This window comes from Limosilactobacillus sp. (assembly GCF_040772465.1).
Lineage (GTDB): Bacteria > Bacillota > Bacilli > Lactobacillales > Lactobacillaceae > Limosilactobacillus.
This window is the reverse complement of record NZ_JAXGYB010000002.1, coordinates 115,343-344,798: the sequence shown is the minus strand read 5'-3', so window position 1 is coordinate 344,798 and position 229,456 is coordinate 115,343. Positions and strand designations below refer to the sequence as shown.

Annotated in this window: 219 protein-coding genes, 1 tRNA gene, 6 pseudogenes and 2 riboswitches (1 of these 228 only partly in view); of the genes and pseudogenes, 196 read left to right on the top strand and 30 right to left on the bottom strand. The window is 44.6% G+C overall.

Going from position 1 to position 229,456, the window contains the following annotated elements; genetic code table 11:
* Nucleotides 1-52: 52 nt before the first annotated feature.
* Nucleotides 53-544, bottom strand: coding sequence for a hypothetical protein (locus AB3114_RS03650; RefSeq protein ID WP_367341900.1), 492 nt, complete (start codon nt 542-544; stop codon nt 53-55).
* A gap of 209 nt (nt 545-753) precedes the next feature.
* Between AB3114_RS03650 and AB3114_RS03645 the strand changes: the two genes are divergently transcribed.
* From AB3114_RS03645 to AB3114_RS03635, 3 genes are all read left to right on the top strand, one after another.
* Nucleotides 754-1,155, top strand: a complete 402-nt coding sequence (locus AB3114_RS03645) for a Spx/MgsR family RNA polymerase-binding regulatory protein (protein WP_367341899.1) — start codon at nt 754-756, stop codon at nt 1,153-1,155.
* A 163-nt stretch (nt 1,156-1,318) separates the two neighbouring features.
* Complete coding sequence (locus AB3114_RS03640; RefSeq protein ID WP_367341898.1) at nt 1,319-2,020, top strand: adaptor protein MecA; 702 nt, start codon at nt 1,319-1,321, stop codon at nt 2,018-2,020.
* An 88-nt stretch (nt 2,021-2,108) separates the two neighbouring features.
* On the top strand, nt 2,109-3,149 hold the full coding sequence (locus AB3114_RS03635; RefSeq protein WP_367341897.1) for a competence protein CoiA: 1,041 nt from the start codon (nt 2,109-2,111) through the stop codon (nt 3,147-3,149).
* A 17-nt stretch (nt 3,150-3,166) separates the two neighbouring features.
* Here AB3114_RS03635 and AB3114_RS03630 read toward each other — a convergent pair whose 3' ends face one another.
* Nucleotides 3,167-3,766, bottom strand: a complete 600-nt coding sequence (locus tag AB3114_RS03630; RefSeq protein ID WP_367341896.1) for a DsbA family protein — start codon at nt 3,764-3,766, stop codon at nt 3,167-3,169.
* 165 nt (nt 3,767-3,931) lie between these two features.
* On the opposite strand from AB3114_RS03630, the gene AB3114_RS03625 reads away from it, so the two are divergent.
* The 3 genes from AB3114_RS03625 to AB3114_RS03615 are packed head-to-tail and all read left to right on the top strand — an operon-like array spanning nt 3,932 to nt 6,290.
* Complete coding sequence (locus AB3114_RS03625; RefSeq protein ID WP_367341895.1) at nt 3,932-4,609, top strand: GTP pyrophosphokinase family protein; 678 nt, start codon at nt 3,932-3,934, stop codon at nt 4,607-4,609.
* Nucleotides 4,606-5,415 carry an NAD kinase gene (locus AB3114_RS03620; protein WP_367341894.1) on the top strand — a complete coding sequence of 270 codons (810 nt, stop codon included), beginning with the start codon at nt 4,606-4,608 and terminating at the stop codon, nt 5,413-5,415. The genes AB3114_RS03625 and AB3114_RS03620 overlap by 4 nt, the downstream gene beginning before the upstream one ends.
* Complete coding sequence (locus AB3114_RS03615; RefSeq protein WP_367341893.1) at nt 5,412-6,290, top strand: RluA family pseudouridine synthase; 879 nt, start codon at nt 5,412-5,414, stop codon at nt 6,288-6,290. The genes AB3114_RS03620 and AB3114_RS03615 overlap by 4 nt, the downstream gene beginning before the upstream one ends.
* A 34-nt stretch (nt 6,291-6,324) precedes the next feature.
* Here the strand turns inward: AB3114_RS03615 and AB3114_RS03610 are convergent, their stop codons facing one another.
* Nucleotides 6,325-7,362, bottom strand: a complete 1,038-nt coding sequence (locus AB3114_RS03610; protein ID WP_367341892.1) for a lactonase family protein — start codon at nt 7,360-7,362, stop codon at nt 6,325-6,327.
* A gap of 280 nt (nt 7,363-7,642) precedes the next feature.
* On the opposite strand from AB3114_RS03610, the gene AB3114_RS03605 reads away from it, so the two are divergent.
* The 4 genes from AB3114_RS03605 to AB3114_RS03590 all read left to right on the top strand — a co-directional run bounded on the left by AB3114_RS03605 (nt 7,643) and on the right by AB3114_RS03590 (nt 11,498).
* Entirely contained in the window at nt 7,643-8,152 is a 510-nt protein-coding gene (locus AB3114_RS03605) for a tRNA (cytidine(34)-2'-O)-methyltransferase (protein ID WP_367341891.1), read from the top strand.
* Between the two features lie 38 nt (nt 8,153-8,190).
* A complete protein-coding gene (locus tag AB3114_RS03600; protein WP_367341890.1) occupies nt 8,191-10,539 on the top strand; it encodes a DNA translocase FtsK in 2,349 nt (782 codons plus the stop codon).
* 79 nt (nt 10,540-10,618) lie between these two features.
* Nucleotides 10,619-11,260, top strand: coding sequence for a L,D-transpeptidase (locus tag AB3114_RS03595; protein ID WP_367341889.1), 642 nt, complete (start codon nt 10,619-10,621; stop codon nt 11,258-11,260).
* Complete coding sequence (locus tag AB3114_RS03590) at nt 11,253-11,498, top strand: hypothetical protein (RefSeq protein WP_367341888.1); 246 nt, start codon at nt 11,253-11,255, stop codon at nt 11,496-11,498. Before AB3114_RS03595 ends, AB3114_RS03590 begins: the two co-directional genes overlap by 8 nt.
* 23 nt (nt 11,499-11,521) lie before the next feature.
* Here AB3114_RS03590 and AB3114_RS03585 read toward each other — a convergent pair whose 3' ends face one another.
* A complete protein-coding gene (locus AB3114_RS03585; protein WP_367341887.1) occupies nt 11,522-11,641 on the bottom strand; it encodes a DUF4044 domain-containing protein in 120 nt (39 codons plus the stop codon).
* 86 nt (nt 11,642-11,727) lie between these two features.
* Between AB3114_RS03585 and AB3114_RS03580 the strand changes: the two genes are divergently transcribed.
* The 29 genes from AB3114_RS03580 (at nt 11,728) to AB3114_RS03440 (ending at nt 41,302) form a co-directional block, all read left to right on the top strand.
* Nucleotides 11,728-12,093, top strand: coding sequence for a DUF3397 family protein (locus AB3114_RS03580; RefSeq protein ID WP_367341886.1), 366 nt, complete (start codon nt 11,728-11,730; stop codon nt 12,091-12,093).
* Nucleotides 12,094-12,228: 135 nt separating this feature from the next.
* Complete coding sequence (gene mraZ / locus AB3114_RS03575) at nt 12,229-12,657, top strand: division/cell wall cluster transcriptional repressor MraZ (RefSeq protein ID WP_367341885.1); 429 nt, start codon at nt 12,229-12,231, stop codon at nt 12,655-12,657.
* Nucleotides 12,658-12,681: 24 nt separating this feature from the next.
* Complete coding sequence (rsmH, locus tag AB3114_RS03570) at nt 12,682-13,632, top strand: 16S rRNA (cytosine(1402)-N(4))-methyltransferase RsmH (RefSeq protein WP_367341884.1); 951 nt, start codon at nt 12,682-12,684, stop codon at nt 13,630-13,632.
* Between the two features lie 17 nt (nt 13,633-13,649).
* Nucleotides 13,650-14,018, top strand: a complete 369-nt coding sequence (locus AB3114_RS03565; protein ID WP_367341883.1) for a cell division protein FtsL — start codon at nt 13,650-13,652, stop codon at nt 14,016-14,018.
* On the top strand, nt 14,018-16,153 hold the full coding sequence (locus AB3114_RS03560) for a penicillin-binding transpeptidase domain-containing protein (protein ID WP_367341882.1): 2,136 nt from the start codon (nt 14,018-14,020) through the stop codon (nt 16,151-16,153). The genes AB3114_RS03565 and AB3114_RS03560 overlap by 1 nt, the downstream gene beginning before the upstream one ends.
* A 27-nt stretch (nt 16,154-16,180) precedes the next feature.
* Nucleotides 16,181-17,140: a phospho-N-acetylmuramoyl-pentapeptide-transferase gene (gene mraY, locus AB3114_RS03555; RefSeq protein ID WP_367341881.1), complete on the top strand. Its 960-nt coding sequence runs from the start codon at nt 16,181-16,183 to the stop codon at nt 17,138-17,140.
* A gap of 19 nt (nt 17,141-17,159) precedes the next feature.
* Complete coding sequence (gene murD / locus AB3114_RS03550) at nt 17,160-18,530, top strand: UDP-N-acetylmuramoyl-L-alanine--D-glutamate ligase (protein WP_367341880.1); 1,371 nt, start codon at nt 17,160-17,162, stop codon at nt 18,528-18,530.
* A complete protein-coding gene (murG, locus tag AB3114_RS03545) occupies nt 18,530-19,630 on the top strand; it encodes an undecaprenyldiphospho-muramoylpentapeptide beta-N-acetylglucosaminyltransferase (protein WP_367341879.1) in 1,101 nt (366 codons plus the stop codon). The genes murD and murG overlap by 1 nt, the downstream gene beginning before the upstream one ends.
* Before the next feature lie 26 nt (nt 19,631-19,656).
* A complete protein-coding gene (locus AB3114_RS03540) occupies nt 19,657-20,502 on the top strand; it encodes a cell division protein FtsQ/DivIB (protein WP_367341878.1) in 846 nt (281 codons plus the stop codon).
* A 150-nt stretch (nt 20,503-20,652) separates the two neighbouring features.
* Complete coding sequence (ftsA, locus tag AB3114_RS03535; protein WP_367341877.1) at nt 20,653-22,026, top strand: cell division protein FtsA; 1,374 nt, start codon at nt 20,653-20,655, stop codon at nt 22,024-22,026.
* Nucleotides 22,027-22,044: 18 nt separating this feature from the next.
* A complete protein-coding gene (ftsZ, locus tag AB3114_RS03530; RefSeq protein ID WP_367341876.1) occupies nt 22,045-23,352 on the top strand; it encodes a cell division protein FtsZ in 1,308 nt (435 codons plus the stop codon).
* Between the two features lie 66 nt (nt 23,353-23,418).
* Nucleotides 23,419-23,832, top strand: coding sequence for a cell division protein SepF (locus AB3114_RS03525; RefSeq protein WP_367341875.1), 414 nt, complete (start codon nt 23,419-23,421; stop codon nt 23,830-23,832).
* Nucleotides 23,833-23,853: 21 nt separating this feature from the next.
* Entirely contained in the window at nt 23,854-24,123 is a 270-nt protein-coding gene (locus tag AB3114_RS03520; protein ID WP_367341874.1) for a YggT family protein, read from the top strand.
* 17 nt (nt 24,124-24,140) lie between these two features.
* Nucleotides 24,141-24,926 (top strand): RNA-binding protein, encoded by a 786-nt coding sequence (locus tag AB3114_RS03515; protein WP_367341873.1) that lies wholly within the window; start codon nt 24,141-24,143, stop codon nt 24,924-24,926.
* Nucleotides 24,927-24,948: 22 nt separating this feature from the next.
* The gene (locus AB3114_RS03510; RefSeq protein ID WP_367341872.1) at nt 24,949-25,743 is read left to right on the top strand and encodes a DivIVA domain-containing protein; all 795 of its coding nucleotides are present in this window, start codon (nt 24,949-24,951) and stop codon (nt 25,741-25,743) included.
* Between the two features lie 293 nt (nt 25,744-26,036).
* Nucleotides 26,037-28,832: an isoleucine--tRNA ligase gene (gene ileS, locus AB3114_RS03505; RefSeq protein ID WP_367341871.1), complete on the top strand. Its 2,796-nt coding sequence runs from the start codon at nt 26,037-26,039 to the stop codon at nt 28,830-28,832.
* Nucleotides 28,833-28,959: 127 nt separating this feature from the next.
* Entirely contained in the window at nt 28,960-29,175 is a 216-nt protein-coding gene (locus AB3114_RS03500; protein WP_367341870.1) for a cold-shock protein, read from the top strand.
* On the top strand, nt 29,175-29,723 hold the full coding sequence (locus AB3114_RS03495; RefSeq protein ID WP_367341869.1) for an NUDIX domain-containing protein: 549 nt from the start codon (nt 29,175-29,177) through the stop codon (nt 29,721-29,723). The genes AB3114_RS03500 and AB3114_RS03495 overlap by 1 nt, the downstream gene beginning before the upstream one ends.
* A complete protein-coding gene (locus tag AB3114_RS03490; RefSeq protein WP_367341910.1) occupies nt 29,716-30,129 on the top strand; it encodes a hypothetical protein in 414 nt (137 codons plus the stop codon). The genes AB3114_RS03495 and AB3114_RS03490 overlap by 8 nt, the downstream gene beginning before the upstream one ends.
* 15 nt (nt 30,130-30,144) lie before the next feature.
* Nucleotides 30,145-30,843, top strand: a complete 699-nt coding sequence (locus tag AB3114_RS03485) for a 5'-methylthioadenosine/adenosylhomocysteine nucleosidase (protein WP_367341868.1) — start codon at nt 30,145-30,147, stop codon at nt 30,841-30,843.
* Nucleotide 30,844: 1 nt separating this feature from the next.
* Nucleotides 30,845-31,996 carry a cysteine desulfurase family protein gene (locus AB3114_RS03480; RefSeq protein ID WP_367341867.1) on the top strand — a complete coding sequence of 384 codons (1,152 nt, stop codon included), beginning with the start codon at nt 30,845-30,847 and terminating at the stop codon, nt 31,994-31,996.
* Between the two features lie 4 nt (nt 31,997-32,000).
* Nucleotides 32,001-32,342, top strand: a complete 342-nt coding sequence (locus tag AB3114_RS03475) for a cysteine desulfurase (protein WP_367341866.1) — start codon at nt 32,001-32,003, stop codon at nt 32,340-32,342.
* A gap of 104 nt (nt 32,343-32,446) precedes the next feature.
* The gene (gene mnmA, locus AB3114_RS03470) at nt 32,447-33,577 is read left to right on the top strand and encodes a tRNA 2-thiouridine(34) synthase MnmA (RefSeq protein ID WP_367341865.1); all 1,131 of its coding nucleotides are present in this window, start codon (nt 32,447-32,449) and stop codon (nt 33,575-33,577) included.
* A 294-nt stretch (nt 33,578-33,871) separates the two neighbouring features.
* The gene (locus AB3114_RS03465) at nt 33,872-34,531 is read left to right on the top strand and encodes a histidine phosphatase family protein (RefSeq protein ID WP_367341864.1); all 660 of its coding nucleotides are present in this window, start codon (nt 33,872-33,874) and stop codon (nt 34,529-34,531) included.
* A gap of 18 nt (nt 34,532-34,549) precedes the next feature.
* On the top strand, nt 34,550-35,236 hold the full coding sequence (locus tag AB3114_RS03460) for a tetratricopeptide repeat protein (RefSeq protein ID WP_367341863.1): 687 nt from the start codon (nt 34,550-34,552) through the stop codon (nt 35,234-35,236).
* Nucleotides 35,226-37,736: an ATP-dependent RecD-like DNA helicase gene (locus tag AB3114_RS03455; RefSeq protein WP_367341862.1), complete on the top strand. Its 2,511-nt coding sequence runs from the start codon at nt 35,226-35,228 to the stop codon at nt 37,734-37,736. The genes AB3114_RS03460 and AB3114_RS03455 overlap by 11 nt, the downstream gene beginning before the upstream one ends.
* Nucleotides 37,737-37,827: 91 nt before the next feature.
* Nucleotides 37,828-38,826, top strand: coding sequence for a ribose-phosphate diphosphokinase (locus AB3114_RS03450; protein WP_367341861.1), 999 nt, complete (start codon nt 37,828-37,830; stop codon nt 38,824-38,826).
* 161 nt (nt 38,827-38,987) lie between these two features.
* Nucleotides 38,988-39,359 carry a cupredoxin domain-containing protein gene (locus AB3114_RS03445; protein ID WP_367341860.1) on the top strand — a complete coding sequence of 124 codons (372 nt, stop codon included), beginning with the start codon at nt 38,988-38,990 and terminating at the stop codon, nt 39,357-39,359.
* The gene (locus AB3114_RS03440; protein WP_367341859.1) at nt 39,359-41,302 is read left to right on the top strand and encodes a copper-translocating P-type ATPase; all 1,944 of its coding nucleotides are present in this window, start codon (nt 39,359-39,361) and stop codon (nt 41,300-41,302) included. The genes AB3114_RS03445 and AB3114_RS03440 overlap by 1 nt, the downstream gene beginning before the upstream one ends.
* A 54-nt stretch (nt 41,303-41,356) precedes the next feature.
* On the opposite strand, the gene AB3114_RS03435 is transcribed toward AB3114_RS03440, so the two are convergent.
* A complete protein-coding gene (locus AB3114_RS03435; protein ID WP_367341858.1) occupies nt 41,357-41,788 on the bottom strand; it encodes an ArsC/Spx/MgsR family protein in 432 nt (143 codons plus the stop codon).
* Between the two features lie 314 nt (nt 41,789-42,102).
* Here AB3114_RS03435 and AB3114_RS03430 point away from each other — a divergent pair, with 314 nt between their 5' ends.
* A complete protein-coding gene (locus AB3114_RS03430; RefSeq protein ID WP_367341857.1) occupies nt 42,103-43,734 on the top strand; it encodes a LysM peptidoglycan-binding domain-containing protein in 1,632 nt (543 codons plus the stop codon).
* 71 nt (nt 43,735-43,805) lie between these two features.
* Here AB3114_RS03430 and AB3114_RS03425 read toward each other — a convergent pair whose 3' ends face one another.
* Complete coding sequence (locus AB3114_RS03425; protein WP_367341856.1) at nt 43,806-44,783, bottom strand: diacylglycerol kinase family protein; 978 nt, start codon at nt 44,781-44,783, stop codon at nt 43,806-43,808.
* 66 nt (nt 44,784-44,849) lie between these two features.
* Nucleotides 44,850-45,062, bottom strand: coding sequence for a DNA-directed RNA polymerase subunit epsilon (locus AB3114_RS03420; protein ID WP_367341855.1), 213 nt, complete (start codon nt 45,060-45,062; stop codon nt 44,850-44,852).
* A gap of 138 nt (nt 45,063-45,200) precedes the next feature.
* On the opposite strand from AB3114_RS03420, the gene AB3114_RS03415 reads away from it, so the two are divergent.
* From AB3114_RS03415 to AB3114_RS03260, 32 genes and pseudogenes are all read left to right on the top strand, one after another.
* On the top strand, nt 45,201-45,695 hold the full coding sequence (locus tag AB3114_RS03415) for a hypothetical protein (RefSeq protein ID WP_367341854.1): 495 nt from the start codon (nt 45,201-45,203) through the stop codon (nt 45,693-45,695).
* Between the two features lie 358 nt (nt 45,696-46,053).
* Nucleotides 46,054-47,079: an LCP family protein gene (locus AB3114_RS03410; protein WP_367341853.1), complete on the top strand. Its 1,026-nt coding sequence runs from the start codon at nt 46,054-46,056 to the stop codon at nt 47,077-47,079.
* A gap of 16 nt (nt 47,080-47,095) precedes the next feature.
* The gene (locus AB3114_RS03405; RefSeq protein ID WP_367341852.1) at nt 47,096-47,953 is read left to right on the top strand and encodes a YveK family protein; all 858 of its coding nucleotides are present in this window, start codon (nt 47,096-47,098) and stop codon (nt 47,951-47,953) included.
* A gap of 15 nt (nt 47,954-47,968) precedes the next feature.
* A complete protein-coding gene (locus AB3114_RS03400) occupies nt 47,969-48,742 on the top strand; it encodes a CpsD/CapB family tyrosine-protein kinase (protein ID WP_367341851.1) in 774 nt (257 codons plus the stop codon).
* A 5-nt stretch (nt 48,743-48,747) separates the two neighbouring features.
* Nucleotides 48,748-49,518, top strand: coding sequence for a tyrosine-protein phosphatase (locus tag AB3114_RS03395; protein ID WP_367341850.1), 771 nt, complete (start codon nt 48,748-48,750; stop codon nt 49,516-49,518).
* A 94-nt stretch (nt 49,519-49,612) separates the two neighbouring features.
* Complete coding sequence (locus AB3114_RS03390; protein ID WP_367341849.1) at nt 49,613-50,542, top strand: NAD-dependent epimerase/dehydratase family protein; 930 nt, start codon at nt 49,613-49,615, stop codon at nt 50,540-50,542.
* A 26-nt stretch (nt 50,543-50,568) separates the two neighbouring features.
* Nucleotides 50,569-51,225 carry a sugar transferase gene (locus tag AB3114_RS03385; protein ID WP_367341848.1) on the top strand — a complete coding sequence of 219 codons (657 nt, stop codon included), beginning with the start codon at nt 50,569-50,571 and terminating at the stop codon, nt 51,223-51,225.
* Nucleotides 51,226-51,254: 29 nt separating this feature from the next.
* Complete coding sequence (locus AB3114_RS03380) at nt 51,255-52,208, top strand: glycosyltransferase family 2 protein (RefSeq protein WP_367341847.1); 954 nt, start codon at nt 51,255-51,257, stop codon at nt 52,206-52,208.
* Nucleotides 52,209-52,229: 21 nt separating this feature from the next.
* Nucleotides 52,230-53,297, top strand: a complete 1,068-nt coding sequence (locus AB3114_RS03375) for a hypothetical protein (RefSeq protein ID WP_367341846.1) — start codon at nt 52,230-52,232, stop codon at nt 53,295-53,297.
* Between the two features lie 9 nt (nt 53,298-53,306).
* On the top strand, nt 53,307-54,287 hold the full coding sequence (locus tag AB3114_RS03370; protein WP_367341845.1) for a glycosyltransferase family 2 protein: 981 nt from the start codon (nt 53,307-53,309) through the stop codon (nt 54,285-54,287).
* A 23-nt stretch (nt 54,288-54,310) separates the two neighbouring features.
* Nucleotides 54,311-54,814, top strand: coding sequence for a DapH/DapD/GlmU-related protein (locus AB3114_RS03365; RefSeq protein WP_367341844.1), 504 nt, complete (start codon nt 54,311-54,313; stop codon nt 54,812-54,814).
* Between the two features lie 68 nt (nt 54,815-54,882).
* Nucleotides 54,883-55,986: a hypothetical protein gene (locus tag AB3114_RS03360; protein ID WP_367341843.1), complete on the top strand. Its 1,104-nt coding sequence runs from the start codon at nt 54,883-54,885 to the stop codon at nt 55,984-55,986.
* Nucleotides 55,987-56,168: 182 nt separating this feature from the next.
* Complete coding sequence (locus AB3114_RS03355) at nt 56,169-56,903, top strand: glycosyltransferase family 32 protein (protein ID WP_367341842.1); 735 nt, start codon at nt 56,169-56,171, stop codon at nt 56,901-56,903.
* A gap of 1,430 nt (nt 56,904-58,333) precedes the next feature.
* Nucleotides 58,334-58,933, top strand: a pseudogene (locus AB3114_RS03350) (helix-turn-helix domain-containing protein).
* Nucleotides 58,930-59,778 (top strand): annotated as a pseudogene (locus AB3114_RS03345) (IS3 family transposase). Before AB3114_RS03350 ends, AB3114_RS03345 begins: the two co-directional pseudogenes overlap by 4 nt.
* A 250-nt stretch (nt 59,779-60,028) precedes the next feature.
* The gene (locus tag AB3114_RS03340) at nt 60,029-61,174 is read left to right on the top strand and encodes a glycosyltransferase family 2 protein (RefSeq protein ID WP_367341841.1); all 1,146 of its coding nucleotides are present in this window, start codon (nt 60,029-60,031) and stop codon (nt 61,172-61,174) included.
* A gap of 428 nt (nt 61,175-61,602) precedes the next feature.
* Nucleotides 61,603-63,060, top strand: a complete 1,458-nt coding sequence (locus AB3114_RS03335) for an oligosaccharide flippase family protein (RefSeq protein ID WP_367341840.1) — start codon at nt 61,603-61,605, stop codon at nt 63,058-63,060.
* An 802-nt stretch (nt 63,061-63,862) separates the two neighbouring features.
* Nucleotides 63,863-64,101: pseudogene (locus AB3114_RS03330) on the top strand (dTDP-4-dehydrorhamnose 3,5-epimerase family protein); the annotation flags it as partial.
* Nucleotides 64,102-64,113: 12 nt separating this feature from the next.
* Nucleotides 64,114-65,154: a dTDP-glucose 4,6-dehydratase gene (rfbB, locus tag AB3114_RS03325; protein ID WP_367341839.1), complete on the top strand. Its 1,041-nt coding sequence runs from the start codon at nt 64,114-64,116 to the stop codon at nt 65,152-65,154.
* 110 nt (nt 65,155-65,264) lie between these two features.
* Nucleotides 65,265-65,926, top strand: a pseudogene (locus AB3114_RS03320) (NAD(P)-dependent oxidoreductase); the annotation flags it as partial.
* Between the two features lie 411 nt (nt 65,927-66,337).
* Nucleotides 66,338-66,665, top strand: a pseudogene (locus AB3114_RS03315) (type II toxin-antitoxin system RelE/ParE family toxin).
* 16 nt (nt 66,666-66,681) lie between these two features.
* Nucleotides 66,682-67,020, top strand: coding sequence for a transcriptional regulator (locus AB3114_RS03310; protein WP_367341838.1), 339 nt, complete (start codon nt 66,682-66,684; stop codon nt 67,018-67,020).
* 611 nt (nt 67,021-67,631) lie between these two features.
* Nucleotides 67,632-68,885, top strand: coding sequence for a hypothetical protein (locus AB3114_RS03305; protein ID WP_367341837.1), 1,254 nt, complete (start codon nt 67,632-67,634; stop codon nt 68,883-68,885).
* Nucleotides 68,886-69,652: 767 nt separating this feature from the next.
* Nucleotides 69,653-70,648 (top strand): DUF3644 domain-containing protein, encoded by a 996-nt coding sequence (locus AB3114_RS03300; RefSeq protein WP_367341836.1) that lies wholly within the window; start codon nt 69,653-69,655, stop codon nt 70,646-70,648.
* Between the two features lie 155 nt (nt 70,649-70,803).
* Complete coding sequence (locus AB3114_RS03295) at nt 70,804-71,613, top strand: PrsW family glutamic-type intramembrane protease (RefSeq protein ID WP_367341835.1); 810 nt, start codon at nt 70,804-70,806, stop codon at nt 71,611-71,613.
* Between the two features lie 228 nt (nt 71,614-71,841).
* Nucleotides 71,842-72,102 (top strand): AbrB/MazE/SpoVT family DNA-binding domain-containing protein, encoded by a 261-nt coding sequence (locus AB3114_RS03290; protein WP_367341834.1) that lies wholly within the window; start codon nt 71,842-71,844, stop codon nt 72,100-72,102.
* A gap of 57 nt (nt 72,103-72,159) precedes the next feature.
* Nucleotides 72,160-72,510 carry a type II toxin-antitoxin system PemK/MazF family toxin gene (locus tag AB3114_RS03285; RefSeq protein WP_367341833.1) on the top strand — a complete coding sequence of 117 codons (351 nt, stop codon included), beginning with the start codon at nt 72,160-72,162 and terminating at the stop codon, nt 72,508-72,510.
* A gap of 112 nt (nt 72,511-72,622) precedes the next feature.
* On the top strand, nt 72,623-73,135 hold the full coding sequence (locus tag AB3114_RS03280) for a hypothetical protein (protein WP_367341832.1): 513 nt from the start codon (nt 72,623-72,625) through the stop codon (nt 73,133-73,135).
* Nucleotides 73,128-73,916: a DUF1828 domain-containing protein gene (locus AB3114_RS03275; protein ID WP_367341831.1), complete on the top strand. Its 789-nt coding sequence runs from the start codon at nt 73,128-73,130 to the stop codon at nt 73,914-73,916. Before AB3114_RS03280 ends, AB3114_RS03275 begins: the two co-directional genes overlap by 8 nt.
* 335 nt (nt 73,917-74,251) lie before the next feature.
* Nucleotides 74,252-76,540, top strand: a complete 2,289-nt coding sequence (locus AB3114_RS03270) for a phospholipase D family protein (protein ID WP_367341830.1) — start codon at nt 74,252-74,254, stop codon at nt 76,538-76,540.
* 129 nt (nt 76,541-76,669) lie between these two features.
* Nucleotides 76,670-77,917 (top strand): NRAMP family divalent metal transporter, encoded by a 1,248-nt coding sequence (locus AB3114_RS03265; protein WP_367341909.1) that lies wholly within the window; start codon nt 76,670-76,672, stop codon nt 77,915-77,917.
* A gap of 30 nt (nt 77,918-77,947) precedes the next feature.
* Entirely contained in the window at nt 77,948-78,466 is a 519-nt protein-coding gene (locus AB3114_RS03260; RefSeq protein ID WP_367341829.1) for a GNAT family N-acetyltransferase, read from the top strand.
* Between the two features lie 54 nt (nt 78,467-78,520).
* On the opposite strand, the gene AB3114_RS03255 is transcribed toward AB3114_RS03260, so the two are convergent.
* The gene (locus tag AB3114_RS03255; protein ID WP_367341828.1) at nt 78,521-79,741 is read right to left on the bottom strand and encodes an NAD(P)/FAD-dependent oxidoreductase; all 1,221 of its coding nucleotides are present in this window, start codon (nt 79,739-79,741) and stop codon (nt 78,521-78,523) included.
* A gap of 213 nt (nt 79,742-79,954) precedes the next feature.
* Between AB3114_RS03255 and AB3114_RS03250 the strand changes: the two genes are divergently transcribed.
* A complete protein-coding gene (locus AB3114_RS03250; protein ID WP_367341827.1) occupies nt 79,955-81,052 on the top strand; it encodes an FRG domain-containing protein in 1,098 nt (365 codons plus the stop codon).
* Nucleotides 81,053-81,112: 60 nt separating this feature from the next.
* On the opposite strand, the gene AB3114_RS03245 is transcribed toward AB3114_RS03250, so the two are convergent.
* Both AB3114_RS03245 and def read right to left on the bottom strand, forming a co-directional pair.
* Entirely contained in the window at nt 81,113-82,333 is a 1,221-nt protein-coding gene (locus AB3114_RS03245) for an NAD(P)/FAD-dependent oxidoreductase (RefSeq protein WP_367341826.1), read from the bottom strand.
* 239 nt (nt 82,334-82,572) lie between these two features.
* The gene (def, locus tag AB3114_RS03240; protein ID WP_367341825.1) at nt 82,573-83,142 is read right to left on the bottom strand and encodes a peptide deformylase; all 570 of its coding nucleotides are present in this window, start codon (nt 83,140-83,142) and stop codon (nt 82,573-82,575) included.
* A 121-nt stretch (nt 83,143-83,263) separates the two neighbouring features.
* On the opposite strand from def, the gene AB3114_RS03235 reads away from it, so the two are divergent.
* The 12 genes from AB3114_RS03235 (at nt 83,264) to holA (ending at nt 94,540) form a co-directional block, all read left to right on the top strand.
* Nucleotides 83,264-83,542: a UPF0223 family protein gene (locus AB3114_RS03235; protein ID WP_367341824.1), complete on the top strand. Its 279-nt coding sequence runs from the start codon at nt 83,264-83,266 to the stop codon at nt 83,540-83,542.
* A gap of 5 nt (nt 83,543-83,547) precedes the next feature.
* Nucleotides 83,548-84,315 carry an inositol monophosphatase family protein gene (locus AB3114_RS03230; protein WP_367341823.1) on the top strand — a complete coding sequence of 256 codons (768 nt, stop codon included), beginning with the start codon at nt 83,548-83,550 and terminating at the stop codon, nt 84,313-84,315.
* A gap of 114 nt (nt 84,316-84,429) precedes the next feature.
* Nucleotides 84,430-86,280 (top strand): translational GTPase TypA, encoded by a 1,851-nt coding sequence (typA, locus tag AB3114_RS03225; RefSeq protein WP_367341822.1) that lies wholly within the window; start codon nt 84,430-84,432, stop codon nt 86,278-86,280.
* A gap of 111 nt (nt 86,281-86,391) precedes the next feature.
* Nucleotides 86,392-87,594, top strand: coding sequence for an FtsW/RodA/SpoVE family cell cycle protein (locus AB3114_RS03220; RefSeq protein WP_367341821.1), 1,203 nt, complete (start codon nt 86,392-86,394; stop codon nt 87,592-87,594).
* A gap of 12 nt (nt 87,595-87,606) precedes the next feature.
* The gene (locus tag AB3114_RS03215; protein WP_367341820.1) at nt 87,607-87,894 is read left to right on the top strand and encodes a YlbG family protein; all 288 of its coding nucleotides are present in this window, start codon (nt 87,607-87,609) and stop codon (nt 87,892-87,894) included.
* Nucleotides 87,891-88,457 carry a 16S rRNA (guanine(966)-N(2))-methyltransferase RsmD gene (rsmD, locus tag AB3114_RS03210; RefSeq protein WP_367341819.1) on the top strand — a complete coding sequence of 189 codons (567 nt, stop codon included), beginning with the start codon at nt 87,891-87,893 and terminating at the stop codon, nt 88,455-88,457. The genes AB3114_RS03215 and rsmD overlap by 4 nt, the downstream gene beginning before the upstream one ends.
* Nucleotides 88,454-88,987 (top strand): pantetheine-phosphate adenylyltransferase, encoded by a 534-nt coding sequence (gene coaD / locus AB3114_RS03205; protein WP_367341818.1) that lies wholly within the window; start codon nt 88,454-88,456, stop codon nt 88,985-88,987. The genes rsmD and coaD overlap by 4 nt, the downstream gene beginning before the upstream one ends.
* Nucleotides 88,959-90,032, top strand: coding sequence for a SepM family pheromone-processing serine protease (locus AB3114_RS03200; protein WP_367341817.1), 1,074 nt, complete (start codon nt 88,959-88,961; stop codon nt 90,030-90,032). Before coaD ends, AB3114_RS03200 begins: the two co-directional genes overlap by 29 nt.
* 57 nt (nt 90,033-90,089) lie before the next feature.
* Entirely contained in the window at nt 90,090-90,743 is a 654-nt protein-coding gene (locus AB3114_RS03195) for a helix-hairpin-helix domain-containing protein (RefSeq protein ID WP_367341816.1), read from the top strand.
* A 67-nt stretch (nt 90,744-90,810) separates the two neighbouring features.
* A complete protein-coding gene (locus tag AB3114_RS03190; RefSeq protein WP_367341815.1) occupies nt 90,811-91,299 on the top strand; it encodes a ComE operon protein 2 in 489 nt (162 codons plus the stop codon).
* A gap of 251 nt (nt 91,300-91,550) precedes the next feature.
* Entirely contained in the window at nt 91,551-93,548 is a 1,998-nt protein-coding gene (locus tag AB3114_RS03185; RefSeq protein ID WP_367341814.1) for a DNA internalization-related competence protein ComEC/Rec2, read from the top strand.
* On the top strand, nt 93,518-94,540 hold the full coding sequence (holA, locus tag AB3114_RS03180; RefSeq protein ID WP_367341813.1) for a DNA polymerase III subunit delta: 1,023 nt from the start codon (nt 93,518-93,520) through the stop codon (nt 94,538-94,540). The genes AB3114_RS03185 and holA overlap by 31 nt, the downstream gene beginning before the upstream one ends.
* 59 nt (nt 94,541-94,599) lie before the next feature.
* Here the strand turns inward: holA and rpsT are convergent, their stop codons facing one another.
* The gene (gene rpsT, locus AB3114_RS03175; protein WP_367341812.1) at nt 94,600-94,854 is read right to left on the bottom strand and encodes a 30S ribosomal protein S20; all 255 of its coding nucleotides are present in this window, start codon (nt 94,852-94,854) and stop codon (nt 94,600-94,602) included.
* A 245-nt stretch (nt 94,855-95,099) separates the two neighbouring features.
* Here rpsT and rpsO point away from each other — a divergent pair, with 245 nt between their 5' ends.
* The 7 genes from rpsO (at nt 95,100) to yihA (ending at nt 103,247) form a co-directional block, all read left to right on the top strand.
* The gene (rpsO, locus tag AB3114_RS03170) at nt 95,100-95,369 is read left to right on the top strand and encodes a 30S ribosomal protein S15 (RefSeq protein WP_283584326.1); all 270 of its coding nucleotides are present in this window, start codon (nt 95,100-95,102) and stop codon (nt 95,367-95,369) included.
* A gap of 172 nt (nt 95,370-95,541) precedes the next feature.
* Nucleotides 95,542-97,350 (top strand): ribonuclease J, encoded by a 1,809-nt coding sequence (locus tag AB3114_RS03165; protein ID WP_367341811.1) that lies wholly within the window; start codon nt 95,542-95,544, stop codon nt 97,348-97,350.
* A 77-nt stretch (nt 97,351-97,427) separates the two neighbouring features.
* A complete protein-coding gene (locus AB3114_RS03160) occupies nt 97,428-98,330 on the top strand; it encodes a hypothetical protein (RefSeq protein WP_367341810.1) in 903 nt (300 codons plus the stop codon).
* A 193-nt stretch (nt 98,331-98,523) separates the two neighbouring features.
* The gene (tuf, locus tag AB3114_RS03155) at nt 98,524-99,714 is read left to right on the top strand and encodes an elongation factor Tu (protein ID WP_367341809.1); all 1,191 of its coding nucleotides are present in this window, start codon (nt 98,524-98,526) and stop codon (nt 99,712-99,714) included.
* 182 nt (nt 99,715-99,896) lie between these two features.
* Nucleotides 99,897-101,231: a trigger factor gene (tig, locus tag AB3114_RS03150; RefSeq protein WP_367341808.1), complete on the top strand. Its 1,335-nt coding sequence runs from the start codon at nt 99,897-99,899 to the stop codon at nt 101,229-101,231.
* A gap of 149 nt (nt 101,232-101,380) precedes the next feature.
* On the top strand, nt 101,381-102,637 hold the full coding sequence (gene clpX / locus AB3114_RS03145) for an ATP-dependent Clp protease ATP-binding subunit ClpX (RefSeq protein ID WP_367341807.1): 1,257 nt from the start codon (nt 101,381-101,383) through the stop codon (nt 102,635-102,637).
* Nucleotides 102,638-102,665: 28 nt separating this feature from the next.
* Nucleotides 102,666-103,247: a ribosome biogenesis GTP-binding protein YihA/YsxC gene (gene yihA, locus AB3114_RS03140; protein WP_367341806.1), complete on the top strand. Its 582-nt coding sequence runs from the start codon at nt 102,666-102,668 to the stop codon at nt 103,245-103,247.
* 49 nt (nt 103,248-103,296) lie between these two features.
* Here yihA and AB3114_RS03135 read toward each other — a convergent pair whose 3' ends face one another.
* Nucleotides 103,297-103,443, bottom strand: a complete 147-nt coding sequence (locus AB3114_RS03135; RefSeq protein ID WP_367341805.1) for a hypothetical protein — start codon at nt 103,441-103,443, stop codon at nt 103,297-103,299.
* Nucleotides 103,444-103,607: 164 nt separating this feature from the next.
* On the opposite strand from AB3114_RS03135, the gene AB3114_RS03130 reads away from it, so the two are divergent.
* The 7 genes from AB3114_RS03130 (at nt 103,608) to AB3114_RS03100 (ending at nt 112,394) form a co-directional block, all read left to right on the top strand.
* Complete coding sequence (locus tag AB3114_RS03130) at nt 103,608-104,357, top strand: amino acid ABC transporter ATP-binding protein (protein WP_367341804.1); 750 nt, start codon at nt 103,608-103,610, stop codon at nt 104,355-104,357.
* A 114-nt stretch (nt 104,358-104,471) separates the two neighbouring features.
* Nucleotides 104,472-106,280 (top strand): excinuclease ABC subunit UvrC, encoded by a 1,809-nt coding sequence (uvrC, locus tag AB3114_RS03125; RefSeq protein WP_367341803.1) that lies wholly within the window; start codon nt 104,472-104,474, stop codon nt 106,278-106,280.
* 59 nt (nt 106,281-106,339) lie between these two features.
* The gene (gene obgE / locus AB3114_RS03120) at nt 106,340-107,659 is read left to right on the top strand and encodes a GTPase ObgE (protein WP_367341802.1); all 1,320 of its coding nucleotides are present in this window, start codon (nt 106,340-106,342) and stop codon (nt 107,657-107,659) included.
* Between the two features lie 24 nt (nt 107,660-107,683).
* On the top strand, nt 107,684-108,613 hold the full coding sequence (rnz, locus tag AB3114_RS03115) for a ribonuclease Z (protein ID WP_367341801.1): 930 nt from the start codon (nt 107,684-107,686) through the stop codon (nt 108,611-108,613).
* Nucleotides 108,614-108,628: 15 nt separating this feature from the next.
* On the top strand, nt 108,629-109,462 hold the full coding sequence (locus AB3114_RS03110; protein WP_367341800.1) for an SDR family NAD(P)-dependent oxidoreductase: 834 nt from the start codon (nt 108,629-108,631) through the stop codon (nt 109,460-109,462).
* A 78-nt stretch (nt 109,463-109,540) separates the two neighbouring features.
* Entirely contained in the window at nt 109,541-111,856 is a 2,316-nt protein-coding gene (recJ, locus tag AB3114_RS03105; RefSeq protein ID WP_367341799.1) for a single-stranded-DNA-specific exonuclease RecJ, read from the top strand.
* Between the two features lie 19 nt (nt 111,857-111,875).
* Nucleotides 111,876-112,394 carry an adenine phosphoribosyltransferase gene (locus AB3114_RS03100; protein WP_367341908.1) on the top strand — a complete coding sequence of 173 codons (519 nt, stop codon included), beginning with the start codon at nt 111,876-111,878 and terminating at the stop codon, nt 112,392-112,394.
* Nucleotides 112,395-112,461: 67 nt separating this feature from the next.
* Here the strand turns inward: AB3114_RS03100 and AB3114_RS03095 are convergent, their stop codons facing one another.
* Both AB3114_RS03095 and AB3114_RS03090 read right to left on the bottom strand, forming a co-directional pair.
* A complete protein-coding gene (locus AB3114_RS03095; RefSeq protein ID WP_367341798.1) occupies nt 112,462-112,908 on the bottom strand; it encodes a nucleoside 2-deoxyribosyltransferase in 447 nt (148 codons plus the stop codon).
* A complete protein-coding gene (locus AB3114_RS03090; RefSeq protein ID WP_367341797.1) occupies nt 112,890-113,195 on the bottom strand; it encodes a hypothetical protein in 306 nt (101 codons plus the stop codon). Before AB3114_RS03090 ends, AB3114_RS03095 begins: the two co-directional genes overlap by 19 nt.
* A 96-nt stretch (nt 113,196-113,291) precedes the next feature.
* Here AB3114_RS03090 and AB3114_RS03085 point away from each other — a divergent pair, with 96 nt between their 5' ends.
* Nucleotides 113,292-113,897 (top strand): DUF308 domain-containing protein, encoded by a 606-nt coding sequence (locus AB3114_RS03085; protein ID WP_367341796.1) that lies wholly within the window; start codon nt 113,292-113,294, stop codon nt 113,895-113,897.
* A gap of 70 nt (nt 113,898-113,967) precedes the next feature.
* Here the strand turns inward: AB3114_RS03085 and AB3114_RS03080 are convergent, their stop codons facing one another.
* From AB3114_RS03080 to AB3114_RS03070, 3 genes are all read right to left on the bottom strand, one after another.
* A complete protein-coding gene (locus AB3114_RS03080) occupies nt 113,968-115,125 on the bottom strand; it encodes a hydroxymethylglutaryl-CoA synthase (protein WP_367341795.1) in 1,158 nt (385 codons plus the stop codon).
* Nucleotides 115,126-115,315: 190 nt separating this feature from the next.
* Nucleotides 115,316-116,437, bottom strand: a complete 1,122-nt coding sequence (locus AB3114_RS03075) for a tyrosine-type recombinase/integrase (protein ID WP_367341794.1) — start codon at nt 116,435-116,437, stop codon at nt 115,316-115,318.
* A gap of 58 nt (nt 116,438-116,495) precedes the next feature.
* Complete coding sequence (locus AB3114_RS03070; RefSeq protein WP_367341793.1) at nt 116,496-117,137, bottom strand: helix-turn-helix domain-containing protein; 642 nt, start codon at nt 117,135-117,137, stop codon at nt 116,496-116,498.
* Between the two features lie 91 nt (nt 117,138-117,228).
* On the opposite strand from AB3114_RS03070, the gene AB3114_RS03065 reads away from it, so the two are divergent.
* The 13 genes from AB3114_RS03065 to AB3114_RS03005 all read left to right on the top strand — a co-directional run bounded on the left by AB3114_RS03065 (nt 117,229) and on the right by AB3114_RS03005 (nt 128,225).
* A complete protein-coding gene (locus AB3114_RS03065) occupies nt 117,229-117,573 on the top strand; it encodes an excisionase family DNA-binding protein (protein WP_367341792.1) in 345 nt (114 codons plus the stop codon).
* 201 nt (nt 117,574-117,774) lie between these two features.
* Entirely contained in the window at nt 117,775-117,987 is a 213-nt protein-coding gene (locus AB3114_RS03060) for a hypothetical protein (protein ID WP_367341791.1), read from the top strand.
* Between the two features lie 128 nt (nt 117,988-118,115).
* Nucleotides 118,116-118,373, top strand: a complete 258-nt coding sequence (locus tag AB3114_RS03055; RefSeq protein WP_367341790.1) for a hypothetical protein — start codon at nt 118,116-118,118, stop codon at nt 118,371-118,373.
* Nucleotides 118,374-118,386: 13 nt separating this feature from the next.
* Entirely contained in the window at nt 118,387-119,322 is a 936-nt protein-coding gene (locus AB3114_RS03050; protein ID WP_367341789.1) for a hypothetical protein, read from the top strand.
* 15 nt (nt 119,323-119,337) lie between these two features.
* Nucleotides 119,338-120,861 (top strand): phage/plasmid primase, P4 family, encoded by a 1,524-nt coding sequence (locus tag AB3114_RS03045; protein ID WP_367341788.1) that lies wholly within the window; start codon nt 119,338-119,340, stop codon nt 120,859-120,861.
* A 542-nt stretch (nt 120,862-121,403) separates the two neighbouring features.
* Nucleotides 121,404-121,751 (top strand): phage head closure protein, encoded by a 348-nt coding sequence (locus AB3114_RS03040; RefSeq protein WP_367341787.1) that lies wholly within the window; start codon nt 121,404-121,406, stop codon nt 121,749-121,751.
* A 54-nt stretch (nt 121,752-121,805) separates the two neighbouring features.
* Nucleotides 121,806-122,273: an HNH endonuclease gene (locus AB3114_RS03035; RefSeq protein ID WP_367341786.1), complete on the top strand. Its 468-nt coding sequence runs from the start codon at nt 121,806-121,808 to the stop codon at nt 122,271-122,273.
* A 292-nt stretch (nt 122,274-122,565) separates the two neighbouring features.
* Nucleotides 122,566-123,018, top strand: a complete 453-nt coding sequence (locus tag AB3114_RS03030; RefSeq protein WP_367341785.1) for a phage terminase small subunit P27 family — start codon at nt 122,566-122,568, stop codon at nt 123,016-123,018.
* Nucleotides 123,015-124,736: a terminase large subunit gene (locus AB3114_RS03025; protein ID WP_367341784.1), complete on the top strand. Its 1,722-nt coding sequence runs from the start codon at nt 123,015-123,017 to the stop codon at nt 124,734-124,736. Before AB3114_RS03030 ends, AB3114_RS03025 begins: the two co-directional genes overlap by 4 nt.
* Nucleotides 124,737-124,754: 18 nt before the next feature.
* Entirely contained in the window at nt 124,755-125,876 is a 1,122-nt protein-coding gene (locus AB3114_RS03020) for a phage portal protein (RefSeq protein WP_367341783.1), read from the top strand.
* The gene (locus AB3114_RS03015; protein WP_367341782.1) at nt 125,854-127,404 is read left to right on the top strand and encodes a phage major capsid protein; all 1,551 of its coding nucleotides are present in this window, start codon (nt 125,854-125,856) and stop codon (nt 127,402-127,404) included. Before AB3114_RS03020 ends, AB3114_RS03015 begins: the two co-directional genes overlap by 23 nt.
* 63 nt (nt 127,405-127,467) lie before the next feature.
* Entirely contained in the window at nt 127,468-127,887 is a 420-nt protein-coding gene (locus AB3114_RS03010) for an ArpU family phage packaging/lysis transcriptional regulator (protein WP_367341781.1), read from the top strand.
* Nucleotides 127,888-127,940: 53 nt separating this feature from the next.
* A complete protein-coding gene (locus AB3114_RS03005) occupies nt 127,941-128,225 on the top strand; it encodes a head-tail connector protein (RefSeq protein WP_367341780.1) in 285 nt (94 codons plus the stop codon).
* Nucleotides 128,226-129,081: 856 nt separating this feature from the next.
* Here the strand turns inward: AB3114_RS03005 and AB3114_RS03000 are convergent.
* A tRNA-Ser gene (locus AB3114_RS03000) sits at nt 129,082-129,169 on the bottom strand.
* A gap of 56 nt (nt 129,170-129,225) precedes the next feature.
* The gene (gene lexA / locus AB3114_RS02995; protein ID WP_367341779.1) at nt 129,226-129,852 is read right to left on the bottom strand and encodes a transcriptional repressor LexA; all 627 of its coding nucleotides are present in this window, start codon (nt 129,850-129,852) and stop codon (nt 129,226-129,228) included.
* A gap of 143 nt (nt 129,853-129,995) precedes the next feature.
* Between lexA and AB3114_RS02990 the strand changes: the two genes are divergently transcribed.
* Nucleotides 129,996-130,241 (top strand): DUF896 domain-containing protein, encoded by a 246-nt coding sequence (locus tag AB3114_RS02990; protein ID WP_367341778.1) that lies wholly within the window; start codon nt 129,996-129,998, stop codon nt 130,239-130,241.
* Nucleotides 130,242-130,321: 80 nt separating this feature from the next.
* A complete protein-coding gene (locus AB3114_RS02985; protein ID WP_367341907.1) occupies nt 130,322-130,549 on the top strand; it encodes a YneF family protein in 228 nt (75 codons plus the stop codon).
* Nucleotides 130,550-130,583: 34 nt separating this feature from the next.
* Here AB3114_RS02985 and AB3114_RS02980 read toward each other — a convergent pair whose 3' ends face one another.
* Entirely contained in the window at nt 130,584-131,222 is a 639-nt protein-coding gene (locus AB3114_RS02980; protein WP_367341777.1) for a lysophospholipid acyltransferase family protein, read from the bottom strand.
* 83 nt (nt 131,223-131,305) lie between these two features.
* On the opposite strand from AB3114_RS02980, the gene AB3114_RS02975 reads away from it, so the two are divergent.
* From AB3114_RS02975 to ribF, 21 genes are all read left to right on the top strand, one after another.
* Nucleotides 131,306-132,061 (top strand): tRNA1(Val) (adenine(37)-N6)-methyltransferase, encoded by a 756-nt coding sequence (locus AB3114_RS02975; protein ID WP_367341776.1) that lies wholly within the window; start codon nt 131,306-131,308, stop codon nt 132,059-132,061.
* Nucleotides 132,051-132,356: a GIY-YIG nuclease family protein gene (locus AB3114_RS02970; RefSeq protein ID WP_367341775.1), complete on the top strand. Its 306-nt coding sequence runs from the start codon at nt 132,051-132,053 to the stop codon at nt 132,354-132,356. The genes AB3114_RS02975 and AB3114_RS02970 overlap by 11 nt, the downstream gene beginning before the upstream one ends.
* A gap of 151 nt (nt 132,357-132,507) precedes the next feature.
* On the top strand, nt 132,508-133,314 hold the full coding sequence (gene rpsB / locus AB3114_RS02965) for a 30S ribosomal protein S2 (protein WP_367341774.1): 807 nt from the start codon (nt 132,508-132,510) through the stop codon (nt 133,312-133,314).
* Nucleotides 133,315-133,411: 97 nt separating this feature from the next.
* Nucleotides 133,412-134,287 (top strand): translation elongation factor Ts, encoded by an 876-nt coding sequence (gene tsf, locus AB3114_RS02960; protein ID WP_367341773.1) that lies wholly within the window; start codon nt 133,412-133,414, stop codon nt 134,285-134,287.
* Between the two features lie 78 nt (nt 134,288-134,365).
* Nucleotides 134,366-135,088, top strand: coding sequence for a UMP kinase (pyrH, locus tag AB3114_RS02955; RefSeq protein WP_367341772.1), 723 nt, complete (start codon nt 134,366-134,368; stop codon nt 135,086-135,088).
* 3 nt (nt 135,089-135,091) lie between these two features.
* Entirely contained in the window at nt 135,092-135,655 is a 564-nt protein-coding gene (frr, locus tag AB3114_RS02950; protein WP_367341771.1) for a ribosome recycling factor, read from the top strand.
* Nucleotides 135,656-135,831: 176 nt separating this feature from the next.
* Nucleotides 135,832-136,584 (top strand): isoprenyl transferase, encoded by a 753-nt coding sequence (locus AB3114_RS02945; protein WP_367341770.1) that lies wholly within the window; start codon nt 135,832-135,834, stop codon nt 136,582-136,584.
* A gap of 15 nt (nt 136,585-136,599) precedes the next feature.
* Nucleotides 136,600-137,385, top strand: a complete 786-nt coding sequence (locus AB3114_RS02940) for a phosphatidate cytidylyltransferase (protein WP_367341769.1) — start codon at nt 136,600-136,602, stop codon at nt 137,383-137,385.
* 21 nt (nt 137,386-137,406) lie between these two features.
* Nucleotides 137,407-138,684: an RIP metalloprotease RseP gene (rseP, locus tag AB3114_RS02935; protein WP_367341768.1), complete on the top strand. Its 1,278-nt coding sequence runs from the start codon at nt 137,407-137,409 to the stop codon at nt 138,682-138,684.
* Between the two features lie 15 nt (nt 138,685-138,699).
* Entirely contained in the window at nt 138,700-140,457 is a 1,758-nt protein-coding gene (locus tag AB3114_RS02930) for a proline--tRNA ligase (protein ID WP_367341767.1), read from the top strand.
* A gap of 72 nt (nt 140,458-140,529) precedes the next feature.
* Nucleotides 140,530-144,849, top strand: coding sequence for a PolC-type DNA polymerase III (locus AB3114_RS02925; RefSeq protein ID WP_367341766.1), 4,320 nt, complete (start codon nt 140,530-140,532; stop codon nt 144,847-144,849).
* A gap of 109 nt (nt 144,850-144,958) precedes the next feature.
* Nucleotides 144,959-145,441 carry a ribosome maturation factor RimP gene (rimP, locus tag AB3114_RS02920; RefSeq protein WP_367341765.1) on the top strand — a complete coding sequence of 161 codons (483 nt, stop codon included), beginning with the start codon at nt 144,959-144,961 and terminating at the stop codon, nt 145,439-145,441.
* Between the two features lie 15 nt (nt 145,442-145,456).
* Nucleotides 145,457-146,635, top strand: coding sequence for a transcription termination factor NusA (nusA, locus tag AB3114_RS02915; RefSeq protein WP_367341764.1), 1,179 nt, complete (start codon nt 145,457-145,459; stop codon nt 146,633-146,635).
* A gap of 28 nt (nt 146,636-146,663) precedes the next feature.
* Nucleotides 146,664-146,963, top strand: a complete 300-nt coding sequence (locus tag AB3114_RS02910; protein ID WP_367341763.1) for a YlxR family protein — start codon at nt 146,664-146,666, stop codon at nt 146,961-146,963.
* Nucleotides 146,953-147,255, top strand: a complete 303-nt coding sequence (locus AB3114_RS02905; RefSeq protein WP_367341762.1) for a YlxQ-related RNA-binding protein — start codon at nt 146,953-146,955, stop codon at nt 147,253-147,255. The genes AB3114_RS02910 and AB3114_RS02905 overlap by 11 nt, the downstream gene beginning before the upstream one ends.
* A gap of 35 nt (nt 147,256-147,290) precedes the next feature.
* A complete protein-coding gene (gene infB / locus AB3114_RS02900; protein WP_367341761.1) occupies nt 147,291-149,606 on the top strand; it encodes a translation initiation factor IF-2 in 2,316 nt (771 codons plus the stop codon).
* An 11-nt stretch (nt 149,607-149,617) separates the two neighbouring features.
* Nucleotides 149,618-149,983, top strand: coding sequence for a 30S ribosome-binding factor RbfA (gene rbfA / locus AB3114_RS02895; RefSeq protein ID WP_367341760.1), 366 nt, complete (start codon nt 149,618-149,620; stop codon nt 149,981-149,983).
* A 54-nt stretch (nt 149,984-150,037) separates the two neighbouring features.
* Nucleotides 150,038-150,898 carry an NAD(P)-dependent oxidoreductase gene (locus AB3114_RS02890; protein ID WP_367341759.1) on the top strand — a complete coding sequence of 287 codons (861 nt, stop codon included), beginning with the start codon at nt 150,038-150,040 and terminating at the stop codon, nt 150,896-150,898.
* Nucleotides 150,899-150,981: 83 nt separating this feature from the next.
* Nucleotides 150,982-151,626 (top strand): sugar O-acetyltransferase, encoded by a 645-nt coding sequence (locus tag AB3114_RS02885; RefSeq protein ID WP_367341758.1) that lies wholly within the window; start codon nt 150,982-150,984, stop codon nt 151,624-151,626.
* Nucleotides 151,627-151,754: 128 nt separating this feature from the next.
* A complete protein-coding gene (truB, locus tag AB3114_RS02880) occupies nt 151,755-152,663 on the top strand; it encodes a tRNA pseudouridine(55) synthase TruB (protein ID WP_367341757.1) in 909 nt (302 codons plus the stop codon).
* A 5-nt stretch (nt 152,664-152,668) separates the two neighbouring features.
* Entirely contained in the window at nt 152,669-153,631 is a 963-nt protein-coding gene (gene ribF, locus AB3114_RS02875) for a riboflavin biosynthesis protein RibF (protein ID WP_367341756.1), read from the top strand.
* A gap of 56 nt (nt 153,632-153,687) precedes the next feature.
* On the opposite strand, the gene AB3114_RS02870 is transcribed toward ribF, so the two are convergent.
* Nucleotides 153,688-154,062, bottom strand: coding sequence for a hypothetical protein (locus AB3114_RS02870; protein ID WP_367341755.1), 375 nt, complete (start codon nt 154,060-154,062; stop codon nt 153,688-153,690).
* 117 nt (nt 154,063-154,179) lie between these two features.
* Here AB3114_RS02870 and hrcA point away from each other — a divergent pair, with 117 nt between their 5' ends.
* The 4 genes from hrcA (at nt 154,180) to dnaJ (ending at nt 159,020) form a co-directional block, all read left to right on the top strand.
* Nucleotides 154,180-155,229, top strand: coding sequence for a heat-inducible transcriptional repressor HrcA (gene hrcA, locus AB3114_RS02865; protein ID WP_367341754.1), 1,050 nt, complete (start codon nt 154,180-154,182; stop codon nt 155,227-155,229).
* A gap of 11 nt (nt 155,230-155,240) precedes the next feature.
* Nucleotides 155,241-155,813 carry a nucleotide exchange factor GrpE gene (gene grpE / locus AB3114_RS02860; RefSeq protein WP_367341753.1) on the top strand — a complete coding sequence of 191 codons (573 nt, stop codon included), beginning with the start codon at nt 155,241-155,243 and terminating at the stop codon, nt 155,811-155,813.
* Nucleotides 155,814-155,846: 33 nt separating this feature from the next.
* Entirely contained in the window at nt 155,847-157,745 is a 1,899-nt protein-coding gene (gene dnaK, locus AB3114_RS02855; protein WP_367341752.1) for a molecular chaperone DnaK, read from the top strand.
* Between the two features lie 123 nt (nt 157,746-157,868).
* On the top strand, nt 157,869-159,020 hold the full coding sequence (gene dnaJ, locus AB3114_RS02850) for a molecular chaperone DnaJ (RefSeq protein ID WP_367341751.1): 1,152 nt from the start codon (nt 157,869-157,871) through the stop codon (nt 159,018-159,020).
* A gap of 85 nt (nt 159,021-159,105) precedes the next feature.
* Here dnaJ and AB3114_RS02845 read toward each other — a convergent pair whose 3' ends face one another.
* Together AB3114_RS02845 and AB3114_RS02840 are read right to left on the bottom strand one after the other, a co-directional pair.
* Complete coding sequence (locus AB3114_RS02845; RefSeq protein WP_367341906.1) at nt 159,106-159,612, bottom strand: DMT family transporter; 507 nt, start codon at nt 159,610-159,612, stop codon at nt 159,106-159,108.
* A gap of 9 nt (nt 159,613-159,621) precedes the next feature.
* A pseudogene (locus AB3114_RS02840) lies at nt 159,622-160,044 on the bottom strand (DMT family transporter); the annotation flags it as partial.
* A gap of 243 nt (nt 160,045-160,287) precedes the next feature.
* Here AB3114_RS02840 and AB3114_RS02835 point away from each other — a divergent pair.
* The 7 genes from AB3114_RS02835 (at nt 160,288) to AB3114_RS02805 (ending at nt 168,814) form a co-directional block, all read left to right on the top strand.
* On the top strand, nt 160,288-161,259 hold the full coding sequence (locus tag AB3114_RS02835; protein ID WP_367341750.1) for a LysM peptidoglycan-binding domain-containing protein: 972 nt from the start codon (nt 160,288-160,290) through the stop codon (nt 161,257-161,259).
* A 12-nt stretch (nt 161,260-161,271) separates the two neighbouring features.
* Nucleotides 161,272-161,787, top strand: a complete 516-nt coding sequence (locus AB3114_RS02830; RefSeq protein WP_367341749.1) for a hypothetical protein — start codon at nt 161,272-161,274, stop codon at nt 161,785-161,787.
* A 107-nt stretch (nt 161,788-161,894) separates the two neighbouring features.
* Complete coding sequence (gene lepA / locus AB3114_RS02825; protein WP_367341748.1) at nt 161,895-163,724, top strand: translation elongation factor 4; 1,830 nt, start codon at nt 161,895-161,897, stop codon at nt 163,722-163,724.
* 379 nt (nt 163,725-164,103) lie between these two features.
* Nucleotides 164,104-165,600, top strand: a complete 1,497-nt coding sequence (gene yjeM / locus AB3114_RS02820; protein ID WP_367341747.1) for a glutamate/gamma-aminobutyrate family transporter YjeM — start codon at nt 164,104-164,106, stop codon at nt 165,598-165,600.
* A gap of 86 nt (nt 165,601-165,686) precedes the next feature.
* Nucleotides 165,687-166,544: a metallophosphoesterase gene (locus AB3114_RS02815; RefSeq protein ID WP_367341746.1), complete on the top strand. Its 858-nt coding sequence runs from the start codon at nt 165,687-165,689 to the stop codon at nt 166,542-166,544.
* Between the two features lie 84 nt (nt 166,545-166,628).
* Complete coding sequence (locus AB3114_RS02810) at nt 166,629-167,876, top strand: PTS transporter subunit EIIC (RefSeq protein ID WP_367341745.1); 1,248 nt, start codon at nt 166,629-166,631, stop codon at nt 167,874-167,876.
* A complete protein-coding gene (locus tag AB3114_RS02805; RefSeq protein ID WP_367341744.1) occupies nt 167,873-168,814 on the top strand; it encodes an alpha/beta hydrolase in 942 nt (313 codons plus the stop codon). Before AB3114_RS02810 ends, AB3114_RS02805 begins: the two co-directional genes overlap by 4 nt.
* Before the next feature lie 192 nt (nt 168,815-169,006).
* Here the strand turns inward: AB3114_RS02805 and AB3114_RS02800 are convergent, their stop codons facing one another.
* Nucleotides 169,007-170,422: a C69 family dipeptidase gene (locus AB3114_RS02800; protein WP_367341743.1), complete on the bottom strand. Its 1,416-nt coding sequence runs from the start codon at nt 170,420-170,422 to the stop codon at nt 169,007-169,009.
* A 98-nt stretch (nt 170,423-170,520) separates the two neighbouring features.
* Here AB3114_RS02800 and AB3114_RS02795 point away from each other — a divergent pair, with 98 nt between their 5' ends.
* From AB3114_RS02795 to dtd, 8 genes are all read left to right on the top strand, one after another.
* Nucleotides 170,521-172,350 carry a cation:proton antiporter gene (locus tag AB3114_RS02795; RefSeq protein ID WP_367341742.1) on the top strand — a complete coding sequence of 610 codons (1,830 nt, stop codon included), beginning with the start codon at nt 170,521-170,523 and terminating at the stop codon, nt 172,348-172,350.
* 63 nt (nt 172,351-172,413) lie between these two features.
* Complete coding sequence (gene glpK / locus AB3114_RS02790) at nt 172,414-173,916, top strand: glycerol kinase GlpK (protein ID WP_367341905.1); 1,503 nt, start codon at nt 172,414-172,416, stop codon at nt 173,914-173,916.
* A gap of 128 nt (nt 173,917-174,044) precedes the next feature.
* Nucleotides 174,045-174,404: a hypothetical protein gene (locus tag AB3114_RS02785; protein ID WP_367341741.1), complete on the top strand. Its 360-nt coding sequence runs from the start codon at nt 174,045-174,047 to the stop codon at nt 174,402-174,404.
* 87 nt (nt 174,405-174,491) lie between these two features.
* Nucleotides 174,492-175,454, top strand: a complete 963-nt coding sequence (prmA, locus tag AB3114_RS02780) for a 50S ribosomal protein L11 methyltransferase (protein WP_367341740.1) — start codon at nt 174,492-174,494, stop codon at nt 175,452-175,454.
* Between the two features lie 11 nt (nt 175,455-175,465).
* Nucleotides 175,466-176,206 carry a 16S rRNA (uracil(1498)-N(3))-methyltransferase gene (locus tag AB3114_RS02775; protein ID WP_367341739.1) on the top strand — a complete coding sequence of 247 codons (741 nt, stop codon included), beginning with the start codon at nt 175,466-175,468 and terminating at the stop codon, nt 176,204-176,206.
* A 52-nt stretch (nt 176,207-176,258) separates the two neighbouring features.
* Complete coding sequence (locus AB3114_RS02770) at nt 176,259-176,636, top strand: hypothetical protein (RefSeq protein WP_367341738.1); 378 nt, start codon at nt 176,259-176,261, stop codon at nt 176,634-176,636.
* Nucleotides 176,637-178,874, top strand: coding sequence for a bifunctional (p)ppGpp synthetase/guanosine-3',5'-bis(diphosphate) 3'-pyrophosphohydrolase (locus tag AB3114_RS02765; RefSeq protein WP_367341737.1), 2,238 nt, complete (start codon nt 176,637-176,639; stop codon nt 178,872-178,874).
* A gap of 13 nt (nt 178,875-178,887) precedes the next feature.
* On the top strand, nt 178,888-179,328 hold the full coding sequence (gene dtd, locus AB3114_RS02760) for a D-aminoacyl-tRNA deacylase (protein WP_367341736.1): 441 nt from the start codon (nt 178,888-178,890) through the stop codon (nt 179,326-179,328).
* Between the two features lie 66 nt (nt 179,329-179,394).
* On the opposite strand, the gene AB3114_RS02755 is transcribed toward dtd, so the two are convergent.
* Complete coding sequence (locus AB3114_RS02755; protein WP_367341735.1) at nt 179,395-180,243, bottom strand: fructosamine kinase family protein; 849 nt, start codon at nt 180,241-180,243, stop codon at nt 179,395-179,397.
* A 22-nt stretch (nt 180,244-180,265) separates the two neighbouring features.
* Nucleotides 180,266-181,120, bottom strand: a complete 855-nt coding sequence (locus AB3114_RS02750; protein ID WP_367341734.1) for an N-acetylmuramoyl-L-alanine amidase — start codon at nt 181,118-181,120, stop codon at nt 180,266-180,268.
* Between the two features lie 361 nt (nt 181,121-181,481).
* Between AB3114_RS02750 and hisS the strand changes: the two genes are divergently transcribed.
* The 13 genes from hisS to rpoD all read left to right on the top strand — a co-directional run bounded on the left by hisS (nt 181,482) and on the right by rpoD (nt 195,591).
* Nucleotides 181,482-182,771, top strand: a complete 1,290-nt coding sequence (hisS, locus tag AB3114_RS02745) for a histidine--tRNA ligase (RefSeq protein WP_367341733.1) — start codon at nt 181,482-181,484, stop codon at nt 182,769-182,771.
* Between the two features lie 5 nt (nt 182,772-182,776).
* Complete coding sequence (gene aspS / locus AB3114_RS02740) at nt 182,777-184,549, top strand: aspartate--tRNA ligase (protein ID WP_367341732.1); 1,773 nt, start codon at nt 182,777-182,779, stop codon at nt 184,547-184,549.
* Between the two features lie 159 nt (nt 184,550-184,708).
* Nucleotides 184,709-184,900, top strand: a complete 192-nt coding sequence (gene rpsU, locus AB3114_RS02735) for a 30S ribosomal protein S21 (RefSeq protein WP_102281405.1) — start codon at nt 184,709-184,711, stop codon at nt 184,898-184,900.
* Nucleotides 184,901-184,973: 73 nt separating this feature from the next.
* Nucleotides 184,974-185,417, top strand: a complete 444-nt coding sequence (locus AB3114_RS02730; protein ID WP_367341731.1) for a GatB/YqeY domain-containing protein — start codon at nt 184,974-184,976, stop codon at nt 185,415-185,417.
* Nucleotides 185,418-185,564: 147 nt separating this feature from the next.
* The gene (locus tag AB3114_RS02725) at nt 185,565-186,545 is read left to right on the top strand and encodes a PhoH family protein (RefSeq protein ID WP_367341730.1); all 981 of its coding nucleotides are present in this window, start codon (nt 185,565-185,567) and stop codon (nt 186,543-186,545) included.
* Between the two features lie 2 nt (nt 186,546-186,547).
* Complete coding sequence (gene ybeY, locus AB3114_RS02720; RefSeq protein ID WP_367341729.1) at nt 186,548-187,027, top strand: rRNA maturation RNase YbeY; 480 nt, start codon at nt 186,548-186,550, stop codon at nt 187,025-187,027.
* Nucleotides 187,011-187,415 carry a diacylglycerol kinase family protein gene (locus AB3114_RS02715; protein ID WP_367341728.1) on the top strand — a complete coding sequence of 135 codons (405 nt, stop codon included), beginning with the start codon at nt 187,011-187,013 and terminating at the stop codon, nt 187,413-187,415. The genes ybeY and AB3114_RS02715 overlap by 17 nt, the downstream gene beginning before the upstream one ends.
* Nucleotides 187,416-188,327: a GTPase Era gene (gene era / locus AB3114_RS02710; protein ID WP_367341727.1), complete on the top strand. Its 912-nt coding sequence runs from the start codon at nt 187,416-187,418 to the stop codon at nt 188,325-188,327.
* Nucleotides 188,328-188,354: 27 nt separating this feature from the next.
* A complete protein-coding gene (recO, locus tag AB3114_RS02705) occupies nt 188,355-189,134 on the top strand; it encodes a DNA repair protein RecO (RefSeq protein ID WP_367341726.1) in 780 nt (259 codons plus the stop codon).
* 272 nt (nt 189,135-189,406) lie between these two features.
* Nucleotides 189,407-190,333: a glycine--tRNA ligase subunit alpha gene (glyQ, locus tag AB3114_RS02700; RefSeq protein WP_367341725.1), complete on the top strand. Its 927-nt coding sequence runs from the start codon at nt 189,407-189,409 to the stop codon at nt 190,331-190,333.
* A 2-nt stretch (nt 190,334-190,335) separates the two neighbouring features.
* On the top strand, nt 190,336-192,417 hold the full coding sequence (glyS, locus tag AB3114_RS02695; protein WP_367341724.1) for a glycine--tRNA ligase subunit beta: 2,082 nt from the start codon (nt 190,336-190,338) through the stop codon (nt 192,415-192,417).
* Between the two features lie 134 nt (nt 192,418-192,551).
* Entirely contained in the window at nt 192,552-194,447 is a 1,896-nt protein-coding gene (dnaG, locus tag AB3114_RS02690) for a DNA primase (protein WP_367341723.1), read from the top strand.
* Between the two features lies 1 nt (nt 194,448).
* Nucleotides 194,449-195,591, top strand: a complete 1,143-nt coding sequence (gene rpoD, locus AB3114_RS02685; protein WP_367341722.1) for an RNA polymerase sigma factor RpoD — start codon at nt 194,449-194,451, stop codon at nt 195,589-195,591.
* Nucleotides 195,592-195,668: 77 nt separating this feature from the next.
* Here the strand turns inward: rpoD and dapF are convergent, their stop codons facing one another.
* Both dapF and AB3114_RS02675 read right to left on the bottom strand, forming a co-directional pair.
* Complete coding sequence (gene dapF / locus AB3114_RS02680) at nt 195,669-196,676, bottom strand: diaminopimelate epimerase (RefSeq protein ID WP_367341721.1); 1,008 nt, start codon at nt 196,674-196,676, stop codon at nt 195,669-195,671.
* Nucleotides 196,676-198,052, bottom strand: coding sequence for an aspartate kinase (locus AB3114_RS02675; protein WP_367341720.1), 1,377 nt, complete (start codon nt 198,050-198,052; stop codon nt 196,676-196,678). The genes dapF and AB3114_RS02675 overlap by 1 nt, the downstream gene beginning before the upstream one ends.
* 183 nt (nt 198,053-198,235) lie before the next feature.
* Nucleotides 198,236-198,413, top strand: a riboswitch (Lysine riboswitch).
* A 95-nt stretch (nt 198,414-198,508) separates the two neighbouring features.
* On the opposite strand from AB3114_RS02675, the gene lysA reads away from it, so the two are divergent.
* The 10 genes from lysA (at nt 198,509) to pepT (ending at nt 208,628) form a co-directional block, all read left to right on the top strand.
* Nucleotides 198,509-199,819 (top strand): diaminopimelate decarboxylase, encoded by a 1,311-nt coding sequence (gene lysA / locus AB3114_RS02670; RefSeq protein ID WP_367341719.1) that lies wholly within the window; start codon nt 198,509-198,511, stop codon nt 199,817-199,819.
* Between the two features lie 32 nt (nt 199,820-199,851).
* Nucleotides 199,852-200,565, top strand: coding sequence for a 2,3,4,5-tetrahydropyridine-2,6-dicarboxylate N-acetyltransferase (gene dapD, locus AB3114_RS02665; RefSeq protein ID WP_367341718.1), 714 nt, complete (start codon nt 199,852-199,854; stop codon nt 200,563-200,565).
* Nucleotides 200,566-200,569: 4 nt separating this feature from the next.
* Entirely contained in the window at nt 200,570-201,724 is a 1,155-nt protein-coding gene (locus AB3114_RS02660; protein WP_367341717.1) for an N-acetyldiaminopimelate deacetylase, read from the top strand.
* 12 nt (nt 201,725-201,736) lie between these two features.
* The gene (dapA, locus tag AB3114_RS02655; protein WP_367341716.1) at nt 201,737-202,657 is read left to right on the top strand and encodes a 4-hydroxy-tetrahydrodipicolinate synthase; all 921 of its coding nucleotides are present in this window, start codon (nt 201,737-201,739) and stop codon (nt 202,655-202,657) included.
* A gap of 7 nt (nt 202,658-202,664) precedes the next feature.
* Nucleotides 202,665-203,444, top strand: a complete 780-nt coding sequence (dapB, locus tag AB3114_RS02650) for a 4-hydroxy-tetrahydrodipicolinate reductase (protein ID WP_367341715.1) — start codon at nt 202,665-202,667, stop codon at nt 203,442-203,444.
* A 28-nt stretch (nt 203,445-203,472) separates the two neighbouring features.
* A complete protein-coding gene (locus tag AB3114_RS02645) occupies nt 203,473-204,660 on the top strand; it encodes an aminotransferase class I/II-fold pyridoxal phosphate-dependent enzyme (protein ID WP_367341714.1) in 1,188 nt (395 codons plus the stop codon).
* Between the two features lie 18 nt (nt 204,661-204,678).
* Complete coding sequence (locus AB3114_RS02640) at nt 204,679-205,743, top strand: aspartate-semialdehyde dehydrogenase (protein ID WP_367341713.1); 1,065 nt, start codon at nt 204,679-204,681, stop codon at nt 205,741-205,743.
* Nucleotides 205,744-205,853: 110 nt separating this feature from the next.
* Nucleotides 205,854-206,549 (top strand): tRNA (adenine(22)-N(1))-methyltransferase TrmK, encoded by a 696-nt coding sequence (locus tag AB3114_RS02635; protein ID WP_367341712.1) that lies wholly within the window; start codon nt 205,854-205,856, stop codon nt 206,547-206,549.
* Nucleotides 206,546-207,376, top strand: coding sequence for a Nif3-like dinuclear metal center hexameric protein (locus AB3114_RS02630; protein WP_367341711.1), 831 nt, complete (start codon nt 206,546-206,548; stop codon nt 207,374-207,376). Before AB3114_RS02635 ends, AB3114_RS02630 begins: the two co-directional genes overlap by 4 nt.
* A 13-nt stretch (nt 207,377-207,389) precedes the next feature.
* Nucleotides 207,390-208,628, top strand: a complete 1,239-nt coding sequence (gene pepT / locus AB3114_RS02625) for a peptidase T (RefSeq protein WP_367341710.1) — start codon at nt 207,390-207,392, stop codon at nt 208,626-208,628.
* 64 nt (nt 208,629-208,692) lie between these two features.
* Here the strand turns inward: pepT and AB3114_RS02620 are convergent, their stop codons facing one another.
* Nucleotides 208,693-208,899 (bottom strand): DUF2929 family protein, encoded by a 207-nt coding sequence (locus tag AB3114_RS02620; protein WP_367341709.1) that lies wholly within the window; start codon nt 208,897-208,899, stop codon nt 208,693-208,695.
* 97 nt (nt 208,900-208,996) lie between these two features.
* Here AB3114_RS02620 and dnaE point away from each other — a divergent pair, with 97 nt between their 5' ends.
* The 17 genes from dnaE to AB3114_RS02535 all read left to right on the top strand — a co-directional run bounded on the left by dnaE (nt 208,997) and on the right by AB3114_RS02535 (nt 227,589).
* Entirely contained in the window at nt 208,997-212,350 is a 3,354-nt protein-coding gene (gene dnaE, locus AB3114_RS02615) for a DNA polymerase III subunit alpha (protein WP_367341708.1), read from the top strand.
* A gap of 155 nt (nt 212,351-212,505) precedes the next feature.
* The gene (pyk, locus tag AB3114_RS02610; protein ID WP_367341707.1) at nt 212,506-213,924 is read left to right on the top strand and encodes a pyruvate kinase; all 1,419 of its coding nucleotides are present in this window, start codon (nt 212,506-212,508) and stop codon (nt 213,922-213,924) included.
* A 139-nt stretch (nt 213,925-214,063) separates the two neighbouring features.
* On the top strand, nt 214,064-214,963 hold the full coding sequence (locus AB3114_RS02605; protein ID WP_367341706.1) for a S1 RNA-binding domain-containing protein: 900 nt from the start codon (nt 214,064-214,066) through the stop codon (nt 214,961-214,963).
* Entirely contained in the window at nt 214,947-215,858 is a 912-nt protein-coding gene (gene xerD / locus AB3114_RS02600) for a site-specific tyrosine recombinase XerD (protein ID WP_367341705.1), read from the top strand. Before AB3114_RS02605 ends, xerD begins: the two co-directional genes overlap by 17 nt.
* A gap of 12 nt (nt 215,859-215,870) precedes the next feature.
* Nucleotides 215,871-216,245, top strand: coding sequence for a reductase (locus tag AB3114_RS02595; RefSeq protein WP_367341704.1), 375 nt, complete (start codon nt 215,871-215,873; stop codon nt 216,243-216,245).
* Complete coding sequence (locus AB3114_RS02590; RefSeq protein ID WP_367341703.1) at nt 216,223-216,987, top strand: ScpA family protein; 765 nt, start codon at nt 216,223-216,225, stop codon at nt 216,985-216,987. The genes AB3114_RS02595 and AB3114_RS02590 overlap by 23 nt, the downstream gene beginning before the upstream one ends.
* Nucleotides 216,984-217,577, top strand: a complete 594-nt coding sequence (scpB, locus tag AB3114_RS02585) for an SMC-Scp complex subunit ScpB (RefSeq protein ID WP_367341702.1) — start codon at nt 216,984-216,986, stop codon at nt 217,575-217,577. The genes AB3114_RS02590 and scpB overlap by 4 nt, the downstream gene beginning before the upstream one ends.
* A 4-nt stretch (nt 217,578-217,581) precedes the next feature.
* Nucleotides 217,582-218,304, top strand: a complete 723-nt coding sequence (locus AB3114_RS02580) for a pseudouridine synthase (RefSeq protein WP_367341701.1) — start codon at nt 217,582-217,584, stop codon at nt 218,302-218,304.
* A gap of 52 nt (nt 218,305-218,356) precedes the next feature.
* A riboswitch (FMN riboswitch) is annotated at nt 218,357-218,475 on the top strand.
* Nucleotides 218,476-218,572: 97 nt separating this feature from the next.
* Complete coding sequence (locus tag AB3114_RS02575; RefSeq protein ID WP_367341700.1) at nt 218,573-219,154, top strand: ECF transporter S component; 582 nt, start codon at nt 218,573-218,575, stop codon at nt 219,152-219,154.
* Between the two features lie 69 nt (nt 219,155-219,223).
* Nucleotides 219,224-220,270 (top strand): helix-turn-helix domain-containing protein, encoded by a 1,047-nt coding sequence (locus AB3114_RS02570; protein ID WP_367341699.1) that lies wholly within the window; start codon nt 219,224-219,226, stop codon nt 220,268-220,270.
* Nucleotides 220,251-221,699, top strand: a complete 1,449-nt coding sequence (locus tag AB3114_RS02565; protein WP_367341698.1) for an ATP-dependent DNA helicase RecQ — start codon at nt 220,251-220,253, stop codon at nt 221,697-221,699. The genes AB3114_RS02570 and AB3114_RS02565 overlap by 20 nt, the downstream gene beginning before the upstream one ends.
* A 77-nt stretch (nt 221,700-221,776) precedes the next feature.
* On the top strand, nt 221,777-222,349 hold the full coding sequence (locus AB3114_RS02560; protein ID WP_367341697.1) for an SAG1386/EF1546 family surface-associated protein: 573 nt from the start codon (nt 221,777-221,779) through the stop codon (nt 222,347-222,349).
* Between the two features lie 14 nt (nt 222,350-222,363).
* Complete coding sequence (gene cmk / locus AB3114_RS02555; RefSeq protein ID WP_367341696.1) at nt 222,364-223,041, top strand: (d)CMP kinase; 678 nt, start codon at nt 222,364-222,366, stop codon at nt 223,039-223,041.
* A 77-nt stretch (nt 223,042-223,118) separates the two neighbouring features.
* Nucleotides 223,119-224,351, top strand: a complete 1,233-nt coding sequence (gene rpsA, locus AB3114_RS02550; protein ID WP_367341695.1) for a 30S ribosomal protein S1 — start codon at nt 223,119-223,121, stop codon at nt 224,349-224,351.
* 82 nt (nt 224,352-224,433) lie between these two features.
* Nucleotides 224,434-225,747 (top strand): ribosome biogenesis GTPase Der, encoded by a 1,314-nt coding sequence (der, locus tag AB3114_RS02545; RefSeq protein WP_367341694.1) that lies wholly within the window; start codon nt 224,434-224,436, stop codon nt 225,745-225,747.
* 213 nt (nt 225,748-225,960) lie between these two features.
* Nucleotides 225,961-226,236: an HU family DNA-binding protein gene (locus AB3114_RS02540; protein WP_283582781.1), complete on the top strand. Its 276-nt coding sequence runs from the start codon at nt 225,961-225,963 to the stop codon at nt 226,234-226,236.
* Nucleotides 226,237-226,320: 84 nt separating this feature from the next.
* Complete coding sequence (locus AB3114_RS02535; protein ID WP_367341693.1) at nt 226,321-227,589, top strand: tetratricopeptide repeat protein; 1,269 nt, start codon at nt 226,321-226,323, stop codon at nt 227,587-227,589.
* Nucleotides 227,590-227,666: 77 nt separating this feature from the next.
* Here AB3114_RS02535 and AB3114_RS02530 read toward each other — a convergent pair whose 3' ends face one another.
* Nucleotides 227,667-228,500 carry a phage integrase N-terminal SAM-like domain-containing protein gene (locus AB3114_RS02530; protein WP_367341692.1) on the bottom strand — a complete coding sequence of 278 codons (834 nt, stop codon included), beginning with the start codon at nt 228,498-228,500 and terminating at the stop codon, nt 227,667-227,669.
* Between the two features lie 144 nt (nt 228,501-228,644).
* Here AB3114_RS02530 and AB3114_RS02525 point away from each other — a divergent pair, with 144 nt between their 5' ends.
* Nucleotides 228,645-229,456: the 5' portion of a CCA tRNA nucleotidyltransferase gene (locus tag AB3114_RS02525; RefSeq protein ID WP_367341691.1), read on the top strand. 400 nt of this gene lie beyond the right edge of the window; the window shows 812 of its 1,212 coding nt (coding positions 1-812); it begins with the start codon at nt 228,645-228,647; its stop codon lies beyond the right edge, outside the window.

Genomic DNA, 229,456 nt, shown 5'->3' with positions numbered 1-229,456 from the left:
AATAAAAAAGCTGGTGAATTTCAAATCACCAGCTTTTTTAATTGTATGATAATTAGTCTGCTAAAGAATAAGTTTCACTGAAGTAAGTATTTTGTGGGCCCCTTGCTGAGAACTCATTTAATGAAGAATAAAGATTGCTATCATGCCAAGCATTTAGGTCGGCTTGACTATTCCAGGCAGACAATAAGATAGTGCTATTCGGATGACCAACTCGGTTACATAGCAGAATAGCGTTAGCTCCCTTTGCTTGCTTTGAACTAGCGATGATATCCTTTGCTTTTTCACGCATGATCCGTTCGTCATCATTACTAAGTTTAAATGACTGGTAAGAAATGATGCCCCGAAGATCATCACCAAAACCGTCGATCGTCTTTAAGCTGATCGGAGAACTGAAGATGTTTTCCTTACCCGAAACGTCAAAGAGGGCGTACTTGACGTTGTCACCATTTGACACACAAAGCTTAAAAGTGCGATCTGGATGTTTTTTTGCGATGTCCCGAAGGAGTTGGCTAGAACCAAAGGTAAAATTAATTTGTGAAATCATTCAAAGACCCCTTTTCTCTTGTTCAATACATCTCAATTTTACACTAATGGACATAAGATTGTTAATTCTAAATGAGAATTTGCATCTCCAAAATTACTTACAAAAAGTTAATAAAATTCTCTTAAGCCTATTCAAATCATTAGGGAAGTAGGCTATAATTATATACAGCGTTATTTACTAATATTTGAATCTAATGAGGAGGCACCAATATGGTTACTTTATATACGTCTCCAAGTTGCACGTCATGCCGGAAAGCAAAAGCATGGCTAAAAAAACACGATATTCCATTTAAAGAACAGAATATCTTTTCCGAACCGCTAACTATTAGCGAAATCAAGCAAATGCTTCAAATGACTGAAAATGGTACTGAAGACATCATTTCTAAGCGTTCCAAAGCTTACCAACAACTGAAAGTCAACTTGGATGAATTGCCAATGAAGCAAATGTTTGATTTAATTCGTAAAACTCCTGGTTTGTTACGCCGCCCAATTATCATGGATGACAAACGTCTTCAAGTAGGTTACAACGAAGACGAAATTCGGCGTTTCTTACCTCGTAAAGTTCGGGCACTCGAGCTAGAAGCAGCTCAGCGCAAAGCTGACTTGGGATAATACGTTATTTGAAGACTTGGAAAGTTGTTTTCTGAGTCTTTTTTCTTTTAACTTCGATTGTAATGACATAGGATATTCATAATGATCTTTCTTTACTTTTTTAGTTAAATCATTACAATAGAATTATTAGTATACTCTGCATAGCAGGGGAGGCGGATTGCTGATGGAAATGGAACACATCAACGAAAATACGATACGGGTACTGATCGGTAATGATGACTTACATGCACGGGGAATTCGTGTACTTGACCTGCTGGGCAACCATAAGGAAATCGAGAATTTCTTCTACAGCGTGCTAGAAGAAGTGGATACTGATCACCAGTTTATGGATAATGATGCGGTTACCTTTCAAGTAATGCCAACACGGACTGGTTTAGAGCTGTTTATCAGTAAAGCTGACAAAAATAATCGCGAGCAGTCAACAGCACAAAACAACGATGCCATTTCTGAATACATTAAACAAGAATTATCAGGACATGATCACGACTCCGTGGAGAGCGTTAACCGTGCTTCTTATGAAGCCAATAATGATTCTGAAGATTATTCGGAAGATGAAACTGATAACGGATCTAAGACGGTCGTTGTTACTTTTAAACGTTTTGAAGATCTCATCCAGTTAGCTCGTGAATTAGTTGATGATGACAATATCGCGAGTGACCTTTATACGATGAAACATCACTATTATTTAGCTCTTACCTTCTTCGATGATGGTAATGTTACTCCAGGAACCATTGATGACCAACTAGCAATCGTCGGTGAATATGCTGATCAAACTGATCTCACGAAAGATGTGTTAGACGAACATGGCAAGTTATTGATGGATCACTCGGCATTAGAGCTGACAAGGTATTACTTTAAAAATTAATGAAACTGGCAGTGCAAAAAACTGCCAGTTTTTTAGTGGAATGAAAAGCTTTCTTTCGTATCTAATAGGTAGGGAGGAAAGATAATCAATGAAAGTAGCATTATGTAATGGAAAAATTGTTCGGGCAGCGGGCTGTCGTTTGGACGGGCCATTTATCTGTCCTGAATGTGGGCAAGCACTATCTTTGATGCATGGAAAACGAAAGCATGCCTATTTTGCGCATACTCACGATGGAGATAGTCATTGCCACGGTGAAACGAAACTTCATCAGCAAGGCAAAAGTCAGATGATGAAATGGGCCAAAGCACATGGATGGCATCCTCAAATGGAAGTTTTTTTGCCAAATGTTAAACAGCGCCCAGACTTGTTAATTCAGGTTGATCAAAAACCATTTGTTTTGGAATACCAGTGTAGTCCGCTCGGCCTTGAGCGCTTGATTGAAAGAAACCATGGGTATCGCAGTCTACATCTACCTTATTGTTGGTTTTTGGGGCCACGTTATCGCTGCCGTCTTCATGACAGTAAAGTTGCTCAATTTACGCAGTGGCACCAGGGTCAACCTGTTTTACCTTTTTGGGACTTGGACAACAGCCGGCCAGAATTTCAGTTTAATTATTTACGGGTTCCTTTTGTGCAAAATATTAATGCCAATAAACGCATTAAATATATTCGCCAAACTCTTGCGCTCCAAGAAATGATGGTGATGAGGACGGATAAGCGTTGGCGATCCGTTCATGACCAATGTTATTTACAGCATCATCTAATGAGTGCTTGCCCGTTGGTTGCTCACCCAACCAAGCCACAGTGGCCAGTAGTGCAAGGTGGTGAACTCAATTGGCGTATTCGTTGCCTGCTTCTTTTCGACTTGATTCCCCTTGGTCAGGCGGCACCAGTGGTCTGTTGGAAAAATATATTTGCCAAACGAGCGCACTGGCTGCCGACACCTTGCCTCTCTGTTGATAATACGCTTGATCTGCGTAGTCGCATTATTGACCAATTGATTCAAGATCTTATTGATGAAAAGATCCTGCAGAGTGACGGAGAAATGTTGGTCTTTGCCGAAGCACCAAAGTGGTTTATTGACGCCGATCGCAAACTGAAGTATATAAAAACGACCCCGTTTCTGTAAACGAGGCCGTTAGTAGATTAATGACAAATTTTAATGCGGTTCTTTAACTTGTTGAGAGTATCCAATGAACAATTTTCTTGGCAAGCATCTACCAATGAATCATAGTCGCAATTCGTAACGAGGGTTCCGTATTCGGGATTGCTAGTGTTGACCACGATCGCCGTGGCAGAATCTGTAATGCCCATTTGGTTAGCCAGGCGTTGATCTTTTTTGAAGCACTGTTTGGCCAGGGATGATTGCCGATCTTCCATAAACATCTCCAAATCCAACTTGGCTTCTTTGGCAAGTCGTTGAACTAGTTCGACGTTATAGTCAGCGTGTTCTTCCAGCAGTGCCTTTTGGATGTCTAGTAAAAACATGCGTCCGCGTTTGCGCCCCTGAAAAAGTGCAGCTTTGTAGTCTAGAATCACGGAATAGGTAGTGTTAGCTACCTTTTGCTGGCTGAACACGTGGTTGCGATAGTCGTGCAGGGTTTTATCAATCGTCTGCATGTTCATCAACGGAATGAACTGAAAATTGACAGTGTTATTCAGTTGAACATCAACGCGTAAAAGATCGCGTTCACACTGAACACACCGGTGTCCCAGCGGATTAACAAACAAGTGAATTTCTAACACGGTTTGTTTCCTCCTCAACAAAGTAAAAGATTTGATATTTTTCAAATTTTATTTTGCCAAATTAAGTTTGAGAGGTCAAGGAAACTGTTTCGGCGAGAAAAGCGATTGCTGCTAATGGTGATTGTGCTAGAATTAAACAAGGATTAAGGCTAGGAGGGACTCGTGATGATTGAAGATTGGCAACACTTCTTATTACCGTACCAGCAAGCTGTCAATGAATTAAAAGTCAAGCTGCGTGGTATGCGTAAACAATACCAAGACCAGGCTCAACATTCACCAATTGAATTTGTCACTGGTCGGGTGAAGCCCGTTGACAGCATTAAAGAAAAGATGGTGCGACGCCACGTTAGTGAAGATCGGCTGGAACAAGATATGCAGGATATCGCTGGTTTACGAATCATGTGTCAGTTTGTTGAGGACATCTATGTGGTTGTCGATTTGCTACGTAAGCGGACAGATATGCGGATTCTTGAAGAGCGAGACTACGTTACTAATGCCAAGCCCAGTGGCTACCGTTCTTATCACATCGTTATTGAGTATCCTGTACAGCTAGTGACTGGTGAAAAAAAGCTCTTGGCAGAGATTCAGGTGCGCACTTTAGCGATGAATTTCTGGGCGACAATTGAACACTCACTCAATTACAAGTACCAGGGAGAATTTCCCGAAGAACTATCTTCACGTCTTCAGCGGGCCGGTGAAGCTGCTTTCCGCCTCGATAAAGAAATGTCGGAAATTCGTGAAGAAATTCAGGAAGCTCAGAATCTCTTTTCTTATGGTAAAAACAAGCAAGAATTGGGCGATGGTCAAGCTAAGCCCGTATCAAAGGACGGCGACTCACAATGAAAATTGCAATTGTCAATTATGGCGATCCTGAAGCTGTCCGCGTGCGGAAAATGATGTTGAACCGGTTGGCTAAGACGTCACTTGTTTGTGACCACAAGCATCCAGATATCGTCATTTCAATCGGCGGGGATGGCACTTTACTGACGGCTTTCAATAAGTATCAGGATCAATTAGACCATGTCCGCTTTGTCGGTATTCACACGGGGCATCTTGGCTTTTATACCGATTGGCGCAATTTTGAAGTTGATGACCTGTTAGATAGTTTGGAACACGATAGTGGTCAATCTGTCTCCTATCCATTGCTCAGCCTAGACGTCACGTATAGCGATGGCCAAGCCCAACACTATGTAGCGCTTAACGAATCAGCTCTTCGTCAGAAAACGAAAACAATGGTCTCTGATGTCTACATTAATGATCGTTTCTTCGAAAGCTTTCGTGGGGATGGTCTCTGCGCGTCAACCCCGACTGGGTCGACGGCTTATAACAAATCAGTCGGTGGAGCCGTGATGGATCCGAAAATCAGCGGCTTTCAGTTAACTGAGTTGGCTTCGCTAAACAACCGGGTTTATCGTTCACTGGGTTCACCGATCATCCTGGGAACTGAAAGCCAGGTCACACTACGCGTTCATGACGACTCAGATAGTCTATTAACTTGTGACCGGCAATTGGTTCAATGGGATGTCAATCAGCACCACCTGAGCGAAGTAACATACAGGGTGGCAGACCAACCGATTCGTTTTGCTAAATACCGGCACACTAGTTTTTGGGACCGAGTCCACGAGTCCTTTATTGGTGGCCGCAAATGAAATTTAAGTGGCGATACGACGGTCAAATCGACCGCAAACTGAAGTCAGTTCTCAGGTCTAACGGTGTCACGGGAACTTTAATAAAAGTCGCTGTTTACCATGGTGGTGGTATGCAGATTAATGGCCACGATGCCTGGACAATTGATGTGGTCCATCCAGGGGATGAAGTTAGTTTAATCTTGCCACCGGAACAAGCTAATGACCACGTACCAGCATGTGATGCACCGATTCACATCGCTTATGAAGATCGTGACTATCTAATCTTAAACAAGCCGGCAGGGGTGGCTACGGTGCCGGCACACCACGTGCCCGTACAAGACAGTCTGGTTAATCGGATTAAATATTATTACCAACAACAAAGGTATGAAAACCAAGTCACGCACGTGGCAACTCGTCTGGACAAGGATACGAGCGGTTTGGTCATTTTTCCCAAACACCGCTTCGCGCATGCTATCCTTGACCGTCAATTGCAAGCACATCAAGTTATTAAACGTTATTTGGCTTTCGTCAGTGGGCGGTTAACAGTTCAACATGGTTACATCGACGCTCCGCAGCGGCGGGATCCTGATTCATTTGTCAAGAGAATGGTGGCTCCCGATGGTAAAGCTGCAGTGACAGAATACTGGTTAGAGCAGGCAAATAATGATTATTCGCAGGTGCGGATTGCTTTGCATACGGGGCGCACGCACCAAATCCGGGTTCATTTTGCTTGGTTGCAGCATCCGCTGGTTGGTGATCAGATGTACGGTGGGCCGATGTTGATCAATCGACAGGCACTTCACTGCCACTTTATTTCCTTTTACAGTCCTTTTTTAAAGCGCCAAATTCAGGTTACCGCACCAGTTCCAGAAGATTTGCAGAGACTCATGAAATAATAAAACGCCGTTCCAACGAGGAACGACGCTTTTTTTAAGCATTTGGCCAACGCTTGACACAGACGGGTTCTGGACAATGTACGTTATCCTGCAGCTTCTTCAATAAACCAGTCTCAGAATTGCGACTATACAAGGTTAAGTTATCAGTGTTTTGGTTGCCGGCAACCAGGAAACAATCGTCTGAACTCAGTTCAAAGTCACGAGGAAAGTCACCTTCAGTTGAAATTGATTGAATATGTTTCAAGGTATAATCAGACTGCACAGCGAAGACTGCAATCGTATTTTCACCACGGTTGGAAACGTAGACAAAACGACCGTCAGCACTTAAGTGGATGGCAGCAGCACCGTTGTGGCTGGTCCATGAACTCGGAATCGTGGAGATGGTCTGCAATTCTTTGAAACTTGCAGTCTTAGCTTGGTAATTCAGAACAGTGAGCTTGCTGCTGAGTTCACCCAAAACGTAGACAATCCGGTGGTTGGGGTGGAAGGCTAGGTGCCGAGTTCCAAAGCCGCTTTCGCAATGGTAACGTGATGCAGCGGTTAGCTTGCCATCATCGCTGATGTTGTAAACAACCAGCAGGTCCATGCCTAGATCACAGACAATCAAGCGGCCATCAGGCGTTAAGTCGGCGTAATGACAATGGGGACCGTCCTTTTGCTCTGGTCGCGGACCGGTCAATCCCTGGTGAGTAACGCGGTCGGTTAAGGTCAATGATCCGTCTTCACTGATACGAAAAACGTCGATTGTTGCTAGGTGGTAGTTCGCAGAGAATAAGAGGTGTCGCTTTTCATCCAGCCCGACGTATGCAGGCGGAGCCCCAGCACCGAGTACGTCATTAACCAATTTGGCTTGGCCGTTTTTTAATTGATATGAGGCGACGCCTCCGCGGTCACCATCTTGTTTGATCGCAAAGAGATGGTTTTGACCATCAATTTGCAGGTAAGCCGGCTTTTCCGACTTAGCAACGAGCCGAACATCACTCAACTTCTGCTCATCAGTATCCAAGCTGACTGCGTAAATCCCTTGGCTGCTCTTTTGAGTATATGTACCGATTAAAAAGTTTTCGTTCAATTTTCGATCCTTCTTTCGACTATCTTTACCGTTAATAATATCAATCTCATTGGGCTAATACCAGTGAAGTGGTGACTGGAAGGGGATTGAAAGAAATTCCACAAAAATTTTAAGAAATGATTGTTTTTTGGGGATAAACGGACTATACTATTTTACGAAATCGTTTGGTAGGCGACATCGATCAACGTCGTTGGCACTTACTGAGGAGAACTTCATTAAAGCAGCGTTTCGCCGTGCCCACACCGAGACCCTGCTTTTTTTGTGTTTTTAGGGGGATATTATGACAAACCACATTGTTTTATTTGAACCACTTTTCCCAGCCAACACCGGTAATATTGCGCGAACCTGTGCAGGAACCGACACGGTACTACATTTAATCCGGCCACTGGGTTTTTCAACTGATGACAAGCATATGAAGCGGGCTGGCCTTGATTACTGGAACCGGGTCAAGATTGTCTACGAAGATAATTTACAATCGTTTATTGAATCAGTGCCGGACAAGCAACAGCTTTACCTGGTTTCTAAGTTTGCCAGCCGTGATTACACTGAAGTTGATTATACGAAGCCGGGGGACCACTATTTCTTATTTGGTAAAGAAACGGCGGGCCTTCCGGAGAAGACCATGTTGCGTTACCAGGATAATACTATTCGGATTCCCCAGGATGACGACAACATTCGCGCGCTCAATCTCTCTAATAGCGTTGCGATTGTCATCTATGAAGCTCTCCGCCAACAGAAGTTTAATAACTTGGCGCGCGTCCACCGGTACCCGCATGATAAGTTGAAGTAGAATCATCTTTAATAAAGGAATAAAGGAAGTTTGACTTTATGGCTCGGCGTAAAACAAAAGCAAAAACCAAAAGCAAGAAGCGGCGGCAGACACGTTCGGAAAACAACGGCTTCTTGTCGCGCTACCTGGCAAATATCATTGGAGCTGTCTTAACCCTGTTGCTCTTAGTGGGGCTTTTTGATTTAGGCGCTCTGGGCAACGTTATCGAAGGAGCCTTTCAAATTATCGTCGGCTGGGCAGCTCCGGCAGCCATCATCATCGCTTTAATATACAGTATTTCTTATACTTTGGTGGGTCACCGGCCCCACTTGCGTTGGCGTTGGATCATCGGCACTGTTCTCATTTTTGCTGGTGCGCTCCTTGTATTGCATGGCCGGATGTTTGACCAACTGGCGCGGCATACAGACTTTATCAATGTCACTTGGAACAACATCAACCGGCACGTCTTCAATGGTGATTCGACGGGCCTGCTGGGTGGTGGTATGATTGGTGCTTATCTTTATAGCTTTGGTAATTACCTGGTAGCGCGCATCGGCACGTTGGTACTGGCTTGGTTATTGATTATTATTGGTGTTGTTGTCTTCTTCTCACTGCCAGTCGACAAGATGGCTAGCGGTCTCAAGAGCGGGTTGGTGCAAGGCGGTCAAAAGCTTCAAGCGGGCGGACAAAAACTGGCTGAGCGTCGGGCAGCTAAAGCTGCGAATCAGCCTAAGTCCAAACGTCCGCGGATCACTATGCCGACGCTTGGCAAGAAGCCACAAGAATCTGCTAGTAAAGCGCCAACCGCAGCACCTGAGCAACCAGCTCCTGAAGCTACTGCGCCGGTTAAACCTACGATCAATGTTGCCAGCAACCAACCAGATGCGCCAGAATCACTGAATAACGATACCAGTTCATCAGTTCCTGCTGATAAAGCAGGGGATGATATCAACTTGGCACAGGCAGAAGAAAAAGCTGATGAAGACTATAAGCTGCCACCAATGACATTATTGAGTCCCAGCCAAAAGACGGACCAGAGTGCGGACATCAAGGCCATCGATCATAACACTAAAAAGTTGCAGGATACCCTGCAATCATTTGGCGTTCAGGCAACCGTCGAAAATGTCAACCTTGGACCATCGGTTACCAAATATGAATTGCGTCCGGCCGTCGGGGTTAAAGTCAGCCGCATCACCCATTTAGCTGACGATTTGGCCTTGGCCTTGGCTGCCAAGGATATTCGAATTGAAGCTCCGATTCCTGGCAAGTCCTTGATTGGGATTGAAGTTCCTAATAAGAAAGTTGCTACCGTGGGCTTCCGCGACATGCTGGAAAATGCACCGCACGATAATAACCCGATGGAAGTACCGATCGGTCGGGCAGTGACGGGGAAGGTCATCATGGCCGACTTAACCAAGATGCCGCACTTATTGATTGCCGGAGCCACCGGTAGTGGTAAATCCGTTGCAATCAATGTCATCTTAACCAGCATCCTGATGAAGGCTAAGCCACACCAGGTGAAGTTCTTACTGATCGACCCCAAGAAAGTCGAATTATCTGTTTATAATGACATTCCGCACCTGTTGAGCCCGGTAGTGTCCGAACCAAAGAAGGCGGCTAAGGCTCTCGGCAAAGTTGTTGCTGAAATGGAGCGGCGCTATGAACTATTCTCAAATTTCGGTGTTCGTAACATCGGTGGCTACAACAACCTAGTGAAGAAACAAAATGAACAGGATGAAGGCGAAAAACAACCTTATTTGCCTTTCGTTTTGGTTGTTGTCGATGAATTGTCAGACTTGATGATGACCGTTTCTAATGACGTTGAAAATGCCATCGTGCGCATTGCACAAATGGGACGGGCAGCCGGGATTCACATGATTCTTGCTACCCAACGTCCGAGTGTCGACGTCATCACCGGGCTAATCAAAGCCAATGTGCCTTCGCGGATGGCCTTTGCCGTCTCCAGCGGAGTGGATTCACGGACAATCCTCGATACCAATGGCGCTGAAAAGTTGCTCGGCCGTGGTGATATGCTTTTCCAGCCGATTGACCAGAATAAGCCGGTACGGATTCAGGGTGCATTTATCTCTGACCATGATGTCGAATCAGTAGTCGATTTCATCAAGAAGGAACGGCCGGCAGAATATGACAAGCAGATGGTAGTCACTGATTCCGAGGTTAAAGCGGATGAAGCTGCTGAAGACCAGGATGAGTTATTCCCCGACGCTGTTAAATTCGTTGTCGATCAGCAAAAAGCTTCGACCTCATTAATCCAACGTCGTTTTCGGGTTGGCTATAACCGGGCTGCTCGCATTATTGACGATATGGAACAGCAAGGAATTATCGGCCCCGCTAATGGTTCGAAACCAAGAGAGGTCCTGCGCCAACCGAACAAGGATGAACAATAGCTTGCATTTTGCAAACTTGACTTGCGAAATCGAAGAAAAGTGGGTATATTCATCTCTGTGAACATTGGAGGAAAAAACATTGCACTACATCTTTAAACGAACACTGATCATCACTGCCGTGGTTTTTCTGGTGGCTATCTTTATCGCAAATATTTCTGGTAGCCACCATGCTCGAGAAATCAAACGCGAGCAGGCAGTTGCTGTTAAAACGCAAAAGAAGCATGCTAATCGCCATGAACATAAAAACAGCGTGATGCGGACGCCAATTGACTATAATAAGCCGTCCGAAACTAAGCCTTATCCAGACGTTAACAAATATCCGGGTTTTTGGGTAAAGGTATCTACTAAGCGTCAACGCGTTTATATCATGAGCAAATCAAACAAGGTTTTGTACACTATGTATTGCTCAAGCGGTAATTTAAAGAGCAAGAACACCGCTTCACCGACGGGGACTTACCACATTCAGGCAGAACGTGGTGACTACTTTTACAGTGCTAGCGAACACGAAGGAGCGCTCAATTATGTTTCTTGGCTTGACCATGGGGTTTACATGTTCCACTCCGTTCCAGTTGACCAGAACCGGCACGTTATTAAGTCGGAAGCTAAGAAATTAGGTAAGAGCTCTGGTTCGCATGGTTGCATTCGGTTGAGTTTCCCGGACTCACGTTGGATGAACCATAATCTTCCTGAAGGCACGAAAGTTGTGATCGAAAATGACTAGTATTTGGCAATCTATTTATAATTATGGGGCCCATCACCGCTGGGTGCGCAGTATGCTGCTCGCCAATGTGGCGTACTTCGTTTTGATGTTTGTTTACCATATTATTCGTGGATTATTTCATGCTTATCCAGTTCACGCCGGTCTTTTCTGGATCGCATGGTTGATACTCAATGTTGTTGTTTTTCTGATGAACTACTTGGTGTTTTCCCAGACACAAAAAAAGAACCAGGAAGGATAAGCTTCCTAGTTCTTCAGGAATTGTTAAAAGGCACCGAGGGCGGCAACTGCTGAGAACAGCAGAGAACCGAGCATTGCGATCAGCATCAGCCAAACGACAACCATGGTGACCTTTTGAAAACGTGTTTTTTCCTTTTTATGCATGCGTGATTCACTCCGTTAAATTTTAATACAATTTAGTTTAACGCACTCGCATGCTTCTTTCAAACGAGTGCTAGGCAGTTAGAAAGGTGGCAGCTAACATCAAACGTCTGATTATTCAGCTATTGATTTTTGTAGTGGGAATTGTCTTAGAACGGATCATAATTGTTCTACAGTCTCCATTAGCTCCAAAAAGCGGTCATCGTCACCACTTAGCATGGTTCTGGTCTTGCCTTCTCCTATTTTTAACGTGGTGGAATTTTGGTGGCTATTATTTCTGCTATGTTCTCATCGTGTGGATGCTTCTGGCGATCATCCTGATTATTCGGCAGTATCACCACTATCAAGAGTTGATCTATCGCCGTTACTGGCCAGCTTTTTGGCGAATGACATTTGTGATCTCTGCGATTGCTTACCTTTGTTCGTGGGCATTGCAAAATCTGCCGGAACCTTAAACGAAACATAATTACTCTCATGTCTTTTGACGTGGGAGTTTTTTTCGTAAGTGGTGGCTTTTGAAAATATCGTGGTTGAAAGTGGGGGATTGTGGTAGTATATAAATGTGAATTTGAAAAAGGGGGCAACTGGCCATGCTGATGGGTGAATATCAACATTCAATTGACAGCAAGGGCCGGTTGATTATTCCCGCCAAATTCCGCAGTCAACTAGGGGATCATTTTGTTATCACCCGGGGGTTAGATGGTTGCTTGTTTGGCTATCCGGCATCCGAATGGCAAGCGCTGGAAGCTAAGCTTAACCATTTGCCGTTAACAAAAAGGGATGCACGGGCTTTTGTCCGTTTCTTTTACTCAGCGGCAACCGAGTGTGAGCTTGATAAACAGGGTCGGGTTAACATTCCGAGTACGTTAATCAAGCATGCTGCGATTGACAAAAAATGTGTGATCGTCGGTGTTTCTAACCGTTTTGAAATTTGGAGTGCCGAACGATGGAATAAGTTTGCCGATGAGGCGGAACAGAATTTTGACCAACTAGCTGAAGATATGGATATTGACTTTTGATTTCATGACTTAGGGGGAGTAACCGTGACGGAATTTAAACATGTTACTGTGTTACTCCATGAAGCGGTGAAAGGGCTGGCAATTAAGCCCAGTGGCATTTACGTTGATGCCACGCTGGGTGGTGGAGGGCATAGCTCTCTGATTGCCAGTCAGCTTGATAATGGGAGATTATATTCCTTTGATCAGGATCGGACTGCTATTGATTACAACCGTCAACACTTAGCACCGGCCATTGCAGCTGGACGTGTTGTCTTAGTAGAAGACAATTTTCGCCATCTAAAAGCTGCACTGGCTCAGCGTGGTGTCCGGGCAATCGATGGGATCGTCTATGATCTGGGAGTTTCTTCACCACAGTTTGATGATGCCAAGCGCGGCTTTAGCTACCAGCATGACGCACCATTAGATATGCGAATGAATCAACAACAATCACTTTCCGCAAAAACGGTAGTTAATGAATGGCCTTATCAGCGCCTGGAGGAAATCCTCTATCGCTATGGTGAGGAACGATTTGCCCCGCAAATTGCCCGCAACATTGAACGTCATCGGCAGCGCCAAGCAATTGAAACGACCGGTGAGCTAGTTGAGGTCATCAAAGAAGCTATTCCAGCAGCAGCTCGTCGTCATGGGGGCCATCCCGCTAAGAAGAGTTTTCAGGCTATCCGGATCGCCGTCAACGACGAACTCGGTGCCCTGGAAGAGTCGTTGGAACAAGCCTTTGATCTACTCAAAACAGGTGGTCGCATCAGCGTCATAACCTTTCAGTCATTGGAAGATCGTTTAGTTAAAACGATGTTCCGTGAAAAGTCGTCATTACCGGATTTGCCCCAGGGCCTACCAGTGATCCCGGCGGGGATGCAGCCCCACTTCAAACTAGTCAATAAAAAGCCAGTGGTTCCTAGTCATGATGAATTAGTGGCTAATCACCGTGCACATAGTGCAAAGCTGCGCGTTATCGAAAAAATCCAAAATAATTAGTAAGGAAAGTGGTTAACATGGTTTCAAATGCGGCACACAATTTGGCAGAACGTTCTAACAAACAGAATGATCAAGCGAGTTCACAAGTAACGATTAGCAATCCTTCCGGCATGCCGGTATCATGGACTGGCGAACGTCGACTGTTAGCAGTTTGTGGTGCGATTGTTATGGCTATGATGATCTGCTTGGTAACTACCAAAATTGAGGTGACGAGTGCGAACCATCAATTGCAAAACGTCCAAGCAAAAGTAAGTAAGGTTAGCAATAGCAACGCCAATGAGCGACAACTAATTGCTCAGCTGACTAGCGAATCAAATTTAAACCGTGCCGCCAAGAAGTATGGCTTCACGGATGCTAATACGAGTGTGAGGAACGTTAATAAGTGATGAATAATAAAGGACGACGGACGACAAATAAGGGGCAACAAAGTAATCGGCGAACATTTGGCATCTTTTTTTACGTGCTGATCGCTGCTATGTTTCTCTTATTTATCGCCCGTTTTTCGCAAATTGCGTTGCTGAAGCATATCGACCACGTAGACCTTCAGTCAAGAGCCGGTAAGCTATATACTCAGCAACAGGTAATCAATGCAAAACGTGGAACAATTTATGACGCAAAAGGTAATGCTTTGGCCCAGGATACGAGCACTTATACGGTTTATGCGGTGCTTGACCATAGTCAAAAAAGCTCTAGTGGAAAGAAACTTTACGTGACAAACAAAGCTAAAGCTGCCCAAATTTTGGCTAAGTACTTACCCATTTCTGAAGAGAAGGCCTATCAGACGATGACGCCGAAAAAGAAAACTTTTCAGGTTGAATTTGGGACTGCTGGTCGCAACATTTCTATCCAGACGATGCGAAAGATGAGAGCTCAGCACGTCAATGGCCTGCATTTTTTAGCAACTCCAGCACGGCAATATCCTGAAGGTGAGTTTGCCACCCAGTTGGTAGGTTTAGCCAGCCCAAAGGTCAATAGCAAAACTGGTCAGACCAAGTTGGTGGGATCGCTGGGCATTGAAGCTTATTTTGACAAGGAATTAAGTGGTAAGAATGGTTTCCGGCTTGCTAAACAGGATGTGTATGGTTACCGGGTCAGCAAGCGCGAAAGCGGCTGGGATGCCAAGGATGGTGATAATGTTCACTTGACTTTGGATAGCCAAATTCAGCAGTTGCTGGAAAACAAAATGGCCAGTGTTGAAAAAGAAACCCATTCTTCTTCGATGACAGGTGTCGTCATGGAGGCTAAAACGGGTAAGATTATTGCTGCTACTCAGCGACCGGATCGCACTTCATCTTCGCCAGTATGGACTAATGCTTTAGTTCAGGATACCTTCGAACCTGGCTCGACCATGAAAGTGATGGCGCTTAGTGCAGCAATCGATTCTGGACACTTTGATCCCAATGCTACCTATAATTCAGGTACTTGGTCCATGGGTGGCGGAAAGATCACCGATTGGGTCAGTTCTGGCTGGGGTGCCATCACCTGCCGGGATGCTTTTTACCGTTCTAGTAACGTTGGTTTCGGCCATATCGAACAGAATATGGGAAGCAAGGTTTGGATGAAATACATCAAACGTTTCCATCTGTTGAAACCCGTTCACGTTTGGGGAATGGGTGGTGAAACAGCTGGGTATACCCCGTTCAAGGGTATTTTGATGCAAGCCAACACCGCTTTCGGACAAGGGATTACCGTTAACGTGATGGAAATGATGCAGGCCTTTTCCGCGGTTGCCAATAACGGGACGATGGTGAAGCCTTATGTTGTCAGCAAGGTGACTAATGCCAATAATGGTAAGACGGTCGCTTCAACTGGCCGCAAAGTGGTCGGTCATCCTATCAAGGCCAGCACCGCGAAGGAAGTTCGGAAGATGATGGTTGGTGTCATCACCGATAAAAACGGGACTGGTCAAGCCTATAAGATGCCTGGCCAATCGATCGCGGTCAAAACCGGGACGGCCCAGATTGGGACTGCTCATGGTTACGAGAGTGGTGACAGCAACTATGTTTATTCTGTCGTTGGTCTCGCACCGGCAAAGCATCCTAAATACATTATCTACATCATCATGAAGCAGCCTAAGACCCTGAAGCAACCGGCTGAAACTGAATTAGCTAATGTTTTCAAACCAGTCACGTCGGCTCTGTTAGAACGAGTTTCCGCTAAATCAAAGGGAATCGTCCGTTTGGGTAACTACAAGGACCGGTTGGCAAGCAGCATTCAGTCTGAATTATCCGCTAAACACATTCAGGTGACCGTGCTCGGCTCGGGTCAGCACGTCACTGCTCAGTCTGTCCCATCAGGAACCAAAGCAATGGTCAATTCACGATTGATCTTGAAGACAAGCGGACGGATGACGATGCCGGACTTAAATGGCTGGTCGCAAGCTGACGTTAACCGCCTTGGCAAACTGCTGAACATCAAGGTTGAAAGCGACGGCAATGGTTATGTCACCAAACAGAGCATTGCCAAAGGCACGCAGGTTAAGGACGGACAAGTATTAAAGATTCAATGTAAATCACACTAGAAATTGATAGAAAAGGAGCAATCGACGATGAACCTCGTCACAATGGTGTTAACAATTCTCAGTGCATTTCTGATTACGTATCTGATTATGCCTTGGCTGATTAGGTATTTCCGGGCACATAAAGAAGGACAGCAGATTAGAAAGGAAGGGCCAACGTGGCATGCTAAGAAAGCCGGAACCCCGACGATGGGCGGCATTCTCTTCATCTTTGCGGCCCTGATCACTGTCCTCTGGGTCGGCGGGTGGCAGTCGCTACTTAACAATACGACCTGGGCCCTGCTTTTCACGTTGGTCGTTTACGGACTGATCGGAATGTGGGACGATTCAATTAAGATTTTTGAACACCAAAATGAGGGATTTAAGCCGTGGCAAAAAGCGCTCTGCCAAGTCATCGCAGCCTGCGTTTTCACTGTCATCTACCAGCACGAAGGTTTTCAAATGGGCTTTGGGACCAGCCAAGTCGGTTGGTTGTACGGCCTTTTCATCATTTTCTGGATGGTCGGTTTTTCCAACGCCGTCAATTTGACAGACGGTCTGGATGGCTTAGTTGATGGTTGTGCTTTAATTTCGTTTATCGCTTACCTGATCATTGCTTTGGCTCAACGGCAATTAGAAGTTGCTCTGTTCTGCCTGGCAGTTATCGGTGGCTTGCTGGCATTCTTCAGATACAACCACAAGCCCGCACAGATTTTTATGGGTGATATGGGTTCGCTTTCGTTAGGTGCTTCTCTTGCCGCTGTTGCCCTGCTGCTTCATCACGAATGGTCCTTGCTTTTTATCGGGATTATCTACGTGATTGAAACCGCGAGTGTTATGCTGCAAGTGCTGAGCTTTAAGACAACTGGCAAGCGAATCTTTAAGATGACGCCGATTCACCACCACTTTGAATTAAGTGGTTGGAGTGAATGGCGCATTGATATTACTTTTTGGCTGATAACTTTGGTTAGCTCGGCCGTAACTGTGATTTATGTTTTGATGAGAAACTAAGCTGAACGAGGTGGCAAGGATGCAAAAAGTAACGAAATATCAGAATAAAAAAGTATTAGTGATGGGCTTTGGTATCAGCGGGATTAACGCTGCGCACCTTTTAGTCAAGCTTGGGGCTGACGTGACCGCCAACGATGCTAAGGACAACCCGAAAGTTCAATCAGATTTGGAATCAGACGGCATCAAGGTGATTACGGGATCTAACCCGCTGTCATTGGCTGACGCTGGCTTTGACCTGGTTGTCAAGAATCCGGGAATTCCGTACGACCAGCCGCTTGTTGCCAAATTTGTTAAACAGGGTACGCCAATCATCACTGAAGCTGAGCTCGGTAGTGAAATTTTCGATGGACACCTGGTTAGTGTAACGGGCAGTAATGGCAAGACGACTACGACGACACTTATTCAGAAAATGCTGGATCATTCACCGGAACGAACAGCGAAATATGCTGGGAACATTGGGGTCAGCTTTAGCAAAGTTGCTGAAGGCTTAAGCAAAGACGATTATTTGGTAACTGAATTGTCGAGCTTCCAGCTGCTGGGTACACCTACTTTACATCCACACATCGCTGTGATTACGAATATCTTCAGTAACCACCTCGACTACCACAAGACCCGGGAAAATTATATCAACGCTAAATTAAACATCACCCGCAACCAGACTAAGGATGACTACCTCGTAATTAACTGGGATCGCGATGAATGGCAGCACATTGCTCGTCGCTCCAACGCTACGATTGTGCCGTTTTCGCGACAGAACAAGTCCCACGACGGTGCTTATGAAGAAGACGGCACCATCTATTGGCGCGGGGATGCTATCATGCAGGCTAAGGATATTCGTTTGATTGGCCCACAGAACGTCGAAAATGCCTTGGCTGCGATCGCTGCCGCAAAATTGAGTGGTGTTGATGATGCAGACATCGTTGATGTTTTGACGCACTTCGGTGGTGTCCGTCACCGTCTGCAGTTCGTCCTTGAAGATGAAGGACGTTTGTTCTATAACGATTCCAAGTCGACTGACATTGAAGCAACCCAGGTGGCATTGCGGGGCTTTGACCAGCCAGTGATTTTGCTGGCAGGTGGTCTCGACCGGGGATACACCTTCGAACGTCTGGAAGATGACTTTAAGAAGCATGTCAAAGCGATCATCGTGTTCGGACAGTGTAAGGACAAGATGAAAGCGGCAGCTACTGAAGCCGCCGTGCCGGTGATTGAAGAGAGTGAAAACTGTATCACGGCTGTTCCCCAAGCATGGAAACTCAGCAAGCCGGGTGACGTGATCTTGCTGTCTCCAGCCAACGCCAGCTGGGATCAGTTCCCGAACTTTGAAATTCGGGGAGACAAGTTTGTTAAAGCTGTTGAGAAACTAACTGGAAAGAAGGAGCAAGCATAATGCGGTTAATGGTATCAGGTGGCGGTACTGGTGGACATATCTACCCAGCACTGGCCCTTATCGAACGTCTAAAGCAAGTAGAACCAGAGACAGAAGTATTATACGTAGGCACGACCCGGGGCTTGGAGAATAAAATTGTTCCGGCGGCTGGTTTAAAGCTGGTCACCATGCCAATGCAAGGTTTTCGCCGTAAGATTTCTCTCTACAACTTCAAAACAGTTTACCTATTCTTAAAGGCTGTTCATCACGCTAGAAAGTTGATCACCGACTTCAAACCCGATGTCGTTCTCGGCACTGGTGGTTATGTTTCTGGGGCGGTTTTATATGCCGCTGCCAAGATGGGCATTCCAACTGTTATTCACGAACAAAACAGCGTAGTCGGGGTAACTAACAAGTTTTTGAGCCGCTACGTCGACGAAATTGCCATTGCCTTTGAAGCAGCCCGCAGTCAGTTCCCCGAGGGAAAGGTTACGATGACTGGCAACCCCCGGGCCCAGCAAGTGGCTGCTAACCGCAGCAGTACCTTTAAGTGGAGTTCGGTGGGCCTGTCTGACGATAAACCGACGATGATGATCTTCGGTGGATCACAGGGTGCACCGCGGATCAATAAGAGTGTGGTCCAAGCCATTCCTTTCTTCAACAAACGTGACTATCAGGTAGTTTTCGCGACGGGACGCAAACGTTATGACGACGTTAAAAAGCAGTTAGCTGGAGTCGAAATTGGCGATAATGTCAAGGTTGTTCCGTACATTGAAAATATGCCTGCCAAGATGCCAAAGGTTGCCGTTTTAGTTTCTCGTGCGGGTGCTACGACCATTGCGGAAGTGACGGCGTTAGGTGTACCAACAATTATGATTCCAAGCCCGTATGTTACGGCTAACCACCAGGTTAAGAACGCTCAGGCGCTTGTAAAGAAACATGCTGCCGTGATGATTACTGAAGACCAATTAGATGGGCGTTCTCTACTCGTTCAAGCAGATCGCTTGATGGGTAACGCAGATTTGCGGAAAGAAATGGCAGAAGCTAGTCGAAAGATTGGTAAACCGGACGCAGCTGACCGCTTAATTCAAGTCTTAAAGAAAGCCGAAAAGGACCACTAAAGTCTAAGGCGGGAGGAGGGATGACGTTGAGTGATAGGAATAGGAACGACAATTCTCGTTATACCCGACGCCTAGAGACAATCGAAGAGCGTAATAGACAGTTGCGGCAGCACGAAGCCAACCATGCCGCACACCATATTGGCGAAGACGTGCAGGGCATTAAAAAAGTCCGACGCGTTGCCAACCGCCACCGTGTCTTATCGATACTCCTGCCCTTTTTAGTAGTTCTGCTGATTGCACTTTATGTCATCTCACCGCTGAGCAAAGTCAATCACGTGCAGGTTAGCGGCAACAAGGAAGTGAATGCGGCAGCTGTTAAGTCAGCAACTGGTGTTCATAATGGACGCTACATTTGGGGATTGATTGACCATGCTGATAGGGTGCAGGCACGGGCCCGGCAGAAGAATCACCAAATCAAAACGGTGCGGATTACTGCAACGGGACTGCGTTCTGTCAAAGTTGCCATTACCGAGAATAATATTATCGGCCTTGTCAGTGTCCATGGTCGACAGCATTACTTGCTTTCGAACGGGAGTCAAGCACCAGTTCATGGACGTGTCCCTAACTACGTAACTTATGCTAACTTCACGGGACATGCTGGCTGTTTGAGGAAGACGGCTCGACAAATCGGTCAGCTGCCACGCAGTATTCGCGAAGGTATTTCTGAAGTTCAGCTATCACCTACTAAGGCTTCACCTGAACGAGTCAAGCTATATATGAATGATGGTAATTTAGTAATTGCTAATATCTCGACACTGGGGCGCAAGATGAAATATTATCCATCGATAGTGTCGAGTATGTCAGGCAAGGGGGTAGTTAACATCCAGGTGGGTGCTTTTTCTTACCCTTACGGCAATAATAAGAAAAAATAAAGTTCTCGTAAGAAGAATGATTATAAAATTGCAATCTTTATTGGCAAATGTAATAAATTATCATTTTCAAAACTTGTTATGTGTTAAAATCTATGTATGTATTTATAGTGCGGCGTGCGCTATAAAAAATGTTTTTAGGAGGGTTCCGGGATGGACAATTCAAAAGTCTACGTCGGGTTAGATATTGGGACCACCTCGATCAAGACGGTTATTTGTGAAAACGTCAAAGGGCAATTAAAAGTTGTCGGGGTTGGTGTTGAGCCATCCGATGGTCTTAACCGCGGGGTTATAGTTGACATCGACAAGACTGCAAAGGCTATCTCAGCCGCTGTTGACATTGCCTCCCAACAATCTGGGGTAAGAGTGTCTGACCTAGTAGTTGGTTTGCCCGCCAACTATTTGCAGACCAAAAATGTTCATGGCATGATTACTATTGCTTCACAGGGGCAATCGCACGAAATTATTAATGACGATGTTGTTGACGTTGCACGGGCAACTTTAGCGCAAAATGTACCAGCTGAGCGTGAAGTGATCGACCTGGTTCCTCAGGAATTCACGGTGGATGGCTTCAATGGCATTAAGGATCCCCGTGGCATGGTTGGGGTACGCTTGGAAATGCAAGCCCTGTTATACAGCGGTCCAACAACTATTGTTCACAACACCAAGAAAGCCGTTGAAAAAGCCGGCTTCAAGATCCGTGACATGGTAGTCAGTCCAATTGCTACTGGCTTTAACCTCTTGAGTGATGGCGAGCAAGACTTTGGCACTCTCGTTATTGACATGGGCGGTGGTCAGACGACTGCTAGCATTATCCATGACCATCAACTCAAATATACCTACGTTGATCCAGAAGGTGGTTACTACATCACCAAAGATATCTCCACGGTCCTTAATACCTCCTTGCGCAACGCCGAACAATTAAAGAAAGACCATGGCTATGCTGATAGCAGAATGGCTCACGAAGACGTCCAGTTAGAAGTTGCTAAAGTCGGTCAATCCGAACCAGGAACTTGCAGTGAAAAATACTTATCAGAAATCATTGAAGCCCGGGTTCGTCAAATCTTCAAGCGAATCAGTGATCGCTTGGAAGCTATCCATGCACCAAAATTGCCTGGTGGTGTCATCCTGATCGGTGGCGTTTCTGCTATGCCTGGAGTGAAGGAGTTGGCCACAGAGTACTTTGCTGGTACGGTTAAGCAGTTTGTCCCACAGCAGATGGGCGTGCGCCATGCCGGTTATGACGTGGTGCTCTCTTTGGCCATGTACGAAAGCCGTTTGAACGACGTTGAGCGCTTAATCAAACAGATCGTTCGCGAAGATGATGGTGTAATCACTCAACCACATCCAAGAGCTCGCAAAGTTGAACCAAAGCGGCCAAACCGCAACCAGTTTGTCCACCCGCAGCAGCCAACAAACCGGCCGGCCCCAAGCAAAAACGAGCATGTTGAAAAAAAGCGTCAGCGTAACGATGCTCCGAAGAAGAGCGGCGGCATTCGCGGATTCTTTAGCAATTTCTTTGATTAATTTCTGGAGGGAAAGTTAATGAACAATGAACTGAAACACATGAATAACGAAAACGAGGGCGCTAAGATCAAAGTCATTGGTGTCGGTGGCGGTGGTGGTAACGCCGTCAACCGGATGATCAGTGAAAAAGTCAGCGGAGTGGACTTCATCGTTGCCAATACTGACCTCCAGGCTTTGGATGCTTCAAAAGCGCACACGAAGATTCAACTTGGACCTAAACTGACCAAGGGTTTAGGTGCTGGTTCTAATCCTGAAGTGGGTGACAAGGCTGCTGAAGAATCAGAAAGTGAGATCACTAAAATCCTTGAAGGGGCCGACATGGTCTTTGTTACCGCTGGGATGGGCGGTGGCACTGGTACCGGTGCTGCTCCCGTCATCGCTAAGATTGCTAAGGACTCCGGAGCGCTGACAGTCGGTGTTGTCACCCGGCCGTTCTCCTTTGAAGGACGTCGTCGTGAACGCCTGGCATCTGAAGGCTTGGCAAAGTTAAAGAAGAACGTTGACACCCTGATCGTTGTTGCTAACAACCGTTTGTTGGAAATGATCGATAAGAAGACGCCGATGATGGATGCCTTCAAAGAGGCTGATAACGTTCTGCGTCAGGGTGTGGAAGGTATTTCTGACCTGATTACTAATCCTGGTTACATCAACCTGGACTTCGCTGATATACGTCACACCATGGCTAACCAAGGTTCTGCTCTGATGGGAATTGGTTCTTCAACGGGCGAAAACCGGGCCACAGAAGCCACCAAGAAGGCTATTTCATCACCATTGCTGGAAGTATCCATTGATGGTGCGGAACACGTGCTGATGAACATTACTGGTGGCAAGAACCTGTCAATGTACGAAGCTCAGGAAGCTTCAACTGTCATTCAGCAGGCAGCTAATACTGATGTTGACATCACCTTTGGGATGGCAATGAACGAAAACCTCGGCGACGAAGTTCGAGTTACCGTCATTGCTACGGGGATTGACAAGTCGAAGCAGCACAACAAACCGGCAGCCCACCAAAGTCAACGGATTGCTCCTGCTCAGGACCAGGCAGCTCCAGCTAGTGATGCTAACCAAAATGTTGCCCCTGAGGATCAGTCGCGGCAAGCCGCTCCAACTCAGGAACAGCCACAGTCTAGTGAAGACCCATTTGGTGACTGGAACGAACCTTCACTGGCAAATAATGAGCGCAGCAGTGCAGATAATGAATTTAAGCACGTTGAAAAGCCAGAATTCAACGTGTTTGGCAGTGACGATGGGAATGCTGATAACAGCAATGATGATGGTGACAATCTGTCACAACCACCGTTCTTCAAGAACCGTAATCGTCATTAATTATTAGACTAATGGGGGCGCTCAGTATTGACACCCCCGTTGTTACGTTTAGGAGATGGCATAATAATGGCTAATTTTTTGCGTAATTTCTTCGGCGATCCAGACGAAGAAGAATACGATAATGTTGAAGCAAATACTGAGGCAGCTGTCAACAATTCAAACGGTAAAGTAGTTTCCATGCGTGGTAGCCACGTGGCTAAGGAAAACAGTAAGATCGCTTTGTACCAACCACGTCTATACTCCGACGTGCAAGAAATCGCCGATGAACTGTTGGCTAACCGGGCAGTGATCGTCAACTTCACCCAGATGGATAATGGTGATGCCAAGCGCCTGATCGACTTTCTTAACGGGACGGTCTACGCTATCGATGGCAATATCAAGCGGATCGGTGAGCAAATTTTCCTGTGCACCCCAAGCAACTTTGATGTTGAAGGCGATTTAGCTACCAACGCGGCTGCTGACCAGTCAAACAGTCTCTAATAATGAAACGGGAGTGATTCATTGATCGCCTTCATTGTCAGAACACTCAATGAACTGATCAACCTCTACATTTGGTTGATCATCATTTGGTGTCTATTGTCATGGTTCCCTGGTGCGCGGCAGAGTCGGTTAGGTGACTTACTTGACCGATTGGTACGTCCATACATGGAGTTCTTTGACTTCATTCCGCCACTGGGAGGAATCAGTTTTTCACCCGTCGTTGCGATTGGTGTTCTGTATTTGGTACAGTATGGCATTCGTGCGCTCGGGATGTTACTAGCCAGCGTTTAACTTCAGGAGGGGTGACCATGGCTGATGAAAATATCAAACAACATTTCCGGCCTGACGAAGCCCCATTCATTGACCAAGTCGATGACTGGTTGGCAACTTGCCAGGATGAATATCGACCGGTACTGACGGAGTTTTTAAACCCGCGTCAGCGTTATATTGCTCGAACGATGACCAATAGCTTCGATGACGTTCGCGTCAGTCAAAATGGTGGTTGGCCGGGTGCGGAGATGCAGCGGTTGCTCTTTTACCCCACTTACTACCAACCACAGGAGAGTGATTTCGAGCTTCAGTTGATCAATGTCGACTACCCACTAAAGTTTTCGGAGCTGCATCACCGGCAAATTCTAGGTACTTTGCTCAGTAAGGGACTCAAAAGAAGTGCCTTTGGCGATATCTTGCACGATGGTGACGTCTGGCAGGTTGTGCTTAGCGCGCAGATGGCCGAGTTTGTCCGCCAACAGGTCACGAAGATCGGGAAGATCAATGTCAAAATGAAAATGGCAGACATGGCAGAGGTTGTTCAGCCAGTCACCGACTGGGAGGAAGTTTCAACGACAGTGGCGTCGTTGCGCTTGGACAGTATCGTTGCAGCAGGCTTTAATTACTCACGCAACCGGGCTAAGACGATCATCGAACATGGCTTGGTTCGGGTGAACTGGGAAACGATTGAGCGGCCCGATTACCCATTGTCAGTCCATGACTTGATGTCGGTTCGTCATGCTGGCAGAATTTATTTAAAAGAGGATAACGGAATCACAAAGAAAGGTAAACTGCGGGTTAGCCTGGCAGTTGTTCATGCCTAATTTTAAGCTGGAGGATAGATTCATGAGCATTTCAGTAGATGATATTAAAAATAAACAATTTGACAATAAATTACGGGGTTACAACCCGGCCGAAGTCGACAAATTTCTTGAAGACGTGGCTAGCACGATCACGGACCTGGAAAACAAGAACCGTGAACTCAGTGATGCTAACAAGGCTAGCCAAGATCAGTTGAAGTACTTCACTGAGCTCAAAGATTCATTGAACAAGTCAATCCTGGTGGCTCAGGAAGCTGCTGACAAGGTCAAAAATAATGCTAAGCGTGAGGCAGAAATTACTTTGCGTGAAGCCCAAAAACAAGCAACAGACATTGTTTCAGAAGCTAACGACAAGGCTAACCAGGTGGTTGAAGCCAGTGCGAATGACACCCGTAAGTTAACGACTGAAACTAATGACTTGAAGAAGCAGACGCGTATTTTCCGCCAACGCTTGCAGGTGATGCTGGAATCACAGCTGGAAGTTGTTAAGAGTGATGAGTGGGATACTCTTCTAGCTAATGACGATCTCAGCAAATACGACGAAATTCAAAAGATTCTTGGAAGTCGGGTTGACAAAGATTCCAATCAGAGTGTAGAATCATCAACACCAAGTCAAGCCAGTGATGTTACATTTTCTGATGAAAATTCAGCAGATGATGATCAGGCTGATGCACCGGTTATTCCGGATCCAGAAACGTCGGCTGCTAGCGATCAAGTATCAGGTAACGCTTCATCAGCTAGCGCAGATCCGGATTCAGAGGAGCCGTCGGAAGCTGAGAAAACGGTTGTGATTTTCCCAGATGATGATGACAAGGACTAGTTTGATAATTAATATTTCAGCTTAAAATGATGAGGAGAACAGCGGGTGACTGTCCACTGCAAATTAGCGAGCTACCGGGTGGTGAAAGGGTAGCAAAGCAGCCTGTTGCCAGATCATCTCCGAATGTGTGACCGACTCAGTTAGGCCGTACCGGTTCATTACCGTTAACCAATGACCAAGGGAGGATTCATTGAATTCTCTAAATTTGGGTGGTACCACGAAAAAGCTTCGTCCCTTTGCGGACGGAGCTTTTTATTTTAAGCTGAATGATTGATTTTAGAAAGGGTGATTTCATGCGCGTTAAAGACACGTTGAACCTGGGTAAGACAAAGTTCCCGATGCGTGGCAAACTGCCAAAGACTGAAGGAAACCGCGAAAAGATCTGGGAAGACAATAAGGTTTATGAACAACGGCAAAAATTAAATGAGGGTTTGCCAACCTTTGTTCTCCACGATGGTCCTCCATACGCCAATGGTAATATTCACATTGGCCACGCTATGAACAAGATTTCTAAGGACTTCATTGTCCGTTACAAATCGATGACCGGCTACCGAGCACCTTACGTTCCCGGCTGGGATACTCACGGTCTGCCGATTGAACACCAGTTGACTAAGGCTGGCTACGATCGCAAGAAGATGTCCACGACTGAATTCCGTGACCTTTGTCGCAAATATGCCTTGGAACAGGTTCAGAAGCAAATGAAAGACTTCAAGCGTCTCGGTGTTTCTGGCGACTTTGATCACCCTTATCTGACTCTAGCTAAGGAATTCGAAGCAGCCCAGATTAAGGTCTTCGGTGCATTTGCTCATAAGGGTTTATTGTACCAAGCTAAGAAGCCCGTTTACTGGTCATGGTCTTCTGAATCTGCTTTAGCTGAAGCAGAAGTTGAGTACCATGATGTTGTTGCTAAGACGGCTTTCTTCACTGAACAGGTGAAGGATGGCAAGGATGTCTTAGACAATGACACTTACATGGTCGTCTGGACCACCACCCCATGGACCATTCCAGCTTCTGAAGCCGTCGCCGTTAATCCGAAGTTTGATTACGTTGTGGTTCAGCCGCAAGGATCAGATCGCAAGTACGTGGTTGCTTCTACGCTGCTGGAAAAGCTGGCCGAAAAGTTCGGCTGGGATGACTACGATGTCGTCAAGCACGTTCCTGGTAAGGATCTCGAAGGTCTGACGACCCAACACCCGTACTTGGATCGCGACCTGCTCGTTGGTTTAGCTGACTACGTTACTGATGATACCGGTACTGGCCTGGTCCACACGGCTCCTGGATATGGGGATGACGACTACCACTTCGGTCTGAAGTACAAGTTGCCGGTCTTCGCTCCGATGAATGATCAGGGTGTCCTGACTAAGGAAAATGGGCCAGAATTTGACGGCGTGTTCTACCAGAAGGCGGACGACATTTCCCTGAAGCTCCTGAAGGAACACGATGCATTGCTCAAGCAAGAACCGCTGAAGCACTCCTACCCATTTGACTGGCGGACTAAGAAGCCGATTGTCTTCCGTGCTACTGACCAGTGGTTCGTTTCCATCGACAAGATGCGCGACGAGATTCTGAAGGCCGTCGATGAAGTTACTTACAAGCCGTCATGGGGTAAGGTTCGTCTGTACAACATGCTGAAGGACCGTGGCGACTGGGTCATCTCTCGTCAACGTGTCTGGGGTGTTCCGTTGCCGATTTTCTACGCCGAAGATGGTACGCCAATCATGACCGACGAAACGATTAACCACGTTTCCGATCTCTTCCGTAAGTATGGTTCCAACGTTTGGTTCGAACGTGATGCCAAGGACCTCCTGCCAGAAGGCTACACCAACGAACACTCACCACACGGTAAGTTCACCAAGGAAACCGACATCATGGACGTTTGGTTCGACTCCGGTTCATCTCACCAGGGTGTCTTGGCAGAACGGCCATACCTGACCTACCCGTCAGACCTTTACCTGGAAGGCTCCGACCAATACCGTGGTTGGTTCAACTCTAGTCTGATCACCTCCGTTGTCTTATCAGGCCACGCCCCTTACAAGAGCTTGCTGAGTCAAGGCTTCACCTTGGACAAGCGGGGCAACAAGATGTCCAAGTCGCAAGGGAACGTCATCGCACCGCAAAAGGTCATCGACCAGTTTGGTGCCGACATCATTCGTCTCTGGGTAATGTCTGTTGATACCAGTGCCGATGTCCGTGTTTCGATGGGCAGCTTCCAACAAATTTCGGAAGCTTACCGGAAACTGCGTAACACCTTCCGCTTCTTGCTGGCCAACGTGGCCGACTTCGATGTCACAGAAAACACTGTTTCCTACGACAAGTTGGAAGAAGTCGACAAGTACATGCTGGTTAAGCTCAATAAGTTCCTCGAAGAAATGCGGAAGTTCATGGATGACTACGACTTCCTGAGTGCCTACAAGCTGCTGATCAACTTTGTCAACAACGACCTTTCTGCCTTCTACATGAACGTTGCAAAGGACGTCCTTTACATTGAACCAGCTAATTCGCTGAAGCGCCGCTCAATGCAGACGGTCTTCTACGAATATCTGAAGACTTTGGTCAAACTGCTGACACCAATCTTGCCGCACACGACCGAAGAAGTTTGGGAATACATGGACGAACCAGAATCATTTGTTCAGTTGACCAACATTCCTGATCCACGTCACTTCGATGGTGAGCAGGACTTGCTGGACAAGTGGGACGAATTCATGAAGCTGCGTTCCCACGTCCTTAAGGCGCTGGAAGATGCACGTGGTGCTAAGTTGATCGGAAAGTCACTGGAAGCTAAGGCTGACCTTTACCTGACTGACCATCAGCAAGACCTTCTGAAGAACCTTGGAGCAGAAGTTGCTCAAGTGCTGGGTGTTTCAGCATTGGATGTTCACGCTGCTGCAGATGCTCCAGAAGACGCTGCTAAGTTTGATGACCAGTCAGCCGTTAAGGTTACTAAAGCAGCTGGTGAAGTTTGCCAGCGTTGCCGGATGACCAAGGAAGATGTTGGCTCAGATTCAGCTTACCCAACGCTCTGTGCTCGTTGTGCTAAGATTGTCCGGGAAAACTTCCCAGAGACCGTTAAGACGGGCTTAGAAAAATAAAACAGAATTTATAAAACAACGGACTGTGTTCTTTGAGCTCAGCCCGTTTTTTAGTATATTTTCGATGACAGTAGGGCCCGATCGGTGTAAAATAAGACGGTACGCAATGAAAGAGGAGGAACAACCAATGCTTACCGGGAAGGTCAAACAATATGATTCCCAAAAAGGTTGGGGCTTTATTACTCTCACTGGCGAGCCGGATGTTTACGTCCATGCCCGGGGAATTGCCCGGCAAGATCGCCAACGCTTAAAAGCTAACGATATTGTTTCTTTAGTCGTTGTTCAGGGGCAGCGCGGCCCACAAGCGGCGCGTGTCCATATTTTACGTGAGGGGGAAGCCTGATGAATTTTGAAGAAAAGACATTGAGTTCAAAGACTGTCTTCAGCGGTCATTTGTTACGGGTTGATGTCGAACAGGTTGAAACACCGATGGGGACGAAGGCCAGCCGTGAAATTGTCAAGCATCCATCAGCTGTTGGTTTAATTGCGGTTGATGATCAGGGACGCTTAGCAATTGTTAAGCAGTGGCGGGCACCGTTGCACGACACAATTTTAGAAATTCCGGCTGGTAAGGTCGACTCACGCGATAATGGTGATCCATTACACGCGGCTAAACGCGAATTAAATGAAGAAACTCGTTTGCAGGCCCAGGAATTAAAGAAGGTTTGTCGCTGCTACAGCTCACCTGGCTTCACCGATGAATACTTGACGATGTTCTTAGCGACAGGTGTCAAGCCCGTTGAACACAAACTGCCACAAGACGCAGACGAGAAGCTAGCTCTGCAGTGGATTAGCGTCAAGGAAGGTGTCAAGATGATCGCGGACGAAGAGATCACCGACGCCAAGACCATCTTAGCAATCTATTATTTGCGGGGGTTACGCAATGAATGATCATGATCACGAACACTCGCTGACGCGTGAACAGTACCGTCAGCAGCAATTGCGATCAGCTAATAATAAGAATTCAGATTCTAAAAAAGGTTCCTGGATTCACCGTCAGCGGGAACGTTTTATGGATCCGCTGGAAAATCATAACCGGCCTGGTGACCAGCTGATTCATCGTCAACACGAAGATGATTCCACGAATCAGACCAGTCAATCAGGTTCACAGCAGGCTCCGATGACTGAGCAAGGCGAAGATCAAGCGAGCTATAACCGTGCTGCTAATCAGCAAGCTACTAAAGATGCTGTTGCTGAACAAAAGACGGCACGATTGCGGCGTCGCCTGAATATTGCGATCGTCATTCTGGTCCTGTTGATCATCGCCGTTTACTTAATACTTTTCTTGGTAGATTAGAAAGAGGCCATTTTAATGAAAATCGGAATTATCTGTGCAATGCCAGAAGAAATCAAAGATTTGCTGGCAGCAATGGATCACGACCAGGTACAAACTTTGACCGACAAAGATTACCATCAGGGTACCATCAAAGGCACTGATGTGGTGGTCGTCGAATCAGGCATTGGCAAAGTGGAAGCTGGCATCACAACCGAACACCTTATCAGTGAATTCCACGTTGATGTTGTCATCAACTCGGGTTCTGCTGGGGGCATCGGTGACGGCTTACACGTCGGGGACGTCGTTGTTTCGACTGAAACGGCCTACCACGACGTTGACGCTCGTGCCTTTAACTACGTCTATGGTCAGTTGCCACAGCAACCCGCAACCTTCAAGGCTTCACCGGCCTGGGTTGCTCGTTTGATGAAGGCTGCTGATCAGACCGGCCTCAATGTTAAGAAGGGCTTGATTGTCTCTGGTGATCAATTTGTTGCCAGTAACGAGGCAATTGCCCAGATTAAGAAATACTTCCCTGAAGCACTGTCTGCCGAAATGGAAGGTGCAGCTGTCGGTCAGGTAGCAAACGACCACAAAATTCCGTACGTCGTTGTCCGTGCCATGTCAGATACCGGTGATGATGATGCCGGAGTCAGTTTTGACCAGTTCATCGTCGATGCGGGTCGTCGTTCGGCCAAAATGCTATTGGCTATGTTTGATAATTTAAAGGAGGACTAGTATGAGCGAGATTTATCTCGACAATGCCGCAACAACACCGATGTTGCCAGAAGTTCGCCAGACTTTGCTAGACAACCTGAAAAATAACTGGGGTAATGCTTCAACTGGCTATTCATATGGCCGGGAAGCTAAGCGGGTACTAGAAGACAGCCGCCACGTGATTGCCCAGAGTATCAATGCTTTAGATAGTGAAATCGTCTTTACTAGTGGTGGCAGCGAAAGCGATAACACCGCTATTTTACAGACGGCTTTGGCTCGCCAAAATGAAGGCAAACACATCATTACTACCGCGATTGAACATGAAGCGGTTTTGCGCACTTGCCAGTACTTGGAAAAGCTAGGGTTTAAGATCACGTATCTACCGGTTGACGAAAACGGGGTCATTTCTATGGACGACCTAAAAGCAGCTTTGGATGATGAAACGATTTTGGTTTCTGTCATGATGGGCAACAATGAGGTTGGTTCCGTCATGCCGATCCACGAAATCGGAGAACTCTTAAAGGACCACCAGGCTTGGTTTCACACCGATGCTGTGCAGGCTTACGGCTTGCTCGATATTGACGTTAAGCGCGATCACATCGACATGTTGTCGACGTCGGCTCATAAACTCAACGGCCCTAAAATGATGGGCTTTTTGTACCGGCGGGAAGGCATTTCTTTCCCGAGTTTCGTTAAGGGTGGCGACCAGGAAACTAAGCGCCGGGCTGGTACCGAAAACGGTCCGGGAATCGCAGCCTTTGCTAAGGCGGTTTCCATCGTCACTCCGGAAGAAAAGCACCGTCGTCAGGCTAAGTACAACGGCTTTAAGCACCAAATTGTCGATGGCCTGAAAGCCAACGGAATTGATGTCGAAGTCAACGGTACAATTGCTGAAGATAACTTGAATCACGTTCTCAACCTGTGGATCAAGGGAATCCCAACAGAGATTATGCAGGCCAACCTTGATTTGGATGGCTTCGCTGTTTCTGGTGGATCTGCTTGCACGGCCGGCAATGTTGAACCATCCCATGTCTTAACAGCAATGTACGGTTCCGATAGTCCACGCATCAGAGAATCAATTCGGATTTCCTTTGGTGTCATGAACACGACTGAACAGATTGAAAACCTTGTCGCTGACATCACCAAGCTGGTCAAGCGCATTCAGAAGGAGTGATAGCATGCCATACAGCAAATCAGTGCGGGTCATGGGCGACTCTGATACCTATACGATCAGTCCCGAGATTAAAGAATACACGCTGAGTGACCTCGGCTTTACTAAGTCACGCCGTGGCACTTTTGAATATGAAGGTAGTTTAGACCGGAAATCTCCATTTCGTCCGGCAGCTAAATTGAAGATCTGGGTAGCCCCTGAATTGGATGGCTTCAAGATGGAGACGGTCAACGGACCAGGTACGACCAAGATCAATATCTTTAAGGGCGCTCGTTCGGATGAGTTTGTTCTCCAGTACCACTTTATTTTGGACGAGATGGTGGAGCGCCATATCTTTGACAAAAAGTAAGGAATTCTTGAAAGAAGGCCGCGTTGCCTGCTACAATGAGTAGCACTGGCATCGCGACCTTCAATCGTTGATGAACAGAATTCTCACGAAATGATGGTGATATTATGACAGAGGATCACAGTCATACCCGCGTCGTCGTCGGGATGAGTGGCGGGGTCGATTCATCGGTGACCGCGCTCTTGCTCAAACGGCAGGGTTATGACGTCGTCGGCGTGTTCATGAAAAACTGGGACGACACCGACGAAAACGGGGTTTGTACGGCGACAGTCGATTATGAAGACGTCGCTAAGGTAGCAAGTAAGATTGGCATTCCTTACTTCTCCGTCAACTTTGAGAAGGAGTACTGGGACCGGGTCTTCACTTACTTCCTGGATGAATACAAAAAGGACCGGACGCCCAACCCAGATGTTATCTGCAATAAAGAAATTAAGTTTAAGGCTTTCCTGGACTACGCCAAGAAGTTGGGCGCTGACTACATTGCGACGGGTCACTATGCTGACCTGCGGCGTGATGCAGACGGCAATATGCATTTGATGCGGGCCAAGGACCAAAACAAGGACCAGACTTACTTTCTCAGTCAATTGGACCATGAGCAGTTGGATAAAGTGCTTTTTCCACTGGCTCATTACACGAAGCCGGAAGTGCGGCAAATCGCACGTGAAGCAGGTCTTGCGACGGCAGATAAGAAAGATTCTGTCGGCATCTGCTTTATTGGTGAAGATGGTCACTTCCGTGAATTCATTTCCCATTATCTGCCAGCCCAACCAGGTAAGATGGAGACCTTGGATGGTAAAGTCGTTGGCCAACATGATGGCCTGATGTACTACACGATTGGTCAACGGCGGGGCCTTGGCCTCGGTGGCAATCGTCACAGCAATGCCCCATGGTTTGTCGTCGGCAAGGACCAATCAAAGAACGTCCTTTACGTTGGCCAGGGTTACCATAACCCAGCACTATATGCTACTCACCTCGAAGCATCTGATATTCACTGGGTAGATGACGTGGTCAGCCGTTATGGGACTGAATTCCACTGCACGGCGAAGTTCCGTTACCGTCAGAAGGACGTCGGTGTTTCTGTGAAGATCGATGGCCCGCAAGTGACGGTGAAATTTGATGAGCCGGCGCGCGCCATTACTCCGGGCCAAGCAGTTGTCTTCTACGACGGTCAGGAGTGCCTCGGCAGTGCGATCATTGATCGTGCCTACAACGAGAGCAAGAGGTTGCAGTATGTATAATCGGAGTGCGACACCACTCGAAGAGAGCCCGGCGATCTAACCTAGAACGAGAAGTCGGCATTGTAAATGTCGGCTTTCGTTCGTAGTTAGATGCTTAGGGCTCTGCGTGGTGGAGCACGTTATCAGTGCTGCAAATGCAAAATTAAGTTCAGGCTGGGAGACGCAACTTTCCCGGCCTTTCTTGTTATCAAATATTACATCCATAAGACATCTGCCGAAATTCGTCCCCTAATCACCAAAACTCTGTTATCATAGATAAAGAATGCATGTTTGAAGGGAGCCTGCTTAGTCATAATGACAAATTTTTATTTTATTCGGCACGGTAAGACGGAGTGGAACTTACAATCCCGCTACCAAGGAGCACACGGCGATTCTCCTTTATTGCCCGAAAGTTACCACGAAATTGAGTTGCTGGCCAAATTCCTAGCACCGGTTCCTTTCGTCCATGCTTACGCTAGTCCGATCAAGCGTGCTCGCACCACCGCTGAATGCTTGGTTAAGGACTTGCCCGGCGACGTTCCTTTGACTCTAGACAGTCGTCTCCGTGAATTTGACCTCGGCAAAATGGAGGGAATGAAGTTCACGAAGGTCGAAGAAAAATGGCCGGGAGTCGAACAGAACTTTCATTACCACGCTGATCGCTATGATGAAAAGATTGTCGATGGTGAAAGTTTTCCCGCCGTTATCAAGCGGATGGGGAAAGCGGTTCGTGAGTACGCCCGTGATTATCCTGATGATGCCAATGTTTTGATTGTTTCTCATGGGGCGGCATTGAATGCAGGTATCAACGGACTGCTAGGGGTTGATTTAGCACACTTGAAGGATCGCGGCGGCTTATCCAATACTTCGACCACGATTTTAACTACTGACGACGCTGATCATTTCCGGCTCAAAGTGTGGAATGAAACCGACTACCTGCACAAGACAAAGGTAGATCCAACCGATACGATTTAATAGTTGGGAGGCAGAATAATGGCCAATAACGAAAAAGAAAAACAGAAGCGTGAAACTACGAAGCTCGTACACCGGTTGATTGGGGCAATCGATGAACATCCGGACCAAGTAAATAACTACTATGACCTGGGATCTCTGCTGACCCGGCTCCAATCTTATGACCAAGCCGAAGAACTGTTCATGAAGGCTTTGGGCATCTTTGAAAAAAAGGACGACAAAGAAGCAATCAATTTGCTGAATTACGGCCTGGGAAATGTCTATTACACGGTCGGCAAGATCAAGAGTGCACTTGAATATTACAATAAGATCGATGATCCAAAATTGAAGGCCGATTCTTATTTGATGATGTCCCAGAGCTACATGAAGGAAAAACAGTACAAACAGGCCATTGCTTATGGTTTGACTGCACTGGAGCTGCGTCCGAATGATGCTGAAATCAACCAGGTGCTTGGTGATTCCTTCCTGGCTCTCGGTGAATTTGAACAAGCCCGGGGATATTACGACCGCATTCTGAAACACCACCCAGGACGGGCCGATACCCAGTTCAACCGTGGCTTGGTAGCGATGGTTCTCGGTGAGGATTATCACAATTACTTGGAACAGGCACAGCAACTCAACCCTGACTACTATGCCAAGAGCGAGAAACGCATTTCTGATATCGAAAACTTCTTACGTCAGCAAGGCGGTCAAAGCGATGACAAGTAGACAAAATAATCAATCGGCTGCTGCGGGCCAGGAAACCATTACTGGCAAACCGCAACAGTCGATTTTTTCAGCTAGTGATAGTTTTTATAAAGTTATCCGTCTGTCCAGTGGCGACGTGGTGGTCGGCGACTTTGGCGAACTCTCTGAAGGTGCCGAATACGAATTCACCGGCACCTGGGTCAAGCACCGGCGTTTTGGTAACCAGTTCAAGGTGTCATCGTATAAGCGATTGGTCAATGGGGGCGGATCCTACGAGAAAGTCCTCACTTACCTGCGCGACCGCAACGTTTCTGAGCCCTTAGCTAAAAGAATTGCCAAGAAACTTGGTAAGAATGCTTTGCAAATGATCGTCGACAATCCGGCATGCCTCGATCAAATTAAAATGTCGGAAAAGCAGCGCCAGCGGGTTTTTGCCGCCCTCAAATTGGGGAGTGCCGATGACTATGTTGTCCGGCAAATCATCCAGGCCGGTTTTACTTCTAACCAAGCGCGTGATCTCTACACCCGCTTTGGTGCGAAATCTATGAAGGTGATCAAGAAGGAACCATATCGTTTGATTCGTGAAGTCTTCGGTCTGACCTTCAGCAAGGTGGACCAGTTGGCTAAGCAAGAAGGGATTGCCGGAGATAGTCCCCAACGGTTGACGGCGGCGCTTCTTCAGACATCTTACAATCTGACGATGGAGTCTGGTGGGACCTATTGTCCGCTTGACCAACTGATCGAACAGACTAGCCGCATGCTGGGGGATCGCTCTTTACAGGCTCAGCTCAAGACGATGTTGCAGGGTTCAGAAGGTAAGAAACTGCTCTACGTTAATGATAAAGATGAGGTATACCCCAAGCCTTTACATGATGCTGAAAAGCGAATTGCTAATGATTTGGCGAGTCTTCAGAAGGCTGGTGAGGCGCGCGACTTTGCTACGGATAAGGAAGCTGACAAGGCACTGGCAAAGGAAAGCAAGCGTCTCGGTTTTTCACTTGATGACCAGCAGCAAGCGGCTGTTAAACTGGCGTTGCAGCAGCCAATTGCTTTGATCACTGGTGGCCCCGGTACCGGTAAGACGACGATCATCCGTGCCATCATCGACACTTTCATGGCTACTTATGGCTGTGGTGAAAAGGACATCACGCTGGCGGCCCCGACTGGCCGTGCAGCTAAGCGCATGGGTGAGGCTACGGGAATGGATGCCTTTACCATCCACCATATCCTGGGTTTAACTGGCCGTGAGCTGCCGACCCAAATGGAAGTCAAGGAAAGTCTGAAGGCCCGCCTGGTGATCATTGATGAGATGTCAATGGTCGACACCTTGCTCTTCCATGCACTGACGAGTGCGCTCGGCACGAAAACCACGCTCGTGTTGGTTGGGGATGCTGATCAACTGCCATCAGTGGGTCCCGGCCAGGTTTTTCGCGATTTACTGTCGTTTGATCAATTGCCACAAATTCGCCTGGAGCACATTTATCGTCAAGACGTCAATTCGACGATCGTCTCTTTCGCACACGCCATTAATCAGGGAAAATTGCCTGATCACTGGACGGTCCACCAACCGGATCGCTCATTTGTTAAATGTAATCCTTACCAGTTGGCGGCAACCGTCAACTACCTGGTTAAATGGGGACGGCAACAGGGCTTTTCGCTCAATGACATCGAAGTGTTAGCCCCGATGTACCGCGTCAACGGCGGGATTAACGACATCAATACCTTCGTTCAAGCTTCACAAAATCCTGACAGTGAAGGCAGTGCTAAGGTGATTTTTGGCCGGGAAAACGAGCATGTCTTCAAAGTCGGCGATAAAGTCATCCAGACGACCAACGACACCGATAAAGAGGTCTTTAACGGTGACATGGGCATCATCAAAGTGATCGAAAGCAAGGATAATGATCCAGTTTTGCGAGGGCAGAATGCTTCGATGACCGTCGACTTCGATGGTCATGAGGTTCACTACAACGTCTTTGAGTGGAAGAGCGAGCTGGCTCTCGCATACTGTGTCTCCATTCATAAGTCCCAGGGTAGTGAATTTCCAATGGTAATCTTACCGCTGGTGATGAGCGAACGAACGATGCTGCGGCGCAACCTGTTGTATACGGCTGTCACGCGGGCATCTAAGATTTTGATTATGGTTGGGGACGAGCAAGCCTTCGTCACGGCGACGGGCCAACCAGATGAGAATCGGGCGACGACTTTGCCACAGAGGTTGGTAGATGCATGGTCAGATTTATTCGGCACTGCCGGTACAGTTGTAGCACGACGGTCAGTAAAAACGGCTCGCTCCGCGGATTCTGGTGGTCAGGACGAACCTGTGCATTCATCTGCTGCCAATCCTGCCACGCTGCAGCATGATAATGAAAAGCATCAACAGCCAGCACCGCAACCTATCCATCGTGCAATCAAAGCACACACTGCTGGTCACCGCCTGACACCCGAGATGGTTAAGAACCAAGAAATTGATCCGATGATCGGCATGGGTGACCTGACACCGGTCGACTTCAAAAAGAATTGAGTCTTTCCGCGATCTCTTGCCGCAGTAAGGATGAAAGATGATACAATAGTAGCGTAATCTAAATTACCCAGTCATGGTGAGGAGCAAAAAAATGAGTACAATTGAAAATGCCGATAAAGTTCGCTTATTTGCGTTGAATTCCAACCCAGAATTGGCTAGCAAAGTGGCCGATAAGATGGGCCTGCCACTCAATAAATGCAAGGTCAGTCACTTCGCTGACGGCGAAATTTCGGTAGAGATTGAGGATAGTGTCCGGGGATGTGAAGTTTACGTTATCCAGTCCGTTTCCGATCCGGTTAACACTAACTTGATGGAACTGCTGATTATGGTTGATGCTCTGCGGCGTGCTAGTGCAGCGGAAATCAACGTCGTGATGCCTTACTATGGTTACGCTCGTCAGGATCGCAAGGCCCGTTCACGTGAACCAATTACGGCTAAATTGGTGGCTAACTTATTAGAGATGGACAAGATCAACCGGCTGATCACCATTGACCTTCACGCTTCGCAGGTTCAAGGATTCTTCGATATTCCGGTGGACCACCTGATTGCGGCACCGCTGTTAGCTTCATACTTTATCCAACACCAGTTGACGGACAACGTTGTGCTGGTTGCTCCTGATCATGCGGGGGTTTCATTGACTCGTAAATTTGCCGAATTCATCAACGTACCGATTGCCATCGTCGACAACCGTGATGATAGCAAGCACGAAGGTCAGCAGGAAGATGATGATTTTGCTGATACGGTGATCGGCGATGTCAAAGGCAAGAATTGTATCATCGTTGATGATATCGTTGATACTGGAACGCGGCTGTCTGCTTGTGCCAAGGTTCTGAAGAAGTTCGGTGCACTGGACATTTATGCTGCTGCCACGCATGCTGTTTTCTCAGCTAACGCCACTGATATCATCGAACAGTCACCACTGAAGCGCCTGGTCGTTACTGATACAATCAAGATTCCTGAAGAAAAGCAGATCGATAAGCTGCGTGTCATTTCCGTGGCTACTTTGTTGAAGGAAGCAATGGTACGCAACCACAATCACCAGTCGATCGATTCGCTCTTCCATGGAACGATGGATATTGAAAAAGCTTAATAATAGCGATTCATTGTGTGAAATAAGCACTGACAGGAGTAAGTTCTGTCGGTGTTTTTTGTTCTCTTTACGTTGACATTTGTAAACGTAAGTCCTAAACTAATCATCGTAAGGTTTACAAACGTAAACGAAAAAGAACACACATCAACGGAGGCTTCATCATGACACAAATTTTGACTCTAATCATTGGCATCATCTTGATCATCGCTTTGCTCTGGTGGTTCTTTGGCAAGCACGAAACAACAACTGGTCAATCTCAAATTAAGAATGGTAGCCAGGAATCAACTGTCGTTGTGAAGGGTGGCTACTCTCCCCAGACGGTGATTCTCAAGAAGGGCGTCCCGGCTAAGATCAAGTTCGACATGCAAGATTCTACGGCTTGCCTTTCGCACGTCGTCTTTGATTCGCTGGGCGTGAATAAGGACCTGACAAAGCAGCGTTACACGGAAGTGAACATCCCAACCGACAAGGCCGGGGAAATCAACTACGCTTGCGGAATGGACATGTTTCACGGGAAGGTGGTCGTCAAGTGATGAAACACCTTACTAGTACCCAGCGTTTTTGGATCTGTCTGGTCCTAGCGTTGCCACTATTTATCCAGATGGTGGGGATGCTCTTTCACTGGATGATGCCGGGATATTCCTGGATTGCGCTGGTCACCACGACGCTGATCATTTTGATCGGGGCCTTACCATACTGGCAAAGTGCGCGGAGTGCTTTTCTGCAGCACAACGCCAATATGAATACGTTAGTGGCTGTCGGTACCGGGGTGGCATACTTTTATAGCCTGTTTGCCATGGCGACAGGTCGTGACGTTTATTTTGAGAGTGCTGCCTTTATCACGGTTTTCGTCATGCTTGGCGATATGCTGGAAGAACAATCGCACCGGCAAGCCACTAATTCTCTGAAGAAGCTGGTAGGTCTGCAGGTCAAAGCTGCCGATGTCATTCGCGGTGGCAAGACCGTCCGCGTTCCACTTGACCAGGTGCAAGTGGGCGACTTGATGGTCGTCAAACCAGGAGCCAAGGTGCCGGTTGACGGAGTAATCACAAAGGGCGCCAGTTCCGTTGATGAATCGATGGTTACTGGCGAAAGCATGCCGGTGGAAAAGGCTACTGGTGATGAAGTCGTCGGTTCAACGATCAATCTCAACGGTGCTCTAACGGTTAAGGCTACCAAAGTTGGCCAGGATACAATGTTGGCGCAAATCGTCCAGATGGTTAAGCAGGCACAGACCAGTCATGCACCGATCCAGAAGTTGACCGACCGTGTTTCGGGTATTTTTGTGCCCACTATCTTGATTATCGCGATCATTACCTTTGTCGTTTGGGATGCTTTGATTGGGGTTCCAGCTACCAAAGCGATGCTCTTTGCGGTTGCCACACTGGTAGTGGCTTGTCCTTGTGCACTCGGTCTGGCAACGCCGACTGCTCTGATGGTGGGGACTGGTCGCGCTGCCCGTATGGGGGTCCTGATTAAAAACGGCCAGGCTCTGCAAGAAATGAACGATGTGAAGACGATTGTTTTTGATAAAACCGGGACCATTACTGCTGGCCAACCGGTCGTCACTGACGTGATCGGGGATCGCAATCAGGTTTTGACCCTTGCCAATGCCCTGGAAGCAGATTCTGATCACCCCCTGGCCCAGGCGGTACAGCGGGCTGCTAAAAAGGATGGAGTGTCACCAGCATCAGTAAGTGACTTTGAAAACATCTCAGGCCAGGGCCTGCGCGGCACGATAGACGGTAAACCAATCTTTGTGGGTAACGCGCGTTTGGCAGGTTCGGCTCTCGACAGTAAAATGAAGACTGCAGCTACTAAGTTGCAAAACGAAGCCAAGACCGTGATTATGGTTGGTCGGGCCAATCAGGTGATCGGTTTGATTGCTATCCAGGATACACCGCGTACATCATCAAAGATGGTAATGGACGAATTGAAGAACGCGGGTATCGAGCCGGTGATGCTGACGGGTGATAATGAACGAGTTGCCCGGCAAATCGCTAGTGAAGTCGGTATCGACCACGTCATTGCTAATGTGCTGCCCAACGAAAAAGCCGATCACGTTGCAGCATTGCAACAGGACGGGCAAAAAGTTGCTTTTGTCGGGGATGGAATTAATGATGCACCCGCCTTGACGATGGCCAATGTTGGCATCGCCATGGGCAAGGGCACCGAAATTGCGGTCGAATCTGGCGACATCGTGCTGGTCAAAAATGACCTGGTTGGCGTCCTTCAAGCTATCGAAATGAGTAAGAAGACCTTTAGTCGCATTAAACTCAACCTCTTCTGGGCGTTGATTTACAATCTGATTGGGGTGCCAATCGCTGCTGGCCTCTTTGTGGGCTGGGGCTTGCAGCTAAGCCCTGAGCTGGCGGCTCTCGCGATGGCCTTTTCTTCCGTTTCGGTCGTCACTTCGTCGTTGCTACTGAACAAAGTTCACTTACGATCCGCACGTCTCACAGCTAAGACTGCATAGTGAAGTTTTCCATAATAAAAGCAGGAGCCATCGCTGACTCCTGCTTTTTTGCGTTTATGCTAATTTAATCTTACCGTGATGGTGGGACTTTAATTTCAGCTTCCTGAAAAGGGAGGTGAGCTCGTCTTGACGCTGGGTTTGGGGGATGAAGATGCCCATCTTTTCCTTGTCAAAGCCCGTCACCATTTTGCGATCGTTGAAGATAATCGGATTCTTTAGAATGTGGGGACTCGTTTGAATGGCGGCGGTGAGTTCGTTAATCGTGACGGTATCACGATCCATCTTCAGTTTTTTGGTTTCGCGGGAACGTTTGGAAATCAGGTCATCCGTACCGTTGAGGGACAATGCCAATAACTGCTGGATTTCGGCCACACTGAGCGGCTCTTTTTCCAGATTACGCATATGAATTGCGAGGCCGTGCCCACTAAGCCATTTCACGGCCTTACGGTTTGACGGATCGTTAGTGTGGTAATAAAGATTGACCATGTTCCCACTTCCCTTTATCTCATTAAAACTATTTTAACAAGACAGAAGTAGAAAAACGATTTTAGGATGATTATTAATAAATTCTTTAACTAAAGTTCAAAGTTGAACCGAATTTAATTATTTTAAAAGAATCTTAATAACTGTTATGACTCGTTAAAAAAGCCGTTCTGATGCTCTTTTTTTGCTTCGATAGTTATCGTTTTGCAAAATCGACCACCTGTTCGCTGTGCAAGCGTTGTCGATAATGATAATCTTAATTTTAGCGTGACTCATTGTGTCATTTGAGTTGCGACATGAATTAAAGAGGGTGTTTAATGATGAACAAACTTGCCAAACCAGCAAGAAAACAGTCCAAGGTTCACCGATCTTTACTGCTCGGTTCATTCTCGGCACTGGGCTTGCTGGCAGTTTCGACTGTCACAGCCGGAGCTAAGGCTGTTAATGTCGGAACAGGCGATACAGTATGGGGGATTGCCCAACGCGAGGGTTTATCAACCACCAAAATTGAACAGGCTAATCCATCAATTAACCGCGTAAGTAATAGTATTGACTTGATCTTTGCTGGTCAACAGTTGCAATTGCCAACTGCTGCTAATTTGAATCAATCATTGTCACAACAAGGACTGTACACGGTCCAGAAGGGTGACACTTTGAGTCGAATCGCCAAGCGTTTCCACGTCACCGTTGCTCAACTGAAGACCTGGAACCACTTGAATAATGACCTGATTTACGTTGGTCAGCAGTTAGCTGTCAACGCTGATGCAGCAGAATCAGTGACGCCAGCAGTTGACACGCAGGTTGCGCCTACTGAAGAAGTCGCTGTACCAACTGAAAACGCCACGGTGGCAGTTCAACCGGAGACGACAGTGAGTGAACAACCTGCTGCCAGCCAGGCACCAGTCAGTGCCGCTACAGCTAGCGAAGCTGCTGCTTCATCTGAAGCTCCAGTCCAGTCTGTAGCACCTGCCCAGTCACAATCGACTGCAAGCAGTGATGCTCCTGCTGCTTCTTCAGCTGCGACATCAGATGTTGCTGCCAGTTCTGCTGCTCAATCACTGACTAGTGACAGCACAGTTGCCAGCGCCAGCCAAGATGCCCAAAGTCAAGAAGTAGCCCAACAGCCGGCTGCAGCAGATGAAAATGCTGAACCTGCTGCCCAGAGTGCTAGTGCTGCCACATCAACTGCTTCCGCAGCTCCGGCTCAATCCGTTGCTGCTAGCTCCGCCCAAAACACGCAGACGTTGAATGTGCAGGCGAGCCAGACTAATAACGCAGCTAACTGGTCACAATTATTTGGTACTTCCTTCGTTGAAGTACCAGCCCAGTCAGCCACACAGACTGTTCAAACCAGCCAAACTGCTAGTGCTGCCACCCAAACTGCGCAGGTTAGCCAAACTGCCAGTGTTGCTAGTCAGTCTGCGCAAGTTAACCAGACTGCAAGCACCGCAAACACTCAGTCGGCTCAGGCTCCTGTCAGTCAGTCAGCACAGTCAACGGCTGCTCAGCCAAGTCAGGCCCAATCTCAACAGACTAGTCAGGCAACCAGCCAAAGCACTTCTGCTGCTTCCAACAGCTCTGATCTGCAAAGTGGTTCTGTTGTCTCATTGGCTGTGAAGTTAGCTAACAGCAACATTCCTTACGTTTGGGGTGGCAACAGCCTCAGCGGGATGGATTGCTCCGGCTTGGTTGACTACGTCTACGCTCATGCCACTGGCAAGCAATTGCCACACTACACGGTATCGCTGGAAAGCTGCGTTAACCAGCATCCGGTTTCCCAAGCACAAGCTGGGGACCTTCTGTTCTGGGGCCAGCACGGCGCTACCTACCACACGGCGATTTACATCGGCAATAACCAGTACGTGGCTGCACCACAACCTGGTGAGAACGTTCAGATCCAGTCGATCAGCCAGTACTTCATGCCAAGCTTTGCCGGGACGGTAAAGTAGGATGACATTGCAATTATTGGTGTTTTAGTTTTCAAAGAAAAATGGTTGGGATTTGTGTCCCAACCATTTTTTTACTTTTCCGGTACCATCCAAAACGGATAGTGTTCCGTCTTAAAACTGATGTCGACAAAGCGGTTGCCCATCTCTTGGCCGTCCGTCTGGCCAAATTCCAGCGAAGAGGTTGAGTAGTGCAGCTTTTTGCCCCGGTAAACGTGGGCGTAGCGCGAACGCGCAAGTGATCCCCGGGCAAATTTCCAACACTGCATGGCAGTCAGTGGCCAGCCGCGCCGTTCAGCAACCAGTAATTCCAGCTGGTCTTCATCAACTGACATGTCCGGAGCAATTCGAAAACCACCGCCGATGAAGGGATGATTGCTGACAATGACCATGTACGCTTTGGGGTAGAGGTCGTGGTGCCGACCGTTTTCTACCATTAAAGTGAACGGTTGTTGGTTATAGAGGACGCTGATCGCGTTAGCAAGATACGACATCGAGCCGACGTGGGCGTGGTTAAGTCGCTTTTTGGCTTTCGAGGCGTTCGTCCGACTGACAATGGCGGCATCAAAGCCGATGCCGACGTTATTGAGGAAGTAGGCATGTTCACCCTTGATGGCTTCTTCATATTCCCCAATGCAGGTTTTGTAGGCATGCTGAGCAGACAGAACTTGTTGTAAGGCTTTTTGCGGATCTTGCGACAAGCCAAAGCCCCGAGCGAAGTCGTTACCCGTCCCCGCTGGAATATAAGCCAGTGGCAGACGCTCGTCGTAGGGGTCGCGGGGCCCCATTAAGCCATTCAACGCCTCATGGAGGGTGCCATCGCCACCGATAACCAGAACTGCTTCGGCATCGACCTGGCCGCGACGTTGTTCTTGCAATTTACGCGTCATATAGGTCGCGTGACCAGCGTAGCGGGTGAAGTGGGCGGTGTAATCAATGCCTTGCTGCTGCAATTGTGGTTCAATTTGTTTCCACACCTGCAGTCCGCGCCCGGAGCCGGCGATTCTGTTGACAATTACCGTAAAGTGCACGGCCATTTCCTTCCTCTCCATTATTATTAGGGCAACACATGAAAAAACCGGGGACTGCTTGTCCCCGGTAGATCTGATAAAGCAGCCTTAGAACTTAGTCATCTTAAAGTTCGGGTCCTTTTTTTCAAATTCTAAGGATTTTTCATCGAGGAGTTCGATGAATTCGATGCTGTATTCAGTCTTGTTTTCGACAGTTTGCCGTGCCTCAGCTTCTGAATCAGCTTCCATGTAAAGGACGTGTGTGTTTTCCCGACGTGGCGTGGCGGTCTTAGTTGGTTGATAATAAACTTTAAAAGTCATTTTCAAACTCCTCACATCATTATTCTTAATCAATCAACATATTATTCTATCACAACTAGGAACAATTGTCGTGGTATTTACCGTGTGGTATCCTAAAAGAAGAATAAAAGGTTTTCATAAAGCTTGGAGTTGGACACTATGAGTATTGTCATGACAATTATTGCGGTCCTCTTGATTATTGGACTGATTTACTACACCATTCACCGTTTGCTGGTTAACCGCGCTACTATCATGTTGCGGAATCGGGCCCGGGACACGACCGACACGGCGGTCCGATCTTGCCTGCGCCAGTTGCTGGGGGATGACCAGTTAGAAGTAAAGACCTCTGAGCAGGTGGCTGATGTTTGGGGCAAAGGCGTGATGGCCTTTGAGTACACCCTGCCGATGGATCAGTTGGGTGACTGGAAGGATAAGCTGGACGTCACCAAGCTTGATCAGTCGCTCAATGATTATGCCAGTAACAACGGGATTGTAGCAGTGGCTGGCGCGGAGCATGCCTTTGTCGTCAGCGACTGGTGGACCTATGAGCACTTGCTACATATCGACGTGGCCTATGTGATGAACGAAGCAACGCGTGAGTACGTCACTGATTTAAAGAAGGTTGCTAAGTCCCAGCATCAACCGATGGCATAACTTTGATGTATTAATAGGAAGAAAGTCAACTAGCAGTTCTGAAAAGGAGCTGCTAGTTTTTTTGTTAGCGATTACTTATCGATTGATATTTTTAAATTTCAATCGAGCGATCACTACATTTGAAAATTAATTTGAATCAAGATTACCACATTATAAATTATGCCTGAAAGTGTCAATTTTTGCATTAATACGCATTTTTAGGCCTAATCAAGTCATAAAATATTCATATTTGATCTGTCAATTGCTAAATGGGGGGGGTGAATTACTGCTTTAAAGGCATTTGACAGGTTGCGAAATTCGCAGAAACTTCATATAATGCTAATGATCAAAAACCAAACAATCGATTTGAGGCTTTATTATGAATTTAGATAAAGACGAACCAAACAAAGAAATAGTTCCGCATCGTCATCATCACCATCACCACCACCATCATCATCACAGAGGGCGAAAGATTGCTAAGCGCGTCTTCTTCTCCATCTTAGGTGCATTGATCCTGGTTTTGGTGATTTTTGTTGGCCTTGCATGGCATAACCTGCACGTCACAACGTCCGAGATGTACAATTCGACGGGCGCTATTAGAAACCGGAATGCTTCCAAGGTATTGCGGCAGAAAAAGCCGGTTTCCATCTTACTATTGGGTACTGATACCGGGGCACTGGGCCGTTCCTATAAGGGACGGACCGACACGATCATGGTTATGACGATCAATCCACAAACTAACAAGACGACGATCGTTTCGATCCCACGTGATATGAAGGTGAACTTGCCTGATTATCCGCAGTATTCACCAGCTAAGATCAACGCGGCATATGCTTTTGGCGGCACGAAAGAAACCATCAATACCGTTCAGAAGTACTTCAATGTTCCAATTGATTACTACCTATTAGTAAATATGGGCGGCCTGGAAAAAGCCATCAACCATGTTGGTGGTGTCAACGTCACTTCACCGCTGACCTTCTCATACGGTGGCTACTCCTTTAAGAAGGGGCAGACCTATCACATGAATGGTAAGCAGGCGCTGGCATTCTCACGGATGCGTCACGAAGATCCGCAGGGTGACTACGGACGGCAGACGCGACAACGTTTAATCATTGCCAGCTTGTTAAAGAAGTCAATTTCTTACAAGACTGTCTTGAATCACCAGTTCATGTCTTCGATGGGCAGTTCCATGAAGACTGATATGAAGTTTTCTGATATGCGGGCGTTGGCCTTCAACTATCGGAAAGCCACGCGGAATGTTCAATCCGATCACGTTCAAGGTCATGGTGCCGAGATCGGTGGACAGGACTTCGAAGTTGTCAGCAACGGTGAGAAGACTCGCGTTACCCAGCTGCTGCACAATGAATTGAAGATTCCAAATAACACAACTAATTCAAATGATTAATTATTGAGGAGAAAACATGGAAAACACGATTGACTTACGAAGATTGATGTCACTCCTGCGCCAACACGTGTGGGGGATCGTCATCACTACTGTGGCTTGCGCAGTAGTAGCTTTACTGCTGGCTATGTTTGTGATTCCAGCACGCTACCAAGCTACGACACAAATCCTAGTTAACCAGCGGCACGCTAACAACATGCAGATTAATAACACACAGCAGGCCGACGTCCAAATGGTTAATACCTACAAGGATATCATCACCAACCCGGTGATCTTAAACGAAGCATCACGTAATTTACGCAACCCACGGACGATGGTGCGGCCTGCTAAGAAGGCCGTCTACCGTCGTGATTCTTTAGGCCGTCGTCACCTGGTGCGTGCTGCTAAGCCGGCAGTTTACAAAAACAATGGTCAATCTTACAAGGTGAGTGCTGATGAGCTGCAAGACCATTTGAAGGTTTCAACGCAGCAAAATTCACAAGTGTTTTCACTGACTGCCACGACTGGTGATCCGGAAGAATCCGCTGCCATTGCCAATGCAGTAGCTGGTGTCTTCAAGCGTAAGATTAAGACTATGATGACCATCAACAACGTTACTATTGTGTCACGCGCTTCTGCACCAAAGGGTAAATCATTCCCAAGCAATAAGCTCTTCTTCTTGGGTGGTGCAATCCTGGGCCTGATCATCAGCATTGCCTGGATCATCATCCGCGACATGCTCAATACGACAGTTCGGGATGTTGATTTCCTGACCAACGACTTAAACCTATCTAATCTTGGCCAGATTTCTCACTTTGAAATGAGTGCTGAACATTCTTACCAAAATGAACAACCAGAAGAACGGACGCGGGAAAATAACCCTTACCGCCGGATTTAGAAAGGAGTGAGCAGAATGTCATTATTTCATCGTAAACCAAAAGTTTCGACGGATTCTATGCGTAATGGGGTTCGTCTGATCGTTGCTGCCCACCCGAAGAGCCCGATTTCGGAACAGTTCCGAACTGTCCGGACTAACGTGGAATTTATGGCCGTTGATAAGGAAATGAAAACTTTGGCCTTCACTTCTTCTTCTATTTCTGAAGGGAAGTCAACGGTTGCTGCCAACACGGCAGTTGCCTGGGCCCAACAAGGTAAGAAAGTTGTCCTGGTTGATGCCGACATGCGGCGACCAACGGCTCATGCAACTTTCAATTTGAACAATACGATTGGACTATCTACGGTTTTGGCTAGCCGTCAACGTGAATTCGAATTGGGCGATGTTGTTCGGCCGAGCGGCATTGAAAACCTTGAAGTCATCACCTCTGGTCCAATTCCACCAAACCCTTCAGAATTGCTCAACTCTGGTCGCATGAATCAGCTGTTGAAAGTGCTGGAAAATCACTTTGACGTGGTTGTTGTCGACGCACCGCCGATGTTGCAGGTTACCGATGCCCAGATTCTGGCTGGCCGGGTCGATGGGGTGATTTTGGTCGTTCGCCAGGGGGTTGCCCAAAAGAATGCCGTTCGACGTTGTGTCCAGCTGATGAAGATGGCCAAAGCTAATCTGCTGGGCTTTGTGATGAACGATGTCAACAGTGGAGACGGCGCCTACGGCTATGGATACGGCTATGGCTATGGTTATGGATACGGCTATGGCGATGATGATGACTCAAACGGGAAGAAGTGAGCACGATGATGATTGACTTGCACTGCCATCTTTTACCAGGAGTGGACGATGGCTCAAAGAGTATGGACATTTCACTGGATTTGGCACGGCAAGCAGTCGCTAATGGTGTTACCCATTCCTTGCTCACGCCACACCATATGAATGGTCACTACATTAACCACAAGAAGGATGTTCTCAGGGAAACCAAGGAGTTTCAAGAGCAATTGAAAGCTCATGATATTCCTTTGACGGTTTTCCCAGGGCAAGAAGTACGGATCAATGGCCAATTGATTCATGCTTTGGATAACGATGACATTCTTTTTGCCGATGCGCGTGGCCGCTACTTGATGCTGGAATTTCCTGACAACGACGTTCCTCACTACACCATGCAGATGATTTTTAAGTTACAGGAGCGTGGCATCACGCCGGTGATCGTCCATCCAGAACGAAACACGATGATCATGCAGCGGCCGGAGTTGTTGTATCAGCTCTTAAGCAAGGGCTGCCTATCACAGATTACCGCTAGTTCCTACGTTGGGACCTTTGGTAAAAAGGTTGAACGCTTCAGTAAACAGATCATCGAGCATGGTCAAGGCTATGTCTTTGCATCTGATGCTCACCACTTACCGGGTCGCAAGTATGAGATGCGGCAGGCTTTCCAGAAGATGCGTCGAGAATATGGCGATCAGCTGGCAGACCGTTATCAAGCCAATGCACGCTTGATCATCAACGGTGATAACGTGCCAGCAAATCGGATTAGTAAGTTTAAGCGGAAGAAACGTTTTTGGTTTTTCTAAAATGTCAATATTAATGCTGACCTGATTTTTAACAAATTTTAAACAATTAGCAATTTTTTGCAATTATTGTGCCAATAAAATAAGGAGACTTAATATGTCAAATGTTTTAATTACCGGTGGAGCTGGTTTCATCGGTTCAAATCTTGCTCATAAGCTTGTTGCCAATGGTGATAATGTTACAATTGTTGATGATTTGTCGATGGGCAAACGGAAAAATATTGCTGATATTGATGTCACTTTTTACGAACATGATGTTTGTGACCACGGATTCATGCATAATTTGCTATCAAAAGGACGATTCGATTACATTTACTATTTAGCTGCCGTTGCCAGTGTGGCGGATTCAGTTGAACGCCCGATGGCAACTCACCAAATTAATCAAGAATCAGTGGTCGACACTCTCGACTATTTAAGAACTCAGCATTTACCACTCAAGAGATTCCTGTTTACATCTTCCGCTGCTGTTTATGGCAACTTGCCTGATTTTCCTAAAAAGGAAAGCTCACATGTCCAACCACTGACACCATACGCAATCGATAAATATTCATCTGAAAGATACACCATCGATTATGGTCAGTTGTATGATATGCCTACTGTGGCGGTCAGGTTCTTCAACGTTTATGGACCACGGCAGAATCCGGAATCGCCTTATTCTGGTGTTTTATCCATCATTACGGACTGTCTTAATAGCGGAAAGACTTTCTCGTTATATGGTGATGGCTCGCAAACTCGGGATTTTATTTACGTAGATGATGTTGTTAACGCACTTTTAACAATTGTTGATAAAGCACCTGAACCTGATGTCTATAACGTTGCTAATGGCATGGAGACTTCTTTAAGCGAGGTCATCAGAACCTATGAAAAAATCGCTCATTCTCAGTTAAAGATGGAGAAGAAAGATAGTCGAAATGGCGATATTAGTAAATCACGTGCTGATGTCACCAAACTCCAATCTTTAGGTTTTAAACCAAAATGGACATTAGAATCCGGCTTGAAGAATTATTGGAGCACTTATGGTGAATAAATAAAATAGGGGGGCTTAACATTAACATGCAAGAGGTTAATCAGTTAGCTAGTGATAGTAAAAATTATGAGTTTATGTCAATGATTGGCAAGCCAATTCCACAGTCAAAATTGATTGGCAAGCGTATTTGCGATATCATTTTTGGCACTATTTTCGGCATCATTAGTCTTCCAATTATTGCTGTTTTTGCTGTATTAATTAAACTGACATCACCTGGTCCAGTATTTTTCCATCAAGAGCGGGTTGGTTACATGGGGAAACCAATTCGGATTACGAAGCTGCGTTCAATGCGTAATGATGCAGAAAAAAAGACAGGTGCAGTTTGGGCCAAGAAGAATGATCCGCGGGTTACTCCAGTTGGCAAGTTTATGCGTAAAACACGAGTAGACGAATTACCACAATTCTGGAATATCATTAAGGGTGATATGAGCTTAGTTGGACCCCGCCCTGAACGTTTTGTATTAACGGAGCAGTTTTCTGCAAAATGGCATGATTTTCCAAAGCGTTTACGTATTATTCCTGGATTGACTGGTTACGCACAAATTCATGGTGGATATGATCTTAAGCCAAACGAAAAATGTAAGCTGGATAATTATTATATCGAACATTATTCAATGGCTTTTGATTTAAAAATTGCTATTGAAACTTTCCAAATTATTTTCACCGGTAATGGTGCTAGATAAAGGGTTGTTTAAATGAAAGATGGGTTAACGTGAAAGTAACAGTTATTGTTCCAGTATATAATCAGGAAAAATTTTTGCGTAAGTGTTTATACTCCTTGGTGAATCAAAACTTTTTAAAAGATGATTATGAGGTTTTAATTATTAACGATGGATCAACAGATGGTTCAGTGCAAATTTGCAATTATTTTGAAAATCAATACAGTAATTTTACTGTCTTTCATCAAAATAATAAGGGTTTGTTTGAAACTCGAAAGTTTGGACTCAGCAAGGCAAAGGGAGATTATATATGTTGGGTTGATGCTGATGATTATGTGGAACCTGATTTTTTAAAAATACTTTATAGGTTAGTAATTCAGCATAATAGTGACTTAGCTTATTGTGATTATAATTTCTTTCCACACAAGATTAAAACAAAAGAAAAATGGTTTAGAAAATATAATGGTAAAGTAGATGTAACATTTGTTGAACGTAATTCTCAACCGTGGAATAAAATGGTTAGCAAAGATCTTTTAGATAGATTGGATATTGGAAATCTATTTCTAAAATGTTTTGATGAAGCATATATAAAATGTTTGCTTGAAGCAAAAAACCCAGTTTACACTACAGATCATCTTTACAATTATCGTGTTGGCCAGGATTCAATGTCTTCGTCATATAAAAATGTTGAACATTATAAAAAGTTTATTCAATCTTCTAAATATTTGCGGTTTTCAATGGATTCATTATGTAAAAAAAGTAATTACTGGAAAAATTATTTTGATTTCAGAATAAAATATTATGTTTTGATAACAATGATTGTTGCAGCAAACTCAAATGATAAAAAAACATTCATTGAAATGAAGAAAAAACTTCATAATAATGAAAACCCATTATTTAAACCAATTTTAGAAAAGAATTTTGGATATGTTAAATATTTTTTCTTTAGCAGAATTCTTGATAAAAATTTTTATGTGTCTAAATTTATTACACATATAGTATTGTGAAAGGTTAATCATATGCGATATATGCTTGATGTAAATAATCCGCTTACCCATAATAGTGCTTCGAAAGCACGAACTGATTCTAAAATCATTTTACGCAATTTGGGTTTTAAAGAGCTAACTATTAATATCAACTTAAAGAGTAAAAGGAAAGAATTGTTTAGAGGCTTGAATATAATTCAAAAGCAACTTGCCGATTATTTGAATAGTATCAAACCCCATTCCTTGTTAGTTGTCCAGTACCCCTGGGATATTTTAGCTTTTCGTTTTTCCAAAATTATAAAAAAAATTACTGCCGCGAAATCAATTAAAACAATTCTTTTGATACATGATTTAAATAGTTTACGCAATGGGGATATCTTTACAAAGCTTTACTATAATTATTTTGTTCAAGAATACAGTTTTATCAATATGTTTGATTTCGTAATTGCCCACAACACATCAATGAAACACTATCTTATTTCGAAAGGTGTTAGTGAGAATAAAATATACTTACTTAATGTTTTTGATTATCTTATTAATGATAATAATACTTTAAACAGAGAAGATCCTAATTTCAGGAGAGTGCTTATAGCAGGGAATTTATCGAAGCATAAAGCTGGGTATATTTATAAATTAAAGAAGCTAACTATTAATAATTATAGCTTCATTTTATATGGTAATCATGTTTCTAAAGACTTAACAGATAATAGTCAAACGATTTTATATAAAGGTATGGTGCCAGCTGATAGATTGCCGTCTCTGTTAAATAATGGATTTGGGCTAGTTTGGGATGGCAGTAGTACGCAAACTTGTAACGGATCCTTTGGAAAATATCTCCAGTTTAATAATCCGTACAAGTTTTCATTATATTTGTCAAGTGGAATTCCAGTTGTTGTGTGGAGCAATTCAGCTATTGCAGGATTTGTAAAAGAAAACAAGTTAGGGCTTGTAATCTCTAGTTTAGATGAGCTTGACAAGATTTTTAACGATTTAACAGTTGAAGATTATCATATGTATATTAAACACGTTGATGTTATTAAAAATAAAGTCATTAACGGCTGGTATTTAACCAATGCTATAAATAAAATTGTTAAAAACATTAATGATTAAGGATAAATAATGAAGCCCAAAAAAGAAAATAATCAACCACTAGTTAGTATTGTCGTCTCTGTGTATAATGTTAGTGATTATTTAGAAGACTGTATAAAAAGTATTTTAAAACAGGTGTATAAAAACTTTGAATTACTTTTAGTAAATGATGGATCTCAGGATGATTCAGGTAAAATATGCCGTTATTTTTCAACAAAGGACTCCAGAATTAAAATTATTGAAAAAGTCAATAGTGGTTTGGCAGATGTTCGAAATGTTGGTATAAGGTATAGTTCTGGTACATATATAACCTTTGTTGATGGAGATGACTATGTGTCTCCTTTTTATCTTTCTCATTTAGTTGAACTAGCCCAAAAAAACAATTCCGAACTGGTTCAATGTAATTTATGTTTGAAGCCACAAGAACTTATTAAGGAATTTGATTTTAATGAAAAAGTTGATTTAAAAACATCTGAATCGGCTTTTAATGATATACTTCGTTTCGGACAATTTAAGACTTATGCATGTGGTAAATTGTATTCTTCTTCTTTGTTTGAAGGAATATTATATCCTTCAGGTAAATTAATGGAAGACAGTTTAACTACTTATAAACTTGCTTTACGTTCTAATAAAGTTGTTGTAACTGATGCGAAATTATACTACTACAGGCAAAGAACAGGAAGTATATTAAATTCTGACTTTAATAAAGACAAGTTGATTTTATTAGATGTGCCTAATGAAATTAAACGGTATGTTTCTAAACTCACATTACCTAATTTTATTGACAATTTACACTATTATCAACTAAGGATCAACATAAATTTATTAAATCAAATAATCTTATCTAGCAATAAAAATGATTATGATAAATATATTGACGAAATACTACTGAGAATAAAAAATATTAAAGTATCTCATATTGATATTAAATATTATTTGTTACAAAAGTGGATTATTTACAGCTTTAAGAGTTATACGTGCATATTTGTATTTATAGAAAAGTTAATTTAATTAATATTGGAGGGTGTATTAGCATGCCAAGAAAGCTTTTTTTACTTTTCTTAGCGATTATGGGAGCAAACAGAAGAACAAAATTCTTCAAATCGATCCATTATTTTCATAAGCAGGGTAAAAATTGTTATTTTCAGCCATTTAATTTTGGCACGGAACCATATTTAATCTCTTTTGGTGATAATGTAAAGGTTGCTTCTAATGTCCATTTTATTAATCATGACATTATACCCTTTGTTTTTAATGATATTAATCAATCTGAGTTACCGACAAGGGTTGGTAAAATTAATATTGGTGACAATGTATTTATTGGCTCAGAATCTACTATTCTTTATGATGTGAACATAGGCAACAATGTTGTTATTGGAAGTGGAAGTATTGTTACTAAAGATATTCCTGATAATTCTGTAGCAGTTGGTATACCATGTAGAGTAGTAGGTTCTTTCGACGACTGTAAAGACAAATATCTTAAGATAATTTCAAACTATACATGGAGTCAAAACGATAAGAATAAAAAGCAAAAGTAAATTGATTTTTTCTACTAAATTATTTAGACTTTATTTTATTGTAGTCATTTCTGTTATGGAGAAGAAGTATGGCTTTTACTACTGATAAATTGTACAAAAGAATTTTAACTTTCTTGATTGCCAGTGATGCTTGCGTAACAAATATTAATTATAATCATCTGTCAACTCTGACTCATTTGAGTTTCTTTATAGTTTTAGCGATTTTTTTTATTAGTTTGCTTTTTGATCTTTTTAAAACTTTTATTGTTTATGATTATATATATATCTGTTTTCTTTTTCTTTTAATATTTTTTACCAAGTCTTCTTTTGTGTTCAGTGCAGTCAGTTTTGCTTTGGCCTTAATGTATATATCTTTTAACAATGTTATATCCATATACACCATTGTCACTATTGTACAATTAATTGTTGGATTTATAACAGGAATCTCTGGAATAACTCCAATGCATGATAATTTAACAAATATTTTAACTTTTGGATTTATTAATGAGAATCCCTTTGCAATGTTGTTAACATATTTATCTGTATATTTATTAATTTCTTTTAATGGAAAATCATTTAGTCTTCACTGGCAGTGTAATAAAGTCTTCTTTTTACTATTTGTTATTTGTGTTAATGTTTTTTACTTCAAAGATTATACAGCTTTATTCTTTTTAATATTTCTTTTACTCGTATTCTATTTTAAGAAGATCATTACCAAATGGAAAATAGTTCAAATAATGATAGTAGTCTTGCCAATAATTACAGCTTGGTTCTCTTTTTGGGCTGCTTCTCACTATAGTTCTCTCTCATCAAATTGGTTAAATATGCTTGATAAGATTACATCTGGTAGATTAAACATATGGAGCTATTATTCAAGTCATTACACTCTTCAACTTTTTAGTAATTTAAAAATTGATGATCGAATATTTAATGGAACTTTAGATGGATCCTATATTTATATTGGTTTTGTTTATGGAATTTTTATATTGTCTGTAATAGTGTTAGGTTTAGTGTTTGCAAATTTCCGCTTGCTTAAAAATAAACAATTTTTGCTTCTTGCTTTTATGATATCTTTGGAGATTTCGGGATTTAGTGAGGCACTGTTAGTTAATATGCAAACAAATTTTGCAATTTCTTTTGCATTACTTGCTTTTTTTCCTTCTTGGATTCATTATGATGGTAATAATCATTAAAAAAACTAATTCGTAAAAAGTAGACTTATATATATTTATGAGAGGTAGTTTAATTAGAATTTTTTTGTTTTAATCTTTAGTCTGATTCGATTGTACATTTTTATAATGCCTTTTCTTAGTTGTATTATATTGTTAGTGTTTTTAACGATATTGTAATGTATTCGCTTTTTAATATTTTTGAAATGGAGAAAGTAATGATACCAAAAAGAATTTATTATGTATGGATTGGTGATAAGCCTTTAGGAAATGCTGAAAAGAACAACATAAAAAGCTGGAAGAAAAATAATCCTGATTTTGATATCATCAAAGTGGATGAAAAAAATTTTGATATAAATCGTTTTACATTTATCAAATGCGCATATGAAAGTAGAAATTGGGCATTTGCAAGCGACTTAATTAGATTAGTAGTTATATATCAAAATGGTGGGTTTTATTTTGATACAGATGCTAAACTGTTAAAGCCTCTTGATAGATTTTGTAAATATAAAAGTGTATGGGGAATGGAAGCTCCAGGTTTTGTAAATAGTGGTTTAATAATTGGAGCTTCAAAAAAAGATGATGATCTTTCAAATCTAATTGATATTTATAGTCAGATTAACTTTGACCCCAAAAATATATATGAATTTGTGACAACAGGCATTATTTCAAAATATTTTTGGTCCAAAGGATTAAAAAGGGCCAATAAGATGCAAATAATGCCAAATCGTTCTCGTATATTTCCTTCACAATATTTTGCGCCTTTTCATTGGTGGGGAGGAGGCCATATTTCAAAGGAAACTGTTGCAGTTCAGCAATTCACGAGCAATTGGGGTAATGAACCTCGTGATATTGGAAAAATGCGAAAATTTTCTCTGGATTTTTATTTTCACTGTCCTAGATTATGGATGAAATTGAGCAAAATAAAAAATTCTTTGTAATAATGCTAACATTTTTACTATTTACATTTCTTTAAAAAATAATGTAATGATGATGTTCTGCTTAATTTTTATAAATTAATTAGCTGGTGAATGCTATCTAGATTGATATGTTTATCATATTTTATTTTCCAATTTAATAAGAAATAATGTTCCTGCATCTTTCCATTTCAATGTATTTTATTTGGTGTCTTAATATCTTTTACAAAAAGCCCATAATATAAATGGTCTAATTAGGTATTCAGCTTTAAAAAATAATAAGTTTTCGATTTTAAGATTAACTGTTACAAGGTAACTATTAACTAATTAGTAATGAATTTCAATGCAAAATGGTTTGCCAAATTTTGATTGTTGATTTTAAATTGTTTGTCTTAATTATATAAGTGCTTTGATGAATGCGTATTTTGAACAACTTAGGTTGTGTTTATTTAAAGATTTCATTGTAAACAGTTTCGTAATTTCTTGCGAGCTAAGAAGTTATTTGGGCTCGCATTGGTCAGATGTTTCAAGAAAATGTCTTATGGTGTATGCTAGCTTAAACCCTTGGATGGCATTTAATTGATATATCAATTGATTTGAATTAATTTATCATCACTAATATCTTCAGTGAATTAGCCTTTTGGAATGAAGCTCCTTAAAGAGGCTGATTTAGTAATCCAATTGCTGTTACTTTTTATACTGACGACCATTAGTCGAGAAAGGTTCTAGACAAAGGTGGAAACTGACACATCTTTACGTTTGCCAGACACTTACGGTATTAGCTACAAAATAGCTAAAAGATTATATTTACAATTTTTACTTGTATTCCTTCAATTGATCAACAATGGTAAAAAAGTTCCACTGTGTTTTTTCAAGCAATGACCTCAGCTTTCTCCTTTATCTGTTAATTAGGTCAAATCACTTTCGATTTATCCAGTTGAAAGTGATTTGACAGTGACATGTATAATCTGTGCAGGAGAGATTTAGCAATTTTCAGCCTAGCTTCAATTATTTTTTATATTATAAGTTAAACTACATTTGAGCTCACGATCTTAACAGCCTGACCATGAAGCCTTTTGCCTTCGTAACTTAATAAGAGCCATCGGTACGGTACAATGCAATACATTGAAATTCATTGATAATATTTGTCGTGATGAAATAAGGATACTTGACTGTGTAATAAATAGAATGTGTTCATGGACCAAGATTCTGATGATAGTGCGATTGGCAAATGATAAATTGTAGTGCCTATAAGGGTTCTTCTTTTATTTTTTTAGATATCGCTACCCGTACAATATCCCTTAGAGTTGACACTTTAAATAATAAAAATCTAGGGGGTGTTTCATTTTACAAGCTATACAACATTGGAGAAGTTGGAATTACTCAATGATTATCAAGAGACAGATGTCCCTTTAATCGTCTTTGCCGATTATAAAGGCGTCCGTCCAGCTAATCTGTCTAATTGGATTCGACAGTTCCTTCTTTCAGGCCTTTTGAGTTATTACGTCCTAAACACAACCATAGATATTAGCTCCAGACCAAGTTAAAGGCAGTTGAAGCCTATCGTTCTGGAAAATATTCCAGACCCGAAATATTAAATCAATACAACATTCGTAACGCTTCTTAACTATCACAATGGATTATCCAGTACAATATGGGCAAACTAGATGTTGCTTACGCAACAAGAAAGCGAGTCCGAAAGATGGGAAGAAAAGTATCCTTTGACGAGAAGAAAGAGATAGTCCAATGGACACTCGATCACCAACGGAATTACCAGGCAGCTGCCGACAAATATAATGTAAGTTACCAACGGTTTTATTCGTGGGTCCACAAGTACTCTAACAGCCAAGACTGGCAGGCTTTAAGGGATAATCGTGGTCGAAATAAGGGCAAAGAAGCTAGCAGTGAAGTAGAGAGATTACGGCAGCGAGTACGAGAGCTAGAACGGGAAAAGCGCGAACGAGAGGTTGAGATAAATTTTGCAAAAAAATTAATCGAAATACACAATCGGGGGGGTGCAACGACCGGACGATATCAAGCGATTCAGGAAATGAGCAATGAAGGATATTCTATTACTGAGCTAGTAAAAGCTGCTGGAATAAGCCGTTAGGCTTATTACCAGTGGCAAAGCCGTCATCCGACACTTAAAGATCGAGAAGATGAGCAAATATTAACTTTAATTCAAGCAATTGAAACGGAAAATCAGCACTGTGTTGGCTATGATAAGATGACTAGACTAATTAATCGCTCTGATAGGTTCTCATTTAAGATCAATAAGAAGCGGGTTATCCGAATCATGAGAGAACATAGTATCAAGGCCGATTATCGTCAGCCTAAGCGAAAACGAGTTCAGGAACATCAAACCTATCAAGCAGAAAACATTCTTAACCGAAAATTTAAACGAACATCTGCCAGTGAGGTTTGGGTAACTGATACAACAGAGTTAGTTTATGGCGTCCAAAATAATAAGGTGCGGCTTCACGTCGTGTTAGATCTATATGGTCAATATCATTTAAGCTGGTTAATCACACCGACAGAAACAACAGATGGCGCGATTAAAGTCTTTCAAGCTGCTCAACGTCATGAAAGACGATTAGCTCCGCTGATCCATACGGATCGCGGCGCAGCATATACTGCCAAAGCTCTTAATCAATATCTGACCAGCAATGGCGCACAACATAGTTATTCAGCACCAGGAACACCAGCAGATAATGCCGTTATTGAACACTGGTGGGCAGATTTTAAAGCAATTTGAATGGCCCATCAGCCGAAGGCTCATAGCCTAGAAGAGTTAACCGACCAAGTTAAAGCAGGAGTTAAGTACTTTACCTGCCAATTTATCTCAGCAACCAGAAATGACCTCACCGCAACAGAATTTCGCTACGGCAAGGTCAGCTAATTTTTATTATTTAATGTGTAAACTTGACAGGGTACAGTACCACCATTAAAATAAAGCATTTTATATTTTTGTTGTGTACCAAATGCTTAACTTAAATCTTACAATATTACCATATTGTAAATATAAAATAATTATAGTTTTGCTTTTATGAATAGTAACTTTTGTCATAAAGAAATTAAAAAAGTATAATATTTAATTGAATCAATTACAATATTTTATTCATAATTTGCATTTACGTGAGGAAATATAAATGTATACTTTAAGAAAATATATTAATATTTTAATGAAAAAAGTCAGAATACCTATTGCTGCAAGACGATTGATTCTCAAATTAGGAATGCATGGTTCTAAGCCATTAAACGGCGATGACTGTTTGCTATCTCTTAAGAAGGTGAGTCCTTTTCCTGATGGAACTTCAATTCGTAGTACAGATATAATGAAGAGGGAAAAAATTTATGACTTAGCTGTTATTGTTCCTGTATACAATAATGCTAATCTGTTAATAAAATGTATTAAGTCATTATTAGATCAACAAACAAATTATTCGTATCAGATTATTGTTGTTGATGATGGATCCACGGATAATACAGAAACAATTCTAAAATATTTGAAAAAATTTGATTTGCATAAAAAACTTAAAATAATTAAACAAGAAAATAGAGGATTTTCTGGAGCTAGAAATAGAGGAATTAATGAATCATGTGCTAAATATATTTCTTTTGTTGATTCTGATGATTTTGTAAGTACAGGAAACTTTATTAATACTATGTTAATGGCTGCTTATAATACTAATGCAGATATAGTTGAGTGTAGTTACCTGTCATTCTCAGAGGATGCTAGTTATAAAGTTCCACATATTGAAACAAGTGGTTTGTTTGATAATCCCTTTAAAGTTTTGTATGGATATCCTTGGGGTAAGTTATATAAGAGTAGCTTGTTTGGTGATACGGAATTTCCAGAAGGTTTTTGGTATGAAGATACAATGGGAATGTATAGACTGTGGCCAAAAGCAAAAACAATAAAATTGATATCGCCAGTGCTCTATTATTATCGTATTAATCCAAATGGCATTACAGCGGCATCAATGGGGAAAACTAAGTCGCTAGATAGTCTATATGTTACTATACAATTGTTAAGAGATTGTAGGATATCGAAAGTTAAGCTGGATAATCGACTATATAATTTTACTTTAAAGCAGATGGCTACAAATTTTATTAGAATACTGCCTTTAACAAAGGATGTTCTTTTAAATGCTTTTTTTGTGATGGCAAATGTATTGGATGAATATTTTCCGTCATCATTTTTTAAAACAGATGATGTGGATTTAACAATTGTAGAATCATCATTAAGAAGCAGAGATTACAAAAAGTTTGTTGCTTATTGTTTATCATTATAATAAAAAATTGAGCATCAGTTATTTGCTATTAATTATTAAAAAATAATTTTTACTGTAGTAAAGCTACAGCTAGGTTGAATTGCAGTGAAAAATTGAACACTTAAAACAATATCTTTAAAACAATTAATGATCAGGCCACTATATGAAATTTGTATTTCATTCTTAGATATTTGTTCCACTGTTAATAGAAGCTTTCGTAAGAATTCTTTATGTGACTTTGTGAATTACGTTTTCAATAAAGGAAATGTTGATGATATCGCTTTCATTATCAAAATTTGATAACTGTTTGAATATAATATTATTAATGCTTTTTATTGTGGAATTTCTTTTGATCAAGTAAAATACCTGTTTGGTTTAATCAGTACGTTTAATTCTTACAATAAAATAGTTTCTTGTAATTGAATTTTTGGTTAAAAAAGGTAGCAAGCATGAACAACAAATCTATAAAAATTAATGCATTTCTTAATGGATTAAGAAGCGTATTGAATTTAATTTTCCCGCTTATAACATTTCCATATGTATCTAGAATTTTATCTGTAAATGGAATAGGAATTTATAATTTCTCTAGTACTTTTGTTGGGTATTTTGTTTTGATTGCTGGACTAGGCATTAACACATATGCAGTGAGAGAAGGGGCAAAATACAGAGATAATTCTAAGCAAATCGCCACATTTTCGAATCAACTTTTTTCAATTAATATAATTTCAACAATATTGGCTTATGTTTTATTGTTCGTCACTATTTTTGCTTTTCCAAAATTAAATAATTATATTTCCTGTATTCTGGTTTTTAGTATTCAAATATTCTTCACAACCATTGGAACAGAATGGATTTACACAATATACGAGGACTATACTTATATAACTATTAGAAGTATTTTATTCAAAATTTTTTCTATATTATTATTGTTCCTTTTTGTTAAGCGTCAAAGTGATTATTTAATATATGCAGGTATCACAGTGCTTGCCAGCGTAGGATCTAATTTATTAAATTTTATTCATGCACGATCATTTATATCATTGAAACTAACTACTAAAATTGACTGGAAACGACATCTTAAACCAATCCTCATTATTTTTTCATCTGCTATTGCAGTAAATATATATGTGTATTCTGATAATACAATTTTGGGAATTATGAAGGATGAATATGCAGTGGGAATTTATAGTATTGCTGTCAAAATTTATACAATTGCTCAAAGCTTATTAACTGCAATTTTGACTGTTACTATACCACGCCTAGCATTTTTATATGGGAAAAAATTAATTGAGGAATATAATTATTTATTGCATCGAGTAATTGATACACTACTTATTTTAGCATTACCAGCTTCTACAGGGCTTATAATGCTAAGTAAGCCTATTGTTATGTTGATTGCTAGTAGAAAATATATGAATTCTGTTAGTTCTTTAAGTATTATAGCTTTTGCAATTATTTTTTCTATTTTTAGTTGGATTTTTTCTGATTGTGTATTAATTCCAGCAAAACGTGAGAGTTTAGTTTTTCATTGCACTTTAATAACTGCTGTATTTAATGTTGTTGTAAATATAATTTTGATTCCTTTTTTTTCTTATAATGCGACTGCATTATGCACTGTTTTATCTGAACTTTTGTCAATGATTTTAAATGGATATTTCTGTAGAGATATAATTGGCCCTGTAATCTTTAATTCTTCCACTTTAAAAAATATTTTCGATTCAGCAATTGGATGTTGTTTTATTGTATTTGTTTGCTTTGTGACAAATATTTTTATAATAAATTATATTTTTAAAATTGCTATTTCGGTTATAATGTCAATACTTTCTTATACATTAGTGTTAATTTTATTAAAGAATAAGGTTATTTTATCTTTGATCCTTGGGTTTAAATATAAAGCTAAAATGTAAAAATTGACATAATCAAATTGTTGGTTTGTGTATTCTTGGTGCACTGTCAAGTGTATTTAAAATAGTGTGATTTTGATAGTTTAAGAATGAGCGTTGGTCAATTGGGATGATTTACCATTAATCTTCACCGCATGAGAATTATAAATTAGCTGATTGAGAATATCCTCTACCACTACTGAATGGTGTTGGACATTTCACAAGTAAATAATGGAACATTAATAGTTATGATCGTTGAACGTCGTTCATAACGTCCATTTATTGACTGAAAGAGCAGATTGCGTCCTTGGTCTCAATAGTTCATCAATTATTAAGAGATCGTATCTTTCATAGTGACGGATCACCCTTTCTAAACAGGCGGATGTTAGACATATTAATGTTTCTTGACATTAACAAAGTGTGTCCATATGCTTTGCTCATAGGCCTTAACAACAAGCTCAATTGCTAATGGAGTTTTATCAATGGCCAGGATTATCAAAAGTACGATATTCACATGTTTTCAAAAAAGACATCGTGGTGAATTCTTTAGGATCTATATTATATCCTTAAATTTACTCAACATCTGTACAACGGAAATTCTATTTCTTTATCGTTAAGTTTTGGCTGTCTTAGGTTATCTAAGAGTTTATGATATTGATCCATGGATATTCTACAAATACGATCGGCAGGTATTGGTATTAATCAATGGCATCATGCCTTTGTACTGCATCACATTGCTTTTCAATCTTGAGTTATAATTAAACTGTTTGTCATCGACGTCTTGTCGTCAAATTTCAGTTTTTGATAAAAATTTTATTAGTAACCGGAACTACTGATTCCCTATGGCTACTCCCAAGTTTTCTTAGTACTGACGGAACCCAACTTCCTCTACAAGGTAGATCATTATTATGATGCTGATGCAGATGGTGGCTTCTCCTTCAAGACGCCAGAACTTGGTATTGGCTGGCCAATCGACTTTGATAAGGCGATTACCTCTGAAAAGGACGCTAACCAACCTTCACGGAATTTGAGAAGAACAACCCGTTCGTTTATGGTGAGATCTAAGCGAGGATAATCATGACAGAATTCAAAAACATTATCGTTACTGGTGGTTGTGGTTTTATCGGGTCAAACTTTGTCCACTATCTGGTTAAGTACCACCCAGAAGTCGAACACATTACGGTCTTGGATAAGCTAACTTATGCCGGCAATCCGGCTAACATCGCCGGTCTGCCAAAGGATCGTGTCCAATTGGTCGTTGGTGATATTTGTGATCGCGACTTGGTGGATCGGCTGGTAAAGAACGCAGATGCAGTTGTACACTACGCTGCTGAAAGCCATAATGACAATTCGCTGATTGATCCGCGGCCGTTTATCCAGACGAACATCGTTGGTACTTCGGTGTTGATTGAGGCTTGTGTCAAGTATGGGGTGCGTTACCACCATATTTCGACTGATGAAGTTTATGGGGACTTGCCACTCCGTGAAGACCTGCCAGGTCATGGTGAGGGCAAAGGCGAGAAATTTACGCCGGACTCCCCATACCGACCATCCAGTCCGTACTCGTCATCCAAGGCTAGTTCTGATCTGTTGGTCCGCGCCTGGTTCCGTTCATTTGGCCTGAAAGCGACGATTTCCAATTGTTCCAATAACTACGGCCCTTATCAACACATCGAGAAGTTTATTCCGCGCCAGATCACTAATATCCTCAGTGGCATTCGCCCAAAGCTATATGGCTCTGGTAAGAATGTTCGTGACTGGATCCTTACAAATGACCACTCCCGTGCTGTTTGGGATATCCTAACTAAGGGGAAAATCGGTGAAACTTATCTGATCGGTGCCAATGGTGAGAAGAACAACAAGGAAGTTCTGGAAATGATCCTGGAACTGATGGGTCAACCCAAGGATGCTTACGATCACGTTAAGGATCGGCCAGGGCATGACCTCCGCTACGCTATCGATGCGTCTAAGCTCCGTACTCAGCTCGGCTGGAAGCCAGAGTTCACTGATTTCAGCACCGGTCTCCAGCACACTATCGACTGGTACACCCAACACGAAGATTGGTGGAAAGATGAGAAGGCTGCCGTGGAAGCTAAGTATGCGAAGAATGGGCAGTAAATTTGTAAGTAAAAGACTAGATAACTTTGGCGGTTACCTAGCCTTTTTTATGAATAAATTATGATTACTGGAGCTAAAGGCGGTCCGGCGAGTGGATTGGGCTAGCTGTTGGAATTGCTTATGAAGCATTTGAGCCTCTCGAGCTGGATATTATGGATAAGGCATTGGTTGAACGGAGCTTTGAGGAATGTCAACCCAAAGTAGTCTTCCATTGTGTAGCTTACACAGCAGTTGATAAGGATGAAGATGAAGGTAAAGAGATAAATTGGGCGGCAATGAGCAGGAGACGAAGAATGTCGCAAAAGTAGCGCAAAAGTGTGGCGCTACGATGGTCTATATTAGTACCGACTATGTCTTCGACGGTACTAATCCAGGAGAATACCAGATTGATGATCCGACCAATTCGAAGAATGAGTATGGTAAGGCGAAGCTAGCCGGCGAAGAAGTGGTGCGGTCAATTATGGACAAGTACTACATCATCCGCGCTTCCTGAGCTTTTGATCAGGATGACAGCAACTTTGTCTACACGATGCTGCGGTTGGCGAAGACTCATGATCATCTGACGGTGGTCAATGACCAGGTCGGCCGTCCAACCTGGACGCGGGCGCTGGCGGAGTTCATGCTGTACGCCGTGCAACACCACGTTGCCTATGGTACTTACCAGTTGTCGAACGAGGGATCGTGCACCTGGTAGGAGTTTGCTAAGGAAATCTTAAAGGATCAGGATGTCACGGTCAGCTCGGTCACTTTGGCGGAATACCCGCAGAAGGCTTAACGCCCGCGCCACTCGGTGATGAGTTTGCGGAAGGCGGAGGAGACGGGATTTCGGATTGGAAGGAATTATTTAGCCGTTTTTTATACTATTCCGGTCAGTCTAGGTATTTTGTTATCTGCAATGACTGGAAAAAGATCTCCCCACCAATACCAAACAGATTACCGATAGCTACCAGCTTAACTTGATTCCGTGGTTGGATAAGGAGCTAGTGGAGAGTTTGAAGTAATTATGCTGAGCTTTGCTTATATTGTGTAAGCTTAGATTGTACGTAATAATTGTTGAATTAGGATAATGACGTTATTTATTAACTAGACGAATAAATGAATTTTTTTAAATCTAAAAGCCAAAATACAATAGTACTATTGCTTTGATTATACCTATTAGGTATAATAATTGTGAGGTGCTAATATGGAATATTTCGCTGAGACCAGTAAACTAGCAAAGATATTAAATGATCCCAAGCAAATTCTACGACATTTCGGTAAATCGCGGGCTAAACGTATTCAAGCTCGTTTGGATGAGTTTGATGCAGCTATTAATCTATCGCAGATTCCTTCCGATCCTCCACCACGATGTCATCCTTTAAAGGGAAAACTTTCAGGCAAGTTTGCTTGCAGTTGATGTGAGTGGTAATTACCGGATGATATTTGAAGGCTATGATCAACAAGATAATTTGTGCTTTGACAAGTCAAAAATAGTTACTATTCAAATCATTGCTATCGAAGACTATCATTAAAGAGGTGAACTCAGTTATGCTTCATCGTAAAAATAAAATCAGACAATATCACACCAGTTCTGCGGCTGATTTACTTAAAGAAGTCATGGACTATTACCACATTACCCAGGAGGATTTAGCTAGTCGAATTGGCACCAGTCAAAAAAATTTATCAGATATTTTAAACCACAAGAATTATTTGAATGAAGTTTTAGCATTACGGATTGAGGATGTTATGGGCATTTCGAGCAGTCTTCTTTTAAGACTAGATGCCAATTACAAGTTAAACTTAGCTAGAAAAGAGCATGAAGACACTAAGGATGACTCTCATTCATCACTTTTCTTGCAACGATACGATTGGGTGACGACGTCTTAAGATTACCTCATCCACGTGCCCATGTAGATTGGGAACGTGACAGAAGTCATTTATGACTTCGTAGTCACGCCCCCACAAGCAACAATAGGCCTCTAGCGTTCGGATTTGCCGAATGCTAGGGGCTATTGTTGTACTGTGTGTTCATTTTTTATCCATGTAATAGGAGTTATGTCACAGCCCCATCTATTTGTTGAAATAATAGTTTTGCTTCAAGCGATAATATTGATGTATATCCTAATTTCATTAATAGTTATTAGTTTGTCATAACTTCCATATAGCCGTATTACACGCTTTAAATGTTCCTTTTCTTGCGTTCAATCTAAGAATTAATTCGTGGCAGTTTATGAATATTGTTCGTACACCTTCCTTGAATGCTTAGATGCCAAATTCAACGGATGGGTGTTGCTCAATCCAGGAATGTATAGAGGGCGTCTTCAAAATATATGATATTGCCATTTAAAATTTTTGAGCCGAGTTTTAGTATAACTAAACGAATCCATTGATTGTTGATATCAATAAATCTAAGTATAATGAATAAAAACTTAGAGATGAATAATATTAAGGGAATATTGTTTTACTATTTGAATTTTTTAAGATATAGGTGATGTGCGATGCATAAGAAGTTATTACGTTCGGCTGTTTACAATTCAATTTGGTCTAGTAGTGTTAAGGCATCAGCTGAAAAATATGGCGTTGATTATACAGAACTTTTAAATGTTTGCCACCAATCCGATATTCCCATTCCAGGTCCTAAATATCATTTAGCATTGGTAAGTGGTCAAGATGTCACTAAACTCAGAGCTAAATTGCCTACGAGTGCCAACAAATTTATCTTGGTAAAGGATAAGAATGTAATTGCAACAAGGCAACATGATAAACAAATCCTTGATCCAAATGAAATTAAACGCCAGTTTGAATTTTTGAATGATCCAATTAAGGTGCAGAAAATTTCGAATGCATTGGATAAAGCTATACAAAGAAAAAATTGGCCGATAACTCCAGAAGTGAAAGCCTACAAAATAAGTGTTAAGCAATGGAAAAATGCTGAACATTCACGAAACCAATATCATTACAATTATGAGCAAACTCAGTCACCAAAGTTCGTGAATGAACTGTCTAAACGGGGGATGCAGCGAGCCTGCCGTTTATTGAATCGACTAGTAAATGTTTTAAAGTGGGCTGGTGCTAAAGTTGGAACAGATCTTTCTGTGAAAATTGATCAAGATGAGATTACTTATGAAATTAAGGAGGACCAGGATCAAGTTCCTCACCAGATAATTAAGCAGGAACAAAAAGAATTGTCGAAGTATGAAGAGGAACGAGAAAAGTATGATTGGGTGACGCGTCCCCAAATCAGGAAGTATGATCACCCCTATAATGGTCACTTACGGATTCGGTTTGTGGTATCAGGTAAATATAAACGCTTCGTTAAAGATACCAGTAATGCACCACTTGAAGAACAATTACCTGAAATAATCATGGCGTTTTATCGAACCTATATTGAAACCAAAAACGAACGGGAAAAATTGGAGGCTGAAGAACGCGCTCGTAAAGAAGAGGAACACAGAAGGGAACTCTGTCATCATCAAATTGATGAGGAAAAGAAAAGGGTTGTGGCTTTAATAAATGAAGTTAAAGATTACCGTTTAGCTAATGATATGCGTGATTATATTGATGCAATTGAAGATACCGATATTGATCCCGCCAAAATATCTTGGATGCGAAGTATCGCTAACTGGATTGATCCGCTTATTTCTGGTGATGATCAGTACTTGGAAAAACGCGTGCACGGTGATAGTGATGAAAAGAAAGCTGAGTATCTTGGCGAGGATAATTTAAAGCACAGTAGCTTTTATATTATCTAAATTATCTTTAGTAATTTCTCAACTACCGGTATCACAGAATGGTAAAAGTGGAGATAGGAAGGCAGCCCAGATCAAGAGAATTCGGGTTGTTATTGGGAATGTTCTGGACGTTTTGATGGTCGGAAGGGTCTAACTGTCAAGGACGGTTTAAAATTGTATGATTATGGCATTTTAGGACTGGGCGTTGGCCAAACGGTATGATCTGCCTTTAATCTTCACTACATGAGATCGGTAAATAGTCAATCAATAATGATCTCTGTTCAGATGGATTGTGTAATACTGCTCTATAGTTTGATAATGGCAAATGGTATATTGGTCGTTATGATCGTCGAATGACGTTCATAGCGGCCATTTATTAACTGGGAGACCAGTTTTTTTATTATGATGACTGCGCAAAATGTAGGTAATCGACAAAATAAAATTGAGGGAGTAAAAATATTTGGAAGAGTGAAGGGGAGACATTAATGAATAGCGCTAGAAATGTCAAATTGGAGGATTACTTAAAGGAACATCTCAAAAACTCTGAATTTAATGAATAATTTGTTCACGAAAGCACCAAAGTAAACATTGTTATGTGTTTAAGCACATGTTCGGAAAGAATCGGGATTAACTCTACGATCATGACGGGCGTTTTTATCTGAAAGCGCTATCAATCGTCCGTATATTCTTATATACTTATGATATGAGAAATTAAATTGATGACTAAGTTATTCAACGTTTCCAAAGAGTAGGTATTAGGATGTGTTTTTATGCGGGATTAGACAGATTTGGGATTAATTAAGCGTCTTGTTGATAAAAGCATTGAAGCCTTTGTCATGGGACTAGAGGTCTTTAACAAACCAACGATTAACTATCGCACTGAAGGCTTTAGTTTCTTTATTTGTAATGCTTGGGAATTAATGCTTAAGGCTGAGTTGCTGAAAAGAGGACGGTCAATATATTATGCTGACCATCCTGATAGGACTCTTGAATTATCCAAAGTGGTTCATCTGATTTATACAGATAAAAGGCAACCGTTGCGGATAAACTTAGAAAAGATAATAGATTTAAGAAACACAAGCACTCATTTTGTAACCGCAGATTATGAAGCAATTTATGCCCCATTATTTCAGTCCTGTGTTGTTAACTATGTAAATGAACTCCTCAGATTTCATGATAGAGACGTGTCTAATTATTTAAATCGCTCCTCACTGACATTAACAACAAATATCCGTGAATTAACAAATGAAGAAATCAAAGCGAAATATCCGCCAGCAATTGCGAAAAAGTTAATTTTTACCAAAAACGATATCGATGTTACCAGACGTATTGAGAATTCCAATAAATTTTCGATTACGATCAGACACGAATTAGTAATTACGAAGGATTCTAAAAAGGCTAACTTTACTGTTAAATTAGCCAAAGATGCTGAAGAAAATGTCAGAATCGTTAAAAAACTAACTGACCCTGCAGATACGTATCAATATAGTTTTAGCAACTTAGTCAACGATATAGATCATCGGTTGAAGAAAAATAAGATTCCTTTTTCTTATACTACAAAAGGTAGTGATAAGAGAAAGGAATCCTTTAACAGTTATGTTTTGAACCTATTTATTAAACGATTTGATATGAAAAATGACAAGCGTTATGCCTATCAACATGTGATTGGAAAACTGAAAGAGTTTTCTTATTCTCAGCAAGCTGCTGAATTTGTCGTCGATCAGATAAAACAGGATCCATCTGGAGTTGTAGACAAAATAAAAAAGATAACCCCAGGTACGTAGGAATGCTCGGCTTATCGCTTACCCCATTATGGGACCCAGTAGAACTCCTTCACGAGTTATCTTGTCTAGTATTATCTGCTTTTATTGGTGAGTTGTCAATTTCATTGATATTTACTTTATTGCTTACATAGGAATCTAAAGCGGTAAATATTAATTTGAAGCATTTTTTTGGTAGTGTTTTCAAACATCATACAACCGAAGAAGCTGAAAAGATTTTTATTGCTGGAACCAAAGAAACAACACCAAGCCCTGACGATATTTCTGACGATTGGCAAAGGCCATGGCTTTTTTCACGAGTACTGGTGTTTTTTGGAATTGTTGTTGGCCTTCTTTATTTTCTTTCGACGACTTTAGGTGAAGAAAGTGGGGAAAAAGCTATCCCCAGTTTCATAGTTTTTGGGGCAATAGCTGTACCATTCTCTGGTATTATCTTTTTCTTCGAAACCAATTCGTATCGAAATATAAGTATTTATAAAACTTTACAGATATTTCTAATAGGGGGAGCACTTTCACTAATTGTTACCTTGCTTATCGATGAAATTATTCCCCAAGCACCTAGTTATGGTGATTATTTAACATTTCTTAATGCTTTAGAAACCGGTTTTGCTGAAGAAATAGCTAAATTTTTAATTGCCATTTATTTTGCTCAACGCTTTAAGGTAAAGCACATTTTGGAAGCAATACTGGTTGGGGCATCAGTTGGTGGCGGTTTTGCCACTATGGAAACAGCAGGCTATGTTTATGCATCTTTATTTGAAAAGAATGGCTCTGTTGTTCAGACATTACTTGTTAGAGCATTTTTGGCTCCTGGAGGTCACCTTGTATGGGCAGCTATTTCATTAGGTGGACTATATTTGGTTAGTCCAAAGGTCAAACATTCTTTAGAAGATTTTGTAAATCCAAAGTCTCTTATTATGAAGATTGGTGGACGTACGAAAAGTATGCTATGGAAGCAAAGTATGTGAAAATGGACAGTAATGAGAGAAGGGCAGCTGAGGTCTGCTTTTTTTCATGAATACGTTGTTTTTTTGAATATAATCTTCATGAATTGGCGTATCTAATTAGTGAGATCCTTCCTTGATAAATTCTACAATTTGAATAGCTCAATATAATTATTTATACACGTTGACACATTAAACACCGCTGTATATACTGAGATAGACAATTGCCGATAATGTTAGGAGCGTGGTCTTATGGCAAAACAGGAAACTTTAACTTTGTCTAAGTGGGGTAATAGTATTGCAATCAGATTGCCCAAAAACGTATTAGATGACCTTAACCTCGAAAATAAAGACAAAGTTGTTATGAGCGTCAAAAATGGTGAAATTACCTTAAAACCTGAAAAGCCCAAGTCAGCATTAGAAAAAATGTTTGAAGGTTATCATGGTACGCCGAAAGATTATCCCTTTGAAGTAGTTGATAAAGGTGGCGCAGTTGGCAACGAACTGATTTGATTTTTCGGTGCACGTCTGGCTGCCTTAACACTATTAATATTTTGAGGAGTTATTGCTATGGCAACAGCAAGCTTAAAAAAGGGTGACATTATTATGTTAGATAATGCACCTAAACCACCATATAACCATGAACAAAAAGGATATCGTCCATGGCTTGTAGTTAGCGATCCGTTTTTGCGTAAGTTTACTCCCTTTGCTTGGGTTATTCCTTTCACGAGTGAAGAAAAGGACTTTCCAACTGTTGTTAAATGGGATTCTCAGCAGACTGGCACTAAGACGGAGGGAACGTTATTGGTTGAGCAGATGAAAAGTCTTGACTTAGAAAATCGGCATTATCGTTTAGTTGATCACACAGACCATATTCCAGCAGAAGTGTATGAACATATTAAAGCTATTCTGGGCATCTAGATGAAAATGGAATTGCAGATAAAGATATTTCATACTGATATTGTTATGGACGTTTTGTTTCATTGCCGTTTATAATTAATTCAAAGAAATTAATCGATGTGGGGGATCGATTATGAGCAACATATCGAAAGTGGATATTAATAATTTAAGTGAACATGAAGTGAATATCTTAATAAATGCTGAGAAGAATCCATCTAGTATACTTGAATATCAAGAAATAATTAATGACATTGAAGAATCTTTGGTTCCGTTATCTGCACATACTTACCGTTGTGAGGTAAAAGATAGGCAGCGAAATATTATCTATCAATTTCAGGTTCATTCAACACCAATAGCAACTAGATTTTCTATTGGACTAATGTTTTGCGATAATCATATACATCTGATAAGGTTAGACTTTGGTGAGGATTTACGGCATACAAATAATTATGGCACTGATGAAGAGAAAGTAATTTGTGGGTCACATGCACATTTCAACTCTCCCGCTAATAAATATGCGAGCAAAAATGTGATACCAATAGGCAAAATTGATGAGTTTAAAAATATCAAATTCATCAGAGATGTATTAATGCAATTTATTAAATATACCAACATTAAAAAGAAGGCAGGTGAGCAGAATGATTAATGCAACCTTGTTAGAGAATAGTTACTATAAATGGTTAAAGAAGGATCTTATTTTTAAAGATGTTGAGAATGGTTATGTTTCTATAAGTACTCCATTTATAGATCCCAGTTTCGATAATATTAATTTATACGTACATGGCATTGGTCAAAATAAGATCGAAGTATCGGATTTTGGATTTACAATTTCAAATTTAGAAGATGCTGGAATTAATCTTGATAAAAGATCAAGAGTGGTTTACCGCATTTTTAAGCAGGCATTGGATGATTTTGGTATTAAGCGTGAAGACGAAGCGCTGCTAATAAGAACTTCAAAAGACAGGTTCCCAATTGCCAAGAATCGGTTGTTACAGGGAATTATGCGAATTAATGACATTATTTATTTAAGCAAAGGTAATGTAAAAGTAGCTTTTAATGATATTGTTGATAATTTTTTGTTGAAAGAATCAGTTCTTTATACTCATAATATCGAAATTGCAAGTGAAAATGGTATATCTTCCCATTTTGATTTCTTGATTCCTGAAAAAAATGGTGTTGAGAAATTAATCAAAACGTCTGCTAGGCCAAATGATCCCAACTATGCAAAAGCCTTTAATTTTGATGTTAAAGCGACTAAATTGAATAGACCTAATGCCACTTTTATATATTTATTTAATGACTATACTCATAATACCAATATCAATCCTCGAATTGTTAATACTGCGATGAGTGGACTGAATGATGATGAAGTGAAAGTTGTTGGCTATGATGAGATTAGAAGAAACAATACTTTATTGGTAAATTAAAATATGGAGTCAACGATGATACACCGGACAGTAACTTATTAATTGAGTGACTATGCAGACAAAAATGTAAGATGTTTCATTAAAAGGCCACGGCTATGGCATCATTGAAGACATGTGTGGCATCGGTGGGTTCAAGGTGATTATAGAATGGATATATCAATTCACCCTTTGAGAGTATGGTTGGGCGTTCTAATCAATTCGAATGATTTTGATTGCAATATATTGAATAGTAAGTATCAAGAGGTGTGGCGTGAGGAACAGTCTTATTTCCTTTTCTTTATTGCAATCTGCCTAAGTAAAAATATCTCAACGATAATTAGAGAAAGGATTCACTCATGTTAATCGTTTCTGATAATGAAAAAGGAAAACTGATTGCGCCAGCTGATTTTTGGCAGTTGGTTGGTGATCAACCATATCAAGATTTCCGTGGCGTCAGCTTTGTTTCTTCAGTGAAATTTATCGAAGAACATTTACTACCACAGTTTGCCAATATTGAACTTATCTTGGGCTTATCGGACAACGGTAAAAATCCGATTGGGCAAAAATTGTCGTCAGTCCTTTTTAAACGTAAGGATCAGATTAATTATGCCATTAACCATGCTGACAGTGAGTTTACTAAGCGCATCCTCGATGGATCATTGAAACTGTATTTCACCAAAACGGATTTGATCCATTCTAAAATTTACTTGATGCAAAACGATGATCAGTATCGTGCATTTACTGGATCAATGAACTTAACGGAGCAGGCTGTTCATCATAACTTTGAACAGTTGGAAGAGTTCTATGGGGATGTGAAAGATATTGAATATCGTCTTCATCGGCAGATGTTTGATCTTATCAAACAAAACGCTGCTGAAATTATCGATGCAAAACAACTGCGGGGTTACCTCAACACAAAAGATAAATCTGTTCAACAGGTTAATATTCTCAAAGACGGAATCGACCTGCTCCAACAGAAAAAGGGTGAGGATGACCAAAATTACGTTCTGGTTAATTCGGATGAAATTAAACGATTCAATCATGATGCTGCTAAATTAGCGAATCAGGACGATATTGATGCTGACACGATGCGCACTTTGGAAGTTAGCCTTAACCTGTTCACCGATAAGGGCAATCTCAAACGTCAAAAGACGATCGACAAGAAATTGCCTGTTATTCAGAAAATTCAACAGAAGGTTAACTACATTGAAAAAGACGAAAAAGCGCATCGAACTTTCGCTACGGACAGTGATTATTTCCCACGTCCATTGTTGATTTACAGTCAGGAGACGGACCAACTGTATGAGTCGCCTAAATTTGGCTCAAAGGTTCCCGGTCAGTTGATTGACATGAAAGAAATTGATCGTGATCACCTAAAACGCAGCTTACAGACTTTTTGTGACATTATTAATGAGTACCAGGATGTCAAAATCAATGGTGAAGGTTGGCAGGCATTGAATTTCTTGCTGTATCTCTACGAATCGCCATTTATTTGGCAAATCAAAGACCTCTATGCTCATTCCGATACTGCTAAGCACAGTTCAGATGTGCCAGTAGCGGTTAACCTTGTTGGTCGCGGGCAAACTGGAAAAACTACACTTGGTATTGATCTTGCAGGCAAGCTAACTGGAGCCCTCAATACTTTATCAAATGAGGACTTTAAGGCTGCCTCAGGTAGTCGGGAAAACATTCATATTAAGAATGTTTTGAATACTTACTACCATACAAAAGGACCAGTGTCACCATTGATGATTGATGATGTTCGCCCAGATCTGACGACCAAAGATTATTTTGCTTCCGTGTTAAAAGGTGTGACCAACAAGTATTTTGGGCCGATGCCGACGGTTATTTTGACAATGAACCGTGAAGACAATAACGGGCAGTTGACACAACGTAACGAAATTAGTCGGCGGGATCTAATGCTGTCATTTGAATCCAACTTCAAGGGAACAGAAGAAGATCAGTTGAAGCGGATTGATAAATTGGAAAAACAAGCGGATGATTACTTATTTCAGTACTGTCTTGTTCATCTTCACCAGTTCTTTGCTGATATTGATGAGGATACTGGGCGAAAGATTTTGAATGATTACTTTTATCCTATCCGCAAAATCTTGAAGGAAGCCTTAAGTGAGTTTGGACTGTACGATCAAGTGAAGAAATTCTTTGATCTCGGGACGTACAACTACGAAGATTTTCGCGCTTTTAATGATTGGAAAATGCTTGTGTCACAAGCTAAGATCGGGACTGACATTAGTTTTTCACACGATGGACAAGGACAACTGATTGCTCAGATTAACAAATCCTTATTTAGCCGGGTGGTAGCCGATAACACCAACCGCAATTCGGCTTCAAGCGTGATGAACTCTTATTTTCACGGTTTACCGCGTGAATATGAAATTTCTGATACGACACTCTTGACTCAATCAGGCTTTCCAATCAACGTGATTAATTTTGATCGATGGATGAAAGAACCGTTACTAGAAACGAGATTCCGTCAAGAAAGTGAACTAGGTAAACAGGAATCGGACCAAAAACGTGATGAAGTTTTGAAACAGTTGATGCAGAGTCAAATTCAACTAACTAATACTTTGGAAAATGAACACAAGCAAAGGCATCATGGATTGTTTGGCTGGTTGCGTAAGTAGCTAGCAAAGATAAGCATCTGCGAGACTCCTTCAGTCTTGCAGTTTTTATTTGTAAAGGCTTGCAACTCCTTTCTAATCGTGTTTACAATTGTAGACGTAACACGCAAAAATAATTATCAAGGTGAATTCATTTTGGACGTTTCAACTAGTCATCATTGGAAAATCCCGGCGATTTTAAAAACCTGGGGGCCGGGCTTAATTGTCATGTTGGCGGACACTGATGCGGGCTGTTTGATTACGGCGGCCCAGTCCGGTGCCCAGTGGGGTTACACGATGATTTTGCCGCAAATCGTTCTGATCCCGATTTTGTATATGGTGCAGGAAATCACGGTGCGACTGGGTATCGTCACGAAGAAGGGCCACGGTACCCTGATCCGCGAAAACTTTGGCCGGGGATGGGCCTGGCTCGCAGCCGGTACCTTGGCAATTTCGTCGATCGGGGCCCTGCTGACAGAATTTGCGGGCGTGGCCGGTGTCGGCCAACTTTTCGGCGTCTCTAAGTGGGTGACGATTCCGATTGCGACGGTGATCTTGATTGCGATCGCTTTTCTCGGGTCCTACCGACGAACCGAGAAGATCGGCATTCTCTTTGGTTTGGGTGAGTTAGCCTTCATCATTGCGATGTTGATGGTGCATCCTGATCTTCACGCCATGGGGCAGGGGATGCTGACCATCCCCTGGCGCCACTCATCTTACGTTTACCTGGTGGCTGCTAACGTTGGGGCAGTTATCATGCCGTGGATGATTTTTTACCAGCAATCGGCGATCGTCGATAAGCATTTAGCGGTGACTGCTATTAAAAAAGAGCGCCACGATACCTTCTTCGGAACGCTCCTCACGCAAGGGATTATGCTGGTCTTCATCATTACCTTTGCGGCCACGCTTTATCATAGTGGTGCACACCGCCCGCTTGGAACCGTCGTAGAAATGGCTAATGGGCTGGCACCATTTCTCGGCACCTGGCCAACTAGGATTTTGCTTGGTGTCTCCATGCTCGGTGGGGCAATGGTTGCGGCACTGGTCGTCGCTTTGGCCGGTACTTGGGGCATTACCGAAGTTCTGAACTGGCATCACAGCCTGAATGAACCCTTTAACCGTAAAAGTGCTGGTTTCTATATTATTTACGTCTTGGCTCACGTCATCGGTGCGGTTCTGGTACTGGTCAATTTCGATATCGTTGGCCTTGCGGTAACGGTAGAAGTAATCAATGCCTTGATGTTGCCGATCGTCCTTGGCTTCTTACTAGTTCTCGAAGCGACGGCACTGCCACCAAAATACCGGATGCACGGCTGGTATAAGTGGCTGGTTTGGATTTTGTCGGGAATCGTGATGGCTTTTGGGCTCTACATGATTGGCCCCACTTTACAGCTGTGGTAAACTGGGGAGAAACGAAAGCGAGTGAGGCTTATGCAAATTTACTTGCGTCAGTCAGTCGAAAGCGATGCTGAGGACATCATGAATGTAATTAACCAGGCCAAGGCTTTTCTGAAAAGCTATGGTAGTCCGCAGTGGCAGGATGGGCACCCCAACATGGGGATGATCAAGGCAGACATCGCAGCTGGGATCAGTTACGTTTTAATCGTCGACGGTCAAGTCGCAGGGACGGCCGCACTCCAAAACACACCGGACCCGAATTATAAGGATATCTATGACGGACAATGGGTCAAAGCTGATACACCATACGCAACGATTCACCGCATCGCGGTGTCGACCAAGCTACGTGGCCATCACCTAGCTAGTTATCTCTTGTCTAATTTGCTTTCTGCCGGCCTCGCTCAGGGTATCCACAATTTCCGTTACGATACCCACGCGGTTAATTTGCCGATGCAAAAGCTCGGCGAAGCGATGGGCTTTCAAAAACGTGGCATCGTCTACGTGCAGGATAAAATCGACCGCCGGCGGATCGGTTTTGAATTGAACCTATAAAATAAAGGACTTGGCAGGTTTATCGATGAAGCTTGCCAAGTCCTTATTTTAATTTTAGTGGTAAAGATCGAAGCGTCCCTTCTTCATCATCAATTTCATCCCGCCTAATTCCAGCAGTGATTTATCAACGATAATCTTCTTGAGAGCGGAAGCGGGGTAGCCTTTCAATGAAAGACTGCCGGTCGTTCCTAAGCCTCGAGTGTCGCCAACCGAAGCCACGGTGCCTTGTGAATGGTAGACATAATTGCTGGGGCGTTGTTGTTGCTTGAGCCGTGCGGTTAGATCTTCAGCAACGAAGGTGGCCATTGAGAGGGCAATCTGTGCGGTGGTTGGGTAAGGGCGCTTGCCCTGCGGTGGCATGACGGCTGCCACGTCGCCGATCAGATAAAGGTCGTCATGATCTGGATCGGTCAGGTGGCCCGTCACCATCACCCGGCCACGCCGTTGCTTCAGGCCAGCTTTGGCGATGACGGAACTGCCACTGACACCTGTAGTCCAAATGATGGTGTTTGCTTGGATTTGGTGCAGCGGTTGGTCATCCCCTTCGCCGGCTTTGCGATAGAGGACGACGCCGGGCTTGATTTCTTGGATGAGCGCTTGGGTGGTCACGGTTACGTCCAGTTTCTTGACGAGGCTGATCCCATAATGGGCAAGCTTGTCGTTAAACATCGGCAGGAGGCGGGCTGCTGCGTCGAGCACTTCGATGTGGATGTCTTCTGGGTTGACACCAGCTAGTTTGGCGTAACGTGGCCGGGCGTCAGCCAATTCACCAACCAGTTCAATACCAGTAAAACCAGCGCCGCAGACGACAATCTTCAAATCATTTGGATTATGGTCTTTTTGGTAGGCTTTCATCTGTTCTTCGATATGTTGATTGATGGCTTCAGCTTGCTTGACGTTGGTCAGCGGCAGGCTGTTTTCTTCGGCCCCCTTGATCCCAAACGTTTCGGAGATAAAACCGACGGCCAGCACGCAGTAATCATAATGCAGATCATCATGGTTGGCGAGTTGAACGGTTCGTGCATCCGGGTCAACGTTGATGACAGTGTCGACAATCAAAGTGGTTTGACTGGGGTTCAGCAGTGGCTGGATGTCAAAAGTGACCTTTGAAGTCGGGATGTTACCCGCTGCGACTTCGTGAATCATCGTGGCCTGGTAGTGGTAAGGCTCACGATTGACTAAAGTGATATGCGCTTGATCCTTTAACTTCTTCTGTAACTGAGTGACGGTGCGCAGGCCAGCATAGCCGGCACCGAGAACGACGATTTGTTTCATGTTTCTTCCTCCCGTTCCATATGCTTAAGTAATAATTACTTACTTACTTTTAGTATATCATTAAAATAAAAATATCCGACTATTCTGCTCATTATCTATTTATAAACGAAAGCACAAAATAGATAATTGACCAAAAATTGCCCTTTTGTTTAACATTTATAGGTAAAATCTTTTAAAATAAAGATTAGAGCAATTTGAAACGGGGGCGGCATCATGATTCACGAGATTAAAACGGTGTCCAATTATATTGAGGACATCGAAAAGCTAATCAATAATAGTCCGAAGGGGCGGAGTTATTACTACCGCGGTCAGGACAATAATTTCCGCAATACGCTGCCGGCTATCTTTCGCAGTCGGAAGTTATTAGATAATGAGGATAATCTGTTTAATGATTTCTTGATGGCCGACCCTTCGCTATTCGAAAAATGCCGGACTAATTTTGAGCGACTAGCGCTGATGCAGCACTTTCACTTGCCAACGCGTTTGCTAGACATCAGCACCAATCCTTTAGTGGCCTTGTTTTTCGCGACCAAAGGTGGCAACGGCAACGGGGAAGTTTATATTTACAAGGATCAGCCAAATTTCAATAAGCTCCGCGACATGCTCGACCTGAAGGGCTGGAACCACCTGATCCATGAATATACCAACAAAGTCCTTTTTAACTATCACAACTACTTTAAGAAGAACGCCTTTAGTAACGAGATGCAGCTCGAATGTTCCTTGGCCCGTCAGCCGATCCAGGTCAAGAAGGCCTTCTTCCAAGCAATCAATCAGTTTTACGATACTGATAACCGCTACATTGCTGATAAAAAGAGCCTTTGGAGTTATAGTTACTTTTCTTACTTTGAAGATGAGAATCCCAACCACTACTTTGACGACTTTAAGAAGGCAGTGGGTACGGTTCCGTTCCTGCAACTGTTTGACGAAGCCAAGCGGGATATTCCAAGCTTCAAAAACAAACTGAACCCACTGGAGTTGATTGTGCCGAAGATCGTCCGGATCAAGCGGATGAGCCGGCGGATGGAGAACCAGCACGGGATGTTTCTCTTTGTTCCGTTCGTCAGTGATGAATATGATGGTTCCATCAACATCGATTATGCCAACGTGGAACGGCAGGCCCAGATGTCGATTGACATCCTCAGCTTGTACAATTCGGATAATGAGGACGAGAAGGAAAAGTACATCATTCCTTACCGCTACAAGCACAGCATCCTAGAAGAGTTGTCACAGCTCGGCATTGATGAAGGTTTCATCTATCCGGATGATCACTCGCGGAAGGCTAACTTGATTAAGGAACGTTACCTCAACTAAATAAGAAACCGTCTGCTCTAAGTTGAGCAGGCGGCCTTTTCTATCTCCGTTGTGTCGATCTTAATGGTACAGGTCGAAACGTCCCTTGTGAATGACCTGTTTGGCCCCACCGAGTTCAAGCAGGGACTTATTCATGATCATCTTCTTTAAAACCGAGGCCGGATAGCCCATGTAAGAATGACCGCTTGCCATCCCCAGCGCCCGGGTATTGCCGATAGAGGCAACGGTCCCTTGTGAGTGGTAGCTGTAGGCATCGGGTCGCTCACGATTGTTCAGCCGGGCAGCGAGATCTTCGGCCACGTAGTTAGCCATTGAAAGGGCAATTTGGGCGGTCGTCGGGTACGGTCGCTTGCCATTTGGCGGCATGACCGCTGCGACATCACCGATCAGGTAAAGCTGATCATCATTAGGCGCTGTTAAATGCGGACTGACCATCACCCGGCCACGACGTTGCTGCAGTCCAGCTTGACCCACCAGTGAGCTGCCCGAGACACCGGTTGTCCAGATGATGGTTCCAGCCTGGGATTGATGAAGGGGAGTGGTGCTGTCTTCCCCGTCTAATCGATAATCGACGAGGTCGGGTTGGATTTTGTTGATACGGGCGTGTTGCGTGATCCGGATGTTGAGTTGATGCAGCAGACGAATCCCATAATTAGCGAGTGCATCGTTAAACATCGGCAGGAGCCGCTTGGAAGCATCGATCATTTCAATCTCAATTTGGCCGGGTTCGACGCCAGCTATCTTGGCGTAGCGGGGACGTGCATCTGCTAATTCTCCAGCTAACTCGATGCCGGTAAATCCGGCTCCACAGATGATGATGCGGAGATGGTTGGCATCGTGGTTTGGCTGGTAGGCGGCCATCTGGTTTTCGATATGTTCGTTGATCTGCATTGCTTGACGGACATTGGTCATCGGCAAAGAGTTTTCTTCAGCACCTTCGATGCCAAAGGTTTCAGAAACAAAGCCAAGGGCGACGATACAGTAATCGTAATGCAAGTCATCGTGGTCAATTAGGTGAACGAGGCGTGTTTGTGGAGAAAACGAGCTAACTCGGTCAACGATGAAAGTGGTCTTAGCAGGATCCACCAAATCGGCGATGTCAAAACAAATTTTTTCTGGCGGGATGTTCCCCGCTGCCACCTCGTGCAGGGCGGTTGTTTGGTAGTGATAAGGATTTTGGTTGATGAGGGTGATGTGAGCCTGACCATGAAGCAGTTTTTGCAGGCGGATGACGGTGCGTAAGCCGGCGTAACCGGCACCAAGAACGACGATGTGTTTCATGAGGAATCCTCCATTCTATTGAATCAATTCAGCCGTGCCCAAAAAAGCCATTTGGAACTGATCCTGGAGCGATGACGAAGTAGTTTCAAGTAATCCCAAATGGCTTTTGTTTACCTTTATTATATCATTAATTTCTAAATAGTATGAACCGTATCATTCTTATCTTATTATAATGCGACACAGAACTCGAATTGTATCAAAAAACCGCCTGCTCGACTGTGAGCAGGCGGCTTAGCTATCTAACCGATTAAAATTGTATCGTGCGGTGCCTCAAACGGGTGCTGCTTGTTGATGTGGTCATAAAAGAGCGTCCCGCGCAGATGGTCAATTTCGTGCTGGCACACGATGGCTGGATAATTCTTCAGGCGGATCTTGTGATCTTCACCATTAACGTCGGTGTAACGCAGGGTGATGCGATCGTGCCGGGGTACGTATCCCGGCACGTCTTTGTCGACGGAGAGGCAACCTTCGCCTTCGGTCAGGGCGCCATACTGGACGGATTCACTGACGATGACCGGGTTGATGATAACGTCTTTGAAACTAGGTGTCTGGTCTTCAGCGTCCGGGTCTAACGGTGGAACTAAGACGGCAGCCATCTGTTCGGATTTGCCCACTTGCGGGGCTGCTAAACCAACGCCGGCACGCAAGCCATACTTTTTGCATAATTTTTCGTCTTGGCTGACTTCTAGGTATTCCATCATATCGTGGGCCAGTTTCTTGTCTTCATCAGACAAGGGAAAATTAACTTTAGCCGCACGCTTCCGCAGAACGGGGTCGCCGTCGCGGACGATATCTTTCATTAGAATCAATTTCTTTACCTCCAACAGAAATATTCAATCGTTAATAGTTTATCACAATCTATTGAGCCACTGCTCGATTTCGCCTGATTCAATGCGACCATGGTAAAATAAAGGCGAAGGAGCGAAAATCATGCAAGGCAAAAGTTATTCATATCCCATCGACGAATCCTGGAATACTCAGGAATTAGAAACCGTGATTGCCATGTTTCGGCAGGTCGAAGATGCTTATGAGGTGGGGGTTAACCGCCAAAAAGTCCTTCAGGCTTACCGTCAATTCAAAAAAGTGATCCCAGCTAAATCGGAAGAAAAACGGCTGGGGCGCGAATTTGAAAAGACTTCGGGCTACGTACTGTATCGGGTAGTCAAAAAGGCACAAGACAGCAATGCGAAGCGGTTTAAAATGGAGTGATCACGATGGATATTAAAGAAATCGATGGAGAATTACAGCGGATGATTGTTCAGCTGGGGCAAAGCACTCAGCAAAGACGCGAAGAAAGTTTTAATATCAGTGAAAAGACGAGCTTTAAGGATCTGGTGACGACCGTTGATAAGGATAATGAGAAAACAATTGATGCCAAATTGCGACAATTAGACCCGGGCTGTCAAATCATCAGTGAAGAAGGGTTTGGCGACCATGTTCATGATTTAAAGGGCCACGTCTGGATCGTCGACCCGGTCGACGGGACGATGAACTTTGTCCAACAAAAGCGACGTTACGCGATCATGATTGCCCTTTATGTTGATGGTCAGCCGACGCTTGGCTATATCTTGGACGTTGCTAACCATGATCTTTACCATGCTTGGCGGGGACATGGCGCCTTTGTCAACGACCGTCAATTGAAGCAACCGAGTGATTCCAACCTGCATGATTCCCTGGTAGCCATCAACGGGGGGATGATTTTGAGTGGCAAGGCTCATTTGCGACAGGTCGGTGAAGCGGCGCGCGGATTACGTATGTACGGCAGTGCCGGCATTGAATTAACCGACGTCATCACCGGGCGTTTGGGCGCCTATCTTTCCTGGCTGAAGCCATGGGATTTGGCAGCAGGCCGGGTGATTGCGGAAGAGTTGGGTTTAGTAGTGCAAAACGTTGACGGTTCCCGACCTGATGTGCTATCATCTAATCTTGTATTAGTAGCGACGAGACAGGCTGCGCAGGACATCCACCAACTCGTGAATTAGCAGACCGACTGTGACCGCGCGTCACAGTTTTTTTACGGTCTTTCTTATTTGCGATGGTGAATGTTAGATGCTGGTCGTTACGTTAACCCTGCATATGAGAAAGGAAGAAACATTTTGAAATCACGTGATGATATTCGCAATATTGCGATTATTGCCCACGTCGACCACGGTAAGACGACCTTGGTCAACGAAATGCTGAAGCAATCTGACACGCTGCCAGAACATTTTGATATTCAGGATCGTGCCATGGACACGAATGCGATCGAACGGGAACGTGGGATCACTATTCTGTCAAAGAACACGGCTGTTAAGTACGGCAAGTACCAATTTAACATCCTGGATACCCCAGGCCACGCCGATTTCGGTGGTGAAGTTGAACGTGTTATGAAGATGGTTGATGGCTGTCTGTTGGTTGTTGATGCTTTTGAAGGCACCATGCCACAAACTCGCTTTGTTCTGCAAAAGGCTCTGGAGCAACACCTGGTTCCGGTTGTTGTTATCAACAAGGTGGACCGGAAGGGTGCCCGCCCGAAGGAAGTTGTCGACGAAGTACTGGACCTCTTCATCGAACTCGGTGCTGATGAAGACCAACTGGACTTCCCAGTTGTCTACACTTCAGCTATGAACGGGACTTCCAGTCTGGACGCCGATATTTCAACCCAGAAGCACACCATGAAGCCACTGTTTGACACGATCATCAAGACCATCCCGGCTCCAAAGGACAACTCCGACGAACCACTGCAGTTCCAAGTTGCTATGCTGGACTACAACGACTACGTTGGCCGTATCGGTATCGGTCGTGTCTTCCGTGGCAAGATCAAGGTTGGCGACAACGTTACCGTTATGAAACTTGATGGCTCCAAGCAAAACTTCCGGGTTACCAAGCTGTTTGGTTTCTTCGGACTGAAGCGTTTGGAAATTAAGGAAGCCGAAGCCGGTGACTTGATTGCCGTCTCCGGGATGGAAGACATCAACGTCGGTGAAACCGTCTGTGACCCTAACCACCTCGAAGCCTTGCCATTGCTCCGGATCGATCCGCCGACACTGCAAATGACTTTCCGGACCAACGATTCACCATTTGCTGGTAAGGAAGGTAAGTTTGTCACTGCTCGTCAGCTGGAAGATCGTCTGCGTCGTGAACTACACACTGACGTTTCCTTGCGTGTTGACGATACTGACGACCCTGGTGCATGGACCGTTTCCGGTCGTGGTGAATTGCACCTGTCCATCCTGATTGAAACGATGCGTCGTGAAGGCTATGAATTGGCCGTTTCGCGTCCACAAGTTATCTACCGTGAAATCGATGGCAAGATGTGCGAACCATTCGAAGAGGTTCAAATCGACACCCCTGATGATTACACTGGTGCCGTTATCGACAGCATGGCTCAACGTAAGGGTCAGATGAAGAACATGGAACCTTCACGTAACGGTCAGACCCGGATGATCTTTGAAGTGCCTTCACGTGGTTTGATCGGTTACTCCACTGAATTTATGACCCAAACCCGTGGTTACGGGATCATGAACCACACCTTCAAGGAATACGCCCCAGTTATCAAGGGCTGGAATCCTGGTCGGAAGAAGGGTGCTTTGGTTTCAATGAACGCCGGTAAGGCTACGACTTATGCCATGATGGGTATCGAAAGTCGTGGGACGCTGCTGATCGACCCAGGTACCGAAGTGTACGAAGGGATGATCATCGGTGTTAACAACCGTGAAAATGACATCACCGTTAACATCACCAAGGGTAAGAACTTGACCAACGTTCGTGCCGCTGGTTCAGATGAAAAGGCTTGGATCAACACGCCAACCCACTTCTCACTGGAACAATCACTGGAATTCCTGAACGAAGACGAATACTGTGAAATTACCCCAAAGAACATTCGTCTGCGTAAGAAGATCCTGAACACCAACGCCCGTGAAAAGGACGCTAAGCGGCGTAAGGCTGCTAACAACAAGAAGAAGTAAAATTTAAGATAATTTTACAAAGACCATTAGTTCTTGCTTGGCAAGGGCTAGTGGCCTTTCTTTTGTCTAGAGGTGGTCTTGTCCAAAGGTGTATAATAGGTTTCGATTTTGTTGCGCAAACGGAGGCTGAAATCGTTGTTTAAAAAAATTAGGCGAAAAATGCATTACTGGGATTGGATGATCGCCGGTCCGTACATCATCTTATCTTGTTTGGGGATTGTGATGGTTTACTCGGCTAGTGCGGGCATTCAGATGCAGAATGGTCAAAGACCGCTGAGCTACCTGATTCGTCAACTGATCTACGTCCTGATGGGTTTAGTGGTATTCATTCTCTTTAGCTCTGTCAGGCTCGATAAATTGCGGAATCCAGGTTTTTTGCGGTGGTTTTTCCGCATCCTTTTGGTGCTGTTGATCGTGGTCCGGGTTCACGGTGCCGCTATTAACGGGGCTCACGGTTGGCTGCACTTGGGGTTCTTTAACATCCAACCAGCCGAAGTCTGTAAGCTATTTTTGATTTTGTACCTTGCCAACCAGTTTGCCCACGTCAGCGAGCGGGGACTCTCTTACAAGAGCGCGCAAGCTTGGAAGCCGACGATTCTGCTGGGCGTTTTGCTGCTATTGATTATCATTCAGCCTGATATCGGTGGTTTCACCATTAACGCAACAATTGCGATCGTCATCGTCCTTGCTTCGGGAATTCCGTTGAGTATCTCGCTTTCTGTCCTGGGATTAGGTGTTTTTATGCTGGCTTTTGGCGTGCCGACGATGGCGCATGTCTTCGTCGGTCACATCCATAATTACCAGGCAGCGCGTTTCGTTGCCTTTATCGACCCATTCCAACATGCTCGGGGCATCGGAAGCCAGTTGGTTAATTCATATTACGCTATCAGCAACGGGGGCTTTCATGGCGCTGGTCTTGGCAACTCTATCCAGAAGATGGGCTATTTGCCGGAACCTAACACCGACTTTATTATGTCGATTATTGCTGAAGAATTAGGGTTGATCGGTGTGACCATCATCCTGGTTTTATTAGCAACGATTATTTTGCATACCGTGCGTTTAGGGGTCAAGACCCATTCGATGTATGAAGCCCTCGTTTGCTACGGGGTGGGTGCTTTTATTTCAGTTGAAACCTTGTTTAATATCGGTGGTGTCTTAGGCCTTTTGCCGATCACCGGGGTGACCTTCCCGTTCATTTCTTACGGGGGCTCCAGTATGCTGGTTCTGTGTGCCAGCATCGGTTTGGTGGAAAATATCAGTATTCGCCGTAAACGTGAGCAAATCAGAAAAAATTTGGATCAAGTATATGAATAAGGAGGTGGCAGTGTGGCATTTCAACCGACTTCAAGGCGTTCATTGATTGTTCATATTAAGTCAATGCGGGCGGTGCGGTCAGTACGTCACTATGGCAACCTTATCTACGTTTCGCGTAAAATGCATTACCTGGTGCTCTACGTCGACCAAAAGGAAATCGATAGTATCGCGGAAAAGATTACAAAATTGCGCAATGTCGATCGTGTTGAGCAATCTGCTTGGCCAGACCTCGATCCAGAACTAACGCAATTGCGTCAGGAAATGGATGTTCAGCATAACGAAGAGGATGATTTTAAATGAGAATTGTCGCTGGTGAATATGGTGGCCGACGTCTCAGTGCGGTTCCGGGGCGGGCAACCCGGCCAACTACCGATAAAGTTAAAGAAGCATTATTCAATATTATCGGTCCCTATTTTGATGGGGGTACGAGTCTGGATCTCTTTGCGGGCAGCGGTGGCCTCAGCATCGAAGCGGTTAGTCGCGGAATCGATCGTGCCGTGATGGTTGATCGTCAGTATGCAGCGATTCAAACTATTAAGAAAAACATCGCAGTGACTAAGCACATTGATAAGTTCGACGTGATAAAAAATGATGCCAATCGCGCGCTGCACTTACTAGCTAAGCATGACGAAAGTTTTGACATGGTCTTTTTAGACCCGCCTTATGCTAAGCAGCAAATCATTAAAAATATGCAGTCAATGGTCCGATTGGGACTGCTAAATAACAATGCCTTAGTGGTCGCTGAAACCGACCAACACGCTAATTTACCAACGGATCTTACTGCTTTTAGCTTGCAAAGACGGCAGACTTACGGTATTACAGTGTTAACTATTTATCGCTATGATGGAGGTAGCAAAGAATGAAAGTTGCAATTTTTCCAGGAACCTTTGACCCATTGACACGTGGTCACATGGACCTAATCAAACGTGGACGAGCACTCTTTGACCAATTAGCTGTGGCGGTGATGACGAACTCGACCAAGCACCCACTTTTTAGTATCGATGAGCGGGTGGCGCAAATTAAAGAAGCAACTTCAGGGATGAACAACGTTTCCGTGATCACCGCTTCTGGTCTGACCGTCAAGTTGATGAATAAGATCGGTGCAGACTATCTGATGCGGGGACTGCGCAACACAACTGATTTTCAGTATGAACGGGACATCGCAGCGATGAACAAGTTTTTAGACAAAGACGTCGAAACGGTTTTCTTCTTGGCTGATCCCAAGTACCAGCACCTGTCTAGCAGCCTTCTGAAAGAAGTTGCGATGAACGGTGGGGATATTTCTGAATACCTGCCAGGGCAGATCAACGAGGCCCTCAATGAACGTCTAAAGGAACGAAAACTCAAGTTGGTGACGGAACAAAATGAGCAAACAGAAACAAAGCACAAGTAAAAGTGACCGGCGGATTTTAAAACGGATCGGAATCGGGATCGCCATTGTCCTCTTTTTGGGCTGGTTCCTTTTCTGGCCGTTGAACCGCTACATTGAAATGCCGGGAAGCGCGGATAACCTGCGTTCCTACGTTACCGTCAAAGGACACCCAGATCACCGCAAGGGCAGCTTTATGATCACTTCGGTATACTTGGCGCAGGCACGTCCGGTAACCTGGGTCTGGGCTAAGTTCAATCCACACGCGACAATCGAAAGCGCCAACGATGTTACTGGTGGAACTAGTGGGCAGACCTACGAAAAAGTGCAGGACTTCTACATGCAGAGCGCAATCAACGAGGCAATCGCAACTGCTTATAAGGCCGCTCACCAGTATTACCGCAAGCAATACCTCGGCATCTACGTTTTGTCGATCCAGCCAAATTCCAAATTCAAGGGCAAGTTGCACGTTGGCGATACGATTACTAAAGTCAACGGGCATCACTTCAACACGGCTCATGGTTACCAACAGTACATTGGCAAGCGCAAAGTCGGTAGTAAGCTGACGGTTGATTTTCTGCATAACGGCAAAAAGAAAGAGGCGACGAGCAAACTTGTTCGTTTGTCTGGTGTTTCGCGGACGGGGATCGGTATCCTTTTGACGGACAACGTCAAAGTTCACACCAAGATTCCGTGCCGGATTAACCCGGGTCAACTCGGTGGTCCATCAGGCGGGTTGATGTTTAGTCTGCAGGTCTACCAGCAGTTGACCAACCGCAATTTGCGCCACGGGCAAAAGATTGCCGGGACAGGAACGATTAATCCTGATGGTTCCGTTGGCGAAATCGGTGGGATTGATAAAAAGGTCATTGCGGCGCACCGGGCTGGTGCCAAAATCTTCTTTGCCCCATACATCAAGCCGACGAAGACCATTCTTAAATATGAGGAAGGCCATAAGACCAACTATCAGATGGCGCGCGATACCGCTAAGAAAGAAGCACCAGGGATGAAAGTCGTCCCGGTCAAGAACTTCAACGATGCGGTTCACTACTTGCAAACTCATCATTAAAAAATTAAATGTATTCGACACCCCTTAGCGTACTTATATGCTAGGAGGTGTTTTTTGATGGAGTGGTTGCGCAATCTTTGGGATGATTACCGTCGTGAACTGATCACGGCTGCTGTGGTGATCGTGATCGTCGTCGCTTACTTGGTGACTCATGGCTTCAGTGGAGGCCTGCCCAGCAAAGTTCAATCTGATGTCCAACCGGTAGCGGCCAGTTCTCAAATGGTGAGTAGCAGTTCGCATCCAGGAAGTGGGAAGGTGGTTGTTGACGTCAAAGGCGCCGTCAATAAGCCAGGCGTTTATCACTTATCCCATGGCGCACGAGTGCAAGAAGCCGTTACGGCAGCTGGTGGTCTGCGCAATGATGCAGATAGCAACCAAGTTAATTTAGCTAAGCAGCTGCTAGACGCCCAAGCTATTTATATCCCGGCTAAAGGCGAACAGGCACCTACCGGGATGGGAACCGCGACGAGTGGCAGCCCTAGTTCTGGTGATTCATCGGCGACGACGTCAACCGATCGCGAACCGGTTAATCTCAATAGTGCAACCAAGGAGCAACTGACCACAATCACGGGCATTGGTGATAAAAAGGCCGACTTGATTTTGCAATATCGCCAAGAGCACGGGCAATTTAAGTCCATCGATGATTTAAAAAATATCAATGGCTTTGGCGACAAGACAGTCGATAAATTACGCGACCAGTTAGCAGTTTAAATCTCTTTGTTTTCGATCTTTGTCAGGGTGTACTATACTAAAATACAAATCAAAAGGGGTGAAGATTGTGGACAAACGAATGGATTGGGATCAGTATTTTATGTTGCAGGCGGCCTTGTTGGCTTCCCGGAGCACGTGTACGCGACTGTCGGTTGGCGCTGTACTGGTCCGTGACAAACGGGTGATTGCCGGTGGATATAACGGTTCTGTTTCGGGTGATGATCACTGTATCGATAAGGGATGTTACATGCGCGACGGTCATTGTGTGCGGACTATTCATGCAGAGATGAATGCGATGCTCCAGTGTGCCCGTTTTGGGGTATCGACCGATGGTGCTTCCATCTACGTCACCGATTTTCCGTGCTTGCAGTGCACAAAGAGCTTACTGCAGGCGGGAATCAAGCAGATCAATTACCTGCGCAACTATCATAATGATGAGTATGCGATGAAACTGATTAAGCTGAAGAACGTTAAGTTGAAACATATCACTTTTGACCCTGACATTTTAAAGGAAGCACGGTTGGACCAGTACATCCATCCGCAGCATAAGGACTAATTAGCCGTTCCTGGCTGCCAGCGGCTATCGGGGCTGCACTGGCCGTTTCACTGGTTGTTTCTCGCCAGTGGTGGCTGGTCTTACCCCTCAGCTACTGGTTAATAAGGATTGAAACTGCTCACCAGCCACGTTGTTGGTGGAAAATGGTTGCTGTTATCATTTTATGCTGCACTTGGGCGTGCTTTTGGAACCACACGTGGACAAAGCGTACTTTAAGGAATGAACAAGCAGTCCAGCACAGATTGTCTGTCATGCCCGACCAGGTGGATGTCAATGGCAATCTGGTTTCTCTTATTGGCAAGACTTCTGATGGTCAACGTGAGCAGGTTAGTTGGCGTTGCAAGACTGAAAACGAACAGCAGTGGTGGCTGAATTTGCGCTTGCCACTGTTGATTAGCGCTAGTGGTAAGTTACAACCGGTGATGGTGCCAACCAATGTTGCCCAATTTAACCTCCGCAATTATTATCGCGAACGGGGAGTCTGTAATCAGCTGCGAGCAGACCAGTTAACCTATCAACAGGTGGCGCCAGTGGATCCGATCGCTCATTGTCACTGTTGGCGGGCCCAGTTGCATGCTTATTTCCGGGAATTGCCACAACCGTTAGGCCAATATTGTGACCGCCTGTTGATTGGCCTTAGCAGTCCTGGTGAAGACTGGCAGCAAGCGGTCAGGCAGCTTGGTATTTTGCATCTTTTCTGTATTTCGGGGATGCATGTCGTACTGGCGGTTGGTATCCTGCGCCGCTGTCTGATCAAGCTACGTCTCACACGAGAAAGCATTGATTTGTTCTTGATTTTGTCACTGCCTGCTTACTTAGTGATTGCTGGTGGAGCGGTGAGTTTAGTACGGGCGGTGATCATGGCTGAGTGTCGTCTGCTGAGTCGTCATTGCCATCTTTCGGGTACCGATGCCTGGTCCATTTCCTTGATATTGGGTTTATTACACGACCCCTTGCTTTTAATGGGGATGGGTGGCCAGCTGTCTTATCTTTTGTCCTTAATGTTGTTTTACGTGGAAGAGCACGGTTGGCAACAATCTATCCAGTTAAATCTTCTGGGACTGCCAACCATTTTACATGGAGCCTTTGAATTCCATTGTTTGAGTTTAATCACGAGTTATTTGGTGATGCCATTCTTTGGGGCAATTATTTTTCCGGGAACGATCCTTGCTGCCTTAACTTATTGCTGGTTACCGGTGATCGGTGACATTTTTAACACGATGCTACTGATTTTTCACCGATTATTGATCTTGATGGACCACCTACCTGGTCAGATTTGCTACGGACGTCCCCCAGGTCCGGTTACGCTATTGCTGTTGATTTTGGCGCTTTTAGTTGTGGATTCTCCCCGACAACGGTGGCGTTGGGCCACTTTAATCATTAGTTATCTACTCATTTTTGTGGCTATTCACGCTCCACTCAACGGAGAGGTCACTTTTGTCGATATTGGTCAGGGTGATAGTATCATTATTCGCACCCCGCTCAATCGTCAGGTCATCATGATTGACACGGGTGGGCGACTGAATTTTGCTCAAGGAAGGTGGGCGCAAGTGAAAACCAGCCGTTCGAATGCAGAACGGTGCAGCCTGAACTACTTGAAGAGCAAGGGAATCAACCACATCGACACACTTTGCCTGACCCACAGTGATGCGGATCACATTGGGGACACCGCTGCGGTGCTTCAGCACATGAAAGTGGGGCGCGTGGTTGTTCCGGCAGGGATGGAGAGCATGCCAAAATTTACTAAAAAATTAACGACAGCAACGACTGTTCAACCTGCCAAGGCTGATGATATGATTGATAATGTTTTGACGGCTGTTCACCCAGAAAGAGCGGGCCGTGGTGGAAATGAGGATTCGTTGACGATGTGGGGCCATTTTGGTGGCCAGTCATTTCTGTTTACCGGAGACCTCGATCGGGCTGGCGAACGGGCGGTTATCCAACGCTACCCGGACTTACATGTCGACGTTTTAAAACTCGGGCACCATGGTAGCCGGACTGCCACTGATCCTGAAGCAATCAAGCACTGGCGTCCGCATTTAGGGATTATTTCCGCTGGGCGCTTCAACCGCTATGGACATCCTAATCGTGAAACGACATCTACTCTCCAGGCCAATGGTGTGCAGTCGATGTCAACCCAACAATATGGAATGATTACTTATCAGTATCGCGGTCATCATGGTATTTGGAAAACTTGTTTACGAGGAGACGAATTGAAATGGATGTTGCCACCTTACAGCAACAGTTAAAGAAGAGTGCGTCAGCACCGGTGTATTTGGTGCTGGGCACCCAACAGGCTTTACAAAAACAGGCGCGGGCGGCTTTCACCAAGCTAATCCCCGATGAAGAAAAAGTGATGAACGTGGGTAACTACGATATGGAAGTCACCCCGATTTCGACGGCGATCAACGATGCTGTTTCGGCGCCATTCTTTGGTGAACACCGTCTTGTGATGATCAATAAGCCTTACTTTCTAACTGGGCAGCGTCCCAATGTTAAAGTCGATCACAATGTTGACGAGCTAGCTAACTACTTAAAAAAGCCGGAACCGACGACCATCATGGTGCTTTTTGCGCCTTACGAGAAGTTAGATGGGCGCAAAGGTGTCGTCAAATTACTAAAAAAGAATGCGGTGCAGGTTGACGCTGCTCCCTTAAAGGAAGCGGCGGCACGACGTGCGGTAGAGTCTTTATTTCATGATGCGGGAGTGAAAATTGAGCCAACGGCGATGGATGAACTGGTGCGTCGCTGCAATGCTGATTATGGACGAATGAGTGCCAGTGTCCAACAGTTAGCGTTACTGTCGTATCCGGACAATGTTGTCACGGCTAAGATGGTTGCTGGATTGATTGAACAATCGTTGGACAACAACGTTTTTCACTTGGTGAATGCCGTGCTTAAGCGCGATCAGAAAACAGCCCTTAATCTGTACCAACAATTACTGGCCGCCCAAACGGCACCGCTCGCTATTAATGGCGCACTGGTCAATCAGTTTCGCCTGTTGATTCAAATCAAGGTGCTGGCCAAACGGGGACTCAGCCAGGGCAGTATTGCCAGCAAGCTTCGGGTCCACCCGTACCGGGTGAAGTTAGGGATGCAGACGGTTCGTCATTTTAAAATGCAAGATTTGACGAGCGGCTATCTGGGTTTAATCGATTGCGATATCCAACTCAAGTCGTCACAGCGATCGCCTGAATTGCTTTTTCAATTGTTTATGTTGAAGCTTGGTCATGTTGCATAAAGGCATAGAAAAAAGCCACCCGGAATTCCGGATGGCTTTTATATTTAAGCTGGTGGATGTTACTTGTTGTAACGTGCGGCCAGACGTGACTTGTCCCGTGCAGCCTTGTTGGCTTTGATCAGGCCCTTAGCCTTGGCATGGTCGATTGCTGAAATGGCAGCCTTGTACAAATCTTCAAGGTTGTCAGCACCGGCAACTTTGGCCTTGTCAAACTTCTTAACAGCGGTGCGCATTGCACTCAGCTGTGAAGCGTTACGAGCTTCAGCTTTTTCGCTTGTCTTAACACGCTTAATTGCTGACTTGATAATTGGCATGAAATTTCACCTCCATCACCGTCAATTTAATTGACCTCAAAATTCAACATCTGCCATTATACTAGAGACAGTGCCTGATTGCAATATCAATTGACGGCCAAGATAAAAAAGTGGTTTGCATTTAGCGTTAAAAACGTGTAATGTATTAAGAGGTCATTTGGCCATACCTCTTCTCGGTTTTACGATCCTCACCGACGTTTAACCTAGAACTAGGTGCAAAATTATTGAAAGGTGGGAAAATAGCAATGGCTATTTCAAAAGAACGCAAGAACGAAATCATTAAAGAATACGCAACTCACGAAGGCGACACTGGTTCTACCCAGGTTCAGGTTGCTGTACTGACTGCTGACATCAACGAACTGAACAATCACCTGAAGACTCACAAGCATGACTACCATTCACAACGTGGTCTGATGAAGAAGATTGGTCACCGTCGTAACCTGTTGGCTTACCTGCGTCGCACTGATCTGCCTGCATACCGTGAGCTGATCCAACGCCTGGGTCTGCGTCGTTAATATTTCAATTGTTCGAAAGCCTTCTCCGTATTTGGAGGAGGCTTTTTTGCTTGCTCGTAGTGGTCAGCAGCAGTTAAACTGTGTTAAGATAATTTTAACTGTGTTTTCGAAATAATATTTACCGGTTCCACCATGGTGACTGGTTAAAACTGCATAGAAATGAAGGATGGATATGAGCAAGATTAAGATTATTCCATTCGGTGGTGTACATGAAAACGCCAAAAATATGTACGCTGTCGAAGTGAACGACAAGATTTTCATTCTGGATTGTGGTCTCCGCTACCCAGAAAATGACTTGATGGGCATCGACGTAGTGATTCCTGACTGGTCATATTTGAAAGACCATGCCGACAAGATTGCGGGGGTCTTCCTGACACACGGTCACGCCGACGCCATCGGGGCTTTGCCTTACTTCTTAATGGACTTCCAAGTTCCGGTCTTTGGTAGTGACATGACGATTGCTTTGGCCAAGTTGGCAGTGAAGAACAACAAGCAGGTTAAAAAGTTCAACGACTTTAACATCGTCGATGAAGATACCGAAATCGATTTTGATGACGTCACGGTTTCTTTCTTCTCAACGACGCATACGATTCCTGATACGCTCGGCATTGTTTTGCAGACGGACGAAGGCAATATTGTTTACACGGGTGATTTCAAGTTTGACCAAACCGCGACAAAGGGTTACAAGACCGATCTCGCACGTTTGGCTGAAATTGGCACCCAGGGAGTTCTTGCACTGATGAGTGATTCTGCGGGTGCAGGGATCACCGGCGTCAGCACCCGTGAAAAGGATATTGGGGCTTACTTGAAGCAAAACTTTACGTACATCGAAGGTCGAATCATCGTCGCCAGCGTTGCTTCTAATATCGTACGTATTCAACAAATTATGGATGCGGCTGCTGCCACTGATCGCAAGGTTGCTCTCTATGGCAAAGACCTCGAGCAGATTATCGATACTGCAGTCAAGTTGGGCAAACTTCATGAACCAAAGGGCATCAAAGTTAGCTTGAAGCAGGCGGCCGAGCTGGATCCTTCACAAGTTATCATTCTGGTTACCGGTAAGCTGGGCGAACCAATTGAAGCTCTTCAACAGCTCGCTAACGGCAATGACAAACACCTTAAGTTTGATAAGAATGACACGGTCTTTGTCACAACGACACCATCATATGCGATGGAAACCGAGGTTCAAAAAACTAAGGATATGCTCTACCGGACTGGAGCACACGTCAAGTTTATCTTTGACGACCTTAATCCATCAGGCCACGCTAACCAGACAGATGAACAATTGATGCTCAACTTCATGAAGCCAAAATACTTCATCCCGATCCAGGGTGAGTACCGTTTGCTCAACAAGCATGCTGAATTGGCTGAAGAAGTCGGTATTCCTAAGGATCACATCTTTGTTTGCGACAAGGGAGACGTCCTCAGTTATTCCCACGGAAAATTCCACTTGGGCGAGCATATCGATGTTTCTAACACGATGATCGATGGGATTGGAGTTGGCGATATCGGCAACATCGTCTTACGAGACCGGCGTGTTCTCTCTGAAGATGGTATTTTCGTCGTCGTGGCCACCATTGATCGCAAAAAGAAGAAGATTGTGGCCAAACCGCAGATTACTTCGCGGGGCTTTGTCTTTGTCAAGACCAACCACAAACTGATGGAGCAGAGTGCTCAGTTAGTCGAACGGGTTGTCCAAAAGAACCTTGATGAAAAAGAATTCGATTGGACGCATTTAAAGCAGGACGTTCGTGACAAGCTGAACCGTTTCCTCTTTGACCACACCAAGCGCCATCCAGTAATTCTTCCTGTCATTATGGAAATCAACCAGCATGCTAAACGCAAAAACCACAAGAGCAACAAGAAGAACGAAAATGACCAGGGCAAGAAAGCCAATCAAGAACACCATCGTGGTCGTGGTCGCGGCCGCAAACACCAGGAACGTGAAAAAGCCAAGGCCAAGTTGAACAAAAAAGATTAGATCAAATATGATTAGTAAAGGACTCCATGCCCAAGGCGGGCATACGGAGCCCTTTGCTATTCAAAGGGGATGCAAGCATGAACGATAGTCAATTAAAAAAGTTCGATCGGGCTCGTATACTAATCAAAAACGGCAAAGCCCATGCTGCTGCCACTATTTTGGCAAAACTCAATGATGAAGTAGATGAATTCCGTATTAATCGGGCACTAGTAGCAGCTAACCTTGCTGATCATCAATACATGGCTGCTCGCCGTCTTGCAGAAGAACGGGTTAGTGATTATCTGAAAGAAAAGAGCGACGCCCAGCTGTTGATTCGTGTTGAACTGGCTGACCAACAGTTTATGACTGCTCGTCGACAGATTGCCAAGCTGCCACAATGGTCAGTTCAGTTAATGCCTCTGGTGAAAGATGCTGAAGAAAATGCGTTGGCAACGATGAACACAAGTTTGCGTGAACGGTGGCGTGAATTTTATCATCTGGGTGACACATCTTTTAAGGAACAACAAAGACGAATGTCTGTCGCCAATCGTTTGCCGCTGTCTTATTACCTTAAAGGAGCAATGTTTCTCCTACGTGATCCCTTCACCAATCCGTTGATTCGGGCTAGCTTACTGGAGAATTTACAACCACTAAAGATTCAGCAAAATGTCAAGGTTTACTGGATTGACGAGCAGGAACACGATTTGAACTTGGCTGATTTGCAAGCGATCGATTCGATGGGGGTTGTCCAGCAATTACGACAGCAGATTGCGGATAAATATGCCAACCAGGATCCGGTGTCTTTGCAAACAGCCCAGCGCGAATTAAATTTGCAGCTAATTTATCTCTATCCATTCATCGATGTAGCTGTTACTGACCCCAATAGTTGGGTGACCGCACTGACGAGCAGTGGTCAGTTAGTAAAGCCCAATCATTCGGTAGAGAAAGCTTTGGATTGGCAAAGAAAAATTAACAGGCTAGTCACCCGAATTTCTCACTAAAATATTTGTTTTTTTGAGTAAATTCATTTACAAAGTTGGGACTAACTGATATTATAAGTGAGAATTCTTTGGGGCGTTGAATTGATCCTTTAACTCAGCGTTACAAAGTAGTATAATAAATTTAAAGGTGTGCCAGTTGGTAGTTTCTATTGACTGGCATGATTCTTGAAACATTTATTTGGAGGGTTTCTTAATGGCTGAAAAAGAACATTATGAACGTACTAAGCCGCACGTTAACATTGGTACTATTGGCCACGTTGACCACGGTAAGACTACGCTGACTGCAGCTATCACCAAGGTTCTGGCTAAGCAGGGTCTGGCAAAGGAAGAAAAGTTTGCTGACATCGACGCTGCCCCAGAAGAAAAGGAACGTGGTATCACCATCAACACGGCCCACGTTGAATACGAAACTAAGAAGCGTCACTACGCACACATGGACGCTCCTGGCCACGCCGACTACGTTAAGAACATGATCACTGGTGCCGCACAAATGGATGGTGCCATCCTGGTTGTTGCCGCTGATGATGGTCCTATGCCACAAACTCGTGAACACATTCTGCTTGCTCGCCAAGTTGGTGTTCAATACATCGTTGTATTCCTTAACAAGTGTGACCTGGTTGACGATGACGAACTGATCGACCTTGTTGAAATGGAAGTTCGTGACCTTCTGTCTGAATACGGGTTCCCTGGTGACGATGTTCCAGTTATCCGTGGCTCAGCTCTGAAGGCTCTGCAGGGTGACCCTGAACAAGAAAAGGTTATCCTTCACCTGATGGATGTTGTTGATGACTACATTCCAACTCCAAAGCGTCCTACTGACAAGCCATTCATGATGCCTGTTGAAGACGTCTTCACTATCACTGGTCGTGGTACTGTTGCTTCTGGTCGTATCGACCGTGGTACTGTTAAGATCGGTGACGAAGTTGAAATCGTTGGTTTGACTGACGATGTTCTGAAGTCCACCGTAACTGGTCTGGAAATGTTCCACAAGACTCTGGACCTTGGTGAAGCCGGTGACAACGTTGGTATTTTGCTTCGTGGTATCAACCACGACCAAGTTGAACGTGGTCAAGTTCTGGCAGAACCAGGTTCGATCCAGACTCACAAGAAGTTTAAGGGCGAAGTTTATGTTATGACCAAGGAAGAAGGGGGCCGTCACACTCCATTCTTCTCAAACTACCGTCCACAATTCTACTTCCACACTACTGACGTTACTGGGACCATTGAACTGCCAGATGGCGTTGAAATGGTTATGCCTGGTGACAACGTTACCTTTACTGTTGAACTGCAGAAGCCAGTTGCCCTTGAAAAGGGTCTGAAGTTCACTATCCGTGAAGGTGGCCACACTGTTGGTGCCGGTGTTGTTTCAGATGTTCTGGACTAATCCGAACTAACGGTTATATCCATAAAGGGCTTGGTGCTTGCCAAGTCCTTTTTTGCGTCTATTGATGGCGGAAAACGCTTGAAAAACAAGTACTTCTAGGGTAGACTATTAAAGTATGTGGAAGTCTGTGAATCATATTACAGGCGACCGTTTAAAATGATATTTTATTGGAGGAAATTCACATGGCAAAATGGGAACGCGAAGACGACAAGAGTCGCGGTAAGCTGACTTTTGAGATTGACGTCAAGACCGTACAAAAGGGTATTGATGACGCCTTCCAAGAAACTAAGAAGAAGATTACGGTACCTGGCTTCCGGAAGGGTCACGTGCCACGCCAAATCTTTAACCAAATGTACGGTGAAGAATCACTGTACCAGGACGCCTTAAACAAGGTTTTGCCTGATGCTTACGAAGCAGCTGTCAAGGATGCTGACATCGAACCAGTTTCACAACCACAAATTGGAATTGAAAGCATGGAAAAGGGCAAGCCTTGGGTTATGACTGCAACGGTTGACATCAAGCCTGATGTTAAGCTTGGCGACTACAAGGGCCTTTCCATTACCAAGCACGACAACACGGTTAGCGATGCTGACGTTGACAGCGAAATCGAAGACAAGCGTCAACAACAAGCTGAACTTGTTCTGAAGGAAGACAAGCCAGCAGCTAAGGGTGACACGGTTGTTATCGACTATGTTGGTACCATTGATGGTAAGAAGTTTGATGGTGGTAGTGCCGACAACTACTCACTCGAACTGGGCTCCAACTCCTTTATTCCAGGCTTTGAAGACCAACTGGTTGGTCACAAGGCTGATGATAAGGTTGACGTTAAGGTTACCTTCCCTAAGGACTACCACGCTAAAGAATTAGCTGGTAAGGACGCTAACTTTGCTGTTACGATCCACGAAGTCAAGGAAAAGCAATTACCAAAGCTGGATGACGACTTTGCCAAGGACGTCGATGAAGATGTTGACACCCTTGATGAACTGAAGAAGAAGACTCGTGACCAACTGCAAAAGCAGAAGGATGACGACATTCGTTCTGACGTTGAAGAAGAAGCACTGGACAAGGCTGTGGAAAATGCAACCATCGGCGACATTCCTGAACAGATGAAGAAGGATGACACCGACCGTCAGATGCAACAGTACTTAGCTGGTATGCAACAACAGGGGATCAGTCCAAAGCTCTACTTCCAGATGACTGGAACGAGCGAAGATGCTCTCCGTAAGCAATTCTCCAACGATGCTGAACACCGTGTTAAGACTAACTTGGTACTCGAAGCCATCGTTAAGGATGCTAAGCTGACTGCTAGCCAGGATGACATTGATAAGGAAATCAAGGACCTGGCAAAGCAATACCAGATGGATGAAGACCAAGTTAAGAAGGTTCTTTCCACTGATATGCTGAGTCATGATATCGAAATTAAGAAGGCCGTTGACCTGGTTGCTGATTCTGCTAAGCAGGAACTGGAACCAAAGAAGGACGACAAAAAAGATGATGACAAGGACAGCGACAAGTAATTCTTGATTCATCGTTATTCAGAAAGGAGTTGCGCTGATTAATCGGTCAGCCAACTCTTTTTTGTTTGCATTTGAAGTCAAATATTTCAAAATTTTCTGAATATTTGCTAGAATGTAAGCACAATTAATTACGGGGAGGAAATCAATCCATGTTTGAAGATACCAGTGGTGCTGACGGTGGCACGATTCACTGTTCTTTTTGTGGCAAGTCACAAGACGAGGTGGCCAAAATTGTTGCCGGCCCCGGCGTCTACATCTGCAACGAATGTGTTGATCTGTGCAAGCGGATCATTGATGAAGAGCTTGCACAGGATCATCCAGTTGAAGATCTGAAGGTGCCAACACCAGAAGAAATTGTCAAACAACTTGACCAGTACGTTATCGGTCAAGAAGATGCGAAAAAGACCCTGGCTGTGGCCGTATACAACCACTACAAGCGGATTACGGCGATGGACAAGAATGAAACTGATAACACTGAATTGGCTAAAAGCAACATTGCAGTGATCGGGCCAACCGGTTCTGGTAAGACTTACCTTGCTCAGTCACTGGCGAGAATTTTAAACGTTCCTTTTGCTATTGCTGATGCGACGACGTTGACCGAGGCTGGTTACGTCGGTGAAGATGTCGAAAACATTATCCTGAAGTTGTTGCAGGCTTCTGATTTTAATGTTCAGCGTGCGGAGCACGGTATTATTTACATCGACGAAATTGATAAAATTGCTAAGAAGAGCGAAAACGTTTCAATTACGCGGGACGTTTCTGGTGAAGGTGTTCAGCAAGCCTTGCTGAAGATTCTGGAAGGGACGATTGCCAATGTTCCGCCGCAAGGAGGATGGAAACATCCACAACAGGAATTTATCCAGGTGGACACTACTAACATTCTCTTCATCGTCGGTGGGGCCTTTGATGGCATTGAAAACATTGTGAAGGAACGACTGGGTGATAAGACCATTGGTTTCGGCACTGATTCCAAGGAAGCTGTTCAAGTCAATGACAAAAATGTTCTGCAACACGTCATTCCTGAAGATTTGCGGCGCTTTGGTTTGATTCCAGAATTTATTGGTCGTCTGCCAGTACTGACTGCTTTACAGAAGTTGGATGAAGATGACTTGGTCCGGATTTTGACGGAACCAAAGAATGCGCTGGTTAAGCAGTATCAAGAACTGATTAAACTCGATGGCAGTAAGCTGAAGTTCACTGACGGTGCGCTACGCGCAATGGCTCGGATGGCGATTAAACGGCGGACGGGAGCCCGTGGTTTGCGTTCTATTATCGAAGACGTCATGCGTGATGTGATGTTTGATTTGCCGAGTCGGGAAGACGTCGAAACCGTCGTCATCGCCAAGCGTTGCGTTGATGATCACCGCGAGCCTAAATACATCTTAAAAGACGAAAAAGCTTCCTAAGCAGAATGAAGCAGATGAGGTGAACGAGATGGAAGTCCATAATGTTGAATTGACCATCAGTGCCGTGCAGGCTGCTCAGTACCCCAAGGGTCAGCAACCCGAGATTGCCTTTGTCGGTCGCTCTAACGTTGGTAAATCTACTTTAACGAACGTCTTGATCAACCGTCGCAATTACGCTCACACGTCCAGCCAACCTGGTAAAACGCAGACGTTAAATTTTTATCACGTTGAAGATCAGCTTTATTTCGTTGACGTGCCTGGTTATGGCTTTGCCAAGGTTTCCAAAAAGGAACGCGAACGCTTTGGCCAGATGATTGAGGCTTACTTGACCCAACGCCAGCAGCTGCGTGGGGTGATTCAATTAGTCGATGCCCGCCATAAGCCAACTGATGATGATGTTACCATGTATAACTACCTGAAATACTATCAGTTGCCAACTCTGGTTGTCGGTACTAAGAGTGATAAGTTAAAACCCAGTCAGTTAGCTAAATCCAAAAAATTGATTCAGCAAACGCTGGGCTTAACGAAAAAAGCTCCACTGGTAATGTTTGCTGCACCTAGCAAAAAAGGTAAAGATGCAGTTTGGCAGTGGATTGAAAAGCTGTGTTAAATAAAACGAGCAACATTCCAGTTTGACTGGCGTGCTGCTCGTTTTTCATTTATTTCTTTTTATTTTGATTTGACTTCTCGTCTGGTCCCTTAATCTCAACGCCCTTCATCTTGCGCTTTTTAATGTCTTCAGGCGCTTTGGCAAATTTTTGAAAAAGGTCGTCAAGAGACCGGTTTTGCCGGGTAACTAATCCCATCACGAGGCCTCCTTTTTTTATTTGCTTTATGTTAGCATTTCGTTCCCTTCCCTGCAACTATTCATTTTTGATGCATAAATAGGCAAAAATCAGCGAATGACTTGCATATTCAAACATCATTAGGTATAATAACAGCATTAAATCAACGGACGGAGGATTGAATCATGGCAGATTCAGAAACAATGATTGAAATTAAAGACTTGAAGAAGTCTTTTGGTAAAAATACCATTCTTAATCACGTTAACGGGACGGTGAAAAAGGGCGAAGTTGTTTGTGTGATTGGTCCTTCTGGTGCAGGGAAATCCACTTTCTTACGTTGCTTGAACTTATTGGAAAAACCAACGGCCGGCAAAGTGTTCTTTGAAGGGACCGACTTGACGACTCTGAATGATAGTCAGGTTCAGCAAATGCGGGCCAAAATGGGGATGGTATTCCAAAGCTTTAATCTCTTCCCTAATATGAGCGTGCTTCAAAACATTGAACTAGCACCGAAAAAGGTACGTAACGAAAGTGAAGAGCAGGCCAAAAAAGAGGGACTGGCATTGCTCGACCAGGTGGGGATGAAGAGCAAGGCAGATGCTTACCCATTGTCGTTATCTGGTGGTCAGCAGCAGCGGGTGGCCATTGCGCGTTCGCTGGCGATGAAGCCTGAAGTGATGCTTTTCGATGAACCAACCAGTGCGCTTGACCCCGAAATGGTTGGTGAAGTGCTGAAGGTTATGCAGGAATTGGCTAACCAGGGGATGACGATGGTCGTTGTTACCCACGAAATGGGTTTTGCTAAAAACGTGGCTGACCAAATTTGGTTCATGGCTGATGGTGGCATTCAAGAAAGCGGGTCACCGAAAGACTTCTTTGCTCATCCTAAGACCAAGCGTGCTCAGGACTTTATGCAAAAGATTTTGGATGCTTAGAATTTAATTTGACAAAATATCGACGTCTGCAAGTTTGCAGGCGCTTTTTTTGCGTCTGCGTCCGACTTTGTATAAAATAGGAGTGCTACGAAAAGGCTTGAGGAGGTGAGATAATTGGCCAGTGAACACATTGAGCATAAGTTGAAACTATTACCAGATCGACCAGGATGCTATTTAATGAAAAATATCAATGGCCATATTATCTACGTCGGGAAAGCCAAGAACCTTAAAAATCGGGTGCGTTCGTATTTTAAGAGCAGCCACACGGGAAAGGTCGCTCAGATGGTATCTGAAGTTGCCGACTTTGACACCATCATTACGGACTCCAATAAGGAATCATTCCTGCTGGAAATCACCCTGATTCAAAAGCACCAACCATACTTCAATATTAAGTTGAAGAAGGGGACGGGCTATCCCTATATTAAAATTACTAACGAACGTGATCCCCGGACGGTCATTACCGGCCAGGTTTCTAAAGATGGTGCCTATTACTTTGGACCATACCCGAACGTCTACGCTGCGGAAGAAACCCTGAAGTTCATTCAGAAGGTCTATCCGCTGCGGCGCTGCCATGGTCACGAAGGACGCCCATGCCTTTATTATCACCTGGGACAATGTCTCGGTGCCTGCTTTAAAACGGTACCACGTGAAGTATATGACGCCCAAATCAAGCGCATTAAGTCCTTCCTAAACGGCAATACGGCTGAAGTGAAACGCCACTTGACCGCACAGATGAAGAAAGCCAGTGAACAGATGGAGTACGAACGCGCGGCAGAAATTCGTGACCAGTTGCACTACATCGAAGTGACCGTCGAGAAGCAAAAGATCATCAGTAATGACCGCACTCCTCGCGACCTCTTCAACTTTTATATGGACAAGGGGTGGCTGTCGATTCAGGTCTTCTTTGTACGGCAATCCCGTTTGATGAAACGCGAAAAGCGTCTCTTCCCGATCGTCGATACGGCTGAAGAAGAAATGACGAGTTTTATCCTGCAGTTCTACAACCGGCGCAACAACATCAAACCGCGGGAGATTTTGCTGCCTAAGGGTCTGCCTAACAAAGAAATTGCCGACATTTTAGGTGTGCCCGTGCGGACGCCACAGCGGGGTGAAAAACGGGACTTGCTTAAAATGGCAGGTGAAAACGCGAAGCTTTCACTGGACGAAAAATTCCGGCTATTAGAACTTGATAAAAAGAAGACGACGGGGGCAATGAAGGAGATCACCGATGCTCTCGGCTTGCCAGAAGGACGGAAAATTGAGGCTTTTGACCACTCGCACATTCAAGGGGCTGACCTGGTGTCAGCGATGGTTGTCTTTGAAAATGGCGAGCCTAACAAAAAGCTGTACCGCAAATATAAATTAAAGACGGTTGACCACGCTGATGAAGCCGCCAGTACACGTGAAGTCATTCGGCGCCGTTATTCACGCCTACTGAAAGAAGATAAGGCCATGCCGGACATGATCTTCATGGATGGCGGATCAATTCAAATGAACGCGGTCAAAGACGTCTTAGTCAATGAATTGGATTTGCATATCCCGGTCGTCGGAATGGTGAAAAACGATAAACACAAGACGGCTGATTTGCTGTTTGGACCAAATGATGCCCCGGTCAACTTGAACCCGCGCAGTCAAGGTTTTTACCTGGTTCAGCGAATTCAAGATGAAGTTCACCGTTTTGCTATTACTTATCACCGGCAGGTTCACACCAAACACTCGCTCAGCAGTCGCCTGGATGAAATTCATGGGGTAGGGCCGAAGACCCGGGACAAGCTCCTTCGAAAATTCGGGTCAATTACCAAAATCGCCAATGCCAGTGTGGACGACATCCACCAGCTGGGTGTTCCGCTGCCGACAGCACAATTGGTTAAAGTTTCATTACAGGGCAAGGCGGCTGTTAACAAGGGAAGCTCGCACGACTGATTTTGACGATTTTTTGTCAATCGCCTATACTAGTTTTATCAACTGAACGGAGACTAATAATGAATACCTTTGTGGATCAAATTAAAATTGAAGTTTACGCCGGTAAGGGCGGTGACGGGATGGTATCTTTCCGCCACGAAAAGTACGTTCCGATGGGCGGCCCTTACGGCGGTGATGGTGGCCGTGGCGGCAGCATCATTTTACGTGTTGACCCCGGCCTGCGAACATTAATGGATTTTCGCTATCACCGAATTTTTAAGGCCAAGAACGGTCAAAACGGGATGAACAAAAAGATGAGCGGCGCAGCTGCTGACGACATGGTAGTTGCCGTGCCTGCAGGAACCACCGTTATGGATCTCGACAGTGGACAGGTGATGGGTGACCTGACGAAGGAAGGTCAGGAACTAGTCGTTGCTCGTGGTGGCCGTGGGGGTCGTGGTAATGTCCACTTTGCTACTGCTCGTAATTCTGCACCTGAAATTGCTGAAAACGGCGAACCCGGTGAGGGGCGTCATCTCCAATTGGAATTAAAGATGTTGGCCGATGTCGGCTTGGTTGGTTTTCCATCTGTTGGTAAATCCACTTTGCTATCGGTAGTGACCGGTGCCAAACCGAAAATTGCGGCTTATGAATTCACCACTTTGGTTCCGAATTTGGGGATGGTGATGCTCGATGATGGCCGCGATTTTGCCATGGCTGACATGCCTGGCCTGATTAGTGGGGCTTCGAAGGGTGTTGGCTTAGGCCTCAAGTTTTTGCGGCATATCGAACGCACCCGGGTGCTTTTACACTTGATTGCCATGGACAGCCAGGATGAAGAACAAGCAATTCAACGCTTTCACGCCATTAACCACGAGCTGAAGAGCTATGATCCTCAATTACTGAAACGCCCACAGATCATCGTGGCAACGAAGATGGACTTGCCTAACGCAGCTGATAATTTAGCTCATTTCAAGCAAGAGTTGTCTGCTGATCATACCCTGGACCAAAATGTCAAGATCTTCCCGATTTCTGCTGTCACCCACCAAGGGGTCAAACCACTGATGGAAGCCACTGCAGATCTGCTCGACCAGACACCCGCCTTTGATGCGGAAGGACACGATGAAAAGAGTGCGACAACTGAATTTCATCCCGCTCCAGAAGGGTCAAAGACTGCACCAGCCTTTACAATTAGTCGTGATGATGATGGCACCTGGGTTGTCGCTGGCCAACAGCTAGAAAAATTGCTGGTAATGACCAATATGGATCACCAGGAAGGTCAACTGCGCTTTGCCCGGCAGTTAAGGCGAATGGGTGTTGATGAAGCCCTGAGAAAACGAGGAATTAAAGATGGCGATACTGTCCGCATCAAGGACTTCGCCTTTGAATTTGTACAGTAATGGTTTAGAAAGTAGGATTTTGCTATGGAACTGCAGTTTTTAGGAACTGGTGCTGGCTCACCAAGCAAGCAGCGTAATGTGACTAGTACGGCGTTGAAGTTACTGGACGAGCGTAATGCCGTCTGGCTTTTTGATGTTGGCGAAGCTACCCAGCACCAAATTTTAAGGACGTCGATTCGACCGCGCAAAATCGAAAAGATCTTCATTACTCATTTGCATGGGGATCATATTTTCGGCTTGCCTGGTTTGGTTAGTTCACGATCGTTTCAAGGTAATGCGGGGCCACTGACCATCTACGGTCCGCATGGCATTCGTGACTTTGTGATGACATCATTAAAGGTTTCCGGAACCCGTTTATCTTATCCGCTGAAATTTGTCGATATTGACCATGATGGTTTGGTCTTTAAAGATAAGACTTTCAGTGTTTATGCGCGCTCACTGGATCATAAAATCACCTGTTTTGGCTACCGGATTGTCGAGGCTGACCACCCCGGAGAGCTTTTGGTCGACAAACTAAAGAAGCTAGGAGTTCCTTCCGGTCCAGTTTACGGGCAGCTAAAAGCTGGCAAAAAAGTTACTTTAGATGATGGTCGAGTGATCGATGGTCACGACTTCATTGGGCCAGCCCAGTCTGGACGGATTGTCGCTATCATGGGTGATACGCGTCCGGTGGATAATACGGTGGCCTTGGCGAAGAACGTGGATGTGATGGTGCATGAAGCCACTTTTGCCAAGGGTGAAGAGAAAATGGCCCATCGTTACTACCATTCGACCAGCGAACAGGCTGCTAAATTGGCAAAACGGGCTCATGCCAAACGATTGTTGTTAACCCATATCTCGGCCCGTTATACTGGCAAAGTCGCATATCAATTGGCATATCAAGTCCGCGATATTTTTCCTAACACGCGGGTCGTTAATGATTTTGACGACATCGATATTCCTTTCCATGGCTAGACAGGAGGCATCTTCATGTTACGGCGAATCAAATCACTACGAAAACTGAAAAATAAAAAAGTCCTGATTACCGGCGGATCTCGTGGGATTGGTGCAGCGCTAGCGATTGAAGCTGCACACCGGGGAGCAATCGTGGTGCTGGTTGCACGTAACCTCGACCGGCTGGAAAAAGTAGCTAAGCGCTGTCTGGTTCTCTCCGGGAGACCGGCTTTTGCTTTCCAGTGTGATGTTACCGATCCGGACGCAGTAGACCGGATGTTAAATAAGGTTCGGCATGAAGTCGGGGATATCGATGTGTTGATCAATTCTGCAGGTCTGGGCGACATGCGAGAAGTCGTCAATCAGCCACGAAAATCTATGGCGACGATGGTAAATGTCAACCTGCTAGCAACCATGTACCTGAGCCGTTCTGTAGCTAAAGAAATGATGGATCAGGGTTACGGGGCTATCATTAACATCGGTTCATTGGCTGGCAAAATTCCGACACCCAACGCGGCAGCTTACTCCGCGACGAAAGCAGGAGTTATCCAGTTTTCAAACATCTTGCGGATGGAAGTTGCCGATTACGGTATCCAGGTCTTGACCGTTAACCCAGGACCGGTTGATACGCATTTCTTTAAAGCAGCTGATCCGAGTGGCAACTACCTTTCACACCTGCCAAAGAGTATGATGATTAGTGCTAGCCAACTGGCTCAGACTGTCTGGGATAATGTCGGTTATAAGACTCGTGAGATTAACGTTCCTGGTTATACGGCAATTCTGAGCTGGGTTTACCAGCTGATTCCTGGATTGGGTGACTGGACTATTAAGAAAATTTTTGATTTTCAACAAGACAAAAGGAACTTATAACTGTTTTGTTGAAATTTGCAACGGCCATGGTGAAATTCATCAGGGCCGTTTCGTTGTGATGAAAGGAGATTAGCGGCAATGTCTCATTACCAGTGGCAACCAGCAGCGAAGACCGATGAAGAGTTAGTATCATCAATTGCCAAAGCAACTGAACTGCCCGCTGTGTTAGCACGAATCTTAGTTCAACGGGGTTGTCATTCCGTCGAAGATGCTGAAGCGTTTCTCCACCCACAAATGTCTGATATTTTGGCACCTGATTCTCTGCATGATATGGATAAGGCAGTGGAGCGAATTGAGAAGGCATTAGCTAATGATGAGCAGATTACGGTCTATGGTGATTATGATGCCGATGGGATTACCAGTACCTCGTTGATGTATGAGACGCTTTTAACCGTCGGTGCTAAAGTGAATTACTACGTCCCGGACCGTTTTAAAGATGGCTATGGTCCCAACGTTGATGCTTACCGGCGCTTGATCGACGCTGGAACGCAATTGATGATTACGGTGGATAATGGGGTTTCTGGCAAGGAAGCCATTGATTTTGCCAATTCTAAGGGTGTTGACGTCGTTATCACTGACCACCACGAATTACCAGACCAGTTACCTGATGCTTATGCAATTGTTCATCCTCACTATCCAGGAGATGAATATGCTGGTGCGGACCTTTCTGGTGTAGGCGTAGCCTTCAAAGTCGCTTGGCAACTGCTAGAAGAGTTTCCACCTGAACTGTTAGATCTCGTTGCTATCGGCGAAATAGCGGACGTCGTTGACGTTAGCGGTGAGAACCGGGCATTGATTAGCGCGGGCATTCAGCAACTGCGGACTGGTGCGCGGCCAGGAATTCACGAACTGGTGAAACTGGCTGGGATCAACGAAAGCCGATTGAGTGACGAAGACATCGGCTTTCAGCTTGCACCACGATTGAACGCGCTGGGACGGATGGCTAACGCAAACGAGGGAGTTGAGTTACTCACTACACCCGACCCGGATAAAGCGGTTCAACTGGCAAAACATGTGGATGAAACTAACCAGGAACGTCGCGATCTCGTGAAAGTTGTTGCCGATTCCGCTTTAAAACAGGCCCAGTTGCCCAACAATCGGCAACGACAAACTTTATTGCTGCGTGGCAAGGATTGGCACCAGGGGGTTCTGGGTATCGCAGCTGCCCGGGTCGTCGAAGCGACAGGAAAGCCGACGATTGTTGCCAGTATCAACAGCGGGGAAGATGTTGTGAAATCTTCCGGAAGAGCACCAGCTGGTTTTGACCTTTTTCAGGCTTTGAATGCCCACCGTGATTTGATGGTCAGTTTTGGTGGCCACCCAGCCGCTTGTGGTCTTTCTTTTCAACCGGAGCAAGCTAATGCGATTGCTGATGTATTGGAAAAAGCTGCTGTTGATCAAGGACTTGACGAAAATGCTAAACAGCCATTGGTAATTGATGGCGAGCTGGCACCGAAAGAGATTAACCTCTCCTTAAGTGAACAGCTGAACCGCCTGGCGCCATTTGGCCCTGGTAATCCGCAACCCGTTTTTGTCTTAAAGCAAGCTATTGTCCAACAAGCACGGGCAATGGGCAAGGGCAATGAGCACCTTCGTCTGTCCGTCGCTGACTCGGAACAGCGATTGAACGTTGTGGCTTTTAACCAAGCTACGTTGATCCCTGCCATACGTAAAGCAGAACCTGGAAAAGTCAAGTTGGCAGTAACCCTGGGCATCAACGAATGGAAAGGAAAGCGCAGCTGCGAGTTGATGCTCAAGGACATCGACATTCAGCAACCGACGGTCATTGATGCCCGAACGCGACAGCTAACTCCGCAGATGTTTGATGAAGAAGGGGACTACCTTATTTACGGAGACCGCTTGCGCAAAAACGTTGCTGGCCACATTCAAGGAAAACTGCTAACGCCACAGCAAGCCCGCCAAATGGACTTTGCGGGGCGTAAGTTGACGGTAGTTGATTGTCCACCGAGCCTGAATGAACTAGCAGCTGACTTGCACAGCTCTGCTATTCCCAAGGCAGTTCGCTTACTGCTATGGAATAGTCGATCAGTGGCATCTGAGGGGATGCCTGGACGACAGAATTTTGCGCAATTATTCCGGTTACTGCAAAAGCAGGGTAAGCTGGAATGGCCAGCTGCACAAACAAATTTATCACAAGCATTAAGACTTAATGAGCATTTAGTTAAATTTATGGTAAACGTGTTTTTAGATGCTGGATTTGTTACAATAGAGAGTGGTTTTTTGCGTTTAGTTACTCAACCGACGCGGACTGACCTGACCCAGCAACCGCATTTTAAACAGCGCGTTGCTAAGATTGACGCTGAAAAAACACTGTTACAGTGCAATTCGGCATCATTGCTTCAGTGGGTCGAAAAACACCTAACTAATGATTAGACAAGGAGACGCTAACAAGATGAGCCTAGACTATAAGAAGTACGTGAAAAGCATTCCGGATTTTCCCGAAAAGGGAATTATCTTTCGTGACATCCTTCCGTTGATGGCGGATGGGGAAGCTTACCGGGCAGCAACCGATGAAATTGTCCATTATGCGATTAATAAGCAGGTGGATATGGTAGTGAGCCCAGAAGCACGGGGCTTTATCGTTGGATGCCCAATTGCTTATGAATTAGGCGTTGGTTATGCTCCAGCCCGTAAAGAAGGCAAGTTACCACGTAAAGCAGTCAGCTCCACGTACAATTTGGAATATGGTTCTGCTACTTTACAGATGGAGTATGACGCTATCAAGCCGGGCCAACGTGTTTTAGTAGTCGATGACCTGCTAGCTACCGGTGGGACAATCGGCGCCACCATTGACTTAGTCCACCAGTTAGGCGGTAAGGTTGTCGGTTGTGCCTTCTTAATTGAATTGACGGCGTTGCACGGCCGGGATAAGTTGAAGGATTACGACATCAAGACATTGATGCAGTATTAATATTAATTAATCAAAAAGGCAACCGGAAAAAGTCCCGGTTGCCTTTGTTCGTCTATTCGAAAAACGATTAGAATGTCTTGCCTGTATAAGGCCGGCTTGGTAAAGCATTGAAGTCATAGTTTGCAATGTCATTTACCGACTTCGTGTAATAGCGCAGTGCTTGGCCAATCATTAGGTTCAACGGTTCATCCAGTTCTTGGAGAACGACGATCGGTTTGCGGGTGGCATTGGCATAGCCAACTTCAAAAGCCGTCCCTGAGTCCATATTTTGGTTGGTAAAGTCACTGACAGCGCAGATGACGTCAGCTTTGTCAATTTCTTTAGTATCCAGTTCAAAAACCAGGCGGGCCCATTCTGGAGTTCCCTGTTTGCCTTCGTTGTCAGTTGTGTTGGTTTCCATTGGACTGAAAAAGCTATCGACCGTCGTATTTTGTTTTAATGCTGCCTCGACCCGGTGGATGCGGTTAATTTGTTCATCACTAAAAAAGGGACCAGCTAAGTATATTTTTGCCATTGTAATAAATCCTTTCCGTTGTTGGAATACTTGTTTATGGACGTTTGATATGGAATCCCGCTCTTGATTGCGACCTGACGAGCAGGATTTTGTCCATTCCCCGCTTGAATGACGTTGCCCATGTAAACCGTACCAATTGCTGATGCTTTGACGTTGGCGCGTTGAATGGCTGCTTTAACAGCAATTGTGCCGAGTTCGACTGCTGATAGTGATGACAATGAACCGCCAAATTTACCGATTGGTGTGCGAACAGCACTGATAAGATAAACTGAATGCAGGCTTCCCATACGAACCTCCTTATTAAAACCGATATAACTATTGTAACTAAAGCTGGATTGAGCGACAATAAGATCTAATGATAAAAACTGAGGAGAAATGATTTTATGATTTTTTTGGCGCTATTTGGTGGGTTAATGTTAATCCTGAGTGGTTTTTATTTGGCTAATTCATGGATGGAGTATCGCACTTGGAAATGGCCAACATTTATGGTCGTGATCAGTTTAGCGATGATGGTGATTGGTATCTGGCGTTTGCCAGTCTGGCACCACAGCAATAAGTCGTCCACTGCTTCGAGCAGTCAAACAAGTCAGCGGACTAACGCTAGCAGTTTAAGCAGTTTTTCCAATCAACAAAATATGACGACTAATAATGGTCAAGACCAAAGCAATAAAGAAATGTATATCTTGCGGCAGCTGCAAAAGGGTTACAGCAAAATGGGCAACGTGCAGTTTGATAGTTCTACAAAGACTTACAAGATCAAACCGACTAATTCAGACACTAAAAAGGCTTTGAATTACCTTGTCCAAAACCCTGATCAGGGCAGCCAAATTGGTTGGTCAAATTTAACCAAGTCCATTCGGAAGACTTCCTCGCAGATTAAGCCTGGTTTAGGCAGTGGTTACTCAATCAGCCTGATGAAGCCGGGTAGCAATACGACACTATATACTGCTAAAGATGGTAAGACTAGCTATGACTTTACACAAAAGTGATAGCAAATGAAAAGGAGTTGGAGAAGAACTGTTCTCCGACTCCTTTATTGTTTTCTGTAGTCAAGCCTTGTTAGTTCACTTGATATTGACGTTGGTGATTCTTTTGACCAGTCAAAATGAAGTGGCTCTTATCATGACTCGTGTCGAACTGAATGTCTTTTTCCTGCAAGCCTAGTTGATTGTTAAACATCGTTTCGTACTGTTTGATCGATAATTTCTGGCGTTGATTTAGGTCATTTTGGACATCATTGATCTGATTGGCAAAACCAGGTTGGAGCGTTCCGGTGAAGAATTCACCCTCAGCACCTGATCCGTAAGAGAAGAGGCCGATTAATTCACCAGCATGATGTGGGGCGTTTTGGAGGTATGAGATTAACCCTAAATACAGTGAACCGGTATAGAGATTACCAACTTCACGACAGTAGACTTGACTGGCCTTTAATGAAGTGCGTAAACGCTGAGCTACTTTATCATCGCGATCGCCCAGCAAACCGTTCAGCCCTTTTGTTGCCATTTTGGTGAATGGCAGGTGGGTGAGGATTGCATCAAAATCATTTAGCTGCATACCGGTTTGCTGCTGGTAACGACCAAAGCAATTCTTGAAAAAGTCAATGAAAACCTGCGTTGAGTAATGACCATCCACCATGGCATTTTCTGAATATAAAGGACGCCAAAAATCCATGATGTCCTTTGAATAGCTGACTGAGGTTTGGTTTAATTTCAAAATGCGGGGATTAGTTGAAATGATCATCGCTACAGCGCCGGCACCCTGAGTGACTTCACCGGGTGTATTAATTCCGTAGCGTGCAATATCGGTGCCGATCACGAGTACTTTTTCTTGTGGATTTAATGCAACTAAACCCTTTGCCATGATCAGTGCAGCGGTGGCACCATAACAGGCTTGCTTGATCTCCACTATTCGAATGAAATCAGGGAGATCCAACAAGTGCTTCACGTAGCTAGCTGCCGCTTTAGAATTATCAACACCTGATTCTGTTGCAACCAAGACTGTTGTGATTTCCTTTTTAAGTGTTGGCGTTAATAATTTAGCTGCCGCTGATGCACCAAGTGTTACAGCGTCTTGTGTTGGTGGAACAACTGCTTGTTTGCTTTGACCAATCCCGATTAAGTATTTATTAGGGTCAACGTTGCGGGCTTTAGCCAAGTCAACCATGTCGATGTAGTAGTCGGTTGTTGAAAATGCTAATTGATCAATGCCAATGTTCATTGTAGGGCCTCCATGGTACAAAGAAAGTAAAATAAAAGCCCCAAAACGTTACTGTAGCAACGTTTTGAAGCTGAAACAAGAGGAGAGTACAGGTAATATATACTCAACCCTCTATAAACGTTGATATATCAATGATTTGAGCGTCTGCTCAATCGTTTTAAAAGCGTTTTTTGAGAACAATTTGAGAAAGTCAATTCATGAGATTCTCAAAGGTGTTCGCAACCTTATGATTCGGTTGCTTATCCATGTTAACATATACCCGTAAAGTTGTTTCCATTGAAGAGTGCCCTAACCTTTCGGAAACTGTCTTGACGTTGGTATTATGCTCAACAAGTAAGGTGGCGTGAGTATGACGCAAACCGTGGAAGGTAACGTGTTTCATGCCATATTTCTTGGTAATATGGTTAATGTATTTATCAGCTGCTGCTTCGGGCATTGGTTTATTCTTGCGATAAGTCGAAAAAACCAGTTGATTCTTAATCTTGTAGGTATCAAAATTGAAATAGATCATTAGTTTGTGCTGTTGATGTTTCCATCTATGGAGGTAATTCATGGTGGTTTCATCAACAGCTATTTTTCTTACTGACGATTTATTTTTAGGACTGCCAATATAAGATTTAGTAGCTCGTTTTAGCGAACGCTTAATCTGGATAACATTGTGTTTAAAGTCGACACAGTTCCATTCCAAGGCTAGTATTTCGCCACGCCTCATACCTGTGGCCGCTGCTAACCATAACATCATAAAAGCCCGTGGATTGTCTGGTTGATAATCTGCTTTAATATGAGTAAGAAATTCTTTGAATTCTTGCTGATTAAAGTAATTATTGATAGCTGGCCGGGCTTTTTTCTTTGGCTGAATAACGCTATTCATTGGGTTTGTGTGAATATAGCCCAGCTGAACCGCACGCCTTAAAACAAGGTTTGTATATAAGGCACAGTCATTTTTTACTAAAATTTTGTCCCAGTGATTGACCAACCGTTGAAGTAGTGGAACCGAAATATCGGCCACAGGGTAAGATCCTAAGGCGGGCAAAATGTGATTTTTAAATATCTGCTTGGTCTTATGTGCTGTTGTGTCCACAACGCTTTCTGCGTACGCAGGGAGCCACTTTTTATAGACTATCGCAAAAGTAATCGTCATGTTCTCAGCATTGCCGTAGTGGTCAATATCGACCATATACGTTCTCAGCCATTTTTGCGCTGCGGACTTGGTTTTGAATCCACGCTTTGATGATTGTTTGCCATTAGGTTTGCTGTATTTAACATACCAGCGTTGACCCTTAGCAGTTTGATACTTGTAGTAAGAAGCCATAATTTATACCCCTTTCGCTCAGCTCATTGGCACGGAAGGATATGTGAAGGGGTTATGACTAATTATTATTGAACAATGCTTTATGTTTCAAGTTAATTGGAAAACTTTTAGCTAAATCAAGTGTCGCTTTTTGTAATTGTGATTTATTGTCGCTGGTATAAGGCTTTTTGCCGGCGGATATTTGGTTTAAATTATAAATTAATTCTTCTAAATCTAATTGTTGTTTTTGTGTTCCATGTGATCTAATTCTATTAAGCAATTCAAGAAAGTTGGCTAATGTTTCAATATTGAATGGATCAATAGGATTTTTTTTAATAATCTCAAGTTGTTTATTAATTCTTTTACCATGAACACGCTGAGAATTGTTCATTTGTTTTTGAACAGTCCCCCACGTGTCCAAAAGTATTTCATTAATTTGTTGCTTCTCAGTAGCGCTTACTTCCTGACCACTTTCACGTTTGTTTAGAAGTTGCTGGGTTTCTTTTACGGTCAAATGGTTACCATATAACAAGTAATTGACTGAGACATTGGCTAAATCAGCAATGTTTTTTAACTTATCAGCACTAGGCAATGTTTTGCCATTTTCCCAGCGTGATACAGAACCTTTATTAATGTTAAAATGCTCGCCGAATTGTGATTGATTTTCTCCTAAGTGTCTTCTTATATTTTCTATACGTTGCCCCACTTCGATTTTATTCATAACTTTACCTCTTAAAAAAAAGTTGCATATTAGTTGTTGACTTCATTTTATTGCTGCTGTATGATTAAGTCAATCAGAGGTTGCATATTAGTTGCACACCAATGATTTTTATTTGGGGTTAAGTTGCATATTAGTTGCACTTATTGTAAAGAAAGAAAGTGAAATCATGGAACAATTCACAACAAAGATTGAATTGCCGCCTGAATTGTCCAAAGCAATTAAAGCCGCTGTTGTGAATGCGATTAATGAAGCAAAAGACACTAGCACAAATGTACCTACGTATATGTCTAAAAAACAAGCGGCAAAATATTTAGGCGTTGCTCCTAATACACTTGATATGTGGATTAGAGACGGTGAAGACGTGCCATATAAACAAATTGGCCGAACATACCGTTTTAATCGTAATGACCTAGACAAATTCATGGCAACTAAATAAATCCAGGCACGGAAGGATATGTGAGGGAGTTATGAATTTTGAAGGGAGGTGAAAGCGATGTTACGGAAATTAGATCAAAGTATCTTGGCATTTTGGTCAACTAGCCCAGACGAGCGGGTGTTCGCATATCTGGTAACGTTTGGCCCAATCGTAATTCTGTTATTAGATGTTGCAATTATGACAATGTAGAGAGGTAAAAATATGAACAAAGATGATATTGCTATTGAAAATGCTTTATTAAATGATGCGTCAGAAAATCTGAATGCCTTGCGAGGAAACGGAACAGTGTTTGTTGATGGAAAAAGGCTTGGACGTTTGCAACTTGTAAATGAAACAATCGAAGGGCTGCTTAATTATCGTGATTTGTTGAAAAATAATAAAAAAGTCATTACCGGCATAAAGTTTGGCGACTAGCCCGGTAATGACGTATATCAAGAGAATTCGGTAAAGAAAAAAGTCTATTGATGAACCACCAACAATAGACTCCCCTATCTTTATTGAATTCTCTTCCATTATAGCAGAAAATGGAGGAATTTAAAACTATGAAAGAAACACAGAAATTACAAGATTTAATTGACAGCGCCTATGCCGATGACTGTATGTTAATTGGATATGCGCAAGCCTTAAGCGATTTAATCGAAGACGTTACGCACTGTGTTAATAAGCAAGATTTTAGCAGCGTTCCAAAAGATAAGGCTTTCTTGGCTGCTTACGGGCTTTTTAATCGTAAAGAGGCATTGAATGCTTTAATCGCTGGTATTCGGGAACGTGCTAAAAGCATTTCCGAAACACTAGATTAGGCGGTGAAGGTTTATGTTTGATGCACAAAAGATACCACAAGAAATGAAGAATGCCGATCGGTGGATTATCTGGGAAATTAAGTTAAACCCAGAAAAGGACAAGCATGACAAAAAAGTGCCTTACCGTCTCACTAAACCTTATGGTGAAATTAATGCGGAAGATCCTAACAACTGGTTATCATTCCATGATGCTTACCACCTGTGGACGAATTACGGGCACCATGACCGCTTCCCTGGCCTGGGTTTTGTGCTTGGTAATGGTTGGGCTTGCCTAGATATAGACAATTTAACAGCGGCTCAGGTTCAACAAGTTAGGGCCAAGCATACCACACCGGCAATTTTAAAAAGCACTTATTGTGAAGTTAGCCAGTCTGGCAAGGGACTACATTACTTCTTTCATGCTAACGAACAAAGTAAATTGCCTAAACGCCACGACAATAAAGAAATGTACAGCAACAAACGTTTTATTGCTATGACTGGTGATTGTGTCACGGTATCAACAATCAAGCACTTAACCGATCCAGAGTATTTAAAACTACACCATGAAATGATTGGGGAACGTTCACAGGTGGTGAAGACAAGGGTCAATATCAAGGCGCCTAATCAGTTATCGGCAGAAGATAATAAACGGTTTCGTGACGCAGCGAATGCTTTATATCTAACGATTAAGCAAAATTCGTTAAGCGCTTATGATCAAGACAATTTAAGAGCTTTGATTCACGGTTACGCTGACCATGACGATCGTAGCCAGCGCGATGAACGCGTATGTTGCACATTAGCATACTGGCAAGCAAGTCCGCAGTTGATCGACTGGATGATACGTCATTCGGCCTTATATCGGCCAAAATGGAACGAATACCGCGGGAAACAGACTTACGGCGAAATGACAATTAGCGGTGCCATTGCCGCTAAACAGCCAGAGCCAACATACAAATTTAATTTTCAATAGATGGGAGGTAGGTAAATGGATAAAAAAAATAAAGAGCTTCAAAGATTATGGGACATATACAATTCTTTGTGTGATCAACTTAAGTTAAAAAATCATTTTAACAATGAAGATGGCCTTAAAGAAAAATGTAAAGCAGTACGGCGAGCGTTTCTTGATGCTACTAATTTTGATCTTAAAGCGGGCGACGAAAAATATAAATTAACCCCTGCTATGGTTGCATCAACATTCAGAAGTTGCTTTCACTTTTATCTGCTAGATAAATCTGAAAATGTTCGAATTGCATTTTACAACCCTGTGGAAGGCATTTATTCAAGAAATTATCGTATTTTAAAAAGATATCTTGGGTTCTTTGAGCCTTACTTAACCGAAAACCAAGCCAATAATGCAATTTATTGGCTCCGTAACTTTGCGCGTTATAGGGCTCTTAAAGAAGAGGATAACAAATATATTGCTGTGGGTAATGGTCTATTTAATCTAAAAACCAAGAAGCTAGAACCATTTTCATACTCTCACATTATCCTAACCAAGGTCAACACCAATTATGTTGAAGGCGCAAAGTCTCCGAACATTTATGGGTGGACAGTTGACAAAATGTTAGATCGTTTTGCTAGTGGTGACCAAGAAGAAGTTAAACTTTTCTGGCAGATTATCAACGAAGCCCTGAATGGTAACCGTACACGTAATAAAGCATTCTTTTTGGTTGGCAACATTCGTGGCAACAATGGTAAGGGTACTTTTCAGGACATGGTTCAATATCTTGTTGGCAATGATAACGTAGCCCATTTAAAAGTTGATGAATTTGAAAAGCGGTTCGCACTTCAACCTTTAGATGGTAAGACGGTTTGCATTGGTGACGATATTCAAAACGGATATATTGAAAATACTTCTAATTTTAACAGTGTTGTTACCGGTGACGTGGTTACTATTGAGCCTAAAATGCAACCAGTATATGACACCCGCTTACACACTACTATTATTCAATCATGCAACACCATGCCAACGTTTGGCAAAAAAGGTGGCACAATGCGCCGGTTGGTTTTAGTACCGTTTAAAGCTAATTTTACTGGCAGTAATGAAAATCAAGATGTGAAAAACAAGTATTTGAAACGCCAAGACGTCCGGGAGTACATACTTTATAAAGCATTAAATATTCCTGATTTCAACACATTTATTGAACCAGCTAAATCTAAAGCTCTCAAACAGGACTTTGAAGCAACTAACGATTCATATGTAGCATTTAAGACTGATATTTTTGATGCTGGTAAAATCGACCGTATTCCAACAGATGTAGCGTTTAACTGGTATAAAAGCTATTGCACATGTAATGGCTATGAGCCTACGAAAAAGCCAAGAGAATTTAATCGCCGAATGCTGGACACATTAGGCAACGAATATAGAAAGAGCAAAGCACGACTTTCTGAAAATGAAAAGACTAAGATCATGACTTTTAATAGGCAATGCAAAGAAGCCGGAATAGGACACATTAATATTCAAGACCCATTCAGTAAGCCGAACCCGACTTGTTTTATTAAAGAATAATGTACAGAAAGATTAACTGTACATTATTGAAAAGTGTACAGTGAACTGTACAGCTATAAATACTGATATATCAGTGCATGTAGCCTTTTTGTACACTTGTACAGTTTTATATATTAAGAAGCAAAAAATAGTAAAAGTAAGAAAAGAATATAAAAAGCAGTTGAAAAAAGTGTACAACTGTACAACATCATCGAAACGTTGATATGACAGTAATAAAAACGTACAGAAAAACTGTACATGTACACTTAACTAACTGTACAAAACACACCAACCGTGTACGCCTTAATTACGTCCACAGGTGGGGTAAAGAAATGAGGTTATCAAAATGGGAGTATATCAAGTAAAGGCATTTCAATCACAATATCTTGGTCTATTACGCGACCGATTAAACAAGTGGTTGGTAAACGTTAATTGTATCTATGTTCATAAAGTTGAATATTCGACAGCAGTGGTTAGATCAATTATTCATTATTCGGTAATCGTATTTTACTCAGTACCACAAGATGAGGTGACGGATAATGCTTAAGTATGATATTAGCCGAATGAAAGAGCGTGCGCTGTTCGGTACAACTAAGAGCGTACCGAATAGAAACTTAGGCTCAAGCAATGAGTATTTTGTACCACAGTTTGAAGTGTGGTGCGGTGAATACACAAATACACAAACTCAGACTTATAGTAACTTAGGGACTGATATTGATGTTGACTTAGTTATTGTGATTCGACACAATCCACAGGTCAATGACAAGAAGATCCTAGTGCGATACAAAGGCGTGGTTTACAAGATTAGCGCGATCAATAGTGATGACCAGGTAAACGCCTTTGATACGGTAACGCTGGTTCGTGATAAGTCACAACCACAACTGTTACCGGATAAGTTAGCAGAGAAATAAACATTATTACGGCTAGTCAATTGGCTGGCCGTTTTTATATGGAGATGATTATCAATGATGAAACTTTGCAAAGAACCTGGTTGTAATAAACCGATACCGATGGACACTGATTACTGTCAGATCCACGCTGAGATGCACAAGCGGCAAGCTAGGCAACCATACTACAATGAAGCCCAACGACAACAGCAAACACGTGAGAAGCATTTGACGAACAAGCAGATATACCACAAACGAATGTATGCAAGTGATGAAAGCCAAGCACAACAATTCTATAAGACGACAGCATGGAAACATATGTCGCGACTGTTCTTAGAAAACAATCCAGTGTGCATTGAATGCTTGAAACATGGCATTGTGAGGAAGGCTGACGTGGCTGATCACATTGTACCGATACGCAAGGACTGGTCAAAACGGCTAGATATGAACAATTTACAACCATTATGCGCAAAACATCACTGGCAGAAAACACAAAAAGAAATCAAAGAGCGACAACAAGCACGACAACACCAAAAATATTTTTAACCCGGGGGCATGGGTTAGGCCAAAAAGAGCCGGAACATCTGCCCAAGTTCTTTTAAAAAGCTCTCAAAACAAAGTAAAAAGCGCCAATCGTTGATAGATTAGTGCTTATTTTATATATTTATTCGTATTTATCTGTACTTTTATTTTACAAGCAAGAAGTGACAACATCAACATTTTTTTTAAATAAATTAATCCGATCAAGTGCATTATCTGCCCTTTGATATGCTTTATTGTTATAATAAAGATGTATTAATGTCTTATAAGTATGTCAAAAATGAAATGAGGTGATTTAATGGCAAGGCCAATGACGACCAGACGGACAGGCCATATTACTACGCAAGAACGGAAGCAAAGAGAAGCCGCTGAGAAAGCATTGCAATCTTATCCACCCCTACCCGTGGAAGCCCCAGAGTGGCTAGACAATACCGCCAAAAAGGAATGGAACCGAATTGTACCGCTGCTCAAACAGAGTACCCCGGTAAGCAGCCTTGATACTTCTTTGATTGCTACTCACTGTGCGCTGTACTCAACCATCATTAAATGCGCTAAGGGTATGGATAAAGAAGGTGTGGTAGTTGGTGACAAACAATCACCGTACTTTATGGCAAGCGACAAAGCTATTAAAAGTCTCAAGTCGATTGACGCTCAGATTGGCATGACCCCACGATCGCGGGCAGCCCTAGAAATTCATAAGGCAGTGGCAAGCGATACCCCAGACGATGAGTTTGAAGCGATGCTATCTTGAGTAAAGATGTAGCAGTTCAATACGCTAAGGACGTAATAAGTGGTAAGCAAGTAGCCGGGAAGTTGGTTATTAAGGCTTGTCAACGGTTCTTAGATGATCTAGGCAAGCAAGATACGAAGGATTTCCCATATTATTATTCAACCGCATACGCCCACAAGGTGATCAAGTTCATTAGTGCTTTACCTCAAACTAATGGCAAGCCCTTAACGCTTGAACCCTTTGAAGTGTTTATTCTGTCTAACATTTACGGGTGGCGGCAGGTTGATGATAATTCATTGCGCTTCAATCGTATCTTGATCAGTGAAGCACGTAAGAACGGTAAGTCATTTCTGCTAGCGGCTATTGGTGTGGTGTCATTGCTACTAGAAAAGCAACCGGAAAGAAACCGGCAGATACTTTTTACTGCTAACAGCTCCCAACAAGCCCACTTGGCCTTTGATATGCTATGTGACCAGTTAGCCAGCGTTCAACGAAAATCTGCTTATATGCGCGGTCGGGTGAAGATTAATAAGCAACGGGTTACCGACTTAAAGAGTGGTTCGTTTGCGGTTCCACTATCGACAGACAACCACTCAACCGATGGATATAACCCAACACTAGGAATTGTTGATGAATATCATCAATCGCGTGATAAGACCATTCTTAACGCCTTAAAGTCCGGTATGATTCAACAAGATAATGGTATTCTAGCAATCATTTCAACCGCTGGCTTTAACCTTCACAGCCCGTTCAAAGAAGAATGGGACTATTGTTCTGACATTCTCAACGGGAAAATTAAGAATGACCGGTATTTCGCTATCATGTATTGTTTGGACAATAGAAAAGAAGTTCTGGACGAAACTAAGTGGATCAAGGCCAACCCGTTAATGAGCAACCCTAAAATTGCTAAGACCATGCGAGAAAGTATTCATAGTGATTTAGACGTGGCTATGAAGCAGCACAATCTAAATAATGTGTTGGTTAAGAATATGAATATGTTTGTTCAACAGAGTTCTGCTTCATATATTAGTGCCCAAGATTGGCAAAAAGGCTTGATTAACAAAACTCCTAACATTCACGGGAAAGATGTTTACGTTGGTTTGGACTTATCTCGGCGCGGTGACTTAACCGGTGTGAGTTGGCTAGTCCCAACAGGTGACGGTAAGTTCTTCGCCGACACAAAAGCATTTGTTGGCTGGTACGGTGGCATTGAAGCCAAGTCTAAAACTGATGGTTTTGATTATGAAGCAGCGGCAAAACGTGGCGAGTGTAGTATTTCAACCCTCAAAGCAGGCACGATTGACTATGAATCCTTGTTTAATTGGATTGTTGAGTTCGTCCAGAAAAATGAATTGAACCTTAAAGCACTAGTATATGACCCGTACAACATTCGTGTGCTGGAAGGCGCAATTGAGAAAGCCGGTTATAATACCGTGGCCGTGTCGTTGGTTCAGTCCAGGCGAAACCTTAGCATACCGCTCAGGACCTTCAAAGATGAATTGATTAAAGGCAATATCTTACACACTGACAACCAGATGTTAGCCTTCAATGTAGAAAATGCCATTATTCGTTATAACTTCAATGGTCAGCCACTCTTGGACAAAGAAAAAGGCGCTAACAAAATTGATTGTATAGCTGCTTTAATTGATGCGTGGGTGATTGGTGAGGACTATTACAGAAACCAAGAACAAAGTCAAAAAGCTAACGATTACTACCTGAGTGATCAATTTAGTTTCTAATGAAAGTGAGGTGAAACGATGGGACTATTTAAAAATCTGTTTAGCAGTAATACGCCCAGTAGTACGCAAGACCCGGTGCTTGATGCCATTGTATCTATTTCTAGCAGTGATCCAGGGAATAGTTATGTGGGCGGTTCTGTGTTGCGAAATACCGATGTCTATGCGGCCGTCTCTAAAATCGCTGGTGATCTGGCAAGTAACCCGATCAAGAGCGATTCACAGCTTTACACCAAGATGATCAATGACAAGCCCAACGATAACATGAACGGTTATTCGTTTAAGTACGCCCTAGCAACAGAGTTATTGCTAAACGGCAATTCATATGCCCGGATTGACCTATCAACTCACAGTTTGAAGTTTATTCCTAACAATCAAATGGAATTACAACAAGATACGCAAACTGGCGAGTTAACCTACATTTTCCACCCTCTGGAAGGATCTAACCAGGTGATCGACCCGTCAAACATTCTTCATTTTAAGTATTTAACTATTGATGGTCTAAAAGGTGTGCCGCCTTTGTACGCTTTACGAGATCAAATTAATATCCAAAAAGCCGGTAATGACTTGATGAATGCGTTCTTCAACAACGGGGTGCATGGGACCGTGCTACTTACGGCAAAACAAGCTGACTTATCACCGGAAGCCCGGGAAAATATTCGACAAAAGTTTGATGAAGCTACGACCGGTGATAGAGCGCTAAATACGATTGTTACTGATGATTCAATGGACATTAAAAGTCTACCTTTGAACACTGATGTGCTGAAACTGGTTAATTCTAACGATTGGACCACCCGACAAATTGCGGAAGCCTTCTCAATTCCCCCGGAAATGTTAGGTGTTGAGAATGCTCATAGCAATCAGGAACAATCGAATTTACAGTATTTACAAGGCGGGTTAGCACACTATGAAGAAGCGTTTATTAATGAATTAAATTATAAGTTGAATGCTTCGTTTGCCTACGATAATAGTAAGCTGTTAAGTCTTGACCCTCAAGCACAGCAACAACTTGCCGTGGACGGATACACCAACGGTTTATACACCAAGAACGAAGCCCGGGCAATCCTAAACCTTGACCCGGTAACTGGTGGCGATAGTTTCATAGAAAGCGAGGAAAATAATGGAAAAACGATTGACAACTAACGCTGAATTGCGAGCTAGTACTCCTACGGGAACTACCCCGGAGAACAAGCCCGATAATCAACAGCAGCCAAAAGACAATCAGCAATCACAACCACAAGATAAGCAACAGCAGAAACAGCCTAACCAGGTTGAGGGCTACGCTTTGATGTTTAACCAACCTTCAAAAGACTTAGGTGGTTTTGTTGAAGTAATCGACCCTCATGCCCTGGATAACGTGGACTTGTCGAAGGTGGTTATGCTGGATCAACACGATTACAGCAAGCCACTAGCAAGCGTGGAAGCTGGTACGTTGAAACTTGATGTAGACGATAAAGGGCTTCATTTTGTAGCTCAGTTGGATCCTAGTGTTAGCTATGCTAACGATACTTTCAACAATGTTAAGAATGGCAACATTAACTCAATGAGTTTTCGCTTTGATGTTGACGATGGTTCCGATAGCTGGTCACAAGATGATAGCGGTCAAACAACCCGAACCATTAATCAGATTAAATCGTTATTTGAAATTTCAGATGTTACTGTTCCGGCGTACGACAGTTCTAATGTTAGCGTAGGCGAAACCAGTACTCGCAGTTATAACCAATTTATCGAAAGTGAGGAAAAACGCAATATGAAGAAGACAATTATTAATCAATCAGATAATCAAGGTGCAAACGAAACGCGTAGTTTTGAGGACTTTATTCGTTCACGCGGTGAGGTGCGGGACGGCCTGACTACTAGCGGCGCTGAAGCGGTAATTCCTGAAGAGGTCGTAACTCCGGTTCTTGAATTAAAGGATAGTAAGTATAATCTGGCTCAATACGCTACTGTTAAGAGTGTTTCTGCTGGTTCTGGTCATTATCCAATTGCTAAGCGTAACAACACCGCTGTTCTTGCTACCAAGGAAGAATTAGCAGACATTGAAGATGTTGATGCTAACATGTTTGAAGATGTTAAGTTTGAAGTAAAGACCCGTGCGGGCAAAATTTCCCTCTCAAACGAGACGCTCAATGATTCAGCCGTAGACATTGTTTCCGAAGTTAAGGGTCAGCTTCAAAAATTGGTTGATAACACCGACAATCAAAACATTATTAAAGTTTTGACTGGTAATACTTTCCAGAAGAAAACCGCTGCTAACACTGATGATTTAAAGGAACTTTTCAACGTTGAATTAGACCCAGCATTGAATAAGATGTGGTTGGTCAACCAATCTGGTTTCAACTACCTGGACACTTTAAAGGACAATGAAGGCCGTTATCTGTTGCAACCAGACCCAACGGCAGCTAGTGGCTTTTCGTTGTTTGGTGCACCAGTTGTTATGATTAGCAACACGGTACTGCCTAACAATAGTGACGGCAGTTTCCCAATGATTCTTGGTGACTTGGCGGAAGCTGTTGCCGTATTCCGGCGCAATCAAGTAACGGCACAATGGGACCGGTTCGATCAGTTTGCCCAGGGGCTCTCTGTGATCGTGCGAGACGACTATGAACCAATCTCAGCAGATGCGGCGATTAACATTTCATTATCTGGTGCTAAAACCGCAAACAAGTAATAAAAGCCAATAAAACAGATCCTTTTGAAGGACCTGTTTCTAAAAATATAAGAGGTGATAAGATTGCTTTTTGATTTTGTTAAACAAGATGATATAGATCAAAAAGCAACCGCTCAAAATGTGAGGAACTTCTTTTATCGTGATGTTGAAAATATTATGGAGTTCACAGGTTTTGATGTTCAATCTGTGCGGTTTGACAGTCAACCCAGTGGTTCAAACCTTAATGGTGTTGAAAGTCAAATGGTTCATGGTATGGACATACTCAAAGAATTGCGGGCAGTTTTGGACACTATTTATAGTCTAGATACTAAAAGCCGTGACATTATGATTATGAGATTCCTACAACACCGACAAACTAAAATGATTGCGATTCGTCTAGGGTACTCATACAGCCGTTATAAAGACTTACAGCGTAAAGCCCTAGTTAAATTCGCAATCAATTATTACTTAAAGACTAATCGACAATTGGTTATCTATAAATAGAGGGTCTGTCACTACGGTGGTGGACCACTTTTTATATGAAGGGAGATAATACCATGACAGACTTACCCACTGTGGACGTAGATAGTGTAAAAACGGCTTTACGGATTGATACCACAGCAGACGATGAAATGATTCAATCTTACATTAACACGGCAAAAGATTACGTTGCTAAGGCCGTAGACAGTAAAAAGACGATTGAGGATTTTATGAAGCTGAATAGGTTTCGCTTAGCTGTGTTGCTGCTAGTTCAATTCTGGTATAGCAATCGGAACACAGACATGAAGCAAACACCGTACCAAGTTGTAAGTTTAATTCAACAATTAAGGAGCGAGAACTAGCAAAGAACATATGATCAATTTATAATATAAGTAGGCGCTAACAACGCCTATAAGTTCGAACACTACTTAACTTGGCGGCAGGATTACTTTTAAGTATCGTTTGACTTCTTTATTAATGTTTTAGATTCTTGTTTCCTCTAAAACTAATAAAATAGCTGTGTTGTAGAGTTTTGCTCACCGGGTAAAACCGGCAGAGTTGTACGCAACATTAAAGAGCTGTCAACATTAAGGCGGCTCTTTTCTTATATGGATGCTTAGGTTGCGTCTCAGACAAAAGTTTAAACATTCCAGTGAGTAGTTAATCACTAAGCAATGTCTGAAATGGCTTCAAACGATACTATATTTGTTTCGCCCTGATGCCCTAAGTTGAACTTAGTTCGCAGCAAAGAAGATAGGTCTAAACTACCAAAACGGTAGTTCAGGCTCAAGCCGTGGCATGACAGTAATTATTGACAATGAACCATAATGTAGATGAGGTTTATCGTAGGGGGTTTCCATTTCGGTAACCCCTTTTGGGTAAATATGGTCGAGATAGGCAATGCCAAAACGGTAAAGCAACACAAAAGATGCCTTGATTAAGCACGTTGATAACGAAGATAAGACGGTGAACGAATCGTTCACCCCTGAGCCGCAAGGATTCGGGCGATTCATACGCTGCCCTGATTCAGGGCACTGGTTCGATGCCTAAAAATAAAAACCACCCGTTAAGGTGGTCAACGTGCCAATGAGAAGATTTTTGAGAAACTTTTGAGAAGTTTATTTTGCAATCAGTGAGAAGCAAGTAGAAATAAAAGCCCTACAAACGCTGATATATCAACGATTGTAAGGCTTCATGAAATTAGATAATTTCCATAAGAGGAGAGTACAGGGGTCGAACCTGCTCGCCGGTACTAACCGGTTCGTCGGATTTCGAGTCCGATGCATTACCGTTCTGCCAACTCTCCATAAAATCAACATCAATAATTATATCAAGATTGGGAGAGAAGGTAAAGGGTAATAACTACTCAATATCGTCACGTAATAAACCGACCACTTTACCAAGGATGGTAACTTTGTTTAAAATGATTGGATCCATGTGGTCATTTTCTGGTTGTAAGCGGTAATGATCCTTTTCTTTGTAGAAACGTTTGCACGTCGCTTCGTTATCGTCAGTCATGGCGATGACAACTTCCCCGTTTTCTGCTGTATTTTGACGTTGGACAATCACTTTATCGCCGTTAAGAATGCCCATGTTGATCATGGAGTTACCATGTATTTGCAACATGAATAAATCATCATGGTTATTCAAGGTTGGCGGAATTGGGAAATAATCAGTAGCATTTTGATCCGCTAAAATAGGCTCACCGGCCGCAACTTCACCCAGTAAGGGCATCTTATCGTTTTTTGGATGGATGCCGAGTACTTCTAGACCCTGCGGAGTGATCTCTAATGCACGAGGCTTAGCTGGGTCCTTTTGGAGGAAGCCTTTTTCAATTAGGTGGTTAATGTGACCATGCACGGTGCTGGTGGAAGACAAACCAACAGCACTGCAAATTTCGCGAACTGTCGGTGGAAAACCGTGCTCACTAACCTGTTGATTGATAAAGCTTAGCACGGCCATCTGTTTGTTATAAGCTGATTTTGGCATTGGATACACCTCATTAAAGCCTTTCTTGATAGCATTAATATAACATAAAATGGTACAATTTGCAAACATACGTTCGAATAATTCAAAGGCTTGAAATATGACTGGGGCTTTTGTAAACTGGCTTTAAAAACGGGGTGAGATAGATGGCAGCAGAAAATGAGCAGGATCAACTGCTGAAGCGAATTAATGAACTGGCAAAAAAGAACAAAACTGAGGGCTTAACCGATGCAGAAAAAGCTGAACGCAAAAAATTGCGCGATGAATATCTCAAAAATTTCAAGGCAGCTTTCCGCAGTAATCTCGAACACATGCGTATTTACAATGATAAGGGGAAGGAAGTTACCCCTAAAAAGCTGCAAGACGTTCAACGCAAAAAAGGACTGCGCTAGGATTAATTACGAAATTCTTTGCACAAATCCACTTACATGTGTAACATAAGTAAGGTAAATGTTTATCAAGGAGGAACTGAATCGTGTCCGGTTTAGCTATTTTTTTAATCATCATTGCATTGTTAGTCGGCATTGTTATCGGCTACTTTGGTGCACGCTATTACATGCAGCGCTACATTCGCGAGAATCCACCGATTACTGAAGAAATGATGCGGACGATGATGATGCAGATGGGACAGAAGCCATCTGAACGTAAGCTGCACCAAATGATGCAAACGATGCGTACTCAAGCCAAAAGGGCTAAGTAAACAAAAATCCTGCCGGCAATTGGCAGGATTTTTTTTAAAAGTCATCATCTTTTGGCTTGGGTGGCATTACGTATTTGAAGGACGGATCCAAATCCTTGTCCAGGTCATTGAAAGCATTTTGCATTTTTTGCTCATACTCACGTTGAGCGTCTTCCGTCAAACGTTGGCGACGTTCTACTACAAACGGCTTGCCAAAAGCAATTCGTCGTTTCTTACGTGACCACATTTGGCCAAATGATAATGGTCCCTGGTAAACAGCAGGCACAATTGGCACACCAGCCATTTTGGCGATCAAGAGGGCGCCACCTTTTAATTGAGAAGAATAGCGTGAACCACTTGGAAAAATAATTGTTGAGTACGGGCTTTTTTTCAAGATGCGGACTGGCTTACTGATTGCTGACGGCCCCGGATGCTTGCGATTAACCGGAAAAGCATGAAGTCTTTTTAAGAACCAGCCAATCAATTTATTCTTAAATAACTCTTCTTTAGCCATGAAACTGAATTGTTTGGGATAGACCGCTAGTGCAAGCAGTACTGGATCCATCCAGGTCCTGTGTGGGGCTACTAAAATATAATTCCCCTTGGGAAGTTGATCTAAGCCTTTGATTTCGGCTTTCCCGTTGATTAAGTTCAAGAAGGGGTTCACAATATGAACCAGAAAATTATAAAGCATTGAAGTCATCCTTTAATTCAATCGTTAGATTTACGATGATAGTATGACGAATTTTACAGCAAGTTGCAAGGGTGAGGTTATAGATGGTCGAAAAAGTCGAATTACGAGCCGATGAACGCATCGATCAATTAGCTAGCCAGGGGATTCAGATTATTCAAAGCAATGAGGTTTTTGCCTTTTCTTTGGATGCTGTCTTGTTGGCTGATTTTGTGCGTCCCAACCATCGTCATAAGTTGCAAACGGTAGATCTTTGTGCCGGGAACGGAGCAATTGGCTTGTTTTTGCATAATAAACTGGGTGGCAAATTCACGGAAGTAGAAATTCAACCCCGTTTAGCAGACATGGCTAAGCGAAGCGTTGAATTGAACGGTTTAAGTGATCGTTACCGGGTTATCAATGATGATTTGGCTAACGTTTATTCTTCCCTTCCTAAGGATAGTATTGACGTGGTTGTTTGTAACCCGCCATATTTTGCCAATCGTTCAACTAGTGTGAAGAATCCTAACCAGTATCTGGCAATTGCCCGTCATGAGATTAAGACAAACTTGGAGACTGTCTTAGACCGGATGAGTGGTTTACTAAAGATGAATGGCCATGGCTACTTAGTTCACCGACCTGATCGTTTGACGGAAATTTTAGCTAAACTGATTAAGCATCGTTTGGTGCCAAAGAGGATCCGTTTTATTTACCCTAAACCTGGTCAAGAAGCGAATATGGTGTTGATTGACAGCAAAAAAGATGGTAAGCCAGCGGGGTTGAAAGTCCTTGAGCCATTGATCGTTGGCACTAGCGATGGCGACTACACTGACGAAGTGAAGGCAATGCTGAATGGCAAATAAAAATTATTATTTTTATGTCTTATACTGCGCTGATGATTCTCTCTATGGTGGTTTTACCGATAATGTGAAGCGTCGCTTTGCTACACATCAATCATATAAGGGGGCTAAGTATACCAAAGTTAAAGCGCGGCATCCCTTGCAGCTGGCATACTATCAACAATTTTCAAATAAACATGATGCGTTGAGTGCCGAATATCATTTTAAGCACCAAAGTAGGTCAAAGAAGATCGATTTCTTACGACAACGAGGAGTTGACCTTAATATATTTCGTCAACGTCTTCAAAAAAAGAAATAAAACAGGGCTTGCGGCTACGTCAACATTTTTGTATACTATTAGCTGGTGCTTAATGCACAAAACACACCTGACGCGATGAGATAGGCAGTGCCATATGGTACCTATTGCAATTGAACGTCGGGGAGGAAAAAACTATTTGGAGGCATTTTTTATGGCTGTTGTTACTATGAAGCAATTACTTGAAGCCGGTGTCCACTTTGGTCACCAGACCCGTCGTTGGAACCCAAAGATGAAGCCTTACATCTTCACCGAACGTAACGGGATTTACATCATTGACCTGCAAAAGACAGTTAAGATGATCAATTCTGCTTACAATTACATGAAGGATGTTGCTTCAAAGGGTGGCGTTGTTCTCTTCGTTGGTACTAAGAAGCAAGCTCAGGATTCAATTGAAGAAGAAGCTACCCGTGCGGGCGTTTACTACGTTAACCACCGTTGGCTTGGTGGTACGCTGACCAACTGGAAGACGATCCAATCACGGATTGCCCGCCTCAAGGAATTGAAGAAGATGTCAACTGACGGTACTTTTGACCGTCTGCCAAAGAAGGAAGTTTCTGTTTTAACTAAGCAACGTGAAAAGCTTGAACACTTCCTGGGCGGCATCGAAGACATGCCACACATTCCTGACGTTATTTACATCGTTGACCCACACAAGGAAACGATCGCTGTCAACGAAGCTAAGAAGCTTAACATTCCGATCGTTGCCATGGTCGACACCAACACTGACCCAGACGACATTGATGTTATCATCCCATCAAACGATGATGCTATCCGTGCCGTTCGTCTGATTACTTCTAAGATGGCTGACGCTATCATCGAAGGCAAGCAGGGTCAGGACGACCAACAGGCCGCAGCTGCTGAAGAAGAAGCCGCTGCTGACGATGACGCTGACAAGACTGTTTCTTCAGACGACCTTAAAAATCTGAAGAAGAACGTCGAAGGCAAGGACGCAGAATAAATAGTTAACGCTTGGGCTGTTTTGCAGGATGACCATTTTGGCCTGAGTGCAAAACAGCTTTTTTTAAAAATTTTTTACTCAAAGGAGCTACTTAACCATGGCAATCAGTGCAAAACAAGTAATGGAATTACGTAACAAGTCCGGTGTTGGTATCATGGCAGCTAAAAAAGCCTTAGTTGCTAGTGATGGTGACATGGACAAGGCAATGGACTACCTGCGTGAAAAGGGTATGGCCAAGGCTGCCAAGAAGAGCGACAAGGTGGCAGCTGAAGGTTTAACTGATATCGAAGTTAGTGGCAACACGGCCGCTATTCTGGAACTTAATTCAGAAACCGACTTCGTGGCAGCCAGTGATCCGTTCAAGGACTTGCTGAAGAAGCTGGCCCAATTACTGGTTAAGGAACAACCAGCAGATGTTAAGGCTGTCGAAGCACTGAAGTTTGACGATGGTACTACTGTTAAGCAAGCAATGGCTACCACTACTCAACAAACTGGCGAAAAGGTTAGCCTGCGTCGTTTCCAAATCGTTAACAAAGACGATGGTGACGTCTTCGGCCCATACCTTCACCAAGGTGGCCGGATTGCCGCTCTTGTCGTACTGAAGGGTGCTGACGAAGCTACTGCTAAGGATGTGGCAATGCACGTTGCCGCTATCAACCCTGAATTCATGGTTAAGGAGGACGTTTCTCAAGAACGCCTGGACCACGAAAAGGAAGTCTTCAAACAAGAAACTTTGAATGAAGGCAAACCTGCTAAGATCGTTGACAAGATTGTTGAAGGTCGTTTAAACAAATTCTTGTCCGAAATTTGCTTGGCTGATCAGAAGTTTGTTAAGAACCCTGACCAAACCGTGGCAGAATACGTTGCCTCAAAGGGCGGCAAGCTGAAGAGCTTTGTTCGTTACGAAGTTGGGGAAGGGATTGAAAAGAAGCAATCCGACATTGCCCAAGAAGTACAGGACCAACTGAAGTAGTTATTTAAGAGAGGACGTACTTTTTGGGTACGTCCTTTTCCAAAAAAGCATCAATTAACTACTAAACAGGAGGACAAGATGTCAGATATTAAATACAATCGGGTTATTTTAAAGCTCAGTGGTGAGGCTCTTGCTGGTGACCAAAAGTTTGGAATTAATCCACCAGAAATCAAAGTTGTTGCTAAAGAATTGAAGCAAGTTTACGATTTAGGTGTCCAAATTGGTATTGTTGTCGGTGGTGGCAACATGTGGCGTGGTGTTACTGGCCAGCAATTGGGGATGGAACGTGCCCAGGCTGATTACATTGGTATGTTAGGGACTATTATGAATGCTTTGTCCCTGCAAGACGCCCTGGAAGCTATCAAAGTTCCTACCCGTGTTCAAACTTCAATTGAGATGCGTCAGATTGCTGAACCTTATATCCGTCGCCGGGCAATTCGTCACTTGGAGAAAAAACGCATTGTAATTTTTGCTGGTGGCACTGGTAGTCCATACTTCTCCACCGACACAACAGCTGCATTACGTGCTGCTGAAATCAATGCCGATGCTATCCTGATGGCCAAGAATGGTGTTGATGGAGTATATTCAGCTGATCCGCGCAAGGATGCTTCAGCTAAGAAGTACACCCACTTGACTCACATGGATATCCTGGAAAAGCATCTTCACGTGATGGACTCAACTGCTAGTTCACTGTCAATGGATAACCACATTCCTTTGGTTGTGTTTAACTTCAACCATCCTGGCAACATTTTAAAGGCAGTTAAGGGCGAAGAAATCGGTACTACAATCGAAGGTGATTAATAGATGGCCAATGGTAAACAAATTTTAAGCGAAGCTAAGGACAAGATGAGTAAGTCAGGCGATGCATTACGCCGTCGTTTAGCTGATATTCAGGCTGGACGCGCAAACGCTAGTCTTTTAAATCCCGTTAAGGTTGACTACTACGGGACACCAACACCGCTTAACCAAATGGCTTCCATTACCATTCCTGAAGCACGTCAATTGCTTGTGACACCTTATGACAAGGGCACTCTCAAGGATATTGAAAAGGCAATTTACGCTGCTAATTTAGGTTTGACTCCTCAGGAAAATGGTGATGCTATTCGCATCGTTATTCCTCAATTGACGGAAGACCGGCGCAAAGAACTGGTTAAGGACGTCAAGCACGAAGCTGAAGAAGCTAAAGTGGCTGTCCGCAATGTGCGGCGTGAAGCCATGGATAAGCTTAAGTCTGGTCACAAAGACGGCGACTTTAACGATGACGAATTCCATGATTTAGAAGATCAGGTTCAAAAAGAAACTGATGCCGGAATTAAGAATCTGGACGATATTGCGGCAGAGAAGGAAAAGGATTTAATGAACAATTAGCCTTTAAGTGGCCAATTTCATCAACGGACGTGTGCAATTGACATGCGTCCGTTTTTTATTGCCGCGTGTGGAGAATGAGACAATAATTTGTTAGAATATTAAATGTATGTAATTTTTAATTAAACGACTTCTGACTGAAATTTGATCATCATGAAGTCCGTCTGGAGGAAATTACGTTGGAAAAAGATCAAAATAGAGTCAGTTTAGATCCATCCCGGATACCAAACCATATTGCAATTATTATGGACGGTAATGGTCGCTGGGCAAAGAAACGACATTTGCCGCGGGTAGCTGGTCACAAAGAAGGGATGAATACCGTCAAAAAGGTTGCAATTGCGGCCAGTGATCTGGGCGTCAAAGTCTTAACTTTATACGCCTTTTCTACTGAAAATTGGAAACGTCCACAAAAGGAAGTTTCTTATTTAATGCAGTTGCCAATTCGGTTTTTCAAAACTTTTGTACCCGATCTCGTAAAACACAACGTTAAAGTAATGGTAATGGGGGATACTTCGCAGTTGCCAGAAGGGACGCAGAAGGCCGTTAAAGATGCCATTAATGATACGGCTGATTGTGATGGAATGATTCTCAACTTTGCGCTTAATTATGGTGGCCGTGATGAAATTGTACGTGCTGTCAAAGCGATTGCTAGTGAAGTTGAATCTGGCAAATTGTCCTCTCAGGATGTTAGCGGTACGGTAATTAGCCAGCACTTAATGACTGCGCCACTGGGTAGATTAGCAGACCCTGATTTATTAATCCGTACTAGTGGTGAAATGCGCTTATCCAATTTCTTACTTTGGCAGATAGCATATTCTGAATTTGTCTTTACTGATGAATTATGGCCGGATTTTGATGGTCAGTCGCTTGAGAAGGCAATTATTCAATTCCAGCAAAGACATCGACGTTTTGGCGGATTAATTAATAAATAGGGAGTGGATTTAAGAGTGAGAACGCGTGTTATAACAGCGGTGGTGGCCTTGGCCATTTTTATTCCGCTGATTATCATTGGCAGTTGGCCATTGACCGTTGCTGCTTTGGTCCTTGGAGTGGTAGCTGTTGGCGAAATCACAACGATGAAAAAGATGTTTGTGACATCTTTCCCAGCGCTGATCAGTTTCTTGGGAGTCATCTTAATGATTTTGCCTCAGAATTGGTTAGGATTTTTACCACATTCCGTGAGCCGCATGGAAGCATTTTACGTGCTTGTTATCTTGTTGCTGCTGTACACTGTGTTTGACATTAACAAGTTTAGTTTTGATGACGTAGGTGTCTTGACACTTGGTATGCTCTATGTTGGTTTTGGCTTCAATGCCTTTATTGCTGCACGAGCTGTTAATTTTCAGACACTGCTTTATGGTATGTTGGTTGTTTGGATTACTGACAGTGGCGCATACATTTTTGGGCGTCAATTCGGCAAACATAAGTTGGCACCACGTGTGAGTCCTAATAAAACGTGGGAAGGCTCCATTTGTGGAACTTTGTCTGCAGTGATTATCTGTGCTATCTATCTGCACTTTTTCCCTGTTGGTTACAGTTTGCCGGTAATGGTATTATGGACGCTAATTCTGTCCATTTGTGGCCAATTCGGTGACTTGATTGAATCTTCCCTGAAGCGTCACTATGGCGTCAAGGATTCGGGAAAGATTTTGCCTGGCCATGGTGGCATTCTTGATCGATTCGACAGTATGTTGATTGTGATGCCATTGATGCAATTAATTGGAATTATCTAACTCACTGGAAGAGGCGATTTTTTGTTAGTTACGATCATTACCTTTATCATTGTTTTTGGGGTGATTGTACTTGTCCATGAGTATGGACACTACTTTTTCGCTCAGCGAGCTGGGATTCTTGTTCGTGAATTTTCTATCGGAATGGGTCCCAAAGTATGGTGGCATCGCGGCAAAAACGGGACGACCTTTACGATTCGAATTTTGCCGCTGGGGGGTTACGTTCGTCTGGCTGGTGCAGATGATGAAGATGAAGAAACTTTACGCCCTGGCACACCGGTCACACTGCAGCTCAACGATGATGGTCAAGTAGTTACTATCAACGCTAGTTCACAGACAACACTGTTTCAGGGAATTCCCTTGCAAATAACGGGTCATGATCTCGTTGATGGTCTATGGATTAAAGGCTATGTCAATGGCGATGAATCAGAAATCAAACAGTATTCTGTAAATCACGATGCCACTTTAGTTGAAGATGATGGTACGCGTGTTCGCATTGCACCTCGTGATGTCCAGTTCCGTTCGGCTAGTTTGGGCAACAGGATGCTGACCAACTTTGCGGGGCCGTTTAATAACTTTGTCTTATCACTGGTTGTTTTCGTCGTCTTAGGTTTCACGCTCAGCGCAGTTCCGACAGGCAGTAACTGCATTGGTCAGGTTACCGACCATGGGGTTGCTGATCGGGCCGGGCTAGTGAAAGGCGACCAAATTACGGCTGTGAATGGACAAAAGACCGCAGATTGGCAGGCACTTTCAAGCCAGATCAGCACTCACCCTGGCAAAAAAGTAACGTTAACTTATTTGCATAAGGGAGTACGACACCACATTAACGTCACTCCCCAAAGCGTTCGCAGCGGACGTCAGCGGGTTGGTCGTCTGGGAATTGTTGAGCAGACAACATCGTCTCCTGCCGCGCGCTTGTCATTTGGTTGGCGTGAATTCACCCAATCGGGTGCCTTGATTTTTCAAGTGTTAGGGCATATGCTTACACACGGTTTCAACGTAAATGATTTTGGGGGACCCGTGGCAATGTATGCTGGCACTTCGCAAGCCACTAAGTTAGGAATCAATGGTGTCTTGTCTTTTTTGGCGATGCTTTCTATTAACTTAGGCATTGTTAACTTGCTGCCTATCCCGGCTTTAGATGGTGGTAAGCTGTTGCTGAACATTATCGAAGCTATTATCAGACGACCGATTCCAGAACAGACGGAAGCAATTGTCAATTTTATCGGTTTTGCCTTACTGATGGTTTTGATGATTGTTGTTACCTGGAATGATATTCAAAAGTATTTCATACACTAAAGGAGAAGTAATTCGATGAAACAGTCAAGAATGTTGATACCGACTTTGCGGAAAGCACCGAGCGATGCTGAAGCGTTAAGTCATAAAATGATGGTGCGTGCTGGGTACATTTACCAGGTTTCCGCTGGCTTGTGGGCTTACTTACCCTTAGCACAACGGGTTATCGACAAAATCGAAAACTTGATTCGCCAAGAGGTGAATAAAGCTGGTGGTGTGGAAACCACGATGCCCGGTTTGCTGCCTGCAGATCCGTGGAAAAAGACCCGTCGTTTCTATACATACGGCGATAACCTTTTCCGCTTAAAGGACCGACGCAAGCGCGATATGTTGCTGGGACCAACACATGAAGAAACCTATACGCAGATTATTCGCGACACGGTTAAGTCTTATAAGAAACTGCCACTCTTGTTGTACCAAATTCAGGATAAGTTCCGTGATGAAGATCGTCCGCGTTATGGCTTACTGCGGACAAAGGAATTTATCATGTACGATGGCTATTCCTTTACCATTGACCGTGCGGGCTTGGACAAGGAATACGATGCACAAGCTAAAGCTTATCGGGCTATCTTTGATAAGATGGGCCTTAATTACAAAGTAATCTACGCCGATTCCGGGACGATCGGTGGAACGGGAAGTCAGGAATTTTCCGCGCCAGCCCCAATTGGTGAAGATACGATTGTTTATACCGATGGTGGTTACGCAGCTAACCTTGAAAAGGCCACTAGTAAGTTCACTGGTAAGCAACAGGTTGCAGAAGAACAAGAGTTGACTAAGAAAGCTACTCCTGGTGCCCACAGTGTTGATGAAGCAGCTGAAAGCCTTGGCCTTGATGCCAGCCAAATCGTCAAGAGTATGCTTTATATGGCATCTAAAGATGGTGAAGATAAGCCAGAACCAGTGATGGTTTTGATGCGTGGCAACGATGAAGTTAACGAAACCAAGGTTGCTAACGAAGTCGATGCTGATGATCTTCGTCTGGCTAGCGATGACGAAATTGCAAAATTACTGAATGGTGCTCATGCTGGTTCATTAGGACCGGTTGGCGTTGGTGAAAACGTCACTATTTTAGCCGATAATTACGTTAAAGTATTAGTTAACATGGCGATGGGTGCTAACGAAGATGGTTATCACTATGTTAACGCCAACATCGATCGGGATTTCCGTGTTGATAAGTTTGGTGACTTCCGGAATGTTCAGGAAGGGGAAATTGCCCCTGATGGAATGCCAATCAAATTCACTAACGGGATTGAAATTGGTCATATCTTTAAGCTGGGTACCCTGTACTCACAAATTCTTGGTGCCCAAGTTTTGAATGATCAGGGACGTGCTACCGATGTTGTCATGGGTTGTTACGGAATTGGTGTTTCCCGTCTGCTTTCTGCAGTGGTTGAACAAAATGCCGACGAAAATGGTTTGGTCTGGCCAACTTCAATTGCCCCATTCGACATCCACGTTATCCCTGTTAATGTGAAGAAAGATGAGCAAATGTCTTTGGCAACGAGTATTACTGAAGAATTAGAGAAGGCCGGCTATGATGTTCTGATCGATGACCGTAAAGAACGAGCAGGGGTCAAATTTGCCGATTCCGACTTGATCGGAATTCCTCTTCGTGTCACCGTCGGTAAGAAGGCTTCAGATGGTATTGTGGAACTGAAACTTCGCCGAACTGGTGAAACGATCGAAGTGAAAAAAGAGGAAATTGTCAACACCGTTGGTATTTTGCTGAAGCAAGCTGCTAATGATGAGCAAAGTAAGCAATCCAGCAACGAATAATGTAAGATCAGGTGGTTCATCGCGCTTATGTTCGCGAGAGCCGCCTTTTCTAGCTATGAAGGAGTATCCACTGTGACTTTAAATCATCACGAATTATTTGAAAAATTACTTGAACAGATTAAATTAACCGATGCTGATCAACCCATTTTAAAAAGTGGCCAAGTCAGGCGAGTGGTGGTTCACAAGAAATCACGTCGGTGGGAATTTCACTTAACTTTTAAGCAGGTTTTGCCGTATCAGCTCTATTCTGATTTACAGGAAGCCATGAAGACGGCGTTTGACCCCATCGCCAGTGTCACCGTCAAAATTGCCACACCTAGTGACGAGCTAACTGATGAATCTGTTACTGCTTACTGGAATCAAGTAGCTGCTACAGCGATTGGCAATTCACCGCTGGGAATGGAAGCAGCCGCAGAAGCGATGCCGCACGTTGATGGCCACCAGGTCACACTCATCGTTAACACTTCAAAGAGCGGTGAATATTTTGATGATGATTTGCGGAAGAAACTGGTTCAAAGCTACGTTGATTGTGGCTTTCCATCCTTCTCTCTGAAGGTCAAAGTTGACGAAAAAGCTGCTAAGGAAAAGCAACGCAAGATGCACGCTAAACAAGCGGCCCGGGACCAAGAATTAGTGAAACAGGCGATGGAACAGTTGCAGTCGCAACCAAAGAAGCGCAAACACCAAGCTGAAGTTCCAACTGGACCAATCATCATCGGTAAAAAGATTAATCCGAAGCTCGAAGTACGACGGATGGAGGAAATCACCGATGAAGAAAACAACGTCGTTTTGGAAGGTTATGTCTTTAGCAAAGAAGTAACTGATATTCGTAGTGGCCGGCAGATCTTGGTCCTTGAAGTGACTGACTATACCTCGTCTTTTGCCATCAAGAAATTTTCCAAGAATGATCAAGAAAAAGCACTGTTTGCAGCGATCAACGAGGGTGACTGGGTGAAAGTCCGCGGCCCCATTCAAGAAGATACCTATATGCACGACCTGACGATGATGGCTTACGATATTAACCAAGTGAGTCACCAGGCACGGCAAGATACTGCTCCTGACGGTGAAAAACGGGTTGAATTGCACGCCCACACCAAGATGAGTCAAATGGACGCCACTAATTCGATTACTGAATTAGCCGGTCAGGCCCACAAGTGGGGGATGCCAGCAATTGCCATTACGGACCATGCTGACGTTCAAGGATTTCCCGAAGCCTACAAAGCAGCAAAAAAGTTCGGGATTAAGATGCTCTACGGTGTAGAGGTCAACATGGTCGATGACGGTGTGCCAATCGTCTACAATCCCAATCATGATAATTTGATCGATGCCACCTACGTGATCTTCGACGTTGAAACCACCGGTTTGTCTGCCATCTATGATAAGGTGATCGAACTTTCAGCGACGAAGATGAAGCAGGGTGAAGTGCTGGATCGTTTTGATGAATTCATCGATCCAGGATTCCCACTCTCGGAGACGACGATCAACCTGACCAGCATCACTGACGACATGGTCCGTGGCTCCAAATCTGAAGAAGAAGTCTTTAAGATGTTCCGTGACTTCTGTAAGGGTTGCCTTATCTCTGGTCATAACGTTTCCTTCGACATGGGCTTCATGAACACTGGCTATCGCCGTCACCATATGCCTGAAATTTCGGCACCGGTCATCGATACATTGCCGCTGGCCCGTGTTCTGTACCCCAACCGGCGCAATTATAAGCTAGATTCATTGAGTAAGGCCTTCGGAGTCAGCCTGGAACACCACCACCGGGCTAATTATGACGCCGAAGCAACCGGACATTTGCTGCACCATTTCTTAAAGGATGCGGAGAAACGTCTTGGTGTAAGGACAGTCGACCAACTCAACGACCACATGGCTGACAACGGGGCTTGGCGTCATGGACGGCCATTCCACACGATCTTAATGACCAAAACTCAGGCTGGTCTGAAGAACCTCTATAAATTGATTTCCTTATCAAACGTCAAATACTTTCAACGTGTTCCGCGGGTTCCCCGTTCACTGCTGATGAAGTTCCGGAAAGGACTTTTGGTGGGGACCGCATGTGCCCGCGGCGAAGTCTTTACCGCAATGATGCAGAAGGGTTATGCGACGGCCAAGGAAAAAGCCAAATTCTATGACTACATTGAGGTGCAGCCAAAAGCAAACTATGCTCCTTTACTAGAACAAGGCTTGATTTCTTCGCAGGCCCGCTTGGAAGAAATTATCAAGAACATGGTGAAGTTGGGTGATGATCTCGGTAAGCCCGTCGTCGCTACTGGTGACGTCCACTATCTCAACCCCGAAAATGCTGATTACCGTAAAGTTCTGATCTCTTCACAGGGTGGGGCTAACCCGTTGAACCATACCAAACGGCCGGATGTTCACTTTCGAACAACTGATGAAATGTTGAAGGATTTTGCTTTTCTTGGTGAAGACACGGCTAAAAAGATCGTGGTGACAAATACCCAGGCCCTGGCAGATTCGATCGACGAAATTGCACCAGTTGCTGACAAACTGTACGCGCCGCACATGAAGGGTGCCGACGAAGAAATCGAAGAGCGGACGATGAAAACGGCTAAGGATTGGTACGGCGATCCGCTGCCGGACATCGTTGCCAAGCGGGTCAAGCTGGAACTGACCAGTATTATCAAGAATGGCTTCGCAGTTCACTATTTGATTGCCCAACGTCTGGTGGCTAAATCCAACAAGGATGGCTACCTGGTTGGTTCACGGGGTTCTGTCGGCAGTTCAGTGGTCGCAACTCTTTCGGGAATTACCGAAGTCAACCCATTGCCGCCACACTACCGTTGCCCGAAATGCAAGCATTCCGAATTCTTTACGGATGGTTCTTACAGCTCCGGCTATGACTTGCCGGACAAGAAATGTCCTAAATGTGGCACCCTGATGATCAAAGATGGTCACGATATTCCATTCCAGACCTTCCTGGGCTTTAATGGAAATAAGGTTCCCGATATCGATTTAAACTTCTCAGGGGACTACCAGCCGATTGCCCACAACTACATGAAGGTGCTGTTCGGTGAAAAGAACGTTTACCGGGCCGGTACAATTGGGACGGTGGCAGATAAGACGGCGTACGGTTACGTCAAGGCTTACGAACGTGAGACCAATCACGAATTCCGAAAAGCCGAAGAGGATCGTTTATCAAAGGGAGCCACGGGTGTTAAACGAACGACTGGCCAACACCCGGCTGGAATTATCATCGTGCCAGATGATAAGGAAATTTACGATTTCACTCCAGTTCAGTATCCAGCAGACGACCAAAACGCTGATTGGGAAACGACCCACTTCGACTTCCACTCGATTCACGACAACTTGTTGAAGATGGACATTCTGGGTCATGATGACCCGACGATGATTCGGGCCCTGCAAGATTTGTCGGGAATTAACCCTAAGACAATTCCGATGGATGATCCGGGTGTAATGAGTCTCTTCTCCAGTCCAGAAGCACTGGGCGTTACGCCAGAACAGATCAATTCTAAGACCGGGACTTTGGGACTGCCGGAATTCGGGACGCGCTTTGTGCGGGGCATGCTGGAAGAGACGCACCCGAAGAACTATTCGCAGCTGCTGCAGATTTCTGGTTTGTCCCACGGGACTGACGTGTGGAACGGCAATGCTGAAGAACTGATTAAGAACCATATCGCTGATATTTCTGAAGTGATTGGGTGTCGTGATAACATCATGACCGACTTGATTCACTATGGCCTGAAGTCCGAAAGTGCCTTCCAAATTATGGAAGCTGTTCGTCACGGTCGGGGCATTCCTGAACAATATAATGACGAATTGAAGGAAAATAAGGTTCCCCAGTGGTACATCGATTCTTGTGAAAAGATCAAGTACATGTTCCCGCGGGCGCACGCTGCTGCTTATGTCTTGATGGCTTTGCGGATCGCCTACTTTAAAGTCTACTTCCCGCTGGTTTATTACTGTGCCTTCTTCTCTGTTCGTGCTGACGACTTCGACGTTGTTGCCATGAGTCAAGGGAAGAACAGTGTCAAGGCGCGGATTGATGAGATCAACGAAAAGGAAAAGAACCGGGAAGCAACCGCCAAGGATAAGAACTTAAGAACAATTTTGGAATTGGCAAACGAAATGCTTGAACGTGGTTTCCGCTTCAAGATGGTCGATTTGCAGCATTCTGACGCCATGAATTGGCTGATCGATGGTGATTCATTGATTGCCCCGTTTGCTGCTATTCCTGGCTTGGGTGAAAACGTTGCTAAACAAATCGTCGCCGCCCGTGAAGAACAAGAATTCTTATCCAAAGAGGACCTCGCTAACCGGGGACACGTTTCACAAACGTTGATTGATTTCATGACCGATCAACACGTCCTAGACGGTTTACCTGACGAAAACCAGTTATCACTGTTCTAGTTTGCTTAAGACTAGTAACGATGATATACTATTAGTTGTTAATACTCGTTTTTGAGTGAGCAGCAATGCTCGCTCTTTTTATTGCAATCATGTATTTGGAGGTGATCATTTGGCAAACGTTGTCCAAACAGTCACAGACTTAGTTCAACCAATTCTGGATGAACGGGGGTTTGAACTCTATGACGTTGAATTTGTTCGCGAAGGCGGCAATTGGTACCTGCGTGTCTACATTGACAAGGATGGGGGGATTACCCTGGAAGATTGCACGTCAGTTAGCGACGCCCTCAGCGAAAAACTTGATCAACAAGATCCTGACCCGATTCCGCAGGCTTACTTTCTTGAAATTTCTTCACCGGGAGCAGAGCGTCCGTTGAAGAAGCCAAAAGATTGGCAGCGAGCACTTGGGCAATATATCCATGTTTCTCTTTATGCACCAATGAAGGGGATGAAAGGCCAAAAGATCTTTGAAGGGACCTTAAAGGACCTCACGGATGATGAATTAACCCTTGACTACCTGGATAAGACCCGTCATAAGACCGTGGTCATTCCACGAAAGCAAGTTGCCCAGGCACGCTTAGCAATTAAGTTTTAAAAAAGGAGTTTTACTATGAGCACGAAAAAACAGAATAAGGAATTGCTTCAGGCAATGGATGTTCTGGAAAAAGAGAAGGGTATCAAAAAAGATGTGATCATCGATGCCTTAACTCAGGCTTTGGAAACAGCTTACAAGAGCAACTACGACAAAGAAACCAACGTTAAGGTTACGATTGACAAAGACACCGGTGCCTTTCACGTTTACTCAAAGAAAACTGTTGTCGATGAAGTAACCAACCCGATGGAACAGATTAGCTTAAAAGATGCCTATGAGATCAGTCACGGTTACGAACTCGGCGACGAAGTTGATAAGGAAGTTACTCCTGCCAACTTTGGCCGGATTGCTGCCCAAACTGCCAAGAATGTCGTGATGCAAAAACTGCGTGAAGAAGAACGTCAAGTAGTTTTTGATCGCTACGACAAGCTTCGTGATGACATTGTTGACGGGGTAGTTTCACGGGAAGACAACCGTTACGTTTACGTTGAACTGGAAGATGGCACCGAAGCAGCGATGAATAAGCACGACCGGATGCCAAATGAGCATTACCGCGTTCATGATCACCTCCAGGTTTACATCACCCGTGTTGAAAAAGAGAAGACCCGGGGACCACAAGTCTTTGTTTCGCGGACTGCACCAGATCTGCTGCGGCGGCTGTTCGAAAAAGAAGTGCCAGAATTTGCTGACGGTCCAGTGGAACTGAAGAAGATCGTCCGAGAACCTGGTGATCGTGCTAAGGTTTCCGTTTATTCGACGGACCCGAACGTTGATCCGGTCGGCACTTGTGTTGGCCCACGCGGTTCACGGGTGCAAGCCATTGTTAACCAGCTGGGTGGGGAAAACATCGATATTGTCGAATATGACGAAAACCCAGCCAACTACATTGCTAATGCTTTGAATCCTGCTGATGTTCTTGACGTTATTTTTGATAAAGCAACCGCAGACCAAGCAGCAGCTCAGGCTGACAGTGACGACGAGAATGCACCGGTGGTTCACCCAGCATGCACCGTCGTTGTCCCTGATGACCAGTTGTCATTAGCCATTGGGAAAGCCGGTCAAAATGCACGTTTGGCTGCTCGTCTTACTGGCTACAAGATCGACATCAAGCCAGCCAGTGAAATGGAAAATCAGCCTGAAAGTGACGTTGAGGGTGACAATGATGACTCAACGGACGATAATGGAGACGTGGAGTAAAATTAGTTAAAAGCAGCGGGGTGAAATAATGAAAAAGAAAAAAATACCGATGCGTAAAGATGTCGTTACGGGCACAATGAAACCTAAACGTGAGCTAATCCGCGTTGTGCGTAATAAGCAAAACGAAGTTAGCCTTGATCCGACAGGTAAGAAACCGGGTCGTGGGGCTTACGTTGCGGTCGACGTAGAGGTTGCCAAAAAGGCCAAGGCCGACCGGACGTTTGACAAGACCTTTGGTGTTAAACTTGACGATGAGTTTTATGATCAGTTGATTGAATACGCTGATCATGAACAAGCACGTCAAAAGTTGTTCCATCATGACAAATAACCAGGTCCTCTCGTTATTAGGATTGGCTAGGCGCGCTCGTCAAATTGAGACGGGCGAAGGAACGGTTTTAAAAGCAATTCGAAAGGGAAAGTCCCAGCTGGTCTTTTTAGCGAGTGATGCTGGTGCAGCAACGGCTAAAGAATTAACAGATAAGTGTAATTATTACCATGTCGCGCTAGTAAGGCAATTCACTGCGTCAGAATTAAGCGACGCAATTGGAATGACACGAAAGATTATCAGCGTTAATCAGGCAGGTTTTGCCAATAAGATGAAAAAGATAATGAGAATATGAAACCATTAACTTAAAAAGTAAAGGAGCGTGGACGTATGGCCAAGGAACGAATTTATGAATTAGCCAAAGAACTTGGCATGCCAAGTAAGAAACTGGTTGATTTGGCCAAGCGCCAGGGAATGTCAGTCAAGACCCACATGTCTTCTGTGACCCCGGAAGAAGCAGGAAAATTACGGTCAATTGCAAAGGGTGGATCAAAGAAGTCTGCACCTCAGCAGCATCATGATCAACAAAATCATGGTAATCATGCTAGTCATCAGAATCAGCAAGCTGCCGAACACCGCAAGCCTGCCAAAAATGATCATGCAGTGAAGGCTCAGCACGGTGCAAATGAACAACACCATGGCAACCGCCATAATAACCATGTTAACCAGAATCAGCACAACCAAAATAATAACAATCATGAACAACATAATGACCGCAATAATTCCAGAAACGGTCGTTTTGGGGGCAGTTTGAATAATAACGATAAAAAGGGTCGTAAGAACAAGAAGCGTAGCCGAAAACAACGTCGCCAAGAACGCAAGAATCGGCGTTTGAAGCAGGTTGCCCACAAACAGCCAACTGCTCGTAAAGATCGGCCATTGCCGGATGTACTGGAATACACAGATGGCATGAACGCCCAGGATCTTTCAAAGCTTCTGCACCGCTCAACAGCAGAAATTGTCAAGAAACTCTTTATGCTTGGCGTAATGGTCAACCAAAACCAGTCACTCGATAAAGATACGATTGAAATCCTAGCTGCTGATTACGGTATCAAGGCCAAGGAAAAGGTGCAGGTGGATGTTGCTGACTTGGATAAGTTCTTTGAAGAGGAATCCAACAACGAAGAAAACATGGTGCCACGTCCACCGGTAGTTACGGTCATGGGACACGTTGACCACGGTAAGACGACTCTGCTGGATAAGATTCGTCACACACACGTTACTGCGCACGAAGCCGGTGGGATCACGCAAGCTATCGGTGCCTACCAGGTTAAGTATGACGGTAAAATGATCACCTTCCTAGACACTCCAGGTCACGCTGCCTTTACTGAAATGCGTGCTCGTGGTGCTAATATCACGGATATTACGGTCCTGGTTGTTGCCGCCGATGATGGTGTGATGCCACAAACGGTTGAAGCTATCAACCACGCTAAAGCTGCCGGCACACCAATTATCGTCGCTGTCAACAAGATTGATAAACCAGGTGCCAATCCTGACCACGTTACCCAGCAATTAACGAAATATGGCCTGATCCCCGAAGACTGGGGTGGTGACACCATCTATGTCCAGATTTCGGCTAAGTTTGGCAAGAACATTGATGAACTGCTGGACAACATTTTGCTGCAGGCCGAAGTGATGGAATTGAAGGCTAACCCGAAGCAAAATGCCGCTGGTTCTGTTGTTGAAGCTCGGCTGGACCAAGGTCGTGGTGCCGTTGCCACACTGCTGATTCAACAGGGAACAATGCACGTCGGTGATCCGATTGTTGTCGGTAACACCTACGGTCGTGTGCGGACCATGAATAACGAAAACGGTCATGCTATTAAAGAAGCAACTCCATCGACACCAGTGGAAATCACCGGTTTGAACGATGTACCAGAAGCCGGGGACCGCTTCGTTGTCTTTGATGACGAAAAGACAGCCCGGGCAGCTGGTGAAGAGCGTGCTAAGCGTGCTCTTGAAGAAGAACGTCAGCGGACTTCACACGTTACCCTGGATAACCTCTTTGCCACGATGAAGAAGGGTGAAATGAAGACCCTGCCGCTGATCATCAAGGCGGATGTCCAAGGTTCCGTTGAGGCGCTGAGTCAATCCCTTGAAAAGATCAAGGTTGATGGTGTGCGTGTCGACATTATTCACAAAGCTGTCGGTGCCATTTCGGAATCAGACGTGACCTTAGCCGAAGCTTCCAACGCCGTTATCATCGGCTTTAACGTTCGGCCAACGCCGATCGCAAAGTCTGAAGCGGACCGGAGTCATATCGACATTCGTCTGCACCGGGTTATTTACGATGCCATTGAAGAAGTCGAAGACGCCATGAAGGGGATGCTGGAGCCTGTCTACAAGGAAGAAACCCTTGGTCAGGTTGAAGTTCGGCAGCTTTACCATGCTTCTAAGGTCGGCACGATTGCCGGTGGAATGGTCACCCAGGGTAAGATTACCCGGGATGCCAAAGTTCGCTTAGTTCGTGATGGTATCGTTGTCTACGAAGGTGAACTCGGTAGCCTGAAACGTTTCCAAGACGATGTTAAGGAAGTTAAGCAGGGCTATGAATGTGGTTTGACAATTGAAAATTACAACGACATCAAGGAAAACGATGTTATCGAAGCTTACCAAATGAAACAAGTCCCTGCTGATAAAAAGTAGGAGGCACATCAATGCCAAACAAACATTATCGCGTGGACCGTTTGGCCCAAGAAATCAAACGCGAAGTCGATGATATTCTTTTAAAGCGAATTCGTGACCCCCGTGTTCAAGGGGTTACCATTACTGGCGTAGACGTAACCGGAGATTTACAGCAGGCTACGATTTACTACAGTATCTTATCTGATAAGGCTTCTGATGGTGAAAAGACTCAAGCTGGGCTTGATAAAGCAACGGGCATGATCCGTTCTATTTTGGGTGGCCGTTTGAATATTTTTAAGACGCCTGAAATCAGCTTTAAACGCGACCCATCGATTGCGTATGGTAACCGGATCGACCAGTTACTGAATGAACTTCACCAAAAAGATCACGAATTCTAATCTAAATCAGCCGCAGTCTCAACGACTGCGGCTTTTATGATAGGAGGTATTGTCATGAACATTGGTTTTATTGGTACAGGTGTGATGGGCACCGGCATTATCAACAATTTGCTGAAAGCTGGCCACCAGGTAACTGTCTACAACCGTACAAAGGCTCATGCCCAGCCGGTAATTGATAACGGCGCAGTTTGGACTGATTCCTCAGCAGAAGCAGCTAAGAATGCAGATGTTGTAATGACCATGGTTGGCTTCCCCCAGGACGTAAAAGACGTTTATGGAGGTCAGCATGGTGTGATGTCAGCCATCCGCCCACATCAATTACTAATTGATCTTACTACTAGCGATCCGACACTGGCTGCCCAATTAGCTGATCAAGCCCAAAAGAAGGGTGCTGAGATGTTGGATGCCCCGGTATCTGGCGGAGACGTTGGCGCTAAAAATGGTACCTTAACCGTGATGGTAGGTGGGGATCGCGATGTTTTAAACCAACATTTAGACCTTTTCCACGACTTTAGCAAAACCATCCATTACTTTGGACCCGCTGGGAGTGGTCAAAATGCCAAAATGGCCAACCAAATCATGATTGCCGGGACGATGACGGGGATGAGCGAGTGTTTAGCATATGCCAAGAAGGCACATCTAAAGTTGGATGAAGTTCTGGCTACCGTCGGCAATGGTGCCGCAGCCAACTGGTCTCTCTCTAATTACGGTCCCCGTATTTTGAAAGACGACTATACACCTGGCTTTTTCGTTAAGCACTTTGTCAAAGACTTGCGGATTGCCTTGACGCAGGCGGATAAAATGCACTTAGATTTACCAGCAACAAAAGAGGCTAAGAAGCTTTACGAACAACTGATGGATCAAGGACACGGCGATGACGGCACTCAAGCACTGATCAAGTTGTGGTGGAAATAAGATACCTCCCTTTATTCGTGCAAGCGTTTGCAAAAAGATCAAGCTTTTGTTAGCATATAAGAAAACGCTTACGGAGGCTTATCATGACAACCGAAAAAGATTTAATGCTAGCTGGCCAACCTTATATTGCGGCAGACCCACAGTTGTCTAAAGAACGGGCACGGGGTCACCAGTTGGTTTATGAATTCAACCAAATTTCACCACGCGAACAGGATCGTGCGGAAAAGTTGTTGAATGAGAAAATCATTGATGCCCCGTCGATGGACGCTTTCATCGATTTACCGGTGCATATTGACTACGGGCCCAACATTCACGTAGGCAAACGCTTTTACGCTAACTTTAACTGTACTTTTCTGGATTCGGCGCCGATTACAATTGGTGATAACGTGATGCTTGCCCCTAATGTCAGCCTATATACTGCTGGACATCCCCTTGATGCTGCTGTTCGGAATGACCCGATGGATCTAGAAACAGCTGAGCCAATCACAATTGGTAACGATGTTTGGCTGGGTGGCAGCGTGGTGGTTTGCCCAGGTGTGACGATCGGCAATAACGTTGTGGTTGGTGCCGGTGCCGTGGTGACTAAGGACGTTCCCGATAACGTTGTTGTGGTTGGTAATCCTGCTCACGTCTTGCGTAAATTAACGACTGATGACCATCAATTCTGGGACCACCAACGTGTGCTACATGACCAGCGGATTAAGGGTAGTGTAGATTTTAACAAATAAATGATTAGATAAAGGCAATAACCGGAGCAGATATTCGGTTATTGCTTTTTTTGGGAATAAGCGTTACCGCTGTTAAAGAACGTGGAATGTGTTATTCTATGTTGGTGATTATTTTCGGAGGTGATCTTGTGGATGGAATCATTCCACTTTATAAAGAACGTGGTATGACGAGTTTTGACTGTGTCAATCGGGTTAAGCACATTGTGCACGAAAAGCATGTCGGTCATGCTGGTACATTAGATCCCAATGTCGACGGTGTTTTGCCAATTTGTATTGGCAAAGCTACAAAGTGCGTCGACTTTCTTCATGAAAAACCCAAGGAGTATAGTGGTGAGTTGACAATTGGGTTTGCAACAACGACTGAAGACCTCGATGGCGAGGTCGTTGATCGGAAAAAAGTGGCAGACAAGATCACGGATGAAGAAGTGCAGAATGCCATGTCGGCAATGACTGGTCATATCAAGCAGATTCCACCGATGTACTCTTCTGTGAAGGTCAATGGCCGACGCTTATATGAATATGCGCGTGCGGGCGAGAAGGTCGAACGCCCCGAACGTGAAGTGAACATCATCAGTTTTAAAATGATCGCTAATGACTTTGATTCTCAAAAGGATCAACAACGAGTTAGTTTTACGGTTAAGTGTAGCAAGGGTACCTATGTGCGCACTTTAGCTGTTGATCTGGCCAAAAAACTTGGCTATCCGGGAGTAATGAGTTCGCTGACGCGTATCAGTAGTGGGGGCTTTTCACTGGACCAGACCCTTAGTCTTGAAGATTTATCTGATCTTGCTGCAAACCAGTTAATCAGTCAGTATATTTTGCCACTCGACATTGTTTTTGAAGATTGGCAACACGTTAACCTGACGAAGGAACAGTGGCAAGCTGTTCAAAACGGCGCTTGGCTCAAGGTCGGTGAGCTTCCTCACAATTCCAAACAACGGCTAGCTTTAACTTACCAGAGCCAGATTAAAGCACTCTATTACCGCCGTGATACAGATCACTACGCGCCGCTTAAGATGATTTCTACGAAAGCGTGATTGAAATGCGAGTTATTAAGATCCACCACCCGCTCAATCTGCAATTAATTCCGGCGGGACAAACCATATTAGCAATGGGCTTTTTTGATGGCGTCCACCGTGGACACCAAGCCGTCATTAAGCGTGCTAAAAGGGAAGCACAACGGCGGCACTTGCCTTTAGCAGTGTTAACATATAACCACACTCCCCAGATCGTCTACCGCCGCTTTGACCGTGGCGTTCATTATTTGACGGGTAACCGGCGAAAATTTGAATTGTTAGCGCATTTAGGCGTTGACCTTGTTTACGAGATTGACTTTACTTCGGATTTTGGTGCCCAGTCACCCCAAGAGTTTGTCGATGCTTATTTAGTAGCCATGCATCCGGCTGCTGTGGTGGCAGGTTTTGACCATACTTATGGTCCCAAGGACACGGCTACCATGTCATTGTTGCCGAAGTATGCACGCCGTCGCTTCGATGTCATTACTGTTCCGAAGATGCCCATTGGTAACGGAAAAGAAAAGGTTGGCTCCACGCAAATCAAGAAGACCATCTGGAATGGGCAAATTGAGCAGGCCAATGCTTCGTTAGGTTATGTCTACCAAACTGCTGGTATCGTCGTCCACGGATTTGCTAGGGGTCGCCAAATTGGCTTTCCCACTTTGAATATCGATTGGCCACGTTGGTGCGTACTCCCCAAAACAGGTGTTTATGTCACGCGCGTCCTGGTTAATGGCCATTGGTATGGTGGAATGGCAAACATCGGTTATGATGAGACGTTCGGCGATGATGCTGATAAAACTCTTGAGATTTTCCTTTTTAATTTTCACCATGAAGTTTATGGTGAAACTGTGCGGGTTAACTGGTATCAACGATTGCGTGATACAGTGAAATTTAATTCGGTTGCTGAATTGGTTGCTCAGATGAAACAAGATGAGCAAGCTTGCCAGAAGTACTTAGATAGGCATCCGATGACCACTAACAAATAAAAATTACCCCTTAAGATGACTTCAGGCCAACTTAAGGGGTTTTCATCTATACTCTTTTAGTGTCTGCTGCTTCTATGATTGCTGACATTGTGGATTTTATGAACACGGCGTTTGATATGATGAGCCGGTTTGTCAGTATCGAGCTTAAAGTGTTTCATCTTACCAGGGAAATTATGGCCTGACATGCGCACGGGTGCCCAGCTTTGCATGATGGCGGTCATCGACTGCAAATCATCCATTAAATGCTTGTCATTTTCCCTTAGAGCGGCTTGTTTGATGTCGCTGCCTAAACGCACGACTAAGTTTTGGTGATATTGCATTAATTCGCTAGTTAAAGGCGCATTGCGGTACTTATTGAACAATTTTTGGATGATTTCCATTGCGTCGCGGGCGCTGGTAGGTTGGACATAACGGTGTTGTTCATCTGCCATATGTATTCCTCCTAAAAAATCTTTGACGTTTCTTGACTTTTCAAGACTTGGTTGGTATATTAGAAAATGTATTTAGCACTTAACAGTGTCGAGTGCTAAAAAGGGAAGTGGTGATAATTGCTTACACAACGTCAAAAGGATATTCTGCAGCAGATTGTACGTCAGTACACCGCGACTGGTCAACCTGTCGGGTCTAAGGTGTTAGCTACACGCTTGCCCCAAAAGGTTAGTTCAGCAACTGTCCGCAATGAGATGGCAGTTCTGGAAAAAGCAGGTTTGATTACAAAAGAGCATTCTAGCTCTGGACGTCTTCCTTCTAAGAAGGGCTACCGTTATTACGTGGATCACTTGCTTAATCCTGACGCAGTTACGGATAACGATTTGCTGGTAATTCAGCATTCGTTGGGAATCGGTTTTCATAAGATTGATGAACTGATTTCTCATTCTGCCGATATTTTGTCGCAACTAACGAGTTATACGGCTTTTACTTTAAAACCTGAGCAGAAGGAGGTTCGCCTCAGCGGCTTTCGTTTGGTACCTTTAGGCAACCAGAAAGTAATTGCTATTCTGGTGACTGACTCGGGTGACATTGAAAGTCAGTCGTTTACATTGCCACGGTCCATTAATCCGGAAGCTTTGGAGATGGTTGTACGGATGATCAATGATCAGTTGACTGGTCAGCCTTTGACTGACGTTATTAGTCGGCTGAAAACTGATATCCCTGCTAAGATTACACAGTATCTGCAAAGCCCGGACGGCTTTCTTGACGTCTTTGACAATGTTTTACAATCGGCTGTTCGTGAGCGATTCTTCGTCGGCGGTAGGATGAACTTGTTGGGATACTCTGAACGGCAAGACCCGAGTGCGATGAAGGCATTGTATGGTTTGCTGGATCAAAATGATCGTCTGTCACACTTAATCGATGCTGATTCACCGGAACAGGGAATTAGTGTTAAGATTGGCAACGAGATTTCCAAGAGCAAAGTGATGGAAGACTACAGCTTGATCACTGCTACCTACGATGTTAGTCAGTACGGTCGGGGGATTATCGCTGTATTGGGTCCAACTCGGATGCCGTACTCAAGAACTATTGGTATTATTGATGCTTTTCGGCGTGAGTTAGCCAAACGTTTACTCAATTACTATCACCGTTATTATGATGAATAGGAGGAAATTAGATGGCTGAAAAAGATCAAAAACAGTCTGCACCTAAGGCAGATCAAGCTAAGGATGCCAAACAAAAAGATCAGCCAACAAAAAAGGATGCATCAACCAGTGACCAAAAGGTGAAGGATTTACAAAAACAGGTTGATGATCTGAAAAAGCAGCTGGCTGACAAGGATGATCAATACTTGCGCGCTGAAGCAGAAATTCAAAATATGAATCGCCACTTTAATGACGAGCGTGCAAGTTTAATTAAGTATGAAGGACAGGCTCTTATCAAAGAAATCCTGCCTGTGCTGGATAACTTACAGCGGGCACTGAGCACCAAAGCAGAAGGCGATGAAGCCAAGCAGTTGCACGAAGGTATTCAAATGGTTTACACCCACTTTGAACATGCCTTGCGCAATCATGGTGTTACTAAAATTGATGCTGATGGGAAGCCTTTTGATCCGAATGTTCAGCAAGCAGTTCAAACGGTTCCTGCTGACAAAGATCATAAAGCTGATACGGTTGTCCGCGTGCTGCAGGATGGCTTCATGCTGAAAGACCGCGTCCTGCGTCCAGCAATGGTAATCGTTGCTCAATAAATTTGAAATTTAGCAATAAAAGAGGGATAAACAATGGCAAGCAATAAGATTATTGGTATTGACTTGGGGACTACGAACTCCGCTGTTGCCGTAATGGAAGGTAATGAACCAAAGATCATCACTAACCCTGACGGTGGCCGGACGACCCCATCTGTTGTTGCATTCAAGAACGGTGAAACTCAGGTTGGTGACGTTGCAAAGCGTCAAGCAATTACTAACCCTAACACTATTAGTTCAATCAAGAGCCACATGGGTGAAGCAGGCTACACCGTTGAAGTTGAAGGTAAAAAGTACACGCCACAAGAAATTTCAGCGATGATTCTTCAATACATTAAGAAGTACGCCGAAGATTACATTGGCGACACGGTTGACAAGGCTGTCATCACTGTACCTGCCTACTTCAATGACGCTCAACGGCAAGCTACCAAGGATGCTGGTAAGATTGCCGGTTTGGATGTCAAGCGGATCATCAACGAACCAACCGCTTCTTCACTGGCTTATGGCCTTGACAAGGAAGACAAGGATGAAAAGATTCTGGTCTACGACCTTGGTGGTGGTACTTTTGATGTTTCCATCCTGGAATTAGGCGACGGTGTCTTCCAAGTTCTCTCTACTAATGGTGACACCCACCTGGGTGGTGATGACTTCGATAAGAAGATCATGAACTGGCTGATGGATTCATTTAAGGAAGAACACAACATCGACCTCAGCAAGGATAAGATGGCTCTGCAACGTCTGAAGGACGCCGCTGAAAAGGCTAAGAAGGAACTGTCCAGTGCCCAACAAGCTGACATCAGTCTGCCATTTATTGCCCAGGATCCTAACACCCAAGGCCCTGTTCACTTGAACACAACTCTGACACGGGCTAAGTTCAACCAGTTGACTAATGACCTGGTTGAAAAGACGAAGCAACCTGTTATGAACGCTTTGAGCGATGCTGATCTGAGCTTCAACGACATTGACCAAGTTATTTTGAACGGTGGTTCTACCCGGATTCCTGCTGTTCAGGAAATGGTCAAGGACTTAACTGGCAAGGAACCAACCCACTCCATCAACCCTGACGAAGCCGTTGCCCTGGGTGCTGCTATCCAAGGTGGTGTGCTGACTGGTGATGTTAAGGACGTTGTTCTGCTTGATGTTACGCCACTGTCACTTGGTATTGAAACCATGGGTGGTGTCATGACTAAGCTGATTCCACGGAACACGACGATTCCTACTTCCAAGAGCCAAATCTTCTCAACTGCCGCTGATAACCAGTCAGCCGTTGATATCCACGTTCTGCAAGGTGAACGTCCGATGGCTGCTGACAACAAGACGCTGGGCAACTTCCAGCTGACTGACATCCCAGCTGCTCCTCGTGGTGTACCTCAAATCAAGGTTACCTTCGATATCGACAAGAACGGGATCGTCAACGTTTCAGCCGAAGACCAAGGGACGCACAAGAAGCAAAATATCACTATCAAGTCCAGTTCCGGTCTGTCAGATGAAGAAATCGAACGGATGAAGAAGGATGCTGAAGAGCACGCTGAAGCTGACAAGAAGAAGAAGGAACAGGTTGACTTAAACAACGAAGCCGACCAACTGATCTTCCAAACTGACAAGACCCTGAAGCAATTGAAGGGCAAGGTTTCTGACGACGAACTGAAGAAGGCTCAGGATGCCCGAGATGCCCTGAAGAAGGCTAAGGACGACAAGAATTATGACGAAATGAAGTCCAAGAAGGACGACTTGACTAAGATTGTTCAAGATCTGTCCGTCAAGTTGTACCAACAGGCTCAGCAAAATAACCAAGCAAATGGTAACAATGCTAACCCGAATGGCAATAACGGTGGTGCCAACAATGGTGGCCAGAATAACAATGGCAACCAGGGCAACGGCAAGACCGTCAACGGAGACTTCACGGAAGTCAATCCTGACGATGACAAGAAGTAATCGTTAGTTGAAGTCAAAATGAAAAACCAAAGGCCAGGAAACCGGACTTTGGTTTTTCCTGTCTTGTAAAACATGTTATAACTATTAAAGTAGTTAATAACACACGTAAGATGAGGGATGCAGATGGCAGAAAAAAACTATTATGACATTTTAGGTGTTAGCAAGGATGCTTCGGATGCTGACATCAAGCATGCTTTCCGGCGTCTGGCTGCTAAGTATCACCCGGATGTAAACCATGCCCCTGATGCTGCACAAAAGTTCAAGGAAATTAACGAAGCTTACCAGGTACTCGGCAATAAGGAAAAGCGTGCCCAGTATGATCAGTTTGGTGAAGCCGGCGTTAACGGTCAAGGCGGCTTTGGCGGTGGTCAGGGTCAAGCTGGCGGTTTTGGTGGCTTCGGTGACTTTGGCGGTAGCGGATTTGACGACATTTTCAATATGTTTACCGGCGGTGGTCGTCGACAAAACCCCAACGCGCCTCGTCAAGGTCGTGACTTGCAATACACCATGAGTCTAACGTTCATGGACGCGGTATTTGGTAAAGAAACTAAAATTCGTTATAACCGTCAAGAAGAGTGTCAGACTTGTCACGGCTCCGGTGCTCGTCCTGGGACTTCTCCTGAAACGTGTCCGCGTTGTCAAGGTCGTGGGGTCATCATGCAAGTCCGGAATACGCCGTTAGGACGAATGCAAACGCAGACAACCTGTCCTGAATGTGGTGGCACCGGTCAGATAATTAAGGATAAGTGTGCAACTTGTCAGGGTACTGGCCGTGTCAACAAACGACATGAGCTCAAGGTGAAAGTCCCGGCTGGTGTTGATGACGGTTCTCAGATGCGTCTGGCTGGTCAGGGTGAAGCCGGTACTCACGGTGGGCCTTATGGTGACCTTTACATTGTCTTCCACGTTGCACCTAGCAAAGACTTCCAGCGTGATGGCAGTGAAATCTATGTTGACCAAAATATTAGCTTTGCCCAAGCTGCTTTAGGTGATAAGGTCAAAGTTAAGACTGTTCACGGTGATGTTGACTTGAAGATCCCTGCAGGTACTCAATCCGAAACTGATTTTAGGTTGCGTAACAAGGGTGTCCCGCACTTGAACGGTAGCGGTAACGGGGATGAGCATGTTCGCATCCATGTTCAAACGCCGACAAAGATGAATAAGCGTCAACGTGAAGCCATGGCTGCTTTTGCGGCTGCCAGTGGTCAAAAGGTCAGTGGTGTTAAGCCGGGCTTCTTTGAGAAGCTGAAAGATGCTTTTGACGATAATAAATAACAAGAAAAATTCATTGTGAAATTGAACAGCGCTGGATAGAATCTTTTGATTCTATCCAGCGCTGTTTATTTTATTGTGCTTTTGTCTAGTTTTCGTTAATTAAAACAATCCCTAACAAAGCGACGACAAGGCCAATTAACTTGGCAACAGAAACTGGCTTGATGGACGCCCCAAATAATCCCCACTGATCAATAACTACGCTAAAAGTCAACTGACCAAAAAGTGAACTGATGACAACGGTACCTGTGCCGAGGACAGGTACCAACCAGGCTGAACTGAAGCTAAATAATATTCCAAGAAGACCACCAAGTAGTAACCACCAGTGATAATGAACGCCAGTAACTATTCCTCTCAAGTTGCGGTATGAAACATGCTGGCCAACGAGCAGTAGGTTTAACAATATTAAACTGATGGTAAAGGAAATAGTCACTGCATAGAGCGATGAATGCAAAATAATTCCTAAATGGCCATTGATTGATGACTGGACGGCCATGACCATTCCCGTGATCACTGCCAATAATTGCCACCCGAATTGATGACTTGAGATAATTTCCGGATGAGCAGATGATTCTTTGGAGGAAAGATTTGTCAACAATACTCCAGTTACGAGAAGGAGAACCCCACATAAGCGCCAAATATTTAGCCGGTGAACTGGCGAGTAAAACCAGCCAAATTGATCAACTAGCAAGCTCATTATTATTTGCCCGCCAACTGCTAACAGTGAAGTTTGAACACTTCCAAGGACTGGAAATAAGAGGATAAAAGCTGTCATCCCAAAGACGCCACAAAACCCGCCTAGCCAAATCCATAATGGTTGGTGGAAGACATTGAGGTGCAGACTCAGCTGTGTTCGAGTAAAGATCATAGCAAGGACGAGGAGCAGCCATCCAATCGTGAATGAAACCAGTGACGCAAGATATGGAGATTTCACATAACTTCGTAAACGTGAATTAATTGCAGACTGTGCCGCTAATCCGCCTCCAAAAATAATCGGTATTATGGAAAGTAAGTTCGTTGTTATCACCACCAGATAAGTTTTATTTCTACCTTAAAATACAGAAATGATCCTTTCAAGGTTGAAAATTTAAATGCACAAGAAGCACTGTGAATGATTGAATTTTAATTTTCCCTTTTAATAATGATGAACTTGTCTTAGATTATTTTGTATTCCTAAATTATTTTAAAGAAGGAAGCATCCTTCTCGTTAATGAAGTATAATGTGAATTGTAAATTTACGGTGTTTATTACCGTTGCGGAGGGATAAAGAATGAACTTCAAGAAGCAAATTGGTGCTGCTGCTTTGACAGCTGTTTTAGTTGCACCACTGGTACTAGCTCCAGTTAGTGCAGCTGCTGATGACTTCTATTCAAACCAAACGACTGCTGAGCAGGCAGATATTACTAACTGGGTGGCTAATACACCCGATCAGATTAGCAATAACATGTCTTCCCAACACATCGATTTGAACAACTTGAATGGTACACGTTATATTATTCAGTGGGGCGACACATTATCCGGCATTTCTGCCGCTACTGGGATTTCAGTACAAAAGTTGGCTTATGACAACAATATTCAAAACGTTAACCTCATTTATGCTGGTGATGTGCTGATTCTGAACCGGGATGGCAGTGTTCCAAGTGATTATCAGGTGACTGGTAACCCTAATGTAGTAGCTCAGACGAAAGTTGTTATTTCTAATACTGATAATTCTGTCAATATTGATAATTCAGTTTACAAGGTTAATAGTGATAACAGCAGTAATAGTACGACTAATAACTACTACCCAACTAAGGGTGATAAGTCACCACAGCAATCTTCTTCCAACAACTCAGCAAATGGCTCTGCATCCAACAGCTCAAATTCAAATAGCTCATCCAGCAGCTCCACCAGCTCTAAGAAGGGGCTCTTCTCCAGCAGTAAGATGAGTGCTGATCAATTTAAGACAGCCGTGGAAAATGACATCAACCAAAGTGATGGGGTACACATTAATTTTGCTGACAACGTGGCAGATGGCAAGACGATCAAGTCCGGCTCAATTACGTTACCGATGCGAAATGCAACGACAGCTAAGATGGTTGCTAAGACTATTGTCGCTGGTTTAAAGGCCAGCGGCCAATTGGACAAGATTAACGGTGCCGGTGACGTGGCTGTTCAACTGAGTTACAGTGGTAGCAAGGTCAATTACCAGATCCAGGCCGCTACCGATGGTAGTCAGTCTTCATCATCAAGCAACAACTAGGGGGCGTGATCAATGGCAAAGAAAAATGCAGACGATTCACGTTCTTCGGTTGAAAAACCGCGTCGTAAGTGGCCATGGATTGTTTTAATCGTTGTGGTTTTGCTGGTTCTTGGTGGTGGATATTACCACTTTACTCATGATGTGGCCAACCAGGTACCAGGAAACTCGTATAGTTACAGTAATCCAACAACAAAACGCAAATTATACATGACTTTTGCTAAGACCGGTAACGAAGTCGTTGTGACCCAAAGCAAGTCACAGGCCACCAAGGCAGCTGGCAGTGATAGTCAATTCGAAAACGTTTGGCAAAAACAAAACAAATCCAATGGTGGATCGTGGCGCTATAAGGCAGACGGTAGTAAACTGACTTTGGCACAGATGAAGACTAACAACAAAGTGTCACAATGGCAGTACAACAATGTTTTTGCTACCAGTCATAAGTTGACTTCCCATAGCTTTACTTACCAGATTGCCAATGCTGGCCAGGGTAACGTGAAGCAAAAGGTAACTTTTACTAAGATTAATTAGCTGTGTTTTCAGATTAGGGACGCGGGCAAGGCTCAGACTTTGCGTGCGGCCCTTTTCTTTTGCTATACTAGTAGCTGTAACTTAACGGAAGAAGTGAAATGTTGACGATGGATTTTGAAAAAATGAAGGAGCGCCAAAAGCACATTCGGAACTTCTCAATTGTGGCTCATATCGATCATGGCAAATCGACCTTAGCGGACCGCATTTTGGAAATGACGGATACGATCAGCAAGCGGGAGATGAAAAACCAAGTTCTTGATGATATGCCGCTCGAACGGGAACGTGGTATTACGATTAAGCTGAATGCCGTTGCTTTGACCTATCATGCCAAGGACGGTCAGGACTACATTTTTCACCTAATCGACACCCCCGGACACGTTGACTTCTCTTATGAGGTATCGCGTTCACTGGCTGCTTGTGAAGGGGCTGTTTTGGTAGTCGATGCTACCCAAGGTGTTCAAGCCCAGACGTTAGCTAATGTTTACTTGGCAATCGATAATAACCTAACCGTCTTGCCAGTCATCAATAAAATTGACCTGCCTTCAGCTGATCCAGAGGGGACAAAGAAGGAAATTGAAGACGAAATTGGCTTGGATTGTAGCAATGCCTGCGACGTCAGTGCCAAGACTGGTCTAGGAGTCGACAAGGTGCTGGAGCAAATTGTCCACGAGATACCAGCTCCGGATGGTGATTTGAAGGCACCATTAAAAGCCTTAATCTTTGATTCTAAGTATGATGATTACCGCGGTGTTGTCCTTTCCGTCCGGGTTGTTGAAGGCACCGTTAAAAAGGGTGACCGGATTAAGTTGATGAACAGTGGAACCACTTATGAAGTGGCAGAAGTTGGTATCAACTCACCGAAACCATTGCCGCGTGACTACCTGATGGCGGGGGATGTTGGTTACGTCACTGCTGCTATCAAGGACATCAAAGACACCCGGGTCGGTGATACGATTACCGATGCTGATAATCCAACGGATAAGCCACTGGAAGGTTACCGGCAAATGCAGCCAATGGTCTATGCCGGTCTGTACCCGACTGATAACGCGAAGTTCAATGATTTGCGCGATGCACTTGAAAAATTGAAGTTGAATGATGCCGCACTGACTTTTGAACCGGAATCATCACAGGCCCTCGGCTTTGGCTTCCGTTGTGGCTTCCTTGGATTACTTCACATGGACGTGATTCAAGAACGGCTGGAACGTGAATTCAATCTCGACTTAATTACGACGGCGCCGTCAGTTACCTACCACGTCGACCTGCATGATGGTTCGATGGTTGAAGTGGAAAACCCGGCTGAAATGCCTGATGCATCCGAAATTAAGGATATTAAGGAACCATTTGTCAAAGCGTCAATCATGGTCCCTAATGATTACGTCGGCGCCGTGATGGAATTGTGCCAGCATAAACGGGGTAAGTTTGACACGATGGAGTATTTGTCTGATACCCGTGTCAACGTTATCTACCATATTCCACTTGCTGAAATCATCTATGACTTTTTTGATAAGTTGAAGAGCAGTACCCATGGTTATGCATCACTGGATTACGAAATCGATGACTACCAAGTCAGTGACTTGGTTAAAATTGATATTTTGCTGAATAGTGATCGGGTCGATGCCTTGAGCTTTATTACCCACCGTTCGTCAGCGGCCGAGCGTGGGCGCGAAATTGCTACGAAGCTCAAACACATTATTCCACGACAAAACTTTGAAATTCCAATTCAAGCGGCAATTGGTTCTAAGATCATTGCCCGGACTAACATTAAAGCCTACCGGAAAGACGTTACTGCCCGGATTCACACTGGTGATCCGGACCGGCGTGCTAAGCTGCTGGAAAAGCAAAAGCGTGGTAAGAAGAGAATGAAGGCTGTCGGCAAGGTCGACATTCCACAAGAGGCCTTCATGGCAGTTTTGAAGACGGACGAGGAACAGAAATAGCGATGATCGTTGATATATCAAGGCTTCTGTGCTTTGTATATTTATGAGGAAACTGCCATGAATGGCAGTTTGCCCACTATTTGCCCACTTTTTGCAGAATTATAAGTTTTCAAGGGGCTGTGACATAACTCCTATTCCATGGATAAAAAGTGAACACACAGTACAACAATGGCCTTTAGCATTCGCAAATCCGAACGCTAAAGGCCATTGTTGCTTGTGGGGGCGCTCCCTTTATTTTGTCGAAATGATAACATTACTAAACATTTTGCAATATTTGTCTTTTTTTAAATTAAAATTGAATAAAGCGGTTTATTAAAGGAAAAGAAGGGTATACTAAGAATTGTAGCAATAATTCTTATCATTTAGTAAGGGGAGTAAAATGTCTAACGTTAAGAAAAAGATCACGCTTGTCGGTTTGATCTTAATGATTTTCACGGAAACATTTGGCTTTGCCAATACAACCGTGGCTTACGACCAAATGGGCTATGCCAGTATCATCTGGTATATTTTGGCTGCTATTCTGTTTTTCCTGCCGTCTTCGATGATGTTTGCTGAGTACGGATCAGCTCTGAAGAATGCTAAGGGTGGCATCTATTCTTGGTTAAAGGTTTCTATTGGCGAACGACTGGCATTCATTGGTACTTTTATCTGGTTGTCCGCTTGGATTATCTGGATGGTTTCGACTGCTTCCAAGGTATGGATTCCCATGTCTTCCTTGGTGTTTGGTGCTGATAAAACGCAGACGTGGCGTTTTCTGGGTTTGTCTTCGACTGAGGTCGTTGGCATCTTAGGGATTGCCTGGATCATCTTTGTTACGATCTTAGCTAGCAACGGGATTGATAAGATTTCAAAGGTTGCTTCCATTGGGGGCACTTTCGTGATGATTTTGTCGGGTCTGTTCATCGTTTTAAGTTTGGTGGTCTGGGCTGCTAACCACGGCGTTATGGCCCAACCAATTCATGCCAGTGCATTTATCAAGTCACCGAACCCACTCTTCCAAAGCCCCATTGCATTGATTTCCTTCGTCATTTACGCAATCTTTGCGTATGGTGGAATGGAAACCATGAGCGGTGTTGTCGATTCTCTGGATAAGCCAGAACGCACTTTCCCGTTAGGGATTTCAATTGCAATGGTTGTCGTCATGATCCTTTACTCACTGATGATCTTACTGTGGGGTGTCAGCACCAACTGGCACCAGGTATTAGGTGGTAAGACCGTTAACCTAGGTAACATTTCCTATGTTTTGATGGGTAACCTTGGTATCCAGATGGGAAAGGCTTTAGGCACCAGCCATGCTACGGCTGTTCTGATCGGCAATATTTTGACACGTTTCACCGGCCTGAGCATGTTCCTGGCTTACTGTGGCTCATTCTTTGTTGTAATTTATTCACCAATTAAGTCATTTATCCTGGGTTCTAACCCAGATCTCTGGCCGAAGAGTCTGACCAAGATCAATGACCATGGCATGCCAAGCAATGCGATGCGCCTGCAAGCTATTGTTGTTTGCATTATCATCTTCTTAGTTGCTTTTGGTGGTAACGCTGCTCAACGTTTCTATCAAATTTTGACCAACATGGCTAACGTTGCGACGACGACGCCATATCTCTTCTTAGTAGGTGCTTTTCCTGCCTTTAAGAAGCGGGCTGATCTGAAACGACCATTCGAAATTTACAAGAACAAGGTTCTGACCAACATCATCGTTGCCGTTGTCTTCCTCGTAATTGCCTTCGGAATTATCTTTACGTGTCTGTCACCAATTTTGCAGCACGATTACCAAACCGCTTTCTGGACGATCATCGGACCGATCTTCTTTGGTGGCGTGGCTTGGATCTTCTATGAAGTCAATACGCGGCGCAACCGCAAACAAAAGAAATAGTTAATAAGGATTGAAAAGCGACGCTCCCGCGCCGCTTTTTGTTTATAATGGTTTTATTGATGAATCTAATCAAAAGGGTGATAGAAATGGCTGAAAGCAAAACCATTGCTGTTTTTTCCGATGTTCACGGTAATTTTACAGCAATGAAAGCAATGTACGAAGATAGTCGTCAACACCATGCCGATGAATATTGGTTTATCGGTGACTTGTTTATGCCGGGTCCTGGTGCAGAAAACGTTTGGCAACTGTTTCAAGAAATGAAGCCTTCAGTTTGTGTTCGTGGCAACTGGGATGATTTGGCAGTGAATGGAGCTGCCGGTAAAATCAAACCGCTGAAGGCTTCCCGAATTTATTTCGGCCGCTTAGCTCAAGACTTGGCCCAGCGAATTCCCGCGGAAGTTTTTCAAAAGTTGGCTGCTTGGCCGCTGCACCAAAGTATTCAGGCGGGAAAATTCAACTTCTCGATTGCCCATAATCTACCGGACCTCAACATGGGACAAAAGCTTTTTCCAACTCAGCCGTCCACTAACTTTGATGAGGCCTTTGCTGGTGATGAAGATATTGCCATCTATGCCCATGTTCACCACCAACTTCTGCGTTATGCTTCAGATGAACGGGTCGTCTTAAATCCTGGATCAGTTGGCGAACCGTTTAATGGCCAAGCTCGTTTGCAGGCAGATACGCGCGCTCATTATCTCTTGATGACTGTTGATGACCAAGGAATTGAGGATCTTGACTATCGTCACGTTGCCTATGATCGTGAATTAGAACGTCGGGCCGCGCGTGAGGCCAAAATCCCTTATTTAGAGATGTATGAAAAGACACTGGACACTGGTCGTGTTTATACTCACGATCAAGAAATGGTCAGTCACTTCAATCATCTCTATCATTATGATGAAGAATATCGACGGTACTGTGAACGAATGGCCGCTAAACGTGGTTGAGTTTTTTGGGGATGATGATTGATGCTTAACCGGTTAGTCTGTTTTAGTGTTCGTGTCAGGCAATTAGCTTTTTTTCGGGTTTTGATGAGAACCTTAGCCGTATTATTTCCGTTGGCTCTGATAGGTTCGATCGCGGACGTGATCAAGGATGCATTATTGAACTCCAATGGAATTCTTTATAATATTTTGCGGGCTGACAAATGGATTAGTCCGTCAGTAATGCAGGTTTTGCGCAATTGTTGTAATGGTTTGCAGACGGTCACTCTAGGCTCCATTGGTCTGTTGGCAGGATTTGCTGCTGCGAAGTATACGGCACGTTTATATGGTAAAGATAGCCAGATGGCTGGGATGACTGCCGTTATCGTTGAATTGCTGATTGCCTATCGTTTCCAGCGGGCAACTGATGTCAGTATGTTCAATATCGAATGGCGCTTATTCTCGTACCATTTTTTGCTTTTGAGCCTTTTAATTGTTTTTTTTGTTGGTCAGGTTTTCCGTTGGTTAGGTCGTGCTGGTCAGACCGATCATCTTGTTGAACATGCTTTGGCAGTAAAGCAACGATCCTATGACGCAATGTGGCCGTTTGTTGTTTGCTGCTTTGTGGGCCTTATTTTTGGGATCCTCTTTAATCTGGGATCTTACTTCAGCGTCTTTTCAAATCTTAACGTGAGTTTGCAAGGACTGGCTGCCGATGGCAATTCAACCTGGGTCAAAGCAGCAATGGTGATGCTGTCGACGGTTCTAGAATGGCTGGGCCTGAACGGCATTTACACTTTTAACGTCCATCTTGATTCAACGGCGATGGCTACCAATTTAAGTTACGTGCTGAGCCATGGCAGCAGTTGGCACATCCCTCACCGTTTTATCGGTTCACTCATCTACCAAGCATATGCTGAGTTTGGTGGGGCGGGGGTCATCTTAGCTCTTTTAATTGCCCTGGTGATTGTTAGTCATGATCGTGATGTGAACCGTCTGGGTAAATGGACTTTTTTGCCAGTCTTTTTCAACGTTAACCCTGCTGTGATGATTGGGGTGCCGGTGATTTTAAATCCATTTTATCTTTTGCCTATGTTGGTGCTGCCACTAGTTAACATGGGGCTCGCAATTTTAGCTATTCTAATTCACCTAGTGCCAGCATTGGCATATCCCACAATGAACAGTGTTCCAGCTTTGTTATTTGGTTATATGGCTACTAATGGTAACTTAATGACGATTGTGCTGGCACTCTTGTTACTAATCATTGACGTTATCGTGTATATTCCATTTGTTAGATTGGCCAAAGCAGTGGAAGACCGGGTGATTGCCAGCGACCAGAGGGAGGATCAGCGATGAAATTATTTGGCAATATTGATAAGGCTGCAGCCAAGCGGATCGCTTTGTTGATCATCGTCTTGCTCATCGTGATTGTCATCCCACTTTATTTTTGTATGCGTAGCAACACCCATACGATGGTTCAACGTCATAATTCACGGGTATCACCACTGATAATGATTCCTGGCAGTTCTGCTGGGCAAAATCGTTTTGACCGGCTGGTTGCTAAGCTCAATGCCGGTCCTAGTGGTTCTAAAAAACATTCATATATGAAGATGAAGGTGTATAACAGCGGGAAAATTACGTACACCGGGTCAATTGCCAGCGGTGATAACGAACCCATCGTCGTCATTGCTTTTCAGAATAACCATGATGGCTATTCCAACATCAAAAAGCAGGCGCGGATGTTCAACAAAGCGTTCAGAGTGTTGTCAGAACAATATAAATTTAATAATTTCAAAGCTTTTGGCCATTCTAATGGCGGCCTGGTCTGGACCTATTGGCTCGAACACTATTACAGTTCCTACAGCGATCAGATACGGATTAAGCGACTGATGACCTTAGGCACGCCGTATAATTTTGCGGAGACTTCTGCGGGAAACAAAACTCAGATGTTTAATGATTTTTTGAAGTATAAGAAACGCTTGCCAGAGAATTTGGTTGTTTATTCTTTGATGGGGACAGAGACCTACGATTCTGACGGCCTTGTTCCGGAGGGTAGTGTGGAAGCCGGTAAGTACATTTACCAAAAACAGGTGTCTCACTTTACGACGATGACGGTAACGGGAAAAGATGCTGAGCATTCTTCGTTGCCACAAAACAATCAAGTTGTGCAGGTAATTCAAGAAAACCTCCTGGATAGTCAGCAACCCGCAAATCATGTTCGTAACCGGAAACGAACAAATAAAAAGAACATCAATAATAATCAAAGTACTGTCGAAAATAATAATGATGATTAGTGGTGTAACGTAAGAAAAGGGGCTGTGACATAACTCCTATTACATGGATAAAAAGTGAACACACAGTACAACAATGGCCTTTAGCATTCGGCAAATCCGAACGCTAAAGGCCTATTGTTGCTTGTGGGGTCGTGACTACGAAGTTATTAATGACTTCTGTCGCGCTCCCATTTCTTTGAATCTTAGTTTCAGTTAGAGTTTTTCGTCCGTATCAAAGTTGAGCGGGGAATAGTCAGTTAATTGGGTTAATAACTGTGCGGTTAACTGCCGGTATTTTTTCAGCGCCAGACTGGCCAAAGACTTGCTTTGTTCTGTCAGGTAGTGCTGACGCTTTGCCATGTTCTGAATTGTTGGCGCCTCTTGGTCAACTTTTGCGATTGCCCTGATGAATGCTTGGTTAAGCTGATGTTGGACTTCTTCTAATTGTGGTAAGAAGTCATGCATTTGGGCATCCACTAGTACGCCGGCATTTTTAAAAGTCCAGTAAGCGGATGAATCTTGTGAGGGTAGCTTGCCACGTTTGTACGGGCTCAGGACATCGGTGATTCCGTTGAAGAAGGGAACATAAGTACTTTCGGCCGTGACACCCATGGCCAGCCAATGGATGTTGATACCTGACGGACGGTTCATTTGCAGAATATGTGATTCCTGAGTCTTAGCAAGACTGACGGGACGGTACTTGCCCTTGCGCGGATCTTTACCGACGGCAAGGGGATCAAATGGAGTTCCTTGAAAATGGGATCCCAGGTATGATTGAACGTCAAGTAAGCTCAGCTGATGCTCAGGCTTAACAATAAATGGCAAATCTTGTGATTCTGGCATTTCGTCTGCACATTGGTGTGGGTTAAACATTTGATGACCGTACCAAACCCGGGGCGTACTATAAATGGCGTCGGAGCGGTTAGCGGTGCCAAAAATGTGCCGGAAATTAAAGCCATCCGGGTCTGGATTGAGGTTATGAGCGGCTACAAAATCTCGAATGTTCGGCTGAAACATAAAATTATCTGGATCGTCAAAATCAATTTCTTGAATTGCCAGTTGGTTAGCAACGACTGCGTAGGAGTCATCGGGAATGCGCTGGGCTACCCAGTAATGTCCGCCACCACTTTCGAAGTACCAAGCCTCATTATTATCGGCAAAGAGAACGCCGTTGGTTTCGCCGGTACCATATTGTTCGATTAATTGACCTAAACGTTTTACACCTTCCCGTGCCGTCTTGATAAAGGGAAGGACGACGGTAATCATAGCTTCTTCGTTCAAGCCAGATTTGACGAGGGGGTCAAAGCCTAACACGAGATCGTTGGAATAAGCACTTTCAGTGGCACTCATGGCCACGTCGTACTCATTAATTCCGTCCTCTTCAAAGAGGCCTTCTTTGTCCGTCCATTCTGGTGTTGCGGTGTAGCGAGCGCTATTTGCTGGCAATTCTAGCTTTAATCCAGTATCTTTGGATACAAATTCACGGCTGAGGCTGCCGTGCGCGTGGACAACCATCCGCTTGGGCCATGCCGCTTTAGCATCTTCATTACGACCGATCAAAATGGAATGGTCAGTCGATGCGTTTTTACCTACAAGTATGCTGGTGCAGGAGGAAAAATGATCATTCATCGGTGAGATCCTTTCTAAATTAAGACTACACCTTTTATTTTACCGTGTTTTATGGGTAAAATGGTAAAGATTCACAGACTATATTTAGGGTGGTTATAATGTCACAGCTTTCCATTTTTATCGTCATGTTAGCGGCTTTATTAGTGCCGTTGATGATGGCTCATTTTCAAGTGTCCAACATGCCGACAGCGATTGCCGAAATATTAATTGGTATCGTTATCGGACAAAGTGGTTTTAATATTGTGCACATGAACAGTACCTTGAATCTCTTGTCGAGTCTCGGGGTGATTGTCCTGATTTTTCTTTCAGGAATGGAGATCAATTTCGACCTCTTCAAAAGACAACCGGGCCAAAAGAGCACTGGTGATTCACCAGTAAAGATAGCTGCACTCGCTTTTGGTTCGATTTTTGTCATGGCAATTTTATTAGGGTTGGCACTGCGTGTGACTGGCATGTTCAATGGCGTCATGCTCGCTACGATTATCTTTAGTTCTATTGCCCTAGGGGTAGTGATCGCCACCTTAAAGGAAAAGGAAATTTTGAGTCGGCCAATTGGGCAAACCGTTTTGCTGACGGCTGTTCTAGGTGAAGTGATCCCGATGTTGATGCTGACCGTTTACGCTTCTATTCATGGTGGCCATGCCGGACGGCTGTGGCTAATTGTCTTGCTGTTTATCGCTGCGATTATTCTGCTACGCCGCTTCCGTCAACCTTACCAGTGGTTTAATCAAGTGACGAAATCCACGACGCAACTTGATGTACGGCTTGCCTTCTTCTTGATTTTTACTTTAGTGACCGTGGCTACAACTGTCGGGGCCGAAAACATCCTGGGAGCCTTTTTGGCAGGGATGGTTATGAAACTACTGAAGCCAGAACAGTCGACAGAAGATAAATTGACTTCGATCGGCTACGGCTTTTTCATACCCATCTTCTTTATCTCGACGGGAATTAGGCTGAATCTTCGTTCATTGATTACCAATCCGCGCGCTTTAGTGCTGATTCCGATCTTTGTATTGTGCTTCTTGCTTGCAAAGCTGGTATCAACGATTATCTACCTGCGCCGGTTTAGTCGTCATAATTCCCTGGCTGCTGCATTCTTATGTGCAACGACGATTACACTGGTGCTGCCGACTCTAACCGTTGCTCGTAATCTGCACGCGATCACGGCCACCCAACAGGATGCCTTTATCTTAGGTGCCGTCATCGTTTGTATCTGTGGGCCGATCATGTTTAACGTTCTCTTTAAAGCTACCAAGGAGGACCTGATTAAGCAGCGGGTTGTCATCCTCGGCGTTAACGTATGGACAGTACCGATCACGCAGCAATTGACCACTCAACTCTACGACATTCGAATGGTTACGGATAACCAAAAAGATTATAAAACTTACAATAGCGAAGTGCCGGACATCACTTACCTGGACCAAATTAACGAGTCAAGTTTGCTTGACGGAAAGTTTTTTGATACCGACGTCTTAGTCGTTGGCTTCCGGGAAGACGAGCGCAATTTTGCCATTGCCCAGATTGCCAAGAAACACGGCGTCAAGAGGGTAATTATGTCTCAGATGAGTAATGAGCACGACTTTGATAGTCTTCATCAATTGGTTGAACAGGGTATTGAAATCTTTAATCCTTATAATGTCCAATCCAGTATGTTGCGCGCTCTAATTGAATCGCCAGCGATGATGGATATTCTGACGGATACGGAGCATGGTATTTTTGAAATTACGGTCAAAAATCGACGTTACACCGGCATTAACATGGATGAATTGCCGATGATTGATCAGATTACCATCAGCCGGATCAAACGCAATGGCGAGTGGTTGACCCCACACGGGGACACCGTCATTAATGAAGGCGATCAGCTGTTTGTGACAGCTAGTTATGATGATATCGGTTCCATTCAGTCCGCTCTGAGCCGTACCAATTAAAAGCAGATATGATAAAATGATGTTATATTATCAAGACGCAAGATTATGAAAGGGTTGACGATCTTGAACGAGCAGCAGTATGTGATGGCAATTGATGAGGGTACGACAAGTTCGCGGGCTATTATTTTTGATCACGATGGTCACAAAGTTGCCATGGCTCAACAAGAATTTACCCAGTATTTCCCAAAACCTGGTTGGGTGGAACATGACGCCACGGAAATTTGGGATACCGTTCAGCAGGTCATTTCATCGGTATTAATTAAGTCGGGGATTAAGCCTTACCGGATTGCTTCCATTGGCATTACCAATCAACGGGAAACGACCGTTATTTGGGATCGTTACACTGGGAAGCCAATTTACCATGCCATTTGCTGGCAATCGAAACAGACCAGTGATATTGCAGATCAGCTGATTGCCGATGGCTACAAAGATATGATTCACAAAAAGACCGGGCTGGTAGTGGATTCATATTTCTCGGCTACCAAAATTAAGTGGATTTTAGACCACGTTCCTGGTTCACGTGAACGGGCACGCAAGCATGAATTGATGTTTGGGACAATTGATAGCTGGATTTTATGGAATTTGACGAGTCACCGCGTTCACGCAACCGATTTGACTAATGCTAGCCGAACGATGCTTTTTAACATCCATACGCTTCAGTGGGATGACGACATTCTGAAATTATTGGACATTCCTAAAGAGATCCTACCAGAAGTGAAGTCATCATCAGAGATTTACGGTTATACTGCCGATTACCACTTCTTTGGGGTTCAGATTCCTGTTGCCGGAATTGCTGGTGACCAGCAAGCTGCTCTCTTCGGTCAAGGGGCTTTTGAAGAAGGCAATATCAAGAACACTTATGGCACTGGGGCCTTTATCGTAATGAATACGGGCACTAAACCGGTACTTTCTAAAAATGGTTTGTTGACGACAATCGCGTATGGTTTGAATGGTCAAGTCAATTATGCCCTTGAAGGGAGCATTTTCGTTGCTGGTTCAGCGATTCAGTGGTTGCGTGATGGTCTAAAGTTCTTTAAACACGCTAGTGAATCGGAAAAGATGGCTGTTCAAGCCAAAAGTACCGGTGGCGTTTACGTCGTTCCTTCCTTTACGGGTCTCGGTGCACCTTACTGGGACCAAGAGGTGCGCGGTGCAGTCTTTGGCTTAACGCGCGGTTCTGATCAGGGTGCTATTACCAGGGCCACTCTGGAATCGATCGCTTACCAAACCCGAGACGTTATCGACACGATGGTGAAGGATACGGGGCTCGATCTTTCAAAGCTAACGGTGAATGGTGGCGCTTCTCGTAATGATTTCTTGATGCAGTTCCAAGCTGACATCTTACAGACAAAGATCGAACGTGCCAAGATGGAAGAAACAACAGCCCTGGGTGCTGCTTTCTTGGCAGGACTTGCTGTTGATTTCTGGGACAATCAAGATCAACTGAAACATTGCAGTGAAATTGGAGCGGAATTCCGACCTAAGATGACTGTTGAAGATGCTAGTCGTTATTATCAGGGCTGGCAAAAGGCGATTGCTGCGACGCGTTTCTTCAGTCAAAAATAACTATCATTTAAGTTCGTCAAAAATCGCTTTTTTGGCAAATTTGTATTTCTATGCTACAATATTTTAGATATTAGACTGAATAGTATAGTTAAAGAGCTTTGAACAACGATTTTGAGTGAAAGGAGGAAATGATTACCATGCTTAACCGCACAAAGAAATTCATGCGCGATAATGACCTGACATACCAAAAAGATTACATCAGGCCAATGATGACGCCACAACACATTTATGTCTTCCGTTTTGGCAAACACGAACTCAACAACCGGGTAATCATTCGTTACTCCCATACGTGGACGGGACGTCTACGGATCAATGAAATTGATGTCCGGCTTCACCATCAAAAGCATCCGCGCATCTTTAAAACGGAAACTGAGCTAATTGATTATCTGCATCACCACTTAGCTAAAAGGTGGGCCAAAGAAGCTAAAATTGCTAAAAAAGAGGCCAAGGCAGAGGCTAAAGAAAAAGCAGCAAGTGAAGAAAAATAATACTACTAGGTTTGATTTTGTACAGCGTGGGCTCCAAGTCTGGCATTGCCAGACGTTGGGGCCTTATTGTATATGGAGGGATAACGTATGGAATGGACAGCTGTGTCAGTGATAACGACTAACGAAGCGGTGGAAGCCGTATCATATATTTTGACGGATGAGGGTGCTAACGGGGTGCAGATCGACAATGCTGCTGACTACAGCCATATCATTCCGGGAAAATACGGCAAATATGGTGAAATTGTTGATCCTGAAACTCTGCCACACCGTGAACATGGGGCCGCAGTTACCGGCTACTTTCCACCGAAAACCTTTTTACCAGAATTAGTGGATACTATTAAAGCTCGTGTCAAACAACTAGGTACGTTTGGACTGGATTATGCTCCAGGAACGGTCAAGAGCAGCGCAATTAAAGATGAGCAGTGGTCGACGGTTTGGCAAAAGTATTATCATCCGGTACGGGTTACCAGCCAGTTGACGGTTGTTCCCAAGTGGGAAGAATACCAGAAGCAGGACCCTAATGAAAAATTGTTAGTGTTGGATCCAGGGATGGCCTTTGGCACCGGAACGCACCCGACAACAAAACTGATGCTTCAAGCTCTCGAAATTGTTATTAAGGGTGGTGAGCGTTTGATTGACGTCGGGACAGGTTCTGGCGTTTTAAGTATTGCAGCTAAGCAGTTAGGCGCAGGCCAAGTCAGCGCTTATGATATCGATGATACAGCTGTGAAATCGGCAAAGGAAAACATTGATCTCAACCCAGTTGCCAAGGACGTAGAGCTGGGGGTTAACAGCCTTTTAGATGGTATACATGGTCAAGATGCTGACGTGATTGTTGCCAACATTTTAGCTGAAATCATCGTTCCTTTAATCCCTCAGGCCTGGGAGAATTTGAAATCTGGCGGGCAGCTTCTTTTATCAGGAATCATCAATGATAAACTTTCGACCGTGACCGATGCCCTTGATAAGCAAGGTTTCATTTTAGACGAAAGCTTGCGGATGAAGGATTGGTACGGACTGATTGCCCACAAACCGACTGCTGATGAATAGGAGGTTGTTTCATGCAACATTACTTCATGACTGATTGCGAGCCTGGTCACCGTAATTTGGATTTGCCTACGGATATCAGTCATCATCTTTTGACCGTGCTGCGGGCAAAAAGAGGTGATCAGTTTGAACTAGTGTTAGCTGATCATCAAACATATTTAGCAGAATTAGTTTCCAATGGGCAAGCCAGGATTATCAAGCGACTAGCAAGACAAAGTGAATTGCCTGTCCATGTGGTGTTGGCCTGTGGCGTTCCCAAGACCAAGGACAAACCAGAATTAATTGTTCAAAAGGGTACCGAAATGGGTGCTAGCCAGATTATTTTCTTTGATGCTCAACGCTCCATTTCTTATTGGAAGGGCAATAAGCGTGAGAGAAAATTACAACGACTCCAAAAGATTGCTCAGGGAGCGGCTGAGCAGTCACACCGTAACTACGTACCAACGGTTGCCTATGCTAAGAATTGGCAAGAAGCGGTTGCGTTAGCTCAAGCCGATGAATGTCTTGTTGCCTGGGAAGAATCTGCTAAAGAGGGGGAAGAAGCGAAGCTGGCACAAAATTTAAAGAATTTACGTCCCGGCCAGCGCTTACTGGCCATCTTTGGTCCGGAAGGTGGACTAACGTCAGGCGAGGTTGATGCAATGCAAAAAGATGGAATTACTGCTGTTGGTTTAGGGCCACGCATTCTGAGAACAGAAACAGCCCCCTTATATTTAATGGCTGCGGTTTCATACCAGCTTGAACTGACAAAGTAACTAATTTCTGTGTTAAAATATTTTCATTAGTTAATGCAAAGGAGCTGGGCTTATGAAGGCAAAGTGGCAAAAAATTGGGCAACATCTCGATGTACTCTGGTGGGTTGTCGTGATCGTTGGCGGCTTAATTATACCCATGCTGAAGAAGCAACCACTGATTCACTTTGGACATATGAAAAAAGCGTTCTTCGTGGGTTGGCTCCTGTTTACCTTGAATGGCTTTGCCAGCTTGTGGTTAGGTTATCGTCTAGCACAGCGCGCTGGTCACTGGTGGAAATTATTTGTGATGCCGATCTTGTTCTTCATCACTGCTTACCAGTTTGCACCTAAATATACCTGGTACTTTGCTTTGTTCTATCTCGGCGTTAGCTACCTGACTTGGTCAATCAAGCGGTCTTCACTGAATTTGAGTAAAGGAGGTCAGCAATAAATGCCAGAAGAATTTAAAGAACTGACGGCTGATGACGTTCACAACATGTGCAAGAGCTACATGAATGAGGAACACGTCAAGAAAGTCGATAGTGCTTATCACTTTGCCTACGTCGCTCATCATGATCAGCGACGCCAATCAGGTGAACCCTATATCATTCACCCGATTCAAGTTGCTGGAATCCTTGCTAATTTACGAATGGATCCGGATACCGTGTGTGCCGGTTATCTTCATGACATTGTCGAAGACACCGGTGCAACCCTGGATGATATTAAGACTTTGTTTGGCCCTACCGTTGCGCTCATTGTCGATGGTGATACCAAATTAAGTAAGATTCATTACAAATCTAACAAAGAACAAATGGCAGCCACTCACCGGAAATTGCTCTTAGCAATGAGCAAGGATATTCGGGTGATGATTGTCAAATTAGCTGACCGCTTGCACAATATGCGGACCTTGCAACACCTTCGTCCTGACAAACAACGGCGGATTGCTAACGAAACGTTGGAAATTTATGCGCCAATTGCTGATCGTTTAGGGATTAGTACTATCAAGTGGGAGCTTGAGGACCTCTCTTTGCGTTATTTAAACCCACAGCAATATTACCGGATCGTTCACCTGATGAACTCACGGCGTGATCAGCGGGTTGATTACATTAACCACGCCATCGAATTGATTAAAAAAGCGATTAGCGGCTTGAATCTAGGACCTAACACCGAAATTTATGGTCGTCCGAAGCACATTTATTCGATTTATCACAAGATGGTGACCAAACACAAACAGTTTAGCCAAATTTACGATTTGCTCGCTGTGCGCGTGGTCGTCGACTCCATTCGTGATTGCTACGCTGTTTTGGGTGCTATCCATACCACTTGGAAGCCGATGCCTGGTCGGTTTAAGGATTACATTGCCATGCCTAAGCCTAATGGCTACCAGTCCTTACACACGACTGTGATCGGTCCTTCTGGCACGCCACTAGAAATCCAGATTCGGACCCATCACATGCATCAGGTGGCCGAATATGGTGTTGCCGCACACTGGGCATATAAGGAAGGTAACTTCAAGGGTGTCAAGGCCAGTCAGGATTCCCAGAAATTAAACGTCGTTAAAGAAATCCTTGAGATGCGTAGCGAATCCCAGGGAACAGACGATTTCATGAAGGGCATTCAAAGTGACGTCTTTGCTGATAAAGTCTATGCTTTTACCCCCAAAGGCGACGTCATTGAAATGCCAAAGGGGTCTGGTCCACTGGATATGGCTTACCAAATTCATACTGAAGTCGGTAATCACGCTACGGGTGCCAAAGTTAATGGCCGGATTGTACCCCTGAACTATGAAATTAAGAACGGCGATATCGTCGATATCTTGACTTCCCAATCATCAGCTGGCCCTAGCCGGGACTGGCTTGACCTTGTTTCGACGCGACGGGCCCGCAATAAAATTCGCCAGTTTTTCCGTGTTCACGACCGCGATAAAAACATTGAACAGGGTCGGCAAATGATTGAGGATGAACTGCGGGAGAGCGGTTATGATCCCCTAGCATTGATGGTTCCGGATAAAGAAGCAAAGATTGCTTCACAGTTGCACTTTAAGACAGCTGATGATATGTACGCTTCAGTGGGTTTTGGCGATACAACTGTGAAGGGTGCTGCCAACCACTTCACGGCCGATATTCGTCAGCAGCGTCGTGATGATCGGGAACGTGCCGAACAAAAAGCTGTCCTGGAAAATCACCAGACAGTCGATAAATCTAGCCGCAACCAGTCAAAACATATGTCTAAAGGCGGTGGCGGAGTTGTCGTCGAAGGAGTTGACAACCTGTTAACCCGCTTGTCGCATTGTTGCAACCCGGTTCCTGGTGATCCAATCATCGGTTATATCACGAAGGGGCGCGGAATTTCTGTCCACCGGGCAGACTGTCCTAATATCAAGCAAGCAGAAGAAAATGGTCAGCGGATTGTCAACGTCTATTGGGACAACCCAGAAGGGGATAAGACTAACTACAACGCTGACATTGAGGTCCAAGGCTATAACCGTAATGGCCTCTTGAACGATGTTTTGCGGTCCATTAACAACAATACGCGCTACCTCACGTCTGTTAATGGGAAAGTGGACCATAACAAGATGGCCACGATCAATGCTTCTGTCGGGGTGCGCAACCGTAACCACCTGCAGTTGATTATTGATTCCCTGAAAAATATTCCTGATGTCTACGTCGTCAAGCGGGTCATTTCTTAAGGAGGCGCCAACAATGCGAGTTGTATTGCAAAAAGTCAACCGCGCTAGCGTATCGATTGATGGTCAAGTTGTCGGCAAAATCGGCCGTGGGTTTATGCTACTGGTAGGTTTTGCACCAACAGATACCGATGAACAACTAGATTATCTTGTTCATAAGATCGTCAACCTGCGCGTCTTTGAAGATGAGCAGGGCAAGATGAATCGGGGTTTGTCGGACGTGGATGGGGCGATTCTTTCTATATCCCAGTTCACGCTCTATGCCGATACGAAGCATGGTAACCGACCGGGCTTTAGCAAAGCTGCTAAGCCGGACATTGCTGAACCGCTTTATAATCGCTTTAATCAGAAGCTTGCCGATAGTGGTGTTCACGTCGAAACCGGTCATTTTGGGGCGGATATGCAGGTTGACCTTGAAAATGACGGGCCAACCACGATCATCTACGACAAAGACTAAGAAAAAGGGCTTCAACATCCAGGATTGTTCCTGGCTAGTTGAAGCCCTTATTTTGTTAGCTATTTTTTAGAAGCCGCCGAGGATGGAATCTACAGACCCACCATAAGTTTCACCAAAAAGAATCAGGTGCAGGCAGAGGTAGAAGAAACGGTACCACTGCAAGCGATCCTGCAGGCCATCATCAAACGGGAACGTTTGTTGGTAAGCCTGGTAGAATTCATCATTGAAGCCACCAAAGATTGTGGTCATAGCTAAATCGTATTCCCGGTCGCCGTAAACAGCATCGGGGTCGATCAGTAAAGGATGACCCTCGGTATCAAACATGTAGTTGCCGGACCATAAGTCGCCATGACAGAGGCTCGGAACAACTTCATGGTTTTGGTAGTACTTCCGAAAGGCGCTGATCATGTTGTCCATGTGTTGTTGGCGCCACTTGTTCCAACGACCGAGTTTTTCACAAGCTTCGATTTCAGGCTCAAGACGTTGTTCAACATAAAAGCGCGACCAATTATCGTCCCAGTTATTGGTTTTGTTGAGGGCACCCGTTTCGTGATTGTCAACAAAGCCAAATTTATCATTTGTTTGGGAGTGCATCTTAGCAACTAATTGACCGAGCTCGCTTTGACTGCCCTGGTAGCCGGCATCAATCCAGTTGAGGACGAGGTAGGCATCACCATTGATTTGCCCATTATAGAGAGGCTTTGGGGCCCGAATGGCCTTTCCTAGTGCTTTCAGTCCATTGATTTCGTGGCCAAAGTACTTAGCCGTTTTGTTGGGCTGCACCTTCATAAAGTATTTTTTGTCTGGGGTGGTAATTTGATAAGCTTCATTGATGTCACCACCACTGACAGGTTTAACATTGGTAATTTTTTTGATCGGTAATTGACTAATCCATTGATGATTTAAACGACTCATTATTTCATCTCCCAAAGTTATTTTACTGTTCCTTGAAGTATTGGTTAAGACCCTTGACCACATCGTTGGCAACTTTCCACTGATAAGAAAAGCTCTTGATGTGGTTAAAGTCGCGTTTGGTGTTGATATAACCCATTTCGCACAAAATAGCTGGCCGGGTGTTATCCCTAATGACTAAGAAGTTGCCAAAATTGATTCCCTTATTGGTAAGGGGCAAGTTGTTAAATTGCTGGGACATGGTCGATGCCAGTTGCTTTGATTTGCCGCGGTGATAGTAGTAAGCTGTGATGCCCGTGCCTTCATTGCGCTGTGGTGAAGAATCATAGTGAAAACTGATGAAGGCATCTGCGTGCAGACTTTCGGCTAGTTCTGGTCGGGGCTTCAGGCCGACGTAACGGTCGTTGTCACGGGTCATGATAACGTGACATCCCCGCATTCTCAATGCCATTGCCACCTTTTTGGCGAGTTGAAGGGTATAAGTTTTTTCCATGTATTCCGGATTCTTGGAATTCTTATATTCTGCTCCTGAATCGGATCCCCCGTGTCCAGGGTCAATGACGACGGTGGCTTCGGATAGGCGGGTCACATGCTGAAGCGGCTTCTTGCGGTTCACCAGCCAGCTGGCAACCCAACCAAATTTTTTATCCGTAATCCGTACCCGGTACCAGTCGTTGCGCTGACCGACAACGTGGTAGCGCTGTCGTGCTTTAGTTGTATCAATTACCGGATAGTCGATGCCAGGACCACTGTGAATATTGAGGTTTGCTGTTTTGATTACGACTGTCTTTTGACGACTGAGGCCAAAGATCAGCAGCAAAGTTAAACACAGCAGCAGAATGCTGATCAGCACCGAATGATTTGGCATTTTCTTTTTCAAACCATCATCTCCTGGTTTTAAGACTATGCTTTAAATTTTAGAAAGGCTGCTGTTTTTTTGCAAGCTAGTTCTTCTATCAACTCGCAAACAGACTTGACTTAGTGGCATCCAACTGGTAACTTTAATAGCGAACAAGAGATTAATGGCCAGTGAAGAAGAATGTACGGTTAGCCCAAAATAAGCGAGTGGGGACTGGTGAAAGCCTACTAGGTGGCAAACCGCATTGACACTTTGGAGGCTGGGAGCAATCCCCGTCAATATGACGTTATCCAAGAGTGATACCAAGGTGGTACCGTGCACCATGCACCCTTGCAATTGCGAGGGTGCTTTTCTTTTTGGCAGGCATTGAAGGAGGAATATCATGCGTTATCAGCGTCCACGGGGGACAGCCGACATCTTACCGGGAGCATCAGCTAACTGGGAAAGTGTTGAACAGGCTGCTCGTCAGATTTTTCAGCGTTATGGTTATCAAAACATTCGCACCCCATTATTCGAAAATTATGAAGTCTTTTCTCGGTCATCGGGTGATACGTCCGATATTGTAACGAAGGAAATGTATGACTTTAATGATAAGGGTGGCCGTCACGTTGCACTGCGCCCAGAAGGGACGGCTGGTGTTGTGCGGGCCTTTGTTGAAAACAAACTTTATGGTCCAGAATACCAGAAGCCATACAAAGTCTATTACATGGGACCGATGTTCCGGTACGAACGTCCTCAATCCGGACGTCAACGGGAATTTCACCAAATTGGGGTAGAGGCCTTTGGTAGTGAAAATCCGGCAATGGATGTCGAAGTCATTACAATGGCAATGCGTTTCTTCAAACAAATCGGTTTGCACGACCTCCGCGTAGCAATCAACACGCTGGGTGATAAGGAATCACGTGATGCTTACCACAAGGCGCTGGTAGATTACCTGAAACCGCATTTTGATGAATTAAGCCCAGATTCTCAAGAGCGGATGGAAAAGAACCCGCTGCGGGTGCTGGACAGTAAAGATAAACGTGACAAGAAATTTGTCGCTGACGCTCCATCAATTCTCGATTACCTGACGCCAGAAGCCGCTCAACGGTTTGAAACTGTTAAGAAAATGTTGGATCAGTTAGGTATTTCTTACGTCGTCGATCCGACCATGGTCCGGGGACTCGATTACTACAACCACACAATTTTTGAAATTATGGTCAAGGCCAAGTCTCTGGGCAACGGCTATACGACTATCTGCGGTGGCGGTCGTTACAACGGTTTAGTGGAACAACTTGGTGGCCCAGAAACACCCGGGATTGGTTTTGGTATTGGTTTGGAACGGCTTTTGTTGTTAATTCATGATGAAGGTATTTCGTTGAACCAAAAGACCAGTTTCGATGTCTACGTCGTCAACGATGGTGAGGACACCAACCTGCCAGCTCTCCAGTTGGTTGAAGCTGCTCGTGATGCTGGTCTTAGTGCTGACCGTGATTATGAAGGTCGTAAGTTTAAGACCCAGATCAAGAATGCGTACAAGGATAACGCTAAATTGATTGTCATTCTGGGCGCTAAAGATCTGGCAGATAAGTCTGTTCGCTTGCGGGTTGGCCATGAAGAAGACAAAAGAGTCGCACTTGACGACTTGTTGAATGATTTTTCCAAATATTACCAAGAGGTTGAAAGGGGATAATAATTGTGAAGCGGACTAACTATGCTGGCCTGACGAGTGAAAAACAAGTGGGCCAAACGGTTGTCTTAAAGGGTTGGGTTGCTAAGCAGCGTAACCTGGGCGGTTTGGTCTTCATTGACCTGCGTGACCGTGAAGGCATTGTTCAACTGGTCTTCAACGAAAAAGAAAACGAAGAAGCTTTCAAGATCGCTGATCAGTGTCGCAGTGAGTATGTCATTGAAGTATCGGGTAAAGTCCGGATGCGGAAAGATCCTAATCCTGACATTCCAACTGGCCAGATTGAAGTAGTCGTTGACACCATCAATATTCTGGCTAAGTCTCAAACGCCACCATTTGCAATTGCTGATGACGTCGATGCTAGTGAAGATTTACGTCTTAAGTACCGTTACTTAGACCTGCGTCGCCCAGAAATGATGCGCTACTTGAAGATTCGTAGCAAAGTTACTAGCGTTGTCCACAACTATTACGATTCAGAAGGCTTCATGGATATTGAAACTCCTGACCTGACGCGTTCAACACCAGAAGGTGCGCGGGACTACGTGGTTCCTTCACGGGTTTACCCAGGCCACTTCTACGCTTTGCCACAGTCGCCGCAGCTCTTTAAGCAGTTGCTGATGGCAGCCGGCGTTGACAAGTACTATCAACTGGCACGCTGCTTCCGTGATGAAGACTTGCGTGGGGACCGTCAGCCTGAATTTACTCAAATTGACACAGAAATGAGTTTTGCCACGGCTGAAGATATCCAAACAGAAACAGAAGGTCTGATCAAAAAGATCATGAAGGACGTCCTCGGTGTGGAGGTCAAGACACCTTTCCAGCGGATGGAATGGCAGGAATCAATGGACTGTTACGGAACTGATAAGCCTGATACCCGCTTTAAGATGTTGATCACTGATGTTTCTGACATCGTGAAGGACAGTAGTTTTAAGGTCTTTGCTAACACGGTAAAAGACGGAAATTATGTTCGTGCCATCTGTGTTCCTGGCGGTGCTGACAAGTACTCCCGCAAGAAGATCAGTGAAAAGGAAGACTACATCAAGCGTTTCCACGCCAAGGGCTTGGCCTGGGTTAAAGTAACAAGCGATGGTTACTCAGGCCCAGTAGCAAAGTTCCTAAAGGACAAGGCTAGTCAGTTGAACGAGAAGTTAGGTGCCAACGAAGGTGACCTGATTCTCTTCGTTGCTGGTTCGTTCCAGGTTGTTTGCGGTGCACTTGGCTACTTGCGGGAAAACTTTGCTCACGAGATGGGCATGATTGATTATGATAAGTGGAACTACCTCTGGGTAGTTAACTGGCCAATGTTTGAATATGATGAAGGCCGCGGCCGCTGGATTGCCGCCCACCACCCATTCACCATGTTGAACGAAGAGGACTTGCACTACCTTGAACCCGGTGAAGATCCTCATAAGGCTCATGCACAGAGTTATGACATTATCTTGAACGGTCACGAAATTGGCGGTGGTTCGATCCGTATTCACCGGCCAGACGTTCAAGAGAAGGTTTTAAAGGCCCTTGGTTTTACTAAAGAACGGGCAGAACGTAACTTTGGTTTCTTGATTCACGCCTTGCAGATGGGGATGCCGCCTGAAGGTGGGCTGGCCTTTGGACTGGATCGTTACGTCATGCTGCTTGCCAAGGCAGACAATATTCGTGACGTCATTCCGTTCCCTAAGAACTCCAAGGCTGTTGAACCGATGACCGCAGCTCCAGGCACGATCACCCAGGAACAACTGGATGAATCCCACCTGATTATTAAGGATCAAGATAAAAAGGATTAAAGGTTAAACTGTCGGCTAGCCAGAATTAGCCGAAAAAATTTAAATCTTATGTTGACGCTGGAAATAGCAGTGGGTATACTGGTATTTGTAGTGGTAAGGCCAGATTATATATTTGGCCGCGGCAATTATGCATTTTTAGCTCGGAGGGAGGGATATCTGATGTCAAAAACAGTCGTTCGCAAGAATGAATCGTTAGACGATGCTCTTCGACGCTTTAAACGCTCAGTTTCACGTAATGGCACTCTTCGCGAATATCGCAAGCGTGAATTCTACGAAAAGCCTAGCGTAAAACGTAAGTTGAAATCAGAGGCGGCTCGGAAGCGTAAGAATAAGCGGCGTCGCCGTTACTAAGCTTTAAAGCTGCAAAGCTCCTGAACGAATGGTTCCATTCGGCAGGAGCTTTTATTTTTGGGAGGTAAGGATAATGAGTTTACTTGATACTTTACAAAAAGATATGATCAAAGCCATGAAGGCCCATGATAAGGACACGTTGGAAGTTGTTCGCATGTTAAAGGCTTCCGTGAAGAACGAACAGATTGAAAAAGGCCATGACCTATCAAAGGACGAAGAAATTGCTGTTTTGAAGCGTGAAGACAAACAGCGGAAGGATTCACTGGCTGACTTCAAGAAGGCTGGCCGTGACGACCTGATTCAAAAGACCGAGAAGGAACTGAAGGTTGTCGAAAGTTACATGCCTGCTCAGATGTCTGAAGATGAAGTGAAGGCAGTGATTGCCCAAGTAATTAAGGATGTCGACGCCAAGAGTATGAAAGACTTCGGCAAAGTGATGGGAGCTTCGATGAAGAAGCTCAACGGCCGTGCTGATGGTAAGGTGGTCAACCAGACTGTCAAGGCAATGCTGCAATAATCGGATTCTATCTCAAACTAGTCCCTGCCTTTTAATGGCGGGGATTTTGTTTTGTTAGAAGGTCCGTTGTAGCTATGCTATAATAAATTAAGATTTTTTGAAGCTGGAAAGATGATTCCAGACTCGTAGTAAAGGGGACACAAATCTTTGAGCGAAGAACAACCATCATATGAACAAAGTTACCGGATTGATAGCCCAAAAGTGGAAATCGGCTTACTTGGTGCTCAAGACAAGTACGTTGCATTGTTAGAAAGTGGCATGCATGTAACAGTCAATCCATTTGGTGATCACCTTAAAATTATTGGTAATGAAGAGGACGTTAAATTAACGGCGGATGTCCTGAATGAGTTAGTCAAATTAATACAGCAGGACATTTCCATTAGCAGTACTGACATTATTAGTGCTATGAAAATGGCTCACCGGGGCACCCTTGAATATTTTGCCGATCTGTACAATGAATTGATTATTAAGGACCGTCGTGGTCGGGCTATTCGGGTGAAAAACTTTGGCCAGCGTCAGTACGTCCAATCGATGAAGGAAAACGACATTACTTTCGGAATTGGGCCCGCTGGGACTGGTAAAACCTACCTGGCTGTGGCCATGGCCGTCGCTGCTTTAAAGCGTGGAGAAGTAGAACGGATCATTTTGACGCGGCCAGCCGTTGAAGCTGGCGAATCGCTAGGTTTTCTTCCTGGTGATCTTAAAGAGAAGGTTGATCCTTACCTGCGGCCAATCTATGATGCGCTTAATGAAATTATGGGTGCTGATCACGTTGAACGGCTGATGGAACGGGAAACAATTGAAATTGCTCCGCTAGCCTATATGCGTGGACGGACGCTCGACAACGCTTTTGTAATCCTTGATGAAGCCCAAAACACCACGAATGCACAGATGAAGATGTTCTTGACGCGGTTAGGCTTTGGCTCGAAGATGGTGGTCAATGGCGACGTTTCACAAATTGACCTCCCTCACGGGACGCGCAGTGGTTTAATCAGTGCTCAACACATCCTGGCCAATATCAAGTCAATTGAATTCGTACGCTTTACGGCTGACGATGTCGTGCGGCACCCAGTCGTCGCCCGCATCATTACGGCTTACGAAGAAGCAGCCAGCAAGCAGGAGCATTAGAAATGGACTTAACAATTTTTGATCACACTGAAGGTGTTTTAACCGATGATCAGCGTCAGTTAGCAGAAAGGCTCTTAAACTATGCCGCTGCTTATTTGAAGTTGGCCGACAACGTAGAAATGTCTTTGACTTTTGTACGCAACCCAGAGATTAAGCAGTTGAACAAACAATACCGGGGTGTGGACCGGGCAACTGACGTTATCAGCTTTGCGGCTGAGGATTCTAGCGATGAAAGTCAGATCATCATGCCGGAAGAATTAAAGGAGGAGCTGCCTGAAAACCTTGGTGACCTCTTTATCTGTATCGATAAGGTGCCGGAGCAGGCTAAATTTTTGGGGCATTCTGCTGACCGCGAGCTGGGCTTTTTGTGCGTCCACGGCTTTTTACACCTCAATGGTTATGACCACGAAAAAGCTGAGGACGAAAAGAAAATGTTTGCACTGCAGCGAGAAATTCTGGATTCATATGGACTCAAAAGATAAACAACCTCAAACGGGTAAAAATCATAACTTATGGCAGGCGATGGGTCACGCAGTTGACGGAATTTTTCAGGTGATTCAAAGCGAACGCAACATGCGTTTTCATCTTGCTAGCGCAGTGGTTGTTATTATTGCTGGTTTTATTTGCCGGATTTCTTTCGATAATTGGCTGTGGCTAATTGCGGCCATTTTTGCCGTGATGTCTGCTGAAATGATCAATACCATTTCTGAGTGGTTATGTGACTTAGTTGTCGGTTCGCATTTCCACCCACTTGTCAAAAAAATTAAAGATGCGGCGGCCGGAATGGTTCTTTTGGTCGCTCTTTTTGCGTTCATCATTGGCCTGCTTATTTTTGTGCCAGCGATTATAAAGCTGTTGGAGGGATTTTAAATGACAGTTTCTAATAGTTACCATTCGGGTTTTGTGGCCCTCATTGGGCGGCCAAATGTCGGGAAATCAACGTTACTTAACCAAGTGATTGGCCAGAAAGTAGCGATTATGAGTGATGTGGCGCAGACAACACGTAATAAAATCCAGGGTGTCTACACAACTAAGAATGCACAGATTGTTTTCATCGATACGCCAGGAGTTCATAAGCCCAAGACAAAACTGGGAGACTTTATGGAACGGTCAACTTACTCAGCCCTAGATGAAGTAGATGCCGTTTTGTATATTGTCAGTGCGGTTGATAAGCGGGGAATGGGTGATCAATTTATCGTCGATCACGTCTTAAATAAGACCAAGAAGCCTATTTACCTGGTAGTCAACAAGATTGACGCAGTGCACCCCAATGACTTGCCCGCTATCGTCGAATCTTACAGCCAGGGATTGAAGTTTGCTGACGTTGTCCCTATTTCTGCCTTGAACGGCAACAATGTCGATCATCTGCTGGATACTTTGGTATCTGCAATGCCAGAGGGACCACAGTATTACCCAGACGACCAAGTCAGTGACCATCCTGAGCGTTTCGTCATTGCCGAAATAATTCGTGAAAAAGTCTTTAAATTGACTCGGCAGGAAGTGCCACATTCGGTGGCAGTTGACGTCACCAGTGTCAAGACTAAGGATAACGGCCAGGTTCATATCAGTGCTAACATCGTGGTTGAGCGACCAGGACAAAAGGGCATCATCATTGGCAAGGGTGGTCAGAAACTGAAAAAGATCGGTATTCTGGCTCGCCAAGACATCGAAGCTCTGCTTGGCAGCCACGTGTTCTTGCAGCTGTGGGTGAAGGTCGTACCGGATTGGCGTGATAAGTCGTCTTTACTGAAAGAATACGGTTACCGTAATAACGATTATTGATTAGTTAATCCCAGGAGGTGGTCTGCCATGAACATCCAGCGCTTTTCTGGCATTGTGATGTTCCAGCGCGATTATCGCGAACATGACCTTTTGGTGAAAATATTAACGGAACCATCAGGACCGGTGATGTTTTTGGCACGAGGGGCTAAACGACCACGGGCAAAGTTAGCTGCAGCTGTTCAGCCGCTGACGCTGGGCCAATACCAGGGATCGCTTCACCAAAATCGGTTGAGCTATCTGACCTCCGCAGACCATTACCGGCTTTTGAATCACACGACGAGCGACCTGTTGGCTAATGCTTATGCAACTTACCTGTTGGCTTTAGTTGACGTTGCTTTTGACGACGGGCAGTCGATTAGTGGATGGTACGACCAAGTTAAAGCAGCGCTCAAGTTGATTGAAAGTGGTCGCAATCCGCAAATCATTGTAAACGTGATGGAAATTCGTTTGCTGGGCCGCTTCGGGGTTGCTCCCGTTTGGGATCGCTGTGTTATCTGTGGCCGTAGTGATTTACCGATGGCATTTTCAGAAGAATACGGGGGAATGCTCTGTTCTAACCACGTAATCCGTGACCCCCGTTGTCTGCACTTAAAACAGAAGACAGCGGCATACCTAGCGTTGCTATCAAGGATTGATTTGCGACGTGTCGGCGACGTGGATGTTGATGAAAGTACTAAAGCTGGCTTAAGACGGGTGATTGATACCATCTACGATGATGAAGTCGGCTTGCGCTTGAAGAGCAAGCGTTACATTCAGCAAATGCATCTGTGGGATAAGCAATTAAAATTAAATCCGCCTAAGAATTGACATTTTCTTATATTTTTTCTATGATGATGACGTTCACATTTAAATCAAGATAATGTTGATGGGGATTAGATCGAATTGATACCGCAGCGAGCACGGGGTAGTGAAAGCCGTGTGGCAATCATCCGGTGTGGCACCCTGGAGTTATTTGAATCAAGCTGTTTCGCTGTTAGCGAAAAAGCAGGGTGGAACCGCGAATTTATCATTCGTCCCTGCAATGACCAGGTAAGTGTACTTGGTTGTTGCAGGGGCTTTTTTTGAAAGGAAGGATCTTGATGGCAAAGACACTGAGTGTGCAAGATATTATTTTCACACTAGAACAATATTGGGCCAAGCAGGGCTGTATGTTAATGCAGGCCTATGATACGGAAAAGGGTGCCGGAACGATGAGTCCGTACACCTTCTTACGGGCAATCGGACCGGAACCATGGAACGCAGCCTACGTCGAACCTTCGCGTCGGCCAGCAGACGGTCGTTATGGTGAAAACCCTAACCGGTTGTACCAACACCACCAATTCCAGGTGATTATGAAGCCGTCGCCAGAAAACATTCAGGACCTCTATCTGGGGAGTCTTAAGGAACTGGGCATCAACCCACGTGAACATGATATCCGCTTTGTCGAAGATAACTGGGAAAACCCTTCGATGGGCTGTGCTGGTGTCGGCTGGGAAGTCTGGCTTGACGGGATGGAAGTCACCCAATTCACTTACTTCCAGGTCGTCGGTGGATTACCGATGAACCCGGTTGCCAGCGAAGTTACCTATGGCTTGGAACGTCTGTCTGAATATATTCAAAACGTCGACAGTGTCTTTGACCTTGAATGGGCGGACGGTGTCAAATATGGTGACATTTTCAAGGAACCGGAATATGAACACTCCAAGTACTCTTTTGAAGAGAGCAACCAGGACATGCTGCTGAACATGTTTGATTCCTTCGAAAAGGAAGCTCACCGTTTGATTAAACTGGGGCTGATTCACCCGGCATATGACTACGTCTTGAAGTGCAGCCACACCTTTAACCTGTTGGATGCTCGCGGTGCAGTCTCAGTTACGGAACGGGCGGGTTACCTGGCACGGATCCGGAACATGGCACGTAAATTAGCACGGGCCTTTGTGGCTGAACGGAAGAAGTTAGGCTTCCCGTTGATTAAGGACGAAAAATTACGACAATCACTATTGAAAGATGACAAGGAGGAGAAGTAAAGATGGCCAAACATACATTTCTGATTGAAATTGGGTTGGAAGAAATGCCGGCTCACGTGGTAACGCCAAGTATCAACCAGTTTGCAGACCGGGTAAAGAAATACTTGAGCGATTCACGGATTAGCTTTGACAAGATTACCAAATTCTCTACTCCTCGGCGGCTTTCTTTGTTAATCGATGGCCTGGCTGATAAGCAGCCGGACATCAACAAGACTGTGAAGGGCCCAGCTAAAAAGATCGCGCAGGACAAGGATGGCAACTGGACTAAGGCGGCCATTGGTTTCACCCGGGGCCAGGGCTTGACCGTTGATGATATTGAATTCAAAGATGTTAAGGGAACTCAATACGTCTTTGTTGACAAACATATTGCCGGTAAGTCCGTGATGGATGTGTTAAAGCAGTTACCGGATGTCATCACTAAGATGAACTTCCCAACGGAAATGCGCTGGAGCACCTATCCGCTGGAATTCATTCGGCCAATTCGCTGGCTGGTTGCGCTGCTGGATGACCAGGTTGTCCCGTTCCATATTCAGGATGTTAAGACAGGACGGACGACGCGCGGTCACCGTTTCCTGGGGCACGATGTTGAATTGAAGACTGCTAGTGATTACGAACGGGCACTGCATGATGATTACGTTATCGTGGACGCAAAGAAGCGGAAACAGCTGATCGTCGACCAGATTCATAAAATTGCCACGGACAACAACTGGCATGTTGATCGTGATGACAACCTTTTGGAGGAAGTTAACAATCTGGTTGAATGGCCAACGGCATTTGCTGGTGATTTTGATCCGAAATACCTTGAACTGCCAGAAGTGGTCCTGATTACTTCGATGCGGGATAACCAGCGTTTCTTCTGCGTTCGTGGGGATGATAAGAAATTACTGCCGCACTTTATCTCCGTCCGCAACGGTGATACGAAGTACCTCGACAATGTTATCAAGGGAAACGAACGGGTCTTGGTTCCACGGCTTGAAGATGCTAAGTTCTTCTACCAGGAAGACCAAAAGGTTACGATTGACCAGTATGTTGAACGTCTGAAGCGCGTCAGTTTCCATGATAAGATCGGTTCGATGGCCGAAAAATTAGGACGGGTAACAGTCTTAGCCCAGCTAATTGGCCAGCAGGTCGGCTTATCTGATCAGGAACTGGCTGATCTAAAACGGGCTAGCCAGATTTACAAGTTCGATTTGACAACCCAAATGGTTGGTGAATTCGCGGAACTGCAGGGCTACATGGGTGAAATTTATGCCCGGATGCAGGGTGAAGATGACGCTGTTGCTACGGCTATCCGCGAACAATACATGCCGATCTCTGCGGAAGGTGCTTTGCCAAAATCGGTTGTCGGGACCGTATTATCCATCGCTGACAAGCTTGACAGTATTATGAGCTTCTTTGCTGTCGACATGATCCCTAGCGGTTCTAACGATCCATATGCGCTGCGTCGTCAGGCTTATGGTATCGTTCGGATCATCGCAGAGCGCGGCTGGAGCGTTCCGTTGATGGACATGAGCAAGAAGTACAGTGAGGCACTGGAAAATGCCGGTGTTGATAACAAACTTGACTTTGGTAAACACGCAAGTGATGTCCGCAACTTCTTCTTAGACCGGCTGCGTCAACTGTTCCACGGAAAGAAGCTGCGTCACGATATTGTCGATGCCGTCACGGCTACCCGGCAAAATGACATCGATGCTGTCATCAAGGCGGCTCAGGCTCTAGACGAGCGCAAGGATAATGATGACTTTAAGGGCGCAATCGAAGCTTTGACCCGGGTGTGCCGGTTGGCCAAGAAGGGCAAATTGGCCCGTGACGACTGGAAGATTGACCCTGACAAGTTTGAAGCAGATTCAGAAAAATCACTTCTGGATGCCACTAAGAAATTGCAGGATGTTTTCCCTCAGCAAACACTGGAGCAGCACCTTGATGGTCTACTGGCCCTGGAACCAGTGATCACTAAATACTTTGACGACAACATGATTATGGCTAAGGATGAGGCAGTTCGTCATAACCGTTTATCACAGTTGAGCATCATTGCTGACATGACTCATGAGTTTGGGGATCTTGACAAACTGATTGTTAAGTAGTAAATTATAATAGCATTGGCAAATTATTATGGCCTAAGTGGCCCTTGATTTGCCTATGGTGTGTAAATTAAGAAAGGTCGCGTTCGCATAAGAAGGCGACCTTTCTGTGCTAATGATCCAAGCGGGGTGAGTGCGTGGCGCGTGTTTCAAAAGAATTTGTTGATTCTGTTCGTAGCTCCGTTGATATTGCTGATGTAATTGGCCAATATGTCCAGTTGAGGCCCGCCGGAAAATCCTTGATGGCACTGTGCCCTTTTCACGATGAAAGGACACCATCGTTTTCTGTTGATGAAAAAAAGCAGTTTTTCTACTGTTTTAGTTGTCACCGGGGCGGCGATGTTTTTACATTTCTTGAAGATTTAAAAAACGAATCTTTTGCGCAAGCCTTAGCTGAAGTTGCCCAGTTTGGACACGTCTCCATGCCGGAGAATTGGCAAAGCAATCAAGAAGAGCATTCAACTCAGAGTAATTCACTGTACAGTCAACTAGTTGCTCTGCAAAAGCAATCGATGGAACTTTACCATCACGTTTTAATGCACACTGCTGCCGGAGAGCCGGCACGACGTTACTTGAAACGTCGGGGAATGTCGAAAGAGATGATCGACCAGTTCCACATCGGTTTTGCCCCTGAGCAGCACATTCTCAAGCAGTATTTTGCTGAAAAAAAGGTTGATTATCAATTGCTACGGCAGTCTGGTCTCTTTACCACCAGCAATAGTGATGACCAGCAACTGACGGATCGTTTTATCAATCGAGTTATGTTTCCCATCCTCAATAGCAATGGGCAACCGGTAGCTTTTTCCGGGCGTTTATTAAGCACACGTGGTACAAATTTGCCAAAATACCTAAACAGTCCGGACACCACGACTTTTGATAAGCGTAACTTACTGTTTAATTACGACCAGGCTAAGACCGCGGCCCGCAAAGATGGTAAATTGATTCTCTTCGAGGGCTTTATGGACGTCATTTCTGCCTTTGGTGCTGGCGTTAAAAATGGTGTGGCTTCGATGGGAACTAGTTTTACTGGTGAACAGGTTCGCCTGATTTGCTCAACTACTTCTCAACTGGACATTTGTTATGACGGGGATGCACCTGGGCAAAATGCTATCAATCGGGCTCTCAAACTGGTTCAAGAAGAAGCTAACCGCGACATTCAACTGCGGGTAGTGCAGTTACCTGCCGGCATTGATCCTGATGAATACGTGCAAAAGTATGGTGGTGCCCAGTTTCGTCAATACTTAGCCCATAACGAAGAGACACCGACGACTTTTCAATTGCGCTTTCTGAGACGGGGATTGGACCTTAATAATCAGTCCGAGCGTCTATCGTATTTAAACGCGGCCTTGACCGTTGTATCAAAACTCAATGATCCTCTCGAGCGAGATATGTATGTTCAACAACTGGCGCAAGAATTTAAGCTAGATTCAAGTGCGCTAGGGGAGCAGTTACAAACTATCTTGGCCAGGCAAAGTCATCATGCGCCCGCTAACCATTCTTATGGCCAACAGTCTCACAATCACTATGAGCCGCGCACTGTCAACGGATCTCCATCATTGGACCAGCAAGTCAACCAAGTTAGCCGAACAGAAAAGGCTGAGCAAATGTTGTTTCACTCATTGATGCACGATGCTGGCGCTTATGAACATTTACGATCAACGGCACCGCAGTTCAGTTTTCCTGATAAATCGTATGATGACCTCTATCATATTTTTCAAAAAGAGCAGTCTGCTGATCCAGATACCACCGTGCAAGCTGACAAGTTAATGTCGGTACTGGATGATGACAGCTCCAAAGCCCTGCTCGCTTCAATTGAAGCCCGGGCTACTGATCAGGGATTAACGGATGAGGCTATCGATGATCTAATTAAATATTTGACGAAAAAGATCCCATTAGATCAGCAAATTGAGAAGACTAAGGCTGCCTTGCAGGAAGCAAGTGCTGTCCACAATGATGATCTGGAAACCACGCTGACTGCTGAACTCGTGCAGCTGTACACACAGCAGCAACAACTGAAAACGGAGGAAAGTTAATATGGCAAAGAGCAAGAAAAAGACAATTGTTATTTCCAATTTGGATCATTTTGACCAAAAGAAGTATGATGCCGCCGTTGGTAAAGTTATCCGCAAATATAAAAAAGCTAAACAGATCAAGTATGTCGATCTGACGAAGGAACTGGCTCAGCCATTCGAATTAAACGCTGATGGGATGGACAACCTGATTCAAAACGTTGAAGACGCTGGTATCAGTGTGGTTGACGAAAATGGTGAACCAGACCCACGTGCTTTGAAGGCAACTGAAAAGTTAACGAAGAAGGCAATGAAGGACACTAGCGCTCCTTCCAGCGTTAAAATTAACGATCCGGTGCGGATGTATCTGAAGGAAATTGGTCGTGTGCCGTTGCTGACGGCTGACCAGGAAGTTGAATTGGCTTTGCGGATCGAAAAGGGCGATGAGGAAGCCAAGCAGGAATTGGCTGAAGCTAACTTGCGTCTGGTTGTTTCGATTGCCAAGCGCTACGTCGGTCGGGGCATGCAGTTCCTGGACTTGATTCAAGAAGGCAACATGGGCTTGATGAAGGCCGTCGAGAAGTTTGATTACCGGAAAGGTTTTAAGTTCTCGACTTACGCCACCTGGTGGATTCGTCAGGCCATCACCCGTGCGATTGCCGACCAAGCCCGGACCATTCGGATTCCTGTTCACATGGTTGAAACCATCAACAAGTTGATCCGTATTCAACGGCAGTTGCTGCAGGATCTTGGTCGTGAACCGTTGCCAGAAGAAATTGGTGCTGAAATGGACATGCCAACTTCCAAGGTTCGTGATATCTTGAAGATTGCCCAGGAACCTGTTTCACTGGAAACACCAATTGGCGAAGAAGACGATTCACACTTGGGTGATTTCATCGAAGACCAGGATGCTACAAGTCCAGCTGACCATGCTGCCAACGAAATGATGAAGAAGCAGCTGGAAAACGTTTTGGACACCTTAACTGATCGTGAAGAAAATGTTTTGCGGCTGCGCTTCGGTCTGGATGACGGGCGGACGCGTACGCTTGAGGAAGTTGGGAAAGTCTTTGGCGTTACCCGTGAACGGATTCGTCAAATTGAGGCTAAAGCCCTTCGCAAGCTGCGCCACCCATCCCGTTCCAAGCAGCTGAAGGACTTCTTAGAGTAAAATATTAATATAGAAAATAAGCGCCATTAGCTATCAATGCGATAGTTAATGGCGCCTTTTTGTATAATCAGCAGATTCTAGCGAACCTGTAGCTTATTAATCTTAGGCATCGACTTAACAAATTTGAGGTAAGCCGACTGCTCATTGCTTTCTGCAATTTTTACCTTATCAGTCGTCACATTAGCATGGTGCAAATTAGCTTCGTCGACATCAATCTGGTGCGTGAAGGTTGCGTTGCCGATCAGTTCGATCCAGTAACGGTCCTCGTCACGATGGACGATCGTTTTTACTAAGCCGCCTGGATTGTAGACCGTAATGGTTTGATCAAGCTGGGCGTGTTCAGGGTGCGTTAAGACGAAGGCTAGACTGGTTGCCGACATCCCGGTCCCACAGGCGTTGGTAAAGCCCACACCCCGTTCGTAGGTGCGAACGAAGAGTTTATTGTCACCTAAAATTTGGGCGAAGTTGACGTTAACGCCATCTGTGAAATAGGGGTTCTTGCTGTTCAATCTTTTGCCGAGCTCGCCCAAGAGGGGACCAGTTAGGGCATCTTCGTCCATAAAAGCAATTAAGTGGGGGTTCGGAACTGCAATGGCGGAAAACTTCATCGCTGGTGCAAATTCCGGAACATAGTCATCGAGCAGACGTTCGTGGCCCACATTTTGTAAAGGCATTGCTTGGCGGTTGAAACGTACCGGGGAAATTTCCACTGCAAAGGCAGGGACGCCCGCAGCGAAATCGTCGTGTTTGCGGACGTGTAAATCGGCGTCTTGGGTTTCAACGATGAATTGGTCTTTGCCCAGTTTTTCACTGAGGTAGCGACTGACGGTGCGCAAGCCGTTACCACACATTGAAGCGTAAGAACCATCAGCGTTGACGACACGCATCCGGCCTGCCACGCCTTTGTGTGTACCCTGATCGACGACGAGCAAGCCATCGGCACCGTTTAAAATACCGGTTTTGGGATCGCATAGCTGAATTCCCAGCTGACTCAATTCTTCATCGGTCAAAGCATGAGCTAACTGAGTTTGATCCAAGATAAAGAAACAATTTTGTGAACCGTGGACTTTTAATAACTTTGCCATTAGTCATTCTCCTTTTCCTGGGAATTAAAGAACTCATCATAGATTGCGCGAACGGCTTCATCTGCATCTTCGCCTTTTGTACCAATCATGATGGAGATTTGAGAAGCACCCTGGTTGACCATTGTCAGCGAAAGGTGGTGTTTGGCTACCGCGTGAGCAATTCGGGCCATGACACCGACTTGGTGGTTCATTCCTTCACCGACGACCATCGTAATGGCATAGTCATCGATCCAGCGAAGGGTGTCAGGATCGAATTTTTCCTGAATTTCGTTGCAAATACGATCGACTTTGACATCCGTTAATTGATCGCGATCGAAAATGATCGTAATATCATCGATTCCTGAAGGCATATGTTCATAAGAAACGTGGTATTTTTTAAGGATTTCTAGAATTTGCAGACTGAAACCCAGTTCCTTGTTCATCAGGTATTTGTGCAAATAGAGACCTGCAAAGTGTTTGGCACAGGTGACCCCTGTGACCATCGACGCAATCTTAAAGCCGTTTTCTGGAACAATCATCGTACCGGGAGCACTTGGGTTTTTAGTGTTGCGGACGTTGACCGGAATTTGACCTTCAATTGCCGGAATCAGGGCTTCATCATGAAAAACTGAAAAGCCAGCATAGGAAAGTTCACGCATTTCCCGGTAAGTCATTCTCTTAATGGGGACGGGGTTCTTTACAACGTTTGGGTTGGCGGCAAAGATGGCATCCACATCGGTGAAGTTTTCGTAAACACGGGCTTTGAGTCCGCGCGCCAAAATGGCACCAGTGATGTCGGAACCACCGCGTGAGAATGTTGCGATGTGTTTGGTTGGGGTGAAACCAAAAAATCCTGGGAAAACCAACCGTTCATCATCATTGATCTTTAACTTAGCTAAGTTGTCATAAGTGATTGGCAATACCGTTGCGTTGTTAGGTGTACCGCTGACGATGATTCCTGCCTCAGATGGATCGACAAAGCGACTCTTGTAGCCGAGGTGGTTGAGCACGACAGCCATCAAACGGGCATTCAGTCGTTCACCATGAGCTTTAAAGGCAGCCATTAAGTAGTTTTTATCTGGATAATCACCATTAGGTAAATTGACTAATGCATCTTCAATCGGCTGCAGCGCTGATTTTTCTACCCCAAAGTAATCGGCAATTGCTTGATAACGTTGGAGAATCGTTTGACAAATCGAACTGGTATCTTCGTGGCGAAGGGTTTGATTTGCGTATTCAATCAGCAGGTCAGTTACCTTGGTATCGCCATCATGGCGCTTGCCAGGTGCAGAGGTGACGATGACCCAGCGTTCAGGATCTGCAGTGATGATTTTAATTGCTTGTTGAAAGGACTGGCCGTCAGCGAGTGAGCTGCCGCCAAACTTCACAACCTTCATAAATTTGCTCCTCCTTATTCTCATTGCAAGTGAGATCTTGTTAATGAAATTCTAACAGTTTCGCTGACCGTTGCAAGCACTGAGTCCTATTTTATTTTTGAATTGATAAGGGCTCGAAAAGTTAATGAGAAAAACATTAAAAAAGGCTTGACGCTTTTTAGTTCCACTTTTATACTATGGGCATAGAGAAATAGAGGCGCAGCTAACATCAGTACCCGGTTGGTGATTTGTCAGTCGATGTCAATCAGGAAAAGGGGCGGCTGCCGAAGCGTTGTTCCTTGACAGGGAGCAATTGCTGGGTCGTGGTTCAATAAATCACGGACTGTCGCGGCGAAGAAGGCTGCGGGGCGCTATTTTATCATCGTGGATAAATCAACGAATTAATCGTTTGAATTCAATCCCGTGAGCATGGTGCCCACGGGATTTTTTTGCCGAACAATTAACGGAGGTTTGCAGATGAACGAACAAGTTCAACCATCACAGATTAACGCTGCTGGTCATTTGACGATCGGTGGAGTTGATACTTTAGAATTAGCAAAACAATTTGGGACACCCTTGGTAGTCTACGACGTTGTTGCCATTCGTGATCAGATTCACCGTTTTAAGAAAGTCTTTGAAGATAATGGTGTGCAATACGAAGTCAGTTATGCTAGTAAGGCCTTTGCCTCCATCGCCATTTACCAAGTGATGAAAGAGGAAGGAGCCCATACCGATGTTGTCAGCGGTGGTGAACTGACTACTGCCATTAAAGCGGGTTTCCCAATGGATAAAGTTAGTTTCCACGGTAACAACAAATCCCTTGCAGAATTAGAGATGGCTGTTCAGCACCACGTTGGCATGATCATGTTGGATAATTTCCACGAAATCGATTTGCTGGATCAAGTGCTGAAAGATGAAGACGCTACTGCTGATGTGATGCTGCGCATTACGCCAGGAATCAGTGCCCACGCCCATAAATATGACCAAACGGGGCAAGTTGACTCGAAATTTGGTTTTGATGTTGATTCTGGGCAGGCTGACAAGGCTTTGCAGGAAGTGTTGGCCAACCCACGGATGAAAATGCATGGATTGCACGCCCACATTGGTTCACAAATTTTTGAACTCAACGGTTTTGAACTTGCTGCCAAAAAGTTGGTTGACATTGCGGCTCACTGGAAAGAAGCTTTTGGCTACACGGCAGAAATTGTTAATGTCGGTGGTGGATTTGGAATTCGCTACGTGGCCAGTGACAAGCCACTCCGTCCAGAGCAGTTTGTTGACGCGATCGTCAAAACCATTAAAAAGTCTGCTAAGGAAAAGAACTTGCCTTTACCTGCCATTTGGATCGAACCAGGCCGCTCCATCGTTGGTCCTGCCGGTTATAACTTATATACAGTCGGATCTCGCAAGGATGTACCTGGATTAAAGCCGTACGTCACTATTGATGGCGGGATGGGAGATAACATTCGCCCAGCTTTATATCAGGCTAAATACGAAACGGTGTTGGCACGCGACCCTAAAGCTCAGCCAGTGGAAACGGTGCGGATTGCGGGTAAGTATTGTGAGTCTGGCGACATCATGGCTGACGCGCAACCATTACCAGCAACTCATCCCGGCGACGTGCTCGTCACTTTAGATACCGGTGCCTATGGTTATGCAATGGCTTCTAATTATAACCGCAACCCGCGGCCGGCTGTTGTTTTTGCTGAAAACGGCAAGGCCAGTTTAGTGATTAAACGTGAGAGTTACGAAGACTTAGTTCATTTGGATTTGCCTTATAACGCTTAATTTAACTTATTTAATAGAGAGGAAAGATAAAGATGGCACAATTAGACGCAAAACAGATTATTGAATACATCGGCAATGCACCAAAGAAGACGCCGGTTAAGATCTACATTAAAGGTAAGAAGTTAGACGACCTGAAGTATCCAAAGGGCGTGAAGAGCTTTGTTGAAAAGCATAGTGGGATCCTATTTGGCGACTGGGAAGTGCTGAAGCCATTCTTGAAGAAGCAGGCTAAATTTATCAAAGATTATGCCATCGAAAATGATGCTCGCAACTCTGCCGTTCCTTTGCTGGATCTCAAGGGAATTAATGCCCGGATTGAACCAGGTGCGATCATTCGTGATCACGTTGTTATCGGGGACAACGCCGTCGTTATGATGGGTGCTACGATTAACATCGGTGCCGAAATTGGTGAAAGTTCAATGATCGACATGGGTGCCATTTTAGGTGGCCGGGCAATTGTCGGCAAGCATTGCCATATTGGTGCCGGTACCGTTTTGGCTGGGGTGATTGAACCAGCAAGTGCAGAACCTGTGCGGATTGACGACAATGTCTTGATTGGCGCTAATGCCGTCGTTATCGAAGGTGTTCACGTTGGTGAAGGCGCTGTTGTCGGTGCCGGTGCCGTTGTTACCAAGGATGTCGCCCCGCACACGGTTGTCGGTGGTGTCCCTGCACGTGTCCTGAAGCAGGTTGACACTAAGACTGAATCCAAGACAGGCCTGCAGGATGACCTCAGAAAGTTGTGATCTGATGGCTTATTCAACAGATGATTTAATTCATATTCGCCGGCACTTGCACCAAATTCCGGAGTTGGCACTTCATGAAACTGAGACGCATGCTTACTTATTAAAGTGCGTCAAAGACATGGACCAACGATATTTGACGATCCGGGAACCAGAAGAGTTACCAACTTCCATGATGGTTTTAGTCCAGGGCAGTCAACCGCAACGCACGATCGGCTACCGGACAGATATTGATGCTTTGCCCGTCGAAGAACAAACCGGCTTGCCTTATAAGTCGAAGCATCCGGGTGTCATGCATGCCTGTGGTCACGACATTCACATGACCGTAGCCCTCGGGGTTCTCAAGTATTTCAGTGAACACCAACCCAAGGATAATCTGCTCTTCTTCTTCCAACCGGCAGAAGAATCAGAGAATGGTGGGAAACGGGCCTATGAGCTCGGTTTATTTAAAGGCCAGTGGTGTCCAGATGAATTTTACGGTTTACACGATAATCCAGAATTGCCTGCTGGTGCGATTGGTTGCCGAATGGGCACCCTTTTCGCGGGGACGACTGAAGTTAACATCGACTTGCACGGCAAGGGTGGTCACGCTGCTTATCCGCAAGATGCCAACGACATGGTTGTTGCGGCAGCAGCACTGATCATGCAAGTTCAGACCATTATTTCGCGTTCCATTGACCCGATTCAAAGTGGGGTCATTACACTTGGTAAATTTCGGGCTGGCACCATCCGCAATGTCATCGCGGGGGATGCGCGCATCGAAGGCACGATTCGCGGCTTAACTCAAAAGATGATCAAACAAATTGATGGTCGCTTGCAAGACGTGTGCGACGGCATCGCCCGCAGTTACAACTGTCAGGTGAAATTGGGGTTGAATCAGGGTGGCTACTGGCCGGTTGAAAACAATCCCCAATTGACTAAACGGTTCATTGACTTTATGTCTCATGATAAGGACGTTAATTTCATTGAGACAGAACCAGCGATGACCGGCGAAGACTTTGGCTTCTTACTGGCCAAGTTCCCGGGGACGATGTTCTGGCTGGGGGTTGAAGATGATTCACAGCTCCATTCTGCTACGCTGACACCAGACGAACGCGCACTGCCACGAGGTGTCAATGCGATCACGTCTTTCCTGGAATACCGAATGAATGATAATAACTAAGGAGATTTTAGAATGACTGCTTTAAAAGATGCAGACTTACTGACCGCTTTGGCCACAACTTTTAACGAGGATGGCTCTATTAATTACGATGGTTTGGAAAAGCTAACCAATTACCTGATTAAACAGGGCTGCAATGGCTTTGTCATCGGTGGGACCACCGGTGAAACACCTACGCTGAGTCATGACGAAAAGATTGAATTATACAAACACTTTGGTCAAATCGTCAACGGACGGGTACCAGTTATCGCCGGTACAGGAAGCAACAACACTCAGGAAACGATCGCGTTTACCAACGAAGTCGCTGAAATCGACGGCATTGACGCTGCCTTGGTCGTTGTTCCACCTTACAACAAGCCAAATCAACGGGGCATGGTTGCTCACTTCACGACCGTAGCGGATGCCGTTAAACTGCCAGTTGTGATGTACAACATTCCTGGCAGAACCGGTGTTAAAATGGAAGCTGAGACAATTGTTAAGTTGTCACACCACCAAAACATCGTTGCTGTTAAGCAATGTGGACCGTTAGAAGACATGGAATACATCGTGGACCACAAAGATCCTAATTTCTTAGTATTCAGTGGTGAGGATGCCCAAGCACTGACGTTCCGTCTTCTTGGGGGCAACGGGGTGATCTCTGTTGCCAGTCATGCTTACTGCAAGCAGATGCGTCAAATGTATGATGATCTGTACGCGGGTAAGTATCAGGAAGCTGCCAAATTGCAACGTTGGCTGACTCCGCGGATGGCCGCTCTGTTTATGTTCCCATCACCGTCACCAGTCAAGGCATTGCTGAACGCGCAAGGATTTGATATGGGTGGTTGCCGCTTACCAATCGTTCCGCTGAATGATGAGGAAAAGTCACAATTGGCAAAAGCTTTGTCACTGCCAAGTGATGCTTTGCAAGGCAAGTTACCGCTGGATTTAGGAGAGTAGGTGCACGATGAAAAAAGTATTAATTGCCGGCTACAATGGTTCAATGGGCCGCAAGGTCGTTAACCTGGTTCAGGGCTTAGATGGTTTTAGTATCAGTGCGGTCGTTTCACCAACGACGACGCCGGATGACGTTAAAGAATTAGGTTTGGCCGATGATGTCAAAGTTTATAAAGACGCAAGTGAAGTTCAAGATGGTGTTGCAGACATTTGGGTTGACTTCACAGCACCGGGTGCCGTTTATGGCAATACCAAAGCGGCTATTGAACACGGCATCAAACCCATCATTGGGACCACTGGCTTGAGTGATGACCAAGTCAAAGAACTGCAAGACCTGGCCAAGCAAAAGGGCATCGGGGGATTGATTGCCCCTAATTTTGGGATGTCAGCTGTTTTGTTAATGAAATTTGCTAAAGAGGCTGCTGAGTACTTCCCAGACGTCGAAATTATCGAAATGCACCACGCGGATAAAGCTGATGCACCGTCTGGGACGGCACTTGCAACAGCCAAGATGATTGATGAAAATCGTCCAGAACATGAATCTAGTCCTGACAAGGTAACGACGTTGGACAATGTTCGTGGTGGTGATTACCACGGCATCCACATTCACTCCGTTCGTCTTCCAGGATACATTGCTCATGAACAAGTATTGTTTGGTGGTCCTGGTGAAGCATTGACCATTCGCCAAGATTCATTTGACCGGGGTAGTTTTATGAGTGGTGTCAAAGTGGCCTTAGAGCATGCTGATGATTTGAAGACCTTAGTTGTCGGTTTGGAAAAGATCTTATAAAAGTTACAATCAGTGGAGGTAGAAAAACATGCCAGAATTAGCCGAAGATTTAAACCATACTGTTAATGACAAGATTACTAAGATGCAAATTAGTGGGATTCGTGCATTTGACGGAATGTGCAGCAAGATCCCTGGTATTTTGAAGCTTACTTTGGGTGAACCAGACTTTAATACTCCGGAACACGTTAAGCAAGCAGCTATTGACGGAATCAAGAACAACGATTCTCACTACTCTGTCAACCAGGGGAAGATTGAGCTGCGGAAAGCCATCTCTAATTACATCAAGCGCAGTCGTGGTATCGACTATGATCCAGAAACGGAGATTGTTGTCACTATCGGTGGGACCGAAGCATTGACGTCAACCATGATGGCGATGCTCAACCCTGGTGATAAGGTCATCATTCCAACGCCAGTCTTCTCGCTGTACTTCCCAATTGTTGAAATCACGGGAGCAGAACCGGTGCTGGTCAACACCGCACCTGATGGCTTTACGCTGACGCCAGAACGGCTTGAAGCAGAAATCAATAAGGCTGGTTCTGCTGTGAAGGCAGTTATGCTGAACTATCCAACCAACCCAACCGGGCGGACATACAGCAAGGAACAGATTCAAGCACTGGCCAAGGTTATTGAGAAGCACCACCTCTTCGCCGTTGTCGACGAAATTTACAGTTCACTGATTTATGGTGGCCGCAAGCATTACTCAATGGCAACCGAAATTCCTGACCGCACGGTATTAGTCTCTGGCCTTTCCAAGTCACATGCCATGACTGGTTACCGTCTCGGTTATATTTGTGGACCAGCCAAGTTCGTTAACGAAGCTGGTAAGATCCACAGTTACCTGGTTACTACTGCTACCGATGCTTCACAGGATGCTGCTATCGAAGCTCTGAACAATGGTGATGACGACCCAATTCAGATGCGGAAGGAATACGAGAAGCGTCGTGACTACTTGGAAGATGCTTTAAAGAAGCTGGGCTTTGAAATGGCTACTCCTGAAGGTGCATTCTACATGTTTGCTAAGATTCCGGCTCAGTATGGAACGGATGATCTGAAGTTTGCCACCGACTTAGCTAAGAAGGCTAAGGTTGGTCTAATTCCTGGGAATGTCTTTGGCCCAGGTGGTGAAGGCTATGTACGGATTTCATACGCCGCTTCAGAAGAAGACCTGCATGAAGCAATCAAGCGTATTAGCGGCTTTATGAACCAGTTGAATTAGATGAAATGAGGCAGAAAAATGAGTAAGCAATACAACGTTGCCATTTTAGGGGCAACGGGAGCTGTCGGTCGGCGGATGATCGAGCAGCTGGCAATGGAATGTGATAAGATTCCTGTCAAGCATATTAAGCTCTTGGCATCAAAGCGGTCTGAAGGCAAGGTACTGGAGTTTAACGGTCAACCAGTGACGGTGGAAGAAGTTAAACCAGAATCTTTTGATGGGGTTGATATTGTCCTGTCATCAGCTGGTGGTTCAGTGTCAGCTAAATTATTACCGGAAGCCGTCAAGCGGGGTGCCGTTTGCATTGATAACACCAGTCATTTTCGGATGGAACCGGATGTCCCGTTGGTTGTCCCTGAAGTTAATCCAGATGCTCTGAAGAATCATCACGGTATCATTGCCAACCCGAACTGTTCAACCATTCAGATGGTGATGGCGCTAGAACCAATTCGCCGCAAGTTTGGATTGAAGCAAATCATTGTTTCCACGTATCAGGCTGCGGGAGGTGCCGGCCAGAGTGCCATCAACGAACTGCTGAAAGAATCACAGGATTACATCGATGGCAAGCCGATGGAGCCAGACGCTAAGATTTTGCCAACTAAGGGTGACAAACGGCACTACCCATTAGCTTTCAACTTGCTGCCACAAATTGATGTCCTCGAAGATTCTGGTTACTCCCATGAGGAATGGAAGATGATTCATGAAACCAAGAAGATCATGCTTGGTGATATGGATGCTAAGGACATCAAGGTAACAGCTACCTGTGTACGGGTTCCTATTCCGATTTCGCACGGTGAAAGTGTCTACTTCACGGTCGACGACAGTTCCGCAACTGCTGACCAAATTAAGCAAGTTGTTGCAGACTTCCCTGGTAACGTCTTGCAGGATGACATTAAGAATCAGGTTTACCCACAACCGCTATACGCAACGGGGCACCGTTCCACCTTTGTTGGTCGGATTCGCCCAGACTACGAAAACAAGGGTGCATTTAACATGTGGGTCGTGGCTGACGACTTACTGAAGGGCGCTGCCTGGAACACCGTCGAGAACGCTGAAAAGATGGTTGAGATGGGCCTGCTGTAAAAATTAAAATCTTCTACGAGAGACTAGTGAGCTTTGCTTTTGGTCTCTCGTTTTTTATTTACAGTCGCATTTTAAATTGTGTATACTGGCAATGAAAAGGGGGTTATTTTGTGGATGAACATCATCTTTCACAGCGACTGCAGGCGGTAGCATCTTTTGTCAAGCCTGGGTCACGCATCGCTGATATCGGAGCAGACCATGCCTACTTGGCAGCAGCTTTAATTTTAGAGAAGAGGGCGCTCTTTGCCATCGCAGGTGAAGTGGCCAAGGGACCCTTTGAGAATGCTGTCGAAGAGGTTAAGGGACAAGGATTAGAAAAGAAAATTGAGTTGCGCTTAGCTGATGGCTTAGCAGCTATTCATGATGACGACCATATCGATACAGTCATCATTGCCGGGATGGGCGGTGCGTTGATTCGCCGCATACTGGACGAAGGACAGGCTAAGTTAGGTGCTGTTAAACGTTTAATCCTTCAACCAAACGTGGGCGCACCTAACTTACGTCGTTGGTTAGCAGCTCACCGTTTTCAGATCAACCATGAGCAAATGGTCGAAGAAGACGGTCATATTTACGAAATCATCGTTGCAGATCCGGTGGGGATGCCCGTGCACTACGATGATCGTGAATTGATGTTTGGCCCCCTTTTGCTGGAAAAGGGTGGTCCCGTCTTTGACAAGAAATGGCAAGATGAACTAGCACGTGACCAGCATACGTTAACGCAACTGGAACAGGCTAAGCAGGTGCCAGTTGCCAAAAAGCACTCTTTTCAGCAACGTATTGAATTAATTCAGGAGGTCCTAAGATGATTACTATTGATCAGTTAACGAAAAAGTTTGAACATTTTGCCTCTCCTCAGCTGGCGGAGTCATGGGACCATGTGGGCCTTCAAGTAGGTAGTTTAAGTCAACAGGCCTCAAAAGTGTTGGTAACGTTGGACGTTCGTCCGGCAGTGATTGCTGAGGCTGAAAAAGTGGGGGCCCAACTGATTTTCTCCCACCACCCGCTGATGTTTCATCCCGCACGAGACCTCGATTTAGCTAACCCCCAAAATCAAATGTATCGCGAACTACTGAGACACGATATCACCGTTTACTCCGCCCATACAAACCTGGATATGGCCAATGGTGGAATGAATGACTGGTTGGCTCGCGATCTTAAGCTCACCAACGTTGAGCATTTAGATAACAGCGGCCAAGACCCCTTTACCAATGAAGAAGTAAGCCTAGGCCGGGTCGGCGATTTGCCTTCTGCGATGTCGGTAAGTGAATTCAACCAATACTGTCTGCAGCAATTTCATTTGAAGGGCCTGCGTTTTGCTGTCAACAATGATGATGTTAACCGCAAAATTCAGCGGGTTGCGATCATCGGCGGTTCAGCTGCCAAGTATTTCCCGTTAGCTTTAGCCAAAAATGCGGATGCCTTTGTGACTGGAGACGTTTCTTACCATGTTGCCCAGGATATGCAACTGAATCACCTCATCATGGTCGACCCCGGTCACCACATTGAGGTAACGATGGTTGATGGCCTGTCTAAGCTGCTGTTACAATGGAATCAGCAGGAGCAGTGGGGAATTGATGTTGTCAAATCCCAAGTCAATACCGAACCGTTTAACTTTGTCATGAGCCATAACTAATGAGGTGAGCAAAATGGCTGAGAAATATTCAACCTTGTTACCACGGTTTTTAAAGTACGTAAAAGTAGAAACACGTTCTGATCCAGAAAGCGATGCAATTCCATCTAGTCCCAAGGAAACGGCATTTCTCAAGCAGTTGGAGACAGAACTCAAGTCACTTGGTCTCAGCAATGTCCGGATTAATCCCAATAATTCCTATTTACTTGCTACCATCCCCGCTAATGTCAAAGGGGTGCCGACGATTGGCTTTTTATCTCACGTAGACACGGCTGATTTCAATGCCCATGGTGTCAATCCTCAGGTGATAAAAGATTATGATGGCAAGTCAGTTATTCCGCTGGGCAATAGTGGCAAGTACCAGCTTGATCCGCAGGAATTTCCTTCACTCAAAAATTATGCTGGTAAAACCCTGATCACAACCGACGGAACGACCTTATTGGGTGCCGATGATAAATCTGGCGTTGCTGAAATTATTACAATGGCAGAGTACTTACTGGCTCACCCGGAGATAAAGCACGGAACTATTCAGATTGGCCTCAGTCCCGATGAGGAGATTGGTACTGGCGCTGATCATTTTGATGTTGATGACTTTGGGGCCGACTTTGCCTACACCGTTGATGCGGGGCCATTGGGAGAACTGGAATACGAAACCTTTAATGCGGCTGCTGCTAAAATTGACATTACGGGGAAGAACGTTCACACCGCCATCGCCAAGGGCGCGATGGTCAATGCCATTCAGTTGGCCATCGATTTACATGAGCTTTTGCCAGAACACGACCGCGCCGAACGAACAGAAGGCCGCGAAGGATTCTATCATCTGTATCGTTTGGACGGGACCGTCGACCATGCCCAGATGAATTATCTGATTCGTGACCACGATAAGGCTAAATTTGAGGAGCGGAAGCAGCATTTGCGTGAAGTTGTGGATCGTATCAACAAGCGTTGCGGATCCAAACGGGTGACGCTGGACCTCTACGACCAATATCACAATATGCGCGAGGTTTTAAAGGATCACATGGACGTGGTGGAGATTGCTAAGCAGGCGATGGAAAATCTCCATATCAAGCCGGTTATTTACCCGGTTCGTGGTGGTACTGATGGGTCAACGATTAGCTTCATGGGCCTGCCAACACCAAACTTATTTGCTGGTGGAGAAAACATGCATAGCCGTTACGAGTACGTGTCCCTAGAAACGATGGAAGCTGCCATCGACGTGATGCTAGAGATCATCAAGTTAAATGTCAGTCGTTAGAATGAAATGGTCAAAATAAAAAACTGTCGCGCATTGACGCGGCAGTTTTCAGTTTATACTGTATTTAGTTATTCTTTTGACGATGCGGGTTTGCGTGACCAGTGATAAAACTGATAAAGTTGACTGCAATGAGACCAACGATGATTGCAAAGATGCCGTCGAATAAATACTGTGGTTGAACACCTTCCAATTGAGCGGTAATGTAAGTTAATACTTCACCGAGCAGGAAAGCCCAGAAAGCCACGATGACGTTTTGAATAAGCCACTTCATGCTCCTCACTCCTCTACTTAATCAAAACTATTGTAACATATTGCTGGCAACCATTAAAATTAATTCGTAACAGTCTACTAGAAGGGAATGTTAATTGATGAGTTTCGTGCCATTACAAGTAACGGGAACCTACAGCCTATTACAAAGTCCCATTCGGCCAACAGACTTGGTGGAGGCGGCTAAAAAACGCGGTTATGATGCAGTGGCGATGACTGACATCAACGTGATGTACGGAACTGTCAAATTTTTTCACGCTGCAAAAAGAGCAGGCATCAAGCCAATTCTTGGTTTGCAACTCGGCGTTGCGATTAACGATGTTGATAATCACAGTCTTCCCTTGATCTTGCTAGCCCAAGATCAGCTTGGTTACCGCAACTTGATGCTTCTATCAAGCTTGATGCAAACACGCGATAATGACCAACCGGTCGATTTGAGCCAAGTTTTGCCCTTTGCCAAGGGATTGTTCATCATCATTGCTGCTAGTAATAATGTCGGTTTGGCTTGTGGACCAGAAGCCAAAGTTGATCTCCTCAGACAGTTGGCTGAAGCGATTGATCCGGGTAACCTATTGCAAGCAATCAACCCGTATTGTTCTGCAGTATTGCGCACTACCTTGGCAGAGATTGCACAGCGCTACCGCATCCCATTAGTTGGCGTCACAGATGTTCGTTATCTCGATCCTGGCGATGTTTTTGCCACTAAGGTCTTGCAGGCGATTGACAGTGGGGAGACGATCACGGATCCTTTAGGTGCAAGCCAAAAGCGTGGTTTACATTACTTAAGAACGGCTCAAGAAGAAATGAAGGCGTATCAGCGGGCCGGGTTGACCGCTGCTGCTGAAAAAACCAGCGAGGTGGCAAAAGCTTGCCAGGCGACGGTTGAACTTAAATCCCCGGTTTTGCCGCATTTTCATAATGAGCAGGGGTTAACTTCAGCTGATTATCTTCGGCAGCTATGCCAAGCCGGTTTAAAAAAACGTCCGTTAGCGCCAGGGAAGACGAAAAAAGATTACCAGCAACGTCTGGAGTATGAGCTCAAGACTATTCATGAATTAGGTTTTGATGATTATTTCCTTATCGAATGGGATGTTATGCGTTTTGCGCACCAGCAAAAGATTACCACTGGACCAGGTCGGGGGTCGGCTAGTGGGTCCTTAGTTGCCTACGCCCTCGCCATCACGGAAGTTGATCCGCTGGAATACAATTTGCTCTTTGAGCGTTTCCTGAATCCAGAGCGCAAACAGATGCCCGACATTGATTTAGATTTGCCCGATAACCGTCGCCAGGAAGTACTCCAGTACTTGCATCAAAAGTACGGTCACAAACGAATGGCGCAAATCATCACTTTTGGCACAGAAAAGACGAAGCAGGTGATTCGCGACGTTGCCAGGGTTTTTGGCTTACCCCAGTACAGCCAGTCTGACTGGAGTGCGGCGATCCCGCGTGTACACAATATTACGCTGAAGCAGTCCTATGACCAGTCGCAACGTTTCCGCAATCTGGTCGCTGACAGCCGACTAAACCAATTGCTGTACAAAACAGCTTGCCAACTGGAGGGATTGCCACGGAACCGCTCGACTCACGCTGCTGGGATTGTCCTTGCTGAAGAACCATTGCGTAAAACAGTGCCCCTGGAAACGGGCAGCGATGGCATGCTGATGACCCAGTATGACAAAAATGCCGTTGAAGAAGTTGGTTTGCTGAAAATGGACTTTTTAGGTCTTCGCAACCTAACCATCGTCGATAACACCGTTCGCCAGGTGCGACGGAAACACCCGGACTTTGATCTGAACGCGATTAATTTAAATGATCCTGGGGTTTTAAAAATGTTTCAGCAGGGTGAGACCAGTGGTGTCTTCCAGTTTGAATCCAGCGGTATTCGGCAAGTGTTGGTGGCGATGCATCCGGATTCTTTTGACGATATTGTGGCGGTAATTGCCCTCTATCGTCCTGGTCCGATGGAAAACATTTCACACTACATTGCTCGCAAGAAGGGGCAAGAAAAGGTAACCTTGCCTGATTCGCGACTAGCGCCAATCCTTGGGCCAACCTACGGAATTTTGGTTTATCAGGAGCAAGTGATGCAAGTGGCTAGCGTAATGGCTGGCTTTAGCATGGGCGAAGCCGATTTACTACGGCGGGCGATGAGTAAAAAGAAGCAGGCGACAATGGATCAGATGCGGACAAAGTTTATCCAGGGGGCTGAAGCTAACGGTACTGACCATGGCACCGCCAGTCAGGTGTTTGACTACATTGACCAGTTTGCTAACTATGGTTTTAACCATTCTCACGCTGTCGCCTATGCTAAATTATCGTTTGAGATCGCTTATCTGAAGCTGTATGCAGCTCCAGCTTTCTTTACATCATTGATGGCCGATACCAGCAATACGGCTAAACTGCGCTCTTACGTTATTGCCGCTCGTAATCAAGGCGTTAAGGTGGCCGGGCCACGGATTAACCACAGCGAGCTCAATTTCCACTTGGCCGGAAAAGTAATTTATTTTGGCTTAGCCAATATCAAGGGGATGCGGAGGGATTTTGCAACGGCTATCATCCAAGAACGGACTGATCACGGCGCTTTTCGTGATTTGCCTGAATTCTTAAGTCGCATTGCAGCCCAGTGGAGAAAAGCAGATCCCATTAAAGCATTGATCCTAGCTGGATGCTTTGACGGCTTGGGTTACAACCGAAAAGAGATGGTGACGGCACTGCCGGATTTAATCAACGGTGCAGACCTCGGCTTAGGCCACCTGGATTTGGGCGACGCATCTTTGAACACGACGATTCCCCAAACTGCCGAGTTTTCCTTAGCAGAACGTTTGCAGCAGGAACAAGATGCGCTGGGAGTCTATCTTTCTGGCCACCCGACGGATCAGTATCATCAGCTGGCAACTAAAGTGCGTGCCGTGCCAGTTCGGGACTTGCGTGACAACTCCCAAGTGACAATGATTTTGTACGTCATGAAGGTCAAACGCATCATGACTCGCAAAAATCCCCGTCGAATGGCTTTTGTGACCGCTAGTGACGCAACGGGTAGCATTGATTTAACGGTTTTCCCTCAGCAGTATGAGCGGTACGAAGAGCTGCTCAATCATTCACTAGTGATTGTTGTCACGGGTAAAGTTGAAAATCGGAATCGTGGTCGGCAGTTAGTAGTCAAACAAATGCAATCAGCCCAAGCTTTAAACCGGCAGTTGGTGACTCATATTATTGATCGGTGGGCAGTCCAAGTAGTAAATAAGTTGTCAGCTGGTGACGTTAACAGGGTGTTGACCAAGCTCGCTGGTGTCCATCCAGGACATGCCCGGGTGATTGTCTATTACCCAAAAAAGAATCAACAATTTTTACAACCGCGTCAACAGTCACTGGCAACCGACGAAAGCACGCGAGCAGCCTTAATCGATGCTTTTGGCAGCGCTAACGTGCTCTTGCAGCATCTTCAAGAAAAATAGAATCAATTATTAATTGAAAGCGTTTTTAATCGTTACTACTAACTTTACTAATTGAAAATAGTGGAACATCCGAATGAAAAAGTGGTATTATTTATCTGTGTTCGGTAATGAACAATTACCGTTTTACGCATCAACACAAAGGAGAGATGTCACTGATGAAGAAGACAAAGATTGTCAGCACGCTGGGTCCTGCCAGCACTGATGTCGACACAATTGTGAAGTTAATTAATGCGGGTGCTAACATTTTCCGTTTCAATTTCTCACACGGTGATCACCCAGAACACTTAGGCCGGATGCAAAACGTCCACAAGGCCGAAAAGATCACTGGTAAGCGTGTTGGGATTATGCTGGACACGAAGGGTGCTGAAATCCGGACCACTGTTCAAAAAGACGGCAAGATTGAATTCCACACTGGCGATAAGCTGCGGATTTCAATGGATGACTCACTGGAAGGAACCCATGATAAGATTGCTGTTACTTATCCAGGCCTTTACGATGACACTCATGTTGGCGGTCATGTTTTGGTTGACGATGGCCTGCTGGACTTCAAGATCACTGCAAAAGATGATGCCAACAAGGAACTGGTTACTGTCGCTGAAAACGATGGTGTGATGGGTTCTCGGAAGGGTGTTAACGCACCTGGTGTTTCCATCAACCTGCCAGGGATTACCAAGAAGGACTCAGATGACATCCGTTTTGGTTGTGACAATGGGATTAACTACATCTCAGCTTCATTTGTTCGGAAGCCACAAGACGTTCTGGACATTCGGGCACTGCTTAAGGAAAAGCACATGGAAGATGTTCAGATCTTCCCTAAGATCGAATCTCAAGAAGGTATCAACAACTTTGATGACATTATCAAGGTTTCTGATGGCCTGATGGTTGCCCGTGGTGACATGGGTGTTGAAATTCCAGCCGAAAACGTTCCGTTGGTTCAAAAGACTTTGATTCGCAAGTGCAACTTGCTCGGTAAGCCAGTTATCACGGCTACGCAAATGCTGGACTCAATGCAAGAAAACCCACGGCCAACTCGTGCCGAAGTTTCTGACGTTGCTAACTCTATTTTTGACGGTACTGACGCTACCATGCTTTCCGGTGAAAGTGCTAACGGTGACTACCCAGTTGAATCAGTTGCAACGATGAACCGGATCGACATCAAGGCTGAAGGTCGTCTGAAGGAATTCGGGACTGAAACCTTTGACTTCGATACTTCTGACGTTACTGAATCAATTGGTTCTGCTGTTAAGACGGCCGCTGAAGAATTGAACATCCACACTATCGTGGCTGCTACCGCTAGTGGTTACACTGCCCGGATGATTTCAAAGTACCGTCCAGATGCCGACATCGTTGCGATGACCTTTACTGACCGGGTTGCTCTTGGCCTGATGGTTAACTGGGGTGTTCAACCAATCGTCGTTGACAAGCCAGCTAACACTGATGAAATGTTCAAGAAGGCCGGTGAAGAAGCTCTTAAGCGCGGCTTTGCCAAGAAGGGTGATCAGATTATCGTTGTCGCTGGTGTTCCAGTTGGCACTCCTGGTACCACTAACACGATGCGGATTCAACGCGTCTAAGCCTTAAGCATCAACTTAATTTAGAGATCGGGTCGTTACCCGGTCTCTTTTTGTTTTGCAATCAGTGGGCCAGACTTGGTTTTTAGTGTAGAGCCGTGTAAAATGTAATGGTTAAGATTGAGGTCTAGGAGGCATTCGGATGAATCAAGCACTGGGAAAAGTCGTTTCTGCCGTCATGATTGATGAAAATGACCAGGATTATTTTGTTCAACCACACCGCAATGGGCAAACCTATCGTTTACCAAAAGCTGAGAGTCCCCAAGTACTGCACATTGGTGGATCCGTTCGTGGTTTTGTCTATGAAAATGAAAATCACCAACTGCAGATGACTTGCCAGCATATCCCGACCGTTCAAGTTGATCATTACGACTTCGGGACTGTTGTGCGGGTGCGTCGTGACCTCGGTGTTTTTGTCGACATTGGCTTACCCAATAAAGATATCGTGGTGTCACGCGATGATCTGCCTGCCCAAAAAGAGTTATGGCCGCAGGAAAATGACCGGTTGATGATTGACCTCAAAGTGGACAATAAAGACCGTCTATGGGGCGAATTAGCCGATGAGGACCTCTTTGAAACGATTGCTAAAAAACCTGATGCCAAGTTAATGAACCACAACCTCCAAGGCACCGTCATCCGTCTCAAAATTACGGGGACCCACGTTTTGACTGACGATTACCAATTGGGCTTTGTGCATCCTAGTGAGCGTGACCGTGAACCGCGTTTGGGAGAACGGGTCAACGCCCGCGTAATTGGCATATCCAGCCATGGTAGCCTGAATTTGTCACTCAAACCACGGGCTTATGAGGCCATTGGTGATGATGCGCAAATGCTGTTGATGATGTTGCAGCATAATATTAACGGGAAACTGCCCTTTACGGACAAAAGCGACCCAGCAGCGATTCGCCAAGAATTTGGCATCAGCAAGGGCCAATTTAAGCGGGCTGTTGGGCACTTGATGAAGGCCGGGCTTGTTAAAGAAGCGGATGGCATGCTGAAACTGCTGAAACAAGCAGATGACGGAAATGCACAATCCCATTAAGAAGAATTTACTGGGTCCCGTTGATGATTTTGATGAATTTTTACGATCTCAACGCGGACTGGCTGATAATACCCGCATAAGTTATCACAGTGACTTAATAGAAGCAGCCGCTTATTTTCAGCAGCATGCGCTAAACGATTGGCAGTCAGTAGATCGTTTTGCCGTTCTTCAGCTATTAGTTCATTTGCAGAATGAGGGGCGGGCGCGACAAAGCATTAGCCGTTTAGTCAGTACTTTGCGGCAGTTTTACCTATATTTACGGCGTCAGCACATCGTTAATTCTGATCCCTTGGAACTGGTAACTTTACCGAAAGGACAGCGTAAATTGCCGACAGTTTTGACGGAAGACGAAGTGCAAGCTCTACTAGAGGTGCCAGACACGACCAAAAAATTAGGCATTCGTGATCGGACAATGTGGGAAGTAATGTATGCTACCGGCGTGCGGGTTAGTGAATTAATCAACCTGACGCTGAGCGAGCTGCATTTGGAAGTCGGCTTGATTCAACCACGCGGTAAGGGTGATAAAGAGCGTATCATCCCCATCGGCGAAGTGGCCATCGATTGGCTGCAAAAGTATTTGAGACAAGTACGTCCTAAATTGTTGAAGAAACAGCGTTCCCAGTTTGTCTTTTTAAACGCGCATGGCCGGCAATTAAGTCGGCAGGGTGTGTGGAAAAATTTAAAAGCTGATGTGTTAGCAGCTGGGATAGATAAGGACGTGACACCGCACACGCTGCGTCATAGCTTTGCAACCCACCTTTTGGAAAACGGGGCTGATTTGCGTGTGGTGCAAGAACTACTGGGACATGCAGATATAACGACTACCCAGATTTATACCCATGTTTCCCGAAAACGATTGTCTGCCGTTTATAATCGTTATCATCCACGTGCATAGGAAGGTTTGACAATGTTAACTGTATACCGAAAAGATTACGAAAAAATTGTAATGGGGATTTTGTCCTTTGCCCCTCAATTGCATGATGTTGAGCGAGTTCGCGCGGAAATGCAATGGTCCTTGCAAAGTGGTCAACAAATTTTCTTGTGGCAAAGTGAGGATGAAGACCACTACACAGGTGTCGCTATCGTTGAAGAAGGCGACAACTACGTCCTGATTAGGTGGTTGTCCTTCACCCCGAGTGAACGTAGCGGCCGCAATGTTTATGGGATGTTGACCGCGATTGCGCAGCGTTTTCCACGGAAAAGGGTGATGGGAACGTTGAATACGCAACCGCTTATTACTAACTGGGAGAAGGAAACGGATGAGTCAAGAAGTAATCAATAAGTATCCTTATCAACCAACGTTGAAATTAGGGGACTTTGAAGGTCCACTTGATCTCTTGCTTCACTTGATTAGGGAAAATCAAATGTCAATAACTGATATTAAGATTGTTCCCATTACTTCTCAGTACATGTCGTATTTGAAAACAATGAGGGAGCACCGGCTGGAGATTGCTGGTGATTACTTTGTAATGGCTGCAACGTTGATGCGTATTAAGAGCAACCTGCTACTGCCCAAACCGCCCGTTGAAGTTGACGACACCGAAGAAGAAACTGATCCCCGTGAGGAATTAATCCAAAGCCTTTTAGAATACCAGCGATATAAAGAGGCCGCCGGCAAGCTAAAAGATAAAGAGAATTTACGTTCCCGTGAGTATACCAGGGAAGCCATGACCGTTCCGGAGGGGATGGTTAGTGCTCACGTCGCTCCTGGGGTGACACTCGATCAATTGAAGGCGGCATTTGCCGACGTTCTGAAACGCCACGTGATTGAAAAACCAATGGCAGGAACGGTGAAAGCCGAACGGATTACCGTGGAAGATCGCATTCATTCAGTGCATCAGCAGCTAGAAAAAGGGCCGGCTCGGTTCGTCGACTTATTTGCCGATCAGGCTTCCCGGGAAAACCTTGTTACGACTTTTTTGGCTATTCTGGATATGAGCAAGCATGGCCAGGTTTTTATTTCCCAAGCGGGCTTGTTTAAACCGTTGATTGTCGCGCTAGTGAAGAAGGGTGGAGAGCAATGACCAACTTGTCACAAGTAGAAGCCTTATTATTCATCAGTGGTGATCAGGGCATTAGCTTAGGCGATTTGAGCCGGGTCACTGGTTTTATGAAGCCCGCGGTCCTGGCAATGTTAAAAAAATTGCAGACTAAATATCAAGATGATCCAGATTCTGCTATCGTCCTGCTTGATTCAGGACAAAATTATCGACTAGCGACTAAGCCCGAGCTTGCTCCGTTGATGAAGCACTATTTTGAAGTGCCTTTGACTGTCCCGCTGAGCAATGCATTGTTGGAAGTATTGGCCATTGTGGCCTACAAGCAGCCACTGACCCGAATTGAAATTGATGATATCCGGGGAGTTCAAAGTTCAGGGTCTTTGCAGAAATTGACGGTTCGTGGCTTAGTCAAAACGGCTGGTCGTTTGGATGCCCCTGGAAGGCCCTTCAAATACGTGACTACTGATAAATTTTTAGATTACTTTGGCCTTCAGTCGCTGGATGACCTTCCGCCACTGGAAAAGAATGATTTGCCTGATGACCTTGCCAATTACGATAGTGATATCTTTATGCAGGCACTAAAGCGTCGTCAGAGCCAACAGAAAAGAGATTAAAAACATGGCAAAGGAAAGATTGCAAAAAGTGATGGCTGAGGCGGGAATTGCTTCCCGTCGCCAGTCAGAAAAGATCATTGCTGCCGGTCGGGTTGAGGTCAATGGTCAAGTAGTTCGTGAACAGGGTGTAAAGGTTTCTTCCCAAGATGAGATCAAGGTCGACGGGGTTCCAATCGAAAAGGAGCAGCTGGAATACTACCTCTTGGATAAACCAAGGGAAGTGATCTCTTCTGCTCACGATGAAAAGGGAAGACGGACCGTCGTTGATATTCTCAAGGATGGCGGCGTTAGTCAGCGTGTTTATCCCGTTGGTCGTCTTGATTACGATACGACCGGTGCTTTGTTGATGACTAATGATGGAGCTTTGGCAAACAAACTAATGCATCCCCGTTTTGAGGTTGATAAGACATACGTGGCCAAGCTCAAGGGAATCATCACAAACGAAGAGATGAAAAAGTTACGCCAGGGTGTGATGATTGACGGACGTCTTACCCATGAAGCCCACCCGCGTTTGGAAGAAACGGATCATGAAAAAAAGACGTGTATTGTGCGAATCACAATCCACGAGGGTCATTACCACCAAGTGAAGCGAATGTTTGCTGCCGTGGGTCATCCGGTGACCAAGTTGCATCGGGAACGTTATGCTTTTTTGAATTTGCATGGTTTGATGCCGGGGCAATTTCGTAAATTGAGAACCGCGGAGGTAGAAGCTTTACGCAAGCTCTAGTCTTCTTGGGTGCTTCGTGATATACTAAAGTTGCGAACAAAAAATAAGTTAGGTTTATCTTCAAGGCAGGGTGTGATTCCCGACCGGCGGTTATAGCCCGCAACCCGTGTGAACGGTTGATTCGGTGAAATTCCGATGCCGACAGTATAGTCTGGTAAGCAGAAGATTTTGTTTAATTACGAAACCATGATTAAAAGCCGCTGAAGATAAGATTCAGCGGCTTTTTGATTGGTTAAACTTGGAGATAACCTCATAGGAGGTTATATTGATGAAAGATAAAAATGTTCGTGTTCGTCAGGTCGCAATGTTGGGCTGTTTAGGAGCTTTGGGTTTTATCTTAATGCTCTTTGAATTTCCGGTGATTCCGATTGCACCATACTTGAAAGTTGATTTTTCAGACGTGCCGGTTCTGTTGGGTACGATCTTGTATGGCCCGGGAATGGGAATTGGTGTCGCGGCTATTAAAGCCTTGCTGCACGCGGTTGTTTATGGCTTATCTGTAGGGACATTGTTGGGCAGTGGCAGTGATTTCTTAGCTGCAGTTGCCATGGTGATCCCGTTTGCCATGGTGATCAAAAAGGCGGCCCAACCGGACGGCAAAGCAATGGCTAAGGGGATGGTGGCTGCTACGATTTCAATGACTATCGTGATGGCCCTCCTCAACTTATTCGTTCTCACACCAATTTATATGAAAATCTGGGATTGGAAACCAACGCTGCCCATTCCTCAATTAGTTTTGTTTGGGGTTGTTCCATTCAATCTGATCAAGGGGATCATCATTGGGGTGGTATTTGTATTGTTGGCGGTTCACTTGCCAGCTAGAATTACACAAAAATTTAACCTAAAGTAAATGTTAAAGGCATGGCACATTGTGGCCATGTCTTTTATAATGTATGAGTTCGTTTTTTATCTAAGGGGGGTGACCACTATTAATTATTTATTGACCCTTTTTGCTGAAAAACCGCGTCATTACCGGGTCATTGAAGGGATTTTACGTGGTCGCCGTACTGTCGCCATTTTATTTTGGGGACAGCAGTATGGAATTCTGGATTGGTTACGGGCCGCGCCCCACTTGACACGTGAGCACTTTGATCAGCAATTAAAGACATATGCTAAACAGGGCTTATTAGTTGTTGATGCTCAACAGGCGACTGCCAAATTAAGCCAGCAGGGGCGAGCAAAGGTCCGTGATTTCAAACGGCAACACTATTGGCCCCATTATGGTCGATGGTCCTGGACAGGTGATAATCCCCTTTTACCTTTACGTCTGTGGTTAGGAGTTCAGGCGGTTAGTCAGTTGGCCCACCACCATTATCGTTATGTCCCGATCACGAATTCACCATCAGAATTAGGTGTAGTTCATGCCTGGTTGAAGCAACCACTAGAACAGCTATGCCATGGGGTTTACCAAGAAGTCTTCAACTGGGGAAATGAACTGGCAAGAACTGATATGCGTTTAGCCACGCTATTAGTTTATCAGTTGCCGGGCTTTGGTCAGATTGGGTGGACTGACCAGGATGCATTACAGAGACTGGAAGTATTGCCGATGGAATTACCAGTGATGCAGCGGGATTTATGGGCTGGTGTTGGTCGGATGATTTTACAAGATGATGGACCCTTAGCCCATTTGTGCCGGTCGTTAGTTCCCGCTTCACCGCTTAATTTCACCACTAGCCAGACCTTAAAACTGTTTCAGCAAGGGATTACTGTTGAAACAATTGCCAAGAGACGCAGGCTAAAAGTATCGACGATTCGGGAACATTTATTGCAGGCTGCCATTCTGGTACCTGGCTGCGTCAACTTGCAGCAGCTGCTTGGTGAAAAATTAATCCAGCAGCTCAGTCACCAGTACGCGGGCCCAGTAGATCATTGGCGTTTTCAGGCAGTTTCCGGTCAGGACAATGCAGCAGCATTTTTTGAGTTCCGGGCTTACCAAATTTTGAAAAGTGGCGAAGAACGTGTTTAGTGATTCTCAGTTAAAAAGCGCTCTGACGCATTACTTTGGCTATCGCTCATTTCGCCCTGGTCAGTTAGCTACTTTGCGCTTTGTGATGGCGGGGCAAGATACATTAGCGGTTTTACCGACGGGGGCAGGCAAAAGCTTGCTCTATCAATTGCCCGCTTGTTTATTGGACGGGACGATTGTGGTTGTATCACCACTGATTTCTTTAATGCAGGATCAGGAAAATCGTTTGCGTTTGCGGGGTGAAAAGCACGTTGTTGTTCTCAGTTCTTTATTATCAAAGCGGGAAAAGACGGATGTCTTAAGACGTCTAACAACGTTTCACTTTATTTTTGTTTCTCCCGAAATGCTCAATACTGTGCCGGTGCTCAAAGGCTTGCAGAGGGCTAGAATTGCATTGTTTGTTATCGATGAAGCCCATTGCATCTCACAGTGGGGACCTGATTTTCGCCCAGAATATCTGCTTTTGGGGGATGTGTTAAGAACATTAGGCCACCCGACGACGTTAATGTTGACAGCGACTGCTTCTGCCGCTGTTGCTGACGATATTTGCCACAGCCTGCATTTATCAGATGTCCACCGTGTTATTCGTTCGGTGAATCGACCCAATATTTTTTTGGCAGTTGAGCAGTGCCAATCTGTTCAGGACAAACGGCAAAAATTACTAGATTATATTAAAAGCTTGGGACCGAGCGGGGTCGTTTATTTTTCCAGTCGCCGTCTCGCTAGTGAACTTGCACAGTGGCTATCTACACAATTTAAGTTGACCGTAGCCGCTTATCATGCTGGTATTTCAGCGATAGAGCGTTATAGGATCCAACAACAATTTATGAATGGTGATCTGGATGTCATTTGCGCAACTAGTGCTTTTGGAATGGGCATCGACAAGGATAATATTCGTTACGTTCTGCATTATCACATGCCACCATCCCTAACTAGTTATGTCCAGGAAATTGGCCGGGCTGGTCGTGATGGGAAACAAGCCGCTGCTGTTTTGCTCTACGCACCAGGGGATGAACAGCTGGCACTGCAGCTGCAATCAACTGATGTTCCTTCTGCATCTTTGATGAAGGCTTATCTCCACCGCCAAATTAAGGCTAGTGATTTGGGACGTGACGGGGATGTCATTAGTTTTTACCTTGATCACGGAATGAATCCCGAAGACATCGCTTTATTTTTTAAGAAAAGATGGAGTAATTCATCCCAACAAGTTTGGCAAATGTTGGATTATGTCAAGTCAGAGACCTGCAAGCGAGATTTTCTTTTAGAAGCTTTTGGTGAGAATGACTCTAGCAAAACGCTAAAATGGTGCTGCTCCATTCATCAGCCAGACTGGTTAGGTAAGATGTCGTTGCCAGCAAGTACCAGCAAAAAAGAACTAAAATCAGGTGCGTTAGATTGGCAAGAACGGTTAAAAAAACTGTTTTTCTAAGTTGCGAATACAGTGGACATTATTTGTTTAAGTGCGCTACAATTTATTTTAAAGTGTTTTTGAGGAGGAATTGATTGATGAGCGAACGACGCGAAGATCAACACCACGATGGTGATAAGCTCTGGGATAAGACTTTCACTGATGATCCTGACATGGGTCAGGACGGTCACTTATCACGAACTGAACATCGTAAACGTGATTCACATAATTCGATGATCACGACCGTTTTAGTACTGATTATTATTATCCTAGCGGCGGCCCCGGTAATTTTTTGGGTCCACCACCAACAGTCTTTTAATCATCCGGTACGAAGTGAACGAGTTGCGCGTTCTAAAAGCACCAGCAGTAGGGCGAGTAAGTCTAAACAGCCTAAACATAAGACTCAAACCAAATCAAGCAAGGAACGCAAGCACCACAGTAGCCAAGAATCGAATGCAAATGTGAGTTCACAGTCGGTATCGAGTTCGACAATGAGCTCATCCAGTTCAACTAGCAGCAGATCCAATAGCCAGTATGCAACGGTTGAATCGGGACAGGGGATTTACCGGGTAGCTGTTAACAACGGTCTAACTGTCCAAGAGTTAGCAAGGCTCAATAATATTTCACCATCGACCCCGTTGCATCCTGGTCAACGTCTGCGTGTTAAATAAAGGAGTTTGGTATTTTGACAGAAAAAATTCAAGTAGCGATCGATGGGCCGGCTTCCTCAGGTAAGAGTACCGTTGCAAAACTGCTTGCTAAACGATTTAACTATGTTTATTGCGATACGGGTGCGATGTATCGTTCCGTTACGCTAGCGGCTCTTCGCCACAAAATTGATTTACAGGATAACGAAGCTGTTATTGCACTTGCACAAAGCATTACGATTAGCTTTAAGCCCGGTGATCCTGACCAGTTAGTTTTCATCGATGGCCAAGATGTGACTCGCCAAATTCGGGAAGCAGAGGTCAGTGCTAATGTTTCGACGGTAGCAGCGATCCCCGCTGTGAGGGCCGAGATGACTAAACAACAACGTCAGATTGCAAGTCGGGGCGGAATTGTGATGGACGGTCGTGATATCGGAACCACTGTCCTCCCAGATGCCCAAGTTAAAATTTTCCTCGTTGCTACTGCGCACGAACGTGCCCTTCGGCGGTATCGTGAAAATGTTCAAAAGGGCATTCCAACCGCCCCTTTGGAAGAAATCGAAAAAGCCATTAAATTACGTGACCAGAAGGATTCAACCCGTAAAGTTTCTCCATTGAAAAAAGCAGAGGATGCGACAGAAATCGACACGACGAGCCTGTCTATTGCTCAGGTGACGGACAAGATTGCGGCAATTATCAAAAAAGCTCGTGCTTAATTTAATTTATTGTTGGCATTACGGGGCTTTTTCTGGTAAACTAAGAGCCAGAGTTGTGTTGCAAGGAGGATTTTTTAATGGCTGAAAACGAAAACAAAGACGCAATGTTAAAGGCTCTTGATAGCATCAAAACAATTAAGGTTGGGGATGTTGTTAAGGGTAAGGTACTGCAGATCGATGACGATCGCCAAGTAATCGTTGGTATTGAAGACGCAGGTGTTGAAGGTGTTGTTCCTGCCAAGGAACTGTCTACTACTCCTGTTGAAGATGTCAATGCTGCGGTTAAGAAGGGTGACGAACTGGATCTGGTTGTTATTGCTAAGATTGACAGTGACAAGGAAAACGGCAGTTACCTGCTTTCACACCGGCGCTTAGAAGCTCGTAAGGTATGGGACGACATTCAAGCTAAGTTCGATGCCGGCGAGCACATCACCGCAAAAGTTACTCAGGCTGTTAAGGGTGGCTTAGTTGTTGACGCTGGCGTTCGTGGCTTTGTTCCAGCCTCAATGATTACTGATCATTATGTTGAAGACCTGAACCAGTTCAAGGGTCAGGAAATGGAATTCAAGATCATTGAAATTGAACCAAGCGAAAACCGTCTGATTCTTTCCCACAAGGAAATCGTTCAGGCTCAGCACGAAGCTGCTGCTAAGAAGATTTTTGCTGAATTGAAGCCTGGTGACGTTGTTGAAGGTACTGTTGCACGGATGACAAACTTCGGTGCCTTTATCGACCTCGGTGGCGTCGATGGTCTGTGCCACGTTTCAGAAATTGCTTACGAACACGTTGACAAGCCTTCTGATGTTCTGAAGACTGGTCAAAAGATCAAGGTTAAGGTTCTGAATGTTGACCCTGACCGTCAACGGATCTCATTGTCCATCAAGCAAACTCTGCCTGGCCCATGGGACAACATTGAAGAAAAGGCTCCAGTTGGCAGTGTTCTGACTGGTACTGTTCGTCGTCTGACGAGCTTCGGTGCCTTTGTTGAAGTATTCCCAGGTGTTGAAGGTTTGGTTCACATTTCCCAGATTTCACACAAGCACATCGCTACTCCAGCTGATGTTTTGAAGCCTGGCGAAGAAATCAAGGCTAAAGTTTTGAACGTCGACCCAGAACGTCAACGTCTTGGTCTTTCAATCAAGGCTCTGCAAGAAAAGCCAGCTGATGCTGACGACAACAACAATAACCACCGTGGTGGTAATCGTCGTCCACGTCGTCGCAGCAACTTTGCACAAAACGCTCCTGAAGAAGAGAGTGGCTTCACGCTTGGCGACTTAATCGGTGACAAGCTGAAGAAGGCTGGCAAGTAATTTAACATTGCTGTGAATTCAGCAGAATGAGGATGCGGTTATTGTGGCTGCGTCCTCTTTGTTTTTTGAAAGGAGGTATATGATGGCAACTCCCATTGTAGCCGTTGTTGGTCGCCCCAACGTCGGCAAATCAACACTTTTTAATCGCATTGCGGGAGAGCGTATTTCAATTGTGGAAGATACCCCTGGTGTCACTCGCGATCGGATTTATACTCACGCTGAATGGTTGGGAAAGCAATTTCGGATGATTGATACCGGTGGTATTGAAATGTCTGACCAACCGATGTTGACACAAATCCGGCAACAAGCCGAGATCGCTATTGATGAGGCAGACGTTATTGTGATGGTTGTTGACATCAATAGTGGGGTGACTGATGCCGATGAGCAAGTGGCTCGGATCCTCTATCGTTCACACAAACCAGTGATCCTTGCCGTTAATAAGGTTGATAATCCTGAGCGGCGAGCGGAAATTTACGATTTCTATTCACTTGGTTTAGGCGATCCTTATCCAGTTTCCAGTGTTCACGGGGTTGGCATTGGGGACCTTTTGGATGCGGTCTTGGATAAATTCCCTGAAGACGCTGCTAATGAGAAAGATAATTCAATTCACTTCTCACTTATTGGCCGTCCCAACGTTGGCAAATCCTCGTTAGTTAATGCCATTCTGGGGGAAAACCGGGTCATTGTTTCCAACGTAGCTGGTACTACCCGCGATGCAATTAATACCCAGTTTACAGATGACCAGGGCCGTCATTTTACAATGGTCGATACGGCTGGTATTAAGAAAAAGGGCAAGCTGTACGAAAATACTGAACGTTATGCCTTAATGCGCGCGATGCGTTCGATTGACGAATCCGACGTTGTCTTGGTTGTACTGAATGCTGATGAGGGCATCCGCGAACTCGATAAGCACGTTGCGGGCTACGCGCACGAAGCGGGGCGTGGAGTGATTATCGTGGTCAACAAATGGGATCTAATTAAGAACCACAACCAAGCGACAATGACCGATTTTACTAATCTTATCCGTTCACAGTTCCAATACTTATCCTATGCGCCAATTATTTTTGTTTCGGCTAAGACTAAACAGCGTTTAGGTCAATTGCCGGATTTAATTGCCAAAGTGGAACACCATCATCAGCGTCACGTTAAATCCAGTGTCTTGAATGACGTACTGGTCGATGCTCAAGCTGCTAACCCAACACCGCTTGTCAATGGCCAGCGGTTACGGATTTACTACATGACGCAAGTAGCAACGGCTCCACCCACTTTTGTCTGCTTTGTGAACGACCCTGACTTGATGCATTTTTCATATCAACGTTATTTGGAAAACAGAATTCGGGCGGCTTTTGACTTTACGGGAACACCGATTAAGTTGATCAGTCGAAGAAGACAATAATTAAAGTAACAAAATGTTAATTTCGGTACAAAGTTTCATTAAATCAAAAAAACTAAAAAAACGCCTAGAACCGCTTGCGGTGAGCGTTTCATTATGGTAACGTAAAAACCGAAATGATACGACTTTTCGTTATTATTTCGTTAATTTTGGACCACTCAAAATTAACTGAGCACTGCCGTAATTTTGGTTACGGCTTCTGGGAGGTGAATTCTAATGGCAAACAAGGCAGAATTGGTCAACGACGTTGCAGCTGCAACTGGCTTGACGAAGAAGGATGCAACTGCTGCAGTTGATGCAGTATTCAGCTCAATCCAGGCTTCACTTGCCAAGGGTGAAAAGGTACAACTCATCGGCTTCGGTAACTTCGAAGTACGTCACCGTGCCGCCCGCAAGGGTCGTAACCCACAAACTGGTAAGGAAATCCAAATTCCTGCAAGCAAGGTTCCGGCATTTAAGCCAGGCAAGGCTTTGAAGGATGCCGTTAAGTAATAATTAACGACAAAAAAATTGACGGTGGTCACTTGACCGCCGTTTTTGTTTTAGCTTTGAAGATAAGAGGGGGCAATCGCACACATGACTTACTCCGAACGCATGTTAGATCAGCTGGATAAAGGACAACTCAAAGAGGCTAAGAAGAGTTATATTTGGGCGTTGCGCAAGGATGATGATGACACCTTATTTAATCTAGCTGAAGAACTATATGGTTTAGGCTTTGATAAGCGTGCTAAACGAATTTACGAGAAACTGCTAAAATCATATCCCGATGACGATGAATTACGGACTAACTTGGCGGAGATTGCGATTGATGAAGGGCATAACGATCAGGCCTTAAATTATTTAGCAGCGATTAAACCAGGTTCTGATGCTTATGTCCAGTCACTTTTGGTTGCGGCTGACCTTTACCAAACTGAGGGTGAGTTAGAAGTTAGCGAAAGCAAGCTCCAGGAAGCATATCGTAAGGATCCGGATGAGCCTGCAGTGTTGTTTGCCAACGCCGAACTTTTTTACTTGATGGGAAACTTTGAACGTGCCGTCCCATTTTATTTTGCCTTGATCCAAAAGGGGTACACTAACTTTGCAAAGGTTGATTTAGCGGGCCGCTTAGCCATGTCATACGCCCAAAGCGGCCGTTATGAACAAGCTCTGGGTTACTTTAAACAAGTTGACCCGACATCACAAAATTCAGACATTCGTTTCCAAATGGGCATGACCCAGCTGCATTTAAAGGACTACACGTCTGCTGAACACACTTTATCTGATTTGATTGATAATGATCCCGATTATCCTTCTGCTTATCCGCAGTTAGCCATTGCTCAGGAAAAGCAGGGAAATTATGAAGGCGCATTGAAGACGATGCAGGAAGGCCTTGGGATTGACCAGTATAATGAACAATTGTTCATGATGGCAGGTCAGTTAGCTGATCGTTTAGGGAAAACCAAGCTAGGGAGCCAGTATCTGATTAAGGCTCACCAATTAAACCCCGAAAGCTTGACGATCACTTTAGCGTTGAGTGAGCATTTGATTCAGCAAGGTGATCATCGCGAGAATTTGGATCTATTGTTGCCACTGATCAATAATGACGAGGTGGATCCTCAAGTTGAGTGGAATCTGGCCCGTTCTTACCAGGCGCAGGAAGAATTAGAGAAAGCTGGTAAATTTTATCAAGCAGCTGCTCTAGGATTAAAAGACGATTCGCAATTTTTGCACGATTATGCCGATTGGGCTCGTGAGAGCGGGGATTTGCAAACAGAAAAAAGCGCTCTTCGTCGGTATGTCAAGCTGGTGCCAACCGATACAGAGATGGTCCAACGATTAGATGAATTAACAGACGAAAATTATTAACGAAACAACTTCAGGGAGGATGGAACGTGATTCCCAAGTCTTCAACGACTGCTGGCACGTTTCCATGCTCCTTTTTTTTAGAGATTATTCTGAATCAATAATTTTTTAAAGTAGAGCAACGACTGGGGGTCCAAATTAAGGACCTGTTCAATTTCATGATCCGATTTTCCTTCAAGACGTTTGAGCTGATAACAAACGTACGCTTGGTGGAGTTTCGCTGGTGAGATTGTAAAGCCGATATATTCTTGATCGCTTTTGAGATATTTATGTAGAGCAGGGTTGGTTAACTGCGGATGGTTTAAATCAAGGCGCTTCTTTAAAAAGATGTCGGAGGAAGCTTGTTTTTCTTGAATTGGCCGGATGAAGTCTTGATAAGATTGCCGAAAGTTCAGTTCTTCTTGATTTTGGGACTTCATCTTTTGATATACCTTGTAAAACCCGGGTTGAAGGAATTCGTTGACGGTGTAACCGTGTGCCAAAAGCAGGAGAGTCATCCTGGTGTAAAAATGAAGGTGTGAATCGGCTAAGACCGCATCCATTTTTTTCAACCAAACAAAGTTAATATCGGTCTTTTCACTTACTTGCTTGCCATGTAGGGGAAGAGTGGGTAGTTGGTCAGAGAGATGGTGTGAAAAGAGATAGGTAAAATAGCGGTTCAGTTGAGTCAGTGTTTTATTGTAGGATCCAAGGGTAATTTGACGGCTTTGCTGGAGGTAATCAAAAAAAGACCGGACGTCTGTTTCATTAACTGAACGGATTCCATCGGCTAACGATTGAGGTCGGTTGGCTAGCAGGAAAGTGTAAAAAGCCGTAATTGTCGATTCATAACTAGCAATCGTGGTTGGTGATAGCGATTGGGTCTTTAAAAATAACGCGAAATTTTTTTGGTAAGGGAATTGCAACTTTGACATTTTGACCGTTCCTTTCTAATATATAATTATTTACCTTAACTTACCACAAAAAAGAAACTATAACAACAACCCCCACAACTAACATTTGCTTCATATATTTGTTAAAATGAAAAAGTGAAATCCGTAATTAAGGAATGACGAATAATGAAAATAGAGCAGTTACCAAAAATATTTAATCCAGCACGTCCAATTCTTCAACGGTTAGAAAAAGCTGGGTATGAAGCCTATTTTGTCGGCGGATGCGTCCGCGATACTTTATTAGGTGATGACATCCACGACATTGATATTGCTACCAGTGCATATCCAAAAGAAGTGAAATCGCTTTTTGACCATACGGTTGATACCGGCATCGAGCACGGTACTGTAATGGTTTTGGATAATCATCATAGCTATGAAATTACAACTTTCCGTACTGAATCCGGCTATCAAGACTACCGGCGTCCTGACAAGGTGACCTTTGTCCGTTCACTTCTAGAGGATCTTAAACGCCGCGATTTCACCATTAACGCCTTAGCAATGAAAGAAAATGGTGAAATCATTGATGAATTCAATGGATTAGGGGACTTAAAGCGTCAGCTCATTCGGGCAGTTGGTGATCCTGATACTCGTTTCCACGAAGATGCTTTGCGAATGATGAGGGCTGTTCGCTTTGCCAGTCGTCTTAATTTCAAAATCGACGATGCCACTGTAAAAGGGATTAGTGATAATGCATCACTGCTTTCCAAGATTGCTGTTGAGCGGATTCAAGTGGAAATGCAAAAACTTTTATTAGGGCAGAACGCATCCGCTGGTTTATCGGTAATGCTTAAGACCAACCTCTATAAGTACTGCCCAGGATTAGCTGACTATAAAAATGAGTTAGGTCAGTTAGTTTTATCAAACCGCTGGCCTTTGGATAATCCAACTCAGGCTTGGAGCACGTTGGCAGTGGCCCTCTATCTGCAGTCCGACGAACT

Excerpts from the sequence above, each read along its gene's own strand:
- AB3114_RS03070 (WP_367341793.1), bottom strand. The coding sequence starts at position 117,137 with ATGAATAAAATCGAAGTGGGGCAACGTATAGAAAATATAAGAAGACAC.
- AB3114_RS03340 (WP_367341841.1), top strand. The coding sequence starts at position 60,029 with ATGTATACTTTAAGAAAATATATTAATATTTTAATGAAAAAAGTCAGA.
- AB3114_RS03390 (WP_367341849.1), top strand. The coding sequence starts at position 49,613 with ATGTCAAATGTTTTAATTACCGGTGGAGCTGGTTTCATCGGTTCAAAT.
- AB3114_RS02815 (WP_367341746.1), top strand. The coding sequence starts at position 165,687 with ATGGCTGAAAGCAAAACCATTGCTGTTTTTTCCGATGTTCACGGTAAT.
- AB3114_RS03020 (WP_367341783.1), top strand. The coding sequence starts at position 124,755 with ATGGGACTATTTAAAAATCTGTTTAGCAGTAATACGCCCAGTAGTACG.
- mnmA (WP_367341865.1), top strand. The coding sequence starts at position 32,447 with ATGACAGAGGATCACAGTCATACCCGCGTCGTCGTCGGGATGAGTGGC.
- AB3114_RS03165 (WP_367341811.1), top strand. The coding sequence starts at position 95,542 with ATGAGCAAGATTAAGATTATTCCATTCGGTGGTGTACATGAAAACGCC.
- AB3114_RS02580 (WP_367341701.1), top strand. The coding sequence starts at position 217,582 with ATGGCAAAGGAAAGATTGCAAAAAGTGATGGCTGAGGCGGGAATTGCT.
- AB3114_RS03050 (WP_367341789.1), top strand. The coding sequence starts at position 118,387 with ATGTTTGATGCACAAAAGATACCACAAGAAATGAAGAATGCCGATCGG.
- AB3114_RS03420 (WP_367341855.1), bottom strand. The coding sequence starts at position 45,062 with ATGACTTTTAAAGTTTATTATCAACCAACTAAGACCGCCACGCCACGT.
- AB3114_RS02975 (WP_367341776.1), top strand. The coding sequence starts at position 131,306 with ATGGTCGAAAAAGTCGAATTACGAGCCGATGAACGCATCGATCAATTA.
- frr (WP_367341771.1), top strand. The coding sequence starts at position 135,092 with ATGGCCAATGGTAAACAAATTTTAAGCGAAGCTAAGGACAAGATGAGT.
- rbfA (WP_367341760.1), top strand. The coding sequence starts at position 149,618 with ATGCCAAACAAACATTATCGCGTGGACCGTTTGGCCCAAGAAATCAAA.
- AB3114_RS03585 (WP_367341887.1), bottom strand. The coding sequence starts at position 11,641 with ATGCATAAAAAGGAAAAAACACGTTTTCAAAAGGTCACCATGGTTGTC.
- AB3114_RS03100 (WP_367341908.1), top strand. The coding sequence starts at position 111,876 with ATGAGCCTAGACTATAAGAAGTACGTGAAAAGCATTCCGGATTTTCCC.
- AB3114_RS03565 (WP_367341883.1), top strand. The coding sequence starts at position 13,650 with ATGGTTTCAAATGCGGCACACAATTTGGCAGAACGTTCTAACAAACAG.
- AB3114_RS03650 (WP_367341900.1), bottom strand. The coding sequence starts at position 544 with ATGATTTCACAAATTAATTTTACCTTTGGTTCTAGCCAACTCCTTCGG.
- AB3114_RS03030 (WP_367341785.1), top strand. The coding sequence starts at position 122,566 with ATGGCAAGGCCAATGACGACCAGACGGACAGGCCATATTACTACGCAA.
- AB3114_RS03615 (WP_367341893.1), top strand. The coding sequence starts at position 5,412 with ATGAAATTTAAGTGGCGATACGACGGTCAAATCGACCGCAAACTGAAG.
- rpoD (WP_367341722.1), top strand. The coding sequence starts at position 194,449 with ATGGCAAAGAGCAAGAAAAAGACAATTGTTATTTCCAATTTGGATCAT.
- clpX (WP_367341807.1), top strand. The coding sequence starts at position 101,381 with ATGTTTGAAGATACCAGTGGTGCTGACGGTGGCACGATTCACTGTTCT.
- AB3114_RS03410 (WP_367341853.1), top strand. The coding sequence starts at position 46,054 with ATGAATTTAGATAAAGACGAACCAAACAAAGAAATAGTTCCGCATCGT.
- prmA (WP_367341740.1), top strand. The coding sequence starts at position 174,492 with ATGGAATGGACAGCTGTGTCAGTGATAACGACTAACGAAGCGGTGGAA.
- AB3114_RS03465 (WP_367341864.1), top strand. The coding sequence starts at position 33,872 with ATGACAAATTTTTATTTTATTCGGCACGGTAAGACGGAGTGGAACTTA.
- AB3114_RS03110 (WP_367341800.1), top strand. The coding sequence starts at position 108,629 with ATGTTACGGCGAATCAAATCACTACGAAAACTGAAAAATAAAAAAGTC.
- AB3114_RS02905 (WP_367341762.1), top strand. The coding sequence starts at position 146,953 with ATGACAAATAACCAGGTCCTCTCGTTATTAGGATTGGCTAGGCGCGCT.
- AB3114_RS02540 (WP_283582781.1), top strand. The coding sequence starts at position 225,961 with ATGGCAAACAAGGCAGAATTGGTCAACGACGTTGCAGCTGCAACTGGC.
- AB3114_RS03485 (WP_367341868.1), top strand. The coding sequence starts at position 30,145 with ATGAAAATCGGAATTATCTGTGCAATGCCAGAAGAAATCAAAGATTTG.
- pepT (WP_367341710.1), top strand. The coding sequence starts at position 207,390 with ATGGCTGAGAAATATTCAACCTTGTTACCACGGTTTTTAAAGTACGTA.
- AB3114_RS02830 (WP_367341749.1), top strand. The coding sequence starts at position 161,272 with ATGGCAAAGAAAAATGCAGACGATTCACGTTCTTCGGTTGAAAAACCG.
- AB3114_RS02970 (WP_367341775.1), top strand. The coding sequence starts at position 132,051 with ATGGCAAATAAAAATTATTATTTTTATGTCTTATACTGCGCTGATGAT.
- AB3114_RS03360 (WP_367341843.1), top strand. The coding sequence starts at position 54,883 with ATGGCTTTTACTACTGATAAATTGTACAAAAGAATTTTAACTTTCTTG.
- AB3114_RS02980 (WP_367341777.1), bottom strand. The coding sequence starts at position 131,222 with ATGCTTTATAATTTTCTGGTTCATATTGTGAACCCCTTCTTGAACTTA.
- AB3114_RS03375 (WP_367341846.1), top strand. The coding sequence starts at position 52,230 with ATGCTTGATGTAAATAATCCGCTTACCCATAATAGTGCTTCGAAAGCA.
- recO (WP_367341726.1), top strand. The coding sequence starts at position 188,355 with ATGAACATCCAGCGCTTTTCTGGCATTGTGATGTTCCAGCGCGATTAT.
- AB3114_RS03635 (WP_367341897.1), top strand. The coding sequence starts at position 2,109 with ATGAAAGTAGCATTATGTAATGGAAAAATTGTTCGGGCAGCGGGCTGT.
- dnaJ (WP_367341751.1), top strand. The coding sequence starts at position 157,869 with ATGGCAGAAAAAAACTATTATGACATTTTAGGTGTTAGCAAGGATGCT.
- AB3114_RS02595 (WP_367341704.1), top strand. The coding sequence starts at position 215,871 with ATGTTAACTGTATACCGAAAAGATTACGAAAAAATTGTAATGGGGATT.
- ribF (WP_367341756.1), top strand. The coding sequence starts at position 152,669 with ATGCGAGTTATTAAGATCCACCACCCGCTCAATCTGCAATTAATTCCG.
- AB3114_RS02775 (WP_367341739.1), top strand. The coding sequence starts at position 175,466 with ATGCAACATTACTTCATGACTGATTGCGAGCCTGGTCACCGTAATTTG.
- AB3114_RS03385 (WP_367341848.1), top strand. The coding sequence starts at position 50,569 with ATGCAAGAGGTTAATCAGTTAGCTAGTGATAGTAAAAATTATGAGTTT.
- AB3114_RS02890 (WP_367341759.1), top strand. The coding sequence starts at position 150,038 with ATGAACATTGGTTTTATTGGTACAGGTGTGATGGGCACCGGCATTATC.
- AB3114_RS03045 (WP_367341788.1), top strand. The coding sequence starts at position 119,338 with ATGGATAAAAAAAATAAAGAGCTTCAAAGATTATGGGACATATACAAT.
- AB3114_RS02805 (WP_367341744.1), top strand. The coding sequence starts at position 167,873 with ATGAAATTATTTGGCAATATTGATAAGGCTGCAGCCAAGCGGATCGCT.
- ftsA (WP_367341877.1), top strand. The coding sequence starts at position 20,653 with ATGGACAATTCAAAAGTCTACGTCGGGTTAGATATTGGGACCACCTCG.
- AB3114_RS03455 (WP_367341862.1), top strand. The coding sequence starts at position 35,226 with ATGACAAGTAGACAAAATAATCAATCGGCTGCTGCGGGCCAGGAAACC.
- AB3114_RS03185 (WP_367341814.1), top strand. The coding sequence starts at position 91,551 with ATGCCCGACCAGGTGGATGTCAATGGCAATCTGGTTTCTCTTATTGGC.
- AB3114_RS03270 (WP_367341830.1), top strand. The coding sequence starts at position 74,252 with ATGTTAATCGTTTCTGATAATGAAAAAGGAAAACTGATTGCGCCAGCT.
- AB3114_RS03015 (WP_367341782.1), top strand. The coding sequence starts at position 125,854 with ATGGAAAAACGATTGACAACTAACGCTGAATTGCGAGCTAGTACTCCT.
- AB3114_RS03405 (WP_367341852.1), top strand. The coding sequence starts at position 47,096 with ATGGAAAACACGATTGACTTACGAAGATTGATGTCACTCCTGCGCCAA.
- AB3114_RS03525 (WP_367341875.1), top strand. The coding sequence starts at position 23,419 with ATGGCTAATTTTTTGCGTAATTTCTTCGGCGATCCAGACGAAGAAGAA.
- AB3114_RS03510 (WP_367341872.1), top strand. The coding sequence starts at position 24,949 with ATGAGCATTTCAGTAGATGATATTAAAAATAAACAATTTGACAATAAA.
- AB3114_RS03430 (WP_367341857.1), top strand. The coding sequence starts at position 42,103 with ATGATGAACAAACTTGCCAAACCAGCAAGAAAACAGTCCAAGGTTCAC.
- AB3114_RS02535 (WP_367341693.1), top strand. The coding sequence starts at position 226,321 with ATGACTTACTCCGAACGCATGTTAGATCAGCTGGATAAAGGACAACTC.
- AB3114_RS03080 (WP_367341795.1), bottom strand. The coding sequence starts at position 115,125 with ATGAACATTGGCATTGATCAATTAGCATTTTCAACAACCGACTACTAC.
- AB3114_RS02885 (WP_367341758.1), top strand. The coding sequence starts at position 150,982 with ATGACAACCGAAAAAGATTTAATGCTAGCTGGCCAACCTTATATTGCG.
- AB3114_RS03400 (WP_367341851.1), top strand. The coding sequence starts at position 47,969 with ATGTCATTATTTCATCGTAAACCAAAAGTTTCGACGGATTCTATGCGT.
- AB3114_RS03625 (WP_367341895.1), top strand. The coding sequence starts at position 3,932 with ATGATTGAAGATTGGCAACACTTCTTATTACCGTACCAGCAAGCTGTC.
- AB3114_RS02765 (WP_367341737.1), top strand. The coding sequence starts at position 176,637 with ATGCCAGAAGAATTTAAAGAACTGACGGCTGATGACGTTCACAACATG.
- mraY (WP_367341881.1), top strand. The coding sequence starts at position 16,181 with ATGAACCTCGTCACAATGGTGTTAACAATTCTCAGTGCATTTCTGATT.
- AB3114_RS02870 (WP_367341755.1), bottom strand. The coding sequence starts at position 154,062 with ATGGCAGATGAACAACACCGTTATGTCCAACCTACCAGCGCCCGCGAC.
- dapB (WP_367341715.1), top strand. The coding sequence starts at position 202,665 with ATGAAAAAAGTATTAATTGCCGGCTACAATGGTTCAATGGGCCGCAAG.
- AB3114_RS03005 (WP_367341780.1), top strand. The coding sequence starts at position 127,941 with ATGACAGACTTACCCACTGTGGACGTAGATAGTGTAAAAACGGCTTTA.
- AB3114_RS02575 (WP_367341700.1), top strand. The coding sequence starts at position 218,573 with ATGAAAGATAAAAATGTTCGTGTTCGTCAGGTCGCAATGTTGGGCTGT.
- lysA (WP_367341719.1), top strand. The coding sequence starts at position 198,509 with ATGAACGAACAAGTTCAACCATCACAGATTAACGCTGCTGGTCATTTG.
- AB3114_RS03560 (WP_367341882.1), top strand. The coding sequence starts at position 14,018 with ATGAATAATAAAGGACGACGGACGACAAATAAGGGGCAACAAAGTAAT.
- AB3114_RS03035 (WP_367341786.1), top strand. The coding sequence starts at position 121,806 with ATGATGAAACTTTGCAAAGAACCTGGTTGTAATAAACCGATACCGATG.
- AB3114_RS02810 (WP_367341745.1), top strand. The coding sequence starts at position 166,629 with ATGAGAACCTTAGCCGTATTATTTCCGTTGGCTCTGATAGGTTCGATC.
- AB3114_RS03480 (WP_367341867.1), top strand. The coding sequence starts at position 30,845 with ATGAGCGAGATTTATCTCGACAATGCCGCAACAACACCGATGTTGCCA.
- AB3114_RS03620 (WP_367341894.1), top strand. The coding sequence starts at position 4,606 with ATGAAAATTGCAATTGTCAATTATGGCGATCCTGAAGCTGTCCGCGTG.
- dtd (WP_367341736.1), top strand. The coding sequence starts at position 178,888 with ATGCGAGTTGTATTGCAAAAAGTCAACCGCGCTAGCGTATCGATTGAT.
- scpB (WP_367341702.1), top strand. The coding sequence starts at position 216,984 with ATGACCAACTTGTCACAAGTAGAAGCCTTATTATTCATCAGTGGTGAT.
- AB3114_RS03290 (WP_367341834.1), top strand. The coding sequence starts at position 71,842 with ATGGCAAAACAGGAAACTTTAACTTTGTCTAAGTGGGGTAATAGTATT.
- obgE (WP_367341802.1), top strand. The coding sequence starts at position 106,340 with ATGAATACCTTTGTGGATCAAATTAAAATTGAAGTTTACGCCGGTAAG.
- AB3114_RS02645 (WP_367341714.1), top strand. The coding sequence starts at position 203,473 with ATGCCAGAATTAGCCGAAGATTTAAACCATACTGTTAATGACAAGATT.
- pyk (WP_367341707.1), top strand. The coding sequence starts at position 212,506 with ATGAAGAAGACAAAGATTGTCAGCACGCTGGGTCCTGCCAGCACTGAT.
- rsmD (WP_367341819.1), top strand. The coding sequence starts at position 87,891 with ATGAGAATTGTCGCTGGTGAATATGGTGGCCGACGTCTCAGTGCGGTT.
- AB3114_RS02630 (WP_367341711.1), top strand. The coding sequence starts at position 206,546 with ATGATTACTATTGATCAGTTAACGAAAAAGTTTGAACATTTTGCCTCT.
- yihA (WP_367341806.1), top strand. The coding sequence starts at position 102,666 with ATGGAAGTCCATAATGTTGAATTGACCATCAGTGCCGTGCAGGCTGCT.
- hisS (WP_367341733.1), top strand. The coding sequence starts at position 181,482 with ATGCGTTATCAGCGTCCACGGGGGACAGCCGACATCTTACCGGGAGCA.
- AB3114_RS03090 (WP_367341797.1), bottom strand. The coding sequence starts at position 113,195 with ATGGGAAGCCTGCATTCAGTTTATCTTATCAGTGCTGTTCGCACACCA.
- dapA (WP_367341716.1), top strand. The coding sequence starts at position 201,737 with ATGACTGCTTTAAAAGATGCAGACTTACTGACCGCTTTGGCCACAACT.
- AB3114_RS02675 (WP_367341720.1), bottom strand. The coding sequence starts at position 198,052 with ATGAAGGTTGTGAAGTTTGGCGGCAGCTCACTCGCTGACGGCCAGTCC.
- AB3114_RS03460 (WP_367341863.1), top strand. The coding sequence starts at position 34,550 with ATGGCCAATAACGAAAAAGAAAAACAGAAGCGTGAAACTACGAAGCTC.
- holA (WP_367341813.1), top strand. The coding sequence starts at position 93,518 with ATGGATGTTGCCACCTTACAGCAACAGTTAAAGAAGAGTGCGTCAGCA.
- AB3114_RS03085 (WP_367341796.1), top strand. The coding sequence starts at position 113,292 with ATGATTTTTTTGGCGCTATTTGGTGGGTTAATGTTAATCCTGAGTGGT.
- AB3114_RS03260 (WP_367341829.1), top strand. The coding sequence starts at position 77,948 with ATGCAAATTTACTTGCGTCAGTCAGTCGAAAGCGATGCTGAGGACATC.
- AB3114_RS03365 (WP_367341844.1), top strand. The coding sequence starts at position 54,311 with ATGCCAAGAAAGCTTTTTTTACTTTTCTTAGCGATTATGGGAGCAAAC.
- mraZ (WP_367341885.1), top strand. The coding sequence starts at position 12,229 with ATGCTGATGGGTGAATATCAACATTCAATTGACAGCAAGGGCCGGTTG.
- AB3114_RS03640 (WP_367341898.1), top strand. The coding sequence starts at position 1,319 with ATGGAAATGGAACACATCAACGAAAATACGATACGGGTACTGATCGGT.
- rpsT (WP_367341812.1), bottom strand. The coding sequence starts at position 94,854 with ATGCCAATTATCAAGTCAGCAATTAAGCGTGTTAAGACAAGCGAAAAA.
- AB3114_RS02730 (WP_367341731.1), top strand. The coding sequence starts at position 184,974 with ATGAGTTTACTTGATACTTTACAAAAAGATATGATCAAAGCCATGAAG.
- AB3114_RS03095 (WP_367341798.1), bottom strand. The coding sequence starts at position 112,908 with ATGGCAAAAATATACTTAGCTGGTCCCTTTTTTAGTGATGAACAAATT.
- der (WP_367341694.1), top strand. The coding sequence starts at position 224,434 with ATGGCAACTCCCATTGTAGCCGTTGTTGGTCGCCCCAACGTCGGCAAA.
- AB3114_RS02560 (WP_367341697.1), top strand. The coding sequence starts at position 221,777 with ATGAGCGAACGACGCGAAGATCAACACCACGATGGTGATAAGCTCTGG.
- dapD (WP_367341718.1), top strand. The coding sequence starts at position 199,852 with ATGGCACAATTAGACGCAAAACAGATTATTGAATACATCGGCAATGCA.
- AB3114_RS03335 (WP_367341840.1), top strand. The coding sequence starts at position 61,603 with ATGAACAACAAATCTATAAAAATTAATGCATTTCTTAATGGATTAAGA.
- AB3114_RS03605 (WP_367341891.1), top strand. The coding sequence starts at position 7,643 with ATGACAAACCACATTGTTTTATTTGAACCACTTTTCCCAGCCAACACC.
- AB3114_RS02795 (WP_367341742.1), top strand. The coding sequence starts at position 170,521 with ATGTCACAGCTTTCCATTTTTATCGTCATGTTAGCGGCTTTATTAGTG.
- rpsA (WP_367341695.1), top strand. The coding sequence starts at position 223,119 with ATGGCTGAAAACGAAAACAAAGACGCAATGTTAAAGGCTCTTGATAGC.
- rpsU (WP_102281405.1), top strand. The coding sequence starts at position 184,709 with ATGTCAAAAACAGTCGTTCGCAAGAATGAATCGTTAGACGATGCTCTT.
- AB3114_RS03495 (WP_367341869.1), top strand. The coding sequence starts at position 29,175 with ATGAATTTTGAAGAAAAGACATTGAGTTCAAAGACTGTCTTCAGCGGT.
- AB3114_RS02715 (WP_367341728.1), top strand. The coding sequence starts at position 187,011 with ATGGACTCAAAAGATAAACAACCTCAAACGGGTAAAAATCATAACTTA.
- pyrH (WP_367341772.1), top strand. The coding sequence starts at position 134,366 with ATGTCAGATATTAAATACAATCGGGTTATTTTAAAGCTCAGTGGTGAG.
- dnaK (WP_367341752.1), top strand. The coding sequence starts at position 155,847 with ATGGCAAGCAATAAGATTATTGGTATTGACTTGGGGACTACGAACTCC.
- era (WP_367341727.1), top strand. The coding sequence starts at position 187,416 with ATGACAGTTTCTAATAGTTACCATTCGGGTTTTGTGGCCCTCATTGGG.
- AB3114_RS03160 (WP_367341810.1), top strand. The coding sequence starts at position 97,428 with ATGAACGATAGTCAATTAAAAAAGTTCGATCGGGCTCGTATACTAATC.
- AB3114_RS03255 (WP_367341828.1), bottom strand. The coding sequence starts at position 79,741 with ATGAAACAAATCGTCGTTCTCGGTGCCGGCTATGCTGGCCTGCGCACC.
- AB3114_RS03440 (WP_367341859.1), top strand. The coding sequence starts at position 39,359 with ATGAAACACCTTACTAGTACCCAGCGTTTTTGGATCTGTCTGGTCCTA.
- AB3114_RS02910 (WP_367341763.1), top strand. The coding sequence starts at position 146,664 with ATGAAAAAGAAAAAAATACCGATGCGTAAAGATGTCGTTACGGGCACA.
- AB3114_RS02640 (WP_367341713.1), top strand. The coding sequence starts at position 204,679 with ATGAGTAAGCAATACAACGTTGCCATTTTAGGGGCAACGGGAGCTGTC.
- AB3114_RS03195 (WP_367341816.1), top strand. The coding sequence starts at position 90,090 with ATGGAGTGGTTGCGCAATCTTTGGGATGATTACCGTCGTGAACTGATC.
- lexA (WP_367341779.1), bottom strand. The coding sequence starts at position 129,852 with ATGCCAAAATCAGCTTATAACAAACAGATGGCCGTGCTAAGCTTTATC.
- nusA (WP_367341764.1), top strand. The coding sequence starts at position 145,457 with ATGAGCACGAAAAAACAGAATAAGGAATTGCTTCAGGCAATGGATGTT.
- ftsZ (WP_367341876.1), top strand. The coding sequence starts at position 22,045 with ATGAACAATGAACTGAAACACATGAATAACGAAAACGAGGGCGCTAAG.
- AB3114_RS02835 (WP_367341750.1), top strand. The coding sequence starts at position 160,288 with ATGAACTTCAAGAAGCAAATTGGTGCTGCTGCTTTGACAGCTGTTTTA.
- lepA (WP_367341748.1), top strand. The coding sequence starts at position 161,895 with ATGGATTTTGAAAAAATGAAGGAGCGCCAAAAGCACATTCGGAACTTC.
- tuf (WP_367341809.1), top strand. The coding sequence starts at position 98,524 with ATGGCTGAAAAAGAACATTATGAACGTACTAAGCCGCACGTTAACATT.
- AB3114_RS03200 (WP_367341817.1), top strand. The coding sequence starts at position 88,959 with ATGAGCAAACAGAAACAAAGCACAAGTAAAAGTGACCGGCGGATTTTA.
- AB3114_RS03250 (WP_367341827.1), top strand. The coding sequence starts at position 79,955 with ATGATTCACGAGATTAAAACGGTGTCCAATTATATTGAGGACATCGAA.
- ileS (WP_367341871.1), top strand. The coding sequence starts at position 26,037 with ATGCGCGTTAAAGACACGTTGAACCTGGGTAAGACAAAGTTCCCGATG.
- AB3114_RS02800 (WP_367341743.1), bottom strand. The coding sequence starts at position 170,422 with ATGAATGATCATTTTTCCTCCTGCACCAGCATACTTGTAGGTAAAAAC.
- AB3114_RS03370 (WP_367341845.1), top strand. The coding sequence starts at position 53,307 with ATGAAGCCCAAAAAAGAAAATAATCAACCACTAGTTAGTATTGTCGTC.
- AB3114_RS03285 (WP_367341833.1), top strand. The coding sequence starts at position 72,160 with ATGGCAACAGCAAGCTTAAAAAAGGGTGACATTATTATGTTAGATAAT.
- rfbB (WP_367341839.1), top strand. The coding sequence starts at position 64,114 with ATGACAGAATTCAAAAACATTATCGTTACTGGTGGTTGTGGTTTTATC.
- xerD (WP_367341705.1), top strand. The coding sequence starts at position 214,947 with ATGCACAATCCCATTAAGAAGAATTTACTGGGTCCCGTTGATGATTTT.
- AB3114_RS03040 (WP_367341787.1), top strand. The coding sequence starts at position 121,404 with ATGAAAGAGCGTGCGCTGTTCGGTACAACTAAGAGCGTACCGAATAGA.
- AB3114_RS03230 (WP_367341823.1), top strand. The coding sequence starts at position 83,548 with ATGGATATTAAAGAAATCGATGGAGAATTACAGCGGATGATTGTTCAG.
- AB3114_RS03075 (WP_367341794.1), bottom strand. The coding sequence starts at position 116,437 with ATGGCTTCTTACTACAAGTATCAAACTGCTAAGGGTCAACGCTGGTAT.
- AB3114_RS03130 (WP_367341804.1), top strand. The coding sequence starts at position 103,608 with ATGGCAGATTCAGAAACAATGATTGAAATTAAAGACTTGAAGAAGTCT.
- rpsO (WP_283584326.1), top strand. The coding sequence starts at position 95,100 with ATGGCTATTTCAAAAGAACGCAAGAACGAAATCATTAAAGAATACGCA.
- grpE (WP_367341753.1), top strand. The coding sequence starts at position 155,241 with ATGGCTGAAAAAGATCAAAAACAGTCTGCACCTAAGGCAGATCAAGCT.
- AB3114_RS02660 (WP_367341717.1), top strand. The coding sequence starts at position 200,570 with ATGGCTTATTCAACAGATGATTTAATTCATATTCGCCGGCACTTGCAC.
- tig (WP_367341808.1), top strand. The coding sequence starts at position 99,897 with ATGGCAAAATGGGAACGCGAAGACGACAAGAGTCGCGGTAAGCTGACT.
- AB3114_RS03435 (WP_367341858.1), bottom strand. The coding sequence starts at position 41,788 with ATGGTCAATCTTTATTACCACACTAACGATCCGTCAAACCGTAAGGCC.
- AB3114_RS02930 (WP_367341767.1), top strand. The coding sequence starts at position 138,700 with ATGAAACAGTCAAGAATGTTGATACCGACTTTGCGGAAAGCACCGAGC.
- AB3114_RS03600 (WP_367341890.1), top strand. The coding sequence starts at position 8,191 with ATGGCTCGGCGTAAAACAAAAGCAAAAACCAAAAGCAAGAAGCGGCGG.
- AB3114_RS03445 (WP_367341860.1), top strand. The coding sequence starts at position 38,988 with ATGACACAAATTTTGACTCTAATCATTGGCATCATCTTGATCATCGCT.
- AB3114_RS02755 (WP_367341735.1), bottom strand. The coding sequence starts at position 180,243 with ATGAGTCGTTTAAATCATCAATGGATTAGTCAATTACCGATCAAAAAA.
- AB3114_RS03055 (WP_367341790.1), top strand. The coding sequence starts at position 118,116 with ATGAAAGAAACACAGAAATTACAAGATTTAATTGACAGCGCCTATGCC.
- AB3114_RS03305 (WP_367341837.1), top strand. The coding sequence starts at position 67,632 with ATGCATAAGAAGTTATTACGTTCGGCTGTTTACAATTCAATTTGGTCT.
- rnz (WP_367341801.1), top strand. The coding sequence starts at position 107,684 with ATGGAACTGCAGTTTTTAGGAACTGGTGCTGGCTCACCAAGCAAGCAG.
- AB3114_RS03645 (WP_367341899.1), top strand. The coding sequence starts at position 754 with ATGGTTACTTTATATACGTCTCCAAGTTGCACGTCATGCCGGAAAGCA.
- yjeM (WP_367341747.1), top strand. The coding sequence starts at position 164,104 with ATGTCTAACGTTAAGAAAAAGATCACGCTTGTCGGTTTGATCTTAATG.
- AB3114_RS03280 (WP_367341832.1), top strand. The coding sequence starts at position 72,623 with ATGAGCAACATATCGAAAGTGGATATTAATAATTTAAGTGAACATGAA.
- AB3114_RS03355 (WP_367341842.1), top strand. The coding sequence starts at position 56,169 with ATGGAGAAAGTAATGATACCAAAAAGAATTTATTATGTATGGATTGGT.
- AB3114_RS03590 (WP_367341888.1), top strand. The coding sequence starts at position 11,253 with ATGACTAGTATTTGGCAATCTATTTATAATTATGGGGCCCATCACCGC.
- AB3114_RS03475 (WP_367341866.1), top strand. The coding sequence starts at position 32,001 with ATGCCATACAGCAAATCAGTGCGGGTCATGGGCGACTCTGATACCTAT.
- AB3114_RS02770 (WP_367341738.1), top strand. The coding sequence starts at position 176,259 with ATGAAGGCAAAGTGGCAAAAAATTGGGCAACATCTCGATGTACTCTGG.
- rpsB (WP_367341774.1), top strand. The coding sequence starts at position 132,508 with ATGGCTGTTGTTACTATGAAGCAATTACTTGAAGCCGGTGTCCACTTT.
- coaD (WP_367341818.1), top strand. The coding sequence starts at position 88,454 with ATGAAAGTTGCAATTTTTCCAGGAACCTTTGACCCATTGACACGTGGT.
- AB3114_RS02605 (WP_367341706.1), top strand. The coding sequence starts at position 214,064 with ATGAATCAAGCACTGGGAAAAGTCGTTTCTGCCGTCATGATTGATGAA.
- AB3114_RS03275 (WP_367341831.1), top strand. The coding sequence starts at position 73,128 with ATGATTAATGCAACCTTGTTAGAGAATAGTTACTATAAATGGTTAAAG.
- AB3114_RS03135 (WP_367341805.1), bottom strand. The coding sequence starts at position 103,443 with ATGGGATTAGTTACCCGGCAAAACCGGTCTCTTGACGACCTTTTTCAA.
- AB3114_RS03450 (WP_367341861.1), top strand. The coding sequence starts at position 37,828 with ATGAGTACAATTGAAAATGCCGATAAAGTTCGCTTATTTGCGTTGAAT.
- murD (WP_367341880.1), top strand. The coding sequence starts at position 17,160 with ATGCAAAAAGTAACGAAATATCAGAATAAAAAAGTATTAGTGATGGGC.
- AB3114_RS03395 (WP_367341850.1), top strand. The coding sequence starts at position 48,748 with ATGATGATTGACTTGCACTGCCATCTTTTACCAGGAGTGGACGATGGC.
- AB3114_RS02785 (WP_367341741.1), top strand. The coding sequence starts at position 174,045 with ATGATTACCATGCTTAACCGCACAAAGAAATTCATGCGCGATAATGAC.
- AB3114_RS03245 (WP_367341826.1), bottom strand. The coding sequence starts at position 82,333 with ATGAAACACATCGTCGTTCTTGGTGCCGGTTACGCCGGCTTACGCACC.
- AB3114_RS03415 (WP_367341854.1), top strand. The coding sequence starts at position 45,201 with ATGAGTATTGTCATGACAATTATTGCGGTCCTCTTGATTATTGGACTG.
- AB3114_RS02620 (WP_367341709.1), bottom strand. The coding sequence starts at position 208,899 with ATGAAGTGGCTTATTCAAAACGTCATCGTGGCTTTCTGGGCTTTCCTG.
- dnaE (WP_367341708.1), top strand. The coding sequence starts at position 208,997 with ATGAGTTTCGTGCCATTACAAGTAACGGGAACCTACAGCCTATTACAA.
- AB3114_RS03235 (WP_367341824.1), top strand. The coding sequence starts at position 83,264 with ATGCAAGGCAAAAGTTATTCATATCCCATCGACGAATCCTGGAATACT.
- AB3114_RS03425 (WP_367341856.1), bottom strand. The coding sequence starts at position 44,783 with ATGGAGAGGAAGGAAATGGCCGTGCACTTTACGGTAATTGTCAACAGA.
- ybeY (WP_367341729.1), top strand. The coding sequence starts at position 186,548 with ATGGACTTAACAATTTTTGATCACACTGAAGGTGTTTTAACCGATGAT.
- glyS (WP_367341724.1), top strand. The coding sequence starts at position 190,336 with ATGGCCAAACATACATTTCTGATTGAAATTGGGTTGGAAGAAATGCCG.
- AB3114_RS03500 (WP_367341870.1), top strand. The coding sequence starts at position 28,960 with ATGCTTACCGGGAAGGTCAAACAATATGATTCCCAAAAAGGTTGGGGC.
- AB3114_RS03515 (WP_367341873.1), top strand. The coding sequence starts at position 24,141 with ATGGCTGATGAAAATATCAAACAACATTTCCGGCCTGACGAAGCCCCA.
- AB3114_RS02590 (WP_367341703.1), top strand. The coding sequence starts at position 216,223 with ATGAGTCAAGAAGTAATCAATAAGTATCCTTATCAACCAACGTTGAAA.
- AB3114_RS03310 (WP_367341838.1), top strand. The coding sequence starts at position 66,682 with ATGCTTCATCGTAAAAATAAAATCAGACAATATCACACCAGTTCTGCG.
- dapF (WP_367341721.1), bottom strand. The coding sequence starts at position 196,676 with ATGGCAAAGTTATTAAAAGTCCACGGTTCACAAAATTGTTTCTTTATC.
- infB (WP_367341761.1), top strand. The coding sequence starts at position 147,291 with ATGGCCAAGGAACGAATTTATGAATTAGCCAAAGAACTTGGCATGCCA.
- recJ (WP_367341799.1), top strand. The coding sequence starts at position 109,541 with ATGTCTCATTACCAGTGGCAACCAGCAGCGAAGACCGATGAAGAGTTA.
- AB3114_RS03490 (WP_367341910.1), top strand. The coding sequence starts at position 29,716 with ATGAATGATCATGATCACGAACACTCGCTGACGCGTGAACAGTACCGT.
- glyQ (WP_367341725.1), top strand. The coding sequence starts at position 189,407 with ATGGCAAAGACACTGAGTGTGCAAGATATTATTTTCACACTAGAACAA.
- AB3114_RS02530 (WP_367341692.1), bottom strand. The coding sequence starts at position 228,500 with ATGTCAAAGTTGCAATTCCCTTACCAAAAAAATTTCGCGTTATTTTTA.
- murG (WP_367341879.1), top strand. The coding sequence starts at position 18,530 with ATGCGGTTAATGGTATCAGGTGGCGGTACTGGTGGACATATCTACCCA.
- AB3114_RS03060 (WP_367341791.1), top strand. The coding sequence starts at position 117,775 with ATGAACAAAGATGATATTGCTATTGAAAATGCTTTATTAAATGATGCG.
- AB3114_RS02990 (WP_367341778.1), top strand. The coding sequence starts at position 129,996 with ATGGCAGCAGAAAATGAGCAGGATCAACTGCTGAAGCGAATTAATGAA.
- tsf (WP_367341773.1), top strand. The coding sequence starts at position 133,412 with ATGGCAATCAGTGCAAAACAAGTAATGGAATTACGTAACAAGTCCGGT.